This window comes from Nocardia sp. N2S4-5, assembly GCF_044628355.1.
Classification (GTDB): domain Bacteria; phylum Actinomycetota; class Actinomycetes; order Mycobacteriales; family Mycobacteriaceae; genus Nocardia; species Nocardia wallacei_B.
The window spans coordinates 7,162,255-7,391,186 of record NZ_JBIUPM010000001.1 but is presented as its reverse complement, the minus strand read 5'-3'; the positions used below and the strand labels follow the sequence as shown (position 1 = coordinate 7,391,186).

The 228,932-nt window shown below is 68.9% G+C and carries 213 protein-coding genes, 1 other RNA gene and 4 pseudogenes (2 of these 218 only partly in view); 82 read left to right on the top strand and 136 right to left on the bottom strand.

Annotated features, from left to right (window positions below; translation table 11 throughout):
- The 4 genes from ACFMRZ_RS34295 to ACFMRZ_RS34280 form a co-directional block, all read right to left on the bottom strand.
- On the bottom strand, positions 1–23 hold the beginning of the coding sequence (locus ACFMRZ_RS34295) for a class I SAM-dependent methyltransferase (protein ID WP_400182357.1). The gene continues 592 nt to the left of window position 1, outside the view; only the first 23 of its 615 coding nucleotides appear in the window; the start codon lies at positions 21–23; its stop codon lies off the left edge, out of view.
- Positions 24–385: 362 nt separating this feature from the next.
- A complete protein-coding gene (locus ACFMRZ_RS34290; RefSeq protein ID WP_400182356.1) occupies positions 386–595 on the bottom strand; it encodes a hypothetical protein in 210 nt (69 codons plus the stop codon).
- 41 nt (positions 596–636) lie between these two features.
- Complete coding sequence (locus ACFMRZ_RS34285) at positions 637–1,203, bottom strand: hypothetical protein (RefSeq protein ID WP_400182355.1); 567 nt, start codon at positions 1,201–1,203, stop codon at positions 637–639.
- 301 nt (positions 1,204–1,504) lie between these two features.
- The gene (locus ACFMRZ_RS34280; protein ID WP_400182354.1) at positions 1,505–2,164 is read right to left on the bottom strand and encodes a hypothetical protein; all 660 of its coding nucleotides are present in this window, start codon (positions 2,162–2,164) and stop codon (positions 1,505–1,507) included.
- 214 nt (positions 2,165–2,378) lie between these two features.
- On the opposite strand from ACFMRZ_RS34280, the gene ACFMRZ_RS34275 reads away from it, so the two are divergent.
- Positions 2,379–3,545, top strand: coding sequence for a multiprotein-bridging factor 1 family protein (locus ACFMRZ_RS34275; protein ID WP_400182353.1), 1,167 nt, complete (start codon positions 2,379–2,381; stop codon positions 3,543–3,545).
- Positions 3,546–3,548: 3 nt separating this feature from the next.
- Here the strand turns inward: ACFMRZ_RS34275 and ACFMRZ_RS34270 are convergent, their stop codons facing one another.
- The 5 genes from ACFMRZ_RS34270 to cysD are packed head-to-tail and all read right to left on the bottom strand — an operon-like array spanning position 3,549 to position 9,549.
- Positions 3,549–4,685, bottom strand: coding sequence for a sulfotransferase family protein (locus tag ACFMRZ_RS34270; RefSeq protein ID WP_400182352.1), 1,137 nt, complete (start codon positions 4,683–4,685; stop codon positions 3,549–3,551).
- A gap of 19 nt (positions 4,686–4,704) precedes the next feature.
- A complete protein-coding gene (locus tag ACFMRZ_RS34265) occupies positions 4,705–5,490 on the bottom strand; it encodes an SDR family oxidoreductase (protein WP_400182351.1) in 786 nt (261 codons plus the stop codon).
- A gap of 11 nt (positions 5,491–5,501) precedes the next feature.
- On the bottom strand, positions 5,502–6,701 hold the full coding sequence (locus ACFMRZ_RS34260; protein WP_400182350.1) for a hypothetical protein: 1,200 nt from the start codon (positions 6,699–6,701) through the stop codon (positions 5,502–5,504).
- 41 nt (positions 6,702–6,742) lie between these two features.
- On the bottom strand, positions 6,743–8,644 hold the full coding sequence (gene cysC, locus ACFMRZ_RS34255; protein WP_400182349.1) for an adenylyl-sulfate kinase: 1,902 nt from the start codon (positions 8,642–8,644) through the stop codon (positions 6,743–6,745).
- Positions 8,644–9,549 carry a sulfate adenylyltransferase subunit CysD gene (gene cysD / locus ACFMRZ_RS34250; RefSeq protein ID WP_280363723.1) on the bottom strand — a complete coding sequence of 302 codons (906 nt, stop codon included), beginning with the start codon at positions 9,547–9,549 and terminating at the stop codon, positions 8,644–8,646. The genes cysC and cysD overlap by 1 nt, the downstream gene beginning before the upstream one ends.
- Positions 9,550–9,742: 193 nt before the next feature.
- On the opposite strand from cysD, the gene ACFMRZ_RS34245 reads away from it, so the two are divergent.
- Complete coding sequence (locus ACFMRZ_RS34245; RefSeq protein ID WP_400182348.1) at positions 9,743–10,558, top strand: helix-turn-helix domain-containing protein; 816 nt, start codon at positions 9,743–9,745, stop codon at positions 10,556–10,558.
- A 3-nt stretch (positions 10,559–10,561) separates the two neighbouring features.
- Here ACFMRZ_RS34245 and ACFMRZ_RS34240 read toward each other — a convergent pair whose 3' ends face one another.
- The gene (locus ACFMRZ_RS34240; RefSeq protein WP_280270391.1) at positions 10,562–11,140 is read right to left on the bottom strand and encodes a TetR/AcrR family transcriptional regulator; all 579 of its coding nucleotides are present in this window, start codon (positions 11,138–11,140) and stop codon (positions 10,562–10,564) included.
- Between the two features lie 118 nt (positions 11,141–11,258).
- Here ACFMRZ_RS34240 and ACFMRZ_RS34235 point away from each other — a divergent pair, with 118 nt between their 5' ends.
- Positions 11,259–12,155, top strand: a complete 897-nt coding sequence (locus ACFMRZ_RS34235; protein ID WP_400182347.1) for an alpha/beta fold hydrolase — start codon at positions 11,259–11,261, stop codon at positions 12,153–12,155.
- Here the strand turns inward: ACFMRZ_RS34235 and ACFMRZ_RS34230 are convergent.
- The 3 genes from ACFMRZ_RS34230 to ACFMRZ_RS34220 form a co-directional block, all read right to left on the bottom strand.
- Positions 12,086–12,958, bottom strand: coding sequence for an alpha/beta fold hydrolase (locus ACFMRZ_RS34230; protein WP_400182345.1), 873 nt, complete (start codon positions 12,956–12,958; stop codon positions 12,086–12,088). The genes ACFMRZ_RS34235 and ACFMRZ_RS34230 overlap by 70 nt on opposite strands.
- A gap of 87 nt (positions 12,959–13,045) precedes the next feature.
- Positions 13,046–13,408: a hypothetical protein gene (locus tag ACFMRZ_RS34225; RefSeq protein ID WP_280272344.1), complete on the bottom strand. Its 363-nt coding sequence runs from the start codon at positions 13,406–13,408 to the stop codon at positions 13,046–13,048.
- An 82-nt stretch (positions 13,409–13,490) separates the two neighbouring features.
- Complete coding sequence (locus tag ACFMRZ_RS34220; protein WP_280272345.1) at positions 13,491–14,570, bottom strand: beta-ketoacyl-ACP synthase III; 1,080 nt, start codon at positions 14,568–14,570, stop codon at positions 13,491–13,493.
- Positions 14,571–14,660: 90 nt separating this feature from the next.
- On the opposite strand from ACFMRZ_RS34220, the gene ACFMRZ_RS34215 reads away from it, so the two are divergent.
- Positions 14,661–15,278, top strand: a complete 618-nt coding sequence (locus ACFMRZ_RS34215; protein WP_400182343.1) for a TetR/AcrR family transcriptional regulator — start codon at positions 14,661–14,663, stop codon at positions 15,276–15,278.
- Between the two features lie 8 nt (positions 15,279–15,286).
- Here the strand turns inward: ACFMRZ_RS34215 and ACFMRZ_RS34210 are convergent, their stop codons facing one another.
- Positions 15,287–15,568, bottom strand: a complete 282-nt coding sequence (locus ACFMRZ_RS34210; protein ID WP_280272347.1) for a hypothetical protein — start codon at positions 15,566–15,568, stop codon at positions 15,287–15,289.
- Positions 15,569–15,719: 151 nt separating this feature from the next.
- Between ACFMRZ_RS34210 and ACFMRZ_RS34205 the strand changes: the two genes are divergently transcribed.
- Positions 15,720–16,541, top strand: coding sequence for a hypothetical protein (locus ACFMRZ_RS34205; RefSeq protein WP_280272348.1), 822 nt, complete (start codon positions 15,720–15,722; stop codon positions 16,539–16,541).
- Here the strand turns inward: ACFMRZ_RS34205 and ACFMRZ_RS34200 are convergent, their stop codons facing one another.
- The 10 genes from ACFMRZ_RS34200 to ACFMRZ_RS34155 all read right to left on the bottom strand — a co-directional run bounded on the left by ACFMRZ_RS34200 (position 16,542) and on the right by ACFMRZ_RS34155 (position 28,069).
- The gene (locus tag ACFMRZ_RS34200) at positions 16,542–17,531 is read right to left on the bottom strand and encodes an SCO2521 family protein (protein ID WP_400182342.1); all 990 of its coding nucleotides are present in this window, start codon (positions 17,529–17,531) and stop codon (positions 16,542–16,544) included. It lies immediately after the preceding gene.
- A complete protein-coding gene (locus ACFMRZ_RS34195) occupies positions 17,528–18,547 on the bottom strand; it encodes an SCO2522 family protein (protein ID WP_400182341.1) in 1,020 nt (339 codons plus the stop codon). Before ACFMRZ_RS34195 ends, ACFMRZ_RS34200 begins: the two co-directional genes overlap by 4 nt.
- Positions 18,548–18,549: 2 nt before the next feature.
- The gene (locus tag ACFMRZ_RS34190; protein WP_280272351.1) at positions 18,550–19,464 is read right to left on the bottom strand and encodes an SCO2523 family variant P-loop protein; all 915 of its coding nucleotides are present in this window, start codon (positions 19,462–19,464) and stop codon (positions 18,550–18,552) included.
- A 4-nt stretch (positions 19,465–19,468) separates the two neighbouring features.
- Positions 19,469–21,382 carry an SCO2524 family protein gene (locus ACFMRZ_RS34185; RefSeq protein WP_280272352.1) on the bottom strand — a complete coding sequence of 638 codons (1,914 nt, stop codon included), beginning with the start codon at positions 21,380–21,382 and terminating at the stop codon, positions 19,469–19,471.
- Between the two features lie 207 nt (positions 21,383–21,589).
- Entirely contained in the window at positions 21,590–22,477 is an 888-nt protein-coding gene (locus tag ACFMRZ_RS34180; protein WP_400182340.1) for an NAD(P)-dependent oxidoreductase, read from the bottom strand.
- A 303-nt stretch (positions 22,478–22,780) separates the two neighbouring features.
- Positions 22,781–23,662 carry a TIGR03854 family LLM class F420-dependent oxidoreductase gene (locus tag ACFMRZ_RS34175; RefSeq protein ID WP_400182339.1) on the bottom strand — a complete coding sequence of 294 codons (882 nt, stop codon included), beginning with the start codon at positions 23,660–23,662 and terminating at the stop codon, positions 22,781–22,783.
- A gap of 130 nt (positions 23,663–23,792) precedes the next feature.
- Complete coding sequence (locus ACFMRZ_RS34170; RefSeq protein ID WP_400182338.1) at positions 23,793–24,155, bottom strand: hypothetical protein; 363 nt, start codon at positions 24,153–24,155, stop codon at positions 23,793–23,795.
- Between the two features lie 145 nt (positions 24,156–24,300).
- Positions 24,301–26,253 (bottom strand): VWA domain-containing protein, encoded by a 1,953-nt coding sequence (locus ACFMRZ_RS34165; RefSeq protein WP_400182337.1) that lies wholly within the window; start codon positions 26,251–26,253, stop codon positions 24,301–24,303.
- Between the two features lie 22 nt (positions 26,254–26,275).
- The gene (locus tag ACFMRZ_RS34160) at positions 26,276–27,670 is read right to left on the bottom strand and encodes an ATP-binding protein (protein WP_400182336.1); all 1,395 of its coding nucleotides are present in this window, start codon (positions 27,668–27,670) and stop codon (positions 26,276–26,278) included.
- Positions 27,671–27,730: 60 nt separating this feature from the next.
- Positions 27,731–28,069, bottom strand: a complete 339-nt coding sequence (locus ACFMRZ_RS34155; protein ID WP_280272358.1) for an MmcQ/YjbR family DNA-binding protein — start codon at positions 28,067–28,069, stop codon at positions 27,731–27,733.
- A 239-nt stretch (positions 28,070–28,308) separates the two neighbouring features.
- On the opposite strand from ACFMRZ_RS34155, the gene ACFMRZ_RS34150 reads away from it, so the two are divergent.
- On the top strand, positions 28,309–29,034 hold the full coding sequence (locus tag ACFMRZ_RS34150) for a DUF6008 family protein (protein ID WP_280369323.1): 726 nt from the start codon (positions 28,309–28,311) through the stop codon (positions 29,032–29,034).
- Here ACFMRZ_RS34150 and ACFMRZ_RS34145 read toward each other — a convergent pair.
- Complete coding sequence (locus ACFMRZ_RS34145; protein WP_280272360.1) at positions 29,031–29,669, bottom strand: TetR/AcrR family transcriptional regulator; 639 nt, start codon at positions 29,667–29,669, stop codon at positions 29,031–29,033. The genes ACFMRZ_RS34150 and ACFMRZ_RS34145 overlap by 4 nt on opposite strands.
- 144 nt (positions 29,670–29,813) lie before the next feature.
- Here ACFMRZ_RS34145 and ACFMRZ_RS34140 point away from each other — a divergent pair, with 144 nt between their 5' ends.
- From ACFMRZ_RS34140 to ACFMRZ_RS34125, 4 genes are all read left to right on the top strand, one after another.
- Complete coding sequence (locus ACFMRZ_RS34140; protein WP_400182334.1) at positions 29,814–31,001, top strand: FAD-dependent oxidoreductase; 1,188 nt, start codon at positions 29,814–29,816, stop codon at positions 30,999–31,001.
- Between the two features lie 396 nt (positions 31,002–31,397).
- Positions 31,398–31,739, top strand: a complete 342-nt coding sequence (locus ACFMRZ_RS34135) for a helix-turn-helix domain-containing protein (protein ID WP_400182332.1) — start codon at positions 31,398–31,400, stop codon at positions 31,737–31,739.
- Between the two features lie 15 nt (positions 31,740–31,754).
- Positions 31,755–31,967 (top strand): DUF397 domain-containing protein, encoded by a 213-nt coding sequence (locus tag ACFMRZ_RS34130; protein ID WP_400182330.1) that lies wholly within the window; start codon positions 31,755–31,757, stop codon positions 31,965–31,967.
- A 134-nt stretch (positions 31,968–32,101) separates the two neighbouring features.
- Positions 32,102–32,314: a DUF397 domain-containing protein gene (locus ACFMRZ_RS34125; RefSeq protein ID WP_400182328.1), complete on the top strand. Its 213-nt coding sequence runs from the start codon at positions 32,102–32,104 to the stop codon at positions 32,312–32,314.
- Positions 32,315–32,413: 99 nt separating this feature from the next.
- On the opposite strand, the gene ACFMRZ_RS34120 is transcribed toward ACFMRZ_RS34125, so the two are convergent.
- The 3 genes from ACFMRZ_RS34120 to ACFMRZ_RS34110 form a co-directional block, all read right to left on the bottom strand.
- Positions 32,414–33,688 (bottom strand): cytochrome P450, encoded by a 1,275-nt coding sequence (locus ACFMRZ_RS34120; RefSeq protein ID WP_400182327.1) that lies wholly within the window; start codon positions 33,686–33,688, stop codon positions 32,414–32,416.
- Positions 33,689–33,733: 45 nt separating this feature from the next.
- Entirely contained in the window at positions 33,734–34,906 is a 1,173-nt protein-coding gene (locus tag ACFMRZ_RS34115; RefSeq protein WP_400182326.1) for an aminoglycoside phosphotransferase family protein, read from the bottom strand.
- Positions 34,907–35,007: 101 nt separating this feature from the next.
- Positions 35,008–35,775, bottom strand: a complete 768-nt coding sequence (locus ACFMRZ_RS34110) for an SDR family oxidoreductase (protein WP_400182325.1) — start codon at positions 35,773–35,775, stop codon at positions 35,008–35,010.
- Positions 35,776–36,051: 276 nt separating this feature from the next.
- Between ACFMRZ_RS34110 and ACFMRZ_RS34105 the strand changes: the two genes are divergently transcribed.
- A complete protein-coding gene (locus tag ACFMRZ_RS34105; protein ID WP_280272368.1) occupies positions 36,052–37,338 on the top strand; it encodes an FAD-binding oxidoreductase in 1,287 nt (428 codons plus the stop codon).
- Between the two features lie 66 nt (positions 37,339–37,404).
- Here ACFMRZ_RS34105 and ACFMRZ_RS34100 read toward each other — a convergent pair whose 3' ends face one another.
- Both ACFMRZ_RS34100 and ACFMRZ_RS34095 read right to left on the bottom strand, forming a co-directional pair.
- Positions 37,405–37,821 carry a cytochrome c oxidase subunit 4 gene (locus tag ACFMRZ_RS34100; RefSeq protein WP_280368866.1) on the bottom strand — a complete coding sequence of 139 codons (417 nt, stop codon included), beginning with the start codon at positions 37,819–37,821 and terminating at the stop codon, positions 37,405–37,407.
- 13 nt (positions 37,822–37,834) lie between these two features.
- Entirely contained in the window at positions 37,835–38,923 is a 1,089-nt protein-coding gene (locus ACFMRZ_RS34095) for a cytochrome c oxidase subunit II (protein ID WP_280368868.1), read from the bottom strand.
- Positions 38,924–39,227: 304 nt separating this feature from the next.
- Between ACFMRZ_RS34095 and asnB the strand changes: the two genes are divergently transcribed.
- Together asnB and ACFMRZ_RS34085 are read left to right on the top strand one after the other, a co-directional pair.
- A complete protein-coding gene (gene asnB / locus ACFMRZ_RS34090; RefSeq protein ID WP_400182324.1) occupies positions 39,228–41,153 on the top strand; it encodes an asparagine synthase (glutamine-hydrolyzing) in 1,926 nt (641 codons plus the stop codon).
- 39 nt (positions 41,154–41,192) lie between these two features.
- Positions 41,193–41,465, top strand: coding sequence for a DUF2277 domain-containing protein (locus ACFMRZ_RS34085; RefSeq protein WP_280368873.1), 273 nt, complete (start codon positions 41,193–41,195; stop codon positions 41,463–41,465).
- Between the two features lie 63 nt (positions 41,466–41,528).
- On the opposite strand, the gene ACFMRZ_RS34080 is transcribed toward ACFMRZ_RS34085, so the two are convergent.
- The 3 genes from ACFMRZ_RS34080 to ACFMRZ_RS34070 form a co-directional block, all read right to left on the bottom strand.
- Positions 41,529–42,275, bottom strand: coding sequence for an adenosylcobinamide-GDP ribazoletransferase (locus ACFMRZ_RS34080; RefSeq protein ID WP_400182323.1), 747 nt, complete (start codon positions 42,273–42,275; stop codon positions 41,529–41,531).
- Between the two features lie 169 nt (positions 42,276–42,444).
- On the bottom strand, positions 42,445–44,319 hold the full coding sequence (gene cobT, locus ACFMRZ_RS34075) for a nicotinate-nucleotide--dimethylbenzimidazole phosphoribosyltransferase (RefSeq protein WP_400182322.1): 1,875 nt from the start codon (positions 44,317–44,319) through the stop codon (positions 42,445–42,447).
- Positions 44,320–44,478: 159 nt separating this feature from the next.
- Positions 44,479–45,435: a helix-turn-helix domain-containing protein gene (locus ACFMRZ_RS34070; protein WP_400182321.1), complete on the bottom strand. Its 957-nt coding sequence runs from the start codon at positions 45,433–45,435 to the stop codon at positions 44,479–44,481.
- Between the two features lie 86 nt (positions 45,436–45,521).
- Here ACFMRZ_RS34070 and ACFMRZ_RS34065 point away from each other — a divergent pair, with 86 nt between their 5' ends.
- The gene (locus ACFMRZ_RS34065; RefSeq protein ID WP_400182320.1) at positions 45,522–45,698 is read left to right on the top strand and encodes a hypothetical protein; all 177 of its coding nucleotides are present in this window, start codon (positions 45,522–45,524) and stop codon (positions 45,696–45,698) included.
- A gap of 78 nt (positions 45,699–45,776) precedes the next feature.
- Here ACFMRZ_RS34065 and ACFMRZ_RS34060 read toward each other — a convergent pair whose 3' ends face one another.
- Positions 45,777–46,463 (bottom strand): DUF3043 domain-containing protein, encoded by a 687-nt coding sequence (locus tag ACFMRZ_RS34060; protein WP_400182319.1) that lies wholly within the window; start codon positions 46,461–46,463, stop codon positions 45,777–45,779.
- Positions 46,464–46,762: 299 nt separating this feature from the next.
- Between ACFMRZ_RS34060 and ACFMRZ_RS34055 the strand changes: the two genes are divergently transcribed.
- The 3 genes from ACFMRZ_RS34055 (at position 46,763) to ACFMRZ_RS34045 (ending at position 49,257) form a co-directional block, all read left to right on the top strand.
- Positions 46,763–47,116: an iron-sulfur cluster assembly accessory protein gene (locus ACFMRZ_RS34055; protein WP_280270501.1), complete on the top strand. Its 354-nt coding sequence runs from the start codon at positions 46,763–46,765 to the stop codon at positions 47,114–47,116.
- Between the two features lie 278 nt (positions 47,117–47,394).
- On the top strand, positions 47,395–48,366 hold the full coding sequence (locus tag ACFMRZ_RS34050; protein WP_280271797.1) for a carbohydrate kinase family protein: 972 nt from the start codon (positions 47,395–47,397) through the stop codon (positions 48,364–48,366).
- A gap of 177 nt (positions 48,367–48,543) precedes the next feature.
- Positions 48,544–49,257 carry an MBL fold metallo-hydrolase gene (locus ACFMRZ_RS34045; RefSeq protein ID WP_280271798.1) on the top strand — a complete coding sequence of 238 codons (714 nt, stop codon included), beginning with the start codon at positions 48,544–48,546 and terminating at the stop codon, positions 49,255–49,257.
- Positions 49,258–49,268: 11 nt separating this feature from the next.
- Here ACFMRZ_RS34045 and ACFMRZ_RS34040 read toward each other — a convergent pair whose 3' ends face one another.
- The 3 genes from ACFMRZ_RS34040 to ACFMRZ_RS34030 all read right to left on the bottom strand — a co-directional run bounded on the left by ACFMRZ_RS34040 (position 49,269) and on the right by ACFMRZ_RS34030 (position 52,199).
- Entirely contained in the window at positions 49,269–50,369 is a 1,101-nt protein-coding gene (locus ACFMRZ_RS34040) for a branched-chain amino acid aminotransferase (protein ID WP_400182317.1), read from the bottom strand.
- A gap of 66 nt (positions 50,370–50,435) precedes the next feature.
- On the bottom strand, positions 50,436–51,536 hold the full coding sequence (gcvT, locus tag ACFMRZ_RS34035) for a glycine cleavage system aminomethyltransferase GcvT (RefSeq protein WP_400182315.1): 1,101 nt from the start codon (positions 51,534–51,536) through the stop codon (positions 50,436–50,438).
- A gap of 48 nt (positions 51,537–51,584) precedes the next feature.
- Positions 51,585–52,199: a GNAT family N-acetyltransferase gene (locus tag ACFMRZ_RS34030; RefSeq protein ID WP_400182314.1), complete on the bottom strand. Its 615-nt coding sequence runs from the start codon at positions 52,197–52,199 to the stop codon at positions 51,585–51,587.
- 90 nt (positions 52,200–52,289) lie between these two features.
- Between ACFMRZ_RS34030 and ACFMRZ_RS34025 the strand changes: the two genes are divergently transcribed.
- A complete protein-coding gene (locus ACFMRZ_RS34025) occupies positions 52,290–53,183 on the top strand; it encodes a TetR/AcrR family transcriptional regulator (RefSeq protein ID WP_400183036.1) in 894 nt (297 codons plus the stop codon).
- A 10-nt stretch (positions 53,184–53,193) separates the two neighbouring features.
- Positions 53,194–54,702: a leucyl aminopeptidase gene (locus tag ACFMRZ_RS34020; protein WP_280271802.1), complete on the top strand. Its 1,509-nt coding sequence runs from the start codon at positions 53,194–53,196 to the stop codon at positions 54,700–54,702.
- Positions 54,703–54,792: 90 nt separating this feature from the next.
- Here ACFMRZ_RS34020 and ACFMRZ_RS34015 read toward each other — a convergent pair whose 3' ends face one another.
- Complete coding sequence (locus ACFMRZ_RS34015; protein ID WP_400182312.1) at positions 54,793–55,716, bottom strand: AraC family transcriptional regulator; 924 nt, start codon at positions 55,714–55,716, stop codon at positions 54,793–54,795.
- 84 nt (positions 55,717–55,800) lie between these two features.
- Between ACFMRZ_RS34015 and ACFMRZ_RS34010 the strand changes: the two genes are divergently transcribed.
- Entirely contained in the window at positions 55,801–56,454 is a 654-nt protein-coding gene (locus ACFMRZ_RS34010; protein ID WP_400182310.1) for a peroxiredoxin-like family protein, read from the top strand.
- A 36-nt stretch (positions 56,455–56,490) separates the two neighbouring features.
- On the opposite strand, the gene ACFMRZ_RS34005 is transcribed toward ACFMRZ_RS34010, so the two are convergent.
- Complete coding sequence (locus tag ACFMRZ_RS34005) at positions 56,491–56,835, bottom strand: oxidoreductase (RefSeq protein ID WP_280271805.1); 345 nt, start codon at positions 56,833–56,835, stop codon at positions 56,491–56,493.
- Positions 56,836–57,166: 331 nt separating this feature from the next.
- On the opposite strand from ACFMRZ_RS34005, the gene sucB reads away from it, so the two are divergent.
- The 7 genes from sucB to ACFMRZ_RS33970 all read left to right on the top strand — a co-directional run bounded on the left by sucB (position 57,167) and on the right by ACFMRZ_RS33970 (position 65,476).
- Positions 57,167–58,936 (top strand): 2-oxoglutarate dehydrogenase, E2 component, dihydrolipoamide succinyltransferase, encoded by a 1,770-nt coding sequence (gene sucB / locus ACFMRZ_RS34000; RefSeq protein ID WP_400182308.1) that lies wholly within the window; start codon positions 57,167–57,169, stop codon positions 58,934–58,936.
- 20 nt (positions 58,937–58,956) lie between these two features.
- Positions 58,957–59,859, top strand: coding sequence for a TIGR01777 family oxidoreductase (locus tag ACFMRZ_RS33995; RefSeq protein ID WP_400182306.1), 903 nt, complete (start codon positions 58,957–58,959; stop codon positions 59,857–59,859).
- A gap of 81 nt (positions 59,860–59,940) precedes the next feature.
- Complete coding sequence (locus ACFMRZ_RS33990; protein WP_400183035.1) at positions 59,941–60,483, top strand: GNAT family N-acetyltransferase; 543 nt, start codon at positions 59,941–59,943, stop codon at positions 60,481–60,483.
- On the top strand, positions 60,480–61,295 hold the full coding sequence (gene lipB, locus ACFMRZ_RS33985) for a lipoyl(octanoyl) transferase LipB (protein WP_400182304.1): 816 nt from the start codon (positions 60,480–60,482) through the stop codon (positions 61,293–61,295). The genes ACFMRZ_RS33990 and lipB overlap by 4 nt, the downstream gene beginning before the upstream one ends.
- Positions 61,296–61,316: 21 nt before the next feature.
- Positions 61,317–62,372, top strand: coding sequence for a lipoyl synthase (gene lipA, locus ACFMRZ_RS33980; RefSeq protein WP_400182302.1), 1,056 nt, complete (start codon positions 61,317–61,319; stop codon positions 62,370–62,372).
- A gap of 106 nt (positions 62,373–62,478) precedes the next feature.
- Positions 62,479–64,677 carry an elongation factor G-like protein EF-G2 gene (locus ACFMRZ_RS33975; protein WP_400182300.1) on the top strand — a complete coding sequence of 733 codons (2,199 nt, stop codon included), beginning with the start codon at positions 62,479–62,481 and terminating at the stop codon, positions 64,675–64,677.
- Positions 64,678–64,732: 55 nt separating this feature from the next.
- The gene (locus ACFMRZ_RS33970; protein ID WP_400182298.1) at positions 64,733–65,476 is read left to right on the top strand and encodes a DUF4191 domain-containing protein; all 744 of its coding nucleotides are present in this window, start codon (positions 64,733–64,735) and stop codon (positions 65,474–65,476) included.
- A 49-nt stretch (positions 65,477–65,525) separates the two neighbouring features.
- On the opposite strand, the gene ACFMRZ_RS33965 is transcribed toward ACFMRZ_RS33970, so the two are convergent.
- Positions 65,526–65,984 (bottom strand): RDD family protein, encoded by a 459-nt coding sequence (locus ACFMRZ_RS33965; protein WP_280271811.1) that lies wholly within the window; start codon positions 65,982–65,984, stop codon positions 65,526–65,528.
- Positions 65,985–66,381: 397 nt separating this feature from the next.
- Between ACFMRZ_RS33965 and glnA (ACFMRZ_RS33960) the strand changes: the two genes are divergently transcribed.
- The 3 genes from glnA (ACFMRZ_RS33960) (at position 66,382) to ACFMRZ_RS33950 (ending at position 68,446) form a co-directional block, all read left to right on the top strand.
- A complete protein-coding gene (glnA, locus tag ACFMRZ_RS33960) occupies positions 66,382–67,818 on the top strand; it encodes a type I glutamate--ammonia ligase (protein ID WP_280271812.1) in 1,437 nt (478 codons plus the stop codon).
- A gap of 107 nt (positions 67,819–67,925) precedes the next feature.
- Entirely contained in the window at positions 67,926–68,198 is a 273-nt protein-coding gene (locus ACFMRZ_RS33955) for a type II toxin-antitoxin system Phd/YefM family antitoxin (RefSeq protein WP_280271813.1), read from the top strand.
- Complete coding sequence (locus ACFMRZ_RS33950) at positions 68,195–68,446, top strand: type II toxin-antitoxin system RelE/ParE family toxin (RefSeq protein ID WP_400182295.1); 252 nt, start codon at positions 68,195–68,197, stop codon at positions 68,444–68,446. The genes ACFMRZ_RS33955 and ACFMRZ_RS33950 overlap by 4 nt, the downstream gene beginning before the upstream one ends.
- Positions 68,447–68,479: 33 nt before the next feature.
- Here ACFMRZ_RS33950 and ACFMRZ_RS33945 read toward each other — a convergent pair whose 3' ends face one another.
- On the bottom strand, positions 68,480–69,361 hold the full coding sequence (locus ACFMRZ_RS33945) for an oxidoreductase (protein ID WP_400182293.1): 882 nt from the start codon (positions 69,359–69,361) through the stop codon (positions 68,480–68,482).
- Positions 69,362–69,452: 91 nt separating this feature from the next.
- Between ACFMRZ_RS33945 and ACFMRZ_RS33940 the strand changes: the two genes are divergently transcribed.
- From ACFMRZ_RS33940 to ACFMRZ_RS33910, 7 genes are all read left to right on the top strand, one after another.
- Positions 69,453–70,049, top strand: a complete 597-nt coding sequence (locus ACFMRZ_RS33940; protein ID WP_400182291.1) for a TetR/AcrR family transcriptional regulator — start codon at positions 69,453–69,455, stop codon at positions 70,047–70,049.
- A 36-nt stretch (positions 70,050–70,085) separates the two neighbouring features.
- Positions 70,086–70,286, top strand: a complete 201-nt coding sequence (locus ACFMRZ_RS33935) for a hypothetical protein (protein WP_400182289.1) — start codon at positions 70,086–70,088, stop codon at positions 70,284–70,286.
- A gap of 138 nt (positions 70,287–70,424) precedes the next feature.
- Positions 70,425–71,336 carry an oxygenase MpaB family protein gene (locus ACFMRZ_RS33930; RefSeq protein WP_400182287.1) on the top strand — a complete coding sequence of 304 codons (912 nt, stop codon included), beginning with the start codon at positions 70,425–70,427 and terminating at the stop codon, positions 71,334–71,336.
- Between the two features lie 86 nt (positions 71,337–71,422).
- On the top strand, positions 71,423–72,787 hold the full coding sequence (locus tag ACFMRZ_RS33925; RefSeq protein ID WP_400182285.1) for a M20/M25/M40 family metallo-hydrolase: 1,365 nt from the start codon (positions 71,423–71,425) through the stop codon (positions 72,785–72,787).
- A gap of 233 nt (positions 72,788–73,020) precedes the next feature.
- The gene (locus ACFMRZ_RS33920) at positions 73,021–73,857 is read left to right on the top strand and encodes a lysophospholipase (RefSeq protein WP_400182284.1); all 837 of its coding nucleotides are present in this window, start codon (positions 73,021–73,023) and stop codon (positions 73,855–73,857) included.
- A 264-nt stretch (positions 73,858–74,121) separates the two neighbouring features.
- Positions 74,122–74,847: a DUF2334 domain-containing protein gene (locus tag ACFMRZ_RS33915; RefSeq protein WP_400182283.1), complete on the top strand. Its 726-nt coding sequence runs from the start codon at positions 74,122–74,124 to the stop codon at positions 74,845–74,847.
- 493 nt (positions 74,848–75,340) lie between these two features.
- Positions 75,341–76,450 (top strand): glycosyltransferase, encoded by a 1,110-nt coding sequence (locus ACFMRZ_RS33910; RefSeq protein ID WP_400182282.1) that lies wholly within the window; start codon positions 75,341–75,343, stop codon positions 76,448–76,450.
- A gap of 83 nt (positions 76,451–76,533) precedes the next feature.
- Here the strand turns inward: ACFMRZ_RS33910 and ACFMRZ_RS33905 are convergent, their stop codons facing one another.
- From ACFMRZ_RS33905 to ACFMRZ_RS33885, 5 genes are all read right to left on the bottom strand, one after another.
- The gene (locus tag ACFMRZ_RS33905) at positions 76,534–76,929 is read right to left on the bottom strand and encodes a PPOX class F420-dependent oxidoreductase (protein ID WP_400183034.1); all 396 of its coding nucleotides are present in this window, start codon (positions 76,927–76,929) and stop codon (positions 76,534–76,536) included.
- 89 nt (positions 76,930–77,018) lie between these two features.
- On the bottom strand, positions 77,019–77,948 hold the full coding sequence (locus ACFMRZ_RS33900) for a DMT family transporter (RefSeq protein ID WP_400182281.1): 930 nt from the start codon (positions 77,946–77,948) through the stop codon (positions 77,019–77,021).
- 56 nt (positions 77,949–78,004) lie between these two features.
- Positions 78,005–79,432 carry a metallopeptidase gene (locus tag ACFMRZ_RS33895; RefSeq protein WP_400182280.1) on the bottom strand — a complete coding sequence of 476 codons (1,428 nt, stop codon included), beginning with the start codon at positions 79,430–79,432 and terminating at the stop codon, positions 78,005–78,007.
- A 336-nt stretch (positions 79,433–79,768) separates the two neighbouring features.
- Positions 79,769–80,995, bottom strand: coding sequence for an RNA polymerase sigma factor (locus ACFMRZ_RS33890; protein WP_400182279.1), 1,227 nt, complete (start codon positions 80,993–80,995; stop codon positions 79,769–79,771).
- Positions 80,995–81,390, bottom strand: coding sequence for a YciI family protein (locus ACFMRZ_RS33885; RefSeq protein WP_400183033.1), 396 nt, complete (start codon positions 81,388–81,390; stop codon positions 80,995–80,997). Before ACFMRZ_RS33885 ends, ACFMRZ_RS33890 begins: the two co-directional genes overlap by 1 nt.
- Before the next feature lie 152 nt (positions 81,391–81,542).
- Here ACFMRZ_RS33885 and ACFMRZ_RS33880 point away from each other — a divergent pair, with 152 nt between their 5' ends.
- Positions 81,543–82,145, top strand: coding sequence for a TetR/AcrR family transcriptional regulator (locus ACFMRZ_RS33880; RefSeq protein ID WP_400182278.1), 603 nt, complete (start codon positions 81,543–81,545; stop codon positions 82,143–82,145).
- Positions 82,145–82,504, top strand: a complete 360-nt coding sequence (locus ACFMRZ_RS33875) for a DoxX family protein (RefSeq protein WP_400182277.1) — start codon at positions 82,145–82,147, stop codon at positions 82,502–82,504. The genes ACFMRZ_RS33880 and ACFMRZ_RS33875 overlap by 1 nt, the downstream gene beginning before the upstream one ends.
- On the opposite strand, the gene ACFMRZ_RS33870 is transcribed toward ACFMRZ_RS33875, so the two are convergent.
- Positions 82,497–82,994 carry a hypothetical protein gene (locus ACFMRZ_RS33870; RefSeq protein WP_400182275.1) on the bottom strand — a complete coding sequence of 166 codons (498 nt, stop codon included), beginning with the start codon at positions 82,992–82,994 and terminating at the stop codon, positions 82,497–82,499. The two genes, ACFMRZ_RS33875 and ACFMRZ_RS33870, sit on opposite strands and share 8 nt — an antisense overlap.
- A gap of 2,942 nt (positions 82,995–85,936) precedes the next feature.
- On the opposite strand from ACFMRZ_RS33870, the gene ACFMRZ_RS33865 reads away from it, so the two are divergent.
- Positions 85,937–86,110, top strand: coding sequence for a hypothetical protein (locus ACFMRZ_RS33865; protein ID WP_400182274.1), 174 nt, complete (start codon positions 85,937–85,939; stop codon positions 86,108–86,110).
- 38 nt (positions 86,111–86,148) lie between these two features.
- The gene (locus ACFMRZ_RS33860) at positions 86,149–86,505 is read left to right on the top strand and encodes a hypothetical protein (RefSeq protein WP_400182273.1); all 357 of its coding nucleotides are present in this window, start codon (positions 86,149–86,151) and stop codon (positions 86,503–86,505) included.
- An 84-nt stretch (positions 86,506–86,589) separates the two neighbouring features.
- On the opposite strand, the gene ACFMRZ_RS33855 is transcribed toward ACFMRZ_RS33860, so the two are convergent.
- The 4 genes from ACFMRZ_RS33855 to ACFMRZ_RS33840 form a co-directional block, all read right to left on the bottom strand.
- Positions 86,590–86,988, bottom strand: a complete 399-nt coding sequence (locus tag ACFMRZ_RS33855) for a hypothetical protein (RefSeq protein WP_280275953.1) — start codon at positions 86,986–86,988, stop codon at positions 86,590–86,592.
- Between the two features lie 121 nt (positions 86,989–87,109).
- On the bottom strand, positions 87,110–87,259 hold the full coding sequence (locus ACFMRZ_RS33850) for a hypothetical protein (protein ID WP_400182272.1): 150 nt from the start codon (positions 87,257–87,259) through the stop codon (positions 87,110–87,112).
- 1,289 nt (positions 87,260–88,548) lie between these two features.
- The gene (locus ACFMRZ_RS33845; protein ID WP_400183032.1) at positions 88,549–88,860 is read right to left on the bottom strand and encodes a hypothetical protein; all 312 of its coding nucleotides are present in this window, start codon (positions 88,858–88,860) and stop codon (positions 88,549–88,551) included.
- A 905-nt stretch (positions 88,861–89,765) separates the two neighbouring features.
- Positions 89,766–92,471 carry an AAA family ATPase gene (locus ACFMRZ_RS33840; RefSeq protein ID WP_400182271.1) on the bottom strand — a complete coding sequence of 902 codons (2,706 nt, stop codon included), beginning with the start codon at positions 92,469–92,471 and terminating at the stop codon, positions 89,766–89,768.
- A gap of 200 nt (positions 92,472–92,671) precedes the next feature.
- Between ACFMRZ_RS33840 and ACFMRZ_RS33835 the strand changes: the two genes are divergently transcribed.
- A complete protein-coding gene (locus ACFMRZ_RS33835) occupies positions 92,672–92,848 on the top strand; it encodes a hypothetical protein (protein WP_280275957.1) in 177 nt (58 codons plus the stop codon).
- Positions 92,849–92,863: 15 nt separating this feature from the next.
- On the opposite strand, the gene ACFMRZ_RS33830 is transcribed toward ACFMRZ_RS33835, so the two are convergent.
- From ACFMRZ_RS33830 to ACFMRZ_RS33815, 4 genes are all read right to left on the bottom strand, one after another.
- A complete protein-coding gene (locus ACFMRZ_RS33830) occupies positions 92,864–94,240 on the bottom strand; it encodes a bifunctional lysylphosphatidylglycerol flippase/synthetase MprF (protein ID WP_400182270.1) in 1,377 nt (458 codons plus the stop codon).
- 357 nt (positions 94,241–94,597) lie between these two features.
- Positions 94,598–97,603, bottom strand: a complete 3,006-nt coding sequence (locus ACFMRZ_RS33825; RefSeq protein WP_400182269.1) for a bifunctional [glutamine synthetase] adenylyltransferase/[glutamine synthetase]-adenylyl-L-tyrosine phosphorylase — start codon at positions 97,601–97,603, stop codon at positions 94,598–94,600.
- A 95-nt stretch (positions 97,604–97,698) separates the two neighbouring features.
- On the bottom strand, positions 97,699–99,039 hold the full coding sequence (gene glnA, locus ACFMRZ_RS33820; protein WP_400182268.1) for a type I glutamate--ammonia ligase: 1,341 nt from the start codon (positions 99,037–99,039) through the stop codon (positions 97,699–97,701).
- Positions 99,040–99,097: 58 nt separating this feature from the next.
- The gene (locus ACFMRZ_RS33815) at positions 99,098–100,654 is read right to left on the bottom strand and encodes an alpha/beta hydrolase (protein WP_400182266.1); all 1,557 of its coding nucleotides are present in this window, start codon (positions 100,652–100,654) and stop codon (positions 99,098–99,100) included.
- 160 nt (positions 100,655–100,814) lie between these two features.
- Between ACFMRZ_RS33815 and panB the strand changes: the two genes are divergently transcribed.
- From panB to ACFMRZ_RS33785, 6 genes and pseudogenes are all read left to right on the top strand, one after another.
- Positions 100,815–101,669 carry a 3-methyl-2-oxobutanoate hydroxymethyltransferase gene (gene panB, locus ACFMRZ_RS33810; protein WP_400182265.1) on the top strand — a complete coding sequence of 285 codons (855 nt, stop codon included), beginning with the start codon at positions 100,815–100,817 and terminating at the stop codon, positions 101,667–101,669.
- Positions 101,670–101,828: 159 nt separating this feature from the next.
- Complete coding sequence (locus ACFMRZ_RS33805) at positions 101,829–102,287, top strand: hypothetical protein (protein WP_400182264.1); 459 nt, start codon at positions 101,829–101,831, stop codon at positions 102,285–102,287.
- A complete protein-coding gene (gene pip / locus ACFMRZ_RS33800; RefSeq protein ID WP_400182262.1) occupies positions 102,287–103,246 on the top strand; it encodes a prolyl aminopeptidase in 960 nt (319 codons plus the stop codon). Before ACFMRZ_RS33805 ends, pip begins: the two co-directional genes overlap by 1 nt.
- Positions 103,246–104,115 carry a CHAD domain-containing protein gene (locus ACFMRZ_RS33795; RefSeq protein ID WP_400182261.1) on the top strand — a complete coding sequence of 290 codons (870 nt, stop codon included), beginning with the start codon at positions 103,246–103,248 and terminating at the stop codon, positions 104,113–104,115. The genes pip and ACFMRZ_RS33795 overlap by 1 nt, the downstream gene beginning before the upstream one ends.
- 232 nt (positions 104,116–104,347) lie before the next feature.
- Positions 104,348–104,692, top strand: a pseudogene (locus ACFMRZ_RS33790) (SDR family NAD(P)-dependent oxidoreductase); the annotation flags it as partial.
- 128 nt (positions 104,693–104,820) lie between these two features.
- Positions 104,821–105,228, top strand: coding sequence for a hypothetical protein (locus ACFMRZ_RS33785; RefSeq protein WP_400182260.1), 408 nt, complete (start codon positions 104,821–104,823; stop codon positions 105,226–105,228).
- A 118-nt stretch (positions 105,229–105,346) separates the two neighbouring features.
- Here the strand turns inward: ACFMRZ_RS33785 and ACFMRZ_RS33780 are convergent, their stop codons facing one another.
- The 4 genes from ACFMRZ_RS33780 to ACFMRZ_RS33765 are packed head-to-tail and all read right to left on the bottom strand — an operon-like array spanning position 105,347 to position 107,421.
- Positions 105,347–106,360, bottom strand: a complete 1,014-nt coding sequence (locus ACFMRZ_RS33780; protein ID WP_400182259.1) for a hypothetical protein — start codon at positions 106,358–106,360, stop codon at positions 105,347–105,349.
- 23 nt (positions 106,361–106,383) lie between these two features.
- Positions 106,384–106,866: a hypothetical protein gene (locus ACFMRZ_RS33775; RefSeq protein WP_400182258.1), complete on the bottom strand. Its 483-nt coding sequence runs from the start codon at positions 106,864–106,866 to the stop codon at positions 106,384–106,386.
- A 37-nt stretch (positions 106,867–106,903) separates the two neighbouring features.
- Positions 106,904–107,116, bottom strand: a complete 213-nt coding sequence (locus tag ACFMRZ_RS33770; protein WP_400182257.1) for a hypothetical protein — start codon at positions 107,114–107,116, stop codon at positions 106,904–106,906.
- A complete protein-coding gene (locus ACFMRZ_RS33765; protein ID WP_400182256.1) occupies positions 107,113–107,421 on the bottom strand; it encodes a hypothetical protein in 309 nt (102 codons plus the stop codon). The genes ACFMRZ_RS33770 and ACFMRZ_RS33765 overlap by 4 nt, the downstream gene beginning before the upstream one ends.
- Before the next feature lie 158 nt (positions 107,422–107,579).
- Here ACFMRZ_RS33765 and ACFMRZ_RS33760 point away from each other — a divergent pair, with 158 nt between their 5' ends.
- Positions 107,580–108,773, top strand: coding sequence for a multiprotein-bridging factor 1 family protein (locus ACFMRZ_RS33760; RefSeq protein WP_400182255.1), 1,194 nt, complete (start codon positions 107,580–107,582; stop codon positions 108,771–108,773).
- Between the two features lie 69 nt (positions 108,774–108,842).
- On the opposite strand, the gene ACFMRZ_RS33755 is transcribed toward ACFMRZ_RS33760, so the two are convergent.
- Both ACFMRZ_RS33755 and ACFMRZ_RS33750 read right to left on the bottom strand, forming a co-directional pair.
- Positions 108,843–110,291: an RNB domain-containing ribonuclease gene (locus ACFMRZ_RS33755; protein WP_400182254.1), complete on the bottom strand. Its 1,449-nt coding sequence runs from the start codon at positions 110,289–110,291 to the stop codon at positions 108,843–108,845.
- A gap of 15 nt (positions 110,292–110,306) precedes the next feature.
- On the bottom strand, positions 110,307–110,639 hold the full coding sequence (locus tag ACFMRZ_RS33750) for a hypothetical protein (RefSeq protein ID WP_400182253.1): 333 nt from the start codon (positions 110,637–110,639) through the stop codon (positions 110,307–110,309).
- A 1,098-nt stretch (positions 110,640–111,737) separates the two neighbouring features.
- On the opposite strand from ACFMRZ_RS33750, the gene ACFMRZ_RS33745 reads away from it, so the two are divergent.
- Both ACFMRZ_RS33745 and ACFMRZ_RS33740 read left to right on the top strand, forming a co-directional pair.
- Positions 111,738–113,051, top strand: a complete 1,314-nt coding sequence (locus tag ACFMRZ_RS33745; RefSeq protein WP_400182252.1) for a hypothetical protein — start codon at positions 111,738–111,740, stop codon at positions 113,049–113,051.
- 4 nt (positions 113,052–113,055) lie between these two features.
- The gene (locus ACFMRZ_RS33740; protein WP_400182251.1) at positions 113,056–113,922 is read left to right on the top strand and encodes a DMT family transporter; all 867 of its coding nucleotides are present in this window, start codon (positions 113,056–113,058) and stop codon (positions 113,920–113,922) included.
- On the opposite strand, the gene ACFMRZ_RS33735 is transcribed toward ACFMRZ_RS33740, so the two are convergent.
- Together ACFMRZ_RS33735 and rnpB are read right to left on the bottom strand one after the other, a co-directional pair.
- Positions 113,861–114,559 carry a phosphoribosylanthranilate isomerase gene (locus tag ACFMRZ_RS33735; RefSeq protein WP_400182250.1) on the bottom strand — a complete coding sequence of 233 codons (699 nt, stop codon included), beginning with the start codon at positions 114,557–114,559 and terminating at the stop codon, positions 113,861–113,863. The genes ACFMRZ_RS33740 and ACFMRZ_RS33735 overlap by 62 nt on opposite strands.
- Before the next feature lie 277 nt (positions 114,560–114,836).
- Positions 114,837–115,259, bottom strand: an RNA gene (gene rnpB / locus ACFMRZ_RS33730) — RNase P RNA component class A.
- 287 nt (positions 115,260–115,546) lie between these two features.
- Here rnpB and ACFMRZ_RS33725 point away from each other — a divergent pair.
- The 3 genes from ACFMRZ_RS33725 to ACFMRZ_RS33715 all read left to right on the top strand — a co-directional run bounded on the left by ACFMRZ_RS33725 (position 115,547) and on the right by ACFMRZ_RS33715 (position 117,600).
- Entirely contained in the window at positions 115,547–116,434 is an 888-nt protein-coding gene (locus ACFMRZ_RS33725; RefSeq protein ID WP_280363050.1) for an alpha/beta hydrolase, read from the top strand.
- 11 nt (positions 116,435–116,445) lie between these two features.
- Complete coding sequence (locus tag ACFMRZ_RS33720; RefSeq protein WP_400182249.1) at positions 116,446–116,916, top strand: GNAT family N-acetyltransferase; 471 nt, start codon at positions 116,446–116,448, stop codon at positions 116,914–116,916.
- A gap of 165 nt (positions 116,917–117,081) precedes the next feature.
- Positions 117,082–117,600, top strand: coding sequence for a TrmH family RNA methyltransferase (locus ACFMRZ_RS33715; RefSeq protein WP_400182248.1), 519 nt, complete (start codon positions 117,082–117,084; stop codon positions 117,598–117,600).
- 5 nt (positions 117,601–117,605) lie between these two features.
- Here ACFMRZ_RS33715 and ACFMRZ_RS33710 read toward each other — a convergent pair whose 3' ends face one another.
- Positions 117,606–118,733 carry a bifunctional RNase H/acid phosphatase gene (locus ACFMRZ_RS33710; protein ID WP_400182247.1) on the bottom strand — a complete coding sequence of 376 codons (1,128 nt, stop codon included), beginning with the start codon at positions 118,731–118,733 and terminating at the stop codon, positions 117,606–117,608.
- Positions 118,734–118,811: 78 nt separating this feature from the next.
- Positions 118,812–119,549: a zinc ribbon domain-containing protein gene (locus ACFMRZ_RS33705; RefSeq protein ID WP_400182246.1), complete on the bottom strand. Its 738-nt coding sequence runs from the start codon at positions 119,547–119,549 to the stop codon at positions 118,812–118,814.
- 200 nt (positions 119,550–119,749) lie between these two features.
- Here ACFMRZ_RS33705 and ACFMRZ_RS33700 point away from each other — a divergent pair, with 200 nt between their 5' ends.
- A complete protein-coding gene (locus ACFMRZ_RS33700) occupies positions 119,750–120,184 on the top strand; it encodes an OsmC family protein (RefSeq protein ID WP_400182245.1) in 435 nt (144 codons plus the stop codon).
- A gap of 9 nt (positions 120,185–120,193) precedes the next feature.
- Here the strand turns inward: ACFMRZ_RS33700 and ACFMRZ_RS33695 are convergent, their stop codons facing one another.
- From ACFMRZ_RS33695 to cobC, 3 genes are all read right to left on the bottom strand, one after another.
- Positions 120,194–120,619 (bottom strand): SgcJ/EcaC family oxidoreductase, encoded by a 426-nt coding sequence (locus ACFMRZ_RS33695; protein WP_400182244.1) that lies wholly within the window; start codon positions 120,617–120,619, stop codon positions 120,194–120,196.
- A 162-nt stretch (positions 120,620–120,781) separates the two neighbouring features.
- Entirely contained in the window at positions 120,782–121,918 is a 1,137-nt protein-coding gene (locus ACFMRZ_RS33690) for a Nif3-like dinuclear metal center hexameric protein (protein WP_400182242.1), read from the bottom strand.
- 149 nt (positions 121,919–122,067) lie between these two features.
- Entirely contained in the window at positions 122,068–123,114 is a 1,047-nt protein-coding gene (gene cobC / locus ACFMRZ_RS33685) for an Rv2231c family pyridoxal phosphate-dependent protein CobC (protein ID WP_400182241.1), read from the bottom strand.
- Between the two features lie 621 nt (positions 123,115–123,735).
- Between cobC and ACFMRZ_RS33680 the strand changes: the two genes are divergently transcribed.
- A complete protein-coding gene (locus tag ACFMRZ_RS33680; protein ID WP_400182240.1) occupies positions 123,736–124,230 on the top strand; it encodes a low molecular weight protein-tyrosine-phosphatase in 495 nt (164 codons plus the stop codon).
- Positions 124,231–124,235: 5 nt separating this feature from the next.
- Entirely contained in the window at positions 124,236–125,105 is an 870-nt protein-coding gene (locus ACFMRZ_RS33675) for an SURF1 family protein (RefSeq protein WP_400183031.1), read from the top strand.
- 36 nt (positions 125,106–125,141) lie between these two features.
- On the opposite strand, the gene infA is transcribed toward ACFMRZ_RS33675, so the two are convergent.
- The 3 genes from infA to ACFMRZ_RS33660 all read right to left on the bottom strand — a co-directional run bounded on the left by infA (position 125,142) and on the right by ACFMRZ_RS33660 (position 127,306).
- Entirely contained in the window at positions 125,142–125,366 is a 225-nt protein-coding gene (gene infA / locus ACFMRZ_RS33670) for a translation initiation factor IF-1 (RefSeq protein WP_280275987.1), read from the bottom strand.
- A complete protein-coding gene (locus ACFMRZ_RS33665) occupies positions 125,363–126,112 on the bottom strand; it encodes a GNAT family N-acetyltransferase (protein WP_400182239.1) in 750 nt (249 codons plus the stop codon). Before ACFMRZ_RS33665 ends, infA begins: the two co-directional genes overlap by 4 nt.
- A gap of 222 nt (positions 126,113–126,334) precedes the next feature.
- Entirely contained in the window at positions 126,335–127,306 is a 972-nt protein-coding gene (locus ACFMRZ_RS33660; protein ID WP_400183030.1) for a cobalamin biosynthesis protein, read from the bottom strand.
- 176 nt (positions 127,307–127,482) lie between these two features.
- Between ACFMRZ_RS33660 and sigJ the strand changes: the two genes are divergently transcribed.
- Positions 127,483–128,412 carry an RNA polymerase sigma factor SigJ gene (gene sigJ, locus ACFMRZ_RS33655; RefSeq protein ID WP_400182238.1) on the top strand — a complete coding sequence of 310 codons (930 nt, stop codon included), beginning with the start codon at positions 127,483–127,485 and terminating at the stop codon, positions 128,410–128,412.
- A gap of 8 nt (positions 128,413–128,420) precedes the next feature.
- Here the strand turns inward: sigJ and ACFMRZ_RS33650 are convergent, their stop codons facing one another.
- Positions 128,421–130,535 (bottom strand): glycogen debranching N-terminal domain-containing protein, encoded by a 2,115-nt coding sequence (locus tag ACFMRZ_RS33650; RefSeq protein WP_280275990.1) that lies wholly within the window; start codon positions 130,533–130,535, stop codon positions 128,421–128,423.
- 237 nt (positions 130,536–130,772) lie between these two features.
- Positions 130,773–131,822, bottom strand: coding sequence for a LacI family DNA-binding transcriptional regulator (locus tag ACFMRZ_RS33645; RefSeq protein WP_400182237.1), 1,050 nt, complete (start codon positions 131,820–131,822; stop codon positions 130,773–130,775).
- Between the two features lie 157 nt (positions 131,823–131,979).
- On the opposite strand from ACFMRZ_RS33645, the gene ACFMRZ_RS33640 reads away from it, so the two are divergent.
- The 7 genes from ACFMRZ_RS33640 to ACFMRZ_RS33610 all read left to right on the top strand — a co-directional run bounded on the left by ACFMRZ_RS33640 (position 131,980) and on the right by ACFMRZ_RS33610 (position 137,532).
- Complete coding sequence (locus ACFMRZ_RS33640; protein ID WP_400182235.1) at positions 131,980–133,314, top strand: aryl-sulfate sulfotransferase; 1,335 nt, start codon at positions 131,980–131,982, stop codon at positions 133,312–133,314.
- A 74-nt stretch (positions 133,315–133,388) separates the two neighbouring features.
- The gene (locus ACFMRZ_RS33635) at positions 133,389–134,165 is read left to right on the top strand and encodes an ABC transporter permease (protein WP_400182234.1); all 777 of its coding nucleotides are present in this window, start codon (positions 133,389–133,391) and stop codon (positions 134,163–134,165) included.
- On the top strand, positions 134,162–134,923 hold the full coding sequence (locus ACFMRZ_RS33630; protein WP_400182233.1) for an ABC transporter ATP-binding protein: 762 nt from the start codon (positions 134,162–134,164) through the stop codon (positions 134,921–134,923). Before ACFMRZ_RS33635 ends, ACFMRZ_RS33630 begins: the two co-directional genes overlap by 4 nt.
- 10 nt (positions 134,924–134,933) lie before the next feature.
- Positions 134,934–135,896, top strand: coding sequence for an ABC transporter substrate-binding protein (locus ACFMRZ_RS33625; protein WP_400182231.1), 963 nt, complete (start codon positions 134,934–134,936; stop codon positions 135,894–135,896).
- 34 nt (positions 135,897–135,930) lie between these two features.
- The gene (locus tag ACFMRZ_RS33620; RefSeq protein WP_280362975.1) at positions 135,931–136,446 is read left to right on the top strand and encodes a gamma carbonic anhydrase family protein; all 516 of its coding nucleotides are present in this window, start codon (positions 135,931–135,933) and stop codon (positions 136,444–136,446) included.
- Between the two features lie 166 nt (positions 136,447–136,612).
- Complete coding sequence (locus ACFMRZ_RS33615) at positions 136,613–136,792, top strand: hypothetical protein (RefSeq protein ID WP_187684168.1); 180 nt, start codon at positions 136,613–136,615, stop codon at positions 136,790–136,792.
- A gap of 92 nt (positions 136,793–136,884) precedes the next feature.
- Complete coding sequence (locus ACFMRZ_RS33610) at positions 136,885–137,532, top strand: TetR/AcrR family transcriptional regulator (protein WP_280275997.1); 648 nt, start codon at positions 136,885–136,887, stop codon at positions 137,530–137,532.
- A 4-nt stretch (positions 137,533–137,536) separates the two neighbouring features.
- Here ACFMRZ_RS33610 and ACFMRZ_RS33605 read toward each other — a convergent pair whose 3' ends face one another.
- The 3 genes from ACFMRZ_RS33605 to ACFMRZ_RS33595 form a co-directional block, all read right to left on the bottom strand.
- The gene (locus ACFMRZ_RS33605) at positions 137,537–139,237 is read right to left on the bottom strand and encodes an Eco57I restriction-modification methylase domain-containing protein (protein WP_400182230.1); all 1,701 of its coding nucleotides are present in this window, start codon (positions 139,235–139,237) and stop codon (positions 137,537–137,539) included.
- A gap of 100 nt (positions 139,238–139,337) precedes the next feature.
- Positions 139,338–140,279, bottom strand: a complete 942-nt coding sequence (locus ACFMRZ_RS33600) for a MerR family transcriptional regulator (protein WP_400182229.1) — start codon at positions 140,277–140,279, stop codon at positions 139,338–139,340.
- Positions 140,280–140,331: 52 nt separating this feature from the next.
- Positions 140,332–141,129, bottom strand: coding sequence for a nuclear transport factor 2 family protein (locus ACFMRZ_RS33595; RefSeq protein WP_400182228.1), 798 nt, complete (start codon positions 141,127–141,129; stop codon positions 140,332–140,334).
- Positions 141,130–141,258: 129 nt separating this feature from the next.
- Between ACFMRZ_RS33595 and ACFMRZ_RS33590 the strand changes: the two genes are divergently transcribed.
- Both ACFMRZ_RS33590 and ACFMRZ_RS33585 read left to right on the top strand, forming a co-directional pair.
- Positions 141,259–141,573 (top strand): metalloregulator ArsR/SmtB family transcription factor, encoded by a 315-nt coding sequence (locus ACFMRZ_RS33590; RefSeq protein ID WP_280362963.1) that lies wholly within the window; start codon positions 141,259–141,261, stop codon positions 141,571–141,573.
- Positions 141,570–142,121 (top strand): SRPBCC family protein, encoded by a 552-nt coding sequence (locus ACFMRZ_RS33585; protein ID WP_400182227.1) that lies wholly within the window; start codon positions 141,570–141,572, stop codon positions 142,119–142,121. The genes ACFMRZ_RS33590 and ACFMRZ_RS33585 overlap by 4 nt, the downstream gene beginning before the upstream one ends.
- Here the strand turns inward: ACFMRZ_RS33585 and ACFMRZ_RS33580 are convergent, their stop codons facing one another.
- Both ACFMRZ_RS33580 and ACFMRZ_RS33575 read right to left on the bottom strand, forming a co-directional pair.
- Positions 142,122–143,051: a universal stress protein gene (locus ACFMRZ_RS33580; RefSeq protein ID WP_400182226.1), complete on the bottom strand. Its 930-nt coding sequence runs from the start codon at positions 143,049–143,051 to the stop codon at positions 142,122–142,124.
- Between the two features lie 57 nt (positions 143,052–143,108).
- Complete coding sequence (locus ACFMRZ_RS33575) at positions 143,109–143,525, bottom strand: pyridoxamine 5'-phosphate oxidase family protein (protein WP_400182225.1); 417 nt, start codon at positions 143,523–143,525, stop codon at positions 143,109–143,111.
- A gap of 245 nt (positions 143,526–143,770) precedes the next feature.
- Here ACFMRZ_RS33575 and ACFMRZ_RS33570 point away from each other — a divergent pair, with 245 nt between their 5' ends.
- Positions 143,771–144,559, top strand: a complete 789-nt coding sequence (locus tag ACFMRZ_RS33570) for a sigma 54 modulation/S30EA ribosomal C-terminal domain-containing protein (protein ID WP_400182223.1) — start codon at positions 143,771–143,773, stop codon at positions 144,557–144,559.
- Positions 144,560–144,587: 28 nt separating this feature from the next.
- Here the strand turns inward: ACFMRZ_RS33570 and ACFMRZ_RS33565 are convergent, their stop codons facing one another.
- Positions 144,588–146,357, bottom strand: a complete 1,770-nt coding sequence (locus tag ACFMRZ_RS33565) for a GAF domain-containing sensor histidine kinase (protein WP_400182222.1) — start codon at positions 146,355–146,357, stop codon at positions 144,588–144,590.
- Positions 146,358–146,696: 339 nt separating this feature from the next.
- Here ACFMRZ_RS33565 and ACFMRZ_RS33560 point away from each other — a divergent pair, with 339 nt between their 5' ends.
- A complete protein-coding gene (locus tag ACFMRZ_RS33560) occupies positions 146,697–147,149 on the top strand; it encodes a hypothetical protein (protein WP_400182221.1) in 453 nt (150 codons plus the stop codon).
- A gap of 21 nt (positions 147,150–147,170) precedes the next feature.
- Here the strand turns inward: ACFMRZ_RS33560 and ACFMRZ_RS33555 are convergent, their stop codons facing one another.
- From ACFMRZ_RS33555 to ACFMRZ_RS33545, 3 genes are all read right to left on the bottom strand, one after another.
- On the bottom strand, positions 147,171–149,585 hold the full coding sequence (locus tag ACFMRZ_RS33555; protein WP_400182218.1) for an ATP-binding protein: 2,415 nt from the start codon (positions 149,583–149,585) through the stop codon (positions 147,171–147,173).
- Between the two features lie 214 nt (positions 149,586–149,799).
- Positions 149,800–150,366, bottom strand: a complete 567-nt coding sequence (locus tag ACFMRZ_RS33550) for a dihydrofolate reductase family protein (RefSeq protein WP_400182217.1) — start codon at positions 150,364–150,366, stop codon at positions 149,800–149,802.
- 126 nt (positions 150,367–150,492) lie between these two features.
- Entirely contained in the window at positions 150,493–151,032 is a 540-nt protein-coding gene (locus ACFMRZ_RS33545; protein ID WP_400182215.1) for a hypothetical protein, read from the bottom strand.
- 298 nt (positions 151,033–151,330) lie between these two features.
- Between ACFMRZ_RS33545 and ACFMRZ_RS33540 the strand changes: the two genes are divergently transcribed.
- Positions 151,331–152,320 carry a transglycosylase SLT domain-containing protein gene (locus ACFMRZ_RS33540; RefSeq protein WP_400182213.1) on the top strand — a complete coding sequence of 330 codons (990 nt, stop codon included), beginning with the start codon at positions 151,331–151,333 and terminating at the stop codon, positions 152,318–152,320.
- Here ACFMRZ_RS33540 and ACFMRZ_RS33535 read toward each other — a convergent pair.
- Positions 152,317–153,048 (bottom strand): MerR family transcriptional regulator, encoded by a 732-nt coding sequence (locus ACFMRZ_RS33535; protein ID WP_280276011.1) that lies wholly within the window; start codon positions 153,046–153,048, stop codon positions 152,317–152,319. The two genes, ACFMRZ_RS33540 and ACFMRZ_RS33535, sit on opposite strands and share 4 nt — an antisense overlap.
- Before the next feature lie 134 nt (positions 153,049–153,182).
- On the opposite strand from ACFMRZ_RS33535, the gene ACFMRZ_RS33530 reads away from it, so the two are divergent.
- Positions 153,183–153,536, top strand: a complete 354-nt coding sequence (locus tag ACFMRZ_RS33530) for a DUF1707 domain-containing protein (protein WP_280276012.1) — start codon at positions 153,183–153,185, stop codon at positions 153,534–153,536.
- A 7-nt stretch (positions 153,537–153,543) separates the two neighbouring features.
- Here ACFMRZ_RS33530 and ACFMRZ_RS33525 read toward each other — a convergent pair whose 3' ends face one another.
- Both ACFMRZ_RS33525 and ACFMRZ_RS33520 read right to left on the bottom strand, forming a co-directional pair.
- Positions 153,544–155,976, bottom strand: a complete 2,433-nt coding sequence (locus tag ACFMRZ_RS33525) for a tetratricopeptide repeat protein (RefSeq protein WP_400182212.1) — start codon at positions 155,974–155,976, stop codon at positions 153,544–153,546.
- Between the two features lie 124 nt (positions 155,977–156,100).
- On the bottom strand, positions 156,101–157,630 hold the full coding sequence (locus ACFMRZ_RS33520) for an amino acid permease (protein ID WP_280276014.1): 1,530 nt from the start codon (positions 157,628–157,630) through the stop codon (positions 156,101–156,103).
- A gap of 206 nt (positions 157,631–157,836) precedes the next feature.
- On the opposite strand from ACFMRZ_RS33520, the gene ACFMRZ_RS33515 reads away from it, so the two are divergent.
- Positions 157,837–158,904: an SPFH domain-containing protein gene (locus ACFMRZ_RS33515; RefSeq protein WP_400182211.1), complete on the top strand. Its 1,068-nt coding sequence runs from the start codon at positions 157,837–157,839 to the stop codon at positions 158,902–158,904.
- 35 nt (positions 158,905–158,939) lie between these two features.
- Here the strand turns inward: ACFMRZ_RS33515 and ACFMRZ_RS33510 are convergent.
- The 17 genes and pseudogenes from ACFMRZ_RS33510 to ACFMRZ_RS33430 all read right to left on the bottom strand — a co-directional run bounded on the left by ACFMRZ_RS33510 (position 158,940) and on the right by ACFMRZ_RS33430 (position 184,949).
- Positions 158,940–163,860: pseudogene (locus tag ACFMRZ_RS33510) on the bottom strand (NAD-glutamate dehydrogenase).
- Between the two features lie 155 nt (positions 163,861–164,015).
- The gene (locus ACFMRZ_RS33505) at positions 164,016–164,786 is read right to left on the bottom strand and encodes a hypothetical protein (RefSeq protein ID WP_400182210.1); all 771 of its coding nucleotides are present in this window, start codon (positions 164,784–164,786) and stop codon (positions 164,016–164,018) included.
- Complete coding sequence (locus ACFMRZ_RS33500) at positions 164,783–165,868, bottom strand: hypothetical protein (RefSeq protein WP_400182209.1); 1,086 nt, start codon at positions 165,866–165,868, stop codon at positions 164,783–164,785. Before ACFMRZ_RS33500 ends, ACFMRZ_RS33505 begins: the two co-directional genes overlap by 4 nt.
- 75 nt (positions 165,869–165,943) lie before the next feature.
- Complete coding sequence (locus ACFMRZ_RS33495) at positions 165,944–166,285, bottom strand: helix-turn-helix domain-containing protein (protein WP_232110579.1); 342 nt, start codon at positions 166,283–166,285, stop codon at positions 165,944–165,946.
- Between the two features lie 11 nt (positions 166,286–166,296).
- Positions 166,297–168,072, bottom strand: coding sequence for a type VII secretion protein EccE (gene eccE / locus ACFMRZ_RS33490; RefSeq protein WP_400182208.1), 1,776 nt, complete (start codon positions 168,070–168,072; stop codon positions 166,297–166,299).
- Positions 168,069–169,427 (bottom strand): type VII secretion-associated serine protease mycosin, encoded by a 1,359-nt coding sequence (mycP, locus tag ACFMRZ_RS33485; protein WP_400182207.1) that lies wholly within the window; start codon positions 169,425–169,427, stop codon positions 168,069–168,071. Before mycP ends, eccE begins: the two co-directional genes overlap by 4 nt.
- Positions 169,427–170,950, bottom strand: coding sequence for a type VII secretion integral membrane protein EccD (eccD, locus tag ACFMRZ_RS33480; RefSeq protein ID WP_400182206.1), 1,524 nt, complete (start codon positions 170,948–170,950; stop codon positions 169,427–169,429). Before eccD ends, mycP begins: the two co-directional genes overlap by 1 nt.
- Entirely contained in the window at positions 170,947–172,437 is a 1,491-nt protein-coding gene (locus ACFMRZ_RS33475; RefSeq protein ID WP_400182204.1) for an AAA family ATPase, read from the bottom strand. The genes eccD and ACFMRZ_RS33475 overlap by 4 nt, the downstream gene beginning before the upstream one ends.
- Positions 172,438–172,466: 29 nt before the next feature.
- Entirely contained in the window at positions 172,467–173,378 is a 912-nt protein-coding gene (locus ACFMRZ_RS33470; protein WP_400182203.1) for an ESX secretion-associated protein EspG, read from the bottom strand.
- 5 nt (positions 173,379–173,383) lie between these two features.
- Positions 173,384–173,698, bottom strand: a complete 315-nt coding sequence (locus ACFMRZ_RS33465) for a hypothetical protein (protein ID WP_280277110.1) — start codon at positions 173,696–173,698, stop codon at positions 173,384–173,386.
- Between the two features lie 36 nt (positions 173,699–173,734).
- A complete protein-coding gene (locus ACFMRZ_RS33460) occupies positions 173,735–174,118 on the bottom strand; it encodes a hypothetical protein (protein ID WP_280277109.1) in 384 nt (127 codons plus the stop codon).
- Between the two features lie 42 nt (positions 174,119–174,160).
- Positions 174,161–175,510, bottom strand: a complete 1,350-nt coding sequence (locus tag ACFMRZ_RS33455; RefSeq protein ID WP_400182202.1) for a PPE domain-containing protein — start codon at positions 175,508–175,510, stop codon at positions 174,161–174,163.
- Between the two features lie 30 nt (positions 175,511–175,540).
- Positions 175,541–175,861, bottom strand: coding sequence for a PE domain-containing protein (locus tag ACFMRZ_RS33450; protein WP_280277107.1), 321 nt, complete (start codon positions 175,859–175,861; stop codon positions 175,541–175,543).
- A gap of 103 nt (positions 175,862–175,964) precedes the next feature.
- Entirely contained in the window at positions 175,965–179,972 is a 4,008-nt protein-coding gene (gene eccCa, locus ACFMRZ_RS33445; protein WP_400182200.1) for a type VII secretion protein EccCa, read from the bottom strand.
- Positions 179,972–181,522, bottom strand: coding sequence for a type VII secretion protein EccB (eccB, locus tag ACFMRZ_RS33440; RefSeq protein ID WP_280277105.1), 1,551 nt, complete (start codon positions 181,520–181,522; stop codon positions 179,972–179,974). Before eccB ends, eccCa begins: the two co-directional genes overlap by 1 nt.
- A 4-nt stretch (positions 181,523–181,526) precedes the next feature.
- Positions 181,527–183,224 (bottom strand): type VII secretion AAA-ATPase EccA, encoded by a 1,698-nt coding sequence (gene eccA, locus ACFMRZ_RS33435; protein ID WP_280361133.1) that lies wholly within the window; start codon positions 183,222–183,224, stop codon positions 181,527–181,529.
- Positions 183,225–183,974: 750 nt separating this feature from the next.
- Positions 183,975–184,949, bottom strand: coding sequence for a C40 family peptidase (locus ACFMRZ_RS33430; RefSeq protein ID WP_400182199.1), 975 nt, complete (start codon positions 184,947–184,949; stop codon positions 183,975–183,977).
- Between the two features lie 193 nt (positions 184,950–185,142).
- On the opposite strand from ACFMRZ_RS33430, the gene ACFMRZ_RS33425 reads away from it, so the two are divergent.
- Entirely contained in the window at positions 185,143–186,267 is a 1,125-nt protein-coding gene (locus ACFMRZ_RS33425; RefSeq protein WP_400182198.1) for a hypothetical protein, read from the top strand.
- 334 nt (positions 186,268–186,601) lie between these two features.
- Here ACFMRZ_RS33425 and ACFMRZ_RS33420 read toward each other — a convergent pair whose 3' ends face one another.
- The 9 genes from ACFMRZ_RS33420 to ACFMRZ_RS33380 form a co-directional block, all read right to left on the bottom strand.
- Positions 186,602–188,515, bottom strand: a complete 1,914-nt coding sequence (locus ACFMRZ_RS33420; protein ID WP_400182196.1) for a type VII secretion target — start codon at positions 188,513–188,515, stop codon at positions 186,602–186,604.
- Between the two features lie 77 nt (positions 188,516–188,592).
- Positions 188,593–191,127 carry a hypothetical protein gene (locus tag ACFMRZ_RS33415; protein ID WP_400182194.1) on the bottom strand — a complete coding sequence of 845 codons (2,535 nt, stop codon included), beginning with the start codon at positions 191,125–191,127 and terminating at the stop codon, positions 188,593–188,595.
- Between the two features lie 7 nt (positions 191,128–191,134).
- A complete protein-coding gene (locus ACFMRZ_RS33410; RefSeq protein ID WP_400182193.1) occupies positions 191,135–191,443 on the bottom strand; it encodes a hypothetical protein in 309 nt (102 codons plus the stop codon).
- A gap of 31 nt (positions 191,444–191,474) precedes the next feature.
- A complete protein-coding gene (locus ACFMRZ_RS33405; protein ID WP_280272477.1) occupies positions 191,475–191,834 on the bottom strand; it encodes a hypothetical protein in 360 nt (119 codons plus the stop codon).
- A 9-nt stretch (positions 191,835–191,843) separates the two neighbouring features.
- Positions 191,844–192,587 carry a hypothetical protein gene (locus ACFMRZ_RS33400; protein ID WP_400182192.1) on the bottom strand — a complete coding sequence of 248 codons (744 nt, stop codon included), beginning with the start codon at positions 192,585–192,587 and terminating at the stop codon, positions 191,844–191,846.
- A complete protein-coding gene (locus ACFMRZ_RS33395; RefSeq protein ID WP_280272479.1) occupies positions 192,584–192,943 on the bottom strand; it encodes a hypothetical protein in 360 nt (119 codons plus the stop codon). The genes ACFMRZ_RS33400 and ACFMRZ_RS33395 overlap by 4 nt, the downstream gene beginning before the upstream one ends.
- Complete coding sequence (locus ACFMRZ_RS33390) at positions 192,940–194,424, bottom strand: PPE domain-containing protein (protein WP_400182191.1); 1,485 nt, start codon at positions 194,422–194,424, stop codon at positions 192,940–192,942. The genes ACFMRZ_RS33395 and ACFMRZ_RS33390 overlap by 4 nt, the downstream gene beginning before the upstream one ends.
- 43 nt (positions 194,425–194,467) lie before the next feature.
- Positions 194,468–196,273, bottom strand: coding sequence for a hypothetical protein (locus ACFMRZ_RS33385; protein ID WP_400182189.1), 1,806 nt, complete (start codon positions 196,271–196,273; stop codon positions 194,468–194,470).
- Positions 196,274–196,318: 45 nt separating this feature from the next.
- Entirely contained in the window at positions 196,319–196,810 is a 492-nt protein-coding gene (locus ACFMRZ_RS33380; protein ID WP_400182188.1) for a hypothetical protein, read from the bottom strand.
- A gap of 247 nt (positions 196,811–197,057) precedes the next feature.
- Here ACFMRZ_RS33380 and ACFMRZ_RS33375 point away from each other — a divergent pair, with 247 nt between their 5' ends.
- Positions 197,058–198,527, top strand: coding sequence for a C40 family peptidase (locus tag ACFMRZ_RS33375; protein WP_400182187.1), 1,470 nt, complete (start codon positions 197,058–197,060; stop codon positions 198,525–198,527).
- 13 nt (positions 198,528–198,540) lie between these two features.
- Here ACFMRZ_RS33375 and ACFMRZ_RS33370 read toward each other — a convergent pair whose 3' ends face one another.
- The 10 genes from ACFMRZ_RS33370 to ACFMRZ_RS33325 form a co-directional block, all read right to left on the bottom strand.
- A complete protein-coding gene (locus tag ACFMRZ_RS33370) occupies positions 198,541–199,716 on the bottom strand; it encodes a transglycosylase SLT domain-containing protein (protein WP_400182186.1) in 1,176 nt (391 codons plus the stop codon).
- 59 nt (positions 199,717–199,775) lie between these two features.
- The gene (locus ACFMRZ_RS33365; protein WP_280367950.1) at positions 199,776–200,693 is read right to left on the bottom strand and encodes a hypothetical protein; all 918 of its coding nucleotides are present in this window, start codon (positions 200,691–200,693) and stop codon (positions 199,776–199,778) included.
- Positions 200,694–200,699: 6 nt separating this feature from the next.
- Entirely contained in the window at positions 200,700–203,288 is a 2,589-nt protein-coding gene (locus ACFMRZ_RS33360) for a hypothetical protein (protein WP_400182185.1), read from the bottom strand.
- A complete protein-coding gene (locus ACFMRZ_RS33355; protein WP_400182184.1) occupies positions 203,285–205,804 on the bottom strand; it encodes an ATP-binding protein in 2,520 nt (839 codons plus the stop codon). The genes ACFMRZ_RS33360 and ACFMRZ_RS33355 overlap by 4 nt, the downstream gene beginning before the upstream one ends.
- A complete protein-coding gene (locus ACFMRZ_RS33350; protein ID WP_400182183.1) occupies positions 205,804–206,337 on the bottom strand; it encodes a hypothetical protein in 534 nt (177 codons plus the stop codon). Before ACFMRZ_RS33350 ends, ACFMRZ_RS33355 begins: the two co-directional genes overlap by 1 nt.
- Positions 206,334–206,597, bottom strand: a complete 264-nt coding sequence (locus ACFMRZ_RS33345; protein WP_187684214.1) for a hypothetical protein — start codon at positions 206,595–206,597, stop codon at positions 206,334–206,336. Before ACFMRZ_RS33345 ends, ACFMRZ_RS33350 begins: the two co-directional genes overlap by 4 nt.
- A gap of 18 nt (positions 206,598–206,615) precedes the next feature.
- Entirely contained in the window at positions 206,616–207,629 is a 1,014-nt protein-coding gene (locus ACFMRZ_RS33340; RefSeq protein WP_400182182.1) for a conjugal transfer protein, read from the bottom strand.
- A 70-nt stretch (positions 207,630–207,699) separates the two neighbouring features.
- Positions 207,700–208,824: a GAF domain-containing protein gene (locus ACFMRZ_RS33335; RefSeq protein ID WP_400182181.1), complete on the bottom strand. Its 1,125-nt coding sequence runs from the start codon at positions 208,822–208,824 to the stop codon at positions 207,700–207,702.
- Between the two features lie 300 nt (positions 208,825–209,124).
- Positions 209,125–210,018 carry an ROK family protein gene (locus ACFMRZ_RS33330; RefSeq protein WP_280272200.1) on the bottom strand — a complete coding sequence of 298 codons (894 nt, stop codon included), beginning with the start codon at positions 210,016–210,018 and terminating at the stop codon, positions 209,125–209,127.
- A 50-nt stretch (positions 210,019–210,068) separates the two neighbouring features.
- A complete protein-coding gene (locus ACFMRZ_RS33325; protein ID WP_400182180.1) occupies positions 210,069–210,548 on the bottom strand; it encodes a hypothetical protein in 480 nt (159 codons plus the stop codon).
- Between the two features lie 261 nt (positions 210,549–210,809).
- On the opposite strand from ACFMRZ_RS33325, the gene ACFMRZ_RS33320 reads away from it, so the two are divergent.
- Positions 210,810–211,526, top strand: a complete 717-nt coding sequence (locus tag ACFMRZ_RS33320) for a MerR family transcriptional regulator (RefSeq protein ID WP_400182179.1) — start codon at positions 210,810–210,812, stop codon at positions 211,524–211,526.
- A 9-nt stretch (positions 211,527–211,535) separates the two neighbouring features.
- On the opposite strand, the gene ACFMRZ_RS33315 is transcribed toward ACFMRZ_RS33320, so the two are convergent.
- From ACFMRZ_RS33315 to ACFMRZ_RS33305, 3 genes are all read right to left on the bottom strand, one after another.
- A complete protein-coding gene (locus ACFMRZ_RS33315; protein ID WP_280367965.1) occupies positions 211,536–211,733 on the bottom strand; it encodes a hypothetical protein in 198 nt (65 codons plus the stop codon).
- Between the two features lie 145 nt (positions 211,734–211,878).
- Complete coding sequence (locus ACFMRZ_RS33310) at positions 211,879–213,330, bottom strand: aminotransferase class I/II-fold pyridoxal phosphate-dependent enzyme (protein ID WP_400182178.1); 1,452 nt, start codon at positions 213,328–213,330, stop codon at positions 211,879–211,881.
- A gap of 46 nt (positions 213,331–213,376) precedes the next feature.
- Positions 213,377–214,048 carry a TetR/AcrR family transcriptional regulator gene (locus ACFMRZ_RS33305; RefSeq protein WP_280272195.1) on the bottom strand — a complete coding sequence of 224 codons (672 nt, stop codon included), beginning with the start codon at positions 214,046–214,048 and terminating at the stop codon, positions 213,377–213,379.
- A gap of 73 nt (positions 214,049–214,121) precedes the next feature.
- Between ACFMRZ_RS33305 and ACFMRZ_RS33300 the strand changes: the two genes are divergently transcribed.
- Positions 214,122–215,672: a succinic semialdehyde dehydrogenase gene (locus tag ACFMRZ_RS33300; protein ID WP_400182176.1), complete on the top strand. Its 1,551-nt coding sequence runs from the start codon at positions 214,122–214,124 to the stop codon at positions 215,670–215,672.
- A gap of 31 nt (positions 215,673–215,703) precedes the next feature.
- On the opposite strand, the gene ACFMRZ_RS33295 is transcribed toward ACFMRZ_RS33300, so the two are convergent.
- A complete protein-coding gene (locus ACFMRZ_RS33295; protein ID WP_400182175.1) occupies positions 215,704–216,303 on the bottom strand; it encodes a TetR/AcrR family transcriptional regulator in 600 nt (199 codons plus the stop codon).
- Positions 216,304–216,360: 57 nt separating this feature from the next.
- On the opposite strand from ACFMRZ_RS33295, the gene ACFMRZ_RS33290 reads away from it, so the two are divergent.
- Positions 216,361–216,771: a nuclear transport factor 2 family protein gene (locus ACFMRZ_RS33290; RefSeq protein WP_400182174.1), complete on the top strand. Its 411-nt coding sequence runs from the start codon at positions 216,361–216,363 to the stop codon at positions 216,769–216,771.
- Here the strand turns inward: ACFMRZ_RS33290 and ACFMRZ_RS33285 are convergent.
- Positions 216,768–217,751, bottom strand: coding sequence for a zinc-binding dehydrogenase (locus tag ACFMRZ_RS33285; protein WP_400182173.1), 984 nt, complete (start codon positions 217,749–217,751; stop codon positions 216,768–216,770). The two genes, ACFMRZ_RS33290 and ACFMRZ_RS33285, sit on opposite strands and share 4 nt — an antisense overlap.
- A 54-nt stretch (positions 217,752–217,805) precedes the next feature.
- On the opposite strand from ACFMRZ_RS33285, the pseudogene ACFMRZ_RS33280 reads away from it, so the two are divergent.
- A pseudogene (locus ACFMRZ_RS33280) lies at positions 217,806–218,057 on the top strand (cupin domain-containing protein); the annotation flags it as partial.
- A gap of 297 nt (positions 218,058–218,354) precedes the next feature.
- Entirely contained in the window at positions 218,355–218,732 is a 378-nt protein-coding gene (locus tag ACFMRZ_RS33275) for a helix-turn-helix transcriptional regulator (RefSeq protein WP_400183029.1), read from the top strand.
- A 122-nt stretch (positions 218,733–218,854) separates the two neighbouring features.
- On the opposite strand, the gene ACFMRZ_RS33270 is transcribed toward ACFMRZ_RS33275, so the two are convergent.
- From ACFMRZ_RS33270 to ACFMRZ_RS33260, 3 genes are read right to left on the bottom strand one after another with little or no spacing between them, the layout of a single operon-like run.
- Positions 218,855–219,067, bottom strand: a complete 213-nt coding sequence (locus ACFMRZ_RS33270; RefSeq protein ID WP_400182172.1) for a DUF397 domain-containing protein — start codon at positions 219,065–219,067, stop codon at positions 218,855–218,857.
- Positions 219,064–219,267, bottom strand: coding sequence for a DUF397 domain-containing protein (locus ACFMRZ_RS33265; protein WP_400182171.1), 204 nt, complete (start codon positions 219,265–219,267; stop codon positions 219,064–219,066). Before ACFMRZ_RS33265 ends, ACFMRZ_RS33270 begins: the two co-directional genes overlap by 4 nt.
- The gene (locus ACFMRZ_RS33260; RefSeq protein ID WP_400182170.1) at positions 219,264–220,115 is read right to left on the bottom strand and encodes a helix-turn-helix domain-containing protein; all 852 of its coding nucleotides are present in this window, start codon (positions 220,113–220,115) and stop codon (positions 219,264–219,266) included. The genes ACFMRZ_RS33265 and ACFMRZ_RS33260 overlap by 4 nt, the downstream gene beginning before the upstream one ends.
- A 303-nt stretch (positions 220,116–220,418) precedes the next feature.
- Between ACFMRZ_RS33260 and ACFMRZ_RS33255 the strand changes: the two genes are divergently transcribed.
- Together ACFMRZ_RS33255 and ACFMRZ_RS33250 are read left to right on the top strand one after the other, a co-directional pair.
- Positions 220,419–220,775 carry a hypothetical protein gene (locus ACFMRZ_RS33255; RefSeq protein WP_400182169.1) on the top strand — a complete coding sequence of 119 codons (357 nt, stop codon included), beginning with the start codon at positions 220,419–220,421 and terminating at the stop codon, positions 220,773–220,775.
- A gap of 3 nt (positions 220,776–220,778) precedes the next feature.
- Positions 220,779–221,180 (top strand): hypothetical protein, encoded by a 402-nt coding sequence (locus ACFMRZ_RS33250; RefSeq protein ID WP_400182168.1) that lies wholly within the window; start codon positions 220,779–220,781, stop codon positions 221,178–221,180.
- 43 nt (positions 221,181–221,223) lie between these two features.
- On the opposite strand, the gene fadD8 is transcribed toward ACFMRZ_RS33250, so the two are convergent.
- The 7 genes from fadD8 to ACFMRZ_RS33215 are packed head-to-tail and all read right to left on the bottom strand — an operon-like array spanning position 221,224 to position 228,019.
- Positions 221,224–222,861 (bottom strand): fatty-acid--CoA ligase FadD8, encoded by a 1,638-nt coding sequence (gene fadD8, locus ACFMRZ_RS33245; protein WP_400182167.1) that lies wholly within the window; start codon positions 222,859–222,861, stop codon positions 221,224–221,226.
- Positions 222,858–224,054, bottom strand: coding sequence for a thiolase C-terminal domain-containing protein (locus ACFMRZ_RS33240; RefSeq protein WP_400182166.1), 1,197 nt, complete (start codon positions 224,052–224,054; stop codon positions 222,858–222,860). Before ACFMRZ_RS33240 ends, fadD8 begins: the two co-directional genes overlap by 4 nt.
- A gap of 29 nt (positions 224,055–224,083) precedes the next feature.
- Positions 224,084–224,872 carry an enoyl-CoA hydratase-related protein gene (locus ACFMRZ_RS33235; protein WP_400182165.1) on the bottom strand — a complete coding sequence of 263 codons (789 nt, stop codon included), beginning with the start codon at positions 224,870–224,872 and terminating at the stop codon, positions 224,084–224,086.
- Positions 224,872–226,029: a thiolase domain-containing protein gene (locus ACFMRZ_RS33230; RefSeq protein ID WP_400182164.1), complete on the bottom strand. Its 1,158-nt coding sequence runs from the start codon at positions 226,027–226,029 to the stop codon at positions 224,872–224,874. The genes ACFMRZ_RS33235 and ACFMRZ_RS33230 overlap by 1 nt, the downstream gene beginning before the upstream one ends.
- On the bottom strand, positions 226,022–227,101 hold the full coding sequence (locus ACFMRZ_RS33225) for a lipid-transfer protein (RefSeq protein ID WP_400182163.1): 1,080 nt from the start codon (positions 227,099–227,101) through the stop codon (positions 226,022–226,024). The genes ACFMRZ_RS33230 and ACFMRZ_RS33225 overlap by 8 nt, the downstream gene beginning before the upstream one ends.
- A complete protein-coding gene (locus ACFMRZ_RS33220) occupies positions 227,094–227,567 on the bottom strand; it encodes a Zn-ribbon domain-containing OB-fold protein (RefSeq protein ID WP_280272187.1) in 474 nt (157 codons plus the stop codon). Before ACFMRZ_RS33220 ends, ACFMRZ_RS33225 begins: the two co-directional genes overlap by 8 nt.
- Positions 227,567–228,019, bottom strand: a complete 453-nt coding sequence (locus tag ACFMRZ_RS33215; RefSeq protein ID WP_400182162.1) for a Zn-ribbon domain-containing OB-fold protein — start codon at positions 228,017–228,019, stop codon at positions 227,567–227,569. Before ACFMRZ_RS33215 ends, ACFMRZ_RS33220 begins: the two co-directional genes overlap by 1 nt.
- 115 nt (positions 228,020–228,134) lie before the next feature.
- Between ACFMRZ_RS33215 and ACFMRZ_RS33210 the strand changes: the two are divergent.
- Positions 228,135–228,932 (top strand): annotated as a pseudogene (locus ACFMRZ_RS33210) (SDR family oxidoreductase); it runs 82 nt beyond the window's last position.

Below are 228,932 nucleotides of genomic sequence, written 5' to 3'. Positions count from 1 at the left end.
TGACTGGGCGTACGTCGACTCATCGACCACTCCTCCTCGCTCGACCCCCACTCACGATTCACTGTGCCACCGCCGCCCCGAGAATGATCACGCACCCTCTCAGCTCCTGCGGCTCTCGGTGCGGCGACTCGATTCCAGGCGTGGGCCGACTGACCCGCAAGAGATCGAGCACCTCACGAGACATATCGCCACGTTCACCTCTTTCCTCGACCTCCCGTGCCCACCGCGCGCGCTCCGCGAGCCGATCCGCCGCCTCACGCTGCTTCAGCCGCGCCCTCTCGTCGGCCTGATCACGCTGCCCTTGCCTCGACCTCTCGACTGCGTCGGCTTCGTCGCGCTGACGTACGGATTTTCGACGGTTTCCTTCCGATCCCGAAACAGCAACTCAGATCTCGCGAGCATCGTCTCTCGAATCGACCTGATGTGTGAACTTGTCCGGATAATCCCGCAGCAATCCATCGATCAGCTCTCGCGCCGGTCTCGAGATCTCTTCGCCTGCAACAGTTCTCAGTGTGTGATGATTGATATCTCCACGGTCGATCAGTTCCCTGACTATCCGGCCGTCCCGGCCTTCGTAGACGCGGGAGTCGCGCATATAGCATCGCCCTTGGCGGGCACCCCCCGAAGGACGATAAATCACAGAAATGGTGCTGTGTCCCTGAAGAAGTCAGGCACTTCGGAGAACGGAGCAGTGTCGGGCTTGTGGAGCCGCGAGTAACCCACAGCGACCAGTTCGGCCATGTCCAGAATCTCGTTTTCGACAACGGATGCCACGAACCGGTCGGCCGTGCACGCTCGCCACCCCGGATACGGGAACGTCAGCGCTGGTGTGAAGCCGGTGTAGAGGGACACACGGTCCGTGTCGTTGATCCCGGCGATCGGCGGGAGAGCGTCTACGTCGATCCACTTCGCATCAAGGTATTTCGTGAACCATTGCCCGATGAGGCAAGCCAATTGATCGGCGTCGTCCGGATTGCTGGTCACGGCATCTAGGTCCGGAAACAACCCCATCAGGAAATCGTTCAGCTGATGTATCTCGTCGTTTTTGTCGTAGTCCCAAGGCTCCGTGGGCAATCCGGGCAATCCGGCACGAGCAAGAAGTTTCCGAGTCTGCGCATGGTGCCGTTGCGGGTCGACCCAAACTTGCCACGGTGTCATTTCAGCAGTGGCGTCGATGTCGAACCCGAGTTGATCGTCGTTCACGTGCGACTTCCTCTCCTCGCGATGGTCGGGACCGGGGTGGAAGCCTAATAGTTCCGTCCGCTGTCCGGCTTGATCCGCCCGGCTTCGACCAGCACCCGGTACGCGGCCCATTTGCGCGGGCAATCGTCCACTGAGCAGTCCCGATGCTGCTGCATGATCCAATGCGCGTGTTTCGTAGTCAGTGGCTCAGCCGGGGCCTGATGCGTCCAATCAACTGCCTGCTGCTCACGCGCGAGCCGCTCTCGGATTTCGTCCACGGTCCGACCGGCCATGTCCTTGCGCCACCAGCCCATGGCCCGCCCTACCCCTCGGAACCTGGCGACAAGCGAACCGAAGACACATGTTCTTCCGCATCGGCCGCCAGCCCATCGAGCACGGCTATCAACATCTGAACATCAACGCCGGACGGCGGCAACGATGCGTCCGACGACCAGTACGGGATACCCCGTGCCGCGGCTCGCTCCCGCAGCGTCTCCACCGGCGGGACGATCTTCCCCTCCCGCACCAGGCACCTGTACGCGCTCGACTTACGCCGACAGGAATCAGCACGACATCCGATGTGCTGCTGCATGATTCGCTGTGCTTCGACCACGGTCAGCGGATGATTGGGATACGTGTGCTCACGGTCCGCGATGCTCGGAAATGCAGCCGGCCACGTATTCGGCGGGCGGACCGTTTCCAGGACGAACAACTCACAGACCCGCGACGGCATATTGTCAACAGTGCCAAGGTCATACGCGACAATCGCATCCGCGCCGAGGCCTGCGGCGATACCCAACCCATACCCGATCGGATCCGAGTGATCCGCGGGTGGACGCACCGTGTACAGCCAGACATACCCCAGCTCGGCCGCGTGACGCTGCGCGAGCGTCGCGTGCAGGGGTGCGTCACGGCCCGACACGTCGCCCCGGACCAGGCATACCGCGGTGAGCCTGCCAGCATTCTGTTCATCGGAACCCATGACTTCCTCTCAACTCGGCGTGTTTCCGGTGTCCGCCGCCGGGGAACTGTGCGGCGTCGATCAGTTGGAGAGGTTTCGTTGACCGACGTGCAGAGAAGGGCTTGCGTCAACCCGGCCGCAGGGCCGGTTAAACCTTGCGCGTCCGAGGTGCCGTCCAGGGACAGGGAAAGGACAATCGACGCGCGGCCGGACGAGGAAGACCTACCCTCGGGGTATGACCTCTGCGGGCGAAGCGATAGCACGGGAGCGGAAGTTGGCCGGGCTCACCCAGCGCAGCTTGGCGAACCGGATCACCTACAGTCTGAGTCTCGTCAAGGCCGTCGAGCAAGGGCGTGAGCCGGCCAGTCCCGGCATGATTTCGGCTGTAGCAAGGGCACTCCGAATACTCCCGGAGCAACTGACGGGAGCGCCCTATGACGATGGCAAGCCGATGTCCGACGCTGTGAACGGGCTTACCGTGCTGCTCGCGGAGGGCCGCTATGCGCGAGCGGAGGAGCCGCTGCCGCCGGATGTCATCGAGGCGAAGCTGAACGAGACCCGACGCCTGTATCGAGCGGATCGCACGCGGCAGACGATCGAGGTGCTGCCGGGCATCATTCGCCGGATTCACGGAGTCGTTCAGACCACGACAGGCGATGCCCGCAGCCGGGCATACTCGCAGCTCGCGTGGGCATACATCTTCGCCGAATGGGCGGCGCGGCGAGTGGGGCAAACCCACCTCACCATTCCGGCGCTGGACCTGGCCGATTACTACGCGCCGATGGGGGACGACCCGCACTACGGCGACTTCTCGATGCTCGCCCGTGCCCGCGTGCTCACCCACATCGGCGAGTCGGGCGTAGCGGGTCACCTGATCGACACCGTGATCAATCGCGCGGAAGCAGACACCACGACCGCCGGGCTCGTCATGACCGGCTATTCACATCTGGCCGCTTGTATCAACGAGGCGCGGAAGCTGAACTACGCCAACGCCGTAGCGCACGTGGACGCGGCACGGGAGTACGCGGATCGCACTGGCGAGACCGACGTGTACATGACCTCGTTCGGGCCGATGAACGTTGAATTCCACCGGCACGCAATCGAACTCGAGTCCGGTGACCCACACAAGGCAGCCCGCGAAGGAACACAGCTGACCATCCCGAGCGGTTACGACAAACCGACCCGGATCGGTCACCATTGGCAGGACAATGCCCGTGCGTGGTTGATGGCCGGCAATCCCGACCGAGCACTGATGGCGCTGAACAAGGCGCGGGCCGCCGCACCGCAACAGACACGACTGCATCCATCGGTACGGGAGACCCTGCACGGGATCGCCGCAGCCCAGCGACGGCGAAGCGACTCGCTGGTGGGCTTCGCTTCGTGGCTGAGAACCTCCCTCTAACAACTATGACGTGCGGAAATGGGCCTCCACCTCATCCTCGCTCAGCCCATAGTCGGCTAGGGAATACCGATGCGCGGGTTTGCGGTCGCCCGTGCGGCTTTCCTGGTCGAGGGCGGTCATGGCGGCGCGGGCTGGTTCGGTGAATTCGATATCGAAGGAGCGGTAGATCGACTCGACGGTGCCGAGGGGGTCGGCGCGGAGGTCGGCGAAGTCGATGTCGAGGAATTGGGCTTGGTCGTAGCGTTTGCGGGCGGCGGTGAACTCGTGCAGGCCGCGGGACCATAGTTCGAGTTGGGTCTCGCCGATGCGGCGGCCGGTGAAGGTGTCGGACCAGCCGCGGGCGGCGTGCTCGGACAGGCTGCAGACCGAGGCCAGCACCGTAGCGGGGGCGCGGTGGGTCTGGATGACCAGCGCGTCGGGGTAGACCGCGAGCAGCGCGTCCAGGGCGAACAAATGGCTGGGGTTCTTCAGGATCCAGCGGCGGTCGTCGCCCAGGCCGATCAACTGCAGGTTCTTGCGGTGCCGGGCGTAGGCGTCGGTCCAGTCCTGGGTGCGCAGCCACTGCGAGTAGGTGGGCAGGTACGCCAGGCATTCGTAGGACACCGACTTCACGGTCTGGCGCAGCAGCTGCCAGCACTCCTCCACCTCGGCGGCGGTCATGTAGTGCAGGCCCATGAATTCGGGATTCTCGACGTGATGCTGGGCGAACCCGGCGTCGAGCTGCCGGTATACCGGATTGTCGGCCCAGGTGTCGCGGGGCGGCCGCGGCTGCGGGAACTCGGCCAGCCACATCTCCAGCGCCTGGTGGCGCGGGTCGGCGGCGAGCAGCCGGTGCAGCGCGGTGGTGCCGGTGCGCGGTAGGCCGGTCACGAAAATCGGTCTGGTGACCGGTGTTTCGGCATACTGCGGGTTGGCCTTCCAGGCGGCCTCGCTCAGCGCGCGGGCCACCAGGGCGCCGCGCAGGAAGTAGCGGTTCATCTTGCTGCCGAGTTCGGTCAGCTCCGCGTCGCGCTGGTAGGACTCCAGCAGCACGCCGAGCGCCTCGCGGTACTCGTCGGAGCCGAAATCGGTGAGGCCGCAGGCTTTCGTGGCCGAGGCGTGCAGATCCTCGACGGTGCCCACGTCGGTGCGAATGATCATGAGAATAGATCCTCGAGGTTCAGGCGTGGTACTCGCCGCAGTTGACGTCGAGGGTCTGGCCGGTGATGGCGCTGGACCAGTCGGACGCCAAAAACACTACGGCGCGGGCGATTTCGTCGGGCTCGGGCAGGCGCTTCAGATCCGACCGGTCGGCGGTCTGCTGATACACCTGCTCGGCGGTGATCCCGTACTTCTTCGCCACCTCCCCGAAATACCACTTCAGCTGATCGCTCCAGATGTAGCCCGGCGCAACGCTGTTGACTCGGATGCCCTGCTTGCCCAGCTCGGAGGCCAGCGTCTGCGACATGGCGAGCAGGGCGGACTTCGCCATCTTGTAACTGCCGTACCGGGGTTCGGAGTGCCGCAGCACCGCGGAGTTGATCATCACCACCGCGCCCTTGGACTCGGCGAGCGGCTCGGTGAACGCCTGCGTCATCCGCAGCCCACCCAGCACGGTGAGATCGATGCTGTCGCGGATCTGCTGGAAGTCGGTGCGCGCCAACGGTTTCATCGAGGGCACCGCGAAGGCATTGTTGACCAGCGCGTCGACCCGGCCGAAGGTGTCCAGGGTGCGCCGCACCAGATTCGCCACCGCCTCGCCGTCGGTGATATCGGCGGGCACGCACAGCGTTTCGCCGCCCGCCGCCTCGATCTCCGCGGCCACCTCCTTCAACCGCGACTCGGTGCGCGCGGCCAGCACCACCTTCGCGCCGGCCGCGGCCGCCTCGGTACAGATGGAACGGCCCAGTCCGGGCCCTACGCCGCTGACGACGACGACCTTGTCGGTCAGTAGTGCGGTGCTCATCGATGTTCCTCTCATCCCAGCATCCGTTGTGCGAAGCCGCGCTGGCGCGCCGCGATGCGCTCCTGCCAGCCCGCCTCGTCGACGGAGTTGTATTCGTAGTGCGGCAACAGATCTCGGACCTTCTCGAACGGCACCAGCTCGATCGCGGGTCCGTCCACGGCGGTCAGCGGCCGGTCCACGCGCTGCCAGCGGAGCTGCAAGATGCCCCGGGTGCAGCCGGTGGTCTCGATCCAATTCGCGATGCCCGGATCGCGCGCCGCGACCACCATCCGGATCATGCCGTCCGGGTCGACCTGCGCCTGCGCGGAATTGAGGCTGGTCTGATGGTTGACGTAGTCCAGCGAGATGTACCACCGGCTGCCCAGCTGGAAGCCCTGGTAGGGCATATCGGATTTGGGCACGGTGATGACCAGCGCCTGGTCGTCGGCGAGATCGAAGTGCCCGACCGAGGAGTACTGGGTGCTCAGGCCGCCGGGAGTGAGCCGGGGTTCGGTGAGGGTGTTCACCGGCAGATCCAGATAGAACCACTTCGGGAAGTTGAACCAGGTATGGATGCGCTGCAACAGCATTCGCCCGGCCGCCCGATAGCGCTTGCGCAGCTGATCGACCGTCGGCGCGGCGGGCGCGGTGCCGAGGGTGTCGACGCGTTCGATGCGAATCGTGCCCCGGCGCTCGGCATTCCAGTCGCCGTACACCTCCCGCACGGCGAGCGTCGACGCGCCCTCCCCCAGCACGAAGTAGTTCGGGCCCGGATCCTCTTTCGGCGGACCGAATCTCAGCTGATAGCTGCCGTCCGCGGCGATGTCCAGCCGGCGGTCGTCGAAGGCGTCGTCGCCGTTGGGCACGTCGGTGGCGCTGTAGTCGCCCTTGAGCACCTGGAAGCTGAGATCGACGGTATTGCCGCGGGTGCCGGTGATCAGGTACTCCGCGCCCGGCTCGACATTCGCGTGGTAGTAGAGCGTGTCGGGATTGTCCAAGCCCATCTTGGTGTAGGGACCCGTGGAGGTGACGAAGTACGGGTGGCTGGTGCCGTGCGCCCGCGACAACTGCATCACGGCCTGGATGCTGCCCGCCAGATAGTCGTAGCCCTCGGCCAGATCGCGCTCGTCGCGGATGAATTCGGCGGTGGCGACCAGGTTCTCGGCCTCGGCGATCGCCGCGCGCAGCGGTTCGGTCAGGTCCGCGGCGGGCTCGGTCGGTGGTTGTGACATCAGCTTCCTCGGTGTCGATACGGAAAAGGCTTGCGGCACTGTCACAGTCGCAGTTCGCGCCGGATCAGCGCGGCGATGTCGGCCGGGTTGCCGTGGTCGGGGGTGATGATCAGGTCGGCGTGCTGGGGGCGTTCGTACGGTGAGTCGATGCCGGTGAAATCGCGGAGTTCGCCCGCGCGGGCACGGGCGTACAGCCCCTTCGGGTCGCGGCGCTCGCACACCTCCAGCGGGGTGTCGACGAAGACCTCGTGGAACGGCAATCCCTTGTCCCCGTGCACGGCTCGGGCCAGCTTGCGCTGCGCGGCGAACGGGCTGATCACCGAGACGATGGCGGTCACCCCGGCATCGGCGAACAGCGCCGCGACCTGGGCCACCCGCCGGATGTTCTCGCGGCGGTCGGCATCGGTGAACCCGAGGTCGGCGTTCAGCCCGTGCCGCAGGTTGTCGCCGTCGAGCAGATACGCCGGACGGCCCGCAGCCACCAGCTGCCGCTCCAATTCCACTGCGATGGTGGACTTTCCGGAGCCGGACAGGCCGGTAAGCCAGATCGTCGCCCCCGCGTGCTGCCGTTCGGCGCGCGTGACCGCCGAGCTGTGCCACACCACGTCGGCGGTGGTCGTCGCGGTATCGCGCGGCCCGGTGTCGCGGGCCAGGATCATTCCCGCCGCCACGGTCTGGTCGGTCGCCTCGTCCACGAGGATGAAGCTGCCGGTCCGGCGATTGTCGCGGTAGTTGTCGAACATCAGCGGCCGGCGACTGCGCAAGGTCAGGCGCGCGATGTCGTTGAGCGCCAGGCTGTCCGCGTCCGCCACGCGGTGCAGCGTGTTCACGTCGAGTCGATAATCCAGTTCGGTCACCCGGACCCGGCTGGACTGCGCGGCCGTGCGCAATTCGTATTCCGCGCCGGCGCGCAGCGTGGTGTCGTCGGAGAACCAGCACACCATCGCGTCGATATCGCGGTCGAGGTGCGGGCGGTTGCCCGGACGGGCGAGCATGTCGCCGCGGCCGATATCAATGTCGTCGTCCAGGGTCAGCGATACCGCCATGCCGGTGAACGCCTCGTCCACCTTGGCGCCGCCCGGCCCCCAGATGCGCGCCACCCGCGTGCCGCGGCCCGACGGCAGCACGACCACCTCGTCACCGAGCTTGAAGATCCCGCCCGCGACCGTCCCCGCATAACTTCGGTGCGCGATGTCGGCCGTCGACGAGTCCGCCTCGGCCACAACGGCATCCGCGACATTCACGCCGGAGGGGCGGATCACGTACTGCACCGGCAGCCGGGCGTCGATGAGGTTGCGGTCCGAGGCGATGTGCACGTCCTCGAGATGGCGCAGCAGCGGCGGGCCCGCGTGCCAGGGGGTGTGCGGCGACGCGTCCACGACATTGTCGCCGTGCAGCGCCGAGACCGGGATGAAACTCAGATCGCCGACGGTCAGTTTGGCCGCGAAATCGGCGAATTCCGTGCGGATTTCGTCGAACCGGCGCTCCGACCAGTCCACCAGATCCATCTTGTTGACGCACACCACCAGGTGCGGCACCCCGAGCAGGGTGGCCAGGAAAGCGTGCCGCCGGGTCTGCTCGACCACGCCCTTGCGCGCGTCGACCAGGATCAGCGCCAGGTCCGCGGTGGACGCGCCGGTCACCATGTTCCGGGTGTACTGCACGTGGCCCGGAGTGTCGGCGATGACGAACTTCCTTCGCGGCGTGGTGAAGTAGCGATAGGCCACGTCGATGGTGATGCCCTGCTCGCGTTCGGCGCGCAGCCCGTCGGTCACCAGCGCCAGATCCGTCGCCGCGTCGCCGCGCTGCGCGCTGACCCGCTCGATGGCGGCCAGCTGATCGGTGAACAGGGTCTTGGAGTCGTAGAGCAGCCGGCCGATCAGCGTGGACTTGCCGTCGTCGACGCTGCCCGCCGTGGCCAGCCGTAACAGGTTGCGGCTCATCAGAAGTAACCTTCCCGCTTGCGGTCTTCCATGCCGGACTCGGAGATCCGGTCGTCGGCACGCGTCGCGCCGCGCTCGGTCAATCGGCTGACGGCGGTCTCGGTGATCACCGACGCCGGGTCGGCGGCCTCGCTTTCCACGCATCCGGTGCAGGTGGCGTCGCCGACCGTGCGGAAACGCACCGTCGCCTCGAAGGTCCGCTCCCCCTCGCGCGGTGCCAGGAAACGGTTGGCGGCCAGCAGCATTCCGTCGCGTTCGAGCACCGTGCGGCGGTGCGCGTAGTACAGCGACGGCAGCTCCACCGCCTCCCGGTCGATGTACTCCCAGATGTCCAGCTCGGTCCAGTTCGACAGCGGGAACACTCGAATGTGTTCGCCCGCACGGTGTCTGCCGTTGTACAGGTTCCAGATCTCCGGCCGCTGGGCGCGCGGCTCCCAGGCGCCGAACTCGTCGCGGAAGCTGAACACCCGTTCCTTGGCGCGGGCCTTCTCCTCGTCACGGCGGGCGCCGCCGAACACCGCGTCGAAGCGGTGCTCGCGGATGCCCCGCAGAAGCGTCGTGGTCTGCAGGCGGTTGCGGGTCTCCCCCGGTCGTTCGGTCACCCGCCCGGCGTCGATGTCGTCCTGCACCCGCGCGACCAGCAGCCGGGCCCCGAGGCGGGCCGCGGTGCGGTCGCGGAAGTCGATCACCTCGTCGAAGTTGTGCCCGGTGTCGACGTGCAGCAGCGGGAACGGCAGCGGCGCGGGCCAGAACGCCTTGCGCGCCAGCTCCAGCATCACCGCGGAGTCCTTGCCGCCGGAGAACAACAGCACCGGCCGCTCGAAGGTCGCCGCCACCTCGCGGAAGATGTGCACCGACTCGGCCTCGAGGGCCGCCAGATGCGACAGCTCGTATCCCGTCCGCATCACACGCTCACCCACTCACCGCGCCGAATATTCGCTGCCCGGCAATCCGCCGGGTTGCAGTGTCGAATATTCGACGCTATCGTTCGATATTGTGACACCGACGATAGGCCGCGCCGGCCGCGCCGGTCAAGAACCTGTTTCAGAAAATGGGTCCGCGGCCGCCGCCTCCCCGCCCACGCACCGCGTGGTACGAGTGATCGAGCTGCTCTCCCGGCACCCCGCCGAACATCTGTCGCTGGCGCGGATCGTGCGCGACACCGGCCTGTCCCGCGCGACCGCGCACGCCGTGCTCACGCAGTTGACCGCCGACGGCTGGACCGCGCGCGACGACGACGGCAACTACGGCTTGGGCTTGAATCTGCTCACGGTCGCCCGCCGTGCTGAGGCAGCATTTCCGCTGCGTCGGTTGGCCGCCGAGCCGATGCGCGAATTGTCAGCGCGCCGCCGCACTCCGGTGTTCCTGGCCGAGCGCGACACCGAGTCCATCCTCATCACCGAGGTCGTCGGCACGCCGTCGGTGCCCTGGATCCGGGCGGGCAGACATCTCCCCCTGGCCCCGCCGGTGGCCCGCGAATTCGTCGCGTGGGCAAGCGATTCCGAGCGCACCGCCTGGCTGAACCGCGCCGACCCCGCCCATCACGACCGGCTCGAGGCCGTGCTCGCGGCCGTCCGCGACCGCGGCTACTCGGTGGAGCGCCTGGCCGACGAGTCCGCACCCATGCTGGAAGCCCTTGCCGCCCTGCGCCATTCCCCCGTCACCGACCCCCTGCGCAACCGTCTCGGCGCCATGATCGCCGACCTCATCACCATCGATTACCTGCCGGACGAACTCGGCGACGAGAACGCGGTGGTCACGGTGGCGGCCCCGATCCGCCTCGGCGACACGGTTATCGCCGCGCTCGTCACCTGCCCCGACACGCGTCTGTCCGCCGCCCAGCTGGCCCAGTTGGGTACCGCTACCGCCACCGCGGCCGACACGATCTCGGCCGCACTGGTTTCCGCGCGCTGAGGCTCAGCCTTCGGTTTCCGGCCAGGTCGACAGCGTGTGGTGCAAGGCCTCGAGGACGTTGCGCCAGGTGGCGTCGGTAGGGCGGGTGTGAGCGAAGCCGCCCGCCGCCTCGAGGGTGGCGAAACCGTGGAAGGTGGCGCGGAGGAGCCGGGCCGCGTCCAAGCCCGCGGTGTCGCCGAGGTCGTAGCCGCGCAGCATGGCCGTGGTCAGTTCGATGCTGCGCAGGAGTTCGGGTGCGTCGCCGACTTCGGCCGGGTCCATTCGGATCTGGGTCGCGGCGTACCGGCCGGGATGCTCGAGGGCGTAGGCGCGGTACGCGTCGGCGAAGGCGATGAGCGCCTCCTTGCCGGATCGGCCGGCGATGGCCGCGCCGATGCGGTCGTTCAACTCGGCGCCCGCGCGCAGCGCCAGCCGGACCCGCAGGTCGTGCAGGTTGCGGACGTGGACGTACAGGCTCGGATCCTTCACGCCGAACTTGCGCGCGACGGCCGACAGGGTGAGTTTCTCGAAGCCGATCTCGTCGGCGAGTTCCGCCGCCGCGCCGACGACTCGTTCCACGGTCAGGCCCGCCCGCGGCGACATACCTCCACCTCCCTACCGGCATCGAGTCGGAGCCAACCCTAGTACGGCCGCCGACCGGAACGAACTTGCGCCTAATATTATTAGATTTTAGCCTTCTGGTCGAAGGAAAGGAGGTCTCATGCGATCCGAGACCCTGGCCGTCCCCGGCTCGACGCTGTACTACGAACGGCGAGGCGACGGCCCGCTACTGCTGCTGATTCCCGGCGGAGGCGGCGACGCGGGCGTGTTCGACGCCGCGGCGGAGGTGCTGGCACGGCATTTCACCGTCGCCGCACTCGATCCGCGCGGCTGCTCGCGCAGCACCCTCGACCCCGGCGAGCCGGCAGGCCAGCGAGTCGCGGTGCAGAGCGACGACGCGTACCGGCTGCTGGCCCAGCTGACCGACGAACCCGCCTTCGTGTGCGGCACCAGCAACGGGGCCATCGTCGGCCTGGATCTGTTGACCCGTCACCCCGATCGGATCCGCGCCCTGGTCGCCCACGAGCCACCCTGTTTCGCGGTATTGCCCGACGCCGCAACACATCTCGCCATGGTCGAGGAGGTCTACACGCTGTTCCGGACCGAAGGGCTCGCCGCCGCCTCCGCACGTTTCCTCGCCGGAATCGGCGGCGCGATGAAACCGGCGCCGGACGTGTCCGAGTTGCCGCCGCGCACCGCCGAGCTGTGGCAGCGGCTGGCGGCCAACGCTCCGCGCATGTTCGCGCACGAACTACGCCAATTCACCGCTTACACACCGGATTACGCGGCGCTGGCACGAGTGTCCGATCGGCTGATACCCGCCGCCGGTCGCGAGACGCGCGGCAGCCTGCCCTACCGTCCGATCGCGGAAATCGCCGCCCGGCTGGGCCTCGAGGTCACCGAATTCCCCGGTGCGCACAACGGACTGCGCACGGACGCAGTCGATTTCGCGCGACAGCTGATCGAAATTCTGACTCCCCGGACTCGTCAGGACAACTCGTTCTCGTCCAGCACGTCACGCAGGGCGCGGCCGAAGGCCTCGGGCTGTCCCGGATAACCGGACTCCGGACCGAGGAAACCGCTGTGGTGACTCGGGAACACGGCCGCGGGCTGCCCGAGGAACTCGGCGGTGGCTACGGCGGTGCGCCCGGTGAACACTCCGGCCGACTCCTCGCCCACGGCGATCACGATCCGGGTGGAAGCGGCGGTCAGCGCGTCGGCGTCGGGCAGATAGCCGCTGACCGCCGAAGACCGATCCGACAGCAGCGGATCGTCGCGGGAACCGTCGTCCTCGCCCGGCAATCCGAACATCGCCGGGTCCGGGGCGGGCTGCGCGAAGAACTCCTCGGTGAACTCGCCCTGCCACGACGACATGGCGATGAACGCCGCCATCCCGGCCCCGGAACCCTTGGCGTCGTAGGCATCCCGGAAATAGTTCATGGCCCGCTCGGCCGCCGCGGCATCGGGCAGGACGGGAATGATCGGCGGCTCGTGCGCCACCAGCGTGCGTACGTCACCGGGGTGGGCTGCCACCAGCGCGAGCGCCGTGACCGCGCCGCCACTGCTGGCGAACATGTCGACCGGGCCACCGACGGCCTCGATCACGGCATGCACGTCACCGGCCTGCACGGTCGGGGAATGGTCGACCCGGGCGTCCTTGCGCACGCTGCGGCCGAGGCCGCGCGGGTCGTAGGTGATCACGGTGCGATCGGGGAATTCGGCGGCCAGCGTGCGAAAACCGCTGGCGTCCATGGGCTGTCCGATCATGAACAGCGGCGGGCGCCCACCGGCGGCGGGCAGCGGGCCGAGCACGTCGTAAACCAGATCGGCCTCGGGCGTCACGAGCGTATGTGTCGTCATGTCACTACAGACGGTGTGCACGCACCGAACTCATCGACCGCATCGCGCTCCGGCGGCACCGAGCCGCCGGAGCGCGATGCTCGCCGATCACTGGAACGACGAGAACCTGATGTCGATGATCGCGCCGGTCAGCGTGATCGGCACGCCGGGGGCCTCGTTCGGGTGCAGCCGGGCCAGCACCGGGCCACCGCACTCGCCGCCGTTCTCGGCGCGGGTGTAGATGGTGGCGTAGTACGGGGTGGTGTTGCGCCAGTACATCGTGCGCGGGGCCTCGGCGGTGATGACACCCGGGTAGCAGGTGTTCTCGGCCGGGTCGTCGACGTGGGCGGTCGCCGCCAGGTTCTCCATCACCACGAACTGGCTGACCGGTTCCTGCGCCCAGGACTGGCCGAAGGCGAAGAGCGAGGCCGCAACTGCTGCCGTTGCCGCAGCGACGGTGCGTTTCATCATCAGGCTGGTTCCTCTCGAGAAGCGGGCTTTCCGCCTCGTACCCTTATCACGGAAAACCGTTCCGTGGCATGGTGCCACGAAGTTACTCCGCGGTGAAGATGCGGGCCTGGGACCGGTCGTCGGTGGCGAGTACGGCCGGCAGATGCACCACCTGGCCCGCGTAGGCCAGGCCCGCGCCGAAGCCGAGCAGCAGCGCCGTATCGCCGGGCCGGGCGGCGCCGGAGCGCAGCAGCTGTTCCATGGCCATGGGGATGGACGCCGCGCTGGTGTTGCCGGTCTCGATGATGTCGCGGGCCACCGCGACGGAGTCGGGCACGCGCAGCGCGCGGACCAGCGCGTCGGTGATCCGGATATTGGCCTGGTGCGGCACGAAGGCGTCCAGGTCGTCCACGGTGACACCGGCGGCGTCCAGCGCGTCGCGGCACGCCTTCTCCAGAAAGGTGACCGCCCAGCGGAATACGGCCGACCCGTTCATCCGGATGTAGGGCCGCACCGAGGTGCCGCCGACGGCCTCCGCGGCGGCGACCTCCGCGAAGTACTCCTGAAAGTCCTTGTCCTGCTTGATGGCCGCGGTCTGGCTGCCGTCCGAACCCCACGCCGCCGGGCCGATGCCCTCCGCCTCGGCCGGTCCGACGACGACCGCACCCGCGCCGTCGGCGAAGATGAACGCGCAGCTGCGGTCGGCCGGGTCCAGCAGATCCGACAGTCGCTCCACGCCGATCACCAGCACATACCGGGCCTGTCCCGCCCGGACCAGGCTCGCGGCGTCGGCCAGGGCGTAGCAGAAGCCCGCGCACCCGGCCGAGACGTCGAAGGCGGGGGTGTCGTGCAGGCCGAGTTCGGTCGCCACCACCGCACCCGCCGACGGCCCGAGCACCATCTGCGAGGAGGTCGCCAGCACCACCGCGTCGACCTTCTCCGGCGCCAGTCCCGCCGCGGCGAGCGCGTCGCGGGCGGCGGCGGTGCTCATCGAGACGATGGTCTCGTCGGGCTCGGCCCAGCGCCGCTCGGCGATGCCGGACCGGGTCCGGATCCACTCGTCGGAGGAGTCGATGCGATCGACGATCTCGGCGTTGGGGACGACCCGGCGCGGGCGATAGGCACCGAGGCCGAGCATGGCGGCGTGGGTGACCGGGGCGGCGGTGGCGATGTGGGCGGGCATGGGGCATCCTCTCCGGGTGAACCAATCGGTCCACACGGGATTACGTCTAGCATGGACCGAACGGTTCACACAAGTCCTGAAGGAGATCCGTTGACGAGCGGACCGCGCGGCCGGCTGATCGCGAGCACCATCGCCACGGTGCAGGAACACGGCGTGCACGCGGCCGGGCTCAGCGAACTGCTGAAACGCAGCAACGCCTCACGTAATTCGCTGTATCAGCATTTTCCGGCCGGCAAGGGCGAACTCGTGGAGACCGCCGCCCGCATCGTGTCGCGCGTGGTGTACTCGCACGTCAGCGTCGCCGCCGAGGCGCTGGCGCAGGCCCCGTCGGTGCCGCGGTGGCTGGACGAGTTGTTCGCGTTCTGGCGCGATCCGCTCGAGTCCAGTGAATACCGCGAGGGCTCGTTCATGATGGCCGCCGCCCTGGACGAACTCGATCCCGCGGTGCAGGCCGCCGCCGGGCAGGCGTTCACCGACTGGACCGGCCGCCTGGCCGCCGGGCTGGTCGCCGCCGGCGCCGCGCCGCAGGCCGCCGACGCCCTGGCCGGCGTGCTGCTCTCGGTCATCGAGGGCGCCATTCTGCAGAGCCGTGCCCTCAAGAGCGCACGCCCATTCGACGACGCCCGCACCCAACTCACCCTGCTCCTCGAACACCAGCTGCCACAGCGAGCCCACGCAGCCCTCGACGACGCTGCGGTACTCGATTGAGGGCGGGCTCAGGCGCCCTGTAGCCGGATCTCGGTGTTCAGGGTTTCGGCTGCCACGGTGAGTTCGGCGTCGGCGGGGTTGTCGCCGATCTGCCCGGCCAGTTCGCCGCGAGTGATCAGGGAGAGGCCGTCCGCTTCGTCCGCGGCGCCTGGCACGAGCTGAATTCGCCCCTCCAGCAGGACTAGTCGGGTGCCCGGACTGCCGCTCTGCAGCAACTGCCGCAGGTCGCTCTCGGTGACCTGCGACGGCGAGCCCGCGGACCGTGGTTGCGTGTGATCGTCGGGGGTCATACGGCCCGGGTGCCCGCCCGCGGGAGCAACAAACACCGGCCCGCAGAACGACGTTGCTATCGTGGAAGCGCGCCCGGGGTCGGCGCCGATTCTTGTAGGGGGCCTGCGGACTGTGGACGAGCGACAGCAGGACTCGCCTTTCGTCCGCTCGATGTCGACGCGGGTCGAGCGCCGCGCCACCTCCTACGCCGCCGCCGTGGACCAGTTCCTCGCCGGCGCACACACCGAACAACCGCGCCTCGACGAACCGCAACTGCTGGATTCCTTTACCGCACATGTCGAATCGGTCGTCGCCCGCTACGACCCGCCCGGAATCCGGCGCAACAGCGACAGTCTCGTGTTCCGGCGCATCTACGCTGCCGCACGGCAGCCGCGCACCGCCCGGCCGCGCGGCGGCGATCGGATCGTCTCCCCCGAACTGCTCAGCGCCTTGCTCGCCGCCGAAGTCGAGTACCGGGGCCCGCTGCGGTTGAGCCGGGCGCAGACCAGGAACCTCGCCGAGATCTACGAGCGCCTCGGCGACACCCTGACCACGGTGCTACCGGCCCACGCCGCCTTGGCATTCCGGCGCGCGGCGAGCTTGTACCGGCAGGACGAGGATGTCGACGGCGAGGACCGGTGCAACCTGGAATTGGCCCGAGCCCGCCGCCGCGCGCAGCCGGTCCGCTGGCGCCGGGCCGCGAGCATGTTCCCGGATCTGTTGTGCGGCTACGGGTATCGGCCGTTCCGCATGTTGATCTGGATGGCGTTGCAGCTGCTCTTCTTCACCGCCGTCGTGCGGCTGCTGTCGACGCAATCGACGATGACCATCGTCTACGAATGCCTGACCAACTACCTCAACCCGCTCGGCCCCGACGACACGGCCGGACTCGCGGGCGCGAAGCGGCTGGTGTTCGTCCTCGAGGCGTACACCGGACTGCTGACGACCTCGGTCTTCTTCGCCCTGCTGGTGCGGCGCTGGTTCCGGCTGTGATCACCAGTCGTTGCTGCTGATCTTGGAGTTGCGCAGCGCGTTGAGCGTCGCCGTCATCATCCGGTCGCGCAGCTGTTCGGCACGCGCCGTCCACTGCCGGGTGAACCCCGGGGCCGCCTCCAACTCCGCCCAGAGCGGACGCAGCGCGGGCGGCGTGTGCGCGCCCGGCATCCACAGCGGCACCAGCTGTTCCAGCATCGGCGCGAGCAATATCGAAGCGTCGCTGGAGGATTCGAAGCGGTCGGCGTCGCGCAGCAGCTGGGTGATGGTGGTGAGCAGCCAGTCGTGGACGGCGAGATCCTCGCAGAACCGCTGGGCCGCACCGACATCGCGCGCCGCGACGGTGACGCGCACCGAGCGCGACGTGTCGTTGTCCAGCCGGAACGAGAAGCTGGGCGGCTGCTCGGGCGCGGCCGCGATCTCGACGGCCCAGCGCAGTCGCGTGGTCGCGGCCCGGATCGGGACCTGCTGGTCGAGCCGGGTGTCCATCCGGATCAGCGTCGCGAGCCTGCCGCTGATCGCCGCCAGGTCGAGCCGGTCGGGCCCGTTGCTGCGCAGGTAGCCGTCGGCGAGCCGGCGTCCGGAGTCGGCGCCCAGCTCCGTCACCGCCTCGACCGTGCCCGCGCGCGCGAGGTAGTGCACCCACGACTGGCGTTGGTTCACGCTCGCCTGGGTCACCGCGGTCTGAGTGGAACTCTGCATCACCCGCCCGCCGATCACGATCACGCGCGACAGCACGGTGCCGATGCCGTGCACGGCCCGGCCCGACGCGGTCGCCAGCGTGCAGTCCACGCCCTCGACTCGCGGCGACGAAATCGCCAGGGGCACCGGGCGTTCCAGCGACGTCACGCCACTGCCGGGTTTCACCGCATCCAGCACCTCGACCACGGCCGACGTGTCGAGCACGGTCCGCGACGGTAGCAGGCAGGTGTGGATGTCGCCGAGTAGGGCGACGGGCGTCTCGGCCGACCCCGCGCCGGAGGGAGTCATGCGAGGCACCCGTCCAGCAGGACATGGGAGAGTCGCTTGCTGGTCTCACGCGGCACCTCGATCGGAACCCGTTCCCGCCCACCGCGGGCCGAGATCAGTTCCCAGACCTGCTCGTCGAGCTCGAGGTGGTCGAGGATGACGTGCACCGCGTGCTCGATGCCCAGGTAATCCTGCGGGAGGATGGACAGCGAACGGTACGCGGCGAACGGTTTCGCGTCCGGGTTCAGCTGGATCACCGCCGGCATCTCCCACCAGTGGTCCTCCCACCCCTCCCTCCTGCTGCGGAGCTGCGGATGGAACGGCGCCGCCCCCTCGAATCGCACCATGCCCAGCCGCAACAGCTGCCAGATGGACGCCAGGAACGGGCACGACCAGCGGGTGTGCTTGTCGTCGACACCTTCCATCGGGCTGTCCCACATCTCGGTATCGAGAAATATCGAATGCACGCGGCGGCCGTACGCCAGAGGCGGCCGGTAGTCCTGCGCGCGCATCGCCTGCGCGGGATCGTGGTCGGAGGAACGGCGGCCGTTGCACAACCAGCCGGACTCCACGTCCGGCGGCCGCCGGCCAGTGGTGTTGTCCGACGGCTCGGCCACGACCCGCGCGGCCATGGTCTCCGCCAGCTTCACCATCGGCCCGGTGGGAACGCCGTCGACGTACACCGGATATTCCCAGCACCCGGCCTCGCGCGCGAGGTAGTCGATCCGCAGCCCGCAGTCGTCGGCCGCGTTCAGGAGTTTGTTCAGGATTTCGGTCGGGTTCGTGTCCGGGGCGAAGTAGTCGTCGATCAGGAAACAGGTGCTGACCCGCGCGGCGGATCCGAATCGCTTGCGCGCCGAGGCGGTGTAGAACTCGACCTGATCGACCACCTCGCGAAATTGCGCGCGAATGTTCTGCTGCCCGTTGATCAGCTCGTTCATATAGAAATGGCCGGTCTCGATGGACAGATGCGACAACGGCACCTCGGCGACCCGGATCTCCGCGGTCGCCTCGCTGTATACGGGTGACTCCGGCATTGTCAGACCCCTTCCCAGACCGCGTCGTCGGTCAGGCCACCGGCCAGCTCTTGGAAAGCGAGGACCGTCTTCTCGTTCGCGATCTTCGCCGAGACGTCCGCATCGAGGACGACCTGCTCGCGCCACTGCAACATCGGCTCCATCGGCGTCGAACCGAGCACCACACTCCACCCCAGCTGATTGGCCGTCGCCAATTTCCGCAATGCGTCGTCCTGCGCGCGCAGCCACGCCGCCTGCGGCCCGCTGTCGGCCGACGCGTGATCGTTGGCCGAGGGCACCGCGGTGCGCACATAACGGATCGCGGCCGCCAGCCGCCTCTGATCGTGGCCGCACTCGGCGCCCGTGGCCAGTAGGCCGTGCTGGCCGTGCACCAGGCCGTTCGTCGCCAGAATGTGCTGGCGGGTCCAGCGATGGAACACCAGCCAGCGCGTCACCGCACCGCGTAGTTGCTTCTTCCCGGTGGCGCGCAGGGCGATTTCCAGCGCCACCGAGCGCCCGGCGCTGAGATCCACGATGGTCACGTCGAATTCCTGCTCGCAGGCCACCAGCAATTCGACGCAGCGTTTCACGGTCCGGTCGTCGGCGGTCAGGAATTCCGCGCCGCCGCGATCGCCGGGATAGAGCATCAACTTGTAGGGATGACGCGGCTCGCGCAACTCCGCACGGCCCGTTTCCGAGCGGACATTACGCGGGGTGAGAATGGTGCTGGAGCCCAGGAGATAACCGTGCAGCCCGTCGTTGTCGGGGGTGCCCCGCTCCATCCGATTGACCTCGAACAAGGCGCCGGACGTCGGCGATCCGAAATCGAAGTCGAGGTAGGCCACGTTGCGGCCCTTGATGCTCAGCCGATACGCCACGTTGCAGCTGGTCACCGAGCGTCCGGTACCGCCCTTGTCCGAGGTCGAGAAAACGAGCACGGCGCTACACGCTCCTTTTCGCGTCCTGGTCGGCGAACACCAGTCCGTCCAGCTCGCGCAGCGCCTCGGCGCACAGGCTGTGCGCCGTGCCGGGCCGCTCGTCGATCACGGCCCGCGCGCGTTCCAATTGCTGATGCACGGTTTCCAAGGCGAGGCGATTCTTCGTCATGTCCTGTTCGCTGAGCTGGAGCAATTTCTGATTCAGCAGATGCTCGGCCTCGTTGAGTAATTCCAGCGCGCGCACCGCGGAGGTGATGGACCGCAGCGGCGGCTCCCGGAAGGTGAGGTCGGCGGCGACGAGGCATTCGATCACGCGCTCGGTGAGATACCACGACGGTTTCGGCCCTGTGCCGTTCGGCTCCGGGGACGGCGGCTCGTTCGACAGGTCCGGGGCCGCGCCGGGCGCCCACTTGATCTTGAACACCTCGTCGGCGTTGTCCCACAGGCCCTCGGCAGACCCCTTCTTGAAGGCGCGGCGCTCCAAGTGGTCCATCGTCGACTGCGCGAGTTCCAGCAGGCGGTCGCGGGTCGTGAGAGTTCCGGAAAGCCTGGCCGCCTGCAGGGTTCGCTTGAGCAGGACCGGCGCGTAGTCCGACACCGTCCACTCCAGCAGCGGGCCCTCGTCGAGCGTCTCGGTACCCAGCAGCGACAACCGGACACCCGGCACGTGCAGGTCGCGGGCGCGATCGTCCTCGGTCAGCCGGCGGATGATCCGGCCGCGGCGCGCCAGCTCGTCGAAAATCGGTGTGGCCCTGGTGAGATCGTCGTCGCTGGCTTCCCGGTTGATCAGGTCCTGGATCAGCACCGCGGACACCGACAGACTGAAGTAGTCCGATTCCTCGCCGTCGGAGGTGCGCCACGGGATGTCCTCGAGCGGCCAGCGGCCCTCGCCGTAGCGCGCCATGGCCGACCAGTACCGCTGCGCCAGATCCCACCGCAGTTGCAGCGCCTCGGCGAGCCGCCGCTGCTGCCCGTCGAGCAGGTCCAGTTCGCGGGTCCGCGGTGAGGTCAGGTCGTTGATGCCGTCCAGCGCGACCACCGTGAAGTACAGGTAGGGCCGATCGATCGCGTAGCCGGGCTGGGCGCCGATCGCCGCCGCCACGAACTCGATGGGCGCCGCCTGCCGGGCCACGCCCCAGCTCCAGCCGCATTCGAACAGCAGCGTCTCGTCTTCGAGGTCGATGTCCGGGGTCTGGCTCAGGGTGACGTCCCGGCGCAGCCGCACGCGCAGTCGATCGAGCCGCCGGTTCACCGTCGTGACCACCGCCTCGTCGGAGGCGCCGGTCTGGTTGAACATGGTCAGCATGACCTGGCCCGCTTCGGATTTCGGGTCCACGGTGTTCACCACGAAACTGCGCACCAGACCGGTCATCGCGGCCGTCAGCCGCGCGGTGACCTGCTGCTCGAGCGCGTCGATGCGGGCGTCTAGCGACGTGGCCGGGGTGGGACGGGTCTTCACCCACCGCCGGAACGCGCGCAGGAACTTCAACGTCGCCAGGCACAAGGTCAGCGACATCGAGTAGGAGTCGACCACGTCCAGGCCGCGCTGCCGCTCGGTCGGCGGGCGCGTTTCCTCGCTCGACCGCAGGTAGGTTCCCGCCGAGAAGATCGGCTCACCGTCGGGCGCGGTGTAGCGGGCCCAATAGTCCTCCAGCACCTCGACGAGCTTCAGCCCGATCTTCGGGCCCCGGCCCAGCGGCGCCATCACCACCTCGACGTCGTCGGACAGCTCGTCGGGATTGTCCAAGGCGAAGCTGGCGATCTCGGTGGCGGGGTACAGCAGGCACAGCAATTGCTCGGCGTCGCTGATCGAGTTGGAACCGTCGCGCCCGCCCCAGACCCACGTGCCGTCGGCGTAACAGGTACGCAGCAATGACCGCCAGACTGCCAGAATCTGCCGCCGTGGCTGAATTCTCATCGACCGCCGTCCCCTTCACCGCTCGTGGTAAGCGTGTCGCGCAGGCGGGCGTGCGTCGGTCCCGCAGCGGCGATGCGAGGCGAAATTAGCATGTGTCGCGACCTTTCGCTGACATTGGCGCCGCTGCGGCCGACGTCGTCCGCCTTGCGCGGTAGGACTCTATTGTCCGTTACGACAGGCAAATCCGGAATTCGGCGGACCCCTGTCTCACCGACCGGTACGCGGCCCGGCCAGTCCCTCGTACATGCGCTCGGTGGCCTCGGCGCCGTACCCGTCGGCGATCTGGCGATCGACGAGCGCCTGCACCGGCCGCAGGACGTCCAGCGACACCCCGGCATCGCGGCCGGATCGCACGATCGCGTCCAGTGCCTTCTTGGTGAACCGCAGGTCCTGTAGGGGCCGGCTGTAGTCGCCGCTGTCGATCACGCGGCCCTGGGACGGCAGCGTCGATGTCACCGCCGAGAACCAGGCCGCGGCGCGGGCGCCGAAATCCTCCGCGGAGCCGCCCGCCGAGCGCACCATCGCCGCGCCGTGCTGGAAACCGGCGAACATGATGTACATGCCGGCCAGCAGCGCGAAGTCGTAGAGCGAGGCGATGCCCGCGTCGTCTCCGAAATACTCTGCGGCGCCGAGCAGTTCGAGCGTCGGACGATGGGTGTCGAATATCGGGCGCGAGCCGCTGTAGAGAATCGAGGACCCAGGCCGGCCGATCATGTCCGGAACGGCCATGATGCCGCCGTCGAGATAGTCGATGCCGTGCCCCGCCGCCCAGCGCGCCAACTCCCGCGCGTCCTCGGGCGCGGTGCTGGTGAGGTTGACCACCGCCCGCCCGGCCAGGGCGTCGGCGACCGGGTCGAGGGTCTCGTGCACCGAGGCGTGGTCGAGCAGCACCACCACGACCAGTTCCCCGGCCGTCACCGCCGCGCGCACCGAGTCGGCCCGCGCCGCGCCGGCCGCGACCAGCTCGATGTCCTTGCCCGCGCTGCGATTCCACACCGTGGTCGGGTGGCCGCCGGCGAGGAACGCCGCGGCCAGCGCACCGCCCATCGCACCGAGGCCCAGTACCGTCACGGGAGTCCGCGAGGTTGTCGTCATTTGCCGGTCAGCTCCTTCGAAAACGAAACGATGGGTTTCGCGCGCGCTGATATTCAGGCTGTCCGACACTGTGGCTCCGGACAAGTACTTACAAATTTGTGGGGTACTCACCGGAAGGTATGTGAAGAGGTGGGGCGAAACACGGACCAAACCGTTTCGCGAGCAGGTTCGAATACTGGGTGGTGTCCGGTGGTTGCCTCGTGGCCTGCCGGGCACTGTCTCGGATACAACCGGCGCCGAGGGACAGACGCACCATGAGCCGCTTCCGTCCCTCGGCGTCGGCCTCGAAAGGTCTGGGCGGCTTCAGTTCTGCCGCGGCAGCAGTTCCGCGGTGAAACGGTCGATGAACTCGCCGGTCAGCGGCTCCCCGACCGTGCCGACGACGAACTTGCTGAGACCGGCCTCGAGATAGCCGTCGATCAGCCGATGCAATTCCTTCCAGCTGCCCGCCACCAGATCCGACGGGTCCACGCCGGGCCTGCGGCGAACGATGCCGGCCGCCAGATCATCGGGCAGGCCGTCCGGGGCCAGCACCAGACTGATACCGAAATGATCGGCCTCGATCTCGCGGCCCGCCTCGGCGGCCGCGGCCTGGATCGCCCTGCGGCCGTCCGCCGCCTCGGCGGGCGTCAGGAAGCTGCCGAGCCAGCCGTCGGCGAGACGGCCGATCCGGCGATACGCCGCGGGCGCGGAACCGCCGAGCCAGATATCGAGGGGACGCGCGGGGCGCGCGCCGAGACCGGCGTCGCCGACGGTGAAAAACTCACCCTCGAAGGCGAATTCGTCATGGTCGAGCGCGGTCCGCAGCAGCCGCAGTGATTCGTCGAAGACCGCGCCGCGCTTACCCGGCGGCACCGGAAACAGGTCGCGTTCACCGGCGCGCGCCGGTTGCAGGCCGAAGACCGGCAGCACCCGTTTGGGCGCCAGAGCGGCGAGCGAGGCCAGCTGCTTGGCCACCAGCACGGGATGGCGGCCCGGGAGAATGGCCACCGAAGTACCGACCTTCAGCCGCGTCGTGCGGGCCAGCGCGAACGCCATGCCGACGAACGGGTCGACCGACTTCGAATACACCAGCTCGGACAGCCACAGCGAGTCGACCCCGGCCGACTCGAGCCGGTCCACGAGTGCCGCGAACTCCTCCGGACCGGTGCCCGAACTCGTGCCGACGCCGAAACGGATCTTCATGCGCGTACTCCTCCGCCCGTGGGGTCGATCGTGCCAACCGTGCGCGGCGCACAATCCATTCCCGGACGGCGGGAACCCGCGCGGGCGGGGCCTTGGCGGCCCGCCCGCGCGGGTCGGAGTTGGGGAAGTATCAGAAGGCGCTGCCGGTCGACGGGCCGCGGCCGTACCAGCCGGGGTTGTAGCCGCCGCCGTACCAGCCGCCGTGGCCCCAGCCGCCATGGCCCCAACCGCCGTGACCGCCCCAACCGCGGTGGCCCCAGCCGCCGTGGCCGCCCCAGCCGCGGTGGCCCCAGCCGCCTCGGCCGTGGATGTCCTGTGCGGCCGCGTCGCCGGGCGCCGCGGCGGGCTGCTGCTCGACCACGAGCGGCACCCCGGCCTCGGGGGCGGCGAAGGCGGGCGCGGCGACCACGATGGGTGCGGCGACGACCGTCAGAGCGGCGACGACCCGGAACAGACGCTGCCGGGAACGTACGGGTGTGTGAGTCCGAGACATCGGAACGTCCTAACCTGCAATAGTTTTCACGGATGGGCGACCGCCGCGGCCAGGCAGCCGCACGAGCCATCCCTTACCCTGAACAATGTACCGTTATTTAACGGCACGTTCAATAGTGGGCTACCGCGAACCCTCGCCCGGCCGGTTACCCGCGCCGCCCCCGCAGGTAGTCGCTGACGACGGCCGCACCCAGCCCGTCGAGATCGGGCGCCACCACGCGCCCGCCGCTGCGCCGCGCCATCAGATCCACGAACGCCGCCAGCCGCGGATCCTCGCCGAGCATGAACACGGTGACCGACGCGCCCAGTTTGGCCAGCGCGTCCACCTGCGCCATCGTCACGCCCAGCGTGCGCGGGTCCGGCGGCCAGTCGAAGTAGGCCTCGCCGTCCGGCTCCAGATGCGCGGTCGGCTCGCCGTCGGTGACGACCAGCACCACGGGCACCGCGTCCGGATGCCGGCGCAGGTGCCGACCGGCCAGCAGCAGCGCGTGGTGCAGGTTGGTGCCCTGCTCCCAGACCGGTTCCAGCGCGGTCAGCTCACCGAGGTCGACCGGGGTGGCGTAGCGCCCGAAGGTGATGAGATCCAGTGCGTCGGAACGGAATCGGGTGCCGATCAGGTGGTGCAGCGCCAGCGCGGTGCGCTTCATCGGCACCCACCGGCCGTCCTGCACCATCGACCAGGAGGTGTCGACGCACAACGCCACCGCGGCCCGCGCGCGCTGCTCGGTCTCCATGATCTCGACATCCGAAACATCCAGCGCCACCGCGCGACTGCCCGTCGAGGCCGACCGCAGCACGGCATTGCGGACGGTGCGCGGCATGTCCCACGGTTCGGTGTCGCCGAACTGCCAGGCGCGCGTGGAACCGGTCGGCTCGCCCGCCGCACCGGCCAGCGCGGTGTCGCGCTCGCCGCGCCGGGAACGCAACTGCCCCACGACATCTCGCAGCGCCGTCTCGCCGAGTCGCCGCAATGCCCTGGGCGTCAAGCGAAGTGAGCCGTCGGGCGCGCGCTCGAACAGGCCCTGGCGGCGCAGTTCCCGCTCCAGCTCGGCCAGCCGGGCGGCGTCCACCCGCGCGTCGTCGCCGAGGTGGCGGGCCAGGGCGTCGAGGTCGATGTCCTCCAGCCGCGCGCCGGGATAGGACTGGCCGAGTTGTTCGGCGAGAGCGTCCAATTCGGCCAGGTCCTGCAGCGCCTGGGCGCCCTCGCCGAGCCCCAGCGGGTCCTCGCCGCGGAACCGCTGCGCCGATTCCCAGTCCTCGCCCGGGCGCAGCGAGCGCAGATTGGCGTCCAGCGCGGCGACCTGTGCGGCGATGCGCGGATCCCCGAACGCCTGCCCGGCCAGCTCGGACAGCTCGGCGCGCTGCTCGGCCGACATCGAGTTCATCATGCGCTGGGCGGCGGCGGCGCGGGCGGCGAGCGCATCGATCAATTCGTCGGTGTCGCGCGGATTCTCGGGGAAGAATTCACCGTGCCGCTCCATGAAGTCGGCGAACTGCCGCGCGGTGTCGTCACCGCGCGCGTGCGCCGCGAGCAGGTCGTTGAGATCCGACATCATCTCCCGGATGCGCTCGACGTCCTCGGGCGTGGTGCTCTCCAGCGCCTGCTTCATGCCCTGGAAACGCGATTCGAGCAGATCCCGGCCGAGCAGGTCGCGAATCTTCGCGTAGTTCTCCCGGCCGGTCTCCGAACGCCAGGAGTATTCCGACAGTTCGCCCACCGCGGCGGCCGTGCTCGACGGCAGCGCGTCCAGCTGCGCCTCGGCGAAGCGGGCGTCGTCGGACGGGTCCGGGAACAGAGCGCGGCGCTCGGCCTCCAGGGCCTCGTCGAGCAGCTGCCGGACCTGCTGCAACGATCCGTCGAGCCGGTTCCGACGGGAGATCTCGGACCGGCGCTGCCACAGCCGCCGGGTCAACTCGTCGAGGCCGCTGGTGCTGCGCATGCCGCGCCGCAGCAACTCCTCCAGCGCGGAACGCGGTGAGCTGCCCTCCATGACGTCGCGGCCGATCTGGTCGAGCGCCTCGCGCAGGTCCAGCGGCGGCGCCAGCGGATCGGGGCCCTCGTGGTACGGGCCGTAGGAATAGCGATCGGGCAGTGTCATGACGCCTCATCAGCTGGAACGGTCACCGGCCGTACACCGTGGTGCCCTCGTCGGAGTCCTTGGCGATCTGCCGGGCCAGATACAGCGACTCCAGCGCGAATTCGACGGCCGCGGCGATGCGGGTCGGCGAATCCTCGGCACCGACCCCGAGCCGGGTGGCCACCTCGTGCAGCACCGGCAGTTCGGGCAGTGCCGAGAGCACCTCTTGACCGGGCACGCGCTCGCCGGTGGTGACGAGGTGGCCGTCGCCGATCGCCTCGGCCAGCGGCCGTAGGTTCAATCCGCCCAGCCGCTCGCGCGCGGTCTCGGCGAACGAGCGCCGGAGCAGATGCGTGAGATGCTCCTGCTCGCGCCCCTCCTCACCGGACTCGAATTCCAGCTTGCCGCGCAGCACGGCGGGCACGGACTCGAGGTCGACCGGACGGGCGACGGCGGGCCGCTCCCCCGTGATGGCGGACCGGCGCAGCGCGGCGGCCGCCACCGTCTCGGCCGCGGCGACCGCGAACCGCGCGGAAACGCCGGAACGCTGATCGATGGCGGCCGATTCGCGCAACTGCCGCACGAACCGGGCGAGCACCTCGATCAGCGGATCGCCGACCTCGGCCACCAGGTCGGCCTCCTGCCGGACCAAGTCCACCTCGGCCTCGATGCTCAGCGGGTAGTGGGTGCGGATCTCGGCGCCGAACCGGTCCTTCAGCGGGGTGATGATGCGGCCGCGGTTGGTGTAGTCCTCCGGATTCGCGGTGGCGACGAGCAGCACGTCCAGCGGCAGGCGCAGGGTGTAGCCGCGCACCTGGATGTCGCGCTCCTCCATCACGTTCAGCAACGCGACCTGAATCCGCTCGGCGAGGTCGGGCAGCTCGTTGATGGCGACGATGCCGCGGTGGGCGCGCGGCACCAGCCCGAAGTGAATGGTCTCGGGATCGCCGAGGCTGCGGCCCTCGGCCACCTTCACCGGGTCGACGTCGCCGATCAGATCGCCGACGGAGGTGTCGGGGGTGGCGAGCTTCTCGGCATAGCGCTCCGAACGATGCCGCCACGCGACGGGCAGGTCGTCACCGAGTTCGGCGGCCAGCCGGCGACCGGCCGGACTGATCGGGTCCAGCGGATGCTCGCCCAGTTCGGCGCCCGCGATCACCGGCGTCCACTCGTCGAGCAGGCCCGCGAGGGTGCGCAGCAATCGGGTCTTGCCCTGGCCGCGCTCGCCCAGCAATACCACGTCGTGCCCGGCCAGCAGCGCACGCTCGAGCTGTGGCAGCACGGTGCGGTCGAACCCCACGATGCCCGGCCATGGATCGCCGCCGGAACCGAGCAGGGCCAGCAGGTTCTCCCGGATCTCGGTCTTGACGCCGCGCGGCTCGTATCCGGCAGCGCGCAGCTCGCCCGCGGTGGCGGGCAAGTGTTCTGGAGCAGTCACGACATCGACGCTACGACGATTTCGCCCTCCGGTCGACGTGGAGTAACTCCAGGAAACCGCTCACCCGGCCTCGTCCACCAGGTTTCGCGGTGCGGCCAGCCGCCACGAGTCGGTGACGATGGCCGCCAATTCGTCGCGATCGTCCAGGGCCGCGAGGCGTACCCGGACCCAGGCGTTGTTCGCCTCGTGCGCGGCGATCCAGAACTTGGCGGGCTCGGCGACGACCAGTTCGTCGCGGTCGACGATCGGGCAACGCACGGCCATCGACGTCTCGTTCTCGGGGAGGGTGAGAAACAACTTGCCCGCCACCCGGAAAATCGGCATCCCCCAGGCGAATTGCTCCGACACCTCCGGCAACGACAGAGCAAAGGCGCGGACCTCGTCCCCGGTCGTACTCATGCTCCGCATCTTTCCAGGCGGACGGCCGAGACCGCACAGCTCGTTTCCGCTGCAGGACAACGCGACTTCCAGGCTTGCACGAACAGCAAGATCACCGTGGAATTTTCGGGCGAATTGTGAGATTTTTCAAGGCCGCCGAAAACCGGCACGGGCGATCGTGCGCCGCTGTAGGTTCGAGCCGCAAACGATCGGACTCCACGATCGGCGCGGTCGTCGGGTGAGCCGGAAGGCGGTTGGAGATGCAGCACACTGCCGAGGTCAGCGGATGGGCCGTCGCCGGGGCGATCGGGATGGTCGTCTGGATGGTGGTGATGTGGGCGGGCGTCGCCGTCCTGTTCGTGGCGTTGCGTAAGCCGTTGCGGCCGTGGATGTTCCAGACCGGGCTCGGGGTCGTCGGATTGGGTGTGCTGGCGCAGCTCGGGCACTTCCAGGAGCATGTCGCCCAGGTCGTCTACTGGATCGGCCATTCGAACGAACCCGGCTGGATGACGCCGTGGGGCACCGCCCTGGCCAACGGCTTCGGCAAGGTGGACCATACGAAACCCGCACTGGGCATGGAGATCCTGCACCTGGTCGGCAATTTCCACTTCCTCGCCGGACTGGCCGGTCTCGCCCTGCTCACCCAGCACGCGGTCCGGAGCCGGGCGCGGCGATGGGGACGGATGGGCGTGCTGATGCAGGGCATCCACGGGCTCGAGCACATCGCCCTCACCGTGTCGGTGCTGTTCGGCGCCAAGGCGATCGGCCTGTCCACGTGGTTCGGCCTGCTCGACGCCGGACCCGGTCTCTGGACCTACCGGGTCTGGTGGCACTTCTTCGCCAACGTCATCGGCACCACGATCTTCGCCCTGGCCCTCTATCACCTGTGGCGGGAGCGGGCGACGATCGCCGCGTCCTACTACGCGACCACCGACAAGGCCGCGCCCGCGACCACGGCCGACGAGGCGGTCCCCGCCCTCACCTAGCCGGGGGTCTGCTCCAGGCCGAGCAGCCGCGCCAAGACGGCCGTCTGATCGGCGAAATGCGCGAGGAATTCCGGAGATCGGGGATCCACGCCGCACACGCCCTCGATCACCTGCGGCAGCGTGGTCGGTGCCATCGCGGCCGCCATCAGCATGATCAGCAGGCAGGCCGGGTCCACCTCCTCCGGCAGGCGGCCCGAATCCCGCAGCGCGCGTAGCTCGCCGACGCTCTCGGCCAGTATCCGCGCGCGCGGGGCGTGGTCCGGGTCGCCGTCGGGCCCGGTGTACTGCAATCCGCTCCAGGCGAGCAGGCGGGCGCCGTCGGGATTGTGTACCGCCTCCATGGCGTAGCGGCGCAGCTGTTCGGGTAGCGGCGTGCCGGGCGGCGCCAACTCACCCCGCCGCTCCTGCCACTGCTGCGAAACAGCCTGGTACAGACCCTCTTTGCCGTCGAAGTAGTAGGAGATCAGCTGCACGTTGACCCCGGCCCGGGCGGCGATGGCGCTGATCCGCGCGCCCGCGTACCCGTGCGCGCCGAATTCCGCCACGGCCGCGTCCAGGATCAGCGCGCGCGTGCGCTCCGGATCGCGCTGCCGCTCCTGCGGCTTGGGGGATCTGCGGGGTTTCGACACGGACACAGCTCGGATCATACATCCACCTGCAATTATCAATCGTCAGCATGACCTAATCAAACAAACACTTGACAGAGTTGCCCGAGCGCTTGACGATGGAGTCGTGACGCGGCGGGCGGCAGGACTCGCCGGACGACGAAGGATCGCGAAATGCCGGATACACCAAGGGTTCTCATCGCCGGCGCGGGCGTCGGCGGGCTGACACTGGCCCAAGCGCTGCGGTGCGGCGGGCTGGAGGTCGCCGTCCACGAACAGGACCCCACCCCGCAGACCCGCAATCAGGGCTATCGGCTGCACATCGACGCCGACGGCAATGCCGCGCTGCGGGCCTGCCTGCCGCCGGAGACGTTCGACCTGGTGCGCCGCACCAGCGGCCGCAACGACGACGTGCTGGGCATGTACACCCATCGCCTGGAACAGGTGACGGTCCAGCACTTCCCCGATCTCACCGACGACGAGATCACCAATGTCGACCGCAACGTCTTCCGCCGGGGACTACTCACCGGCCTCGACGGCGCCGTCCGGTTCGGGCACACGCTGACCGGCTACGAGATCACCGAATCCGGCCGCGTCCGAGCGCATTTCGCCGACGGCGGCACCGACGAGGGCGATCTGCTGGTCGGCGCCGACGGCGTGGGCTCGGCGGCGCGGCGGCGGTTGCTCCCGCACGCCACGGTGCGGGATCTGGGGATCCGCTGCGTCTACGGCCGGATGGTGCTGACGCCCGAGACCGAGGCGCTGTATCCCGCCGCCCTCCGGCGCGGGTTCAACTGGGTCTCCGACGACACCGGATTCGGGGCCGGTTTCGCGCCGGTGCGCTACCGCTCCCCCGTCGACGGCGCGCCGGACTACACGATGGTCACCCTGCTCGCGCGCCCGGAACGGTTCGGCGTGCCGGACGCGGAGCTGCTCACGTTGCCTCCCGAGGAACTGTGGAAACTCACGGTCACCGCCACTGCCGGGTGGCATCCGGAACTGCGGGAGATCTTCGCCCGTGCCGAGCCCGGCACGTTCTTCACGATCGCGCTGCGGGCCGGTCGGCGCGTCCCAGCATGGCCGTCCGGCCCCGTCACCCTGCTCGGCGACGCCATCCACACCATGCCGCCGACCGGCGGCGTCGGGGCGAACACCGCCCTCCAGGACGCGGCGACCCTCGCCGGAGCGCTACTCGACGCCGCCCGCGGCGAGCAGTCCCTGACCGAAGCGGTCGCCGCCTACGAAAACATCATGCTCCCACGGGGTTTCGACACCATCGACGCCTCGCTGCGGATGGCGGACCAACTCTTCGGTGCGCAGCCGGGGGCTCTCCAGGGAGAAGGTTGCGGGCCGTTCACCTAATATGGACGCTTGTTCGAATTGCGGTGTCCCGCATCGCGTCTCCAGACACGTCGCGGTTTATCGAGACGTTCCCTACCGAAAACGTGTCGAACATGTATTCTGTTCGGGACGAATTCGGTTGTACTTCTTGTACTTTGCGCATCATTCCGGACCTTCGGTCGATGTTGTCGTTCGGGGGCGAGTCGTCCCGGCACATTTCCATCCAGGGCAGGGGGAGATATGTGCCGAGGACCTAACTCGTCCGTGGTGGGAATAGGACACACCAATCAGCAGTGACCGGGGAAGGCGAAACGGGAAACCGTTCGGATCCGGCCGAAAGCCCAGCACGTGTGCCGAATTTCGTGCCGGAGTCTTCCCGAATCTGCAACACCGGACGATCCGAAAGGGGACGAATCTATGGGGGACAGCAGCATCACCCGCCGTGAGCTCGGTCGGCTGCTCCGCGAGGCGCGCGAGGCGATCGGACTGACACTGGACAGCGCCTCCCGGCTCCTGGATTGGGGCTCGAGCACGCTGCAGCGATACGAGAAGGGCCAGAATCAGAAGATTCGAGACCGCGACCTGGACGCGATGATCGAGATCTATCGCATTGATCCGGAACAGGGCGAGGCACTGCGCGGCCTGGCCAAGGAAGCGGCGGAGAAGGAAGGCGTCGTGCGACGGTATTGGGAAGCGTACGAACGTATCCGGCAGGTAGCGTTGGACGAGATCGGCAACACGGGCACTGTTGCGCAATAGCAAGGGAGTACCAGCGTGAACGTTGATCTATCCGGAGCCCGATGGTTCAAGAGCAGCCGCAGCGGGGCCTCCAAGGACTGCGTCGAGGTCGCCTTCCTCGATCAGGGCCTGGTCGGTGTCCGAGATTCCAAGAACCCGTCCGGCCCAGCATTGGTCTTCACCCCGGGCGAGTGGGACGCCTTCGCGGCGAGCGTGCGGGGCGGCGCGTTCCCCGCGTCCGGCGAGTAGCTCCGGCGCACACCCGACCCGTTCAGGTTCAGTGATGCCGAGAAGTACACGGGCGTTATGCCGTATCCGGCAAGTAGCGTTGGACGAGGTCGGCAGCAGGGCGCTGTTGCGCAATATGGCAAGGGAGTACCAGCGTGAACGTTGATCTATCCGGAGCCCGGTGGTTCAAGAGCAGCCGTAGCGGTGGGTCCAAGGACTGCGTCGAGGTCACCTTCCTCGATCAGGGCTTGGTCGGTGTCCGAGATTCCAAGAACCCGTCCGGCCCCGCACTCGTCTTCACCCCGGGCGAGTGGGACGCCTTCGCGGCGGGCGTGCGGGGCGGCGCGTTCCCCGCGTCCGGCGAGTAGCTCCGGCGCACACGCCCGACGCAGCGAGTACCGGACGGCCTCGTACCGAACAGGATTCGGTGCGAGGCCGTCCGACCCCGCCGGAGCATGCCCCGTGGGTCAAGCCCGGCGAGCCGAGCGGTTCAGGTTCAGCGGCGCGGACGGGGGGAAACTGACCGGCAGTGCCGTCAGCGCCCGGTGGAACGGGCCCGGCCGCCAGTCCGGCGCGCCCTCCGAGACGTCGAGGGTGATCTCGGGCAGGGCGTCGAGGAGTTGATCGATGGCGTCCTGCGCGATCAGGCAGGCCAGGGATTGCGCGGGGCAGGCGTGCGGGCCGATGCCCCAGGCCAGGTGGGAACGATTGCCCGTCAGATCACCGGTCCGGATGGCGGGGTCGTTGTTGCAGGCGGCCATGCTGATGACGACCGGCTGGTGGGCCGGCAGCCAGACGTCGTCGATGAGGATCGGCTGGCGAGGATAGGTGATCAGCAGATTCGCCAGCGGCGGGTCGTCGAACAGCACCTCGTCCAGGGCGTCGCGGGAGGACAGGCTCCCGCCCAGCACGCTGTCACCGAATCGATCGTCGGTGAGGATCACCAGCAGCGTATTGGTGATCAGGTTCAGTTCGAATTCGATGCCCGTCCCGTAGACCTGAGACACGTGATGGGAGACCTCCACATCGTCCAGCGCGGACGAATGCTGTTGCAGCACAGAGGTGATGTCGTTACCCGGCTCCGACCGCTTGAGAGTCACCAGACTCATCAACGCCTCGCCGAGTATCCGGCTCCCCTCCTCGGCGTCGACTCCCTCGAGCAGTGCGGCGGTACCCGCGGCGACCTGCTGCCCGATCGCGGGCGGGCAGCCGAGCATGTAATTGACGACCTCGAAAACCAGCGGATACACGTACTGGCTGATCAGTTCGGCGCGACCGTCCTGGCAGAAATTGTTGATCAGGGGAATCGCGATGTCCTCCACGATCCCGTGCAGGGCATAGAGATCCACCGTATTGATGCTCGCCGTGATGGCCTGCCGATACCGCACGTAATCCGTGCCGGTACTCCGGCTGGCCATCGGCCGCCATTCCAGCAGCGGCAGGATCGGGCAGTCGGCGGGCACGGATTGCTGCCAGACGCGCGGGTCCGCGGGAAAATGCTCGGGATCGTTGAGAATTCGCACCGCGGCGCGATAACCGATCACCAGCGTGGCCGGCACGCCGGGCGCCAGCTCGACCGGCGCCAACGGGCCGTACTGCTCCCGCATCTCGCGGTACACATCGTGCGGATCGGCGGCGAACTCGGGGGAATACAGCGCCACCCGCGGGCCGTCGGAATCTATCGGTGAATTATGAATGACGGGACAGGCGTGCGTGTGTGTCCCGGACTGCGATGTACTCAACAGACAGCTCCAGACTGTTACATGAAGGCGTGCTTGTGCCGTCGATCAGACGCCGAGGGCGGTGAGCGAATCGTGATCGTCGATCGCCGTGGTAATGCGCTTCAACAAAGTCAGACAGGTCTCGGTGGATTGCATCTCGGGCTGATACGCCGCCCGGCCGATCGTGAAAGCCCATGCGGCATAGGCGAACATCGACTGCTGCCGGTAGAGCAGCCAGGCGTCGTCGAAGGACGGGGCCGCGCCGCCGGCCTGCCCCAATTCGTCCAGGTAGGCCGCCAGCAGTTCGCGGTCCCACGCGCGGCGGTCCTCGGGCTCGCACCCGGAGTTCACGGCGTAGGCGAAATCGTGTGCCCAGCCACCGCGCATCACCACCTGCCAATCGACATGACCCATCCGGCCGTCGCGAGTGACATAGGTCTGCCCGATGTGCGGGTCGCCGTGTAGCAGAGTGGGCGGAATGTCATGGGTGGCGATCTCGATCGCGCGCTCGACGCCCGCCCACAGCCGTTCGCTCTGCCCGTGCAGCGCCTCGGGCACAACCTCTTCCGCCCGTCGCAGGCCGACCTCGCAGCGCTTCTTCATATTGATCGCGGCGAGATAGGCGTCGAGCATGTACGCGGGGGTGTTCAGGACCGCGATGGACGGATCCGCCCAGAACGTGCCGTGTAGTCGGGCCAGATTGCGGACGAGGTCTTCGATCTGCTCGCGGCCGATGGGCGCGGTCGGCTCGCTGAACACGGCCCCGCGCGTCGCCCCGATGTCCTCCATCAGCGCGATCGAACGCCACGACGACGGATCGGAGATACCCCAGTAGCCGGTGGGCGCCTCCATGTCGACTCGCGGCCGGAAGTCCCGGAAGAAGCGGGTCTCCCCCTCGATCATCTGCCCGCCGCCGAGCAGGATGCGCTGGCTGAACGCGGTCGTGGTCTTCGCGAAGAGTGCGGTGGGCAGATTCGCCTCGGCGCCCGCGTCGTTGTACTCGACGTGGATCGCGATCCGGGTGGACGTGCCGCGGCTGCCGTCGGCGGTATCGAACGACAGCACCTCCGCGCCCGGAACCTCGCGGCACAAGACCGCCGTCAGCCATTCCGGGGTGATCGTCTCGCCCGAGACCGGAACGTCGTCGATGGTCCGCGCCTTCGGCCGGGTGATTTTTTCACCTAGTAGGTGAGCACCGACCACGACGGATCGCCCGAGCAACCAGAGCTTGTGGTTCATGTGCTTGCCTCTATTCCGAAGTACGACAACACTGTCCGAGCCACCCGCGGCTGGATCACAGCGGCGCGGGGCTCGGACATGGTAGCCCGTCGGATCGACCGTTATGCCCGCAGTCGATAGGTCCGGCCCGGGTCCCCGGCGACATACCCAGCCCAGGTCTGGGTGCCGTCGGCGTGGTCCGGGCAAGTGTTGGCACCGGCGCGGAAACCGCGAGCGACCTTGCCCCACAGCGGAACCCGCAGCGTCCGGCGGGGCCGGCCGCGCGCGGCGCGCCACTGTTCGGCCAATTCGGCCAGGGTCAGCACCTCGGGGCCGCCGAAATCCGGTGCCCGCCCGAGCGGTTCGCCCTCGATCAGATCCGCCACCCGCACGGCGACGTCCTCGGTGGCCACCGGCTGGAAACGGAAATCCAGCGGCAGCGGCGCCAACGGCAGTCGCTCGACCGCACCGAGCGCGGCGGCGATCAGGTCGTGGAACTGAGTGGCCCGCAGAATCGTGTGCGGCACACCACCATTCGCGATCAACTTCTCGCACGCGAGCTTGTTGCGATAGTAGCGGAACGGAATTCGGTCGATCCCGACGATCGACACATACAGCACATGCCTGGCCCCGCCCGCCACCGCGAGCAGATTGCGCGTCTGCGCCGCGTCCGGACTGCCGAACCGCCGGAAGTCCGAGGCGGCATGCACGATCAGCTCGGCGCCCTCCGCCGCCGCCCGCAGTCCCTCCCCCGTCGCGAGATCACCGACGTGCGTCCCGGCGCCCTCACGTCGCGACAGGACCCGCACATCGTGTCCCCGCACCGACAACCGCGCCACGATGTGCCTGCCGAGCGCCCCACTACCCCCGGTAACCAGAACCGTACTCATCTACCCGCTCCCGATTCCGCCGCGGCCACGCCGCCGAGCCAACCCACGGACCCCTCCTGGTTACTCCCCTCCAGCCCACACCACAAGCACTCCCTTCCCGGTTCCGCGACCTGTCGCGGGCGACGCGCCGGGATCCCCCTCCGCGACGCGGGCTCGGGGCAGACGAAAGGCCGCGACTGTGGTTAGCTGTGGGGCCATGAGCGTGCGCAGCGAGCGAGTCCTGAAACACCATGCGCCCGTGCGCATGCCGGAGCCGAACAGCAGCGAGGCGACGGCATGAGCACCCCTTTGGCCGATCTGCCGGAAGAATACCTACCCCGCGACACCGCCGACGTCGTCCGCACGGTGCGTGACTCCCGGCCCCAGCCGCTGACCGTCCGCGGCGGGGAGCGCGCCGAACACGGTAGCGACTACGAGGACGAACTCGCCCCGCCGGACCGCCGCGTCGTGCTGTCGCTGCGGCGGATGAACCGCGTGCAGGCCGTCGACGCCGACGCGCGGCTGGTCCGGGTGCAGGCCGGCGCACGCCTGTCCGATATCGACCGCACGCTCGCCGCGCACGGCCTCGGGCTCCCGGTAGTCGGCGACCACCGCGAGATCACCGCCGGCGGATTCGCCGCGGTGGGCGGCCTCAGTGCCGCCTCGCACCGCTACGGCATGTTCAGCGACAACGTCGTGGCGCTCGAATACGTCGATCCGGAGGGCAGATTCGGCACCTGCGGGCGCACCCATCACGCCGACCGCTTCCGCCGCATCCTCGGCGGCGCGGGCCGCACGGGCATCATCACCGCCCTCACCCTGGAGGCCGTCGAGGTCGACAAGGACCACACCTGGCTGGCCTCCGACCCGCACCGCTTCCTCGACTTCGACACCTTCGTCGAACACTCCGTCGCCGAGATCCGCAACCCCGGCGACGCCATGCTCCAGGTCGGCCGCTGGGTGGACACCTCGCCACTGCGGGTCTCGCGGCCGGTCGGCACCGGGCACGTGCAGCTGGGCACCGTGCGGTTCGGGCAGTGGTCGAGCCTGCACCCCACCACCGCCACGCCGTCGCTGCGCGCCCGCCGCGAACTCGGCGCGCGGGCCCGGAAGTCGCTGGGCGCCATCGCCTCCGCCGCCCGCGGTCCCGCCGGGATGCCGGTGCGCAACGCCGCCGCCGGCGCCCTGATGTTCGCGCCGAAGGTGCTCACCCTGCGCGACGCGGAGTTCCTCGCCGACACGGTGATCACCTCCGCCGAACGCGGTCCGGCCCACCGGGTCGCCGTCTTCGCCCCGCTGTCGACCTACACCGCGGTGTTCCACCGGCTGCACGACCTGTTCACCGACTATCGCGAGCGCAGCGGCTGCTTCACCGTCATCTCCGCCATGACCTACGGTGTGCGGTCGCCGTACCTGCACGAGTTGTCCGGCGAGGACCACGGTTTCATCACCTTCACCTGCCGCGTGCGGCCCACCGGTACCTACACCGGCAAGTCCGGCACCCCCGAACTGCTGCGCGAGATCGACGCCGCCATCGAGGACATCTGCCGCTCGGAGCGCGCCCGCCGCTACGACACCGAGTAACCCGCACGGCGCACACAGCACGGCGCCCCGGTCGGAATTCCGACCGGGGCGCCGTGCTGTTGTCGCCTAGTGCTTCTCCGGACCCAGGTGGTACTCGAAGACCAGTCCGCCCACCGCGACCAGGATGCAGACCACCCCAATACCGATCAGCCAGAACTGGAAGAACGCGAAACCGATCGCGGTCACCGAGGCGGCCGCGGCGATCAGGATGGGCCAGAAGCTACCGGGCGAGAAGAAGCCCAGGTCACCGGCGCCGTCCACGATCTCGGCGTCCTCGTAGTCCTCCGGCCGCAGATCCAGGCGGCGGGCCACGAAGCGGAAGTAGGTGCCCACGATCAGGGTCAGGCCCGCGGTCAGCACGATCGCGGTGGTGCCGGCCCATTCGACGCCGGTGCGCGACTGCGCGGTGAAGAAGGCGTAGACGATCGCCACGATGATGAAGAACACCGTGAGCAGCTCGAAGATGCGTGCTTCGACCTTCATGTCAGTTCTTTCCTCACTTGCTCTCGGCCTGGGCGGCTTCGCGCGCGGTGCGGCTGCTGTCGAACGGGTGCGTCGTCACGGCCACCGGCGACTCACCGATGCTCGCCAGCGCGTCGGCGTTGGTCGCGCCCTTCTCCCGCGCCTGCAGGTAGCGCTCGAACTTGTCCGGGGAGACGGCCCGGACCTCGAAGTTCATCATCGAGTGGAAAGTACCGCACATCTCGGCGCACCGGCCGACGAAGGCGCCCTCCTTCTCGATCTTGGTGATCTGGAAGGTGTTGTCGGAGTGGTTCTGCTCCGGGTTCGGCATCACGTCGCGCTTGAACAGGAACTCCGGCACCCAGAACGAGTGGATGACGTCGGCCGCGGCGAGCTGGAACTCCACGACCCGGTTGGTGGGCAGCACCAGCACCGGGATCTCGTTGGTGGAGCCGATCGTCTCGACCTTGTCGTAGTGCAGGTAGGAGATGTCGTTGGCGGGCAGGCCGTTGTTCGGGCCCGGCTGCGCGTGGCCGTCGACCTTGCGCTCCTTGTACTCCTCGACGATCTCCTCGTTCAGCGCCTGGCGGTTGGCGTCGACACCGTCGTAGACCTGGCCGCCGGACAGCGTCGCCTTCTGGTAGCCGAACTTCCAGTTCCACTGGAACGCGGTCACGTCGACCACGACGTCCGGGTTCTCCACCTTCTCGTGCACGTAGTTCTGCACGACCACGGTGAAGTAGAACAGCACCGCGATGATCACGAACGGGATCGCCGTGTAGGTGAGTTCCAGGGGCACGTTGTAGCCGGTCTGCCGCGGGAACTCCGGGGAACTCGACTTCTTGCGGTGGAAGGCCACGGTCCAGAAGGTGAGGCCCCACACCAGGACACCCATCGCCAGGGCGGCGACCACGGACCAGGTCCACAGTTCACGCATCCGGGTCGCCTGCGGGGTCACGCCCGTGGGCCAGCCGAACCGAAGCACGGGGTTGTCGATCGAGCAGCCCGAGACGAGCAGCACGGTGATCCCCAAGGACACCGCCAGCCCGGCCCGCCGAAGGATGCGGCCCCGCCCGGCTCGGGCGGGTCGTGCCCCTATCGCTTCGCTCGCCTTGTGCGCCACGCTCAACGCCTTCCTGGTCGTCTCTCCGACTCGCCGCCGCCCGGGTGGGGCCGGACAGCGTGTATCCAGCATGTTCGGGTGGCCCGGAACCGGACCGGCACAAACGCACGATCCGGGCCGGGAGTTCCCGAGTACTACGCAGCGTAGACCAAACCGGGTACCGCGTTGTGCCCGGGTCGCATTCGACACACCGGGAAGTGGCCGATGACCGGGACAGCACGCCGGAGCCCGGTACGGCATACTCGGAGACTGGGTTTCGCTCCTCCTGCCCGCACCCGATCCCGGAAACGAGGTTCTCGACGCAGTGTGTGGACTGCTCGGATTTCTGACAGCTGACGTGGCGACCGACGACATCGTGAAGCAGGTGTACGACGCGCTGCAGTGTGGCCGTCACCGCGGGCCGGACGAGCGCGGTACCTGGCACGACGAACACATCATCCTGGGCTTCAATCGGCTGTCGATCATCGACATCGAGCACTCGCACCAGCCGCTGCGCTGGGGGCCGCCGGACAGCCCGGAGCGTTACGCCCTGGCATTCAACGGGGAGATCTACAACTACCTGGAACTGCGCGAGCAGCTGCGCGAGGAGCACGACGCGCGGTTCACCACCGAGGGCGACGGCGAGGCGATCGTCGCGGCCTACCACTACTGGGGCACCGACGCGTTCGCGCGACTGCGCGGCATGTTCGCCTTCGCGATCTGGGACACCGAGACGCGGCAGCTGGTCCTCGCGCGCGACCCGTTCGGCATCAAGCCGCTGTTCCTGGCCACCGGCCCGAACGGCACCGCCTACGCCAGTGAGAAGAAGAGTCTGCTGGAACTGCTTCCGGCGCTGGGCCTTTCCGACGATCTGGATATGCGGGCGCTGGAGCACTACACGGTGCTGCAGTACGTGCCGGAGCCGGAATCGCTGCACAAGGACGTCCGCCGCCTGGAGTCCGGGTGCTACGCCACCCTGGAACCCGGTGCGGCACCGCAGATCACGCGGTATTTCGAGCCTCGGTTCCGGGTGCGTCCGTTCGCCGCGGGCAGCGAGGAGCGGCGTTATCGCGAGATCGCCGAGGTGCTGGAGGACTCGGTCGCCAAGCACATGCGGGCGGATGTCACGGTCGGCTCCTTCCTGTCCGGCGGCATCGACTCGACAGCCATTGCGGCACTGGCGATCCGGCACAACCCGAATCTGCTGACGTTCACCTCCGCGTTCGAGCGCCAGGGGTACTCGGAGGCCGACGTGGCCGCCGAGACGGCCGAGGCGATCGGCGCGAAGCATTACATCCGCACGGTGAGCCCGGAGGACTTCGCGGGGGCGATCCCCGAAATCGTCTGGTACCTCGACGATCCCGTCGCCGACCCGGCGCTGGTGCCGCTGTACTTCGTGGCCAAGGAGGCCCGCAAGCACGTGAAGGTGGTGCTGTCCGGGGAGGGCTCCGACGAGCTGTTCGGCGGATACACGATCTACCGGGAACCGTTGTCGCTCAAGCCTTTCGAGTATCTGCCACAGGGCGTGCGCAGGCTGGCGGGCAAGTTGTCGGAGCGGATTCCGGACGGCACCCGCGGCAAGAGCCTGCTGCACCGCGGCTCGCTGCCGCTCGAGGAGCGGTACTACGGCAACGCCCGCAGTTTCAGCGACGCCCAGCTGCGGGCGGTGCTGCGCGATTTCCGCCCGGAGTGGACGCACCGGGACGTCACCGCGCCGATCTACGAGCGGTCGCGGGGCTGGGACCCGGTCGCGCGCATGCAGCACCTGGACCTGTTCACCTGGCTGCGCGGCGACATCCTGGTCAAGGCCGACAAGGTGACCATGGCCAACTCGCTGGAGCTGCGGGTTCCCTTCCTGGACGCCGAGGTGTTCCGGGTCGCCGAGCAGATCCCGTTCGACCAGAAGCTCACCAAGGAGACCACCAAGTACGCGCTGCGCCGGGCGCTCGAGACCATCGTCCCGCCGCACGTGCTGCACCGCCCCAAGCTGGGCTTCCCGGTCCCCCTGCGGCACTGGCTGCGCGGCCCCGAACTGCACGACTGGGCCGCCGCCCAGATCGCCGACTCCCAAACTGATCACCTGCTCGACAAGTCCGCGATCAAGGCGATGCTGGAGGCCCACCGCACCGGCGCCTCCGACCACAGCCGCCGCCTATGGACCCTCCTGGTCTTCATGATCTGGCACGGCATCTTCGTCGAGAACCGCATCAAGCCGGAGATCCAGGAGCCGACGTACCCGGTACGGCTGTAGGCGGGGCTTCGTGTCCGACCTCGGGGCTACGCTCGGGGCATGTGTAGAAACATCACCGCGCTGCGGGGGCTGGAGCCGGAGGCGACGCCCGAGGAGATTCACGCTGCCGCGTTGCAGTACGTCCGCAAGGTCGCCGGCCTGTCCAGCGTCTCCGCCTCGAATCGGGCGGCGGTGGAGGCCGCGGTCGCCGATATCGCCGCTGCCACCACCCGTCTGCTCGCCGACCTGCCTGAGCGCAAGGTGCCGCCGAAATCCGTCCCACCGCTGCGCCGTCCCGAGGTTCGCGCCCGCATCGAGGCTCGCTCCAGCTAGGACGCCTACGCCCGAATCACGTCCGCTTGTCCGATCGCCAGGGCGTCCCGGTGGCTCGTGGGTCTATCCGCACGAAGCGATGACTGCGGTGCAGGTGACCGTCAGCTCCAGGGCCGCGCCGAGGACGTCACCGTTCAGGCCGTCGAAGCGGCGTACGCAGTGTCGGACGAATATCCACGCGATAACGAGACTCGCGGCTACGGCGAGCACTCCGAGCCGGCGATGGCCGGGTGTGGTGAGAACGCCCGCACCGAGCGCGAGCAGCGTCCAGAGGCCGATCGTCGGCAGCGACTGTGTCCCGGCCACCAAGCTGCCGAATCCGGCTCCCGGCGCGGCCGGGATTCCGCGGCGGCAAGCCAGAACGACCGCGACCCGTCCCGTCGCGACAGCCAGCGCGATCGCGAACCACCGGCCGTCGGCCGCCAGCGCCGCGAACGCCAGCGCTTGTGCCCCGATCGCGAACACCAGAGCGGCGACGCCGAACGGCCCCGCCCCGCCACTCTTCATGACTTCCCGCGCCCGCTCGGGCGGCCCGTAACTCCCGAGCCCGTCCGCCGTATCGGCCAGCCCGTCCAGATGCATCCCCCGCGTCGCCAACGCCAACGCCCCCACCCCCAACAGCCCCGCCAACCCGAAACCCATTCCCGCCGTACCCAACACCCACATCACCCCGGCAACACCCGCGCCGAGCACCACCCCCACCACCGGCGCAAGACCGATAGCCCTTCCCGCCCCCACTCGATCCACCGTCTCCGGCCCCCGCACCGGAACCACCGTCAACCAGGAGACCACCAACCGAACCGAATTCACCCCCACCACACCCTTGCGGTCGACCCACCCACAGCGCACCACGCCGCCACCGCCGAACACTTCACCGCCCGCGGCCCCGCTCCACTCACCAACCGCTGCGCCGACTCGCCCGCAGAGCGCCGACTCGGAGGTCGGGGCCTGACGTGGTGCCGCCGTTCGAGGCGCATGGTCAGGGAGTGAGTTCGGAAGGGACGAGGGTGGTTTCGTCGGCGGTGCTCACACCCGCGTCGGCGAATGTCGCCATATCCGTGAGGGCGGAGACGGCGGCGCGGAGGACCGGCAGTGCGGTGAGCGCGCCGGAGCCTTCGCCGAGGCGCATACCCAGGTCGACGAGGGGTTCCAGGCCGAGCCGGTCGAGGGCCCGGGCGTGCGATGGTTCGGTGGAGCGGTGTCCCGCGACCCACCACGCCTTGGCGCCGGGGGCCAGCATGTCGGCGAGCAGAGCGGCGGCGGTGATCACCACGCCGTCCAGGATGACCAGGGTGCGGCGGGCGGCGGCCTGCGCGAGATAGCCCGCGGCGGCGGCCAAGTCGGCGCCGCCCGCGACGCGCAGCAGCGCGGCCGGGTCGTGGCGGTGCGACCGGGCCCGCCACATGGCGTCGCGCACGGCGGCGGCCTTGCGCATCCATCCGGCGTCGTCGATACCGGTGCCGCGGCCGACCGCCAGCACCGGCTCGGTGTCGGTGAGCGTGGCGATGAGAACCGTTGCGGGAGTGGTGTTTCCGATCCCCATGTCGCCGGCGATCAGCAGGTCCGCGCCGCCGTCGATCTCCTCGTCGGCGATCGCTTTCCCCGCCGCCAAGGCGGCGTTCACCTCGGCCTCGGTGAGCGCGTCCTCGCGGTCGATGCGACCGGAGGAGCGCCGGATCTTGTACGTGGACACCGACGGATCGGTATCACCGTCGACGGCGATGTCCACCACCCGCACGGTCGCGTCCGCCAGCCGCGCCAGGACGTTCACGGCCGCGCCGCCGGCCAGGAAGTTGGCGACCATCTGCGCGGTCACCTCGCTCGGATACGCCGAAACCCCATGCCGCGCAACACCATGGTCCCCCGCGAACACCACCACCCGGGCCCGCTGGAACTGCCGCGGCGGACACACCCCCTGACACGCCGCAACCCAATTCCCCAGCGTCTCCAGCCGCCCCAGCGCCCCACCCGGCTTGGTCAACTCCAACTGCCGCGCCTCAGCCTGCCCGCGCACCTGCGCATCAGGCGCGACGACGGGCCCGAATTCCGGTGCCGCACCTGAGAACTCGCTCGTCCTCTCCCCTGTGTCGACCCCATCGACACCACCAGCGGTCTGGACCTCGCCAGCACCCGACGAGCCGGACCCCGTCACCACTGTCCGCGCGGAGGCGTCGGTCCCGCCATCATCGTGCGCCGAGCCAGCAGGGCCGACACCTTCGCCGCTGGACGGGGATTCACTTACCGTCCGGGCAGCGTCGTTTACGACACCACCTGGGGCCGCCGCGCCCACCAAGGCACCGGGCGCGCCTTCGACGGTCGCGTTCGGCTTGATCCTGGTCGGGATCCCGGCCACCACGAGGTACACCTCGTCGCAGACCGCTGCCAGGCGCTGATTCAGCTCGCCGAGTTCGTCCTGGAACAAGCGGCCCGATCGGGTCGCGGGGAGTACTCCGAGTCCGACCTCGGGGCTCACGATGATCAGTCGGTGCTGGTAGCCGGTCACGGCCGCGACGAGATCGTCGATGTCGGGACGTACGGTGCCGCGAGGCTGTTCCCAGGCCGCCCGCGCATTGATGCGCCCGGTCAGCCAGGTACCGAGGTCGTCGACGAGCGTCACCGGCGCGGGTTCGGCAAGCAGCGCCACCGGGTCACCCTCGACCACGTTCCACACGCCCGGCCGCCGAACCCGATGGGCCGCAACACGTTCGGCGAAGTCCGCATCGGACGGATCCACCACGGCCGTCGCCACGTACCGCACCGCCCCGGCCCGCCCGGCCAGCTCCTCGGCAAACGCCGACTTCCCAGACCGCGCCCCGCCGAGCACCAGCGTCCGCACCCCAGCATCCTTCACCACGCCAGAACGGTACCAACCCACCCCACCCAGATACCCGCACGCCCGCCCCAGCGCCACAACCCCTCGCCCGGCAGTATCCGCACCACGCTCATCGAGGTGACGACGCCCGCGGCGCGTAGAAGAATTGTCCGGTCGGAAACTGGTGGGTCGCCCGTACCCTCAGGCGCCGAAGCGGCGGCGGTAGTCGGTGGGGGCTATGCCGACGAGGCGTTGGAAGTGGTGGCGGAGGAGGGCGGCGGAGCCGAAACCGGAACGGGACGCGATGGTTTCGAGGTCGAGGGTGGTGTCTTCCAGGAAGTGTTTCGCGAGCAGGACGCGCTGGTTGGTGAGCCATTTGACGGGCGTGGTGCCGGTTTCGGCGACGAAGCGGCGGGCGAAGGTGCGCGGCGACATGGCCGAGCGGGCGGCCAGGTCCTCGATCGTGTGCGGGAGGTCGAGGTGCTCGGCCAGCCACAGGAGCGTGTCGCGCAGGCTGTCGGTGGTGCATTCGGGAACGGGCTGCTCGATGAACTGCCGCTGCCCGCCGTCGCGCTGCGGCGGCACCACCATGCGCCGGGCGATCTTGTTGGCGACCGCACTGCCCAGCTCGCGCCGCACCAGATGCAGGCAGGCGTCGATGCCCGCCGCGGTGCCGGCGCTGGTGATCAGAGTGCCTTCGTCGACGAACAGCACGTCCGGGTCGACGGTGGCCGAGGGATACCGTTCGGCGAGCTGCCCGACGTAGCGCCAGTGGGTGGTGCATTTGCGCCCGTCCAGCAGCCCGGCCGCCCCGGCGAGAAAGGCGCCCGAGCACACGGTCAGCACGGTCGCCCCGGCGTCCGCGGCCGCGCGCACCGCCCGCACCACGCGCGGATCGAATTCGTGGTCCGGCGCGACCGGAAACGCCGGAATCGCGACCAGGTCGGCGTCGCGCAACTCGTCCAAGCCGTACTCCGGGGTGAGGGTGATCCCGGGCGTACTGGACTTCAGCGACCGTCCCGGCTCCGCCCCGCAGACCCGGAAGTCGAAGGGCGGCAACCCGTCGTCGCGGCGATCCAGCCCGAAAACCTCACAGACGACGCCGAATTCGAACATGGCGACGTTCGCACTGAGCACCGCGGCGACCTTGGACAGCATCCGCCGAGTCTACTTGGCCGGATATTTACGAACAATGTCGTTACTGCCACTGGTGGCAGAAAGTAGTTGGTAGAAAACTTACTGCCATGCTCACCTTGCTGCTCACCTTCCTCTTCGTCCTCCTGATCGTCCTGGCGGTGCGAGTGTTCCTGCACCACGGACTCACCCTGCCCCCAACGGGTTCCAGCGCCGTCGACGATCGCGACGCCCAACGCGTGGATCTCGAACTCCGTGCCATCACCGCAATGCGCGAACACGGCTGAACCGCACCGGAACCCGCGCGACCGTCCAGCCCGGCACGTTTCGACCGTCCGGTCCGGCCACGTTTTTCGGCCGGAGCGCTAGACCGCATCCCCCGGATTCACCCGCGGCTTCGGCGCGCGCATGCGGCGGATCTGCGAGGCGCGCACGAACGCATACCAACCCAGCGACCACGACGAGGTGGTGTCCTCGGGGAACCGCTCCTGCACCCGCTTGTTGATGGTGCGGCCGATCAGGAACCCCTCGCCGACCATGAACGCCATCATCACCAGCATCGCCAGCGTGACGTAGGCCTGCACCGCCGGTGTCAGGAACATGGTCAGGATCAGCACCAGCGCCAGCGGCATGAACAGACCGACCAGATTGCGGCGCGCGTCGACCAGATCCCGCACATAGGCGCGGACCGGTCCGCGATCGCGCGGCAACAGGAACTTGTCCTCCCCGGCGAGCATGCGGGCGCGCCGGTCGGCGGCGGCGGCGCGGCGCTCGGCCGAGGCCACCTTGCGATCGGCCCGCGTGCCGCGCGTGGCCTTGCGACGGGCGCGGGCTTCCTTCGAGGTCATCGGCGCGGGCGCGACCGGCCCGCGGCGTCTGTTCTCGGCATCCCGGCGCTTGGGAGTGGGCCGCCCCTTGCCGGTGGTGGCCGTGGCGGCCGGCCGTTCGGACGGGGTGGCCGAGTCGCCGCCGGACGCGCCGGCCTGGTCGGCCGAGGTCTCGTCGGCGAGGTCGTCGGTCTTGCTGGCATCGCCGCGGCGGAGGAACTTCACGCCGACCAGGCTATTCGATGGCACATCGCCCTGGAAATCCGGTTCGCCGAGTTGCTGTGTCCTGTGCCATAGTCGACTGTTCACCCCCCGCTAACCGATCGTTTCCGGCCGCGACAAGAGTACGGTCGATAGCGGACAGCCACATCCGGCAGGCATACGGCCGGGGTGCGGGTGGGTATCCGGACTAGGGCGCCATCGAGCGCGAGTGGCAAGATTGGAATAGCCACCCGCGAAGTGGCGTTGACAGCTTCCGAGCCGTGCGCTGTTCACGGGTTGAACACGGGTCCCGAGGAGACTTCATGACTGTGCAGAACGAGACCACCACCACTCACGGTGTGGCGCTGACCGACGCGGCCGCCTCCAAGGCCAAGGCGCTGCTCGACCAGGAGGGCCGTGACGATCTGGCGCTGCGGATCGCCGTGCAGCCGGGTGGCTGCGCCGGCCTGCGCTACCAACTGTTCTTCGACGACCGCACCCTCGACGGTGACCTCACCGCCGAGTTCGGCGGCGTCAAGCTGACCGTCGACCGGATGAGCGCCCCCTACGTCCAGGGCGCCGCGATCGACTTCGTCGACACCATCGAGAAGCAGGGTTTCACCATCGACAACCCGAACGCCACCGGCTCCTGCGCCTGCGGCGACAGCTTCAACTGAGTCGGCCCTCTCAGCGCGGGATCCCGGCGGGATTCCGCGCTGTCTGCTGCCCGGGCGAGCTGAGATCGATTGCCGCACAAGCGGAGTGGCGACCCAGACACTCCGGCGCGCGGGGGTGGTGAGGTCGTAGTTCGACGGTGTACGTTACGGACGACTGATTTCGCGCGTTCATGGGTAATACACCAGTGCGCCCGAGACCCGGTCGCTCCCCGCCGGCCCGCTACGCGTCTGTCGAGCAGCGACGAGGCGTGCGCAGCGCACGACACCGAAGGATTCCCGTGACCATCGCCGTGTCCGCATCCATTGCGACGGACAACCTCATGCACTTCCCCGGACGTTTCTCCGAGGCATTGCTTGCGGATCAGCTCCAGCACGTCTCACTGAGCTTTCTCGTCGACGATCTGGCCATCCGCCGCGGCGGCGTGGGCGGCAACATCAGTTATGCCATGGGCCTGCTCGGCAAGGGACCGCTGTTGCTCGGCGCGGTCGGCGCGGATTTCGCCGAGTACCGCGAGTGGCTGGAGCGCCACGGCGTCGACTGTTCGGCGGTGCTGACCTCCAGCACGGCGCACACCGCCCGCTTCATCTGCACCACCGACACCGAGATGGCCCAGATCGCGACCTTCTACCCGGGCGCGATGAGCGAGGCCCGCGACATCTCGATCGCGGAGGTGTCGCGCACCCGCGAGCTGGAGCTGGTGCTGATCGGCGCCAACGATCCCGAGGCCATGCTGCGCCACACTCGCGAATGCCGCGAATTGGGCATCCCGTTCGCCGCCGACCCGTCCCAGCAGCTCGCCCTGCTCGACGGCGACCAGGCCCGACAGCTGATCGAGGGCGCGGCGTACTTGTTCACCAACGAGTACGAGCTCGGCCTGCTGCGCCAGAAGACGGGTCTGACCCTGGACGAGATCGGCGCGCAGGTCGGCATCCGGATCACCACGCTGGGCGCGAAGGGCGTGCAGATCGTCGACCGCGACGGCACCGAGGTGAACGTCGAGGTGGTGCCGGAGCGATCGAAGGTGGACCCGACCGGCATCGGCGACGCGTTCCGCGCCGGATTCCTCACCGGCCACACCGCTGGGCTCGGCTTGGAGCGCGCGGCGCAGCTGGGTTCGCTGATCGCGGTGCTCGTGCTGGAGACCGACGGCCCGCAGGAATGGACGCTGGAGCGCACGGAGGCGCTGGATCGGCTGCGCGGCGCGTACGGCCCGGCGGCCGCCGACGAAATCGCGCCACTGCTGCGCTGACCGAGCCGAAATCGCCTGCGCCGCCGCGAAAGTCGGCGCGGCGCAATTTCGCAATCCGCAATAGGTGAACCGGCGATTCCACCGTGCATGTTTCGTATCGACCGCGCCGCGGTATGCGGTGACGAGTCACAGTCGGTCGAATGCACGCCGATCGCCACCGAGCCATAGGGTATACGCATGGGATCCGACCGTTTGTATTTTCGTCAGCTGCTGGCCGGCCGGGATTGGGCCGTAGGCGATCCGATCGCCACGCAGATGCGCAATTTCGCGTATTTGCTCGGCGACAGAGACAGCGGTGAGTGTGTGGTCGTGGATCCCGCGTATGCCGCAACCGATCTGGTCGATATCGCCGAAGCCGACGGACTGCGCGTGAGCGGCGTGCTGGCCACCCATCACCATCCGGATCACGTGGGCGGGACAATGCTCGGATTCACGCTGCGGGGCGTGCGTGACCTGCTGGAGCGGGTCCAGGTCCCGGTGCACGTCAATGCCGAGGAATTGCCGTGGGTCGCCAATGTCACCGACATCGCGCCCAGCGAACTCACCGGGCATCAGCACGGCGACAAGGTGACCGTCGGCGGGCTCGAGATCGAATTGCTGCACACTCCCGGGCACACCCCCGGCAGCCAGTGCTTCCTGTTCGAGGATCGGCTCGTCGCCGGTGACACGCTGTTCGTCGACGGCTGCGGGCGCACCGATTTCCCGGGTGGCGATTCCGACGCGATGTTCCGCAGTCTCCGATATCTAGCGGGCCTATCGGGAGACCCGATCGTTTATCCGGGCCACTGGTATTCGCAGGAGCCCAACGCCGCGCTGTCCACCGTGCGCGACAGCAACTATGTGATGCGGCCGCAGACTCTGGAGCAATGGCACATGCTGATGCCGGGATAGTCCGGTCCGGCTCAGATCAGCTTGCGCATCCAGCCGTGAATATCGGCGAACGTGCCGCGCTGAATTCCGGTGAGCGTCTCGCGCAGCGCCATGGTGACCTCACCGGGTTCGCCGTTGCCGATGGTGAATTCGCCCTCGGCCGAGCGCACCGACGCGACCGGGATGACGACCGCCGCCGTGCCGCAGCCGAAAACCTCGGTGATCTCACCCGATTCGACGCCCTTGCGCCATTCGTCCACCGAGATCTTGCGCTCCTCCACCTGGTAACCGGAATCGGCGGCCAGGGTGAGCAGCGAGTCGCGGGTGATGCCCGGCAGCAATGAACCGGAAAGCTCCGGGGTCACCAGCCGCGCCTGCGAGCCCGCGCCGTACACGAAGAACAGGTTGTTGGTGCCCATCTCCTCGACGTAGCGGTGTTCGCAGGCGTCCAGCCACACCACCTGATCGCAATCCTGGTCGGCGGCCTGCTTCTGGGCCAGCAGCGAGGCGGCGTAGTTGCCCGCCACCTTGGCCTCGCCGGTGCCGCCGGGCGCGGCGCGCACGAACTCGGTGGACAACCACACCCGCACCGGCTTCAGCCCGCGCGGAAAGTACGCTCCCGCAGGCGAACCCAGCAGCAGATACTTGTAGGCCTCGGCCGGTTTCACGCCCAGGCCCGCCTCGGTGGCGAACATGAACGGCCGCAGATACAGCGAATCCTCGCCACCTGCCGCGGGCACCCAGTCGGCGTCGACCTCGAGTAGTTGGCGGATCGACTCGATGAACAGTTCCTCCGGGAGTTCGGCCATCGCCATGCGCCGCGCGGAGCGTTGGAAGCGGCGGGCGTTGGCGTCGATGCGGAAGGTCGCGATGCTGCCGTCGCCGTGCCGGTAGGCCTTCAGTCCCTCGAAGATGGCCTGACCGTAGTGGAACACCATGGTCGAGGGGTCCATCTGCAAGCTGCCGTACGGCTCGACCCGCGGATTGGTCCATTCCCCGCTCACATAGTCGATCGACACCATGTGGTCGGTGAAGAAGCGCCCGAAACCCGGTTCCACCAGCATCTCCTGCCGCCGCGCCGCCGGGGTGGGCGAGGGATGCGGGATACGGGTGAACTGCGCGGCAACGGTCATGAATCCGATCCTAGAACCCGGCGTTCCGCCCGCGATGCCAGGTCCGGCATCCCGCCGGCCTCCGGGTCAGGAGGTATGCGGGGTGACGAAAGGCGGGCGGGTCACCTCGGCGCGGAGGCGACGGCCGCGGACGTCGACCTCCACCTCGTCGCCCGGCGCCAACCCGGCCGCGGTGTCCAGCAAAGCCAGGGCGATGCCGACCTTGAGGGTCGGCGAGAAGGTGCCCGAGGTGGTCTCGCCGACGGTCTCGTCGCCGCGCAGTACCGTCTGGCCCTGGCGCAGCACGCCGCGGTCGAGTGCCTTGAGCCCCAACAGGTTCCGGCGCGGGCCCGCCGTCTTCTCGGCCGTCAGGGCGTCGCGGCCCCAGAACTCCGGCTTCTTCCAGCCGACGGCCCAACCGCAGCGCGCCTGCACCGGCGAGATCTCCGGGGACAGTTCGTGGCCGTGCAGCGGATAGCCCATCTCGGTGCGCAGGGTGTCGCGCGCGCCCAATCCGGCCGCCTGGCCGTCGCGGGCGCGGACCTCCGCGAGCAGCGCCCGGAACAGCGGTTCGGCGTCGGCCCAGCGCGGCAGCAGCTCGTACCCGTGCTCGCCGGTGTAGCCGGTGCGGCAGACCCGGACCGGGCGGCCGTCCCACTCGGCGTCGGCGAAGGCCATGTACTCCATGTCGGTCGGCAGGCCCAGCGCGGCCGGCACCTCCGCCGAGCGGGGGCCCTGCACCGCGAACACGGCGTATCCGCGATGCTCGTCGGTGACGGTGATGCCGTCCGGCGCCGCCTTCCGCAGCTCGGCCACCACGGCGGCGGTGTTGGCGGCGTTGGGTACCAGGAACAGTTCGTCGTCGCCGACGTAGTAGGCGATCAGATCGTCGATCACGCCGCCGTCCGGCGTGCAGCACAGCGTGTACTGCGCCTTGCCCGGCCGGATCCGGCCCAGATCGTTGGTGAGCGCCGAATTCACGAACTGCGCCGCACCCGCGCCGCGCACGGTCGCCTTCCCCAGATGACTCACGTCGAACAGACCGACCGCCGTCCGCACGGCCGTGTGTTCGGCGACCGTCCCGGCGTACTGCACCGGCATCTCCCACCCGCCGAACGGCGCGAAACTCGCCCCCAGCTCCACGTGCACGTCATGGATCGGGCCCTGCAGCAGATTCGAGTCGGTCACCCGAGCGAGCTTATCGACCTTCGCACCGCACGCCCCGACAGCCCGGGCTCAGCCGGCGAACCACATGGGGTAGAGGGTGGGGCCGTTCTCGGGGAGGACGATCGGACCGCCCTGATGGGCGAAACCGTGGCGGGCGTACAGCCGCGCGGAGCGCTCGGTGCTGGCCTCGAGGTAGGCGGGCAGACCGTCGTCCGCGGCGGCCTTCACCCGGGCCTCGACGATGGCTCCGCCCGCGCCCGAGCCGCGGTGCCGCGGGAGGGTGACGATCGCATGGAGGTAGCGGTGCGGGAATTCGGTGGGATGACGCTCGGCGATCGCCGCGGTGACGGCCGCCATGCGGCGGAACGGTGGGAGCGCGGTGCTTTCGAACAAGTGCCGCGCCTCCTCCGCCTCCTGCCGGATACGGTCGAGGTTCGGCACCGTCTGCCACAGTGACACCGACCAGATGTCGTCGGCTGCACCGGCTACCCAGATCTCGTCCTCACGCAGGGCGCGGGCGACCACCTCGGGCGCGTACTCGGCGCGGAACCGCTCCGCGATGTCGGGATGGCCGTCCATCACCCACGCCGAGACCGCCTCGTCGGCGCTCGCCTCGGCGAATACCCGCGCCACCGTCTCGGCCTCCGCCGGTTCTGCGCGGCGCACCGTCAGCTGTGTCTGCATGTGACCTCCCGATAGTGAACACTGTGTCTGGCTGCCAAGGTATGGGTCTGCTGGCGGAGATACGAGCATTTCGTCACACTGCAATGTGTGATGAAATCCGGACCGGCCTGCGTCGCGTGCGGCGCGGCGATGACGCAGCCGCAGCGTGGCCGCCGACGCCGGTACTGCTCTCGCGCGTGCCAGGCCCGCGCCTACCGCGCCCGCCGCGACACCGTCGAGATTCCGCCTCGCCGCGCCCGGCCGCGACGGCTCACGTCGGTCGGAATCGTCCGAGCCGCAGTGGAATTGGCCGACCGCGAGGGCCTGCGAGCCCTGTCCATGCGCCGGCTCGCGACCGAACTGCGGGTGGCGACCGCCGCCCTGTACCGGCACTTCTCCGACCGCGACACTCTGCTCGCCGAGATGGCGGAACTGGTCATCGCCGAAAGTCCGCCGCCGCCAACGGATCTCACGGGCTGGCGGGACCGCATCGGCTACGAGGCCCGTGCGGAATGGCAGCTCTACCGGCGGCATCCGTGGATGCTGGCGGTCCTCGCGCAGACCCAGCCGCCGGTGGGCCCGGCACTACTCGACAGTTTGGAGAGGTTCTTCACCGCCCTCGCCGGGGCGGGCGTCGACCGCGACGGGGTGCTCTCGATCTACTTGTCGGTCTCCGGTCTGGTCCAGGGCCTCGCGCTGCTCCCCGGTTCCGAACACTCGCCCGACCCCGCCGGGGCCGAGGCATTCCGCGCCACGGCCCTCGAGCTGGTCTCCGCACACACCTACCCGACCCTGTCCCGCTACTTCGCCGCGCCGGCCGACACCATCGACCTGGATTTCGATCGGCTGCTGGAGAACGCCCTCGCCCTGCTTTTCGACGGAATCGCGGCCCGGCACCCGTACCTCGGAAACGGCCGATCGGAGCCTTCCACCGCGGCGCTCGACGGCTCCGCCGTGACGCCACACGTACCCGGCCCAACGCTCACAAATCCGCCCGACCAGTAGCCTTGTCCGCATGACAGCTGTTGCAGATCGTTCGCTCGGACCGGAATTGGCACGCACCGTAGACATCGGCGCCGACACCGATGTGCTCGTCATCGGGCTCGTCACGACCGACGACGGACCGGCGGTCGCTCCGGACGACGCGTTCGACGACGTGCTGAGCGCGGAGGTCCGCGCGGCGCTGGCCGAGCAGTTGCGGGCCGTCGGGGCGAAGGGCAAGGCGGAGGAGCTGACCCGGATCCCCGCGCCGGCGGGCCTGGATGTCACCAGCGTGCTCGCGGTGGGTCTGGGCTCGGCGGACAAGCTCGACGCGGAGCAGATCCGCAAGTCGGCCGGGGTCGCGGGGCGCGCGCTCGCCGGGGTGGGCACCGCCGTCACCACCCTGTCGGGGCTGGATCTGGGCGCCGCGGCCGAGGGCTTCTATCTCGGCGCCTACACCTTCACCCCGTTCCGATCGGGGAAATCCGCGCCCAAGCCGGACGAACAGCCGGTGCGGCGCGTCGAATTCCTGGTCCCCGAACCGGGTTTCGGCGAGGAGGCGCTGTTCCGGGCGCAGAGCACCGCGGAGGCCGTCGCCACCGCCCGCGACTTCGTCAACACCCCGCCCAGTCACCTCTACCCGGCCGAATTCGCCGCGCGCGCACAGCAATTGGCCGAGGCTGCCGGGCTGGAAGTCGAGGTGCTCGATGAAAAGGCGCTGGAGGCACAGGGTTTCGGCGGCATCCTCGGGGTCGGCAAGGGTTCCTCACGACCGCCGCGGCTGATCCGTATCACCCACCGCGGCGGGGCCAAGAAGGTCGCCCTGATCGGCAAGGGCATCACCTTCGATACCGGTGGCATCTCGATCAAGCCCGCCGCCAACATGGAGAACATGACCTCGGACATGGGTGGCGCGGCCGCGGTCATCGCGACCGTGCTGCTGGCGGCGCGGCTGAGCCTGCCGATCACGGTGACGGCCACCGTGCCGATGGCGGAGAATATGCCGTCCGCGACCGCCCAGCGTCCCGGCGACGTGCTGACCCAGTACGGCGGCACCACCGTCGAGGTGATCAACACCGACGCCGAGGGACGGCTCATTCTGGCCGACGCCATGGTGCGCGCGGGCGAGGACGAGCCCGACTATCTCATCGACGTCGCCACCCTGACCGGTGCGCAGTTGGTCGCTCTCGGCACCCGGACCCCGGGCGTGATGGGCACCGACGAGTTCCGTGACCGCGTGGCCCGCGTCTCCCAGGAGGTCGGCGAGAACGGCTGGGCCATGCCGCTGCCCGCCGAACTGCGCGCCGACCTCAACTCGAAGATCGCCGACCTGGCCAATGTGACCCCGCACCGCAACGGCGGCATGCTCGCGGCCGGGCTCTACCTCAAGGAATTCGTCCCCGAGGGCGTGCAGTGGGCCCACCTCGACGTCGCGGGCCCCGCCTACAACACCGGCGGCCCCTTCGGCTACATCGGCAAGGGCGGCACGGGCGTCCCCGTCCGCACCCTCATCGCGGTCTTGGACGACATCGCCGCCGAGTAGGACCGCCATCCGGCCTGTGCGGACACGATCTGTGTCGTCACGGCGGATTCGGCCGTGTCGACTGGGATTGTGTCCGCGCAGGCCGGGGTTTCAGGAGGCGGGTTGGCGGCGGGTGGTGCGGTAGGCGGTGGGGGCTTGGCCGTGGATGCGTTTGAAGGCGCGGGAGAAGGCGAATTCGGAGGCGTAGCCGATGCTGCGGGCTACCGTGGCGACGGAGTCGGGGCTGTCGCGGAGGCGGCGGGCGGCCAGTTCCATGCGCCAGCGGGCGAGGTAGGTCAGGGGTGGTTCGCCGACGAGGGTGGTGAAGCGGCGGGCCAGGGTGGCGCGGGAGATCCGGACCCGGTCGGCCAGTTCGGCCAATGTCCAAGGGTGCGAAGGGTTTTCGTGTAGCAGGGCCATCACCCGGGCGATCTCGGGGTCGCGCAGCGCCAGCAGCCAGGACGCCGCCGCCTCGGTGCGCGACTCCGTCCACGCCCGCAGCGCGTGAATGAACAGCACGTCCACCAGCCGGTCGACCACGGTCTGCGTGCCCGGCCGCTCGGCGCCCACCTCGGCGCCCAGCAGCGTCAATGTCGCGGCCAGTTCGGGCCGGTGCGCGGCCTGTTCGGCAGACAGGTGCACCACCGGCGGCAGCAGCGTGAACAGCGGATGGGAACCGTAGTCGTCGTAGTGGTAGGCGCCGCAGACCGTACGCGTGCGGGGCCCGGGCCCGTCGAGCACGATCGCGCGGCGGCCGGGCGGCGGGGCTATCTGCCCGTAGGGAGTCAGCGGTGCGTCCGGCGTGCTCGCCAGCGCGTGCCCGCCACCGGTCGGCAGCAGCACGAAGTCGCCGGTCGCCAGCCGCAGCGGCGGCGCCTCGGCGCGCAGCAGCCAGCACTCACCGTCCACGACGGCGTGGAACGCGGCCATCGGCACCTCGTCCAGCCGCACACCCCACGACCCCGCCGCGGTCAGCTGGGCCATCACGACACCGGCGACACCCGTCGCGGCCAGCACATCGGTCAGCACATCCACCGCACCAGTGTATGAGACTTCCGGCTATGGATTCGCGACGTCCGGCCATGGTCGCGGCGGCACCGCCCCCTTACTCTCGTCTACATGCCAGAAAGCTACGCGCACAACCTGATTCGATTCGAAGAACAGTACGCCGGACTGCTGCCGGAGGACCTGCTGAAGCGGGCGCAGGACCATGCCGGGAGTCTCAGCGACCTCGGCTCCGACGCTCTCACCGCGGGCGCCCTCGCTCCGGACTTCACCCTGACCGACCAGCGCGGGGCGCCCTTCCACCTCGCGGCCGCCCTACGCACCGGCCCGGTCATCGTGTCGTTCTATCGCGGCGGCTGGTGCCCGTACTGCAACGTGCAACTGCACACGCTGCAGCAGGCGTTGCCCGAATTCCGCACCCACGGTGCACGACTCGTCGCGATCTCCCCGGACCAGCCGGACGATTCGCTGTCCACGGCCGAGCGCCACGCCCTGGAATTCGATGTGCTGTCCGATCCGGACAATCGCGTCGCCCGCGCCTACGGACTCCTGTTCACGGTGCCGGAGAACGTTCGCGACATCTACCGCACGGCGGGCGCGGACCTCACGGCCACCGACGCGAAGCTGCCGATCCCCGCTACCTACGTCGTCGGCACCGACCACCGCATCCGCTACGCCCACGTCGACGGCGACTATCGGCAGCGAGCGGAGACCGCCGACCTCCTCGCCGCCCTGGGCGACCACGCGCCGACGGATGCCGCGGGCTGATCGGCGACCACTGAAACGGCTTGCGGCACCGGACCGTCAGGGGTTGGGTTCGCCCAATTCCCGTTCCAGCGCCCGCTTCCGCTCGATGCGACGGCGGGCGTCGAAGTCTCGCATGCGCTGCGGGTAACCGGTGCGGCCGACGTCGTAGACGGGGATGCCGAGGCGGCCGGACAGCCGCCGGGCGCCTTGCTCCCCGACTATCCGCCGCGTCCATTCACCATCCGTGGCAACAAGAACCACCGTGACATCGGTCACGGTGGTTTTCGGCTCCACGTAGGCCTCTACGCCGATATGGGTGCGGACCCAATCGTCCAGATAGCGGAAATCGCCGGCACCGGAACCACCCGGCCCGCTGCGGCGGAAACGATCCAGCAAACCCATCTCCGCCCCACCTCCTCGCTCCAAGAACCGGACACGCTCGGACCCGGTCCATCGATACTGCCAGTAGGACGGCGTGCGCGGCGGGAGCCGTGTCCGCCCGCCGCGAACACCGCCGCCCGGAACGGGGTAGCACCCCGGACACGGCACGCCCTGTGCTACGCGCCGCGGCGGCGAGTGCAAGGATGGAGACTCGGAACATGAACCACACACGGATCTCCGGTGCCACACAGAATATTCGGTGGCAGTTCGGGCAGCCGCCGCCATCGCGGTGGGCGTCCGCCGAGAGACGAACTGTTGTAGACCCGTCGAGCAGTTAGAGGAGTCAACGGACATGGCCTTCTCCGTCCAGATGCCAGCGCTTGGTGAGAGCGTCACCGAAGGCACCGTGACCAGGTGGCTGAAGCAGGAAGGAGACACGGTCGAGGTCGACGAGCCCCTGCTCGAGGTCTCCACCGACAAGGTCGACACCGAAATCCCCTCACCGGCGGCCGGCGTGCTGACCAAGATCGTGGCTCAGGAGGACGACGTCGTCGAGGTCGGCGGCGAGCTCGGCGTGATCGGCGAGGCCGGCGAGGCCCCCGCATCCGAGCCGGCCCCTGCCCCCGAAGCCGCCGCCCCGGCGCCCGCCCCCGCACCGGCCCCGCAACCGGCCGCCCCCGCTCCGGCTCCGGCGCCCGAGCCCGCCCCCGCGCAGTCCGCCGCGAGCGGTACCTCCGTGAAGATGCCCGAGCTGGGCGAGTCGGTCACCGAGGGCACCGTGACGCGCTGGCTGAAGCAGGTCGGCGAGCAGGTCGAGGTCGACGAGCCGCTGCTGGAAGTGTCCACCGACAAGGTCGACACCGAGATCCCGTCGCCGGTTGCCGGCACGCTGCTGGAGATCAGCGCGAACGAGGACGATGTCGTGGCCGTCGGCGGTCAGCTCGGCGTCATCGGAAGCGGTTCCCCCGCTGCCGCTCCCGCGCCCGCACCGGCACCGACCCCCGCGCCCGAGCCGGCCGCTCCGCAACCCGCCCCGGCCCCCGCACCTCAGCCCGCACCGGCCGCTCAGCAGGCTCCGGCACCCCAGCCCGCGCCCGCCGCCCAACAAGCCCCGGCTCCCCGGCCCGCCCCCGCCGCTCAGCAGGCGCCCGCGCCCGCCGGAAACGGCGAGGCGCCGTACGTCACCCCGCTGGTCCGCAAGCTGGCCGCGGAGAACAACGTCGACCTGGCCGCGATCAAGGGCTCGGGCGTCGGCGGCCGCATCCGCAAGCAGGACGTGCTCGCCGCCGCCGAGAGCCAGAAGCCCGCGGCGCCGCAGCCCGCCGCCGCACCGGCCGCGGCCCCGGCCGCGCAGTCCGCCGCCCCCGCCGCCTCGGTCGGTGTGCGGCCGCAGCTGCAGGCCCTGCGCGGCACGGTCCAGAAGGCCAGCCGCATCCGGCAGATCACCGCGGTCAAGACCCGCGAGTCGCTGCAGACCACCGCGCAGCTGACGCAGACCCACGAGGCCGACGTCACCAACATCGCGGCACTGCGGACCCGGGCCAAGGACGCGTTCAAGGAGCGCGAGGGCGTCAACCTGACGTTCCTCCCGTTCTTCGCCAAGGCCGCCGTCGAGGCGCTGGGCGTGCACCCGAACGTGAACGCCTCCTACAACGAGGACACCAAGGAGATCACCTACCACTCGGCCGTGCACCTGGGCATCGCGGTGGACACCGAGCAGGGCCTGCTCTCCCCGGTCATCCACAACGCCAGCGATCTGTCGCTGGCCGGGCTGGCCCGTGCCATCGCCGATATCGCCAACCGGGCCCGCACCGGCGGCCTGAAGCCGGACGAACTGGCCGGCGGCACCTTCACGATCACCAACATCGGCAGCCAGGGCGCGCTGTTCGACACCCCGATCCTGCTGCCGCCGCAGTCGGCGATGCTGGGCACGGGCGCGATCGTGAAGCGGCCGGTGGCGATCGCCGACAACGGCAACGAGTTCATCGGTATCCGCTCGATGTGCTACCTGCCGCTGACCTACGATCACCGCCTCATCGACGGCGCCGACGCGGGCCGCTTCCTCACCACCATCAAGCACCGGCTCGAGGAGGCCGCGTTCGAGGCCGACCTGGGCCTGTAACGGGAGAACTCGGTTACCGCATGAAGGTTGTGATCGCCGGATCCTCCGGGTTGATCGGGACGGCGCTGGTGGCGGCCCTGCGACGGGACGGGCACGAGGTGGCCCGCCTGGTGCGCCGTCGCGCGGCCGGTCCCGACGAGTTCTCCTGGGATCCCGTCCGCGCCCGGGTGCCGCAGCCGGCGCTGCGGGGCGCGGACGCGGTGGTCAACCTCTGCGGCGCCGGTCTCGGGTCACGGCGCTGGACCGGCAGCTTCAAGCAGGAGCTGCGGGACAGCCGCCTCACACCCACCGACGTGCTCGCCGAGGCGGTCGCCGCCGCGGGCGTGCCCACGCTGGTCAACGCCAGCGGCGCGCACTACTACGGCGGCGGCGCCGGCGACCGCGTGATGACCGAATCCGATTCCGCGGGAACGGGTTTCCTCGCCACGCTGTGCCGCGACTGGGAGGGCGCGACGCGACCGGCGGCGGACGCGGGCGCGCGCGTGGTGTTGCTCCGCAGCGCCATCGTGCTCGCCCGGCGCGGCGGCATGCTGGGCATGCTGCAACCGCTGTATTCGCTGGGCCTGGGCGGCCGGCTGGGCGACGGCCGCCAGTACCTGCCGTGGATCTCGCTCGACGACGAGATCGGCGGCATCGTCTTCGCCCTCACCCACGACGCCGTATCCGGCCCGGTGAACCTGACCGGCCCCGCCCCGGTGACCAACGCCGAATTCAACCGCGCGCTCGGCCGTGCCATCCACCGCCCGGCCCCGTTCGTGGTCCCCGCCTTCGCCCTGCGCCTGGCCCTCGGCGAGTTCGCCGACGAGGCGATCCTGCACGGGCCCCGCGCCATCCCCACGGCCCTCGAATCGGCCGGATACCGCTTCCAGCACAACACGATCGGCGAGGCCCTCACCGCAGCCGTAGGCAAATCGTCCGCCTGACCGGACGACGACCGGCCTGGTTCTCCGGACGCCGCCATGCGCCGCTACCGTCGTCCCGTGGGCGAGAACGGAACGGTCGGTGTGGTGATCCGGGACGCGCGGGAGACCGATCTGCCGGAGATCCTGGCGATCCACAACAACGCCATCGCCGCGACGACCGCGATCTGGGATACCGAAACGGTCGGACTCGAGGAGCGGCGGGCGTGGTTGCGGGACCGCCGGGCCGCGGGCTACCCCGTGCTGGTCGGGGAAATCGACGGCGCGGTCGCGGGGTACGCGAGCTACGCGCAGTGGCGGCCGAAATCGGGATACCGGCAGACCGTGGAGAATTCGGTGTACGTCGCCGACAGCTATCAGCGCCGCGGCGTCGCCACCGCCTTGCTGACGGAGTTGCTGACGCGGGCCGAGCGGTCCGGCCGAGTACACGCGGTGATCGCCGCGATCGAGTCCGCCAACACCACCTCGATCACGCTGCACGAGCGGTTCGGCTTCCGGATCGTGGGTGAGCTGCCCGAGGTGGGCCGGAAGTTCGACCGCTGGCTGGACCTGACATTGATGCAGCTCACGCTGCCTGTCGACCCTCTCCCGGAGCCCGGTAACCATGGCGTAACCTCGCTCTGGTGAGCGAGCCTGCCAGCGCACCTTCTTCTCGGGGCGAGCCTACGAGCAAACCTGCGTCGACCAGCGGCCCCGGCGGCCACCGCGCCACAGGCTCGGCCCGCTACGACGACACCCCCGTTCTCGTCGAAAACCTCGGCCTCATCGACTATCACAGCGCCTGGGACATCCAGCGCGCCATCGCCGCGGAGCGAGCCGAGGGCCGCGGCCAGGATCGGCTGCTGTTGCTCGAGCACCCCTCGGTGTTCACCGCCGGCCGCCGCACCGAGGCGGGCGACCTGCCACTCGACGGCAGCCCGGTCGTTCAGGTCGACCGCGGCGGCAAGATCACTTGGCACGGTCCGGGGCAATTGGTCGGCTACCCGATCGTGCGGCTGGCCGAGCCGCTCGACGTCGTCGATTACGTGCGCCGTCTGGAGGAGGCCCTGATCACCGTGTGCACCGGCTTCGGCGTCGGCTGCGGCCGCGTATCGGGCCGCTCCGGCGTCTGGGTGCCCGCGACCGCCGCCCAGCCGGAACGGAAGGTCGCGGCGATCGGCGTGCGGGTGCAGCGCGGCGTCGCCCTGCACGGCATCGCCCTGAACTGCAATTCCGCCCTGGAAGGCTTCGAAACGATAGTGCCCTGCGGCATCCACGACGCCGGGGTGACGACGCTGAGCCGGGAGCTGGGCCGCGAGGTCACCGTCACCGAGGCGCTCACCCTGGTCTCCGACGCGATCCTGCGCGCACTCGACGGCACGCTGCCCGTCACCGACCACGATGTCGCCCGGGTCACACCCCTCGGCAACGGGAACGGAGCACCCGCCGCAGCCGAATGATCACGGCGTAGCATCGGTCCGGTGACCTCCGTCGACACCCCGACATCGAACCGCTCGGCACCACAGAACGCCGCAGCGCCCAACGGCCGCAAGCTGCTTCGCATCGAGGCCCGCAACGCGGAGACCCCGATCGAGCGCAAACCGTCGTGGATTCGCACCCGCGCCACCATGGGCCCGGAGTATTCGGAACTCAAGGGCCTGGTGAAACGCGAAGGGCTGCACACGGTCTGCGAAGAGGCGGGTTGTCCCAACATCTTCGAATGCTGGGAGGACCGCGAGGCCACCTTCCTCATCGGCGGCGAGCAGTGCACCCGCCGGTGCGATTTCTGCCAGATCGATACCGGCAAGCCGGCCGCGCTGGACCGCGACGAGCCGCGCCGGGTCGCCGAGAGCGTGCATACCATGGGGTTGCGCTACTCCACCATCACCGGTGTCGCGCGCGACGACCTCGAGGACGGCGGCGCCTGGCTGTACGCGGAGACGGTGCGCGCCATCAAGCGGCTCAACCCGCACACCGGCGTGGAGCTGCTGATCCCGGACTTCAACGCGATCCCCGAACACCTGGCCGAGGTGTTCTCCGCCCGGCCGGAGGTGCTGGCGCACAACGTGGAAACGGTGCCCCGGGTCTTCAAGCGCATCCGCCCCGCCTTCCGCTACGAGCGGTCGCTGCAGGTCATCACCGCCGCCCGCGAGGCCGGGCTGGTCACCAAGTCCAATCTGATCCTCGGCATGGGCGAGACCCCGGAGGAGGTCACGCAGGCGATGCGCGACCTGCACGAGGCCGGTTGCGACATCCTCACCATCACCCAGTACCTGCGGCCCTCGCCGCGGCACCACCCGGTCGAGCGCTGGGTGAAGCCGGAGGAGTTCGTCGAGCACTCCCAGGCCGCCGAGGAGATCGGGTTCGCGGGTGTCATGGCCGGGCCGCTGGTTCGCTCGTCCTACCGCGCCGGCCGGTTGTACGCCCAGGCGATGAAGCGCCATGGCCGCGAACTGCCCGCCGAGATGGCCCACCTCGGCGACGAGAGCACCGCCTCCCAGGAGGCCACCTCGGTGCTGGCCCGCTTCGGTTCCTGACCTCTCCCGGGACGCGTCCCGGGATCTCACGAATCGCTGACAGGCCGCGGCCTCCGGTGGGAAGCTCGGATAACCGCAGGTGTCGACTCCGGGAGCGAGGACACACATGGCCGAGAGAGCGAGCACATCGGCAGGCGCCAACGGCACGACCATCACGGCCGCCCGCCCCGACGCGATCCGCAATGTCGTCCTGGTCGGCCAGAGCGGCTCGGGCAAGACCACGGTGGTGGAGGCCCTCGCGGTCGCCACCGGCGCGGTCGCCCGGGCGGGCCGGGTCGAGGACGGCACCTGCGTCTCCGACTACGACGACATCGAACAGCGACAACACCGGTCCGTCCAGCTGTCGGTGGTACCGATCGGCTGGGACGGATTCAAGATAAACCTGCTCGACACACCGGGTTACGCCGATTTCGTCGGGGAGCTGAGGGCCGGTCTGCGCGCCGCGGACGCGGCCCTTTTCGTCGTCTCGGCCGCCGCGGGCGCGGCGGGTGTGGGCGGGCAGACGATGGCGCTGTGGGAAGAATGCGCGAGCGTCGGCATGCCGCGCGCGCTGGTGATCACCCACCTCGACGCCGCCCGCGCCGATTTCGACGAGATCACCGCGACCTGCCGCGAGCTGCTCGGCGGCGGCGCGGCGGAAAGCATGCTGCCGCTGCACCTTCCGGTGTACGGGCCGCGGGGCGCCGACGGGCACCGGCCCGTGACCGGCCTGATCGACCTGCTGAGCACACATGTCTTCGACTACTCGGCGGGGGCGCACACGCAGGCCGAGACCACCCCCGACCAGGCGGCGCTGATCGACCAGGCCCGCGGGCGGCTCATCGAGGGAATCATCGCCGAGAGCGAGGACGAGACCCTCATGGACCGGTACCTCGAGGGCGCGGAGATCGACCTCACCACCCTGGTCACCGATCTGGAGCGGGCCGTCGCCCGCGGCACCTTCCACCCCGTCCTGATCGCGGCGCCGCCGCCGGAGGGCGCCCGCGAGGGACTGGGCATGGTGGAGATCCTGGAGCTGATCACGCGCGGATTCCCTACTCCCGCAGAGCATTCCGTGTCGGCGTCCCGAGTCGACGGCGCACGTCCGGTCCCGCTGTCCTGCGATCCGGACGGCCCGCTGGCGGCGGAGGTGATCCGCACCGCGTCCGACCCGTACGTCGGGCGGCTGTCGCTGGTGCGGGTGTTCTCCGGGACGCTGCGCGCCGACGACACGGTGCACGTCTGCGGGCACGGCCCGGTCGAGGAGCGCAATCACGACATCGACGAGCGGGTGGGCGCGGTGTCGCTGCCGTTCGGCAAGCAACAGCGTCCGCTGGGTCAGGCCATCGCCGGGGACATCGCCTGTGTGAGCAAACTCGGGCACGCCGAGACCGGTGACACGCTGTCGGCCAAGGACGCCCCGCTGCTCATCGAGGCGTGGCGGATGCCGGAACCGTTGCTGCCGGTCGCCATTCGCGCGCACGGCAAGGCCGACGAGGACAAACTCTCGCAGGGGCTGGCCCGGCTGGTCGCGGAGGATCCGGCGGTGCGACTGGAGCAGAACGGGCAGACCCGTCAGCTGGTGCTGTGGTGCCTGGGCGAGGCGCACCGCGAGGTCGCGCTGGAGCGGCTGCGGTCGCGGTTCGGCGTGCAGGTGGACACGGTCGAGCACCGGGTCGCGCTGCGCGAGACGTTCGGCAGTACCGCGACCGGGCGCGGACGGCACGTCAAACAGTCGGGCGGGCACGGCCAGTACGCCATCTGCGAGATCGAGGTGGCGCCGCTGCCGGAGGGCTCGGGCATCGAGTTCGTCGACAAGGTGGTGGGCGGAGTCGTGCCGCGGCAGTTCATTCCGTCGGTCGAGAAGGGCGTGCGGGCGCAGGCGGCGAAGGGCGTGGCCGCCGGGTATCCGCTCGTCGATGTGCGGGTGACGCTGTTCGACGGCAAGGCCCATTCGGTCGACTCCTCCGATTCCGCCTTCCAGACCGCCGGTGCACTGGCGTTGCGGGAGGCGGCCGCGACCGCGCGCATCAGCCTGCTGGAACCGATCGCCGAGGTGGCGGTCACCGTCTCCGACGACTATGTCGGCGCCGTGCTCAGCGACCTGTCGAGCCGCCGCGGCCGGGTGCTCGGCACCGAACCCACCACCGCCGCGCGCACGGTGATCCGCGCCGAGGTCCCCGAACTCGAACTCAGCCGGTACGCCATCGATCTGCGCTCCCTCGCCCACGGCAGCGCCCAGTTCACCCGCGCCTACACCCGCCACGAGCCGATGCCCGCGCAGCGCGCCGACGCTCTGCGAGCCCAGTCGAACGGTTCGGGCTGAGGCCGCCCACGTCCCCCCGCCGAAGCGACCGGGCATCCCCGATATCCTGGTGACCATGGCAGCAGGTAAGGGCGGGAAGCCGTCCAAGGAAGCGAAGGCCGCGGCGAAGGCGGCGCGCAAGCAGGCGTCGAAGGAGCGGCGCCAGCAACTCTGGCAGGCGTTCAACATGCAGCGCAAGGAAGACAAGCTGCTGCTGCCGCTGATGCTCGGCGCGTTCCTCGGCATCGCCGTGGTGCTGTTCGTGATCGGCCTGTTCGTGCACCTGCAGTGGTTCTTCCTGCCGGTGGGTCTGCTGCTGGGCGCGCTGGTGGCGTTCATCCTCTTCGGGCGCCGGGTGCAGCGCAACGTGTATGCCAAGGCCGAGGGCCAGGCGGGCGCGGCGGCCTGGGTGCTCGACAATCTGCAGGGCAAGTGGCGCGTCACCCAGGGTGTCGCCGCCACCACCCAGCTCGACGCCGTGCACCGCGTGATCGGCCTGCCGGGTGTCATCCTGGTCGCCGAGGGCTCCCCCTCGCGCCTGAAATCGCTGCTGGCCCAAGAGAAGAAGAAGACCGCCCGGCTCGTCGGCGACACCCCGATCTACGACGTCGTCATCGGCAACGAGGAGGGCCAGGTGCCGCTCAAGGGCCTGCAGCGCTACCTCACCAAGCTCCCCCGCAACATCGACACCAAGCGCATGGACCTCATCGAGGGCCGTCTCTCCGCCCTCGCGACCCGCGGCGGCCCCGCCCTGCCGAAGGGCCCGCTGCCGGCCGGCGCCAAGATGCGCGGCATGCAGCGCACCATCCGCCGCCGCTGAGTATTTCGCGTCAGGCCCGCGTCCCCCGAGGCGCGGGCCTTTGTCGTCGCTAACGCGAACGGACGAGGGCGGTGCCGGTGGCGCGGTCGTGCATGCCGCGGCCGTCGGAGTCGGTGAACAGGGCGGGGACCACGAAGATCAGCAGCACCTGCCGCGCCAAGGCGCGCACGACACCGACCGTGGCCTCGGCATCGACGCGAATCACGCGCAGGCGCAGGAAGTATTGGCCCGGAGTGAACCCGAACAACGTCACCGTGACGACACCGATCACGAACCACACCAGCAGCGTGAGCGTGTTGATCGAGCCGCCCCGCGCGATGATCGCGGCGATCCCCATCGCGATGAACCAGTCCACGAACAGCGCGACGATCCGCCGCAGCAGCGACACCAGCGACCCGGCGCCGGATTTCGGCAGCCCCAGCAGTTCGCCCGGATACTCGCCCGTGCCCGGCTGATCCGGGTCCGCCGCATTCGGTCCGGACAGCCAGGAACCGGTGATTCGCGCCATGCCCCCAGCTTAGGCGGCGGGTTTCTGCCGACCACGTCACACCCGGGACCGCGGCAGCGTCACCGCGCTATTTTCGCGCGACCGGAAAGCATGCGGGTTGCGCGCGGGAAACTCTCCGCCCCGAACACCGCGCGGTGGGTGGCTTTTAACACATGTTTGCGGGGTCTTCACGCCCACCGGCATCCCGGTAGTGGCAGGATATGCGTGCTGGTCGGGCGACGATCGGCCCCGGGCGCGGCAACCAGCCGGTCGGCGCGAGGTCGACGCCTGCGGCCGGCGGTACGTGTAACACTGGCGAAACACAGTCTTGATTGTCGGGAAACACCGCGTCCATAGCGTTCATCTGCGACACCCAGCAATCGGCACAGGCTGGGAACCGATCCGTAAGGAGTACTAAGTGGCGTTCAGCACGGCCGACGAGGTCATCAAGTACATCAAGGAGGAGGAGGTCGAGTACGTCGACGTCCGGTTCACCGACCTCCCCGGTGTGCAGCAGCACTTCTCGATCCCGGCGAAGGCGTTCACCGCCGACCTGGCAGAGGAGGGTCTGGCATTCGACGGATCGTCGGTGCGCGGTTTCCAGTCGATCGACGAGTCGGACATGTTGCTGCTGCCCGACTTCAGCACCGCGCAGATCGACCCGTTCCGGGCCGCGAAGACCCTGAACCTCAACCACTTCGTGCACGACCCGTTCACTCGCGAGTCCTACAGCCGCGACCCGCGCAACGTGGCCCGCAAGGCCGAGGAGTACCTGCGCAGCACGGGCATCGCCGACACCGCGTACTTCGGCGCCGAGGCGGAGTTCTACATCTTCGACTCGATCCGCTACGACTCGGCGATGAACGGCTCCTTCTACGAGATCGAGTCGGTCTCGGGGTCCTGGAACACCGGCGCGGAGTTCAACCCCGACGGCACCCTGAACCGCGGCTACAAGGTCCGCAACAAGGGCGGCTACTTCCCCGTCGCGCCGTACGACCACTACGTGGACCTGCGCGACAAGATCGCGACCAACCTGCAGAACGCCGGTTTCGAGCTGGAGCGCGGCCACCACGAGGTGGGCACCGCCGGCCAGGCCGAGATCAACTACCGGTTCAACACCCTGCTGTCCGCCGCGGACGACCTGCAGCTGTTCAAGTACATCGTGAAGAACACCGCGTGGGCCGAGGGCAAGACCGTCACCTTCATGCCGAAGCCGCTGTTCGGTGACAACGGCTCGGGCATGCACGTGCACCAGTCGCTGTGGAAGGACGGCAAGCCGCTGTTCCACGACGAGGCGGGCTACGCCGGCCTCTCGGACCTGGCCCGGCACTACATCGCCGGCATCCTGCACCACGCGCCGTCGCTGCTGGCGTTCACCAACCCGACGGTGAACTCCTACCACCGCCTGGTCCCGGGCTTCGAGGCCCCGATCAACCTGGTGTACTCGCAGCGCAACCGCTCCGCGGCCGTCCGCATCCCGGTCACCGGCAACAACCCGAAGGCCAAGCGCCTCGAGTTCCGCGCGCCCGACTCCTCGGGCAACCCGTACCTGGCCTTCGCCGCCATGATGATGGCCGGCCTGGACGGCATCAAGCGCAAGCTGGAGCCGGCCGCCCCGGTCGACAAGGACCTCTACGAGCTCCCGCCGGAGGAGGCCAAGAACATCCCGCAGGCCCCCACCAACCTGGCGTCGGTCATCGACAAGCTGGAAGAGGACCACGAGTACCTCACCGAGGGCAACGTCTTCACCGAGGACCTGGTCGAGACCTGGATCTCCATCAAGCGAGAGCAGGAGATCGCCCCGGTCAACCTGCGCCCGCACCCCTACGAGTTCGAGCTGTACTTCGACGTGTAAGTCGCAGCACCGCAACCGTTCTCCCGGAGCCTCAGCCGAGTTCGGCTGGGGCTCCGGCCTTTCCGGGTCGTTCCTATGCGGTCCTCACGTGGTGTAACATGTTGAACATGAGTACACAGAGCTTGAAGGATCTGCGTGCCAAGCTCGGCGCTATCGTCCGCGAGGTCGCCGCGACCGGCGAGGAAGTCGTCATCACCGACAGCGGCACCGAGGTCGCCGTGCTCATCAGCATGGCCGACTATGAACGTCTGCATGAGCACGCCGACGTGGCCGACGCGCTTCGCCTCCGGCACATGCGGGAGAACCCGTTCGAGGCGATGACTCTTTCGGAGATGATCGAAACACTGGGCGTCGACCCATCGACGGTCCTCGCGTCGTGAAGATCGCTTTTCATCCCGAGACTCTCAAACAGCTGCAAAAGCTGCCACGCGACGCCTTCGAGGCCGCGCTACAGGCCATCATCGCGTTGAGTCACGAACCGCGGCCGACCGGCGCGAGAAAGCTCGTCGGCAGCCACAGCGACTGGCGGGTCCGCATCGGCCAGTACCGCATCGTGTACGAAATAGACGAAGCAGCGCAACTGATTACGGTCTACATCGTCGCGAAGCGATCCGACGCCTACCGATAACGTGCGCAGCCGGGCTCCGGCCCCCGAGTAGCACTACACGGAAGTCCGCGTCGACGTCAGATCCTCGGAAGCTGACCACAGGGCGGCCTGGAGGCGCTCGTCGTGGGAGCGCGCGCTCGAGGTCACCGGTTCCGGGTGGCCCTGGATCTCGAAAAGCCCTCCCGGGCCGTAGTATTCGCCGCCGTGCGCGGTGGGGTCGGTGGCGGCACGCAAGGTCGGTAGAGCGCCCATGGCGGGCGTACGCCCAAAAGCCTTGGCAATGGCCAGGTTCGGGATCCGGAACCACGGCGGGGAGTAGCGGAAGACCTCCGTGCTCGCCCCGCCCGGGTGGGCCGCCAGCGCGAAAACCGGGGCGCCCGCGGCCCGCAACCGGCGGTCCAGCTCGTAGGTGAACAGCAGATTCGCCAGCTTCGAATCTGCGTACGGGCTTGTACCGCAAGGCTTTCCGGTCGCGTCGAAGCGTCCGAAGCGATGTCCGATGCTACTCACGGTGACGACCCGGGCATCCGGCGCGAGCATGTCCAGCAGCACGGCGGTGAGCGCGAAGTGGCCGATGTGGTTGATGCCGAACTGGATCTCGATGCCGTCGGCGGTATGACCGTCCAAGCCCGTGACCCCGGCATTGTTGATCAGTAGATCGATGCGAGCATGGCGGCGGCGGACGTCCGCGGCCGCCGCGTGGACCGATTCCAGGGACCCCAGGTCGAGCCGCACCGTGTCGACCACCGCGTCGGGCACCGCCGCACCGATGCGCGCCGCCGCGTCCGCCGCCCGCTCATCGTTCCGGCAGGCCAGCAGGACCGCCGCGCCCCGGGCCGCGAGCGCCCGCGCTGTTTCGTATCCAATTCCGGTATTGCCGCCGGTCACCACCGCGACGCGGCCGTGTTGATCCGGTATGTCCGCCTCTGTCCACATGTCCGCTCCTAAGATGAACTACCTGTTCACATTAAAAGTGAACCACTAGTTCATGTACTGTCAAGAGGAACCGACGAGACGGGAGCTTCCGATGACCGCACGAACCCCCCGCCGAGCCGACGCGCAACGCAACCGGGAGGCCATCCTACAAGCCGCCCGAAACCTCGTGATCGCACGCGGACCGGACGTCGGCATGGACGAGATCGCTTCCGCCGCAGGCGTTGCCGTCGGAACGCTGTACCGGCACTATCCAACGAAGAAGGATCTGATCGACGCGATCGTCACCGAACTCGAAGCCCGGATCACCGCCTCGCTGGACGCCGCGTCCGCCCGCGTCAAGGCCCGCGAATCCACCGCACTGGACGAGATCGTCCGCCTACTTCACCAGGTCACGGTCGAATTGCGCGAGGAACGACTCCTCCGGCACACCGTCACCGACCACGCCGGCGACGCCCTGCGCCGACTCCGGGACAACGCCGCCGCGGCGGTCTCACAACTGATCGCCGCCGCCCACCGCGAGCACAGCCTCTACACCGACATCACGGTCGACGACGTGGTCCTCCTACTCACCACCGCGCCGGACGACAACGCCACGCCCCCAACACAATCCCGCTGGCTGACCCTCGCCCGTCGCGCACTCTCCCCCGAGCCGGGCAAGGCTTCCGGCACGCGGCGCCGACGACCTTGAAACAGACAGGCGGCGGATTCAACGGTCGAGGTGCGGGTGGCAGCCGAGGGAGGCGCTGTACACCGCCGGGCGGCGATCGGCGGCGGGGCGGTGCGCGTGCTCGGCACCGCGAATACGGCCGAGCGCACGGCGGGCGCGGTCACCGAACGTGGGCAGCAGAGGTCGGTTGTCGAAGCGGGGAAGATGAACGCGGATCACAACGGAACTCCTGAAACTTTCGCGGCGCACGCGACATGACGCAGCGTGAGACCCTCATTCTTCCACCGAAAAGCCGCCCGCACCGTTAATTTTCCCGCACGCTTGCCGACCCCACGACATGATGAGATGATTCGGCTGTAAGCCTCTCATATTGTCTAGTGGTCAGAGGAGATCACCATGACCGCGTCGGTAGCCCGGATCGACCGCACCGCCAGCCAACTTCCGCCCCGGCAGCCCTTCCGCCCGGGCACCAAGATGTGGGACGAGACGGGGCTGATCACCTTCTCGCTCACCGCGGGGTCGGCGTTCCTGCTGCAGACCATGGAGCCCACCATCGCCGCCGTCGTGGACGAGCACTCGACCTTCCGCACCGATCCCATGGGCCGCGCCATGCGCAGCCTCGCGTCGGTGATGATGTGGATATACGGCGGTGAGGAGGCGCTGGCCGAGGCGGATCGGCTACGCAAGAGGCACGCGACGCTGAACACGGTCGATGCCGCGGGCGTCCACCACAAGGCGCTCTCGTCCGGCCCGTGGGCGTGGGTGCTGCACACCGGCACCTTCGCCTTCACCGAGGGCAACCGGTACTTCACCCGCGAACCGCTCACCGCCGCGGAGAAGAACGCGTACTACGACGAGGTCGTGCAGTTGATGCGCAATTTCTCGGTACCGCCCAAGGAGATTCCGGCGACCTTCGACGACTGGCAACGGTGGTTCGACGAGATGGTCGACAACCATCTGGTGGCAACGAATGTCGCGCACGACTACCTCCGGGTGATCCGCAACATCGCCCCGCCGACCTTCCTGCCACGGATACTGGCGCCGCTGTGGCGCGCCGCCACCGCACCGATCGGCCGCATGCAGTACTTCTGCACCGTCGGCACCACACCGGAATCCGCCCGCCGCAAGCTCGGCCTCACCTGGACCCCCGCCGACGAGCGCAAACTACGCGTACTGGGCTGGGTAATCGGCCGCACCATCCCCATGCTCCCCGAGCGAATCCGCTACTTCCCGATCGCCTACGAGGCCCGCCGCCTGGAACGGGACCGCGCCCGGCTACGTAAGGTGATCGATCTCCGCCCGTTCTGACGGGGTCCGCGGCGATTCGTCGCCCCGGGGACGCACGTGCTGAACAATGCAACGGTGACCGTTTCCTCTCCCGAGCGTGGTGACCGATGACCAGCAGCGCGCAGGCATCGACCGGCGTCGACGATCGGACCGCCGAACGGCTGGCGGCGGCGCTGCGCTGTGCCACCGTCTCCTCCGACACCGGTCCCGCGTCGTCCGAGACCGCGGCCGAATTCGACAAGCTGGCCGCACATCTGGAGCGGTGTTTCCCGCTGGTGCACGCCGAACTGGAGATCACCCGCTTCGGCCACAGCCGCCTGTACCGCTGGTCGGGCACCTCACCTGGCACGGCGGCGATCCTGCTGGCGCACCTCGATGTGGTGCCCGTGGACGACGAGCAGCGCTGGACCCACCCGCCGTTCGCGGGCGCGGTGGACGACGAGTTCGTGTGGGGTCGCGGCGCCATCGATGACAAGAGCCGGGTGCTGGCGATCCTGGAGGCCGTCGAGACCGCGCTCGCGGAGGGCCGGCGGCCGGACCGGACGATTTTCCTCGCCTTCGGTCACGACGAGGAGGCGCTCGGCTGCGACGGCGCCGCCCGGATGGCCGCGCACCTACGTTCTCTGGAGGTGCGGGCCGATCTGCTGCTGGACGAGGGCGGCGTGGTGACCGACGGCATCGCGCCGGGCGTGCGACGTCCTACCGCATTTCTGATGCTCGGCGAAAAAGGCTGGGCGACAGTGCGTTTGGCCGTCACCGATCCCGGCGGGCATTCATCGATGCCCGGCCGCCAGACCGCGGTCGGCCGGATCGCGCGGGCCGTGGCGCGGCTCCAGGATCGGCCGATGCCGCTGCGTATGCCGCCCGTGACCGCGGACATGCTCACCCGCATCCGCCCCGCCCTGCCCGCGCTCCCCCGCGCGGCGCTGGGCCTGCTGCCGCGGGCGAACGCCGCGGTGACACGCCTGATGGCGGCGCAACCACAGACCGAGGCCCTGGTGCGCACCACCACGGCGCCGACCGTCATCCGCGGCGGCGTCAAGGCGAACGTGCTGCCGCAGTCGGCGGAGGCGCTGGTGAATTTCCGTATCCTGCCCGGTGATTCGGTGGCCGGGGTGCTCGAGCACTGTCGGCGGGTAGTGCGGGACAACGGAATCGACCTCGAGCTGGTCGGCATGTCGTCGGAACCGTCGGACATCACCGGCCCCGGCCCGGCATTCGATATCGTCGCCGAGATCACCCGCGCCGTGGTGCCGGAGGCGATCGTCACCACCGGAATAGTCCCCGGCGCCACCGATTCTCGCTATTACGACGGCCTCGCCGCCACCCGCTGCAATTTCGCCCCCATCGTCCTGGACGCCGCAGACCTGAAACGCATCCACGGCACGGACGAACGCCTCTCCCGCACCAACTACGGCCGCCTCATCGACTTCAACCGCCGCCTCATCGACCACTACACCCACCAGCCCTGAACACCGTCATCCCGACAACCCACTCAGAAATCGCCGGCCGACCGACCACCATTTGTTGCCACCCGCCTGATATGCCGCCCGTATCGAATCGGCAGCGACCGGCCAATCCACTGTGGGCCGAACCGACAGGTGGTCTGCCGGCCCCGCGGATTTCGGCAGGCCCACATGCCACCTGAGCAGTCCGGAAAGTGCGAGACTGGGCGACGGTGTACGTGGTGGCGGACGGAGGAACGATGGTGCGGACCGAGACCGGCGAGTTCGAGGGGCGGGGCGGGAACGTCTTCTGGCGGGCTTGGCTGCCGGAGGAACAGGTGCGGGGTGTCGTCGTGCTCGTGCACGGCGTGGCCGAGCACTCCGGGCGGTACGAGCATGTCGGGAAACGGTTGGCGGACAATGGGTTCGCCGTGTATGCGCCCGATCACATCGGGCACGGGCAGTCTTCCGGTAGCAAGGCGAATATCGATTCGGTCGACGGTGCGGCCGACAATGTCGCGACGCTGCTCGATTTCGCGGCCCATACCCATCCGGGCGTACCGAAATTCCTTGTCGCGCACAGCATGGGCAGCCTGATCACGCTGTACCTCGCCACGCGAGCGCCACTGGACGTGGCAGGCATCGCGGTCTCCGCACCACCGCTGGTCATCTCGGCGGGCAACCCCGTGCAGCGGCTGCTCGCGCCGATCCTCAGCCGATTCACCCCCGGACTCGGTGTGCTGCAACTCGATTCATCGGCCATCAGCCGCGACCCCGAGGTTGTCCGCGCCTACGACAACGACCCACTCGTCTTCCGCGGCAAACTCCCCGCCCGCACCGGCGCCGAAATCCTCCAGGCGACCGAAACCATCACCCGACGCCTGGATCGCCTCACCGTCCCCACCCTCGTCCTACACGGCACCGCCGACGCCCTCGCCGCCCCGGCAAGCTCCGACCTCATCGAACAGCGCGCCGCCACCTCCGACCTCACCGTCAACCGCTACCCAGGCCTCTACCACGAGATCTTCAACGAGCCAGAACAAGCCACCGTCCTCAACGACCTCACCACCTGGCTGAACCAGCACCTACCCGCCTGAGCACGGCCCACTTCAGCCAGCGGCGGCAGTCCATCAAAGAGGCGGTCACGGGTCATCAGCACATCGAACGTTGCCGACTGAGCCCTGCACCGCTACCTTCGGCGACAGCTCGGCGGGCGCGAGCTGCGGGACGCGGTGAATCGGGTCAAGGGATACGACGACGAGTTGTCGATGTGGGAGTACTGGGCCCGCTGATCCCGACCGGCCCGCAAGGTGACCGGAATTGTTCAGCTGGCGGCAACCGGGCGCTGCTAGCGTGCGCGCGTGCCTGCACGCTTGGTGGTGAGTATCCATGACGTGGCTCCGGCGACCGCCGCCGAGACCGAACGTTGGTGCGCGGATGCCGATGCGTTCGGAATTCCCGTGTCGCTGTTGGTGATTCCCGGGCCGTGGCGGGGAACGAGTTTGGCCGACGCGCCGGAGTATGCGACGTTCCTGCGGGCACGACGTGCGCACGGTGACGAGATCATGATGCACGGCTGGGAGCATCGCGCTCCGGGAACGGGTGCGTTGCCTCGGCGCGCGATCGCCCGGCTGATCGCCCGTGGCGCCGCCGAGTTCGCCGCGTTGGACACCGAAGCGGCCGATACGCGGCTGCGGCGGGCCACGGCGGTGATGAACGAACTCGGTTTGAGCACAACCGGGTTCACACCGCCCGGTTGGCTGGCCTCACCTGCCGCCGAGCGGGCCTTGCAGCGGGCGGGATTCTCACACACCACGGACCATTTCGGCGTCCGAGACCTGCGTTGCGGCAAGCGGTTCCGCGGCTTCGCATTGTCCCAGCGACCCGGCGGCAGCGGGGAGCGCACCGCCGCCCGGCTGATGCAGGCACTCTCCCACCGAACCGCAACCCACGGCGGTTTCGTCCGCATCGCACTACATCCCGACGACCTGCACCGCCCCGGCCTCCGCGACGCCGCCCTCCGCGCGATAGACGCAGCACTATCGGCCGGCGCAAACGCCACCACCTACGCCGAGGTGATCGGGTGACATCCCAGACCACCTCTCCCACTCCGCCTACCCAGACGCCCACGGGACATCGAAGACAGCCCAAACCGCCCCTCCTGCCCATACACAGACGCTCCCGCCCCGGGCCGATCCATTCCATCCATAAGCACTCCCAGCTCGATACGATCCGCACCCTGCACAGCTGCTCCTCACCCGAGCCCATCCGCACCGCGCACAGACGCTCCCGGCTCGGGGATATCCGCACCCCGCACGGCAGCCAATCTCATCCCACCCGCACTACCAAGACGCTCGCCCTCTCCGGGAAGACCCGCACCACCCACACGGTCACCCTCTCCGGGAACACCCGCATGGTCGCCCAATCCGAGACCACCCGCACAACACACGAGCGCTCTCAGCTCAGAGACATCCGTACCGCGCATCCCCTCAATTCTGTACTCGCCCACCGACTCACACCCAGGCGTCGCCGGTCGGCCTTCGGTGGAACATGCGCACGTTCCACGTCAGGGGTTCTCTGATGCGGATCGTTCAGTTGGCGAACTTCTACACCCCCGCCTCGGGTGGCCTGCGTACCTGTGTCGATGAGATCGGGCGGGGTTATGTGGCCGCCGGGCATGACCGTGTGTTGGTGGTGCCGGGGGTGGTCGACGCGGACGAGGGGACATCGGCAGGGCGGCGAATTACCGTGCGGGGACTGCGGTTCGGGGGCGCGGGGTACCACGTGCTCACCGCCCGGCGCACTCGCCCGCTGCTGCAGCGGCTGCGCCCGGACGTGCTGGAGTGCAGCGACAAGCTGAGTATGCGGTGGCTCGCGCCGTGGGCTCGACGCACCGGCGTGCCACTGATCCTGTTCTCGCACGAGCGCATCGACGCCATCCTGCGGACCCGCGTCCCGCCCGGATTCCCGCTCGTCACCGCCGCCGACCTGGCCAATCGACGGCTCGCGTCCAGGGTCGAACGCATCGTCGTCACCTCGGAATTCGCTCGTGCCGAATTCACCCGGATCGGCGCGCGCAACGTGCACCGCATTCCGCTCGGCGTGGATCTCGACACCTTCCGGCCGAGCGACAACCCGGCGACCGTCCCCGGCAAGCCGCAACTGATCCTGGTGAGCCGACTGTCCCGCGAGAAGCACCCCGAGCGCGCGATCGAGGCACTACAACTGCTGCGGCACAAGGGAATCGACGCCGAACTCACCGTGGTCGGCGACGGCCCCCTCCGGGGCGACCTCGAGACCCTCGCAGCCGAACTGCCGGTGCGATTCGAAGGCTATGTCCCCGGCCGAAAGGCGATAGCAGACATGATCGCCGCAGCGGATATCGCCCTATGCCCCTCCCCCGCCGAAACATTCGGCTTGGCCGTACTGGAAGCCCTCGCCTGCGGCACCCCGGTGGTCGTTCCGCACGCGGGCGCTGCCCGCGAACTCCTCGGCGATCCGGGCTCCGGCCTCGAATGCGACGGCACCCCAACCGGTCTCGCCGCCGCGACACGCGATCTCCTATCCCTCCCCACCGCACAACGCCGCCACGCTGCCCGCCGCAGCGCCGAACGCTTCCCGTGGTCCCGCACGGTCACCGGAATGCTCACCCTCCACGAGAACTTCGAACCCGCCTTACGCTCCGCGTAACGGCTCCGCACAAAGTCGGCAGCAACGAAGCCTGACCTTCGCCGAACAGAACGACTTGCCCGAGAAGACCCGACCACCGACCGCTAAGCGCCACGACTGGTGAAGTCGAAGGACCCACCGTCGATCCCCCACGAGATAACCCGTTCGGGCCGAATCCGGATGACCGCACGCTCCTGGGGCGGGAACGGCGGCTCCACGTCATCGAGCGCCACAGCAGTACCGCGCACTTCGATACCGCGAATCACATACGGCTCCAAGGAAACCTGTTCGTCGACAACGAACGACACCCGGCTGCCCGCCTCTACATTGCGGTACTTCCGAGTGGAACGCATCCGCATGCCGCCGATATCGATCGTGCCGTCGGCGTTCACCCGATAGCCGGTCGGATTGTTCTGCACAACGCCGTCCGGCGACACCGTTGCCAGCCGACCGATCCCGGCTTCCGCGAGGAACTGCTGTTCATTGCTGGTAAAGATCATGTCGGTCACTCCTCGATATTCGACATCTTCTAGCGTCGCTAGAATGTGAAGCAACGATATCAGCCGACCCGCAAGCTTGTCTAGCGTTGCTAGAAATACTTCCGGCCAGACTCAGCCGGTCTGCTCGGTCCTCCCGCGACCACGACCGCGACCACGGCCGACGGATCCCGTTCGTCGTGCAGGGTAGGGGAATTCGCCAGCAGCACGACACCGGCGATCACCGTGGCGGCAGCGACCGTGAGAGGCAACGGATGCGGGTACGCCGAGGCGGTGAACAAGGTGAGCCCCGCAGCGTAGCTGAGGACCGGATCGGTGATCGTCATGGTGGTGAGAGCAGTGGGGAGGGACCCACGAGCGAAGGCTTCCTGAGTAAGCACGCCCCCGATCACCGTCGAGAACGGCACCCCGAGCCACGCCCAATGCAGTTGCGGCAGTGCGGGAGTCGCGACCGCGACGAACACGGCGGTGGTGGCGAAGCAGCATCCGGCCGCCATCGCGGTCAACGCCGATCGCGACTGGGTGCCGCCGAGGACACGACCCGCCACCAGCAGCACCGGCACCGCGGCAAGGACGAAGCACCCCGCGATCGGAAGCCGATCCACGTGCACCGACCCGAGCGGAATAGATTGCGCCACAAGCATTACCAGCCCACAACACACCGCGACGGTCCCCGCCCAGTCACGGGCCAGCAGCCGGATCCGGCGACGCCGAGCCGCGAACGGCAGGGCGAACAGCAACTGCACCACCAGCAAAGCCTGAACGGTCGAAATCGACCCGTACCGCAAAGCCGTTGCGTGACAAAGGAAACCTGCAACGCTGCACGCTTGCCCGAGCAACCAGCGCCGGTCGGTCAGCAGGGCCCGCGCGATCCCGGCCGCGGCCAGTAGCCCGGACGCCTCCCCCACGGCGAGCGCTGCCCCGCGCGCACTACCTTGCTGCCACGCCGCCGACACCGCGAACAGCAGGGCGGCCAGCAGCGCCGGAGCGCTACCGGCCGCCCACGGCCCGAGTGTCGTCACAGACCCATCCTCGGCGCGGCCGGTGAATCCGGAGTGTCGCGGGAATGGATCGGCGGCTACTTGTAGGTCGCCAGGCAGGCATCCTCACCGTCGAGCACCCCGGTCCGGAACGCCTCCAGCCGCTGGTAGCCGCTGGGCACCAGCTTGCCGTCCACGTCGCTGGCCGCGAGACCGTCGGACAGCAGGCCCGACACGGCGGAATCCAGATCCCCAGACGTCAGCCGCGGATCGCTGGCCGGGTCACTCAGCTTGGTGGTGATGACCCCCGACAAGCACGCGGTGCGCAGGCCCGCGGACTCCGCGCCGGACAACGGCATGTTCCGGTCCTTCTCCACGGCGAGGGCATAGCGCGAGATGAACACCAGGAAGGCGTTGTAATTGCCTTCCACCACCGCCGACAGCGGTTCGTCCGCACCCGGCAGCGCCCCGGCTCGCGCGGCCAGTCCCGGCACGTTGGCCCCGATCTTGTTGGCGGCGGGGCAGAACGACACCGGTTCCACCGCGGTATCTTGCGGGCAGTCCCGCACGACGCCGGAGTAGTCGTACCGCGGCGGCTGCGACATCGGGTAGATGCGGCCCAGCGCCTGCGCGACCAGATCGAGCGACACGGTATCGACCGGCAGCTGGTTCTCCTGGTCGTCCTCCTCGAAGCTGGTGGGCAGCCCGCCGCGGCGCTCCTTGATCTCCTTCTTGTTGATCGTCTTGCAGCCCTCGGTGCCGTCCTGCCAGCCGATCTGCACCGCGGTCACCCGCTCGAACGCCGAACCGTGCGAGTTGTTCTTACCCTCCGGATCGTGATCGCGAACGGCCACCGCCGCACCCAGCACGCCGTTGAGCCCATCGGTGGTGTTCAGCGTGAAGTGCGCCGAGCTGCCCTCCGCCACCTGACGCAGGAACACTCCGGCGAAGCAGTCGGCCTGCTGCTCCAATACCAGTGTGGGAGTGAAGAATCCGTTCAGCCGGGCCTGATCCTGGAGCGAATGACCGTACTCGTGGGCGAGCACCATCACCACCGCCATCTTCCCGTACTTGTCGGTGATCAGCGGGAGCAGTTTGCCGCGGTCCCAGCCGATGGTCTTGTCCAGCTTGCAGTAAGCGGCGTTGACCATGCGGTAGGTCGTCGACTTACAGAATTTCACCGCCTGCTCCTCGGGAGCGCGTGCGTCCCAGGAGATGAAGCGGTCCACGGGCTTGAACGCGCCCTTGAAGAACTTCGGATACTCGGCGCTCCAATAGTCTTGGAGATCCGACAGAGTGTTCAGCGCCAAGCGGTCCATCTCACCGCCGTCGCCGTTCTCCGCCTGCAACGGCGCGTCCGGCACACCGGAGCGAGGGCCGCTGGGCCCGCCGCCCTGCGTCGCGCCGGCCACCTCCCACGGATTGCCGGAGTCGGTGACCCCGGCCTGCTGGACCGCGGTGCCCGTCGACTCGCCGCCGCATCCGGCCAGCGCCACGACCAGCACGAGCAGTCCCGCAAGTGCCACGAACCGCGGCCGTATGTGTCGTATCAAATTGTTTCGCCTCCCCGATTACCACTGTCACGCACCCGGACCACGACGATCCGGTTCCGCGTCAGCGGTCCCCCCGTCTCCGAGCGCCCACATCGTAATCGCATGCGGCGTCGTTAGCGCAACGTTGGCTCGACACCACGTGCGGGAAGTTCGGCTGACGGTGTTCGGGTGTCCCGATGCGGTGTTTCGCGAAACCTCGACAGCGCGCTGCGTCCGGAGCAACAAATGCCCACGGGCATCGAACGGACAGCGATAACCCGAGGACGCTCAACGGCCGGGCAATATCCAGGCTCAGCCCCCTTGCCGCTATCAGCCGAGTCGCGACGCTCGAACGTTCAGATAGCGCTGTTGCGGAAGACTTCTCGCCCGCGAGGCCGCCGCGCGGTAGGCGGTTCGGGCACCATCGCGGTCGCCGAGCATCTCACGCAGGTGTCCCCGCACAGCGTCGACGCGGTGGTCGTCCGGCAGCCGCCCTGCGACCTGTTCGACGATAGCCAGACCCGCGGCGGGTGTGCGGGACATCGCCACGGCCACAGCGTAATTCAGCAGCACCATCGGATTGTCGCCGAACTCCAGCAGCCGCTCGTACAGCAGGGTGATCTGCGGCCAGTCGGTCGAGCCGTAATCCGGTGCTTCGTCGTGCAGCGCCGCGATGGCTGCCTGCAATTGATAAGGGCCGACCGCGCCTTGCGGCAAGGCCGCGGTGATCAGCTCGACACCTTCGGCGATATCGGTTGCGCGCCAACGGCTCCGGTCCTGTTCCTCCATCGGAATCAGCTCACCCGCCGGACCAGTGCGCGCCGGACGGCGGGCGTCGGTCAGCACCATCAGTGCCAGCAAGCCCGCAACCTCACTCTCACCCGGCAGCAGCCGATACAGCAGTCGGGCCAAACGGATTGCTTCCGAAGACAATTCGGCCCGATGCAGTTCCGCCCCGGACGTCGCCGCGTACCCTTCTGTGAAGATCAGGTACAACGCGTGCAGCACCGCCGCGAGCCGTTCATCGCGTTCGGACGGCGAGGGTGCCGCGAATCGAATTCCGCTGTCCGCGATCACCTTCTTGGCCCGGGTGATGCGCCGGGTCATCGTCGCCTCGGACACCAGGAAGGCGCGGGCGATCTCCGCGGTGGTGAGGCCGCCGACGGCACGCAGCGTCAGCGCGACCTGCGACGACGCGGACAGCGCCGGATGACAGCACATGAACAGCAGGATCAGCGTGTCGTCCGCATCGGCGGGCCGGTCGGCCGCCGGCGACAGCCATTCGTCCGGCAAGCGCCGGTGCACCACGGCGTCCTCGCGCGCTCGTCGCGCCTGCTCGCTGCGCAGCAGATCGGTCAGTCGCCGCGCACCGACGGTGATGAGCCAGCTCAGCGGCCGCTCCGGCAAGCCCTCGACCGGCCAGCCGGTGGCGGCCGCCAGCAGCGCCTCCTGCACCGCGTCCTCGGCGGCGTCGAAATGCCCGTAGCGGCGCACCAGCGCACCGAGGACCTGCGGCGCCAACTCGCGCAGCAGGTCGTCGAATTCGGTGCGGGACATCAGATCTCGTCCGCGGACTCCATGATGGGCCGGATGTCGGCGTAGGCGCGGTCGTAGGCTTCCTTCGGCGCCGGGCAACCCTGCAGCCGCGCCGCGATCTCCGTGGCGCGGTCGAAGCTCTCGCACTCGACGATCCAGTACCCGGCGAGCACCTCCTGGGTCTCGGCGTAAGGTCCGTCGGTGACGAACGCCGAGCCGTCCCGGTTGCCGACGCGGCGGGTGTGCACCGGTGCGGCCAGACCGCGAGTCTCGACCAACTCGCCGGACTCCTCCAGTTCCCGGTTGAACGCCGTCATGAACTCGGCCAGCTTCGCGAAATCTTCCGGGGTCCAGGCGGAATTGCCGGACCCGCCCATGCCGTCGTAGTCCTGCTGCGAGCCATAGCTGAGGATCATGTACTTCACGGTCACTCCTTTCGACCGGCGCCCCGTCGGCGCCTCTCACCAGGTACGTCGGAGCTGTCCCTCAGTTTCGGACATCGCGGGCGGGAATGCACGAAGGAAATTCTTACGGAACTCCCGGTTCCGTATGTGCTAGATTCGGAACCGTGAGTTCCGAAACCTCTCCGGCGCGTCCGGGACGTCCGCTGTCCGGCGACACCGACCGAGCCGTGCGGGAGGCCACCCTCGCACTTCTGGCCGAGGTCGGCTACGCCGGGCTGCGGGTGCAGGACGTGGCGGTCCGGGCCGGGGTCGGCAAGGCCGCGCTGTACCGGCGGTGGCCGTCGAAGGCGGCGCTGGCGCTGCACCACCTCATCGGTGATCTGCGGCCGCGCGAGTACCGCGACACCGGTAGCCTGCGTGGCGACTTACGCGATGTGGCAACGGACTTCGTCACGCGAATGGCCCATCCGAGGGTGCGGGCGGTGCTGCCGGAGATCATGGTCGATCTGCTGCACGACCGCTCGTTGCAGAGCGTCTTCGAACAGGTTTGCCTGCTGCCGGAGCAGGAGCTCATTCGCCGGGTCGCCACGCAGGCGGTCGCTCGTGACGAACTCACCGCGATGCCCGACTTGCGTTGGGCGCACGCACAATTCGCCGGACCGGTATTCCTGTGGCTGCACCTGCTCGGCGGCGACAACGACTCGGCCCTCGTGGACCGAGTCGCGAATTCGGTGGCGGCCGCCTGGCTGCACCCTGAGGAGAACTGATGAACAGCTGGCTGTGGGTGGGGCAGATCGTCCTCGCCGCGTCCTTCATTGTCGGCGGACTCGCCAAGGTCGCCGTACCCAAGGACAAGCTGCGCGGCCCGATGCCGTGGGTCGACGACCTGTCGGAGCGTGCGGTGCGCGGGATCGGTGTGGTCGAGGTGCTGGGCGGCGCCGGAGTCGTGCTGCCCTGGGCGACCGGTGTCGCCGCGGTGCTCACGCCGATCGCGGCGGTGGGGCTCGCGCTGGTGATGGTCGGCGGGTTCGCCACTCACCTTCGCCGTGCCGAATACGGCCGGTCGCTGTCCAATGTCGCGTTCTTCGTCGTCGCCGTCCTGGTCGCGATCGGACGCTTCACCTGACCAGCTGCGAATTCGACTCTGCGGCAGGGTATTTCGGCACCGATCCGGCCAATGCGTCGTGCAGAATCCTGGCTGTCTTCCCGGCGCGTTTGCCCTGCAGCACGACCTCTGTGAAGCCGTCGACGAGTGCCCGCGCAGGGTCCAGCGGATTGTAGGCGCCCCCGTGCAACGAATCGGTGAGCGCGGTCTGCCACGCCAGTTCGTGCGCACCGAAGCCGCCGGCCCGGTCGAGGGCATGGCCGTATTCGCGCACGACAGCCGCATACACGGCACGCTCGAACTTGCGTCTGGACCAGCGCCCCCGCGGTTGTTCGGAGTGGTCCGGCTGGATCAGGGTGCGGTCCAACACGAGCCAGAAGCCGCGGGCGTCCTCCGTGCACGGCCCGGGTCCCGTCCGCTGCACCACGCCGCCCCCGGGTTCGCTGATCTCGATGCCGCGCACCGGGATCGGGTACTTCGCATGCAGGTCGTCGAGGGCCGCGGCAATCACGCGAGCGGTGCGCGGATCCAGCCCGTCCCGATCGCATCCGATGATCTCGAGGCTGCGGACAGGCGATGGCTGCTGAGGGGCCGGCAATTCGGGGGGTGCGAGTTGGGGCGGTTGGCCGGGGGGTTGCGACCACCGAGGGTCGCCCGGCACAGGTTCGCCCGCCGCCCGCTGCCCGGTCCGAGAAGGGCGGGGCCGCAGGAGGTCCGCCGAGGACGGATCGGCCAACACCGGTCCACTATGAACATGCTCAGCCGAAGTGGACTGCTTCGACGCGGGCCGCGGCCGAAGTAGATCCGCAGACGACGGATCAGCCAACACCTTCCCGCTATGAACATGCTCAGCCGAAGGCGATCGGTTCGATGCAGGGCGCGGCCGGAGAAGATCCGCTGACGACGGATCGGCCAACACTTGCCCGCCACGCACATCCGCCGCCGCCAGAGACTCACCCAGCACAACCCCGCCACGGACGCCTTCCTCACGCAGCGGCTCCTTCAGCGCGGGGCGGGGTCGCAGAAGCCCCGCCGACGACGGATCGGCCAGCACACCCCCACCGCCAATTTCCTCCGACCGAAACTCCGTCAGCACCGGCGCATTACGAAGCCCTTCCTCCACCGCAGGCCGAGGCCGAAGCAGGTCCGCCGACGAGGGATCAGCCAACACCGGCCCACCACGCACACCCTCCGTTGACGGAGAATCTCCCAGCACAGCCCCGTCACGGCCGGTTCCCTCCGACCACGAGTCCTGTCGGGCAGGGCGAGGACGCAAAAGCTCCACCGACGACGGATCGGCCAACACCGCACCACCAGGGGCATCCGACACAGCCCCGCCGATGATCCCTTCCTCCGGCTCAGATCTCTTCAGCGCAGGGCGAGGACGTAGCAGTTCTGCCGACGAGGGATCAGCCAATACCGGACCACCACGCACACCCGCCGTCGGCCGAGGCACCCCCGGCACAGCCTCATCAACAATCTCTTCCTCCGGCCGAGACTCCTTCAACGCAGGGCGAGGACGTAGCAACTCAGCCGACGACGGATCAGCCAACACCGGACCACCACGAACACCTACAGCCGATGTCGGTTCGGTCAACGCGGAGCGAGGCCGCAAAAGCGCTGCCGAAGATGGATCGGCCAACACCTGCTCACCATGCACGCCCTCTGCCGACCGAGGCCGACCCGGCACCCCCTCACCAACAATCTCTTCCTCCGGCCGAGACTCCTTCAGCGCCGAGCGAGAACGTAGCAACTCAGCCGACGACGGATCGGCCAGCACCGGACCACCACGCATACCGTCCACCGACCGAGGCCTGCCCGGCGCAGCCCCGTCAACGACATCTTCCTCCGACGAGGATGCCTTCAACGCACGCCGAGGGCGTAGTAGCTCCGCCGACGACGGATCGGCCAATACCGGACCTCCATGCACGCCCTCGATCGACTGAGGCCCGCCCGGTGCAGCCGCGCCAATGATCTGTTCGTCCGGCCGAGACTCCTTCAGCGTAGGGCGAGGACGTAGCAGTTCTGCCGACGAGGGATCAGCCAATACCGGCCCACCACGCACACCCGCCGTCGGCCGAGGCTCGCCGGGCGCAGCCGCGTCAACGATCCCCTTCTCCGGACCAGACTCCTTCAACGCAGGTTTGGGCGGCAAGACGTTCGTCGACGACTGGGCAGCCGGGGCAGGCTCAGGATAGGCGCGCTGTTCTGGCGACGGTTCCTTCGAAGGTGGCTGCGGCTGTGGAACATTCGGGAATGACGGGTCGGCCGACAGGGGCTCGCCCGGGGGCGGCTCCGTCGATGGAAACCTGGCCCGGGGAGGTCTTCTGGGCGGAGGTTGGGCCGACAGACGCCCGGTTTGCAGGCGGCCGGGCGTCAGGGGCTTGGCGGTGCCGTAGGCGTGGGTGTGCCGCGGATCGGGCTTGCGCACCGGCCGACGCGAATCGGGCTCTCCTACGGCCGAATTGGTGTCGGTCGAGGCAGCGGACGCGGAAGCCATCGGCGACTGAGCCACCGTCGCCGATGTGGCTCCCCCCAAACCTGCGGAACGTTTCGACCACGGTGTCGGACCGGATTTCCCAGCCCGCGCACCCGCTGGCGACGCAGCGACGGACTTCTGATTCTGCACAGCCTCTGATGAATCAGGCCGCACGTCCCGCACAGACGAGCCCTGCGCCCCACGCCCCGCCGAACCGACCTTCGTCCCTTGCGTCGGCGGTCCCGCCGCCGTACCGAGCATCCCCCGCCGCACCGCCCTTTCCCGCACCAAACCTCGAGTAGTCGCGTCCGGCACTTCACCTCGGGTTGCTGCGCCCGGCACCACATTTCGGACCGCTGCACCCTGCACCGCACCTCGAGGTGCTGCGCCCGCCGCCGCATCTTGGATCACTGCATCCGGTGCCGCACCTCGGACTGCCGCATCCCCGGCCGCTGCGCCCGGGACCTCCACACGGGCCACTACATCGCGCAGCGCGCCTGCCGCTGCCGACACCGCGCCTGATACCACCATGCCCGGCATGACGCCTCGGACCGCTGTATCCCCGGCCCTCCCCACGTCCACCGCACCCGGCGGCGGCGCATCCCGAGCCGCCGGGCCGGATATCACTGCCGCAGTCTGCACATCGCCGCGAGCGTCACCCATGCGACTTTCGGCGGCGGCGATGGCCTTTTTCAATCCGTCGACAGTCAGAGAAGCCTGGACGATGAGCTGTTCCAGCGTCGACAGCAGCGCACGCAACGTGTCCGCGTCGGACTGCGAGGGCTGGCTCACCGATCTCTCCTGCTCGTCGCGCCGATTCAGGACAGGTCCATCTCGACCTCACTCCTCGGCGGCGAATCCTACTTTCCCACGCCCAGCCCGACGAAGCATCACCACCAGCGAAAACCACCCGCACAGGCATCGCCCCAACCGCGATCCCCAGCCTTATAGCCGTACTTATAAGAGTTCTGAGTATGAAACCTCTGGTCAAGCCGGAGCGAGTGTTCAACCGGGAGCGCGAGTGGGACGGGCTGACGCGGTTCGTCAGCGGCGCCGGGTTCGACGAGAACCTCAGAGCCGCAAGTCTCGACCCGGGACAGGGCAATCCTCTGCTGGTCGACTTGCACAGCATCTACACGACCCCGTGAACACCCGGTCATGGATCCGTGCTGGTTAGGCTGGCTGGGTGATCACGATCGGGCGCAGGGCCCGGAGGCTGCCCGCACCCGCGCATGTTGTCTGGGGGTCGCTCACGAAGCCGACGCGGCCGGGTGCTCGGCCGTGGCTGAACCTGCGGGCGGACGAAGTGGAGCCCGCGGTACTGGCGGCCGTGGAGCCGACGACGGTGACGTGGTCATCCTTGTGGCCGAGCCGCGCCGACGTTCGAGTGCAATTCGATCTCGAGGTCGACGGGGCGGATACGTGCCTGCGGTACACGATGCTGGCCGAAGAACCGGCACCGGATCGGAGCAAGACCGGACATCTTCGCTATCGCATCAACAAATTGCTGTTCGCCGACCTCCGCTACTCCTACGGCCAATAGCTCATCGCCGCGCAGTCGGCTCCTGCCCGCGCCGAGAAAGCGGTGACCGGAAGGGAATTCGGACCACCGCTTCCCGGCGGCACATCAGGAGGCCAGGGCCGCGGTGATCTTGCGAGCCATCTCGACCACAGCCGGGCCGGGCTGCCCCTGCCGAGTGCGGGCGGCGGTCTCCACAGCGACGGTGACCGTATTGCGGAAATTGTCGGCCTCCGCCGGATCCTGCTGCTCGAGCAGGGTCACGGCCGCGGTCAGGGCTGGGAGCACCTGGTCCGCGAGTTCCGCGACGGTCTTCCCCGTCAGCTTGATGTCCTTGGACTTCGCCGCGAGCACGTGCCCGGACAACCCGGTCGCCGACGCCAGCGCGACGGTACCGTCGGTCGCCGCCCGGTGCGCCGAGGTGCCCGCGGCGGCCATCAGCGATACAGCGCCGTAGGCGGCAACACGCAGGGTGGACTTGTCCTGGTCGGTCAGAGTGATGGTCATGGCGTGTACTCCTTCATCGGTCGTGTCGCCCGGACCCCTTGTGGCCCGGCCGTTTTGTTCGATGTACACACTGTCGCCGCCCCGCCTGACACGCCCCTGATGCCGACCTGACACCTCCCTGTCACGGACCGGTCCACGCGCCGCCTTCCGTCGACAGCAGATACGCGGCGTCTATACAGGCCACCACACCGCCCATACGAGCACGACCAGCGGAATACCGACCGCTGACAATAGACAGGTGATGGAGAATGAGCTGTTCCAGCGTCGACACCAGCGATACCCCTAAATTGGGGGCACGACCTTTCGGGGCATACTCCTCCAGCAGTAATTCTGCGGGGTACCGGGTGACCAACGCCGAGAACTGGCGACTTCACTGATCCGAACGACACCTTGTGCGACTTAGAATCCTAACGGTGTATAGGACGACGCCGCTTTGTCGAATCTTCGGCTCTGCCGAGGACCGCGTTGGTTGCGAACCGCGAGAGTTTTGGATTCGGTGCGCGCACTCTGGGCACCACGCCACGCAACTGGGCGGCAGACATGTTCGTCGCAAATCAGGTGGCGGCCGGCACACCCTTTCTTCAGAGGCACTATGACCACTTACTACTGGTACTCGTCCAAGGACCACAAACTACACCAGTCGGACCACCCGCCGGAGTCGGGATATTACTCCACGCAGGATCACCCCGGCGGAGACATCACCCTATACCAGGTGAACCCGGACAGCGCCGATGATCCCATACGCGTCGACGGCTGGCCCTTCGACAAGTACAAAGAAATTGGTATCGACTACCTCGCCGACGGTACGGCTTTCCATATCAAATGGCAGGATGGCCTGCCGGTGTTCGACCGATTTGCGTCAGACGACCGGAACCTGCCCCTGCCATGGACTAAATTCCTCGGTGACCAGGATGCGCCCGGGGTGGGCGATAAGATCAATTCTTTCGAACTGGAAATTCCAGTGCCGCCGAAGTCCACAGTGTCGAACGATTTGAGAACGGCTATTTCCGTGGCGAACGACGAGCTGCGGTACCTGATGTATCAGATGGGGACAGAGAGCAAAGAGAAGCCGTCGTTGTTGATCTCGCCGTCGGAGAACGACAAGAATACGATGGACAAGAATCTGACGAAGTCGTTCATGGACACGATCGCGTCGGGTGAGGCCGCGGACGGGTATTTGTCGGCGATCACCTATCTGGAAGCTCTCGCGGACGAGTGGAACAAGAAGGATTCGCAGTATCGGCTGACCGAGCAGACGCTGGGGAATTTGAACAGCCGCTACTACAAGAACATGTGGGACCGGATCCAGACGGTGCGTGAGAACATGTGGAAGAGTATGAAGTTTCTGGACCCCCAGGAGATTGCCTGGACCGAAGCGCAGTTCAGGAAATCCGAAGCGGACCGTGCCCAGATCACCAAGGATCTCGCCGACGAAAAGCAAACAGCGGCCGGGTTGCAAGAAGCGCTGCGGGAACCCGGAATCCAGCACGTGATCGAGGAAAGGGCGCTGTACAACCTGATCCGGGAAGCGGTCGCAGGTTGCCGCGACGATGTCGTCTCCTACGTCGACACCGTTGCCGAACTGCCCTTCGACATCGGCCCACCGGCACCCGCGCCGTCCCCGGCGCCCTCCCCGTCGCCGTCGCCATCTCCTTCCCCGTCACCATCTCCATCTCCTTCCCCGTCACCATCTCCGTCTCCCTCCCCGCCGCCATCTCCGTCTCCCTCCCCGCCGCCATCTCCGTCTCCAACATCAACATCCAGCGACGAGGACTTCAGCAACCTGTTCAGCGATCTCGACCTGACGGGTGAGGACGGCAGCGCCCTCACCGGTGACGAGAGCGGCCTCGTCACCGCCGACGGTTCACCCATCGGCGCCACCGGTAGTGGCGTCGCCGCGACGCCCGCCGGCTACCAAGCGCCCGCCACCAATACCGGCGGAAGCAGCGGCGGTGGAGACGCGCTCGGCGGACTCACCTCCATCCTGCCCATGCTGACGACCATGCTCTCCGGCGGTCTCGGCGGCGCGGGCAATCTGCTCGGCGGCAACAAGGACGAAGACAAGCCCAGCGAAGAGGAAATCAACGAACGCGAGCAGGCCGCGTACGAGGCGGGCGCGCAATCACAGCAGACCGTCACCGCCCAGCAGGCCGGTTACGCTCAGCAACCCGGTGCGACCGACCCCAATGTCGCCGGCGCGCAACCCGCCGCTGTCAGCCCACCCACCGGCAACGGTAGCCCGCCGCCCGTCAACTCTCCTGGCACCATGGTCGACTTCCCCATTCGCGACGGCGTCACCCAGCAAGTCCCCACAACCGTCGCCGAGGCTCTCAACCGCCAGCTCCACGACGGCGCGACCGACGCCAATGCCGCCTACGCCGGCACTCCCGGCGAATCGACCGGCGACCACCGCTGGACCATCGTCAACGATCTCGACAAGCTCCGAACCGGCGACATCGTCCAGTGGTCCAACCACAGCGCCCTCATCGTCGTCGACAACGGCACCGTCAGCTACGTCGACAACGGCCAATTCCTCCCCCTCGACCCACACAATCCTCAGAACGGCAGCAGCTACGGCGCCTTCCAGGGATTCCGCCACCCTTCGGGCATCCCCGACCCCGACAACACCGCCGTAAGCGTGGCCACCACCCCACCCACCATAACCACCGCCCAGGACCCCAGCGCCGACGAACCACCGAAAATCTGACACCTGCGCCCGACACCGTCCAGATGGCATCGTCGGGAACCGAGAAGACCACCGATCCAACGGTCGACGCTCACCGTTGTCGCCCGGTGAGGATGACCCCGATAAGGTCAGCGCGCGATCGGATGTCCAACTTGTTGAAGATCTTTCGCAGGTGGTAGTCGATCGTTCGGGCACCGAGGAACATCTGAGCGGCGATTTCGCGGTTGGTGTAGCCCTGCGCAACGGCCTGCGCGATGCGCACCTCCTGGGGCGTGAGCACCTCGACTTCACTCGAGCGTGCCGGGTCCTCCACAATCTCCCCGGCCGCACGCAACTCGGCACGAGCCCTATCTGCCCACGCCGAGGCACCCAGCGATTGAAAGGTCTCGAATGCCTCCCGCAATGGGCGGCGGGCTTCGGTCCGGCGGCGGCGCCGACGCAGGTACTCCCCGTACAGCAGCCGAGTCCGAGCGGACTCTATCGGCTGGTCACCGTATCCGTGCAGTTCGAGGGCACGATCGAAGGCACCTTCAGCATCCTCGGGCTCGGCGAGCAATGCCTCGCACCGCGCCACCAGTGCGCTCGGTTCCGGTGCGCCGGTCGACGCGGCCTGCCGAAGCGACGCGAAAGTCTTGGTCGCGAGGTCGCGTTTGCCGGCTTGAACGGCAGCCTCCACCAGCTCCGGTGCGGACATCAGAATGACCCCTGGATGAACGAAATCGCTCGGTGATTGGAGATATGTCAGTGCCGAATCAGGTCGGCCGGCGACCAGGTCGATCAGCCCCAGGGCGCGCCTGGCGGTGGTGACAACGACCGCCAGGCGGCGGGGAATTGCTTCGGCCAAGGCCTCATTGGCAAGGTCACGTGCGTTTTGATCTCGTCCTTCCAGCGCCGCAAGCAGAGCCAGAGTGCTGCGGTACCAGCAACTCGCGTTGCTCAGCCCGATCTCGTCGGCGAGGCGATGCCCCTCCTCCGCGGAGACCCCCGCGGAGCGGAGGCGCCCACTGGCGATGTCGTCGATCACCGAGCGCTCCAGCGCCCAGATCAGAAATATGACCGCTCCGGTGTCCCGGGCGTGCCGCACGGCCGTCCGGTTCAGTCGTCGGCCCCGGTCTCGCTCGCCCAGGCTTCTCAGCATTCCACTGGCCCCGAGCAGCATGGCGGGATCGGTGAACGCCTCCACGGCATCCAGGTCGGCGGAGGACAATTTGTGCGGTCGCCCCGTCCGGGCGCGGCATGCTCCGCGGAACAGTCTGAGGAGCGCATCGTGAGAGCTGTTGTCGGAGAGCGACAATCGCTCGACGATCTCCGCGAGTCCCGACCATTCGGTGGGCAGGTTCGCGTGAAAGCTGGCTTCTTCCCAGACTATCAACGACAGAATCGCCTGCTGTGGATCGGCTTCCACGATCGCCGGCATCAGCGGGCCGAGCATGGCCATCGCGTCGCTCGGCGTCCCCGTGTGCAACTCCATCAACGAGCGCAGCCACAGGACGTCGCGACGCAACGACTCCTCGGGCGGCCCTTCTCTGTCGATCAATTCGAGCATAAGTGCCGCTCGATCGGAGTCACCGCTGTTGAACCACGCCACAGCCGATTCGAGATACCGCTGGTAACGACGGGGACCGCCGGTACTCAGGTCGCCTGCTCGGGCGAGCAGCGCCGCCGCGGTTGCCGTGCTGACCTGGATGCCGCGGCCCGCCCGATCGATCCGATCGGCCACTTCGTCGTCCGGACCATCGACCGCCTGTCCCAGATGCCACGCGCAACGTACGAGGTCCGCGGCCGAAGTCAGCACCGCAGCAAGTGCACGGTGCGCAGCGCGCCGATCCGATGCGGCGGCGCCGCGGTAGACGGCCGCGCGGATAAGGGGGTGGCGAAAGGCAATCGCCCCCGTGTCCGTCTCGATGAGTTCGTCCAGCGTGCCGAGTTCTGCCGTTGGAGCCGCATCGAATTCGGCTGCCGCCGGCGCCAGGAGATCGCGACGGATGTGGCCTGCGGCCGCAACCAGGAGCAGCAGCCGCCGCACCGGTGGAGTGTGCCGCAGCACCCGCGCAAGGAAGGCCTCGCGCAACGTGTCCGCCAGCAGCACGGGCGCCGACAGCGATGGGCCGTGCGGAATTGCACCGACAGGCAACTCGATGATTGCCAGTGGATTGCCTGCCGTCGCCTCCAGAACGAGTTCCCGCTGCGCCCGCGACAGCCGCGACCGTGTCCGCTCGGACAGTAGGCGCATCGCGGCTCCACGCTCCAACGCCTCCAACGGCATGTCCACAGCACCCGACACCACGAGGGACGGTTGCTCGCTCGTCCTGGAACTCAGCACCAGCACGATCGGCTCAGAGTCCAGCCGCCTGCCTACGAACTCCAAAACCCGCGCCGACGCGCGGTCGATCCACTGGACGTCATCGACCAAGCACACCACCGGCCGACCGGAGGCCAGTTCCGACAGCAACGACAGCGTCGCGAGACCTACCAGAAAGGATTCGGGCGCAGGGCCCGCGGCCAGGCCGAACACAACTCCGAGTGCCGAAGATTGCGGGGCAGGCAACCGGTCGACCCGGTCCAGCACCGGCAGGAGCAATTGGTGCAACGTCGCGTAACCGAAGTCGGCCTCGGCTTCGGCACTCGTGGCTCGCAGCACCGACGTCTCCGAAACCGCGGCGGCAAGGTGGTCCAAGAGCGCGGTTTTGCCGATCCCGGGTTCTCCGCGCAGGCTGACCACCGCACCACGTCCGGTGTGTGCACGATCCACCAGGGCAACAAGCACATTCTGCTCTTTATCTCGACCGTACAGCACACTTCGAGACTAATTCGGTTCGGCAGCCTGGAGATTCGCCACCTCCGGGAAACCTGGACGGTCTCCCGAATTCTGCAGCGCGCGCTGTCCCGGGTTATTGTCCACCCGGTTGCGAGAATCAGAACACGCATTGTAGGTGCCGGTTGGCATTCTAGAATCAGGCGCTCCGAGACACGGGGCAGGAGATAGAGGAGGCGGCGGTGGGGATGTTCGATGCCATCCGGCGAGGGCGCACGGCCAAGCTCGAGAAGGCCCGGACCGCGGCGTACGAGAAGGCGATTCGGGGCGGGGCTTCGGAAACGGAAGCCGCGGCCGTCGCGGACGAAGCCGCCGAACGCGCGGCTCGCCGACGGCGGTTGCTGCTGTTCGGAAGCTGAGTTCTCGCCGCCCGCTCAGTCCTGCCTGCGGTGCGGAACGAACTCCAGGGTCAGCAAAGCCGCTGCGGTGAAGACGATTTCGCGCCAGCGGATGAGGACGAAGCGGTCGTCGCCGAAGGAGTTGAACTTGCGCAGGAAGCGATACAGCGATTCCAGGCGGATCAGGGGGTCCAGGGTGCGGGCGGCGACGTAGACGGCCTGGCGGGAACGGGTGCGTTCCTTTTCGGCGAACAGCTCGGGGAAGGCCGCGAACGCCAACGAGATGCGCTGGACGCCCTTGTCGCGGCCGTAGTCGACCAAGTCCACGATCATGCGCTCGTCCAGGCCGTTGGGGGCGTCCTTGCGACGCCACGGCACGTCCAGGCTCAGCTCGGTGCCGCCGTTGGACTCGCCGTAGCGCTGGAAGCCGACCACCCGGTCGTCCGCGTCACGGGCGATGACCAACAGCATGCCGGGATGCCGCCCGTCGAGCAGATGGTCGAGAATCATCGAGAAGCCGCGCGTCTGATGGCCTTTGCCCCACTCGTCCACGATGTCGAACAGAGTCGAGCGCAGCGACGCGCCGATCTCGATCTCCTTGACGATCTCGGTGGTCACCCCGAAGTTGCGGGTGCGGCTGACCGCCTGGCGCAGGTTGCGGAACTTGCGGCCCACCATGTCGAAGTGCTCGACGTCGATCACCACGTCGCGGCCGATCGGAATGGCCCGCAGCCCGTGATGGTCCACGGCCCGTCCGCGCCACAGCTCGGTCAGCTCCGGACTGGCGCCGAGTACCGCGATGCGCCAGCCGTGGTTCATCGCGAACTCGGAGAACTCGCCGATCAGGGCGGGGAACTCGGCGCGATTGCCGACCGGGTCGCCGGCCACGACCGCGATGCCGAATCGGGCCCGATAGCCCACGGCCGCGGTCGAATTGGCGTTGAAGAAGTACGACTTCGCCGAATGCAGGGCGAAGGGCGCGAGCGGGTCGCCGACGGTCCGATCGACCAGTGCCGCCACCCGGTACTGCTGATCGGGCTGCGGGCGCGAGTTCTGCGGCAGCATCAGGATGAACCCGGTGGACGCCAGGCAGACGAAGCCGACGCCGGGGTGACCGTTGTGGTAGGTGACGTTGGAGACGCCGAGCACCAGGACCGCCACCGTGAAATGCGGCAGCGTGATCGGCCGCCGCAGGTGCAGCCCGCGCGCCACGAACAGGCCCGACAGCGACACGGCCACGAACCAGCCGTGATCCACACCCTCGCGGGACGCCCGGTCGGCCGCGTACACCAGCACCACGCCGACGAGCACCAGCACCACGATCAACGGCACCCGGACCGCGCGAGTGGGCGACAGCGCCGCGTCCCGGTAGGTGCGCCGGTAGCCGGCGACGGCAGAGTTCAGTTCGGGCACGGCACAGCCCCCGGCCATACGCCCACGAACATCCTCGTCATGTCCGTCCTCCCGATGATCGCGTCCCGCACCACAAGAATGCAGAACAAACGTTCCGGTCGGTAGTGCCTGAAGCGACGACACCGCGACAACACGGTCCCATCGGCGAGGCACTCCCCCGGATCGGTATCCACCTGAATCATAGGATGAATCCCACGGCGCAACGCGCACGTAATTCAACGGATACTCCCCCGCCGGTGTTCCCGCAATGGGTTTATGCGTTGTGCCACACCGTGATCCACCCGTGACCGGCGGGCGACCCGGGAACGGGATTCCCGCAGGTCGACGGGCCCACGCCCGGATACGCCGACCCCGCCCTCAGCTCCCGAACACGCGCTCCACGACGGTCTTGGCCCGCCTCGTCACGCGCATGTAGTGGTCGAGGAATTCACTGCCGTCGTCGTTGGGCCACCCGGCGACCTTGGCGACAGCCGATAGTAGGCGCCCCGGGCCGGGCAACTGGTCGGCCGGCTTCCCGCGAACCAGGACGAGGGCGTTGCGGGCGCGGGTCGCGGTCAGCCAGGCGTCGCGCAGCAGTTCCACGTCGTCGGCGCCGAGCAGGTCGGCGCGCTCGATGGCGTCCAGGGACTCCAGCGTGGACGTGTTGTGCAGTTGCGGCACCTCGTGGGCGTGGCGCAACTGCATCAGCTGCACGGTCCATTCGATGTCGGCGAGTCCGCCGCGGCCCAGCTTGGTGTGGGTCGCGGGATTGGCGCCGCGCGGCAGCCGCTCGGAGTCGACCCGGGCCTTGATCCGGCGGATCTCGCGCACCGCCTCCGCGGACACCCCGCCCTCGGGATAGCGCACCTTGTCGATCATGTGCAGGAACCGCACGCCCAGCTCCTGATCTCCGGCGATCTGATGGGCGCGCAGCAGCGCCTGCACCTCCCACGGCTGGGCCCATTGCTGGTAGTAGGCCTGATAGGCGCCCAGCGTGCGCACCAGCGGCCCGTTGCGGCCCTCCGGGCGCAGGCCCGCGTCGACCTGCAGCGGCGGATCGGTGCTCGGCGCGCCCAGCAGCCGCTGCACCTGTTCGGCGACGCCGATCGCCCACTTCACCGCGACCGTCTCGTCCGCGCCGGGCCGCGGGTCGCAGACGAACAGCACGTCGGCGTCGGAACCGTACCCCAGTTCCTTGCCGCCGAGCCGGCCCATGCCGATGACCGCGATGTCGGCGGGCGCGGGCGCACCCGACTCGGCCTCGCTCGCCCGGATCAGCGCCAGCAGCGCGGCCTCGAGCACCGCCACCCACACCGAGGACAGCGCGCTGCACACCCGCGGCACCTCGAGCATGCCGAGCACATCGGCCGACGCGACGCGGGCCAGTTCGTGGCGGCGCAGCGAGCGGGCGGTGGCGATCGCGCGCTTCGGGTCGTCGTAGCGGGCGGCGCCGGCGAGGATGCCGGTGCGCACGTCGTAGAGCTTGGGCGACAACAGCAGTGGGCCGGTCGGCCCGTCGGCGAACATGCGGATCGTCTCGGGGGCGTTGATCAGCAGGTCCGGCAGGTAGGCCGACGAGCCGAGCACGATCATCAGCCGCTCGGCGACGGCGCCCTCGTCGCGCAGTTCGCGCAGGAACCAGGTCTGCGACTCCAGGCCCTCCGAGATCCGGCGGTAGGCCAGCAGGCCCTGATCGGGATTGGGCGTCTCGCCCAGCCACTCCAGCAGCGTCGGCAGCAGCAGCGCCTGGATGCGGCCCTTGCGGCCGATCTCACCGGTGAGTGCCTTCAGGTGACCGAGGGCGTTCTCCGGCGCGGCGTATCCGAGCGCGGCGAGCTGCCGCACCGCGGCCTGCGGGCTCAGCCGCAGCGCGGCGGCGTCCAGCCGGGCCACCGACTCCAGCAGCGGCCGGTAGAACAGCTTCGCGTGCAGGCGTCGCACCCGCAGCCCGTTGCGTTTGATCTCGCTGCGCAGCACGCCCACCGCGTCCTGACGGCCGTCGGGACGCATGTGCGCCGCGCGCGCCAGCCAGCGCATACCCTCCTCGTCGTCGGTGGCGGGCAGGGTGTGGGTGCGCTTGAGCCGCTGCAGTTGCAGCCGGTGCTCGAGCAGGCGCAGGAACTCGTAGGAGGCGGTGAGGTTGGCGGCGTCGTCGCGGCCCACGTAGCCGCCGGCGGCCAGCGCGGTCAGCGCCTCGACCGTGCCCTGTACGTGCAGCGACTCGTCGGCCTTGCCGTGCACCAATTGCAGGAGCTGCACGGCGAATTCGACGTCGCGCAGGCTGCCGTGGCCCAGCTTCAGCTCGCGCTCGCGCAGGTCCGCCGGGACCAGGTCCTCGACGCGGCGGCGCATGGTCTGCACGTCCGCGACGAAATCCGGCCGCTCCGAGGCGTTCCAGACCATCGGCATGACCGCGGCCCGGTACTGCTCGCCCAGTTCCAGATCACCGGTGGCGGGCCGATTCTTCAACAGCGCCTGGAACTCCCAGGTGCGCGCCCACCGCTTGTAGTAGGCGAGGTGGGATTCGAGGGTGCGTACCAGGGCGCCCGCCTTGCCCTCCGGCCGCAGCGCGGCGTCCACCTCGAAGAAGGCGTTTCCGGCGACCGTCATCAGCTCGGCGGCCAGCCGGGTGGCGGTGTTGTCGGCGGGCTCGGCGACGAACACCACGTCCACGTCGGAGACGTAATTCAGTTCGCGCGCACCGCATTTGCCCATCGCGATCACCGCGAGCCGCACCGGGACCGGACCGTCCGGGCACACCCGCGCCACCGCGACCGACAGCGCCGCGGTCAGCGCCGCGTCCGCCAGATCGGTGAGATGGCGGCCGACCTGCTGGTACGGCAGGACCGGCTCGTCCTCCACGGTGGCGGCCAGGTCGTGGGCGGCCAGCAACATCAGCTGATCGCGATATCGCTTGCGCAGCAACGCGATTGCCTCGGGACCCGCGATGGATGCGCGATACAACGTAGAGGTGGTGTGGGGTCCGGGTACGGCCTCGACGGCATCGAGCAGATCCGCCACGAGTTCCGCGGGCGCGGGCAATTCCCCGCGGCGCAATAGTTTCCAGGTGTCCGGCTCGGCGACCAGGTGGTCGGCGAACGCGCTGGAGGACCCGATCAGCGCGAACAGTCGGCCGCGCAAGGAGATCTCGCTCCGTAGCGCCTCGTCCAGTTCGTTCCAGCGGGGGCCGAGCTGTTCGCGCAATCGCACCAGCGTCAGTAACGCCAGGTCGGCATCGGGGGCGCGCGACAGCGCCCACAGCAGCGGAATGCTTTCTACGTTGTCCCACGCCAATTCTCGCAGCGAATCGGCGGCCGTCGGTTCGAGCAGCCCGAGCCGACCGGCGCCGGGCACCGCGGAACGGGCAGTCGGTGGCCGTACCATGCCCCACAAATTACAGGGTCGGCAGCGGCCGCCGAGGACACATCCCCGGGAACGGAGAAAGTGTTCTCAGTTCGTGCCGCGACCGGACACCTACCTCACAGATCGAGGTATTCCTGGAGTTCCCACTGCGTGATCTGCGCGCGGTAGCCCGCCCACTCCCGGCGCTTGTTGCGCAGGAAGAAGTCGAACACGTGCTCGCCGAGGGTCTCCGCGACCAGCTCCGAACGCTCCATCGCCTTGAGCGCCTCGTCCAGGCTGCCCGGCAGTTCCTTGAAGCCCATGGCGCGACGCTCCGCCGTGGTCAGCGACCACACGTCGTCCTCGGCCTCCGGCGGCAGCGTGTAGCCCTTCTCGACCCCGCGCAGCCCGGCGGCCAGCAGCACCGCGAACGACAGGTACGGGTTGCAGGCCGAATCGGGGCTGCGGATCTCGACGCGCCGCGAGGACTGCTTGTTCGGCGTGTACATGGGCACGCGCACCAGCGCCGAGCGATTGGACCGGCCCCAGGAGGCCGCCGTCGGCGCCTCGCCGCCGTGGATCAGGCGCTTGTAGGAATTGACCCACTGGTTGGTGACCGCGCTGATCTCGTTGGCGTGCTCGAGGATGCCCGCGATGAACGCCCGCGCGGTCTCCGACAGGTTGTTCGGATCGTCCGGGTCGGCGAAGGCGTTCTGCTCGCCCTCGAACAGGCTCATATGCGTGTGCATCGCCGAACCCGGGTGTGCGGCGAACGGCTTGGGCATGAAGGTCGCGCGCACGCCCTCGTCGATGGCCACCTCCTTGATGAGGTAGCGGAAGGTCATCACGTTGTCGGCCATCGACAGCGCGTCGGCGTAGCGCAGATCGATCTCCTGCTGGCCAGGCGCGCCCTCGTGGTGGCTGAACTCCACCGAGATGCCCATCGACTCCAGCGCGTCGATGGCGTGGCGGCGGAAGTTCGGGGCCTCGTTGTGCACGGCCTGGTCGAAGAAGCCGCCCTTGTCCACCGGCACCGGGTCGCCCTTGCTGTCCATCTCGGCCTTCACCAGGAAGAACTCGATCTCCGGATGCACGTAGCAGCTGAAGCCGAGATCGCCGGCCTTGTTCAGCTGCCGCCGCAGCACGTGCCGGGGGTCGGCCCACGACGGCGAGCCGTCGGGCATCGCGATGTCGCAGAACATGCGCGCCGAGTGCTGATGTCCCTTGCTGGACGCCCACGGCAACACCTGGAACGTCGACGGGTCGGGCCGGGCGACCATGTCGGCCTCCGACACGCGGGCGAAGCCCTCGATGGCCGAACCGTCGAACCCGATGCCCTCCTCGAAGGCGCCCTCCAGCTCGGCGGGCGCGATCGCGACCGACTTCAGGTACCCCAGCACGTCGGTGAACCAGAGTCGTACGAAGCGGATGTCCCGCTCCTCGAGCGTCCGCAGCACGAATTCCTTCTGGCGATCCATACGCGCGAGCGTAAGCACCCGGCGTTAAATCCGTGTTACATAGCCATTGTCAGGCAAATTAACCGCATGTGAGACCGGCCGGCGGCTCGGTCAGATCGGTGAGATAGCTGATCACCGCGTCGTCCACGCACGGCACGCCGCCCGACAGGAACGCCGTGTGGCGGGTGCCCTTGTTCGTGATCAGCGCCGCGTTCAGCTCCTTGGCCAGGTTCACGCCCGCCTCGTAGGGGGTCGCGGGGTCCTGGGTCGTGGAGACGACGACCGTCTTCGGCAACCCCGACACGGTGATGTTGTGCGGGGTGGACGAACTCGGCACCGGCCAGAACGCGCACAGCTCGAGTGGCGCCTGCCCGCTCGCGTGGCCGTCGTCGAGGAAGGGGGCGACCTTGCGGTACTCGGCGTCCTGCTTGTCGGCCACCGCGCGGTCCTTCACGGCCGGGTCGTCGACGCAGTGGATGGCCATGAAGGCGTCCTGGGAGTTGTCGTAGGTGCCGTCCTGGCGACGGCCGTCGTAGAGGTCGGCCAGGCGCAGCAGGATGTCGCCCTTGCCGGTGGCGAGCTGGGAGAGCCCGGCGCTCAGCACATTCCAGTTGTCCTCGGCGTAGAGGGTGTTCTGTACGCCGGTGATCGCGTCGCCGTAGGTGAGCGGGCGGCCGTCGTCGGTGGCCGCCGGACGGTCCCACAGCGGGCCGACCAAGGCCTGGAACCGCGCCACGGACTGGGCCGGGTCCGCGCCCAGCGGGCAGTCCGGCTGCCGCGCGCAATCGGTGGCGTATTCGTTGAACGCCTGCTGGAAGCCGGCCGCCTGCTGCACCGATTCCTGCACCGGATCGGCATCCGGGTCCAACGCGCCGTCGAGCACCAGGGCGCGCACCCGGTCCGGGAACTTCTCGGCGTAGGACGAGCCCAAGCGAGTGCCGTAGGAATAGCCGACGTAGTTGAGCTTCTCGTCGCCGAGCACCGCGCGGATCACGTCCATGTCCTGCACCACCTCCCGGGTGCCGACGTGCGAGAGGAAGTCGTTGCCGGTGCGCTCGGTGCAGCGGGAGGCGAACTGCTTGTTCTCGTCCTCGGCCGCGGTGATGCCGGTGGGGCTGTTGTCCTTCGGCGGTTCGGCGCGTTCGTCGTCCCATTCCTTGGCCGTCATGCAGGAGATCAACGGGGTGGATGCGCCGACGCCGCGCACGTCGAACCCGATGCGGTCGAAGCGGTCCGCGAGCGGAGTGTCCTGCCCCTGCTGCGACATCCACAGTCCCGGCTGGCCCGGACCGCCCGGATTGAACAGCAGCGAGCCGATGCGCTGGCCCGTCGCCTTGATCCGGGAGATCGCGACCTGCGCGGTCGCGCCGTCGGGCCGGGCGTAGTCGACCGGCACGGTGACCCGGGTGCACTCGGCCGTCTTGGGGAAGCGGTCGGTCGCGTCGCCGAAGTTGTCGCAGCTGCTCCACTCCGGCGCCTGGGTGTAGAACTTCTCCAGATTCGCCGGAGACGGCGTCACCGCCGAGGGCGTGGTCGTCTCGTTGTTCGACGATGTGGAGCAGGCGGTGACCACCGAGGGGGCCACACACAGCAGGGCCACCGCGGCTACGAGACGGCCGGTTCGCGACAAGGGCATGCGAACGATCCAACCAGACGAACCTGTGTGATGAATTGCATGGTCGGCACGCCTTAAACGGGGTGTCCGGCCGGTGGCACACTGGACGGGTCCGCAATGGACGAGTCACGACAACCCGGGGACCCGTACGGGCCTCGAGGAGACGACGAAAGGGACGATGATGTCCGCATCCGAAAGGTCCGCCGAAACCGCTGCCTATGGCGCCGCACCGACAACTTCCCGCCGGAAGACGCGAGTACAGCACCTGCAGCAACTGAAGGCCGCGGGCGAGAAGTGGTCCATGCTCACCGCCTACGACTACTCCACGGCAAAACTGTTCGAAGAGGCCGGAATTCCCGTGCTGCTGGTCGGCGATTCGGCCGCCAACGTGGTGTACGGCTACGACACCACAGTGCCGATCACGATCGACGAGCTGGTCCCGCTGGTGCGCGGCGTGGTGCGGGGCGCGCCGCACGCGCTGGTGGTCGCGGACCTGCCGTTCGGCAGCTACGAGGCCTCCCCCGCACTCGCGCTGGCCTCGGCCACCCGGTTCATGAAGGAGGGCGGCGCGCACGCGGTGAAACTCGAAGGCGGCGAACGGGTTTCCGAGCACATCGCGCGGCTCACCGCCGCCGGCATCCCGGTGATGGCGCACATCGGGTTCACCCCGCAGAGCGTCAATACCCTCGGCGGGTTCCGCGTGCAGGGCCGCGGCGACGGCGCCGAGCAGCTCGTCGCCGACGCCATCGCGGTGCAGGAGGCGGGCGCGTTCGCGGTGGTCATGGAGATGGTGCCGGCCGAACTGGCCGGTCAGGTCACCCGCAAGCTGACCATCCCCACCGTCGGCATCGGCGCCGGCGTGGACTGCGACGCGCAGGTGCTGGTGTGGCAGGACATGGCGGCCTACACCAGCGGCAAGACCGCCAAGTTCGTCAAGCACTTCGCCCAGCTCGGCGATCAGCTCCGCAACGCCGCGGCCGCCTACGCCGACGAGGTCCGGCGCGGGGTGTTCCCGGCTCCTGAACACAGCTTCTGAGGTTGTCGGCGGCACGTTTCCGGTTCACCGGGGGCGTGCCGCCGCTGTGCTGGTGGACGGGGGCGGGGCGGGCTTGCTCTCCGCGACGGGGACGACGTCGGTCGGTGATCGGTGGCAGACTCGAAGTCCGACCGAGCACGGAACGAGCAGAGGGAACTGATGTCGCAGAGCCGTTGGATGACTCGCGGAGCGCTGGGGGCGGCCGGGATGGCCGCCGTCGCACTGATTGCCGGATGCGGGGGCGGGGGTACCACCGGATCGCCCGAGCCCGCCGGGTCGAGCGGGTCCGTCACCTCCACGGCGGCGCGCGCCAGCGGCTCGGCCACGTCGAGTAAGGCACAGGGTCCGGTCGAGGTCCCCGATCAGGTCGCCAAGCAGCTGTGCGACCGGATCCAGCCACAGCTCTCGGATTGGCGGGTGCAGGGTCCCACGCTGGGCCGGGTGGCGCTGAACATCACCGTGCACGAGTGGGCCGCTCTGAACGGCGGCATCAATATGCAGATCCTCGGCGACAAGTCGGTGGTCGACCGCATCACCTCCACCACCTGCTCCGACGTTCGCAGTCAGGCGCTACAGGCGTTGGAACTGCCCGACCTCGCGGCGGGGATCGCGTTCTGATGCGCACGCTGTACCCGTCGCTGCGGGCGTACCGCGAGGGCCTGCTCGATGTCGGCGACGGACAGCAGTTGTACTGGGAGGAGAGCGGTAACCCCGACGGAAAACCCGTGGTGTTCCTGCACGGCGGTCCCGGCGGCGGCACCGCGCCCTTCCACCGTCAGTTCTTCGATCCGCGCGCCTACCGGATCGTGCTGTTCGACCAGCGCGGCTGCGGCCGATCCGTGCCGCACGTCGCCGACGGCGCGAGCCTGGAGACCAACACCACCTGGCATCTGGTCGCCGACATCGAGAAGCTGCGCACGCATCTGGGCATCGAACGCTGGCAGGTCTTCGGCGGTTCGTGGGGTTCGACGCTGGCGCTGGCCTACGCGCAGACCCATCCCGATCGCGTTACCGAGCTGGTGCTGCGGGGCATTTTCCTGTTGCGGCGCAAGGAGATCGACTGGTACTACAACGGCGCCGCCGGTTACGTCTATCCTGACGAGTGGGAAAAGTTCCTGGCCGCGGTGCCGGAATCCGAACGCCGGGGAGATCTCGTGAGCGCCTATCACCGACTGCTGCACTCCCCCGATCCCGAAGTCTTCGTCCCGGCCGCCGTGGCCTGGTCCAGCTGGGAAGGGGCGACGAGTTCGCTACTGCCGCAACCGGATCGAGTGGCCGAGACCGCGGAGCACCGGTTCGCGCTGGCGTTCGCGCGCATCGAGAATCACTACTTCGTGCACGGCGGTTTCCTCGACGACGGCCAGCTGCTGCGCGATATCGACCGCATCGCCCACATTCCCGGGGTGATCGTGCAGGGCCGCCACGACATCGTGTGCCCGGCCGTGAGCGCCTGGGATCTGCACCGCGCGTGGCCGAATTCGACATTGCACATCGTCGCCGACGCCGGGCACGCCGCCAGCGAGCCGGGCATCACCCACCATCTGGTGGAAGCCACCGACAAGTTCCGGAGTACCTGATGACCACCGCAACCGGCCCCGCGCTCCGCGCCGCTCTCGACCAGGACGTGGACCGGTTGCTGTCCGCCGAACCCGAGGTCCGCGCCGACGCCCACGACTCGGTGCACCAGATGCGCGTCGCGACCCGGCGGCTGCGCAGCGTGCTGCGATCGTATCGGGAAGCCTTCCACCGCAAGCGGATCGATGAGATCCGCGAGGAATTGCGCTGGCTCGCAGGGCTGCTCGGAGTGGCGCGCGATGCCGAGGTGCGCGCGGAACGTTTCGCGGCGCTGGCCGAGGAGCAGTCCGGCGAGCAGCGGCGCGTCTGCCGCCGCCTGGTGACCGTGGAACGTCACCGGTACGCCGAAGCCCATCGTGAGGTGCTGCGCGCCCTCGACGGTGACCGCTACCGGCGGCTGCGGAAACGGCTGAAGGCGCTGCGCCGCGATCCGCCGCTGCGCGGTAAACGGGCCCGTGCCGACGCCACCCGATCGTTCTCCGCCGTGTTGCGCGAGGACTTCCGGCGGGTGCGCCGTATGGTGCGCGCCGAGGAGACGGTCGAGCCCGCCGACCGCGTCGAGCATCTGCACGAGATCCGCAAGGCCGCCAAGCGTTTACGGTATTCTGCGGACGCCGCCGTCCCGGTCCTGAACCGTCCCGCCGAGGAGTTGTCCGCCCGCGCCAAGAAACTCCAGACCGTCCTCGGCGACCACCGCGACGCGATCGAGGCGATGACCACCATCCGCGCCCGCGCCGCCGCGGCCTCCACCCGCGGCGTCGTCACAGCCGACTACGACCGCCTCTACGACGCCGAATCCGACGCCGCCCGCAAGGCCCTGGACCAGTACCCTGCGGCCGCCGAGTTCCTCCGCCACAAGTACGGTCGCTGAGCTTCGGGGCCGGCGCCCGCCTACCACGCGTACGCCGATCTGCACGTACATCTCGCTGCCCTACTGCGGCAGTCCGGCTGTGGACACCCCGCCCGGACGCTGCCGCCGAGACGCTGCGAGGTGAGGCCGAGTGTCGGGCGGTGCGTGTTTCACCGCTTGCGTGCCGGGTAGCGCCGCGGTGTAAGGGCAAGTGCGTAGTAGGTGCTTGCCGGACGATGGAGGGAGCGAGCGGATGGGATTCGCCGAGCAGCAGCAGGACGTTCCCGGTGTGCAGTCGGCGATGGAGCCGGTGCCCGACTGCGGCGAGCACAGCTATCGCGGCAGCGGCAAGCTCACCGGCAAGGCGGCGGTGGTGACCGGGGCGGACAGCGGTATCGGGCGCGCGGTGGCCATCGCCTTCGCCCGCGAGGGCGCCGACGTCCTGATCTCGTATCTGAACGAGCACGACGACGCCAAGGAGGTCGCCGAGCTGGTGCGGGAAGCGGGGCGCACCGCCGTGCCGATGGCCGGTGACGTCTCCGACCCCGCGCACTGCCAGGCGCTGATCGACACCGCGGTCGCCGAGTTCGGCAAGATCGCCCGCGTACGTGCTGCTCGCGAGCGACGAGGGCAGCTACATCTCCGGCGCTCGCCTCGCCGTCACCGGAGGACGGCCCATTCTGTGAATCGCCCGGAGCGCCGAGACCGAACACGGAGGTGGTAGTCATGACCGATCCGCAAGACACCTGGGACCCGCCGCAGGACACCGGCGCACCCGACTCGGTGGAAACCGATCCCGGTGCGCTGAACAGCGCGGAGGATCTCGACGAGGACCGTCTGCAGTCCGACCCGCTGGAAGCGGGCATGGATCCCCCGGAACGCTGGTCCGAGGCCGACCGCTACGGCACGACGCCCTGGGAGGAAGCCCACGATCGCCCACTGCGCGACCGGCTCGCCGAGGAACAACCCGAGTCCGAGCCGTCGCCCCCGGAGGACACACAACCGGCCGAGATCGATGCCGTCGACATTCCCGAAGGTTCGCCGGACAGCTACGACGAGGAACTGGGGACCTCCTCGGACGTCGCCGGGGGTTCGGTGGCCCAGGGCATGCGTACCCCTGAACCCCCGGACTGAACGCGGCTCGTCCGTGATTCGGCCCGCGCGGCGGCGCGATAACGATTGTCGCGGCGGGCCAAAGCCCAAGTGCGGCAGCGGCTCTCGGCGTGCCGTCTTGGAGCCGGGAACGCGGCGCTTAGTCGCGGGTACGTTCTTGTCCATCGCGCTCTCGTCCCCGCTCTTCCCTGTGGCCGCGAGTGTGACCTGCATGTGGCGGCTCTCGGTGCGGTGATTCGATTCCGGCTGTGGGCCGACTGACCTGCATTATGTCGGCTACCTCACGGACCATATCGCCGGGTTGTCTGTTGGCCGCCGCTTCGCGTGCCCGCTGCGCGTGCTCCGCGAGCCGGTCGGCTGCTTCACGCTGTTTTTGCCGCGCCTTCTCATCGGCCTCGTCACGTTCCCTCTGCTTCAACTTCTCGGCTGCGGCGGCTTCCTCCCGCGCCCGTGCCGAATTGCCCTCGTTCGGCTCCCGATCCCGAGACAATAATGCGCGGTACTTCTCCGCGAACTCGCGCGCCACTCGGTCAGCCGCTTCCCTTTGAAGTCGTGCGCGCTCCTCCCGGACTTTTCGCTCACGCTCCGCTCTTTCCCGTTCTTCTTTCGCTTTAGCTTCCCTCTGGCGTACGATCTCCCGAATATTCGCGAGCCGTTTCCGGGCTCGGTCCGCACGGTCCAGCTCATACGCTCGCACCAGTTCGAGCTGCTTGGAGACGAGCGACCGGCCAATTTCAATTGCACGAAGTGCATCCGCGCGAGAAATTACTTCGTGGCGGAACCTCCCGGGGAAATCCCGCTGCATGGCGCGTATATCCGCGAGTACCGCGGCGGGCATCCTCTCTCCCGCTACGGTTTCCCAGCCGCTATGCGTAAGCTGACCGGTTTCGAGCGCTGCACGCTCTACCTTCAGCTGTTGTCGGGTTTCGCGTTCGTTTATTTTTCCGGATTTTCGTTCGACGCTTCTCGCGCCCCGGCCTTCAGTGCGTGCGGAATCCAGTACACGCTTATTTCGACCGACCTTGATTACGAACTGCCTTACCCACCCTCGTTCCGGCGTCTCACCTCGAACATGAGCGCGGCCGAGCTCAAAATATAGACCGCGCTCATAGTTCGACAGATTCCGACGTGCGGCATCGTACTCATCCGGCACTGCTCCCCCCTGAGTGGGTTGAATCAGATAGCTTTCCCGGCATTTCGAATACTGAACTCGACCATGCGCGGCCCGTCGTCATCGAACAGCCATTCCACGATCGATTTCATTGACACCCCATCGTCAGTTGCGGCGTCGTGCACTGCCGGGCCGAATTCGGCGAACAAAGGTGGCATTGTTCCGTAGTCAGTGTCTTTCGTCCATGTCATTTTGGGGTGCTGCCTAATGCAGCATTCACCGATTAATCTCACGAACCGATCGGCGCTCTCGCGGTTCTCCGGCGCGATGAAATCGGACCAGTCACCGAAAATCCGTTTCGATGCTTCGAGGATTCGGAGCAACAAGGGCCGTTTCCACCACTCATCAGAGTAATCCGCGATACCCGGAACGGTTTCTTTCAAGAACGCCCTGACTTGCGACTCCATGAGTTCCGGAGTAGCCCACTTCAAGAACGCTTGTGTCGTGTCATCGAATTCGATATCGAATCCCATTTGTTCGTCGCTCATTGTTTCCCCTCGCGTCGGCTGTACCGGTGTGCGGAGCCTATCGGGTGCGGCCCGAGTCCGGTTTGATCCGTCCGGCTTCGACCAGCGTCCGGAACGCGGCCCGCTTGCGGGGGCAGTCGTCCACGCGGCACTCCACATGCATCTGCGTGATCGTGTGGGCGTGGTCAGGTGTCAGCGGACCCACCGGTGCGTCGTGTGTCCACCAGAGCGCGGACAGTTCCCGCCTGGACGCCGCGGGGTCGTTCGTCATGCGAACACCCCTTCACGGATCGGCGTCCAGCGAGCGAAACTCAGTCGCGGAGAGATAGTTTCGATCTCCGCGACGTACAGAATCCCATTCACCTCGAGCGGGCTCAGGTGCTGCGGTGACGGCGTGATCACCACGTCCACGTCAGCGGCACGCACCTGGTCGGCGAGTGGGATGAGCGATGGCTCGGGCCAGATGACCAAGTAGCCGAGATGCCGCGCCAATCGCTGCACCTGAGCGCGGTCCCACATCAGCGCGTCGGACGCCTCCGGATCCACCCAACCCAGCGCGGTCGGCCGAAATCTCATAGTTCGGTGCTCCCCTCCCGTTTGTCGGACTACAACCCCTCTATAACGCCGAAACCAACGCTAGGACCGCCGAGAACCGTTGAGTGACAGTGCGATGACAGGTTTCGCGGGAATGGAGTCGTCGGTACGCTCGAGGTCAGAGCGTGTTACCTCCCGACGTGCTGGAGTGGATGACAGTGACGACAACCGGTGAGCGGATAGCGGCCGAGCGCAAGCTCGCCGGCCTGAAACAGGTACAGCTCGCGCAACGAACGAACTACAGCCTGTCCATGGTCCGTGCTGTAGAGCAAGGGCGGGAGCCTGCCTCCCCTGCGTTCATCGCCGCGGCGGCGAAGGCGCTACATGTCGAGCCCGAGTACCTGACGCAGACGCCTTTCTATGACGTCCTGGAGCAGGGCGGCCCGCTGGAGGGTATTGCGGAACTGCGTTCGATTCTGGCAGAAGGCACGTATGTTCGCCCGGTCGAGCCCTCTCCCGTTGCTGAACTGGCCACGGAGATGCAGGGCATAGACGCGGCTTATCGCAACGACAAGGGCCGAATCGCGCTTCAACGTATCCCTGCACTTATCCGGCAGCTGTACGGCGCGTTACACGCCGCACAAACCGACTCGGAACGCGGCCGGGTGTTCACGCTGCTCTCAGCGGCGTACGTCACGACTGAGAGACTATGCCGCCGGTTCGGATTTACCGCGCTGGCGCCTGTGGTTCTGGATCGGCTCGAATGGGCCGCTGAAGGCTCCGATGATTCGCTGTACGTCGCTCAAGCCAGGGTGAAGCGGGCACGAGTCTTGATGTACCACAACGCGAATGACGTTGGTATGCGGCTTGTAGAGGATGGGCTGGACCTGATCGAGGGGGACACCGAGCGAGCGAACGCAGTGCGTGGCTACGCGCATCTGTGCGGCGCGATTGTCGCCGCTCGTGGCTTCGCGGCTGACACGGCCGCTGATCACATAGAGAGCGCGCGTCAGCTGGCGCATGGCTTCGACCGCGAATCCGACTTGTACGGGACGCTTTTCGGACCTGCGAACGTCGGCATCCACTCTGTAGCGGTGGCGCTGGAATCCGGAAATCCCGACAAGGCCGCCCGTGAAGGGTCAGCACTCGCTTTGCCCGAGGAGATCGCACCGCCACGGGCCGGTCACCATTGGCAAGACGTGGCCCGAGCCTGGTTGCTGATCGGGCAACCGGACAAAGCACTCCACTCGCTGAACCTGGCGCGGCGGATAGCTCCGCAGCAGACTCGCTTGCATCCGTCGGTGCGGGAAACGTTGCACGGGATCGCGTCGGCTCAGCGACGGCAGTCGGAGACTCTGGTCAGCTTCGCATCGTGGGCTGGTGTAGCTCTGTAGGAACAGCTGCTGTCGAGTTCTGATCCGTCCCCCGGGGTTCCGCTCGGCAAGACCGCGGGATCCGGGCCGTCAGTCCTCCGGGAAGGCGAAAGTGACTGTGCGGGTGGTGGGGTCGGCTGTGATCAGCCGGACTCGGACGTGCCGGCCTTCCGGGGGCGCGCCGAGGCATTTGGCGAGTACCGGTGGTTGGGCGACGAAGATTTCCGAGGCCCGGGAACCATTGGCTTCTCTGACGACGACGGCGTCGAACTCCGTGCCGACGCGTTCGGCGAGAACGGTGGATTCGGTGAGGTCCAGGCACGCCCGTTCGAGCTTGCCGGCCAGGGCGTCGCTGCGGCGCATGGAGTCGGCGACGGCGGTCAGGCCCTCGCTCGCCCAGCGCGGGACCGGCGTTCCCGCACTGCGGGCCAGGCAGATCTCCGCGACGTAGCGGTCGCCCAGCCGCCGCAGCGGTGCCGTGGCGTGGGCGTAGGGTGCGCCGATTCCGCTGTGCTGCACCACATCCGGGACCTCACCGGCGAGCACCGTGTAGGACGCGCCGCGCAGCAGGCCGGTCGCCTCCGACATCAGCACGAGCGCGGCGGGCGAGTCGGCCTCCAGTGTGGCGAGCAGACGGCCCACGGGCGCGTCGTCGGGCCAGTCCAGCCCGAGGGCGGTGGCGGTGCGGCGTAGCGAGTCGATCGCGGCGCGCGGCGGGGCGGGCATGGTGCGTAGCAGGCCGAGTGGCTCGGCGTCGCCGCCGCCGAGCATGATGCGCGCCGCGCACATGCCGGTGAGCAGCGAGATCTGCTCGTTCCAGTCGTCGGCCGCGGTGCGGGGTTCCACGATGAGCTGCCAGCGCGCGGCGTCGTCGGGCGCGCGGTCGTGGCCGTCGCGCACCACGGTCTGCGCGGGCAGTCGCAGGCCGATCGCGCCGCGGCCGAGACCGGCCTCGATGCGCAGCCGCCCGAATTCCGGCAGCGCGGCGATCGAGGGATGCGGACGTCCGGCGTCGGCGTCGGCCTGCACGCCCGCGTAGTCCAGCCGGGCGCGGGAGCGCACCAACGCGCGCCGCACCGAAACCCGTTGCGGCTCGGCCAGTTCGTCGCATTCGATGGTCCACAGCACGGCGGGCCGGTTCTGGTCCGGAAGCAGGCTCGCCGAGCCTTCCGACAGCACCTCGGGGTGCAGCGGCACGGTGCCGTCGGGCAGATAGAAGGTCTGACCCCGGGACAGCGATTCCCGGGCGAGCGCCCCATCGGGGACGATGACCGCGCCCACGTCGGCGATGGCGTATTGCAGCAGGAAACCGGTGGGGGTGCGTTCGAGATACAGCGCCTGGTCCAGATCCAGCGCGCCGGGCGGGTCGATGGTCACCAGCGGGATGTCGGTGCGATCGGCCCGGATGCCCGCGAACGCGTCGACCGCGCCGCGGGCCTCCGAGACGGCCTCGGACGGATAATCCGAGGCCAGCCCGAATTCGGTTCGGACGGCGCCGAAATCGACCGGCGCCGACACGATCCTGGGATGGAGCTCCACGCGGAGGCGCTGAAACTACTGCAGCGCCAGCATGGTGCCGTTCAACTGATCGAACGGCCCGTACACCGTGAACACGACCCGGCCGTCCGGGAACTGCGACGACAGCCCCGACGCGGCGTCGAGCGCCTTCCCGAAGGAGGACGCCGACGGATGCGGCAGACCGGAGATCGCCTGGCCGATGTGCGACTGGTGCACCCACTGGGTGTCCCCGTGATTGAGGTCGACCTGCACCCCGCCCGGCAGCGGAGTCACCGCGACCGCATTCGCGGACCCGGCCCCCAGCACACCGATAACCGAAGCAGCACCGGCGATCATCGCACCGGCAACCAGCTTGCGAACTACGCGCATAGAGATAGAACCTGCTTTCCGACGTTCGTTGACACCCACAGCGCCATTGCCACCCCCAGCAACGGAACTTTCCAACGCGCAACACTTTATGACGCCGATCACCTATACGGCCAGTTAAAGACCGATAGTCACCTCGAACACGCCGACCGGGACCCGGTTCTCCCCCTACATGGCCGGTTTCCGCGATGACGGCCCGGCGCGTCGGGCGTGGCGAGGACCTGCGGGCATGGGGTACCTGCGGTCACACGAATCCGCGCGGGTAGGTACCGGACGGTTGACTTTCGCTACGCGGCGACATCCGACGTCACCACATCAGCCACATGCTCCCCAACAGTCGCAGCTCGGAAAGCTGTAATTCCACACCGATAGCAAGAGCGCTTTGCTATCGAAAGCGCTACTAATGTGAGTTTCCGGACAGAAAAGACAGGTGCCGCCGATTCTCGCCCACCACGGCTCAGCGACCGATTTCCGCTGGTAGTGCGCCGGGTCGCGGTCGCTGTTACTGTGGCCCGAGCGCGTGAGGGACGTCCGTTCCCTCAGTTGTGCGCGCAATTGTCCCCATCGTCGAGAAACAAGGGAGTTCCGCACCGTATGTCGTCCATCGTCTACGACTACCTGTTGCCGCTGCTCGGGCCCGAGCAGGCCGCCTACTGGGCACAGATCCTGGTGATCAGCCCGGCGGGCTGAGGACGTCCCAGCTTCGGCCGGACGATCGCGCCGGCCGCGCGGCGGTACCCGAAAACGGGTGCCGCCGTTGCTGTTTTCGGCTCCCGACAGCATTGCAATTCGAGCGCGGACCGGTCCAGTTCCTATTACATGCCGAACATCCCTGCCCCGCATGACGATACCCGGACTGCCGGGAATTTCGCCGGGTGCCGACCGTTTCGACGGCGGATCCCGTTCGCGCCCTGCCGAATCGACCGGACCTTTGCCGGACAGCAGACCGTTCCGTCCGTGATACGTAAACGAAACACGCAGCGGCGCCATGTGATTCGGGGTTCTCCAGTCCGCTCCACTTGTCGGACCACCCGAGTAGCGTGGCAATTACCAGCGCCCCATCGCGAGTTTGCGGGGCCGTGTTCCAAAGGCGGAAGGGCCGTGTCGAACATTGACGAGCGCATCCGGATGGCGGTGGAATGGCTGCGCGGCAGCCAGCTCCCACATCCCAGCGGCGGCGCAGGCTGGGGCTGGATTCCCGACGTACCGCCCAACCCGCAGAACACCGCCGAGGTGGTCTGCGTACTGCACCGCGCCGGATGCGAGATCCCGCGTGCCGCAAAGGTTGCCGCCCTGGTCCGGGCGACCGTGGTGGAGCGCCCGATCGGCGACGAATGGTACTTCCGCACCCCGATAGACGTGGCGTGGCGCATCCGCGCCCTGCGCTGCCTGGAGGTCGAAGAGACCGATCCGGGCCTGCTCGGCGCCCTGCGATCGCTGCTGGATCAACAGGATTCGGAAACCGGCGGCTGGCGCATGTCCGGCTTCCTCGGCCCGGTCTCGGTCACCGCGACGGCCGCGGCGGTACAGGCCCTGATCGGCGGCGGCTCCTTCGACGGCGAACGGCACCAGGCGATTTCGCGCGGAATCGCGTTCCTGGTGTCGTCGGTGTTCCAGGAACCGCGGACGCTGCCGATGTACGCGGCCGCACACATCGCGACCGTGCTGTCCCGCCCGGAGATCGTCGAGATCGGTGACAAGCGTGCCGAACGAGCCTGCACGCTGGCGGTCAAGCGGCTGCTGACGGGCCTGCGCCGCAACGAATGCGAGATCGACACCGAGATCTTCCGCCGCGACGATCTGGTCGACACCTGGCGTCACCTCACCCTGCACCTGGCCGTCGCGGCCGTGGTGTCCGCCGACAGCCGCACCATCTTCGATCCCGCCGTGCGCGCCGGAATCGTCGAACTGCTGGAGATGCAGGAGGTGGACGCGCTGGCCATCTACCGCGGCGGCTTCCGCATCTCCACCGAGGGGCCGGTCACCTCCTACGCCACCACCCAGGCGCTGGAGGCGCTGTTGCAGGTGCGTCCGGCGATCAACGAGCGGGTCAACCCGGCGAAGGTGTACGACGAGATCTGCCGCGCCGACGGCGCCCACCACACCGACCCGCAGGCCGTGGCGACGGTGCGCGGCCGCCGCATGCTCATGAATTCCACTGCGGGCGTGGCACTGCTGCTGCTCGGGGCCGCCGCCGGGGGCACCGTGTTCGCGCTGGCCGTCGGCTTCGATCAGGCGCTCGGCAAGATCGGCAGCCGGGCGCTGGTGGTGTGGGGCACGCTGCTGATCGCGTCCGGGACCTACTGCGGGCTCGCCACCCGATTTCCGCGGCTGCCGAAACGGCGGGTGGCCGGCGCGGTGTTCGCCGCGTTCACCGCACTGGTGCTGCCGGTGATCAGCTTCCTACTCGCGTAGTCACGTGCGCGCCCCGCTGGTCCCGCTCGCCCTGATGGTGGCGGTGACCTGTCTGTGGGGTACCTCCAGCGCCTTGCTCGCCGTGCTGGCGGCCCCGGCCACCGCGGGGCTGGTGGCGCTCGGCGGCGCGGTGACGCTGCTGCTGCTCGCGTGGTCGCGCGGGGAGCGGCCGTGGGAGACGCTGAGGGCGCAGCCGACGCTCTACGTGCGCCTGGGCGCGCTGGAGACGGCGAATCTGGCGTTGTACGTGGCGGCGTTGCGGATCGGACCGCTGCCCGTCGTGGTGGCGCTGCATCTCACGGCTCCGGTGCTGATCATCACCACCGCGCTGGTGCGCGGGCGACGCGCGCCGACCGTGCCCGTGCTGCTCGAACTGATGCTGGTCGCGGTGGCGATATGGCTGGTTACCGGCGGCCGGCCGGAGGCGGCGGCGGACGGGACCGCGGTGGCCGGGTGCCTGCTGGCGCTCGGCAGCGCGGCCTGCGTCGCCGCTCTGGTGAGTCTCATCGCGCGGGAGGCGGGGCCCGGCAACACGATCACCTCGGCCGGTCTGCAACTGCTGCTGGCGGGTGTCGCGAGCAGTCCGCTATTGGCCTTCGAACCGCCGAGCGCGCGGACCGCCGCCGCGCTGGCCGCCGTGGGCGCGCTGCTGCTGGGGCCCGGCTTCGCGCTCTACTGGCAGGCGCTGCGCTGGCTGGACGCGGCCACGGCCAGCATCGTCGGGCTCAACGAGGCGGTGGTGGCGGCGCTGGTGGGTGCGCTGTGCACCGAGACCCGGCTGACCACGGCGACCGCCGGCGCGGGCGTGCTCATATTGCTGGCTGTCGGGCTGGAACAGCGGTCGGCCTCGCGGCGTCGTGTGCCGCCCTGACGAATTCGGCGCAGTCGACCGGATCCTTGTCACCGCCACGCCCGTCGACACCGGAGTTGACGTCGACCCAGGACGGGCGCACCGCCTCGATCGCCGCCGCGACATTGCGCGGATTCAGCCCGCCGGCCAGCATCACCGGGAAATCCTCCCCGGCGAGTTTGTCCACGATCCGGGCGCTGATCGACCAGTCGTGGGTGCGGCCCGTCCCGCCGAGCCGGTGCGCCGAGCGCGAATCCAGCACCACCCCATCGCAATCCGGCGCCGCCTCCACCGCGGCGTCGATCGCCTCCGGTCCGGTGACGTGCACCGCCCGGATCACCCGGCGACCGTCGGCCCCGGCCCGCACCGCGCGCACGGTGTCGAGGGTGATCAGGCCGTGCAACTGGATGCAGTCGACCCCGATGTGGTCGGCCAGCCGTAGCACCGCGCCGGCGTCGGTGAGATGGGTGACGAGCACCCGCTCCACCGTGGGCGGCACCAGCCGCGACAAGCCGCGGGCCTGCTCCGCGGAGAGCACGTCCTCACTGAAATGCGTTGTGCCCGAGATGAAACCGACCGCATCCGCATCGGCCGCCAGCACGGCCCGGAGATCGGATTCGCTCCGGATGCCGCAGATCTTCGCTCGGACGTTGATCATCCGGCACACGATACTGCCTAGTCTGTGCCGCATCCGGCGGGCTAACGCCGGAGAAGGATCGCTAACTGTTACCGGCGCCGGGCTCCGGACCGGCCGGAACGGCCGTCGTCAGCCGACACCGAAGCCGCCCGAGTCCCGGACGGCCGCGTCGACGTTGATGCATACCCCCTCAGTATGAATACCCCCAACATCGGGAAGGTATCACGCCCCGGCCACACCCCGACAGAGCCTTTCTCCCCCACCCCGATAGCCTGCCCGTCGCTACAGCCCGAAAGTGGGGACGAGTCGGTCTGTAAGCCGGATCCTGTCCCAGCTGACGCTGGGGGCGACCATCCATCTGGGTGCACCGTCGCCGGGCACCTCGAGCGGTCCACCCGCAGGCTCGGGCGAGCAGCCCTCGAGCGCCTGCGCAACCGCACTCCGGGGAGTGCGGCCTTCGACCTTGCTCCGGGCGGGGTTTACCGAGCCGCCCCGGTCACCCGGGGCGCTGGTGCGCTCTTACCGCACCGTTTCACCCTTACCGGCGCTCCGCCTTCGGAAAGGCTCGGCGCCGGCGGTCTGTTTTCTGTGGCACTGTCCCGCGGGTCACCCCGGGTTGCCGTTAACAACCGCCCTGCTCTGTGGAGTCCGGACTTTCCTCGGCGACAGGCGGCGGCACAGCCGTGCCCGTTCCTGTCGACGCGGCCGCCCGACCGACTCGTCCGTCACTATTGTGACGTCCGGGTCGGAGCAGCCGCGCACGGGCCCTGATCACCGGAGATAGTGCCTGCTCAACGGGGGTGCCATCGAGTTCGCCGCAGACGGCCCGACGCAACCACGTGGATTGGGGCCGAACCACATTGAGCCTTGGGCACACTGACAATCATTGACTTCTACCCCGACCGCGACACCCGGAAACCTCGGCGCGTCGCACGGCCCGCCGTACCGGCGAACCGGACAGGGATCCAGGTCAGCGCTCGATCTCGCAACGAGTTACGGTATTTCGCCATGGAGCGTGTCGAGGTGGGGTTCCCGTCGGGAAGCGAACAGTGTGCAGCGTGGCTCTATCGCCCTGACGGTCCGCCGAAGCCGCGGCCGCTGGTGATCATGGCACACGGTCTCGGCGCCGATCGGGAAATGGGCCTGGACCGATACGCGCGCCGCTTCGCCACCGCCGGAATGGGCGTGCTGGTGTTCGACTACCGCCACTTCGGCGCCAGCGGCGGCACCCCGCGCCAGGTGATCCACATCGGCCGCCAGCGCGAGGACTGGCGGGCCGCCATCGCCTTCGCCCGCACCCTGCGCGGTTTCGACGCGACCCGAATCGCGCTGTGGGGCACCTCCTTCGGCGGCGGGCACGTGCTGTCCATCGCGCACGAGGACGACTATCTGGCCGCCGTGGTCGCGCAGTGCCCGTTCACCAGCGGCTGGGCGGCCGCGCGGGCGAAGGGGCCGATCAGCCTGTTCAAGACCGGCACCGTGGCCACCACCGACGTGCTGGTGGGATCGCTCCGGCGCAAGCCCGTCGGGGTGCGGCTGGCGGGGCGCAAGCGGTCCGCCGCGCTCATGAGCGCCTCCGACGTGCCCGAGGGTTTCGGGCGGCTGGCCGAGGAGAGCGAGCAGTACCAGCCGAAGGTCGCCGCGCGTATCGGGCTGTCGGCGCTGTTCGACTCGCCCTGGCGGCGCACCAAGGGCATCAAGGTGCCGGTGCTGTACGCCGTCTGCGACAACGACTCGGTCGCGCCGGTCGGGCCGACGCTGAAGGCCGCCGAGCGCACCAAGCACGCGGTCGTGAAGCGTTATCCCATCGGCCATTTCGACATCTACTTCGACGACTGGTTCGAGAAGGCCGTCTACGACCAGGCCGACTTCCTGGTCTCGGTGCTACGGCCCTGACGGGCCGCGGCATGATCGTGCGGCAGGTCGGCGCCGAGGAGTGGCAGGTGGCCCGGATCGCGCGGCTCGACGCGCTGGCCGGGTCCGCTCCGGGCACCTTCTCGCTGTCCTACGGCGAGGCGGCGGAGTGGGACGAGCAGCAGTGGCGGCGGTGGCTGGCCGACCGGACGTTCTTCGTCGCCGAATCCGGAACCGAGGTGCTCGGGTGCGTGGGCGGCCTGTCGGAATTCGGCACGCCGACACTGGTTTCGATGTTCGTCGCGGCGCGCGCCCGCGGCACCGGGACGTCGGACCGGTTGGTCGAGGCCGTGGTGGACTGGGCGCGGGCGGCCGGGCACACCCGGCTGCACCTGTGGGTGGCGCACGGCAACAGCCACGCCGAGAAGCTCTATCTGCGGCATGGTTTCGCGTCCTCGGGACGGAGGCGGCCGGGCTCGCTGGAGCAGCCGCGGATCGACTACGAGATGGTCCGGACGCTGTGAGATCGAGGCGGCGCGGGTGTGCCGCACGCCGACCGCTCGCGGTATCCTGGATCGAGATCAGCGGGCGCTCCGAGACGCCCGCACCGTCGATGGCCCCGGTGCGCCGCGAAGCACCGTCCGCATGAAACCCTCTGCGCCCCACGGGAAGGCCGTTCCCGTTCCGCGATGAGCGCCGCGCGGGCCCGCACGCCCGCCGAGATCCGCCGGCAACGGCGGCCCCGCGCACACACCTGCTGGAATCATCTGATCGCGGCCCCGCTGTGGCCCAAGCACGGCGTGAATCTCGGGACGCTGCTGCGCACCTGCGACGCCGTCGGCGCCTGCCTCGCGGTGCTGCGCAAGCCGTGGGTGCCCGAGGCGCTGCAACGCGGCAACACGCTGCGGCACCGGCAGTGCGTGCACTGGGTGGACGGCCGGGTGGACCGCTGGCTGGACCGGCAGCGGCACGGTGGCTCCGCCGTCGTCGGGGTCGAGTTGACCGACGAATCGGTGCGGCTCGGCGATCTCCCGCCCGCCCGCAAACGCACCGTCGTGGTGCTCGGCAACGAGGGGTCTGGGATCCCGCCCGAGGGCATGGAGCGGCTGGATCTGGCCGTGGAGATCCCGATGGTCGGGACCGGGCACAGCCTCAATGTCGCCGTCGCGGCCTCGCTGGTGCTCTACAAGCTGGCCGGATTGTGTTGAACGGGTTAGAGATACGACGTGTCGTTCACCAGGCGCACCGACGCGCCGCCGTCGGGGTAGAACTCGGCGATCGACAGCGACGCCAGATCCAGATGCAGCCGGTAGAGCAGCGACGGGCCCACGCCCAGCGCGAGTTGCAGCAGCGTCTTGATCGGCGTCACGTGGCTGACGACCACCACGTTCTGCTCGGGATACAGTGCCACGATGTCGCGGCGGGCCCCCTCCACGCGCTCGCGCACCTGCTCGAAGCTCTCCCCGCCCGGAGCGGGCAGGCTCGGATCGCCGAGCCAGCGCGTGTGCAGGTCCGGATCCCGTTGCGCCGCTTCGGTGAAGGTGAGGCCCTCCCACTCGCCGAAATCGGTTTCGATCAGCCCGTCCAGGACGCGCACCGGCGCGTTCACGGACTGGGCGGCGGCGTCGGCCGTCTCGCGGGCGCGGCCCAGGGGCGAGGTGACGATGGCGGCGATATCACCCTTCGCCGCAAGGTATTTGGCCGCCCGCGCGGCCTGCTCGCGACCCAGCGCGGTCAGTGGCGGGTTGCCGCGGCCGGAGTATCGGCGCTGCACGGACAGTTCGGTCTGCCCGTGCCGCAGCAGCAGCAGGCGGGTGGGGCGGCCGCGCGCGCCGGTCCAGCCGGGGGCGTTGCTGATGGTCGCCGCGGCTGTCGGGTCGGGGAATTCACGTTCGACGGCCGAGTCCGCTTCGGATTCGCGGACCTCGGTGATCAGTTTCGCGTCGTCCATCGCCTCGTTCGCGAGGCGGTCGGCGTGCGAATTCTGTGCGCGCGGAATCCATTCGAATCGGACCACGTCGAAACCGGCGACCAACTGCCGGGCCCATTCGGCGAGCGGCACCATCGCGGCGTGCTTGACCTTCCACCGCCCCGACATCTGCTCGACGACGAGCTTGGAGTCCATGCGGACATCGACCTCGCGGGCGCCGAGTTCGGCGGCGGCCGCCAAACCCGCTATCAGGCCGCGATATTCGGCGACGTTGTTGGTCGCGACGCCGATCGCCTCACGACGTTCGGACAGCACCCCCACATGCCCGGCATCCCACACCACCGCGCCGAATCCGGCGGGTCCGGGATTTCCGCGCGAACCACCGTCCGCCTCCACGATCACCTTGGTCACCACCGCACTCCCTCCACCTGAACCCGCGCCGACGGACCGCGGCACGGCACCGGCCGCACGTCGAATCCCTCGCTCGGCCTACAGCCCGGACTGCTTGGTGCGCACCATGATCGCGCCGCATTCGGGGCAGCGGACCACGACCTCCGGGTCGGTCTTGGCGATCCGGGCGATCTCGCCGCGGTCGAGTTCGATGCGGCAGGCGCCGCAGCGCCGAGCCTGCAGCAGCGCGGCGCCGACGCCGTGCTGGGCGCGCTGCTTGTCGTAGATGCCGAGCAGTTCCGTGGGGAACGCGGTGAGCAGCCCCTCGCGATCGGTGGCGCAGCGACGGGCCGCGACCTCGAGGTCGGCGAGCGCCTCGTCGCGGCGGCGGCGGGCGTCGGCGAGGTCTTCCTCGGCCTTCGACAGGTTGGCGCCGGCGTGCTGGTGGTCGGCGGCGGCCGCCTCCCGGCGTTCCATCACGTCGAGCATGTCGTCCTCGAGCACCGTGCGGCGCCGTTCCAGGCTGGTGAGTTCGTGCTGCAGTTCCGACAGCTGCTTGGCGCCGACGCTGCCCGCCTCGAGCATGCCCCGGTCGCGCTGTTCGCGTTTGCGGACGCTGTCGACCTCGGTCTCCAGTTTGCGGATGTCCCGGTCGAGGTCGTCGATCAGGATCTCGACCTTGACGGCCGCGTCCTTGCGCGTGGTGCGCTCCTCCTCGAGCCGCTGGACCTCCTGCTGCTCGGGCAACACCTTGCGGCGATGCTCGATCCGCGTCAGCTCGGCGTCGACGGCGGCGAGGTCGAGCAGCTTGGACTGGATCGATGGTTCGACATTCAACGCGGAACTTACTCCTCGACGCTATGGACGGTTCGGCGGCAGCGGTGGCCCGATCGGGCGCCCGACACCGAAGTTCAACCGTACTCCGCCGACCGCTCCTTTCGCCCCAACCCCACCAGACCGCGCGGGGCAGAGCGCGGGGGTCCGGGCGGCGAGATATGCGGGGCAACCGAAACAGGCTCTGTGGCAGGCTCGTCGGTATGCATCGTTACGAGGTGGAGGTCGCCTGGAACGGGGCGACCACCGACTATCGCTCCTACTCCCGCAACCACGAGGCGCTCGCGCCGGACCGCCCGCCGTTGCCGAGCAGCGCCGACCCGGTAGTCGGCCGCGGCGACGCCACTCGCTGGAATCCGGAGCTGCTGCTGGTCGCGTCGCTGTCGGAGTGTCACATGCTGTGGTACCTGCATCTGTGCACCGAGGCGGGCATCGTCGTCACCGAATATCGTGACGCCGCCGAGGGGACCATGGACAACCAGCGCTTCCAGCGGGTCATCCTGCGGCCCCGGGTGACGATCACCGATCCGGCGCGCGCCGACGCGGCGCGGGAGTTGCACGCGGAGGCGCACAAGCGGTGCTTCATCGCCAACTCCATGAATTTTCCGGTGGAGCACGAGCCGACGATTACCGCCTGAGGCGGTTCGTCAGGCCGCGGCGAAGTCGTCGAGGCCGTTCACCCGGGTGTTGTGTGCGGCTCGGATCAGCCAGGTGCCCGCGCGTCTGACCATGATCAGGGTGATGTAGCCATGTCGGTCCGAGGCCGTGTCCCGGCCCGGCAGCACGTGGTCGGGCCAGGACCAGGCGGTGTGTACCAGGGCAACGTCCGGGGCGAGTTCCCGCACGCTCACCACCTCTTGCGTGTAGTTCTTCTTCTGGGCGAGCACCGAGTCGGGGACGTCCTGGTGCCCGGCGATGTTCTCCGACCGGGTTCGCCACCAGATTCCGCGGTGGGTGATGAAGTCCGAGTCCTCGGTGAAGTAGGTCCCCCAGCGGTGCATCTCGTGCCGGATCCAGAGGTCGGTGTGTGCTGCCAGGAGGTCGCGGATCTGCTGTTCGTCGTGGGGGTCCATGCGTCGATGATGGGACCTCAATGTTGGTTGAGGTCAAGGGTGGCAGCTTCCGGTGACCGCAGTGCGGCCGGCCTGAGCGGACACAATCCGGCCTCACAGCGCAAATTTCGCCGCGAACGGCGGATTTGTGCACGGTCAGGCCGGGCGGTAGCGCGCCGGGGCTCAGTCGGCGGCGCCGAGGGTCCACGGGTCGGTGCGGATCGAGGAGACGCGAGTTTCCAAGGTGGGCAGGGCTTTTCGTACGATGTCGGCGGCCTGCGCGCACCAGGGGAATTCGGTGGCCCAGTGGGCGGCGTCGATCAGGGCGGGTCCGCCCGCACGCAGGTGTTCGTCGGCGGGGTGGTGGCGCAGGTCCGCGGTGACGTAGGCATCGACGCCGAGGCGGGAGACGGTGCCGAGGAACGAGTCTCCCGCGCCGCCACATACCGCGACGGTGCGGACGGTCCGATCCGGGTCACCGGCGGCCCGCACTCCCCACGCCGTGTCCGGGAGGGCGGTCCGTACCCGGGCGGTGAAGTCGCGCAACGATTCCGGCTGCGGCAACTCACCCACTCGTCCCAGGCCGCGCTCGGACGGCAGCGCAGCCCGCTCGGTGACATGGAAGGCGGGCGATTCATACGGGTGAGCCGCGTGCAGGGCCGCCAGCACGGCGGGCCGCGCCGACGGCGGGGCCACCACCTCGATCTGATCCTCCTCGACGCGCTCCAGCGAGCCCACCTCGCCGATGGCCGGATTCGCGCCTTCGAGTGGCCGGAACCGGCCGGTACCCGGGACCTGCCAGCAGCATTCGCTGTACCGGTCGCTGCCGCCCGCACCTGCCGCGAACAGCGCCGCGAGGACGCTTTCGGTGTGCGCGCGTGGCACCTGCACGACCCACTTGTCCACCGCCGCAGCCGGTTTCGGCTCCAGTGGGCCGGTGACGGTGAGCCCCAGCGTCTGTGCGAGCGCGTCGGATACGCCTGGATCGGCGGAATCGGCATTGGTGTGCGCGGTGAACAGGGCGCATCCGCTGCGGATCAAGCGGTGCAGCAGTGCGCCTTTCGGCGTCGCGGCCGCCACGGTGTCGACACCGCGCAACAGCAACGGGTGATGCACCACCAAAGCCTGTGCGCCCCACTCGATCGCCTCGTCGACCACGGCGGCGGTAGCGTCCACGGCGAACGACACCCGGGACACCGATTCCGCCGGATCGCCGCACACCAACCCCACCGAATCCCACGATTCGGCCAGCCGCGGCGGGTACGCCGCGTCGAGCACCGCGATCAGCTCCGACAGCGCCACCGCTCCCGTTCGTGTCACCGAACCACCTCCACTCCAGTCACATTCGCTCTACCCGCACCGTCCGGCGACTCTCCCGGACGCCGCCCCGCCTCTCCGAACACCTACCACGGACCGCGCCGTTTCCCGCCCACGATCGGCTTCAGTCATAAACCCGACCTCCCGGATGGTCATAGGCCGACCTCCCGGATGGCGGTGATCAAGCGGTCCACTTCGGCGGCGCCGCGTACCGCCAAGCGCAGGTGAGTGGTGCCGAGGCCAGGGAAGGTGTCGCCGCGGCGGACGGCGATTCCCTTGTCCGCCAGGCGTTTGCGGAGCAGTTCGGCATCGGGGACGCGGATCAGCAGAAACGGGCCGTGGGCGGGTTCGTGCACCTCGATACCGAGCGCTCGCAGGCGCAGGATCATCGCGGCGCGATCGGCGGCGATGCGCTCGGCGCGGGAGTGGGATTCGGCGACGGCGGCCGGGTCGGCCGTGGCCGCAATGGCTTCCAGTTGCAGTGCGCCCAGCGGCCAGTGGGCGCGGCCTTGGTTCAAGCGGGCCAGTATGTCCGGGGCGCCGAGGAAGTAGCCGCAGCGGAGTCCGGCCAGTGCCCAGGTCTTGGTGAGGCTGCGCAGGACAACCAAGTCCGGAAGATTTTCTCCCGCAACGGATTCCACCTCGCCCGGTACCGCGTCGGCGAAGGCCTCGTCGACCACGACGATCCGTCCCGGCCGTCGTAACGCGCGGAGGGTCGCGGCCGGATGCAACACCGAGGTCGGGTTGGTCGGATTACCCACGACCACCAGGTCTGCCGCTTCCGGCACCAGATCGGGCTCCAGCACATACGGCGGCTCCAGCACCACGCGGGCGACCGGCACATCCGCTTCACGCAGCGCCAGTTCCGGCTCCGTGAACGACGGGTGAATCACCGCGGCCAGCGCCGGCGACAGCCGCGGCAACATCGCGAACCCTTCCGCAGCGCCCGCGAGCAACAGCACCTCCTCGGGATCCCGCCCATGCCGAGCCGCCACCGCCCCCCTGGCGGCCCGCTCCGCCCCCGCATCGGGATAACGCCCCAACTCCCCCAACCGAGCCGCCAACCGCCCCTGCAACCACTCCGGCGGCCCACTCCCCTGCACATTCACCGCAAAGTCCAGCATCCCCACCCGCACCTCGACATCCCCATGATGCCGCAACCGATCCCGATCCACCCCTTCACCAAAACCCCCACTCACGCCCCCACCCCCACCAACGCCCCCCACTCACGCCCCCACCACCCCACATCACAGAACCACCCAGCACCGCCCCAGGCCCCGACACCATCCCCCAGCACATCGACCTCACCACCCCGCCCGACCGCAACACCAAGCAGCCCTCCAACGACACCACCACCAGACGCCACAACACCACCCGATACCAGCGCAACATCACCAGGCAGCGCAGCAACTGCCCCCGGCACCACGGCACCATCGCCCACCGGCACAGCGGCACCCTCCGGCAGCACGGCAGCTTTCCCTCGCAGCACGACAGTTTCCCTTGCCAGCACAGCAGCTCTCCCTGGCAGCACCGCAGTTTCCCCTAGCAGCGCAGCAGCTCGCCCCCACGACGCGGCGGCCCCCATCAGAAGCGCAGCAGCCTCCCCCCGCTGAACCACAGCCATCCCCGGCAGCGCGGCAGTGCCCAGCAGTGTGACGGCATCGCCCGGTTCCCCCCGCAGCGTGGCTGCGTTGCCGGGCCGCGTGGCGGCGGGCTGTGCTGGTGGGCGGCGGGTGGGGGCGTTCCTTCGACGCGGGGTTGGCGGGTTTTGTGGCATAGGGGTCCACCCTACGTGGGCGGGTTTGTGGGGACCGGAGAGAATGGATGGTGTGGGCGAGCTGCATGTGACGTTTATCTGCACCGGGAACATCTGTCGGTCGCCGATGGCCGAGAAGATTTTCGCGGCGCATCTGGAGCGGGCGGGGCTCGCCGATCGGGTGCGGGTGAGCAGTGCTGGTACGACCGCCTGGCACGTCGGGTCCGATGCCGATCCGCGCACGACGGCGTTGCTGCGGCGGCACGACTATCCGATCGGTCATATCGCCGCGATGATCGACGCCGATCATCTCGATGCCGACCTGGTGGTGGCCCTGGCCACGACGCACGAGCGCGAGCTGGCGCGGCTGGGCGTGCCCTCGGCGCGGCGGCGGCTGCTGCGCAGTTTCGATCCGCTGGCCGACGATCCGGACGTGCCGGACCCCTACTACGGCGGGGATGCCGAATTCGAACTCGTGCGCGAGCAGATCGAGGCGGCCGTGCCCGCCATGCTCGACTGGGTCCGCGAACAACTCGGCGAGAGCCTTCCCCGCCGATGACTCTGCTGCGCCGGCTCACCTTCCTGCTGCGGCCCAGCTGGCTGATCCTGGCCGTCATCGTGGTGGCGTTCGCCTACCTCTGCTTCACCGTTCTCGCCCCTTGGCAACTGGGCAAGAACAACTCGACCTCGCATCGCAACGACCTCATCGCCGCCTCGGTGAACGCCACCCCCGTGGACGTGACGACGCTGCTGAACGACCCTGAGGCCGAGGACACCGAGTGGCGGCGGGTCGTCGCCACCGGCAGCTACGTGCCCGGCTCGACGGTGGTCGAACGACTGCAGCGCCTGAACGACGCACCGGCCTTCGGCGTGCTGGCCACATTCCGGCTCGACGACGGCCGGACGCTGCTGATCGATCGCGGCCTCGTCGCGGCGGCGGACGGCGTCCGCATCCCCCCGATCGCGGAACCACCGGCGGGGCCGCAACGCGTCGAGGGCCGGGTCCGCCGTTCCGAGGGCGTCGTGCCGGGCAAGGAACCGATGACCCAGGACGGCTTCCGCCAGGTGTATTCCGTTGACACCGGCCAACTTTCGACCGTCCTGGGCAGCCCCGTCGGCGCCATCCCGCCCGACGGCGGCTACTTGCAGCTGACCGAGGGACAGCCGGGCGCGTTCACGCCGCCGCCGCTGCCGCAACTCGACGCGGGCCCGTACTTGTCCTACGGCCTGCAATGGATCGCCTTCGGCATCATGGCGCCACTCGGCCTCGGCTATTTCGTCTGGGCCGAGATCCGGGAACGGCGCAGAGAACGCGCCGCCCCGGCCCCGGTCGAAACCACCGGCGACACAGCGGATTCGAATTCACCGGCCTACTCGAACACCCGATCCAACGCCGACCGTCTTGCCGACCGATACGGCAACGTCAAACACTGAACCAGTCGACACCCGGCCGCGAAAACGAACAGTGCGCTACGTCCTGAACCGGAAGAGGATCCGGCCGCGCGTGAGGTCGTACGGGCTGAGCTCCACGAGCACCCGATCCTGCGGCAAGATCTTGATGTAGTTCTTCCGTATCTTTCCGCTGATATGCGCGAGCACTTTGTGCCCGTTGTCGAGTTCCACGGTGAAGGTGGCGTTGCGCAGGCACTCGGCCACGGTGCCCTCGATTTCGATGCCTCTCGATGTTTTCGTCATCGCAGCACCAACTCCACATTGCTGTTCGCGCGCCGCGCGCCGATACCGTCGAACAGCGCCATGGCCGCGACATTGGATTCGTTCACATCGGCTGACGCCGTGTCGATTCCGGCGCGGTGCAATGCGCCCAGCGTGTGACTCAGCAGCGACCGAGCGATACCTCGACGATGCCGCGAGGCCAGTACCGCGACGAGCCCGATGCGTGCGTGGCGGCGTCGGGTTACCACTCGCACCAGACCCACATATCGACCGGACTGCGAGGCCACCGTGTAATTCGACGGGTCCGGCGCGGTATTCCCGTCGGGACAGCGCAATATCTCGACAGGCATCTCCTGCCATCCGACGGTTGCCTCGACCTCGTCGCGAATTTCGCGGTCCAAGGTCCGCAACGGGGTTTCCTCGGCGTCACCGGCGGCCACGATCGTGACCCCCGGCGGCGGGACCGCGTCGAGGCCCGTGCTTTTCGGATCGGTAGAGAGCAGATATTCCCACTCGCGACGCCGGGTCGTGAAACCGGCGCGCGCCCAATTGGCTGTCGTATGCGTATCGGCCTCGTCCACCACCGTGTACAGCGGCCTCGGCAGGTGTGCCGATATCGCGCCGGCGAGTTGGTCGAAAACCGTGTCGTGCCAGGAGTCGATGCTGACGAAGATTCGCCCGTCGGGGCGACGCGAGACATCGCTGCGGCCGACCGGCCGGCCGTCTTCGAGCGCGTGCCATTGTGTCTCGCCGACCCGCGTGATCACTACGGAGGGTTTCCCCCTGTCCGCGGTGGGGTGCATAGAATTCATAGGTGTTGCCTTTCGGGATTGCCTTGTTGCGCAGGCACTCCCGGCGACACCTACGTCGATCGCCGAACCGTGAACACGAGGGGGAGCACCCACATTGATACAGCGTTCATGGGTCTCACCTCCTTGCGTGATGTCACGGTTCCCGGACGGTAGCAGCCCGGGTTCTGCCCCGGCCAATCATTTTCCGCGACGCCGAGACGGGCGCAGACAGGCGAGGGCCACGGCCGACGCCGCCGCGGCCACCTGGACCGCCTCGGACAGGCGGACGGCGCGGCGCAGATCGGGGACTTGGGGAGACGGTCCGTCGCCGAGGGTGGGGCGGATTTCGGTGCCGTGCCGGTATCGGGTCCGGCCGCCCAGCCGGACACCCAGCGCTCCGGCCATCGCGGCTTCGGCTACGCCCGCGTTGGGGCTCGGGTGGGCGGCGGCGTCGCGACGCCAGGCGCGGACGGCGGCGACCGGATGACCTCCGACCACCGGGGCCAGCAGTGCGGTCAAGGCTCCGCTCGCGCGCGCCGGGAACAGGTTGGCCAGATCGTCGGTGCGGGCGGCCGCCCAGCCGAACCGGCGGTAGCGGTCGTTGCGGTAGCCGACCATGGCGTCCAAGGTATTGACGGCCCGATATCCGAGCAGGCCGGGCACCCCGGCGACCGCGCCCCAGAACAGCGGGGCCACGGTGGCGTCGGACGTGTTCTCCGCGAGGGATTCGACCGCCGCGCGGGCGAGCCCGTCCGCGTCCAGCGCCTCGGGGTCGCGCCCGCACAGCGAAGGCAACAACCGGCGCGCTCCCCCGATGTCCCCCGATTCCAGGCGGTGGGCCATGTCCGAGCCGGTCCGCGCGAGCGTCGTCCCACCGAGCGCGATCCACGTGGCGAGCGCCGTCGACAACCCTTGCGCCACAACGGTTCGCGTGCCCGCGCCCCGTCCGACAGCGAGCAGCCGCTCCACACCCGCCGACACCGCTACGACACCCCCGACGAGCACCACCTCGTGCATCACACCGGCCGCACGCGCGTCCCGGTAGCCGACCTTCTCCACCGCCCCCGCCACCGTCCCGAAACCCGCCACCGGATGCCACCGCGCCGGATCCCCCACCACCCGATCCAGCACGAACCCCAGCCCCAGCCCGATCGCCCTCGCAGTCCCCATACGCACCGGCCGAGCCTAACCGCGCCGCAACCCACCCGGCCGACCCCGCCACGATTTCCGCTGCCCGCACCGCCGATCGAGAACCAGGCACCGGCGCACCCGATGTCACACCTCGGCGACCTGCGTCGTCACCTCCATAACGCACCGATAGGCTCGGGCGGACGGAAGGAAGCAGGGTGACGACTGAGGAGCGTACCGGCGAGATCGATCGGGCGGAGTTGGCGCGGCGGTTCGAGGAGCACCGGCAGTATCTGCGCCGGCTGGCCTACAGCACGCTGGGAAGTCTCAGTGACGCCGATGATGTGGTGCAGGAGGCGTGGCTGCGGTTGCAGCGATGGCACGAGCACCGCGCCGCCGACGACCAGATCGACAACCTGCGCGCATGGCTGACCACGGTGACCGGACGGCTCGCCCTGGACCAGCTGGGATCGGCCCGTGCCCGGCGCGAACAGTATGTCGGGGAATGGCTGCCCGAACCGGAGGTCACCACCATGGACGATCCCGCCGACCGCGTCACCCAGGACGAGCGGGTCACCACCGCGCTACTGGTCGTGCTGGAGTCGCTGTCGCCCGCCGAGCGCACCGCCTTCGTGCTGCAGGAGGTGTTCGGTATGACCGCACCCGAGGTGGCCGACGTCGTGGGCCGGACGCCGGCGGCGGTGCGCCAGTTGGCTTCTCGCGCGCGCAAGCACGTCGAGCAGGGCACTCCGCGCTTCCTCGCCAGCCGCGACGAGCACGAGAAGGCGGTGTCGGCGTTCGCGCTGGCGTGGCGGTCCGGCGACCTGAGCGCGCTGCTCGGCGTGCTCGACGAGAAGGTCGTGCTGACCGCCGACGGTGGCGGCAAGGTGCCCGCCATCCGCAAGCCGGTGCAGGGCGCGGAGCTGGTCGCCAAGATGTTCCTCGGCTGGTACCGGGCGGGTACCGGCGCGTGGGGGCGGCACGTGCTGGTCAACGGCAGCCCGGGCCTGATCGTGTTCGACGGCACCCATGTCGGGGTGTTCTCGTTCGTGGTCGACGGCGATCACATCGTGGGCATCAACGTCGTCCGCAACCCCGACAAGCTGCGCGACCTGCCGACGGGCGACCAGCCCGACTGGTACCTCTGAGCCGTCGCTCAGGACTGGCGAAGCTGCCAATCGCTCGGCAGTCCGTCGACCTTCACGGTGGTCCCCCGCGCCTGAATGGTGATGGTGGCGGGGCCCAGCCGGAGCTCGGCGAGACGCACCCGACCGGCCCGGTCGGGCAGGCGCGGCGCGATGCCCAGGGTGCGATTGGGCACGTCGGGTTGCAGGCCGAGGTACGAACGCATCAGCAACAGCGGCGCCGCGCTGGACCAGGCCTGCGGTGAGCACGAGGTCGGGTACGGCACCGGCGCGGGGAAATCCTTGCGGGTGAAGCCGCAGAACAGTTCCGGCGGGCGGGCGCCGAAACCCATGATCGCCTCGAGCAGTCCCCCGGCCAGGCGTTCGGCCAGTTCGGTGGCGCCGGGAATGTGGTGGTAGCGCAGCAGACCGGCGATCGCGATGGCGGTGTCGTGCGGCCACACCGAGCCGTTGTGGTAGCTCATCGGGTTGTAGCGGCCCATGGATTCCGACAGGGTGCGCAGTCCGAACCCGCTGTCCATCCCGGGCTCGGACAGCCGCTCGATGAGGGTCGCGGCGCGCTCGTCGGGGACGATTCCGGTCCACAGGCAGTGCGCGACATTGCTCGACAGCGCGTCCACCGGATTCTTCCGGGCGTCCAGAGCTATTGCGTACCAACCGGATTGAGGCAGCCAGAACGCCTCGTCGAAGTGCGCCTTGAGTTCCGCCGCCTGGGTGCGCAGCCGGGTGGCGGTCTCGGTGTCACCGAAGGCCTCGGCGATGTCGGCCCGGCCCAGCCGCGCGGCGTAGACGTAGCCCTGCACCTCGCACAGCGCGATCGGCGGGTCGGCGAGGCGGCCGTCGGCGAAGGAGATCGCGTCCCAGCTGTCCTTCCAGCCCTGATTGGCCAGGCCCTGATCGGTTTTGCGGCGGTACTCGACGAACCCGTCGCCGTCGGTGTCGCCGTACGAGTCGATCCAGGTGAGCGCGGCGTCGGCGGCGGGCAGCAGCGCCTTGACGATCGCCTCCTCGGCGCCCCAGCGCCAGCATTCGGCCAGCAGCATGACGAAAAGCGGTGTGGCATCGACGGTTCCGTAGTACACGGTGCCGCCGAGCACCTCGTCACCGGCGGGTCCGTGCCGCATCTCGTGCATGATGCGGCCCGGTTCCTCCTCGGTGATCGGATCGACGTGGGTGCCCTGCAACGCCGCCAGCTGCTGCAGCGTGCCCAGTGCGAGATCGGAGTCCAGCAGCAGCGCCATCCACGAGGTGAGCAGGCTGTCACGGCCGAACAGCGTCATGAACCACGGTGCGCCCGCGGCCACGTAGGTCGGCGCGTCGCCGCCTTGGTCGTCGATGCGCAGGGCGCCCAGGTCGCCCTCGGTGCGCTGCAGGATCGAGGTGAGGCCGGGGTCGCCGGCGGTGAGGCTGGTGGCCGTCGCCCGCCACTGCTTCATCCGGTAGGTGGGGCTGTCCTGGTCGTCGTCGCTGAAGGTCGCCTCGACGGCGCGGTGTCCGATGATCGGGCGGCAGCGCACGGTGGTCTGCCAGTGACCGCGCCGCGGCACGACGATTCGCCAGGTCAGCGTGCCGGGCTGGGCGGCGGGGCTGCCGTCGGCGGTGATGGTCAGGCCGCGTCCGGGGTCGTCGCGGTCGGTGAGGTGCAGTTCGCCGTCGGCGGCGGCCAGTTCACAGCCGACGCTGTGCACCTGCCCGGCCTTGACCGCGAACAGGTCGGCGAAGTCGGCGTCGACGTTCAGCGACAGGGTCATCGCGGTGTCCTCGTCGCCGAGGTTGTGCACGGCGATGATCTCGCGCATGCCGTCGCCGATCATCCTGCGGCGCAGGATCAGCACGGTGCTGTCGGCGATGCCCTGCCGGGCCGGTTTCCGTAGCACGAACCGGGCGCGGAAGGCCTCCGACATCATCACCGACAGCTGCTCGGGCCGGTGGCCGTCCAACCGCAGCTCCCACCGGGAGACGACGCGGGCGTCACGGTAGAACAGCCCCTGCGAAGTCCCGGCATTGATGTCGCCCAGCGGATCCGACAGGCAGAACGTGCTCGCCTCCACCATCGTCACCACACCGCCGCCACCGCCGATGATCGGCATCGGCTGACCGGCATTGAACACCGAGGGCGCGCTCATACCCACACACTCGCCGCGCTACGGGCATTTTCACGAAACGGCACGAGACTCATCGCCTGACTCCTCGTCGGTGAGGTGGGATAGCGTGCGCAGACCACGCTGTCAGAAACCCCCACCCCACTCAAGATCGCACGGTTTGCCACCCCCGGTTGTTACCCCATCGTTGCCGGAACGCCCGGCAGGTACAGTCACGCGGGGACGGGTCCGCGTGAACCGAGATGACGTCGGCGACGAGCCTCAGCCAACCGGTTCTGACGGCGGTAGCGAGCTGATTGCGGTAGCGCAGCCGCAGGTTTCGGCTGGGGTGAGGAAGACGTCGAGGGGGGTGGGGGCGGGGGCCGGGGTTTTCAGGGCGGCGTCGAGGGCGTGGCGGGCGATGGTGTCGATGGGCTGGCGGACGGTGGTGAGGGGGAGTTGGCCGTAGGTGTTGGTGGCGTCGCCGTCGAAGCCGACGAGGGCGATGTCGTGGGGGACGCGGGCGCCGCTGTCGGTGACGGCTCGGAGGGCGGCGGCCGCTTGGCCGTAGGTGCCGATCACCAGGGCGTGGGGGGCGTGCCCGGCGGTGAGGTGGGCGGTGACGGCGTGGTAGGCGCCGGCGGGGGTGAGATCGGTGCGGAGCAGGCGGGCCGCGGACGGGCCGACGACCGACGCGTAGCCCTGGTAGCGCTGCGCCACGGTTTCGCGGTCGCCGTGCTCGACGTCGCCGGGAGTGAATCCGCCGACGAAGACCACCTCGGTGCGGCCGTGCACGGTGACGAGGTGTTCGGTGGCGAGCGCGCCCGCCCGGACATGGTCGGCGCCGATCACGGGCGCGTCGACAGCGCCCCGGTTGTTGTGCACCCAGACGACCGGGATGCGCTCACGGCGGCACAGCGCGGCCGTGGCGGGCCCGTTGGCACTCCCCACCACGATCAGCCCGTCGATACCGGAATCGGCGAAGGCGCGGACGAATTCGATCTCCCGTTCCGGGTCGTACCCGGTGTTGCCGATCAGGGTCAGGTGGTCGCGACCGCGCGCTTCCACCTCGATGCGGCCGACGAGCGCCCCGAACAGCGGAAGCGTCAGATCGGGCACGAGCAGTCCGATCTGCTTCCACCGGCGCGGCCGCCGCAGCGCCCGGGCGATCCGGTCCGGGCGGTAGTCGAGTTCGTCCAGGGCCGCGACGACGCGGGCCCGCAGCGCCTCGGAGACCGGCCGGGGCCCGTCGTTGAGGACATAGCTGACGACGGCCGTGGACGTCCCGGCACGCCGCGCCACATCGGCCAGCGTCACCCGCTCGGCAGTCATGATCCGCCCCATCCTCATCGATCGCCCGCCGGTCCGACAAGGGTTCGAACCATGCTGATTCTCTCACCGTATGCGCAGCTCAGAGGCTACGCAAATCGATTAGATTGGTAACCTCCGCGACCCCTGGACGCAACAACCGATTGGTGGAGTAATTCGCATGGCCTTCGTACGACCGACCGGTGTCACCTACTTCGATCCCGAGCCGGCACACCACAGTTACGTCCTGTACTCGGGATCGGACGGGACCACGCGCCTGATCGATCTGAACGGCGCCGTGCACCACGAGTGGCCCTTCGCCGGAGTGCCGCCGCGCATTCTCGATCCCGCGCTCACCGGCGGCCGTCTCGGCGACCTCGGAGTGCAACTGTCGGCCGGGGACGACCCGCGCGGCGGGATCTACGCCAATCGCACCGTCGGCCAGCTGTCGTGGACGGGCGAGCGGGTGTGGGAGTGGGGCGAGCGGGCGCCGGGCGGCGCGGCGCGGCAGAACCACGACTGGGAACTGCTCCCCAACGGAAACCGGTTGCTGCTGGTCACGATTCCGCGCGTGGTGCCCGCGCTGGGCCCCGACGTCGTGGGCGACCAGGGGCTGTACGAGGTCTCCCCCGGCGGCGAGATCGTCTGGGAGTGGCGCGCCGGCGACCATCTCGACGAGCTGGGCTTGTCGGCGGAGGGCTGGGATGCGCTGCGCCGCACCGTGGCTCGCGATCCGGACGACCCCTGGGGGTACCTGGAGATCAACAGCGCCAAGACCCTCGGCCCGAACCGCTGGCACCGCGCGGACCCGGACGGCGTCTTCCAGCCGGACAACATCCTGATCAGCTACCGCAAGGCGAATATCGTCGCGCTGCTCGACCGGTCCAGCGGCGCCGTCGTGTGGAAGCTGGGTCCGTACTTCGCGGCCGAACCCGGGGCCCAGCATCAGCGGATCAACGTCCACAAGGTCCCCCGTCCGCTCGACCAGATCTCCGGGCAGCACAATCCCCATCTCATCGCCGAGGGCCTGCCGGGCGCGGGCAACATCCTGGTCTTCGACAACCAGGGCGGCGCCGGATATCCGCCCGCCCCACTCGGTATCTACGCGGGCTCGCGGGTACTGGAGATCGATCCGACGACCGAGGAGATCGTCTGGCAGTACACCGCCGAGGATTCCGGCCTGCCGTCGTGGACGTTCTTCAGCTCCTTCGTCAGCAACGCCCAGCGCCTGCCGAACGGCAACACGCTCGTCACCGAGGGCATGAACGGCCGGTTGTTCCAGGTCACCCCCGACGGCCGGGTGGTGTGGGAATACCACACGCCTTACACCGGATTCGGGGTCGCCGGGGAACCGGAGGTGCGGGAACCGCGAGTGCCGGGCGTCGACCGCGCCACCCGCACCTCGCTGATCTACCGCGCCCAAGCCGTGCCGTTCGACTGGGTGCCCATCGGCGCGCCGCACACGCCGCCCGTGCCGGTCGACCCGTACCCCACCCCGGAAAGCGCCAGACCATGACCACCTCCAGCCTCCACACCGCCACGGACACAACACCTTCCGCGCCCCCGGCCCGCCGTCGCTGGACCGCGCGCGTGCCGAAACCGCGGGGCGGCGGCTGGGGCGCGGCCGGCGGCACCCTGGCCGGACTCGTGCTGGCCGGAGTCGTCTGGACGCTGGTCGCGGCCACCGGGCACTTCCCCGCCGAGCTGTTCCCCAGCGTGCCGAAGATCGCGCGGGCCGGGCGGACGCTGTGGTCGGACGGATTGCTGCTGCCCGACATCACCGCCAGCCTGCGGCGAGCCCTGCTCGGTTTCGCGCTGGGCTCGATCGCCGGGACCGCGGCCGCCCTGGTCACCGCGAGCACCTGGGCCGGCCGCCGGTTGTTGCAACCGGTGCTGCGGCTGCTGTCGCCGGTGCCGACCATCGGGCTCGTGCCCCTGGCCATCCTGTGGTTCGGGCTCGGCGAGAACAGCAAGACCCTGGTCATCGCGCTGGGCGTGTTAGTGCCGGTGTGGATCAACAGTCACGCCGGATTCGCCAGTACCCCGGCGGATTTCCTGCAGGCGGCGCGCTGCCTGGGCGCGGGGCGCGCGCAGACCCTCGCCCGGGTGGTCGTCCCCGAGGCGCTGCCCGATGTCGCCGCCGGTCTGCGGGTGGGCGCGGCGATGGCGTTCGTGTTGATCGTCGTCGCCGAAATGACCGGTACCACAGCCGGAATCGGCTACCGCATCTACCAGGCGCAGCTGTTCTCGCAGGCCGATCGGCTCGTGTTCTGCCTGATCGTGCTCGGCGTGATCGGCGCCGCCTGCGATCTGATCCTCGCCGCGAGCACCGCGCCGCTGACCCGCTGGGCCCGGGAGGAGCGATGACGATCGCGGCACACGACGTCGTGGTGCGGTTCCCGAACACCGCCGCACCGACGCTGCGCAACATCGACCTGAGCGTTCCCGACGGCTCGTTCCTGGTGCTGGTCGGCGCCTCGGGCAGCGGCAAATCGACACTGCTGCACTGCCTGGCGGGGCTCATCACCCCCACCGGCGGCACCGTCGTCGACGACGGCGAGACGGTCACCGCACCCGATCCGCGCCGCGGCGTCGCCTTCCAGCGCGACGTCCTGTTCCCGTGGATGAGCGTGGCCGACAACATCGCCTTCGCCCTACGCGCGCACGGGATTCCGCGGCGCGAGCGGCCCGCCCGCATCGCCGAACTGCTCGACCTGGTCGGATTGTCCGGGGAGGTCGGCGCGCAGCGGCCGAGCCGGCTCTCCGGCGGCATGCGCCAGCGGGTCGGCCTCGCCCGCATGCTCGCCGGGGAGCCCGCGATCATGCTCATGGACGAGCCGTTCGCGGCGCTCGACGCCCTCACCCGGCTGCGGATGCAGGACCTGCTCATCGACCTGTGGACCCGGCTGAACCGCACCGTCGTCTTCGTCACCCACGACATCGACGAGGCAATTCGCCTGTCCGACACCATCGGTGTGCTGCGCGACGGCCGCATCCGCACCCACCTCACCAACCCGCTGAGCCGCCCGCGGCCCGCCGCGACGCTCGCCGATCAACCCGCCTACAGCGCACTGCGCCGGCGACTGCACCACGAACTGGGCCTCGAGCCCGACCCTCCGAGCTGAAGAGAGAACCGTGCACACACTCACCCGGCTGCTCACCGCAGTCCTCGCCCTCGGCGCCCTGTCGACTTCCCTTGCCGCGTGCGGCAATTCGGACAGCAGCGACCCGTCGACCCTCACCGTCGGATTCGTCGTCGACCCGTCCTGGGCCCAGGTGCCCGTCGCGCAGCGCGCGGGAGTCTTCGACAAGCACGGCGTGAAGGTGAAGGTGGTGAACTTCCCGTCCGGCGTCGAGGCGCTGCAGGCGCTCGCCGCGCATCAGGTCGACGTCGCCACGGCCGCCGACGTGCCCGCCGCCGCGACCCTGGCCCGGTCGCCGTCGCTGCGGGTCGTCGGCGACGGTTCGCGCTGGGAGGGCTCGCGCATTGTCGCCCGGCGCAGTGCCGGGATCACCTCGCCCGCACAACTCGCGGGGCGGTCCATCGGTACGCCGCTGGGCACCAGCGCGGCCTACTTCGCCGCCACTACGCTGGCGGACAACAACATTCGTGCCGACCTGGTCCAGGTGGCGCCGCAGGCCACGGTCACCGCGGCGACCCAGCGCAATGTCGACGCGGTCGCCATCTTCCAGCCGTACCAGGCGCAGGTGGTGGCGGCCCTCGGCGACGACGCGGTCGAGCTGGCGGGCGGGTCGTACCATCAGCACAGCCTCTACCTGGCGACCGACACCGCGACCACGCGCAAGGCGCCGGCGCTGTCGGCGTTCTTCCGAGCGATCGATGAGGCCGGCGCGCAGCTGGCGGCGCGCTCCGACGACGCGGTCACCGCCGTCGCCGAGGCCACTCAGCTCCCGCCGGACCTGCTCGGAAAGATCCTCCCGGAGTTCGATTTCAGCCTGCAGGTGCAGCCGCGGCTGGCGGAAAGCCTGACGGCCCTGGCGAATTGGGCCAAGGAGCAAGGCTCGATCGACCGTTCCGCCCAATTGCCGGACTACGCCGCCGCCCTCGACAGCGACTTCCTGCCGCGGGCCGGGTGAGCGGGGCGCCGGGCCGGGGCTATGTTCGGTGATCATGAGGATTCAGTTGGGTGAACACGCGCCGCAGATCGACGACAGCGCGTGGGTGGCGCCGAACGCGACCGTGATCGGCCGCGTGCGGCTCGCCGCGGACGTGAGCATCTGGTACTCGGCGGTGCTCCGGGGCGATATGGAGGAGATCTCCGTGGGCGCCGGAACCAATATCCAGGACGGGTGCGTGCTGCACGCGGATCCGGGCGTCCCGCTGACGGTCGGCGCCGGAGTCTCGGTGGGACACAACGCGATCCTGCACGGCTGCACGGTCGGCGACGACGTGCTGGTGGGCATGGGCGCGACCGTGCTCAACGGCGCGGTGATCGGCGCGGGCTGCCTGATCGCCGCCAACGCGCTCATTCCGGAAGGGGCACAAATTCCGCCCGGATCGCTGGTCGCGGGCGTCCCGGGCAAGGTGCGCCGCGAACTCGGCGAGGCCGAGCTGGATCGGATCCGGCTCAATGCGACGGTCTACCGGCACAGCACCGCCGCCCACCGCGACGGCATCGAAGTGTGATACACCGCACACTGGTCAGATGACCAGCTTATCCTCTTGCTAGCATTTGGCCAGCGTGCCCGGGGTCCGGTCGACGGCGTCGACACGGCGGCGGACGGCTCGTTGCGCGAGGCGAGCCACGCCCGGACGACGGGCTCGTCACGTGGGGCAAGCAGGAGGTTCAACGGTGGCGTACGAGCAGTCCGGTATGCACCGGCCCAAGGGGCGGATCAGCGTGGCCGATATCGCGGCCCAGCCCGGAGGCATCGAGGCACTACATCGCCGGGTACACGAATTACGTTCCAGCGGAATAGATTTCGCCGCGAATGCGATCGAGCAGGAGATGACGGCGCTGAATCTGCGCTGACCGGCGCCGGGGCGCGACACGCCAGGCTGCGGTTCCGGGTGCGATCCGATGAGATAATGATCCGCACCCTTCCGCATCCGACTGGAGATTCGATGCCCTCGGTTCCCCCCATCCTGGCGCGCATCCTCGAGAAGCCGCGAGCCGACGGCGAGCAACTGCTGGAGAGCGCGCTGTCGGCGTTCCTGGACTTCGGGATCAAGCGCACCAGCATGGGCGAGATCGCGCGCCGGGCCGGGATCAGCCCCGCCACGCTGTACCGCCGCTTCGAGTCGAAGAACGAACTGATCGAGGCGGTGGGCGTGCGCGAGGCGCAGCTGTTCGTCGCCGAGATCGACCAGCGGGTCGCCGAGATCACGGGCGGAAACAGCGCCGAATCGGCCACCGCCGCCGAGGATCAGCTGGTCGAGGTGTTCGTCGCGTTCATCACGCTGCTGGCGCGCAACGAGTTGCTGCGGCGGCTGCTGCGCACCGAACCGGATCTGATCCTGCCGCGGCTGACCACCGAGGCCGGACCGATCCTCGCGGTCGGGCGCGCCTATCTCGCCGAGAAACTCCGCGAACTGCAAAAGACGAACCCGGCGCTGGACTTCGATGCCGACCTGGTCGCCGAGATCATGGCGCGGCTGGCGCAATCGCTGGCGCTGACGCCCGACGGACTGATCCCGGTCGGCGACCAGCAGGCCGCGCGGGACTTCGCGCGCCGCACCCTGATGCCGATGGTGGGGGTGCCGCGCGGCTGAGGCGTCAGAGACGGAAGGCGGCGGCTACTCGCTCGTCGAGCAGAGCGGGGTCCGGTTCGGCCGCGCCGTCGACGAACGTCCGCACCAGCTCCGTCAGCGCCGCCGCCGCGGGAGTCGCGGGGTCCGGCAGCGGCAGGCGGCCGACGTACTGGGTGATCCACCGGCGGCGGCCCGCGTACAGCCGATTGCCGCACACCGCGTCGTAGAAGCGCAGGCCCAGCGTCGAATTCGCCACTCCCATCAAGAGATACGCGAGCGTGTCGGCGCCGAGGTCGGGCAGCGAGATCCAATAGCAGTCGCCGTTGACGATGGCGCCGCTGCGGTCGAGCGCGAACCGCGGCCGCACGCTGATATCGGGAAACACCAGCTTCGGCCGCGACCACAGGTGCGGGCGCTGCGGCACCCAGATCTCGAACCACTCCCGGCCGCCGGCGGTGACATAGCCGCGGGCGGCCAGGGTGTCCTTGTGCTCGGCCAGATACGCTGCGGCCGCGGGGAATTCGCCGAGATCCACCGGGGTGCGGCGCGCGCGTGTCACGTCGTAGGGGTAGAGCACGCGCGTCGGATGCGACCGCGTGATCCGCCACGGCGCCAGATCGTGATGGGTCAGCAGATCGAACAGCAACTCCGCCTCCGGTCGCGGTTCGCGCTCCTCCCACCGATCGGAGATGAACACCCGGTCCGCCGTCGTCTTGATCCCCACCCGAATCCGCACCACCTCCCCGAACGTCCGCCAGGTCCCCTCCGCCACCCGCCGCAACCACCCGTCCACGCCGGGGTGGGACATCCGCCAGGGGACGGTGGGGTCGGGTCGGGGCGTGGCGCCGGATGGAGCCGGAGTCAGGTCGTCGGCGAGGGTGCCGATCTCGATGGCGATGGTTCGGCCGCTGTGGGTGATCACGGTGCCGGACGGGGCGGTGAGGGCGGTGTACAGGTCGGTGGTGGATGTTGTTCGGGGGGTGTCGAGTTCGTAGGCCGAGACGTAGCGGCAGGGGGCGACGGCGGGGGCGCGGAGGGCGATGGTGATCGCGGGAAGGACTGCGGCCTCGAACAGCCGGGTGTCGCCGAGGTCGTACAGTTCCACCGGTGCCAGCTCGGACCGCAGCAGGGCGCGCAGGTTGGTTCCGGCCTTGGTGGTGAGAAAACGGTTGGCGCACAACAGGCCCAGCACGCCGCCGGGCCGCAGCAACCGGGGCACGCTCGCGACGAACGGGTGGGTGAGGTCGATGCGGCCGGTGAGGCCGTACCGGCGGGCCAACAGCTGGGCGGCCTCCGACCCCAGCTGCTGGGTCCGCACATACGGCGGGTTGGTGATCACCACGTCGAACCCCGCAGCGGCCAAATCTTCTGCCGCGGTGAGGAAGTCACCGGCATGCCAGTCGATCTCGAGTCCCTCGCCCCGCGTCCGGGCGGCCCGCACGGCCTCCGCGTCGAGATCGAACCCCGTCAGCCGCAACGGAATTCCCGGAAACCGCTCCGCCAGTACCCGCCCGACGGCCAGCAACAACTCACCGTCACCACACGCCGGATCCAGCACCCGAACCTCGCCTCGGGGCGCCACATGCTCCACCACTCGTTCGGCCAGGAACCGAGCCAACCGCTCGGGCGTGTAATGCCGCCCGTGCCGCTTCCGCACCCCCCGGTCCCCGCCGGGCCCCTCGCTCGCCCGCCGGTCGGCCGATGCCCGCCCGCCCCAGCCATCCATACCGGGCATTGTGCACGCCCGCACCGACCACCGCGCGCAACCGGGCAAACCGTCTCCCGCCCGATACCGGCGACCGCCGTTTCCCTGCCGGGCGCGGGTCTCAGCGCTTGCCGGGATGCGCGTGCAGCGCTCGACCGAACCAGGTGAACACCGGTTCGAGGTCCGGCAGCGGCGGCCAGCCGTTGATGGTGGCCACGAGCTGCCAGTACCGGGTCACCCGGGAGTCGTTGGCGACCGCGAGCCGCTCGAGCACCCACCGCCGCAGTCGGTCGTCATCGGTCCGGCCGAAGGTGTCGGCGTAGCGTGCGGTCAGGGTGTCGACGATGTCGGCCGCACTCGCCGACTCCGGTGCGATATCCGCCGCGAGGGCCCGGCCGACTTCCGCGCGGACCGTCTCGGTCAGCTGGTGATGCAGGCCGGTGGTGTCGCCCTCGGCGCGTTCCTTCGCTTGGTATTCGGACATCCGCCGCACCGCTGTCCGGAAGTCGTTGTCCTGCACCAACTCCACGAGTTCCAGCCACGCCTCGACATGCTCGGGAGTCGGGTCCTCCGGCAGTTCCGGCATGCTCGAGCGCAGTAGCTCCACCATGGCCGGATTGGCGTCGACCCCGCCGAAGGTGTTGTCGATGAAGTCGTGGATGAAGCGGTGCCGTTCGGCTTCCGACAGATTGACCAGTTTGTGCATCAGATTCATCTCCTGTGGGTTCGAACCCCGGGCGGCTACCGCCTGCAACACCGCGCGGCGCAGCCGCAGCACGCGGACCTGCACGTCGAGGGCCGCCGCGTGTGCTTCGGCGACCTCGGTCAGCGAGGTCTCGCGATCCAGGACGCGGCGAATCGTGGCCAGATCGATGTCCAGCTCACGCAGCGTCCGGACCAGCTCGAGGCGGGCCAGGGCGGCGATGTCGTAGAGGCGGTAACCGGCCGGGCTGTGACAGGTCGGCGGAACGATCCCCTTGTCGGAATAGAACCGGATCGTCTTGACCGACACACCGGTCCGCTCGGCCAGAGCGCCGATCGCGAGGAGGTTCTCGTCGTCCATGCCCACCAGCTTGGCGTCTCCCCCTGCGGGAGACTCAACCCCGCGCCGCGAATTACTCACCGAGGTAGATGCGGGCGGCCTTGATCTGCCTGCTGTTGCGGGTGAGTTCGAGTTCGGCGATGCCGCGGGCGGTGGGGGTGGAGATCGTCGTGGTGATGAAACGGCCTGCGGCTATGGGGGTTTCGGGGCGGAGGCCGGTTGCCTGCCGCAGGAAGCCCTCGACGCCGAGTGGGGCGCCGCACCACAGGAGGGCGGCGTCGGGGGTGAGGGCCGCTCGGGCGGAGCTGTCGCCGCGGGCGGCGGATCGGAGGAAGGTGGTGGCGGTTCGCTTGGCCGCCGCGCCGGCTCGGCGGAAGCCGCGGGCGAAACCCAGCGCGCCGCCGATGCCCTGGTTGCCGAGCAGCTGTGGCGCGAGTCTGGCCGCGGCGAGCAGGCCCGGGCCGCCCGACAGCAGGAGTTGACCGACCATGACGGGTAGTTCCCAGTGCGCGTGCAGTTCGCGGATGCGTAGTTCGCCGCCCGTCCGGGTGAGGTCGTAGCGCAGGTGCATGGGAACGCGCAGCGTCACGCCGGTCGACATGGTGGTCTCGATGGCCAGGTCGCGATAGACGGTCATGCCGCACACCACGTCGTGGCCGACCCGGAACGCGATGCCGTTGGGCGCGATGAAGGTGTCGTAGAACCGCTCGATCGCGGCGGTCCCCCGGTGCGGACGCGACCCGACCGGATCCTCCACCAGCGCGTCGCGGGTGAACAACCCGACCCACGCGGCCCGGTCGTGGACGGCGACAGCCTGCGGCGACCGCTCGACGGTCGCCAGCAGCTCGGCGGCGGATGCGGTGGCAGACATGATTCCCCTTCACACATCGAAGCAGCGATCCTGCCACCAATCTATAACGCGTTCTAATTCGACGGCCGGAGAACCGCAATCCCGTATATGCCTAGACAAGTATATACGCTGAGAGGTATATTAGGCCACGTGACAATCGACCTCTTCGCGGTGGTAGCCGAACCGCAGCGCAGGCGAATTCTCGACCTGCTCCGCACCGGCGACGCCACCGTGGGCGAACTCGTCACGCGCCTGGACCTACCGCAGCCGACGGTGTCGAAGCACTTGAAAGTCCTGCGCGACACCGGCTTCGTCACCTGCGAAGTGGCGGCACAGAAGCGGATCTACCGCCTCGCCCCCGGCCCCTTCGAGCAGCTCGATACCTGGCTCACGCCCTACCTGCGGCTGTGGGACCGCCATCTCGATGCCCTGGGCCACCACCTCGACCGAAAGGACCGCTCATGACCACCCGCCGGTACCACCCCAGCCCTCTGCACCAGGTCGAACTCGTCGACGAGAACGGCCGCTGGTCCCTCGTGTTCACCCGGCAGTTCCCGCAAACCCGGGAGGCGGTGTGGTCCGCCCTCACCGAACCGGAGGAGTTGCGCGAGTGGGCGCCCTACACCGCCGACCGCTCGCTGACCGCGACCGGCCCGGTCACCCTGATCATGATCGACGGCGAGCACCGGCAGGAGTTGCCGGGCCAGGTCACCACCGTGACCCCGCCGGACGTCCTCGAATACACCTGGGCCGGTGACGCGCTGCGCTGGGAGCTGGCGGACCACGACGGCGGCACTCGGTTGCGCCTGACCCACCGGCTCCCGGAGCGAGCGGTGGCGGCGCAGTTGGCCGCGGGGTGGCACCTGTGCCTCGACGTGGCCGCCGAACTGCTCGCGGGCAGCCCGATCGGGCCCATCGTGGGCGCCGATGCGCTCGACTACGGCTGGTCCGACCTGAACCGGCAATACTCCGACCGGCTCGGCGTCGAGGAACTCGACCCGCCTACGGCCTGACTACGAATCCCCTTCCCCGGCACCGTCTTTCGTCCGCTCCCGGACGACCACGATCGGGCAGTCCACCGACTGCACCAGGGCGGAGCTGGTGGAGCCGAGCAGCATTCCGGTGAATCCGCCGCGGCCGTGACTGCCGACCACCACCAGTTGCGCCCGCTCGGACTGCTCCAGCAGCGCGCGAACGGGCCTGTCCTGCACCAGGATCCGGCGTATCTCGATATCCGGGTAACGCTCGGCGTACCCGGACAGCGACTCGGCCAGCAGCGCGTCCTCGGTGTCGCGGATCGCATCCCAGCCGCTGATCGACACGTCCAGCGCGGCGCTGACGTCCGTCCAGGCGTGCAACGCCACCAGACCGACCTTGCGCCGGGACGCCTCCTCGAACGCGAGTTCCAGGGCAGGCACGCTGTACTCACTGCCGTCCACCCCGACCAGCACCGGCTTGCTCGCCGACACCGAATCCGTCGCCGAATGCACCACGGCGACCGGGCAGTGCGCGTGCCGGGTCACCGCCGTGCTGACGGACCCCAGTAGGCCGCGCCGGAATGCCCCGAGCCCGCGACTGCCGACCGCGACCAGCCGGGCCCGGCGGGAGCGGTCGACCAGCACGGGAATGATCGGCTCGGTGACCACCTCGGTACTGATCGCAGGTGACTCCCCGGGCGCGGCGGCACGGGCCGAGCGGGTCGCCTCGGTCAGGATCCGCTCGGCATCGGCGTGCAGCCGGGCCAGGTCGTCCTCGCCGAGCACCGGCACCGGCCCGAACACGGCCGGTAGCGATACCGACGTGAGCAGGTGGAGCGCACAGCCGTGCAGGGCGGCGGCAACCGCGGCCCAGGCGGCCGCGTCATACGACACCGCCGAACCGTCGACCGCCGCCACGATCGGTGGGTTCTGGCCGGATTCCGAGGTGGCCGGATTGTCGGTCATCGCACTCCTCCTGTTTCGGAACGTCGCTACCTGCCCTGCCTCCATCATGTCGGGGCGCTAACAGCTCCGCTCGACGAGCCTGACACCCGTGACGATCTCGGGCTCGATCGACACCACGGTGGCCTTCTCCCCGTCGACCCACGACTGCAACAGCGATTCGTAGCGCGCGATGCGGTCGGGGTCGGTGACCGGGCGCGCGAATCCCACCACCACGACCGACCAGCCGACGCGCCGCACCACATCGATCTCGTCCGCCTCGTACGCGACCACCACCGGGGAACTGCCGCCCATGGCGGTGGTCAACTGCGTCGTGAAGCGGGTCCGCAGCACCACGGCGCCGTCCTCGACGAGGTGGTTGACCGGGCGGATCGCCGGTAAAGCGTTGCGGGTGAAGACGATTCGGCCGACCGCGGCACCGGCCAGCAGTCGCATCAATTCGGCGCGGTCCAGGTGCTCCGCCGTGCTCACCGCCACCGACCCGCTTTCCGTCTCATGCTCGCGACCCCTGTGCAAATCCCATCACCGCGCCGATACGGCGATGTAGGGCCGAAGGTCCTACGAATGTGCCCGCAGGTCGGTTACCACGGGTGGTGGGCCGCGGTCCGCGACGATGTGATTACCCACACGAAGGACCTTCGGCCCTACAGCGGCGCGGAACCGGAATGCACTGTGGTGCTGCGGGAACGGGATTGGTGCCGAGCAGAAAGGAAGGTCGTGCGATGCTGCGCACGTCCGAAACGCGGCCGTCCGAGGAGTTTCCCGACGTCGCCGTCATCGTCCGCGGTGAGCTGCCCAAGCTGGAGAGCGAGCGCATCGCCGGCGCGGTCGGACGGTTGCTGGCCCGCTTCCGCCTCGGCGGCGGCGCGCGGATCCGGGTGTCCGCCGCCAATTGCGGCAGCGGTCCGATGCTGGTGCAGGTGAACCTGGCGATCGCGGACCGGCCCGTCCGGATGCAGACACTGACCCGCGGCCGCGGCGACGTACTGCCCGCCGTGGTGCGGCTGGAACGTCAGATCAAGGCCGTCACCGCCACCCCGCAGCATCGCCCGTGGCCGGACCCGACCCGTCCGCCCCTCGCCGTGCCGGTGCCGGGAGACCTCGTGCGCCGCAAGGCATTCGCGCTCACCACCACCGACCCGTCGACGGCCGCGGCGGCGATGGACGCCCTGGACTTCGATGCGTACCTGTTCACGCACGCGGGCACCGGCGCCGACGCCGTCGTCTATCGCGCCGCGCCGACCGGCCTGCGGCTGGCGCACCAGTACCGCACCCGGTCACCGCTGAGCGTCCGCGGTGGCGACGACTGTTCCTCGGTCTTCTCGGTGGACCAGCACCCGGCCCCGTCGCTGACCGCCGAACAGGCCGTCGACCACCTGTGCGGGCACGGCATGCCGTACCTGTTCTTCACCGACCCGGCCCGCGAACGCGGCCACCTGCTCTACCGGCGCTACGACGCCGACCTCGGTCTCGTCACCCCGGACGGCTCCTGCTTCCGCGCGGCCGGATAGGCGGTCACCGCGGACTGCGCACGACGGCTCACGGGAGAGGCGCGGACCACCGCACCAGGGTGCCGGGATGCGCGCCCGGCGTGGTGGAAAACGGTGTGACAGTGCAGCTTCCGCCCGCGCGTTCGGCGCGGCGCGCCATATTGACCAGCCCGCTCGCGGTGATGCCGTCCGGGATGCCACGACCGTCGTCGGCGACGGAGACGACCAGGCCGTCGCCCACGTCGACCTCGACGGTCAGCATCGTGGCGCCGGAGTGCCGGACGGCATTGCTGACCGCCTCGCGCACCACGGCCTCCGCGTCGTCGGCCAGGTCGGCGGGGACCACCGACAGCGGGCCGGTGACGCGCACCGTGACATCGATGCCGGACTCGGCGGTGTGCTGCCGGACCGCATTCTCGACCCGCTGCCGCAACCCGCCGTGCCCGACCTCGGCGACATGCAGATCGAAGATGGACGTGCGGATCTCCTGCACCACCGATTGCAGGTCGTCGACCGCCGCCGAGATCCGTTCCCGCACGTCGGTCCGGCGGCTGCGCGGCACCGTGCCCTGCAGGGCCAGCCCGACCGCGAACAATCGCTGGATCACGTGGTCGTGCAGGTCCCGGGCGATCCGATCGCGTTCGGCGAGCACGTCCAGCGCCCGCATCCGCTGCTGGGCGTCGGCGAGTTGCATCGCGAGCGCGGCCTGCGCGGCGAACGCCTCGGCCAGCTCCAGGACCTCCTCGTCGTAGGGCGTGCTGTCGGTCGGCCGGGCCGCCACCAACAGGCCCAGCGACGCCTCGGGCGTGTACAGCGGCAGCATCAGCAGCGGACCGGCGCCCACACCGACCTCGGCGCTGAGCCCCGCCGCCGCCGCGCCCTCGAACCGCAGCCCGGACCGGCCGGCGAAGGCCTCGCGGGCGGCGGTGCCCGCGAGCCGGAGACTGCCGCCGGGGTCGACGCCGCAGCCGACCGAGTACACGATGTCCAGCTCCGACGCTTCCTCCGGCGCGCGGTCCGGCTCGGCCGTCACCGCCAGGAACACCCGGTCCGACCGGGTCAGCCGCCGGACGTGGTTGACCAGGTGCGCGAACACCCGCTCCGGCGCGGTACCGGCCAGGAACTCCGTGGTCAGGTCCCGGGTGGCCGTGATCCAGGCCTGCCGGGTGCGTGCCGCCTCGTACAGCCGGGCGTTCTCGATCGCGATGCCCGCCGCCGCGGCCAGCGCCTGCACCATCACCTCGTCGTCCTCGGTGAACTGCCCGCCGCCGACCTTCTCCGTCAGATACAGGTTTCCGAAGACCGCCTGCCGCACCCGCACCGGGACCCCGAGGAAGCTTCGCATCGGCGGATGGTTGTCCGGGAAGCCGACCGACGCCGGATGCTCGGCCAGGCATTCGAGCCGGATCGGCTTGGGCTGATCGAACAGCAGTCCCAGCACGCCGTGCCCGCGCGGAAGCGCGCCGATCCGCGACCGGGTGGCGTCGTCGATGCCCTCGTACACGAATCGGGACAGATCGTGGCCCGCACCGCGCACGCCGAGCGCGCCGTAGCGGGCGTCCACCAGCGTGATCGCCGTGTGCACGATGGTGCGCAGGGTCTCGTCCAGCTCGAGCCCGGCGGTGACCGCGAACATGGCCTCGACCAGCGCGTCCATCCGGTCGCGTACATCGATGATCTGGTCGATCCGCTCGCGGATCTCGGCCAGTAGCTCACGCAGCCGCAGCTGGGACAACGCGCCACGCACCGAATAGCGCCCGGATTCCGGGCCGCCGTCCGGATCAGCGGTCTCAGCCTGCTGTCGGTCGTGCGGCAGCACTGCGATTCATCCCCTCCCCGGACGCAGCCGGAGCGCGGCGACCAGGCGCCGCCGCGGCGGAACCTCACGTACTCGACCCATAACCGTCCACCGGTGATCAAGAGCCGCACTTCGGGACTCGCGTAGGCGAAAGCTGCTACTCAGTCTAGGTCAGTGCGCGGATCATGCGACGGGCCTTCGGCCAAGGACAATCGGACCGCAATCCTTCCCAATTCTGGGAGCGATCTCGCCATAGTGGACGGCTCCTCAATCTATGTATCGTTAAACAACGGCACGATAGACACGTCAACTAATGGCTCTCTCGGCCGGAGGACATTGCCGACACGAAGGACCCGCATCATGGCCACCTCGACCACCGCCCATAAATTGATCGCCGCCTCGATGATCACCGCCGCCCTCGCGATCGGCCCGGCCGCGCTGGCCCCGGCGGCCTTCGCCGCGCCCGGTGGTTCGACCTCCGGCAACAGCGACAACCACTCCGGCACCCGCACCGGCGGCACCCGAAGCAGCCACGACGCCAACGGAAACGGCAACGGCACGGGCGACGCCGGCGGCAACGGCAACTCGTCGCGGCGGGCCGGTTACCCGAAGCACCCGGGCAACCCCGGACAGCAGGTCCGGCCCGGCCTGGCGAACAGCGTCGACGGCGCCTCGAACGCGGCGTTCGACCGCCAGTACCTCGGCTGGTTCGCGCCCCGGGAAGAGGCCGCGCCGCAGAGCACCACCGACAACGGCCTCGGCAGCCACGGCTGCGTGGCGGACGCGTCCACGAAGTGCGGCAGCGCGCGCTGAGCAGCGCGACTTCGGCAGCGGTTACGGCCGGCCCGCCGAACGGCGCGGGGCACGGCGCGGTCGGCGTTCGGCCTCCCGCCGCACGGCGTCGGCCAGATCGACCGGGATGTGCTGGATGATCTCCTTGCGGGACGGGGTGCTCAATTTCTGCCGGATGCTGGCGACCTGAGCGTCGACGGTGCGCACCGAACTGCGGCGCTCGGCCGCGATCGCGCTGTTGGACCACCCGGCCGCGGCGAACACGGCCACCGCCCGCTCGGCGCGCGACAGCGTGTCCCACCGCGCGGGCGGCGATACGGGCTCGGCCCCGTCGGACGCCGGGTCGGCGGGCGCGCGATCGAGCACGTACCGCCGCAGCGTCTCGAATTCCGGTGTGACAGCGGCGCCTTCGTCGCGAGCCGCCGCATACGCCCGTTCCCCGAGCACCACCGCCGACAGGTCCGCCGCCCGTTGCAGTTCGGTGGTGATCAGCGGAACCGTCTCGATCACCGTGCCCGTGGCGCGGACGCAGGCTCGGAAAGCTCCGACCAGCCGGGCCATCTCGGTGGCCGCGGCCACGCGCACGGCCTCGTCGCCGGCCACCGACGCCTCCAGCACCATGCGCCCCGCGACCATGATCCGGGCGCCGATCGCCCAGCTCACCGTCCAGACGTCCCCGTCGATGAGGTGATCGGTCAGGACGCTGCGGGACATCGCCGCGGACTCGCCGAGATCGCCGTGCGTGACCAGGGCGACCGCGCGGGCCAGCCGGGCCCACCCCCGCGACAACAGCGAGCCGCTCGCCGTCGAGTGTTCGAGGATGCGCGCGGTGGTATCCAGCGCCACCTGCCGCTCCCCCACGAAAGCCGCTGCCAGCGCGACGAATACGCCGCTGAGTTCCTCCCCGACCAGGTCGCCCGCGTCCGCGCCCTTGCGGCGGGCCCGCTCCAGCACCGCGATGGCGCGCGGATCGGCGTGCACCAGCATCAGTTCCAGCCCGCGGATCCATTCCACCGGCGCGGATAGCCCGAGATCCTCCTCGGCGGTGTCGCGCCAGGTGGGGACGGCCGCGGCCGGGAGACAGGTGGCCGCGCACTCGTCGAGCAGGCGCGCGGCGTCGTCGATCCGCCCCTGCCACATGGCGACCCACGCGAGCAGGGCCATCGCCCGCACGCGCAGGTCGTCCGGGCGCGGGTCGGCCGCACGGGTCGCCTCGACGGCGAGGGCGGTGAGCCGGGCGAAGGCCGGGCCGCCGTGCGTGGCGAACGGAATCCACATCGATAGCAGCCCGGCCGCCGTCTCCAGCGCCACCACCGCCTCGGCCGGTGTCGACAGGCCCGTCTCGATCGCGAGGAGGATGTTGTCCCAGCCCGAATGCACCCGATCGTGCCGATCCTGCGCCTCGGGCGTGTTCCAGATGGATTGTCCCGCAACGACTTTGTCCCGGAAGTAGCGTCGGTGCCGGGCCGCGGTCGCGGCGGCGCACGCGCGGCCGCGCAGGCGGTCGTAGGCGAACACCCGCACGCTCTCCACCAGGTACCACCGCACCGTCGTGGCGGTGTGGTGTTCGGACAGCAGCGATCGCTCGGCCAGCTGTTCCAGCAGCGGTTCGATGGTGTCGGCCGGCAGGGTCTCGTCGGCGCACACGGCCAGCACCGCGTCGAGTTCGATGCCGTTGCGCAGCGACCGCTCGTCGTCGGTCTCGCACCCGGCGGCGAAGACGGACAGCCGCTCGAGCAAGAGCCGTTCCGCGGGTCCGCACAGCTCGTAGGACCACGCGATCACGTCGTAGACGCCGCGATGGCGCAGATCGGCGCCGGCGCGGGCGCCGTGGCGCCACTGCAGGCGCTTGTCGTCGGCGTCGCCGGTGAGTTCGCGCAGCACCATGCCGGGTGGGCGCTGCCGTAGCCGGGCCGCGGCCAGCCGGATGAACAGCGGGTTGTGGTCGACGTGGCGGCAGATCTGCCCGGCGATGTGCAGCCGGGCGGGATCGTCGCCGATCGGCCGCCCGGTCAGCTCGGCGCGACGGCGGAACAGCGCGATCGAGTGCGCGGCCGAGAGCGGGGGCACCGGCACGATGTGCTCGTCGACCCACCCGATCGGCTCCCGGCTGGTGGTCAGGATCGTCAGCTCCGGCGCCTGCCGCAGCAGGTCGGCGACGATGCCGCCCACCGCGGCCAGCACATGCTCACAATTGTCCAGTACCAGCACTTTTCGGGCCGGCTCGGCCGCTGCGTCCGGCTGCGGCTCGCGGGTGGGCCGGCCCGCGGCGTCGACGCGGATCGCGGACCGGATCAGATCTTCGGTCACCGATTCGGGACCCAGTTCGGCGAGACCGACCCAATGCACGGGACCGGGCACGCCACGCAGCACCTCGGCCGCGAGCCTGGTCTTGCCGATACCGCCGGGGCCGATCAGTGTGACCAGCCGCGCGCCGCCGTCCAGCAGCGATCGCACACGCTCGACATCGGCCTGCCGGCCGACGAATTCGCTAGTGGTAGCTGGGAGGACCGTGCCAGGTACCGGTACCACAGACATAATGAAGAAAACTTAACCTACTCGGCTCGGGCTCGTCGCGACTTTTGGTTCATCCGTACCAGGTCACGCTCGTGACCGAGCCTGCGCCCCTGCGGTTTTGGGGCCGGTCAGCGCGCCCCGGCGCGTCGGGCCGTCACGGTACGGGAGCCGATTGCTGGTAATGCACCTGCACGACCGCGCTGTCGAAGGTCATCACGTCGACCAGATGCAGTCCGGCCCGGTCCAGCGCCGACGGGAACAGCGGGATGCCGCCCCCGAGCAGCAGCGGGTGCACGAACAGCCGGTACTCGTCGATCAGGTCGTGCTCCATGAACAGCGTGGCGGTCTGGAGACCGCCGAACAGCACCATGTCGCAGTCCGGCCGCGCCCGCAGCGCCGCGACCTCCTCGACGACCGAGTCGGCCACGATGCGGGTGTCCCACCCCGCCGCGCGCAGGGTGCGGGAGAAGACGAGCTTCGGTGTGGTCTTCCAGCAGCGCGCGAAATCCACGTAGAACGGCGAGATCGCCGGATCCGCGTCCGCTGTGGGCCAGAACGACGTCATGATCTCGAATGTCTTGCGCCCGTAGAGAAACAGATCGGCCGCCCGCAGCTCGTCGAGGAACGAGGCGCACAGTTCCTCGTCCACCACCGGCCAGTGAATCTGCTGGTCGGGGCCCTCCGCGAAACCGTCGAGTGACATCTGCATCCAGAGCGTCACGCTTCCCATCACATACCCATCTGCGCGTCGGTGCGAAAGTGGGATTTTGGGCACAATCACAGTCGACGCGCATCGGTAGTTCTGGATGGAATATACCTAAGTAGGTTTATTCCGGTCGGTCCGGATTCAGAGGAGCGAACCTTCCGAACAGGAACCCGACGAGCGCCACGTCGCCTCCGGACGCGCCCCGTCGAAGCGCCACTGCGACACCGGACCGGCTGCGCGCCAATACAATCCGCCGCCCACCGGCACCGCCTCATAGACGTCCTCGGCGCCCTCGATCAGCTGTTGGCCGACACAGTAGTCGGTGTAGGAGGTGCCGGGCTGGCGCGCACCGGGGCTGAACCGGCCCGCGGGATTGGCCGTGGCGCCCGGGTTGTCGACCGTGCTCCACTGGTTCGCGATGCCGCCGCGGTTCCACCGCGCGGTACCCAGCAGATCGGTCCCGCAGGTGAACGTCCAGCCGCCCGCGTACACGGTTTCGCCCTGGGGATACGCGGCGCCCGCCCACAGGCACGGCGCGCCGGGCAGTTGGGCGGTGGCCGTAGCCGGCACTCCCAGCCCCACACCCGCGGCGATCACCGCGGCCGCGGCGGCCGCGACGCGGAGCCGAACGGTACGGCCAGGTGCCGTGGGGGCACTGCTCAGTTCATTGGTGGTGGTCATCGGCGTGGTCTCCATTCGCCCGTATCCGTTGTCGACGTCCATCCATCGACACACGAACCAATGTACCGTTATTTAGCGGTACATAGCTTTGGGCGCGTTGCCACCAGTGGGAACATCAGGCGGAACGAAGGGGAACCTCGGGCGGGATCCGTTCCCATCCGCGGGAAGTGTGGCGGCGGCCGGGCGGACAACTCCGTTTATGCTGCGAGGGCACCACCGATCAGGCGTCGGCGGACGAAATCATCCAGTACTGGAACGAATTACGGAGAACACGCCATGGCGCGGCGGAAGGTGAGCGATGCCTCCTAAAGAGATTACGCTGACGCCGCCAGCCGACGCTCCGGTGCTGGCCTCCTATACCTCACATACCCAGACGGTATTGAACAAGTTGCTGAAGGCGCTCGGCGACGGCACGGCGGATACGATCACCGTCCAGAAACTCGACGACCTCGACCGGGCCGACGAGGACATCAGCGGCGAGATGGCCACGCAGCTCGATCGCGAGCAGGGTAAGAAGCAGGACTATCTCACCCGCCTCAACGACCTGGACACCAATATCGCCGATATCGCGAAGAAATCCGCCGGTGTCTCGAATACCGCGGTCAGCGAGGTCGAAGAACTCGGCACCGAAGTCCAGGGAATCCTCGACGCGGTACCCGACAAGCCCGACCTGCCCCGGCAGTTTCTCGCGATCGGCGCCATCGACAAGGCCGTCGGCGACAGCGAGCAGTCGGTGACGAACGCCCACCAGTGGCTGACCGAGCAATCGGCCAATATCCCCGGATACGACGGACCCGGCAGTGGCCCGGTGTCCACTCCCCGAGTGCCGCACAACAGCTCCGGCGGCTACGACGGCAACTACACCGACCGGGTGAGCAGCGTATCGGGCAGCACCGCTCGGAACGTACTCAGCGAAGATCAGGTGCGGGCGCACATCAAGGAAGCTCTGAAGGCCCTCGGAATCACCGATCCGGTCGCGATCGAGAATTGGACGAGGGGTTATATGACCCTCATCGAACGCGAATCGGGCTTCAATGCCGGCGCGATAAACCTCAACGATTCGAATGCCGCGGCCGGCCATCCTTCCCAGGGCCTGACGCAGACCATTCCCTCGACTTTCGAGGCGTACCACGTGGCGGGCACGTCGAATGTCATCACCGATCCCACCGCCAATATCGCGGCCAGTATGAACTATGTGATGCAGAGGTACGACGTCTCGCGGGACGGCTCGAACCTGGCCGCCAATGTGCAGCAGGCCAACGCGAGCGCCTCGCCGCGGGGCTACTAGGCGCCGGGCAACACCTCGGCCAGTTCGCTGTCCTGATCCAGATACTGCGACACCGACCGGCTGATGAATTCCCCCGCCGCCTGTTCCGGGCATACGCGCGTGGCCGACAATCCCGACACCAGTTTCGCCAGATCCGTCGTGCCGCCCTCGGACCGGCGGAAGTCGGCCCAGGAGGTCCGCTCGAACAGGTCGACGAACCGGCGCGCGATGCGCTCGCAGTCCGACCGCAAGCGCTCCAGCTCGTCGATGACGGCCTCGTCGGAGACGCCGGCCGCGGCGAATCGCTCGGCGACATCGAGCAGCTTGTGATTGCTGACGCGGTAGGTCTCGGCGTCGACCGGTTCGTACACACCCAGCGCGACCACCCTGGACAGCCCCTGCGGCACATCGCGGTAGCGCCGCGCGAGTTCGGTCGCGGTGAGCGTCTCGCCCGCCGGCTCCTCCGGGACCGGCCCCGCGCCCTCGCCGACGCCGAGGATGTCGCCGAGATCGTCGCCGCGGTCCCACGCCTCCAGCAACTCCTTGATGCCGTTGAGTTTGATCCCCCGATTCAACAACCGACTGATCACCCGGACCCGGTTCAGATGGTCCGGTCCGTAGAAGCCCGTCCTGCCCTTCACCTGGGGCGGCGGCAGCACTCCCCGCTCGTGATACACCCGCAGGCTGCGCACGGTCGTACCGGCGGCACGCGCCAGCTCATCGATCGTGTACTCGGTACCGGCTGTCATACCTCAAGGAAACCACACCGAAACAGAGCAGAGCGTCTCAGCTGGTGGCGGCGATCACCATCCTCGGGATTTCTTCCCGGCGATGGTTATTCGGATAATTCGGGAGAAAACAACTCCGAGCTATCCTGCACGGCATGACAGAAATTCCGGATTCACGGCTCATGGCGGCCGACCGGGAACGCGCGCTACGGGAACTGTCCGATCAGCTCGGTTCGGGGCGGCTGTCCCTGACGGAATACGACGAACGCAGCGCGATCGCGGCGTCCGCCACCACCAAGGCGGAACTGGCCGAACTGTTCATCGACCTGCCCGTGGCGGCACAGGCCCCGCCCCCGCCCGGCGACACCACCATTCCCAGAATGGCGACCCTCGCGCTCGTCGCGGTGGTGTTCGCCTTCGTCTGCGCCTTCGTCACGGGCAACTGGTGGTGGCTGCTGCTGCTCGCCGCGCTGCCGGTGATCGTCGTGACCGGGCTGCGCTCGCGCTGACGACCGGCTACCACCGCGTCCGCGGCCGCACCTGATTGGCCAGATCGACCAGGCGGTAGCGGTGCATGCGGTCCGCCGCGGTACGGGCCAGATCCCGCAGGCAGGATTCGACGCCGCGCCGCAATCCCGGCACGGTGAGCGGGAATCCGAGCAGTTCCGCGTCGGGCACCCGCGGCCGCCCGCCCGCGCGCAGCCATTCCAGCGCGGCCCCGACCACCACGACGCGCAGTTGCAGCGCGCGGGGCGCGTCGGGCACATCCTCGAGCCGCGCCGCCGCCTCGGCCAGATCCTGTTCGGTCACGTCGGCGACCGGTCGCGACACCAGCAGCAGGGAGCCGGTCAGATGGGCCACGCTGTGGTGGCGGGATTCGGCGGGGACCTCGTCGAGCACGGCGACGGCCTCGGTGATCTCGCCGTCGGCGGCCAACCGGCGGGCCAGCCCGAACGCCGCGCTCACCACGCCGTGGTTGGTGCGCCACACCCGCCGGTAGTAGTCGGCGGCCGCGCGATGCCAGAACTCGACATCGCCGGACTCGCTCAGATGCTGGAGCACGAGTTCGGCGGTGGCGGCGAGGGCCAGAGCCGGAGCGATCTCGCCGGGCAGCATCGAGTGCACCGCGTCGAAACTGCTGTAGGCGCGCTCGAAACGACTGTCGAGCAGCGCCGCGACACCGGCGTACCACTCCAGCCGCCAGTCCGCCTCGTACCGCGGCCGCAGATCCGCGAGCAGCCGTAGCGCGGGCACGATCTCGCCGAGTTCGAGATGCGCGCGCACCGCGGTGAGCGTGCCCTCCAGCTGGAACGACGCGGGCTCGGCGATGGTGCCGGCGGCGATCCGATCACGGGTGCGCCGCAAGGTTTCCAGCGCGTGCTGCGGCTCGCCGTGCAAAAGGGTGGACAGCAGGTCGGCGCTGGGGTCCTCGCTGTCGATGAGCGGCACCGGCAGCGCCGCGCAGACCCGCCCGGCGTCCAGCGTGGGCATCCGCTCGGTGCCGTCGATCATGCCGTCGGTCTGGCCGATCACCGTGTCGATACCGAAATCCCCACGCAGCGAACCGAATTCGACGGAGGCCTGGGGGTGTTCGCGGCCGGTCTCGCAGGCCATCACCATCCGCAGCACGCCGGTGAGCTGACAGTACATGGAGTAGGTGGAGGGGAACCGGCGCTGCGGATCGGGATCGGTCGCGCGGCCGAGCAACCGGTACAGGGCCGGATGCGCGGCCAGCAGCGGGTCGTCCTCCGGCGTGGGGATCCCGGGCAGGAAGTGCCCACCCTTGTCCCGCGGCAGGTCCAGTACCAGCGCGGCGAGCGTACGGCCGACGGTGTAGATGTCGGAGACGACCGTCGGGCCGGTATCGGTGATCTCGGGCGCCTGGTAGCCGGGGGTCCCGTAGATGCTGCCGTAGGACTCCATGGCCGCGACCGCGCCCAGGTCGATGAGCTTGACCTCGTCCTCGCTCACCATGATGTTGTCCGGCTTGAGGTCGTTGTAGGACAGCCCGAACGAGTGCAGATAGTCCAGCGCCGGAAGCACTTCCATGATGTAGGCGATGGCCTCGGCGATCGGTATCCGGTCGGGCGCGCGCTCGTCGAGCACCTTCTTCAGCGACTGCCCGCCGACGTACTCCATGACGATGTAGCCGTCCTCGACGTCGCGCCGGGACTTGTGCTTCACGAAATTGTGAATCTTGACGATGCCCGGATAGGCCACCTCGGACAGGAATTGCCGTTCCGCGAGCGCCACGACGTGCGCCTCGAAATCGAGCGGATTCTGCAGGCCCTTGAGCACCACCCAGCGGTCGCTGACATTGCGGTCGACGGCCAGGTAGATCCAGCCCAGCCCGCCGTGCGCCAGGCAACCCTGCACCTCGTACTGCCCGGCCACCAGTTCGCCCGCCTCGAGCTGCGGCCGGAAGTTGAACGGCGAGTTGCACTTCCCGCACACCCCGGCCACCGCGCCGGGCTCGCCGTCGGCGGACCGGCCCACCGGGGCCTCGCACTTCCAGCAGAATCGCTTGACCTCGGCGACCTCCGGGGTGGCCAGCACGGCCGACCGCGGGTCCACCGAGGCCACCTTGGGCATCTCCACCATGCCCTCGCCGAGGCGGCGCGGGCTGGGGCGCGAGCGGGCGCTGCGGCCGGATCCGGCCTCGGCCTCGGCCAGCAGCCGCAATTCCGCCTCGGTCGCGGACAGTTCCTCGCCGGCCGTGTCGAGGCCGTCGTCCGCCGTGACTCGTTTGGTGCCGCGCGAGAACAGTTGCGCCGGTTCGGTTCCCGACACCAGCTTGCCGGTCTGCGGACCACCGAAGCGCTGCGCCGGATCGACGGGCCGCCCGGCGGACCAGGGGTGTGCCTGGACCGGAATCTCCGTGCCCCGCATGCGCCGGTTGGCCCACGGGTGCGGCAACGGATGGTCGGACGTCCCGGACCGTTCCGACATGAGGAGCCTCCCGAACCCGCGGATGAATCGCGCCCTCATTCTGGTCCGCCGTACGCTACGGGTGACATAGACCATTCCCCTCGGTGGGAAGAGGATCGCCCCGGCCGACGGGGCGATCATCGAGCTATTCGGTGTCCGGCTTCTCGGCCGCCGGGGTGGCCTCCGCGGCCTCGTTCTGCAGGGGCCGCTCGGCCAGTACCGGGAACTGACCGGTGTAGCCCTGCCGTTCCTCGGCAACCCGCAGCACCCGCCGCCGCGCCAGGAACCAGCCGGCGACCAGGCCCGGCAGCATGACGCACAGCATGGCCAGCACCGCGCCGCGCTGCACGTCGTCCTCGCTGGTGGCCATCAGCACCACCACGGCGGCGAGGAAGATCAGCGTCGCGATGGAGGTGTAGGGCGCGCCGATCAGCCGGAAGGCGGGCCGCTCCACTCGCCCGGCGCGCGACCAGCGCCACAGCTGCAGCTGGCACAGCACGATCGCCGTCCACGCGGTGATGGTGCCGAGCGCCGACATGTTCAGCACGATCTCGAACGCCTTGTCCGGCACCACCGCGTTGAGCCCGACCCCGATGAGCGCGATCGCGCCGGTGGCGAGGATGCCGACATACGGCACACCCGAACTCGACATCCGCGACGCGATCGCCGGGGCGCTGCCGTTCATCGACATCGACCGCAGAATCCGGCCGGTGGAGTACAACCCGGCATTGAGGCTGGAGAAGGCCGCGGTCAGCACCACCAGGTTCATGGTCGAACCCGCGCCGCCGACGCCCAGCTTGTCGAAGAAGGTGACGAAGGGGCTCTCCCCCGAGGTGAACGAGGTGTAGGGCAGCAGCAGCCCGAGCAGCACCAGCGAGCCGACGTAGAACAGCGCGATGCGGGCGATGACCGAGTTGATCGCGCGCGGCATGATCTTCTCGGGATTCTCCGCCTCGCCGGCCGCCGTGCCGACCAATTCGACCGCGGCGTAGGCGAATACGACGCCGGTGGTGACCGTGATGAGCGGTAGCAGCCCGGTCGGGAACAGACCGCCGTGCTCCGCAATCACCGCCGGGCCGGTGGGCTCGCCGTCCACGGTGAACCGCCCGGCCAGGAAGACCGAGCCGACGATCAGGAAGGCCACCAGCGCGACGACCTTGATCAGCGCCGCCCAGAATTCCAGCTCGCCGAACCAGCGCACCGAGATCAGATTGATTCCGACCACGATCGCCAGCGCGATCAGGGCGATCGCCCACTGCGGGATACTGCGGGTGCCTCCCCAATAATGGACATACGTGGCGATGGCCGTGATGTCTACGATCCCGGTCATACACCAGTGAAAGAAGTACATCCAGCCGACACCGAAGGCCAGCTTCTCACCGTAGAACTCGCGGGCATAGGAGACGAACGATCCCGAGGAGGGCCGATGCAGCACCAGCTCGCCGAGCGCCCGCAGGATGAAGAAGACGAAGATCCCGCAGACCGCGTACACCAGGAACAGGCCCGGTCCTGCCGTGTGCAGCCGACCGGCCGCGCCGAGGAACAGCCCGGTGCCGATGGCCCCGCCGATGGCGATCATCTGCAGCTGACGCGGTCGCAGCGCCTTGTGGTAGCCCGCGTCCTCGGCATGCAGCGCGTCGGCCGGCGTCTCGGCGGACGGTCGAACTGTGGTCATCGTGAGGCCTTTCGGGTGACGCCCGTCATACCGACGTTAATGTACCGTCAAACAACGGCACTATCAATAAGGAGACACCGTTCCGGGCATATCGCAATGTGTCTGAAACACAAGGGATCCGGTGCCGCGTCACCCCTGGTCGCCACATTGAGCGGACCGTCACACAGCGGTACGCTGGCTATTGAATCGCCTGATGGAGCGTAGTTATGGCATGGTTCGAACGGGAGTTCATCGCGGTCCCCGAGGACCGCAAGAACCAAATGGTCTACAAGTGGCCGGACGTCAATATCCGGCGCTTCACCCGGGCGATCGTCAACGCCGACGAGGTCGCGCTGTTCGTCCGGACCGGACAGGTCGTCGCGGCGCTCGGGCCCGGCCGCCATCGGATCGACGCGCAGGAACTGCCGGTCCTCGGCAGCCTGGTCGACACCCTCAGCGGCGGCAATTTCTATCGCGCCGAGCTGTACTTCATCTCCACCCGCGAGTTCTCCGGCGTCAAATTCGGTGGGCGGCTGGCGGATATCGTGGACCCGGTCAGCGAGCAGGTCGTCACGCTGCGGGCCTTCGGTGAATTCGCCCTGACCGTGCGCGATCCCGCGGAGCTGATCACCTCGCTGGCGGGCACCGCCGATCTGGCCAGCCCGTCGGGCGTGCAGTCCTGGAGTTCGGACCTGCTCCTCAAGGCGATGAAGGTCGCTGTCACCCAAGGGGTTTCGAGCGGCGAGTGGCCGATCCTCGGACTGTCCGGGCATCTGCGGCCGATCGAGGACGCGGTGGTACGGCAGACCAATCTCACCCTGTACGAGTACGGCCTGCGCATCGCGCGGATGGGGAACTTCGACATCACCCTCGCCCCCGAGGACGCCGACCGGCTCAAGCGGCTGGCCAAGGACATCACCTACATCCGGCTGACGGGCGACTTCCAGCGGTACGCGGCCGGTGAACTGGCGCTGGGCGCGAGCGCGGGCCTGTCCCGTCCCGGCGGCGACACCGGTGCCGGGATGCTCGGCGCGGCCTTGGGCCTCAACGCGATTCAGGCGCACACGAACGGTCAGCCGCAGTCCGCGCCGCCGCACTCGGCTGCCCCGGGCGACGCGGCGGGCCAGATCGCCTGTGCCGCATGCCATACCGCCAACCCCGCGCACGCCCGGTTCTGCATGAATTGCGGCGGGCAGCTCGCGCGGCAACGGTTCTGCGGGGGTTGCGGCGCCGAAATGCCCGCGGCGGCGCAATTCTGCACCTCCTGCGGCACCCCGGCTGCCGCGGACGGCTGAGCCCGAGCCGGAAGTTCCGGCTCGGGCTCGGGCGGTCAGGCGCGGTCGGCCGCAGGCTTCGCCGCGGTCACCGGTTCTCCGCTGCTGACCATGCTGCGCACCTGGCGGGCCGCCACCGACAGCGTGGCCAGGTCGTAGCTTCCGGTGGCGTCGATCTCCGCCAGCGCCCCCCGGGCGCGCACCAGGCGCGACCGGTTGGTGGACTCCCAGTAGGCGATCTTCTCCTCGGTGCTCTCCAGCGGCTCGGTGGTGGTGAGCACGTCGACGGTGAGCGCGCGCAGCGAGTCGTACAGATCGTCGCGCACGGCGAGCCGGGCCAGCGTGCGCCACCGGTCGCCCCGATCGAGGTGGGCGACCGCGGTGAGCAGCCGCTGGATCTCGAAGTGCTTGTCCAGCGTGTAGTACAGCGCGGCCACCTCGGCGGCGTCGCGGCCGCAGATGTCGGCGATGTCGAGCACGTCCAGCAGCGTGAAGCGGTGGATGAGCACGTACACCTCCTCGGCCAGCTCGCGGGGCGCGCCGCGTTCGATCGATCCCTGCGAGCGCTGCAGCACGTCGTCGGCGACCGGGCCGGGCCGCCACGCGGGCACGGCGTCGGCCAGGGCCCGCACGCCGTCGCGATAGCGGGTGATCCCCGCGCCGATGGCCAGCGGCTGCGGCCGGTTGATCAGCAACCAGCGCGAGGCGCGGTCGAGGGTGCGCTTGGTCTCCAGTTCCAACTCGTCGCGCACCGACGTGGGCAGCGGCGCGGTCCGGATCCGCTGCCACAGCGACCGCAGATCGAAGATCTCCACCGCGGCGGTGTAGGCGCGCACGGCGTCCTCGGTGGTGGCGCCGATCTCCTCGGCCAGGCGGAAGGCGTAGCTGGTGCCGCCGAGGTCGACCATGTCGTTGACGACCATGGTGGCGAGGATCTGCCGCCGCAGCGGATGCCGCTTGATGGCGGCGCCGAACCGTTCCCGCACCGGAGCCGGGAAGTACGTCGGCAGCAGCGTCTCGAAGGCCGCCTGGTCCAACAGGTTTCCGGCCAGCAGGTCGTCCTTCAGCGACAGCTTCACGTGGGCGAGCAGGTTCGCCAGCTCGGGAGACGTGAGGCCGGTGCCCGCCGCCGCGCGCCGGTCGATCTCCGCGTCCGAGGGCAGTGCCTCGAGCGTGCGATCCACGCCGCGCCGGTTCTCCAGCTCCGTGATCATCCGCCGGTGGACCTCCAGCATCGGCGCCGCGTGTGCACGCGACAGGCCCATGCGGAAGTTCTGGGAGATGTTGTCGCGCAACACGAGTTCGGACACCTCGTCGGTCATCGAGGCGAGCAGCGCGTTGCGTTCGTCGGCGGGCAGTTCGCCCGCGGAGACCACGCCGTCGATGAGGACCTTGATGTTGACCTCGTGGTCGGAGCAGTCCACCCCCGCCGAGTTGTCCAGCGCGTCGGTGTTCATCCGGCCGCCGTTGCGGCAGAACTCGACTCGGCCCAGCGCCGTGGCACCGAGGTTGCCGCCCTCGCCGATCACCTTGACCTGCAACTGGTTCGCGTCGACGCGTACCGAATCGTTGGACTTGTCACCGACATCCGCGTTGGTCTCGCCGGCGGACTTGATGTAGGTGCCGATGCCGCCGTTCCACAGCAGATCCACCGGCGCCAGCAGGATCGCCTTGATCAGCTCCGGCGGGGACAGCGTGGTGACGCCCGGGTTCAGGCCGAGCGCCGCGCGCACCTGCGCCGAGACCGGCACCGCCTTGGCGCCGCGGTCGTAGACGCCGCCGCCCTCACTGATCACCGACCCGTCGTAATCACGCCACGACGACCGCGGCAACCCGAACAACCGCCGCCGCTCCGCAAACGACCGCGCCGCATCAGGATCCGGATCCAAGAAAATATGCCGATGATCGAACGCCGCCACCAACCGAATGTGCTCCGACAACAACATCCCGTTACCGAACACATCCCCCGACATATCACCGACACCCACCACAGTGAACTCCTGCGACTGCGTATCGACATCCATCTCCGCGAAATGCCGCTTCACCGACTCCCACGCACCCTTGGCGGTAATACCCATCGCCTTGTGGTCGTAGCCGGCCGAGCCACCGGAGGCGAAGGCGTCGCCGAGCCAGAATCCGTAGGACTTGGCGACGTCGTTCGCGATGTCGGAGAAGGTGGCCGTGCCCTTGTCGGCGGCGACGACCAGGTAGGTGTCGTCGCTGTCGCGGCGCACGACGCGTGCGGGCGGCACCACCTCACCGGTGTTGTGATCGACGTTGTCGGTCACGTCCAGCAAGCCCGAGATGAACGTGCGGTAGCAGGCCACACCCTCGGCCTGCAACGCCTGCCGATCCGCGGTCGCATCGCCCGTCGGCGCCGGCGGATGCTTCACCACGAACCCGCCCTTCGCGCCCACCGGCACGATCACCGCGTTCTTCACCGCCTGGGCCTTCACCAGACCCAGAATCTCGGTACGGAAATCCTCCAACCGGTCCGACCAGCGCAACCCGCCACGCGCCACCGGACCGAACCGCAGATGCACACCCTCCACCCGGGGTGAATACACGAAGATCTCGAATTGCGGCTTGGGCCTGGGCAATTCGGTGATCGAGTGCGGATCGAACTTGAAGGAGAGGTATTCGGTGAGGTTGCCGCTGTCGTCCTGGCGGTAGTAGTTGGTGCGCAGGGTCGCGGTGATCAGGCCGAGAATCGCGCGCAGGATGCGGTCGGTGTCGAGGCTGACGACCGCGTCGATCTCGCCCTGCAACCGCTCGGCGGCGGCCGCGGCGCGCGCGGAGGCCACCGGTCCGACACCCTCCGGGTCGAAGTACGCCTCGAACAGTTCGGCGAACGAGCGCGCCGTGGTCGGGTGCGTCAGCAGCACGCGGGTGATGTTGCCGAAGGTGTAGGCGAAGCCGACCTGCTGCAGGTACTTCGCGTAGGCCCGCAGCATCGACACCTCCCGCCAGCCCAGACCGGCGCGCAGCACCAGTTCGTTGAGCCCGTCGTTCTCGGTGCGGCCGAACCACATCGCGGCGAAGGCGTCCGCGAACCGGCGGCGCAGATCGTCCTCGGACACCGTCGGCGCGCCGGGGGCCGCGGGGACCGAGCCGCCGCGCAGCGCCGCGGCCGGGATCCGCAGCCCGAAATCGTAGATCCAGCGGCGGGAACCGTCCGCGATGTCCAGCGCGTAGGGCCGCTCCTCGACCACCTCGACGCCGAGGCTGTGCAGCAGCGGCAGGATGCGGCTCAGCGACACCTCGGCACCGGCGACGTAGAGCGCGAAACGCCATTGGTCGTCCGCGGCCCCGGCCCGCCGGTACAGGTTGGTGTCGATGTCGCCGTCGGCGAGGCCCTCGAGCCGCTGCAGATCGGCCAGCGCGCGGGACGGGTCGTGCTCCTGCTGGTAGCCGGGCGGGAACGCCTCGGCGTACTTGCGGACCAGTGCCGCGGGGACCGTCGGCACCCCGGCGGCTTCCGCCACCAACCGGTCCGACCAGGTCAACGTGGTGGCGAACAGCAGTTCCTGAATGCGCTCGCGGTTCGATTCGGAGATGTCGGCGGGTTCCGCGCCGGGCCGGCGGTGCACCGTGAAATACACGACCGCCAACTCCGATTCGGTGGCCCGCGCGGAGTACGCGAGCTGCTCGGCGTCGAACTCCGCGCGCAACACATCGGCCATCCGCAGCCGGACCTCGGTGCCGTACCGGTCGCGAGGCATGTAGACCAGGCAGTAGACCGCGCCGCTGCGGCCGTCGCGCCGGATGAACAGCCGCACCTGACGGCGCAGGCCCAGATTCATGACCGCCGAGACGGTTTCGAACAGGCGCCGGGCGTCGGTGGAGAACAGCTCCACACGCGGGAAGGTCTGCAGCATCTCCAGCAGCGCCTGGCCCGAGAAGGAGTTCAGGCCGAATCCGGCCCACTCGATCACCTGATGCACGCGCCGGGAGATGACCGGGATGTCGAGGATGTTCTCGTGGGAACCGGCCACGGTGAACATGCCGACGAATACGTGCGCGCCCTTCGGCCGCTCCGGGCGCTGCCCGCCCTGCTGTGCCCGCGGGTCCGGCTCGCCGTAGTCGCCGACGCTGACGAAGTAGATGTCCGGCGAACCCGGCATCACCGCGTCCGCGGACCCGTTCGCCAGTCGCAGCACCGAGCTGTCGCCGTCGAAGGCGGGCACGGCGATCTGCGCGCCCGACTCGCCGCGCAGCACGCCGAGCGCGGTACCCGGAACCTTGTCCGGGTCAGGGAATCCCGGCTGCGGCGGCGTCGCACCGGACAGCTGGTAGTAGCCGTATCCGAGCAGGGTGAAGTGGCCGTCGGCGAGCCAGCGCAGCAGCCGCGCACAGTCGGTCACCTCGTCGCCGGGCAGCCACTCCGAGGCGTGGTCGAGGCGGTTGGCCAGGCCCAGCATCGTGCGCACCATCGCCTGGGCGTCGTCGTCGACCTGCCGGATGGTCTCGAGCAGCCGGGGCAGCGCGGCCTCGATCCGCTCGATCAGCTCGTCCTCGACCTCCGCGCCCAGCTGCACATGCATCCAGGACTCGCGCACGGCGTGCCCGCCGCGGCCCGGCACGGCGGTGCCGTCGCCCTCGGCGGGCGCGAGCGCGCGCAACCGGCCGCGGCTGTCGCGCAGCACGTCGAAGACCGGATGGACGACCTCGGTGACCGGTGCGCCCAGCCGCCGCAGCGCCGACGTCACCGAGTCGACCAGCAACGGCATGTCGTCGTTGACGATCTGGATCGCGGGGCCGAAACCGTCGCCGCTGCGATAGACGCGGGCGAGGATGCGGCCCGGTGGGCGCAGTGCCGCGAGCTTCGAGGTGCTGGCGGTAGATCTGCTGGGCCCGGTCGCTGATCGCCGGTGTGGCGGCGCCGGGCTGGATCCAGCGGAAGTAGATCGCCTCCAGATCGGTCGGATTGTCACGGAAACGCTTCCACGAGACCGTCTGCTGGGTGGTCGCCACCATTCCTGTACCTTCCCTGACTGCGAATTCCCGCCGACCCGATCTGTCTACCAAAGATTGGTACATTACTTAGCGGTACGCTATAAATTGTAACATTATTTGCTGGCAAGGTTGTCCCCACCAGCAGGAACAGCGTGCCGGGCCGCCCGCCCGGCCGATCAGCGGAGTAGACCCGACCGCTGCAGGAAGGTGCGCGCGCCCGACCGGTCGGTGAACGCGCCCGTCTCGAGCCGCAGACCGCTGCGGCTGTCCGCGTACATCACCGTGGACGAGGGGCCCACCGCCGCGAACACCGTGCCGTCGGCCACGGTCGTCGCTCCGGCGGCGCGCCAACGAGCGATGGTGTCCGCCACCCGGTTCGGCTGCTCTCGTTGCACCGACACGGTCAGCGACCGGCCGCCGGTGATGCCGCCGGAGAGCAATGCCGAATTCGCCTCGACCACACAGGATTCCGAGGCGCCCGAAGGATCGGCGGAACGGCAGTTCGCCGCCCCGCGCAACGGCTCCGGCAGGCTTTCGACCGAGGAGGATCCGCCCCCGAGCACACCGTCGGCCCCGCCGAGCCCGCCGACCGACGACAGATCCGGCGTACTGCCGCTACACGACCGCATCACCAGGATGGCCAGAATGACCATCGCCACCAGGATCGCGACCGCCGTTCGCCACGACATCGACGCCAGCCGCTCGGTGATGATCTTCGCCGCGTCCGACGCCACTTCCTTTCCGGCGCCCTCGGCGGTCTTCGCCACGTCCTCGACCGCATGCTCGGCGCCGTGCATCAACCGGCCCGTCATGGTCGAGAACTGCTGGCCCACAGGGTGTTCCGGCTGCGCGTCGGCCGTCAGCGGCGCGCCGCAGTGTGCGCATCGGGAGTCGGCACCGCCGTTGCGGTGCGAGCAGTACTGGCAGATCAGATGCGACAGAGTCAATGTCCGGTGATCACAATCGAGGAGATGGCGGTGATGTTGACCGACGGATCACCCTTGGACTCCAGGACCGTCAGCGTGATCTTCGAAGCGCTCACCGCCGGTTTGATCTCCGTGGTGACCACGTTGCGCTGGTCCAGCGTCTGCTGGGTGTAGGTGGTGGCGTTGGCGTCGTCGAACCGGTAGGACACCCGGCTCACCGTCCGGTACTTGTTCCACTGGTCGATCCCGTCCGAGCCGACGGCGTCGAACCCGGGCACGATGCCGATCGAATCCACCTGATAGGTCTTGCCGAGATCGATCGTCAAAACCTGGCCGTCGACCTTGTACGCCCGCGGGCACCGCCACGCCTTGCCCGACTCGCCGGAGAAGGCGTCCATTCCCTCGGTGCTGCCCTGCGGGCAGTGCGCCTTCGCGGACTGCACCTGGATCGGCGAGGCGGCGGGGGTGGCCGGGGGCGCGGAGGTCTGCAGCGGAGTGCCGCCCGAGGCCTGGGTGACCACCACGTTCTGGCTGGATTGATCCTCGCCGCCGGTGGTCATCAGGACCAGGATCAACAGCAGCACCAGCACACCGGCGACGGCCAGCGCCACCTTCGGTTTGCGCAGGTGCACCACCGCGGTCTTGCCCAGTTCGCCGACGCTTGCCGGTTTCGACGCCGCCGACTTCTGCTCCGGCGCGGGCGGCGTCGGTTCCTGCCGGGTCTCGGCGGGTTCGGCCGAGGCGCGCAGGCGGCTCGCGGCCGCCTCGGAATGGTCCGCGGTGAACTCGAGACCGGCCGACGAGTCGGCCGGCTGCCCGTTCAGCAGGGCGAGAATTCGGTCGCTGGCCTTGGGCCCGGAACTGGGACGACGTCGAGCGGCCTCGGGGGCGTCCGCACCGGCGAGGGCCGCCGACGACGACTCGGCCGAGCCGGTGTCGTCCCCCGAAAGCTCTTCGCCCAGAACCGCTGTGCCGGTCACGGACGCCGACGATTCGCCGACCGCGGCCGCCCCGTTCGGTTCCAGCCCGGGATCGGCGAGCAGCGCGTCCAGGACCGCGCTACGGTGGCGAAGAAACACGTCTCCCGGATCCTCGGCGGGCATGTTGAGGATGGTATCCATACCCGCTGCGGGCGCGGGCGGGCCGAGCTTCCCGTTGCTGAGAACAGCGGGCGGCGATCAGGAATTGCTTTCGGCGGTGATGAAATATTCGGGCGGCACGTCGAAAACACGGGCCAGCGCGATAATCAGATCCAGCCGCGGAATGGCCTCGCCGTGGATCAATCGGTACAGGCCCGACTGCGACACCGGCACATCCGGATAGGCCAGCTCCAAGTGCTGCGCCAGCGAGTAGAGCGTCAACGACCGCGTCGAACCGTCCTCGGTCGACACCACCGATTCCGAGATCAGTTCCGACAATCGCCGGGAAAAGATCGCGGCCGCCGCCTGCCGCGGCGTGAGCGCGCCCTCCCCGTCCGGTTCGTGCCGTGCATCGCCTTCCGACTGGGAGTCCGCTACCACGCCGATAAACATTACCGACCCATTTCTTCCCGACCTACTTCGCCTCGCCCTACCGACCGGTCACCTATGGGCGGCACCGGTGGTACGGGACCGTGCCCGTTCTCCGGCGGGATCACCGCAGGGTCACCCACCCTCGGATTGCCGCCCGGGTCCAGGTAGTCCAGATACCGTGTCTCACCGCGCGGCTCGATCAGATCCACCCGCACGGTCCGCATCGGAATACCGACATCGACGGCCGACGGACTGACCTGATCGATGGCCAGATCCGCGGTGCGGCGGCGCGGCTCGCCCGGGTCGCTGATCGTCACGGTGGTGGGCGCGGCCGAGGCGCGCGGCGGCACCTGGTCGAAGACCGTCACCATGGCCTGCGACTCCTGATCCGAGACGGGGGCGCCCGGCTGTTCCTCGGGGACCAGCCGCAGCGACGCCGGATCCCCCACCGCCGCCACCAGTTGCTCCCACCGCTGCGGCCGCGCCGAATACACCTCGACGTCGGCGCCGACCACCATCGCGCGCAGCACGATCTGTTGTGCGACAGGCAATTCCGCGCGCACATCAATGGTGCGGCGCTGCGGGTTGTACAGCGACGGATCGAACAGCGGCATGGCCAGCGTGTGCCGCGGCTGCCCGCTGATCGAGCCCAGGATCTGGCCGTTCGGGCCGATGGCCATGGTGAGACCGTCGACGACCTGCTGGGAGGCGATGTCGCGGCCTTGCTCGTCGCTCGGCACGGCCCGCACCGACGTGCCGGTCGGCAGCGAGGCGAGCAGCGCGGCGGACTGCCGGCCGCCCAGCGGCAGCAGATAATCGACCGGCGCGCTGGTGACCGCGGGGCCGACGTATCGCACCAGGCCGCGGGCGCCCACGGCGCCGCCGGCCAGGCTCACCACCACGGTCGTCCGGCCGCGGTTCCACGACCAGCAGTCGTCCAGGCCGGTGTCGCCGAGCCGCGTCCAGTCGATCAGGAAACTACTGATGCTGCGGCTCGCCACCGAGGACTCCAGATGGCCCCACTTCTCCCGCAGATCCGACAACTCGACACCCGCGTGCAGCAGCCGGGCCGCCCGCCACAGCGCGTCCGCGGGCAGCGGCTGAGCGTTGATGCCACGTTCCCGCAGTCGTCCCGCGATCCGATGGGCAGCGCTGGCCAGCGCCTTCGGCGCGACCTCCGCGCACGGCCCGCGGCGCGTCAGCGCCTCCAGGTTGCGCTCCTGATCGAGGCGGACCACCAGCCAGGACATCCGGTTGCCGACCACCGGGTGCGAGCCGAGCAACTGGTCGTAGAGCATGCTGTAGCTGCCGCCCGGACGGACCCGCTGACCGGTGGTCACGATGTCGATGTCCACGGCGATGCCGTACTGGTCCAGCAGCGGCATCAGGGATTCGGCGCTGATGGTGTCCTCGGTGTAGATGGTCTGCTCCGCGATGACCGTGGGCAGGTCCAGATCCGGGGCCAGCTGGATCATCGCCACCAGCGTCGTGCCGTCCTCGTGCACGCCGCACACCCCGGCGGACACCTGGACATCGGTCACCTCCCACGGCCGGGACCGGCCGCGGGCACGGGATTCGCGGCCGACCCGGAACGCCACCCAGTCCAGCAGCCAGCGCACCGCGGTGCGATGGCCGAAGCGCACGGTCACCGCCGCCACCAGCACGCAGACCACCACCCCGAGGGTCCACCACGGGGCATGGGCGGACATCCCGGCCAGCACCGGACCCCCACCGACCGTCAGCACGGCGAACGGGCCGCGTTCGACTCCTCCGACCCGAACACTCGGAAAACTCACCTACGCCTCCGCAGTACGCCGTCCGCACCCACACCCAGCACCAGCGTGCCCACCACGATCGCCGCCGAGACCACGAGCGGCTTCAGGTCGCGCGGCCGCGGCGGATCGGGGAGCACCAGCGTGGCACGCTTGTACAGGTCCTCGGGTGGTTTGGGCGGGGTCCGATAGCTCAGCGCCGCAAGCGGATCGATCATTCCGGCGCCGGCCAGATTGTCCAGCCCGCGCGGCATGGCGTGCGCGCTGACCTGCAGCCGCGCCATGATCTCCGACGGGGTCTCGGACGGGAACCGCGAGCGCAGCAGGGCCGCCACGCCGCTGACGTACGCCGCCGCGAACGACGCCCCGCCCACCGGCACCAGCTTGCCCGCCGACCCGACGCCGTTGATGAGCTGGGTGCCGCCGGGCCCGAGCGACTCGATGCCGGCGCCCGGGGCGGCGATGCCGACCCACGGTCCCATCAGCGAGCCCGACATGGGCGTTCCCGACGCGGTGGTGAAGCCGACGGTCAGCACGTCGGGGGCGAACCAGCCGGGCGCGGAGATCGTCTTCACGTCCCGCCAGTTGCGCGGGTCGCTCGGCCGGCCGGGATCGACGTCCGGGTTCTGCGCGCAGCCCGTGCCGCTGGTGTTGCCCGCACCGGCCACGATGAGCGCGCCGCGGACGTGCACCGCGTAGCCGATGGCGGCCGCCAGCATCGACTGGTCGACCTGGGCCTCGGCGGTGACACAGACCGGCAGCCCGACCGTGATCACCCCGGCGCCGAGATTCGCCGCGTGGGTGATCGCCCGCGCCAGCGTCCGGATATCGATGACGGACTGGCCCTCCCGCGCCGAGTCGGGCTTATCCGGGCGAAAAGCGTTGGAGCGGTAGCGAATCGAGATGATCGAGGCTTCCGGCGCGACACCGACGAACTTGTCCGCCGGGTCGGAGGCCGCGCCGATGATCCCCGCGACCAGGGTGCCGTGCGCGTCGCAGTCGGACAACCCGTCGCCGCCGGCGGCGACGTAATCGCCGCCGCCGATGAGGTTGGGCAGGCGCGGATTCGGCGTCACCCCCGTGTCCACCACGGCCACGGTGACACCGGCGCCACGGCTCAGCGCCCGCGCTCGGGACAGGTCCAGCGAGGTCTCCGGCGGCGGGGCCTGCGTCACGTCGCTGTTCGGCAGCAGACCGGTCGCCAGGCAGCCGTCCTCCTGCTTCGTCGGGACCTCGGGTCCCGGAGGACCGTCCGGCGGCGCCGCCCCCACGATCACCTCCGGCGGTTGCAGCGCACCCGCCGGACCGGCCGCTACGCCGAGGATCACGCCGGCGACCATCGCCGCGCAGATCCGGATGCCGATACCGGCAGGGTTCATCAGATTCCTCGCATGGCGGTGTAGATCCCCATGATCCAGAACGCGAGCACCGGGACGACCAGGATCAGCGCGTACTCGACGAGGTCGATGACCCGGCGGGTCACCGGCGACAGCCGCACGCCCGGCAATCGCAGCGCGGCCACGCAGGCCACCGCGGCGGCCACCGCCACCACCACGACGACGACCATGCGAGCGATCGGGGTCGCGTAGGCGCCGACCTCCACGGCCCCCACCCCGACCACCGTGGTCGCCGATGCGACGACGAGGGCGATCGCCTGAATCCGATCGGGGTACCAGCGCGTGCGCAAGGCGACGATGCCCGCGACGGCCGCGGCCAGCACGATCTCGCGGATGCCGCCGGGGCTCGCGGCCGCCGACAGCACGGTCGCCGCGGCCAGCACCGTGGCCGACCCGATGATCAGGCCGCGCAGGCTCGTCACCGCCAGCCGGGCGCGGTCTTCGATGCGCAGGGCCCGGCGGCGATCGTCCTCGGTGCGGTCGGGACCCGGATCGTCGGCCGTGGCGGTCTCGGCGTCGAAGATGTCGGTCAGCGTGGCCGGGGCCACCTCGGTGCCCGGGTCGGGCAGGTCCGGGGGCCGAATCCGGGCCGCCACCACGGCAAGTCGCGGTGCGGCGGTCAGCAGGATCAGCCCGACGAACACGGCGCCGCCGGTCATGTGCTGCTCGGACACCTCGAGATACGCCATCGGCAGCGCGGCGATCGCGACGGCGATGGTGATCACCAGCACCGCCGTCAGCACGGTCGTGCTTACCCTGGTCAATCGCAGCGTCGTCACCGCCGCCGTGGCGGCTACCACCGCGCCCGCGGCGACATTGGCCGCGGCGAACGGACCGGGTTCGCTATAGGCGGCCGGCACCAGCATCGCGCCACCGGCGAACAGCAGCGGCAGCGCGGACAGCACGAGCCCGAGGCACAGCGTCTCCCCGTCGTCGCGGCGGCGCAGCGCGAATCCCGCGATCCAGCAGACCAGGCCCAGCAGCAACGCCGGCAATCCGCACCACAGGACCGAGCCGGACCGCATCCAGGACCACGAGAGCAGCGCGGCCGCGGCGATCGCGCCGACGCCGAGCGCGGACACACCGGTGATCGCGACCGTGCGCGGATCGAACTCGGAGAACTCCCGCTCGTTGATCAGCGCCAGCGCGTCGGTGATGTCCTCGACGACCGGCGTGAACACCTCGGAGGACTCCACCGCCGACAACATCAGCACCGTGCCGTCGATGACGTCGTGGTCGGCGAGACTGCGCCAGCGCGGCATCGGCAGTTCCCCGGGGCGGGCGAGACTCCACTGCCCGCTGGGCGGGGCGAAGTCGATGTTCTCGTCATCGATCGCGCGCGACAGGACCGCGAGCAGATCGTCCATGAACGTTTCGATCGTGAACTTGGTCGGCACCACCACGTCGACCTGATACGAGGACACCATCACCGCGATGCGTGCCCGCGCCACCTCCGCCGATGCTTGGGTCGGCGTCGCCGCCGGCCCGGCCACCGCTGTACTCACAACCGTCCTCCACGACCCGTGGCGACCTGCCCCGGGAACCCGTCACCGAGTGCCGCCGCCAACTCTTCGAACGCCAGCGCCGTCTCCTTCTCCAGCAACCGCAGGTCCACTTCGCCGCCCTCGGCGAGATGCTCGTCGTAGGGCAACTGGAAAGTCGGCCGCTGCGCGGTCGCGAACAACTTCTCGATCTGCGTGACCTCCACCATCGGCTTCGCCGCCTGCGGGTGCACGATCGCCACGACCGAGTTGGCGATCAGGTGCTGCAGGCCGTGCGCCGCGAACCAGTTCAGCGTGGCGACAGCGCCTTTCACGCCGCCCACCGTCGGCGGCGTCACGACCACGACGGCGTCGCTGGTCTGTAGCACGGCGCCGGTGACCGAATCCAGCACGCCGGTGCCGCAGTCGACCATCACCAGGTTGTAGTGCCGGCGCAACACCGCGACCGCGTTGCCGTACTCCGGACCGGACAGCGCCTCGACGGCCTCGGTGGACCACGGCGAGGCGAGCACGGACAGATCGGCCTCGTTGATCGAGGTGAACGAGTGCACCGCGGAGAACGCCTCGAGGTTCTGCGCGCGGACCAGATCCCGCAGCGTCAGGCCGTAGGGATGCGGCCTGGTGCGGGTGGGCAGATCACCGAAGTCGGGGTTGGCGTCCACCGCGACGACGCGGTCGGGACGCAGGCTCGCGAATGTCGAGCCGAGCGCCGCGGTGACGGTGGTGCGGCCGACGCCGCCCTTCACACTCACCACCGCGATCTGATAGGTCGAGGTGAGCTGGCGCCGGATGCGCCCGCGGCGCTCCTCGGTGCGCTGTTCCGCCGGGGACAGTCCCAGATTGAAGCCGACCTTGTTCAGCGCGCCGCGCATGCCCTGGGTCGAGCGCAGCTGTGCGCGCCGAGTGGCGGAGATCTCGGCCAGCAGGTCCATCGACGTCAGGGAGGCGGGCAGCACCTCGGGGTACGCGACGTCGGTATGTGGGCGATCGATGCGCTCCAACCCGCGGCCTTCGTCGGAGACCGAGCGGGGCGGCGGCGTCGGTTCCGCGGCGCGGGGCTGTTGCTGGGGCCGGATCTGCGCGACCGTCGCCTCCGGCGGCTGCTGCACCGAGTGTTGCTGCGCCGCATGCGGTTGCGACGCCGCGTGCTGCTGTTGTGCCGAGTTCGGTTGCTGTGACTGCGACTGGGCGGACCGGTCCGACGTGGGCTGCGCGGACTGGACGGGCCCGGGCGGCGCGGCCTGGGGCGGCGGCGCGGACGGCGTGCGATCGTGCTGCGACTGGCCCGGGGCGCCGACCGTGGGCGCCGACGCGGCCTGGGTGGGGAGTCCGGAGGTGTAGCGGAAGGCGTCCGACCGGTTCTCGGTCGGCGCGGGCTGCTCGGCCGGCGCCTCGACGGCGCTCTGCTGCGGGGAAAAGTACGCGTCGTAGCCACCCCGAGCCCGCACGGACTCGGCCGGATGTCCGTTCGTATTCGGTGCTCGGTTCATGTTCCTCGTCCCTCTCGATCAGCCGGATGTCACCCGGTCCGGCTGGTAGCGAACCAGCTGCGGCTCGGCAGTAGTTCCACCAAGGCGGCGACCCCGGCCTGCAGTGCCGTGTCGTCGCCCGGCGAGTAGGTCGCCCAGACTGTTCCGTCCACGGCGACACTCGGTGTCACCACCAACCGGCCGGACAAAGTATCCAGCACGGTCAAGGCATTGTCCGGCTCGGCCTTCCGGCCGTCGTGGTGCTCGATCATCACGACTTCGGCGCGGCGCGCCACCTCGTCGAAAACTCGGTCGAGCACACCGGCGGTGTGCGGCTGTGCGCCCAATTCCAGCAGCGCCTGCCGACGCTGCTCCACCGGTTCGGCCTGCACCTCGGCGATCTGTTCCGAATTCGCGCGCATCGGCTCGAAGCGCACCGGCGGGCAGGGGCCCAGCGCGGCGACCAGAGCCGCGGTCAGGGTATCGAGCTGCTCTCCTTCCTGGAACACCTGCTGGATCACGACATGGTCGTCGTTTCGCACCGCCAGCACGTGAGTGTCGCCGGAACGCACCAGCGACATGCGCAGCATGCCGGCCGGCTCACCGTCCAGGCCGGTGTCGCGCACCAGCACGGCCAATTCCACATCCGGCCGGTACAGGCAGTGCAGCCAATGTTCCACCGTGGGATGAACGCCGCCGCCGACGAGAATGCCCGCCTCAGCGAGCTGCTCGGCGACGACAGCGTTCACCCGGTCCTGGTCCTCGAGGCGGTACACGTTCGACACCAGGGCCAGTACCAGCGGATAGGAGTCGATGCCGACCATCCCCTGCAGAAGCAGGGCGGCATCGACATTCAGGTCGATCGCGACCGGTTCGCCTTCTGCTCCCGGACCGGCCGTGTCACCCTCCGGTTCCAGCTCCTCGTCTGCCGACAGGAATGCCGGATGAACAGTCGACGACACGGTGATTACGACCTGCCGAGAGCCGCGAACCGGTTGCCTTCCTGAATGTCGACCTGGTTGATGTGCCCGCCCGCGTTGACGTTCTGGGACACGGTCGCGTTCAGCTGCTTGACGGCACCGTCGTAGTTGGTCAGATCGGTGTTGAAGCTGGTCATGGTGGTCGTGTAGCCGTCGCCCATGGCACCCTTGAGGACCGCTTCCAGGCCCTTCTGGAGACCGCGCAGGCGCTCGGTGTTCTCGATCATCGCGGCGACCAGCTGGCCGATCGTGCCGGTGGCGATTTCCGCGGCACCGTAATCGACGTGAATAGGCTTCGTCATGAGAATTACCTTTCTAGAACAATCGGGCTTGTCGAATCAGATGTTGAGGTTGAGCCGGGAGGCGGCGCTGGTGGCGGCGCTGTCGCTGACAAAGCCGTCGTTCCCGGCGATCGAGCCGTCGCCACCCATGTTCGCGTAGACCTTCGCCGCGGCGTCCAGGTCCTCCGAATTGAAGGTGACGTGGTTCTTCTGCATCACATCGACGATGCCCTGCAGATCCTTGGCCAGCTTCGAACCCTTCTCGTAAGCGTCGGCCAAGGCCTTGTAGATAGCGTCACCCGTGTGTCCCTTGACGGCCACGAAAAGCTCGTCCTGGGCACCCGACATCGTCCGGAGGTGGGTCTCGAGCTCACCCATCCCGACGAAAGTGTTGTTCGCGGTCTCGCGGACCAGATCGGGATCTACGTCCGTAATGGCCATTACTGTTCCTCTCCATGAACCTGGATACTCGACCTCGGTGCGTTACCGGGGACGTTCTGACAGGGCTACGGGGGCGTCGTCGTCTTCGCGTTCGATCACACCCACGGCCACTGTTTGTTCGGCCAAGTCGTCGCGCCGGTCGCTCTCGGCGTATTCGATGACGCCGACGATCGGAGGCTTCTCGAGCACCGGCACCTCCTCGAATTCGCCGGGTACGAACACCTTCGACTTCTTGTTCTTCTCCTCATCCCGCCGGCGGCGACGCATGCGCGCCTCCGGAGCGGACACACCGCGGCGCGGTGCGCGGTTCGCCGCCGGCGCGGCGGTCGGCTCGTTCACGGCGCCGAATGCCCTTCCCGCGCCGGGGTTCCAGTTCGAGGGCATCCGGAACCCGGTCGACGCGCCCGGCATCTGGCCGACGCCGCCGCTGAACATGCCGAGCCCGACGAGACTGCCCATGCCGCCGTTCAATCCGGCCAGCGTGGTCGAGTAGGGCGAGGTTCCGTAGAACCCCTGCTGCTCCCCCGAGCCGCCGTCGTAGCCGTAGCCACTCGAATCACCGCCGGAGCCATTGGAACTCATGTCGGGGGCGAAGCGGTCGGCGGCGTCGGTCGGCGTCGTGTCCGTCGGATCGGTGGATTGCAGGCCGGTCGGGTCCTTGTCGCCGACCGACCCGAGATCCTCGCCGTTGGGCGTGGGCTCGTTGGTCGATCCGGTCGGGCCGTCGGTCCCGGTCGGGCCGTTGGGTCCGGGCGGATCGGGTGGTCCGGGCGGCGGCGGACCGGGCGGACCCGGCGGACCGGGCGGGCCGTCGAAGTTGTTCAGGTGCATCAGGTCCGAACCGCCGCCGGTCACGATGGGCGGAGCGGTCAGCGGCGGCGGCAGCGCCGCCAGCGCCGGAACGACCTCCCCCGCATAGCCACCCATCACTCCCGCGGCCGTGCCCCAGATCGCGAGATATTCCGCCTCCATGGCCAGCATTCCGGCCGCCGCGCCGGGCATGGCCGCCGAGGCGGCGAGCATAGCCGTCTCACGAGCGCGGAACGAGGCGAGCCAGGTTGCCACCGCGGACATTTCGCTCTGGGCGGTGGAGAACGCGCCGGCCGCGACATCCACGAGTTTCCCCGCGGTCTCGGCGACGGCGGCTTGTTCCCGCAGCCATGCCGCGTAATTGCGGAACGCGCCCTGCGCGTTGCTCGAGGAAAGCCCCTGCCACGTCGTCGCCATTTCCGAGGTGGAACCGTCGAATGCCGCGGCAGCGGCATTCAACTGAGCCGCGGTGAGTGAATATGTGGCCGAACTGAGAAGTGTCGAAAATACGCCCGGGCCGCCGAGCAGACGCGCGATATTGATTTCCGGCGGCATTGCGCCGAAAGCAAGTGGCATCGCCATGGCAGAAACTCCCGCGTGGAGGGTTAGAACTCAATTACCGCCGACGACCGCGCCCTGGGCCGTCACGGCCTCACCGCTCAAGATGTCGCGGCCGGAGTAGGCCTCCCCGACCACCGGCAACGTCACCGCCCCGGTGGCGCCCAGCTCGATGCCCTGTGCGGTGACACCGAAGACCGATTGCGCGTAGGGCGCCAGCACCTGAGTGATCAGGAAGCTGACATCGTCCATCCCCGGGGGAAACGGGACAGCGGAGGGAGCCGCCGCCATCATCGACTCCATCATCGCGGTGGCGTTGACACCCAGCCGGGTACCGATGGTGCCGAGATGGTCGCTATCTACCTGGAGAAACATGGAAGTCTCCTAACAACTCACGCCGACTCTTGTCGAGCGGTACAGAAAGAACGCTAAGGCATCCCCAATCTTGGGAACATACGTCGGCGAAGGTATCCGCGGCTCATTCCGAGTGGGTGGGCATCGCGCCCTGCACCAGGTCGCGGCGGGACTGCAGCGGCTCGACGAAGATGCCGCGGCCCACCGGTTGCTTCGACGGCTTCACGTCGCCGATCAGCATGCCGTCCATCTTGGTGCCGTCCATGATGAGTCCGGCGCAGTTGAGGTTCTTGACCTGCCCGAGCACGCTGTCGTACAGCGCCATGTCGGCCTGCGCGATATTCCGTGCCGCAATGAAGTGGAATCCGGTGTCGCGGCCGTCGACAATCAGATCCTTCAGCGAGTCCAGCGGATTCATCGCGCCGCGCTGCACCACCATGTGATAGTCGTCCACCACGACAAAGATTTCCGGTCCGCTCCACCACGAACGATCCCGCAGTTGCTGGGGCGTGACATTGTCGGGCGGACGGCGTTCACGCATCTTTCGGGCGAATACCGGCAGCGCCTCGATCAGGTCGCGTTCGCTGGTCAGATATCCGACCATTTGCTCCTGCGGAATGGCCTCCATGTGCTGACGGCGATAGTCGACGAGCAGGACGCGCGCCTGATCGGTCGTGAAGCGCGTCCGGATCAATTCCAGCAGCGACCCCAGGACCGTCGTTTTACCGCAACCCGACGACCCGAGAATCGCCATGTGCGGCGAACTGCCGAAATCGATCGTGGCGGGGCCGAGGTCGGATTCCCGCACGCCGAACGGCACGACGAGCCGCTGGGCGAGGGTGGTCGGCTGCGGCATATTCGCGAGGATGTCGGTCAGCACGATCCGGTCCGGCAGCAGCTTCACCGGCGGCGCCTCGCGCCCGGCGTACCGGGTGTTCAGCTCGGCGGTCGCCGCGGTGACCCCGGCCGCAGCCGTCTCCGCGTCACCGACTCCGTCGATGCGCGGCAGCGCGGTGAGCATGTGCAGGCCTTCACTCGAGATGCAGCGTCCGGGGCGGTCCGGCGGAATCGCGGTGACGATGGCGCGGTGCGAGGTGAAGACGGTGTCGGTGAGGTCGCCGAGACGCAGCTCCAGCCGGGTCTGCAACATGTCCTTGATATTCGGCCGGATGGCGGCCCAGCGGGAACTGCTGGCGATGAGATGGATGCCGTAGTTCAGGCCCTGAACCGCGAGCGACTCCATGGTCGGCATGTACTCGTCGTAGAACGGACCGTTGACCGAGAAGCCGATATCCCAGCCGTCGATGACGACGAACACGTCACCGTGCAGATCGCCGCGCGCGGTCAGTTCCGCCGATTCCGCCGGTGAGCTACGGCGGCGGCGGAATTCGCGCATGGTGTCGATGTCCAGTTCGCTGAACAACGCCTGCCGGCTGGCGAGCAGGTTCGTGATCAACGCGAAAGTACGCCGGATGCGGTCGATATCGCGGCCCTGCGCGACCGAGCCGACATGCGGCAGGTGCCGCATGGCCGTGAGGCCGCCGGAGAAGTCCAGGCAGTAGAACTGCACCTGTTCGGGCGTATGCGTCAGGGCGGTCGACATGATCATCGTCTGCAATGCGGTCGACTTGCCCGACTGCGGACCACCGACGACCGCCACGTGCCCGCCGGCCCCCGACAGATCCACCGACCAGACGTCCTGGCGCTGCTGGCGCGGCTTGTCCACGATCGCGACCGGGACGTGCAGGCCGCCCGCCTGCACCGAGGGCACCAGCTTGTCCAGCGTGGGCGGGACGTTCAGCGGCGGCAACCACATCTTGTGCGCGGGGCGGCCGATGCCCGCGAACTGCTGCAGCGTCGTCTCCATCATCGTCACCGGCTCGGCGTCCTGCGTCTCCGGATCCGGCGCCACCGCTTCCTGTTCGATGATCGGCTGCGGCTGGATGTCGATGATGTGCGCGGCCGTGAACTGCTGCGGCGGTCGGTAACCGCCGCCCGCGCGGCGGGCGCGCCGCACCGAGGCCGCCGAGGTCTGTGCGGGCGGGACGTACGGCGAGCCCACGTACGCCGCCTGGAACCGCTGCAACTCGCCGGCGCCCACGCGCAGATATCCGGAGCCGGGCTTCTTCGGCAGGTGGTAGGCGTCGGCGGTGCCGATGGCGTCGCGGGAGTCGCTGGTCTGGTTGGTACGCAAGGCAACTCGGTAGGACAGGTGCGCCTCCAACTCGCCCATCCGGTTCGCCGGGACCTTCTGCGAGGCGAGCAGCAGGTGGATCCGCAGCGAGCGGCCCAACCGGCCGATCGCGACGAACAGTTTCGAGAAGCTCGGGTACTGCTCCAGCAATTCGGCGAACTCGTCGAGGATGACCAGCAGCGTCGGCAGCGGTGGCAGCCGGGCGCCCTGCTCCCGGGCCCGCTCGTAGTCGGCCACGCTGGCGAAGTTCCCGGCGTCGCGCAGGATGCGCTGGCGCCGCGCCATCTCTCCGTTGAGCACGTCCTCCATACGAGTGACGAGGTCGGCTTCCTCCTCCATGTTGGTGACGACGGCGGTGACGTGGTGCAACCGGTCGAAACCGAGGAAGGTGGCGCCACCCTTGAAGTCCACCAGCAGCAGGTTCAGCACGTCCGGCGAGTGCGTCGCGATGGCCGAAAGCACAAGGGTCCGAAGGAATTCCGACTTACCCGAACCGGTGGCGCCGATGCACATGCCGTGCGGGCCCATGCCCTCCTCGGCGGATTCCTTGATGTCGAGATAGACCACGCCGCCCGCCGGGTCGTGACCGAACGGGATGTTCAGCCGCGCCCGGTCGGAATCGCTGCGCTGCACCCAGTGCCGCTCGACCCGGATCGCGCCCGGATCGGGGATACCGACCAGTTCCTCCCAGGACGTGCCGCCGCTGGACTGCTCGGCGACCACGGCCTCCACCACGGTCGAGAGCCGATACGGGGACACGCTGCGGGCCAGCGACGTCATCGCGGGCACCGACATGACGTCGGCCGTCCCGACCTTGCGGGTGCCCCGGCTGTTCACTTCGAACAGCGTCCGCTCGGCATCGACGGTGAACCGCAGCGAGCGCGGCAGGACCTGTTCGACCGGGCCCAGCCGGAGCCAGGTGCAGCCGTCGACACCCGAGATGTCGCGGTCGCTCACGCTCGCGCCCATATCCACGATCAGCAGGAAATGCTTGCGGTCGGCGCTGGGTTCGCTGTTGGCGGAGAACGGCCCGCGGTTGAGGCCGACGAGGACCTTCGCCCGCAATTCGGCCACATTGCGATAGATCATCCGGCTGGACCCGATCGCGTCGGTGTCGCTGGGATGCTGGGTGTGCGGCAGCCACTTCAGCCACGACCACTGCGGCGCATCCGGATCCGACAGCACCGCGGCGACGGCGACCTGGTCGGGTCCGTGGGTCACGACGATCTCCGCGAGCATCGCGCGGACCAGCCCGTACACCCCGTCGTCGGCGCCGTCGAACGCCACCAGCGGCGCCGAGAGCAGGTTGATCGCCACCGGCATCCCGCCGACGGTCGAATACGCCTTCGCGAACCGCGTCAGCTCGACCACGCCGACGGGATCGAGGTCGGAGGTCGGCGCCGCCTCGGGCACGATCACCCGGACCTGGTTGGCGATCCGGCCGCGGCCCACCCGCGCGCGCAGGAACTGCGGGCTGGCGACCTGCACCTCCCACATCCGCGTGGTGCCCACGAGCCGCGACAGCCCTTCCGGGCCGGGATGGGTGTGGCGCAGATAGGTGTGCAGCTCGGTCTCGGCCGTGTGCACGGACTTCCGGTTGTCGGCCAGGCTGCGCAGATAGTCCTTGCGTTCCTCGTTGAGGCTCGCGGAGTTGGAGCCGCCCCCGGCCGCGCCGCCCAGCATGCCGAACATCGACCCCAGCATCATCATGGGGAAGAACAGCATCATCGGTGACAATTGCCCGCCGTTGCGGAACATCATCACCATCATCCCGACCATGGCGGCCACCATGACCACCGGCATAATCATCCGCAGCCGCGAGGCGGGCACCGGTTTGGGCAACTCGGTCGGCGGTTGCAGGCGCAGTTCGGTGACCGCCGGCGCCTTCGGGCCACGCACCATGCGGGCCGGTCGCACGAAACGACGGGTGCTGCTCATTACCCTCCACCTCCCAGCCCGACCGCGGCCACGTCGGGCGTGATGGCGTCGTGCGCGATCTTCGCCTCCTCCTGCGACAGCGCGGGGCCGGGGGCGAACAGCGACACGATGCTCCACGGCGCCAGCACCGGCGTCTGCAGCGCGAGCGAGCGCACCGTCTGGTCGGCGCCGGGCGATTCGGCCTTCACGTTGATCCCGTAGCGCACGCCGCTGTCGGAGATCCAGAACAGCGACTCCCGGCGCGGCGACACCGGATCCGCACCCGTCACCTGCACGAAACGACCGCTGCCGCGGGGCAGATACGCCGCGTCGGCGGTGGCGCCGCCGGAGAACGGCGCGGTCACCAGCGGGGCGGGCCGGTTCTGTTCGTCGGCGCCCAGCGGCAATCGCCGTCCGACCAGCAGTTCGGTCAGCGCGTTCGCATCGTTGCCGGTCTTCGACCAGTGGTAGCAGGTGACCGCGGACTTCTCGGGATCGACCACGCGCACGGGGCGATCCGGGAAGTTCTGGGTGCCCGGCCAGATTCCGGGCCGGAGATTCGCCGCGATCACATCCGGCCCGACCGTGCGGCTACCGGCGATGCCCTGCGAATCGGCATTGCGGATCATCGCCGCCACCACCGCGCTGATCTGGACCACCCCCGACCGCGAGACGACGTAGTACGCTGCGCCACGATCGGGCAGCGACACCGTCAGCACCGCGCCGACCGGCACGGTCAGCCCGGTGACCAGCGTAACCGTCGAGCCCGCCTCGGGAATCTGCGGGACCCGCAGCGGCGCGGTCTCGGGCACGCTGTTGACCAAACCGGGTGACGCGGGCATCACCGGCGCCGTGGCATCGATACCCAGCGCCAGGGCCACCGCGGAATCACCCGGGTCGATGGCGGCCCGCACCACACCGGAACCCTTGCGGTAGATCAGCCAGGTGGTGTTGCCGTCGCGCAGCAGCCGGGCCTCGTCCTCGGCCAGCAGCCGGGTGCTGTCGCCGTCGACGGTCAGGGTGGTGCCGATGGCCGTGGTGCGCACCGGCGACTTGGCCCGCGTCGGCAGGCCGGTCTGCTGGTTGATCGGCGCCGAGGCGCCCATCTGCACGGCGTCGCACACCGCCCAGGACGAGGTGTTGCCGCCGCTGTCCACCATGTTGCCGGGCGCGCCGGGAATGCCGACCGTCGGTCCGCGCGCGTACTTCTCCAGTTCGTCGCGCGACACCGGGACCGGATTGTCGGGCGAGCCGACGATCAGCCGTGCGGAGGCGAGGTTCAGCGCCGGGAACAACCGATCACCCAGATGGACGAACAGCGCGCCGGAGTCCTTGTCCGACACGATCTTCGCCTCGTCGACGTGTTTCGCGGGCTTGAAGAACGCCATCACCGCCGCGCCCGCCACAGCCACACAGGCCAGCGCGACGCCGACCGCCAGGGCCGTGGACCGGCCACGTTGCGGGTCGTCGATCATCGAGGCGTCGCGGCGCACCAGAGCGTGCTCGATCCGGCGCAGCAGGAACCGCCAGCCCGAGATCTGGTGCTTGGTCACCACCCGGAAACGCGCCACGGCGTCAGCCTGTCGTGGAAGGAGCCAACCCGGCCAGCGCGGCACTGATGTCGAAGGCGTCGATCGTCATCAACTCCTCGTTGGTCATTGCGGCCACATCGACGTTGTCCCTGGTGAACCGGTAGTCGCGCTCCGCCTCCGCCGACTCGACCACATTGCGCACGAAGCGCCCGTTGCCGGCGAGATCGATGAGCCGACGGCCCTTGCGGGTCTGCTCGGACAGCTGCTCACAGCGATCCCGCAGCACGCCCCGCGCCTGCTCGGACAGCAGCGAATCCTTCTTGCGCGCAATGTGATCGGCGATCTGGACGAGTTCGTCCGCGCTGTAGCTGGAGAAGCGGATCCGCTTGGTGAACCGGGAGGCCAGGCCGTCGTTGGAGGACAGGAAGCGGTCGATCTCGTCCTCGTATCCGGCGATGATCACGACGAGCTTGTCGCGGTCGTTCTCCATCCGGGCCAGCAGCGTGTCGACGGCTTCCTTGCCGAACGCGTCGCCGCCGGACAGGCCCTCCTGGATCAAGGTGTACGCCTCATCGATGAACAGCACGCCGCCCAGCGCGGAGTCGATGAGCGCGTTGGTCTTCGGCGCGGTGTGCCCGAGGTGCGTGCCGACCATGTCGTTGCGCGAGACCTCCACGACCTCGGCGTTCTCGACGACGCCGAGACCGGCGAGGATCTTGGCGATGACGCGGGCGATGGTGGTCTTGCCGGTGCCCGGCGGGCCGGAGAAGATCAGGTGCTGCGAGCGGCCTTCGACGGCGAGCCCGCGCCGGGCGCGGACCTGGTCCATCAGCACCCCGGACTTCAGCCGGTCGACCTGCTCCTTGACCGAGTCCATGCCGATCTGGGATTGCAGCATCTCCGACGCCTCGGCCAGCAGCGCCTCGCGCTCCTTGCGGGCCTCGGTGGCGGCGGCCTCGGTCGGGTCGTCACCGGTCTTGGGATCCCACTTGTCGCGGCGGGAGGCCAGCAGTTGCGGCGTGGTGACCTCGAGCCGGAATGCCTTGTCGCGCACCGCGCGCTGCCACTCCTCGCGCTCGGGCCACAGCGAGGACCCCTGCAGGCCCTTGAGAACCCGATCGGAGGCCTCGTGATCGCCCGTATGCCGCAACAGCATCCCGAGCAGGAAGTGCGCGTCGGCCCAGATGTAGGAGAGGTTGCCCGAGGAGCTGTCCTCGACGATCCGCTGCGCCCGCGGCATCGCCTCGCCGTAACGGCCGAGATGGGTCAGCGCCTGCGCGGCCATCAGTTCGGCGGCGATGTCGAGCAGTCCGTCGTCCAGCATCGGCCGGTCCGACCGGGCACTGAGCACGTCGGTCCACCGGGCGGTGCGGAAGTACAGCGACATCCGCACGAAGGCGGACACGTCGTCGCGGGGCACCTCGTCGAGGATCGACTCGGCCTCCTGCCACTCGCCGGCCGCGGCGTACGAGCACGCCTGGGCGATCGCGATCTGGTCGCGGTCGGCCATCGCGACGCGCAGCCCGTACATCCCGATCTCGACCTGACACCACAGCGACCGGTCGACCAGGCCCGCGCGCTGCTGATCGCGATACAGATTGTGCACCGAACGATAGGCGCCGTAGATCACCTCGGACGTGACCTCACCCGCCATGGCACGACCCAGCCAGGCGTCGCACATATCCGGGTCCAGGTCGGTTGCCGCCCGGAAGGCCGCTGTTGCCTGTGCTTCATTGCGCACGCCCCCGGCGACCAACCCCAAAGATTGAACACCTGTGTAGAACGCGTCCTCGGCCGCTGACACCTGGACTTCCCTTTCGCCATGTCGCCTGCCCGAACGATAGACACACCGGACTCGGCAACCACGAATAAACCTTCCCAGATTTGAGAAGGGACGATCCGTGGCCACCTAGTTAACTGCCGGTGGACAGAAAATTATAACGTTATTGAACGGCCCATTATATAGCGATAGTATCCGATCGGGTCGTGCCTTCCCACCAATCCTCATGGTGCGACCTCCACGGCAGCGGCCGGTGAGCAATCCCCTCCCGGCCGCTGTCCCTGTCCGGACATGGCTGTCAGCAAGTTTCATCGACCCCGTCGACACGCCCGACATTCATCGGATGATCCATCAGCGATACCGCGCCACCTGCGCGGACGGACTGTCAGAAATTATTCTCACGTTCCACTATTGAATGAGCCGTTGTTTAGCGGTACATTGATCTCAGGGTCAACGGTTCCTCATCCCGCTGACCCTCTCCGGGACGGCGGCCCGGGGGCCGCGATCCGGCCACCAGCCGCCGCGAAGGAAGGTAGTTCCCTCTATGTGGCTGTCGGACCCCCTCATCCCGACAGCTTCGCCGCGCTGTGGCCGGAGGGCCGGTAACCTGCCGGCCACAGTGCGGCACCTGCCTGTCCGAGTCGGCATTCGCGCTCGACACGGCTGTGCCTTCGAATCTCCCGCGCCTGGAACCTCAGGTCCCGCGCCGGATCACATCACCCGCACGACGACCGCGTCGCTGGGCATCCGCGACCAGCGCACCGTCGATCCCGAGTGCGGCGCCTCGATGACCATGCCGCCGCCGGCCGCCAGCTGCACGTGCTCGGGCCCCCGCATGCTGAACGAACTGGCCGGGAAGACCAGATCGCCGGGCCGCACGTCCTGCGGGGGGATCCGGACGCCGCTGTAGATCTGCTCGTAGGTCGTGCGCGGCAGATGCACGCGGCCGTCGGTGGCCTCCGCGACGGCGTACTGCGTGAGACCCGAGCAGTCGAAACCACCGCCGGTGGGACCGCCCGCACCGCCGCCGCCCCAGATGTACGGGGTGCCCAGCCAAGCGCTCGCGGCCTGCACGGCATTGCCGCCGGCCGTACCGTCCGAGGCGATCGGCTTGCCCATGCGTGGCAAACGAGTGGGACCGTGCGACGCGGACGACGACACCGCCCGCGACCGCCGGCGCCGGCGCCGCCGCGTCGGCGTCGCCGCATGCCGCTGGCGCTGTTTGGGCATGGGCGGCGGCGAGATCTGCGCGGCCTGCCGCTGCGCCGCGGCGACATCGGCGTCGACCTGACGGGTGGCGCCGGTGATCGTCTGGTGCGCGACGTCGAGCATCGCGGGGCCGCTGAAGCGCGAATCGCCGATCGACGCGATCGCCCGCAGCCGGGCCTGCAGGTCGGAGATCTGATTGCTGATGTGATTACGCCCGTTGACGGTGTCGTTGCCGGCCGACCCGACGGCCTGATGGACGACGCCGTCCTTGTCCGCGTGCGTCTGCACCACCGAGGCCTGCATGGCCCGCGAGTCGGCGTAGCCGTTGGAGCCCACGCCGCGGTGGCCGTTCGTCACGCTCTCGGTGATATCGCGCAGCGCGGCGGCCTGAGCGGCCGGGTTGGGCTGCCCGGCGCCGTAGAGACCCAGCAGATTACGCAGGACCGAGTCCACATCGTCTGTCAGTGCCGGCGCCATACGACCTCGCCATCGTCCATCACCGACTGCCTTTCAATGTTCGGGCCAGCACACTGCACCGGCGCGAATCACGCGGAATGCGCACGCAGAAGTTGTCAACGACTATGCGCTATAGCATCTCCCGATCGAAACGCCTCTCCTTCCCAGTCTCGGGAAGAAGTAACAATGGGAGGGAATTCGAGGAGGCGAAGGTATGACGGCGAGTACTGCGGAATCCGGTCTCGGCAATCCGTTGTCGCTCCTCACCGGGCAATCGGCGACCACCGGCGGAGCCCCGCAGCAGTTCGCCTCGCTGCTCGGCGGCACCCCGCCCATACTGAACACGGGCGAGACCGATGTGGCCGACGAAGAAAAAGGCGTGGGTGAGCACTACTGGCCGGTCGAGCTGCACCGGCCGGGCGGTGCGTCGGCCGGGCTGAAGGCCGTCATCCAGCTCGCCGAGACCGCCATCCAGACCGCCGTCGACCTCCTCGGCCGTGGCACCCCCGTGCTGCCGCCCAAGGTGGACGACCTGCTGAAGCCGGCGGTGTACGAGGACCTCGGCGAAGGCAAGGCCTCCGAGGAGTACACCGAGGCCTTCGACAAGGTCCAGAAGCGCCAGAAGGCCCTGGTAGGGCTGGACGACGAGGTGGTGAAGGCGGCGATCGTCGTCGCCGACGGCAAGGACAAGACCCTCGCCGCGATCAAGAACATCGTCAAGGCCCTCAACGCCAAACTGGAGGCGGTGGGCGGCGGCAAGCTCAAGGCCGCCCAGGAGCAGCAGCTGATGACGCTGATCGCCCGCGCGGTGGAGGCGGTCTACAAGCTGGTCAACGCGGCGGCGGAGGTCAACGACGCGGTCGCGGGCGGCTCCGAGGGCGCAGCCCAGGGCGCCGCTCAGGCCGGTGGTGGGGGTGGCGACGCCAGTTCGCTGGCCTCCCTGCTCCCGATGCTGGCGATGATCCCGATGGGCCTGATGTCTTTGGCGCCCACGGTGATCGACATGGCCCAGAAGTTCAACGAGAAGCAGCAGGAACAGGCCGCCGGCGGCGCTCCCCCCGCCGACCCGAACGCGGCGCCCGGCGCCCCCGACGCGGCCCTCGCGGCCGCGCCGCCCGGCGACCCGACCGCACAGCCGCCGGAGGGCACCGCCCAGCCGGCGGGCGGCCCCAACAACTCGACCGGCGCCGCGGTCCTACCCGCCGCCGGCCCCCTGCGCGCCCGCCGCGACCGCCCCGCCGGGAACAACCCCGCCGCCCCGGACAAGGCCGAGGATCCCGAACACCCCGACTCGGGCGACGACGGTACAGCCGTCGCCGGAGCCCAGATCGTCACCTGATCGACACCGAAACCCCCTGCGCCACAAAGCTTTCCGGCGCAGTCGTCGCCGTTGCACCGGCCCTGCAAAGCATTCGCGTAATGCCGTGCGCTGCGCCGCACGGTATCGCGTCATCCCGGACCCCCGGGGCGTCCATACACGCCTGCGTTCAACGCCATCCTTTGCCCCCGCAAGGCAACTCCGTCATTCCGGCGTCCCCTGCCCGCAAGGCAACCTCGTCATTCCGGATGACGAGAACCTTGGGACGCGCCGGATGACGAGACCCGACGCACGCCCTGATCGCCGCTGACAAGTCGTGTCGTGCCCCGTCTTCCGCGGGAAGACGGGGCAGGCGTCACGACTGGCCCTGGGTGCCTCCCGGGGGCGGCGTAGCGGGCGGTGCCACGGCGGTCGTGGGGGCGGAAACCGTTGGCGGAGCGCTGACCTGGCTGCCGGGCGCGGATACCGAAGTCGGCGGAGCGGCCGGGCGGGCAACGCGCTCGTCCACGGCGGTGGAGACCGCTGCGGGGGGCGCGACGAACTGCGGATGTTCGACGATCTGGGCGTGCGCGTACACCGCGTCGCGGAGTTGCTGGCGGGTCGGCTCGTCGGCCAGCAGCAACGCCAGTTCGTTGCACCGCCGTTCGAACACCATCGCGCGCAACGCGGGATTGTCGTCCACCCGCAGCGCCCCCGGCTCCACGCGGCCCACGTCGACCCGCCGCGACAGCATCGCCGCCGCCAGCAGGTCGTCGGCGTCGCGCAGTTCCCGCCACAGGGCGGCCGGGACCTCCTGACCGTTCTGCAGCGCGCCGATGATGCGCTGCCGCACCCCGCGCGACAGCGCGGCCTCCGCGGGCGTCGAGCCCGCGCGACCGACCTGCGCATGCGCCTCGGATGCCAACTCGAGACAGGTGGCGCGGACGCGGTTGTCCGGGACCGAGGCGACGTGTTGCAGCGCCTCCGCCGAACCGGTGAGACCGAGGCGATCGGCCGTGTCCACGGTGAACACCCGCAGATCGAGGGCGTCGGACGGACCGACGAGACCCTCCATCGGCACGTCGGCGAACCGGTTGCGCAGGCTCGGGTCCAACGGCCCGGACGACACCAGCGCGCTCAGCCGCGCACCGGCCTTCGGGCCCCAGGCCAGGCCGAACTCGACCAGGATGCGGGCCGGGTCCGAGACACCCTCCCAGGGCGATCCGACTTCGTCCGTATCGGACAGGACCTCGTCCCACGACCAGGGCGTGGACACCTCCTGGGGCAGGAACACCCCGGCGGGCAGCCACCCGCGACCCTCGTTGGAGGTGATGAACACGCCCGCGCCGGCCGGTCCGCGCAACACCGCGACGGACCAGTGCAGGCCGACGGCCGAGGTGTCCGCGGCGGCCAGGACACCGCCGAGCAGCGTCTTGGCGAGCACCAGATCCTCGTCCACCGCGTCACCGACCACATAGGCGGGCTCGGCCGCCTCGTCCTTGGCCTTCGCCACGGCCGCCGCGAACGGCGTGGCGACGGGCATCGGCGGGACGTCGGACCGCGCGCCGGAGGACTGCGCGCCCGCCCGGTCGTCGAACGGACCGGCCCCCGGCCCGCCACCCGGTCCGCCGCCGGGACCACCCGGCGGGATCGAACCGACCGGCGGCACAACCGAACTCGCCGGTGCGGTACCCGTGGCTCCCGGGCCGCCGGACGACGCCGCGGCCGGGACGCTGCCCTGTCCGGCGGTGTCGGCTCCGGTCACCGCGGGCGACTGCCGGCCGTTGTCGGTCCCCGTCGGACCGCCTTCCGGCCCGGAGGGCCCCGACGGCCCCGCGCCGTTCGGGCCGGTACCGCCGGGAGGCCCGCCCGCCGGTCCACCCGGCGGGGCGCCCGTGGGTCCCCCTCCCGGAGGACCGGAGGGCGGGGTCGTACTCGGGCCACCGGGTGTCGCCGGAGCCAGCGGTTGCGGGTTGACGTTGTCGCCCGCCATCTTGATGTCGTGGCTGCCGTCCTGGTCGGCGCGCTCGTAGGCGAGCGCGGCCTCGCGCAGCGAATTCGCGGTGTACTGGTGTTCGTCGGCGAGTGCGTTACCGGCGCGTTCGCGCGCCGTGTAATACCGCACCAGCGCCTGATGGACCGGGTGCGCGATTTTCCCGTACGTTTCGGGAAATGCGTTGAGCCAATCCGAAGGGGGCTCCGCCCATTTCCGCGTGTCGTCGGCGATTCCGTCGTGCTTTTCGGCCAGCTGACGCAACAAGTCGGGATCGATGTACACGTTGTCCGGCATGTCGTATCAGATCCTTTCCCAGCACCGACGTGCTCATTGTCGCGCCTTCCCAGCAGTGGCAGGAGTATGTCGCCGCGTTATCGCCGCCGATCGGGGCCGGTGCTGATGGTGGAACGCTGTCGTGCCGCCGCCTGGTCCGCGGCGGCCGCGGCCATCCGGCCGAACAGTGGATGGTCGACGATCTGCCCGTGCGCGTACACCGTGTCGCGCAGGGTCTGCCGGGTCGGATCGGCCGCCAGCAACAGCACGGCTTCGTTGCAGCGCCGCTCGAACGCCAGCGCGCGCACCGCCGCCGTCCCGGAGGCCGAGCGCGGATCGGACTCCTCGTTCCGCAACTGCCCGACCGCGATTCGCGACACGTCGGCACGCAACGGCAGCACCGACGCCGCCATCAGGTCGTCGATATCACGCAGTTCCTCCCACCACTCGGCCGAGACCTCCCGGCCGTGCTGCATCGCACCCAGAATCCGTTCCCGCAGCGCGGGCGCGCCCAGGGTCCCGGGATTGCCCGCATTCGTCTTGCCCACCCGCACGTGCGCGTCGACGGCGAGTTCGAGACAGCGGCCCCGGAGCCGTTCCGGCCGGACACCCGACACCTGATCCAGCAGTCGCGGCGCGCCCACCAGGCCGAGCCGGTCCTCCAAACCGCTTGCGGGAACCGTGTAGTCCATCGTCGGCGCGGCCTCGACCGAACCCTCGGCCGCGATATCGCCGAGCTGGCGCAGCATGTCGGCATCGATCGGCGCGGACGAGACCAGCGCGGACAGGGCCGCACCGGATTTGACGCCCCACGCCGCCGCGAACTCCACCAGGATCCGGGCGGGATCGGCCAGGCCCTCCCACGGCGCCTGCTCCGACACCGACCACGTCCACGGGGTCGACAGCTCGCGGGGCAGGTAGACCCCGGCGGGCAACCAGCCCCGGCCCTCGTTGGAGGTCACGAACGCGCTGACCCCGCCGGAATTGCGCATCACCGACACCGCCCACGACACTCCCAGCGCGCTGGTCTCGGCGGCGGCGAGCAGGCTGCTCAGCAGCGACCGCGCCAGCACCAGGTCGCCGTTCACCCGCTCCCCGACGACGAACGACGGGCCGGAGGCCGCGATCATGGCGAAACCGACTGCCTCCCTGAGCTTCTCGTGCCCGTCCGAGGCGTCCGCGGGAACCTCCCCCGCCGCCACGCGACGATCCTCGACGCCGGTCTTGTCGGGCGGTTGCGGGCGCACGGGCGTCGGTTTGCCGGCCGCGGTCGACGCGCTCGACGGCGGCGGCCCGGATCCGGCCGTTATCTTCGGGCTGCCCGCGGGCGTCTTCGAATCGACCGGCGGCGGCGCCTTCACCTCCGGCGCCGACACCGACCGCGCACGATCCGGCGGTCCGGCGGGTGTGGCGGATACCGGGCCCGGCCGGGACGTGGACGTGCCCGCCTGCGAGGTGGTGCCAGGCGTCGTCGCCTGCGCGGGCACGACGCCCATCGGCGTACCGAACGGCAGCGACGGATTCGCGGCATCGGCCGGTCCGGCATTGTCGGACATGGCATTTCGCGTCGAGGTGGCCCCGGCGTCGGGTCCGTCGGCGTGCTCCCCGGCCGTCGAGTCGTGCGTACCGGGCCGGCCGTGCGCCGCGGATCCCGGTTCGTCCAGGGCCGACTGCGGTCCGTCGCTGTGCCCGCCGTCGGCGTGCGCGGGGCCGCCCGCGGTCACGGGACCGGCCGGGGCATAACCGGGAGCGGAACCGCTCGGAGCCGTCGAGACCGGGCCGGTACCCGCCGTGACCGGCGGCGCGCCGGGCGGGACGTCCGAGGGTCCGGCAGGGTCGCCGGTGGGCGAGTGCGGACCCTGCGGGAATCCCGGCAGCTGCGGCAGGCCGTCCGGTCCCATCGGTCCGTCGGGACCCCAGTGGACAGGCAGCGGGAACGGATAATTCGGCCCGCCGGGCAGCGTGTCGCCCGGACCGCCGGGACCCGGTCCGCCCGGACCCGGACCGGTCGGCCCGGTGTGCGGCCCCCCGGGCGCGCCGGGGTGCCCGGGATCCCAGTGGCCGGGCGGGTAGTGTCCCGGCGACCCGTGTGTCCACGGCCCGGGCAGTCCGAGCGCCTCGGCCATCAGAGACAGTTCGGGCAGTCCGTTGGGCCCGATCTCCTGCAGCGACAACGCGACCCGCTCGTCCACGGCCCGCCGCGCGGTGTCGATGATCCCGGCTACCCGCCGGGTCTCCTCCTCGGAATTGTCGCCGTCGCCGTCGGTGTCCTCGGCTCTGCCGTTGCCGATCGCGCGGGTGGCCTCGTCGACGATGTCGAGAATCTTGTTCCGGGTCCGGTACACCAGATCGGAGAGGCGCCCATAGGTGTCGGCCGCGGCGACCAGCGCGTCGACGAACGCCTGCGGCGTTCCCCGTTGGGCGAGCATGTCCTGTTTCACCGGATCCAGCCCGTGGCTGGCCCGCACCCGCTCGTCGAACGCGCGCCGGGCGCTCTCGGCTTCCTGCGGGTCGATCGCGGCGGCGCCGTCGCGGGCCTTCGTCTCGAGCGCGTGCCAGTCGCCCGGCGAGATCGCCGGCCAGTTGTTCTGGACGATCGCGCCCCAATACGGGCTGTTCTGCTCCGGCTCCATCCCGTACTCAGACGGGTTCGGCCCGGTGCACCTGCAAGCCGCCGTCGATATCGGCATTCGCCAGCACGGTGGTGGTCTCCGTGGCGTTCTGGTTGGTCGTGGTGGCGTAGCCCGCGTGCTCGGGCGTCGCCTGCCGGAGCATCGCCGGAATCAGCCGATGCACACCGACGCCGCCGTAGTCCAGCGGGGAGCGCGGGCCGTGCGGCAGGGTCAGATCGTCGGCGACGGCGTCGACATGATCGGTGACCGACGTGACGGCCGCGCGGAACTTTCCGGCGGCGGCTATCACCTCGTCCGGCTCGTCCATATCCAGCATGTCGCTGCTCCTGTTCTCTCGGTGCGGACGCTCAGGCGGACTGGCCGAACTCGGCGTTCTCCATGGCCCGGTAGGACGTTTCGGTCGGCAGGTCGAACGCGTCGATGGTGTAGGGCCGGGCGCCGTTGCGTTCCATCTCGGCCCGCAGGCCGACGCGAGACTTGGCATGGGCGAGCCGGGCGAGCCGCACGATCTCCTTGGACAGCCACGCGTCGCCGTTCTCGCGGGCGTCGTCGGTGAGGTGCAGGCCCACGATCTCACCGTCACCGTTGCAGGCGACCCCGGCCGTGTGGTCGGGATTGAAGACCTCGTAGATCGTGTGCTGCCGATCCGGCGGTGGCGCTTGTACGACCTCTTCGTCGAACTCGTCCGCGTCGAAATTCACGGTCATGTGCTGCTCCTAGGTCGCACGGGCGTCGGGGGCGCTCACCGTCACCCGGTCGGGCGGCGGGGCCACGGTCGAACGGTCGGACGGCGCGGCGCTCTGGTCGGACGCCTCGAGTTGGTCGGCTAGCACCCGCCACTGGGCGTCGTCGAGGGTCAGCACCTGGCGCAGTCGCCAGAAGCGGGCGCGGAGATACATCTCGCCGCTGCCGTCCGCCACGACGTCGATATGGTCGGGCTCCTCCGTGGTGGGGTTGAAGGAGATCGTCGTGACCGGCGGCCGCTCGTCGTCGATGCTCACGATCGTCGCGCCGCCGCCCGGAATGAAGCTCTGCCGCAGCCGCGGACTGTCGACGAGGGCCACGTCGCCGCTGTTGGTGACGATCGTGATCTCCGGGTTCAACAGCAGTTGCAGCACCCAGGAACGGGCGACCGTCTCGGGCCGGTCGGCGTTGATCGCGAGATCGAGGCTGGCCGAAAGGTCCAGCACCAGAACAGATTCCGCCGTGGTGACCCCGACGATGACCAGCCGCCGCGACGTGCCCGTCGGATGCGGCAGGTCGTCGGCGGCCAGCGTCATCACGTCGGAGCCGACGCCACCGCCGGCGGCCGGGTACACCGTGACCGTGCCCGTGGCGATGTCGACGGTGAAGGCGGAGATCGGATGCGAAACCCGGTCCGCCACACCGACCAACCGGCTCAGCCCTTCCTCGTGCAGCCACCGGATGGTGTCGGCGACGGTGACCTGGACCTCGGTCATGCCGATCGTCCCGGTGCCGCCGGTTCCGGCGTGGGCGCATCGATCGGATCGGATTCGGGCGCCGGCTCGGCGTCCATGAGCACCCGGTACTGACGGGCCGCGTCGCCGGTGCTGTCGCGAATCGCGCCGATGATCTCGGCGACCAGCTCCTCGCTGGTGAAGCGGTCGGCCGTGCCCGGCGCGAGGTAGAGGCCGGTCAGCCGCCCCATCGCGTCGACCTCGGGGATGACCGCGCCGCTCGCCGACGGGCGGCGCGCGCGAATCCCATCGATGCGCTCGCGCAGGTCGGCGATGCGGTGGCGCAACTCGCGCGCGGCGTCGAGCGCCGCCTGCACATCGGGATGGATTTCACTCATGTGGAACCTCCAGCTCGTGTCTGGTCCTGGCCGGCCGGCCCCGGCGTCGGTGGTGTCACGGTCGGCGCGATCGTCGGCTTCTCGCCGATCACCTGCTCGGTGTGCGGCGTGTCGTCGACGTACATCAGCCGGTCCGGATGCCAGGCGACCACCCGGTTGCGTTCGCTGCTGCCGCCGCCGTTGGCGCCGCCCATACCCGGGGCCATCGGCATGTACGGCATCATTCCCGATCCCGCGCCGGCGCCGCGCGCCGCACCCCCGACCGGATTTCCCGTGCCGCGCAAGGGTTCCGTCACCGAGGCCGTGCCCGCGCCGCTGAACCCGGCCGCCGAGGCGACCATCGGGCCCATCGCCGGTGCGGACGTCTGGTTGATCGCGCCGGAGACGTCGCCGACGCCCGGCACCCCGCCGCCGGTGAAGTCGCCGCCGCCACCCCCGCCGCCGAGGGCCGACGCGTAGTCCGCACCGAGGCCGTAGTCGCTGTAGTCGTAGTCGCTCAGGCCGTCCGAGGAGTCCCCGCCCTGATCCCCCGCGAGGCTGCCGGCGCCGCTCATCATCGAGCTGAGCAGGCTGGGCAGCATCTGCATCAGCGCGTTGTCACCGCCCGAGGACGAAGAGTTCTGACCGGAGGATTGCCCCTCGCCCGTCGCGTTCTTTCCGTTGACCGTGCTGGAGTAGCCGGTCATCGTCTCCGCCGAGCGCGCGTTCTGCTCCTCGTACTTGGCCAACGCCTTCTGGATACCGAGCTGGTCCTTGGTGCGGATGGCTTTCAGCAGTTCCTTGCGGGTGGCGATGATCTCCTCGGGGGTCGGGTGTTTCGCTTTCGCCGTATCGAATGCCCCGGTGTAGGTGTCGACCATGTCGAGCAGCTTCTCCAGTTGACCGCGTTGGTCGTCCAACTGGTTCCGGAAGCGATGCAGATGCCCGGCCGCCTCGCTGCCGACCGGGGTCCAGTGCTGCAACGCCTGCGCGGCCGCGTCCACACCGGAGACGATCTTCGGGTGCGCTCCGGCCAGGAAATTACGCACATCGGAGGTGAACCCGTTCGCCGGACCCGTCCCCGGCCCGGCACGCAGCTGCTGCGCGTAGACCAAGGGGTCCCCGGCCGCCGCGGCCGCGGGCATATTGAAGGTGGGCGGTCGCCACTGGCCCGGCAGCGCGACGGGCGCGACGGGATTGTCGATGATCTCACCGCCGCTGCCGTTCACCGCACGCGCGCCCTCGTCGTCGGCGCCCGTGTAATCCGACGCCGAGGCGCCGACCTCATGAGCCAGGCGGTGGATGTCGTTCAGCACCCCGGCCATGCCGTTGAACGCGTCCGCGGCCTTGTTGTTGAGGTGCGGAACCGAGCCTGCCGAGATCGGGTCGGACCCCGCGGGCAGGACCCAGGACGTCGGAATCTCGCCGCCCGTCCCGTTAGCGAGCTCGGCGAGTTGGGACGCCGCTGCGGCCAACTGCGCCGGATCGACATTCAGCGCCATGACTGCCTCCTCTCACCTTCGACTCCGCGCCGCGGCCGGCCGATCACGCCGGTGCCGCGACGGCCGGTGCGTCGACCGCGTCCGTGCCTGTCGGCAGCGCCGAAGCCTGGTCGCCGTGGCTGTTCGCAGAGCCGTCCCCTTCGACGCCGTGCGGATGCGCGAATCCGGAGAACTGTCCGAATTCGCCCTTCTTGCCGGACATCTGGGGCGAGAACTGCTGCAGCTCGCCGTCGATGATGACCTCCAGTGTTCCCTCGCCGCCGGAGCCGCTCGAACTCGAACTGCTCGAACTCGAACCCGAACCACTCGAACCCGAACCACTCGAGCCGGAACCGGACGAGCCCGAACCGGAATCACCCGGACCACCGGAGCCGAGCGAGCCGGGCCCGGAATCGATGGGGCCGCCGGTCGGGGTGATAGAGCCGTCCACGGCGAGATCCATGCCGGTGCCGGAATCCATTCCGCCACCGCCCTCGCCGGATTTCCACACCACGACCAGCGCGGTCTGGCCGTCCCAGGTGGCGACGTCGCCGGTCTCCAGCTGATACGGATCGACCAGCGCGCCGATCTGCTTGTCGTCGGTCCACTTCGCGGGCGTGTTCTCGTACGCCTTCTTCGCGTCGGTGCCGGCGTGGTTGCCGAAGGCGGCATCCAGCGCGGCGGCCACCGTCGGCCAGACCCGTTGCGTCCGACCGTCGGGGAAGGTGTAGAGCACCTTGCCGTCGGCGCCCGGTTCGCGGCTCGGCGGCGGGCCCTGCGGCGGAGCGTCGCCCTTGGGCGGCGGCGTGGCCTGCGACGACGACGGCGGCGCGGCGGCGGGGGCCTGCGCCGCGGGCTGTGCGGCGGCGGGCGGCGCCGCGGGCTGGGCCATCACCGGCTGCGGGTAACCGCGCATGTCGCGGTCCGGGTCCAGCCCGTTGCGACGGTCCTCGAGGTCCCGATCGTTCATGCCGCGCTGCATCATCTGCGACATCAGCATCGGCAGCAGCGTGCTCATCATGTCCATGCCGCCCATTCCGCCCGCGGCGCTGGCCGGCGTCATCCCGGCGCCGACGCTGGGATCCAGGCCGCTGCCGTTCGAATTGCCCAGGCCGTTGGAGCCGTCCAAGCCGTTCGAACCGTCGAGGCCGTTCGAACCCAGCGGATCCTTGCTGCCGGACGGGTTGAGACCCGAATCGTCGGCACCGAGATCGATGGGCTTGAAGCCGGGGTCGGTGGTAGCGCCCGTGGGAGTGGTCGGGTTGAGCCCGGTCGGGTTGTAGGAAGGGTTGGCATTGCCGGGGTTGGCGGCGCCGAGCTTGGTCTCCAGCGCGTTCAGTCGATCCAGGATCGCCTGCATCTCGGTGGTTTTGCCATTGGCTTGGTCGCCGATCTTGTCCTGAGCGGTCTTCGCCTGTTCGACCGCTGCCTGGGTTTCTTGGACGGCCGTATTCAAATAATCCAGGATGAAGTCGTCCTGGGATCCGCCCGGCGCGGGTACCGGTGCCTGCGCGCGGAGCTTCTCGATAACCGAATTTATGCCCTGTTGAGCAGCGGTCGAGACGGCTGCGGAGTCCTGGGCGATCGGAGATATATCCTTGTCGAGCGCGACCAGCTTGCGCAGTGACTCGCGAAGAGTTCCGCTCAGCGTGACATAGTTCGCGATGACGTCACCGGCCAAGGTATGGCCGAAGCCATCCGAATTCACGGCCTGCGGGGGAATTTCCGGCGATTTGTCGGGAGGGGGCTTCTTGGTGCCCTTTCCCATACTGTCGAAAGTCTGCTTGAAGAATTTCGGCATGCCTTCGTAGATATTCGCGGTGGTTTGGCTGAAACGAAACGGCTCATGCTCCGGACGATACTTCGACATGTCCGGCATGTTGAGCGAGGTCATTTCCAGCGGCATATTTCGCCCCTATGCCGGAGTCGGCAGTTCTTTTGTCGGCAGCGGACCCACATTCGCTCCCCCTGGACCGGACGCCGCGGGGTGCATAAATCCCGAGAGTTTATTTCCACCCACGCCCGATAACGCGGCGGCGGCGGTACCGCGGCCCATATGCCCCATCGACACGAGTGCCAGCTCCCGCCGGAACCCGAGCCCCACCGAACCCTTGCCGAACGCCAGTCCGAGATCCTTGGTAAGGCTGGTGCCGAGGCTTTTGAAGCCGCCTTTCATCAAACCGCTGGTGGCACCGCCCACCAGACCACCGCCCAACATTCCGAGTCCACCGCTGATGAGTCCCGTTTCGAGGCTGTCACCCCAGCTCTTGCCGTCGATGTAATGGGCCGCCAGGGTGCTCGCGGCGCCACCGAGCAGCGCGCTGCCGGCCGGACCGCCCAGCGCGAACCCGACCCCGGTCGCCACTCCGCTGACGACGTCCGACCAGCCGAGACCGAAAAGACCCATTACATCACCATTTCCACGAAACCGACAGCCGTAACCGCTCCGGTGGGCCTGCTGGACCCATTGTCGAGGATTCCCAATAATGGGAACCGCTATCCCGTCACGGCGCGTCAGGATGGAGCCGGAGGACGTAGACTGACGTGCGCGAATTGCCCTGACGGCCACCGAGTTTCCCGGCGCCGAGACAGATGGGGAGGCGAGGAATGAACGTGGACCACGTGCCCCGATGGCGCGCGCCCGGCGGTGACCGATGACGAGCCCAGCCGAGGTGACGCCCGACGTCGCCGACGACGACGCCGAGGCGACCGGAGCCGACGGCGCCCCGCAGCCCACGCCGTGGTCCGGCAGGTCCGGACCGCATCGGTCGCGATCCGAGGAGCGCACCGCGACTCCCAGCGGACCGGCCGTCCCCGACCAGAACCGGCCCGCCGCACAGGGACAGCCCGCGCCGAATCCACAGGCCACCACCCCCGGCACCACCCCGACACCGGGCCCGGGAACAACGGCCGTCGGGCCACAGCCCGCCGCGCCGGCCGGCGCGGCCACGACCGCGCCGCCACCGAATCCGGCTGCCCCGCAGGGCGCGACGACGCAGTTGCCCCAACCCCCGCCCGCCGCCGCACCCCCCGCCGAGGAGCCGGGCCCCGACCTCGACGCGCTCGCCGAACTGGCCCCGGCCGCGCTCTCGGCCGGGGCGATGGCCATGACGATGTTGCCGATGCTGGCGTCCGCACTGTCCGGACTCAACGGCGGCGGCTCGAACGGGCAGACGGGAACGGGCGGCTCGACCGGAACCGGCGGCTCGGGGACGGGCGGCGCGGCCGCCGGTGGGAACGGGCAGCTCTCCCCCGAAGCGCAGCACGCGATTGCGGTGCTCAAGAAACTGCAATCGGTCTACGGCGAGGGCGACCCGCTCAGCCCGAAGACGAAAGAACTCGCCGACGAAGCCGGATCCCGGCCGACCGGAACCGGATCCACGGCGAAGGCGGTGAAACTGCGCCGTCTCTACCAGCGCACCGTGTCCACCGCATTCAACAATCTGGACAATCAACTCGTCCGCTATATGAAAAGCCTCGCGGGCAATCACTCGCTCGACAAGGCGGCCGTCAACAAGCTGCTGCGTGAAGTCGATGTCGCCCTCGCGGAACTCGGGCCCGCCGCCTACACCAAAGAGGGCCAGATGCGCGTGCACCAGATCCTCACCGTGGCCGTGCAGAAAGCCGAGAAGATCGTCACGGGCGGACAGGCATCCTCGTCCGCGACGACCGCGCAGATCAATGAACTCACCAAGCAGTACATCTACAACCTGGCAGGCCAGAACTACACGCCCAAGGCCCTCTCCGTCTCCGGTGGTGGGTCACCGGCGGCCCAGCGAGCGATCCAGGAGGCGCTGGCCCAGGTCGGCGATCCGTACGTCTGGGGCGCCGAGGGGCCCAATTCCTTCGACTGTTCTGGGCTCATGCAATATGCGGCGCGATCGGCCGGTGTCAATATCCCGCGCGTCGCGGCGGACCAGTACCGCCAGCTGCCGAAGGTCCGGCCCCAGGACATTCAGCCGGGCGACCTGATCTTCCCCGCGGCACAGTACAACGGCGGCAATCCCGGCCACGTGATGATGTACATCGGCAACGGAAAATGCGTCGAGGCGCCGCACGCCGGTGCCAATGTCCAGGTGACGTCCCTACCGGGCAGCTATTACGCCAGCCGCTGGACCGGGTGACCCTCGCGCGGCGTCAATAACCCACGTACGACCCACCCGCACGCATCTGCGCGATACCCGGCACGTCGCTCACCGAGCCGTAGCGCGCGATGGAATACCGCACCCCGGCGATGATGTTGTCGACCGGATTCCAGATGTCGCGGTGACCGGGCAGCGCGTACGCGTTGAACGTGGGATCGATGGTCTGCATGAGCCCTTTCGACGGGTGGCCGGCGGCGGCATTGCTGTCCCACAGATTGATCGCATGCGGATTACCGCTGGACTCGTGCTGAATGATCGCCGCGATGGCGGACGGATCGATCTGCCTGACGTCGTAGCCGTGCTGCTGCAGGATGTGCAACGCCTGGTTGATCCACACGCCGGTATTGCCCGACGGAAGTCCCGACGGCGGTCCCCCCGCAGCGCCCGCGCGCCGCATCGTCTGCGGAGCGCGAGTCGGACTGGATTCGGAGACATACCGATTCGCGAGCGCGGTCACCTGTTCGGCCGTGACGGCGGTCGAGGCCTGTCCCTGTCCGAGCACCGACCCGGCACGATGCAGCGCGTTGCCGAGCGTCTCGATCACCTGGCGCTGCCCCGCCGCGGTGTTGGCGACCGGGCCCAGCGCGGTGAGCGCGGCATCGGTTTCGGCGATGATGGCCGCGACCGCCGCGCGACCGGCCGTCGTGTCGTCGGCGGCGCCGCCGAGCAGCCGGGACAGCTCCGCGTTGAGGTGACCCATCGCGTCGCCCTTTCCCGCGCGGCCCTGGTCTCCGGCCGTATAGCTCCGGCTCACGGCGTTGTCCCAGGCCACCGGCCCGGTAGGCGCATCGGAGGGCGGCAACAGGGGTGGTGCGTAGGGTTGCCCGGCCTGACCCGGCTCGCCGGAACCGTACTGGGCCGCGATGGCGACCAGCGCGCCCATGGCCGCTGCCGCCATCGGCATGGACGCCGCGGCCGCGCCCGCGCCGTCCGCCGCCGAAGCGGCTGCGGCGGAAGGGGTTTGGGCGGGCGCCGAACCATTGGTCGTGGCGGCTGTGGTGTTCGACGCCGCGGCGGGCTTGGCCGCGGCGGACGCGGCGGGAGCCGGTGTGGGCGGGGTCCGCTTCCGCCCGTCGCGGTCGCGGCGCGGCTCGGCGACAGCGACGCTCGCGCGCGCGTCCGGCTGGTCGCCGCCTCTGGGATCAGGCCCCTCGCGCTCCGTAACCATCTGCCGCCTCGCCGTTCATCCGCCGTGGCGCCGTCTTCGCCGGCGTAACCGTGCGCCGTTCACGACACACCGCGCAGCACGCGCTTCACGCGCACGTCGGCGGTCGCCGGGACGAACTGCTCGACCGGTTGCCCCGTGCCGGGATCGACGGTGACCAGCTGTGTCCCGCCGACCGCGACACCGACCCGGGTAGGCGCGTTGTCCTGGAAATCCCAGAACACCAGATCGCCCGCCGACATCGCGGCCATCGCCACGCGCTGGCCGCAGGCGGCCTGCCCGGCTACGGAGGCAGGCAAGGTCACCACGGTCGCGACCTCGGCGCCGCCGGTGATGGCAGCGCAGCCACCCGGACCGAAACTGCCCTGAGCGGTTCCGCCCCCGGCCGCGGCCGCCGACCGGTCGTTGTCCTGGTCGGTCGTTCCACCGGCACCGCAGCGCCCGGTTACGGCGGCGGCCGACGCCTGCGCGATCACCGACCGAGCAAGGGCGGCATCACCGGATTCGCCGTTCGCGCCCTGGGCGGACCCACCGCCCTGGAGCCTGCCCAACGCGAGTTGCCGCGCGCACTCGGGGGCCGACCCGTCGTTGTACCCGCGCAACGGCGGCAGTTGATAGGGCGCCGCCCGCATCGCCGTCAGGCAGGTGCGCTGCCAGGGGGACACGGATTTGTCGTCCGGCGCAACGGTAAGGCTCGCATAGGGATTCGTCGTCGGCGCCGCCGACGGTGTCTGCGTCGGATACCGCGACTCGTCACCGCCCGGGACCGGCTCCGCGGTCCGGACGACCGCGGACTCGGGCCCGATCGCGCTGTCGCACTGGTAATGGAAGTCCGACGACAACGCCTCGGTGGTGCTGCCGGTCACCAGGACCACCAGCAACATGACGAGAATGATCAGCACGACCACGAGGACGACGATCCACCCCCACGTGGGGATCAATGCCACCAGCATCGAAAGCATGATCACGCGATTGAGCACCGGAGCTCACCTCAGCAATCTCTGCACGTCGGAAAGTCCGCTGCGCCAACGCGCATGGCCGGGGTTGCCCGAACTCGGAACCACCGACAGGGCCGGAGCCTTGGTGGATCCCGACAACCTGTTCTGCGTCTGGATCGTCTCGTAGAGTTCGTTCCTTACGTTCCGCATCCGTTGCTGATCGGTGATGTCGGCCAACAGTCCGGTCCCGCGTTTGGCAACGAGTTCTTCCATATCCTTGGCGTGCTCGTTGACGACCCAGCGCCGCATACGTTCCGCGTTCTCCGGGGCGAGAGTGGTCAGCATGCGGTGCTCCGCACCTGTGATGTGCCCGGCTCTCAACATTTTGTCCGCTGTCGAAGCAGGCCCTCCACCGGCGACGTCGTTCAACGCGGTGATCATGTCGTTCTTGGCCTCGCGGGCGGTCCCGCGCCGCATGTACCGCTCCACGAAAGAGGTCTGTGCACCAGCGTTCGTTCCGCCGTCCAGATCGATACCGCCTCGCCTGGTGCGGCGGTATACCCGGACGGATTGGCGCAGGGTCGCGTAGTCGGCCGCAACCTCTTCCGCATCGATCCTGCCGTAGGGCTGTCCGGATTGAGCACGGTTCAGATACGCGATCGAGGAGTTCTGCGCGCGTTGCACGGAGGCGACCATGAGCGAGAGGTCGGCATCGGTGAAGGCTTCGTTCTTACTCATCGTTTCGACGATCTGGCGGGAACGCGCCCCGTACAGCGCCATCTTCTCGTTCTTGCCGCCCGCACGGCGGTGTGCGCCCATGACGTCGGCGACAGTGCCACCGGAGTCCAGGACGCCTTGGACGCCCGCCGCGGTGCCGAGGATGGTGTCCAGTCCGCCGTAGACCTCGGCATCCAAACCGTATTGCTGACCGATCTGCTGCCACTTCAGGTAGGACGCGTTGTACATGCCGTCCAGGCCACCCATACGGGCCTCGTCCACCCAGACGCCACCCTGCGCCTTGGCCATCTGCGCCTTCAGCCGCGACTGCGGATGGAAGGACCCGGGCAGCCCGCCCAGCAGCCATTCGGTCAGCGGCGAGTTCGCCACGGTGCTCACCGCGGCGAAGGTGGCCAGACCGTGCATGTGGTGATCGGTGCCGACCTGCCCCATACCGATGGCTCGGCCACCACCACCGCCGCCACCGCCGCCACCTCGGGCCAGCGCACCCTGCGTGGCGAGCGCGAACCGGTTGGCGACCCAGTCGTTGCCGTGATCCAGGCTGCTACTCAGTTTGTTCAACTGCATGATCGCGACAATCATCACCACGGCGCCGATGAAGAAGACCGCCATCTCCTGGCCCTGCGCCTGGCGGAACAGGTTGCCCAGGAACAACACATAAAAGCCCAGGAAAACGGTGTAGGCGGCCATCTTCCCGGCCGCGATGAATCCGTCGGCGACATTGCGGATCAGAAAGGTCTGGGTCGGGCCGTAGATGAATCCACCGGCCGCGAACCCGACGATCGCCATGAACCCGTGGTAGATCGCGTCCAGCGCCGCCTTGATGATCTTCAGCGCGAGATACACCGCGAACAACAACAGCACGCCGCCGCAGAGCAGCAGGATCAACCCCGCACCGATCTGGCTCACCGAGGCATCGCCGGCGGCGGCATACGCCGCCGCGTCACCACAGGCCTTCAGGCCGTTCTTGACCCGATCGTCGTTGCCGGAATTGATGCCCGCCGACCACATCGCCTCGCAGCTGGGCCGTTGATCGACGATGTGACCGAAATTCCAGACCTGCAGCGGCCGGCGCGCGAAATTGTCGGCGAGATCGGCCTGCATGGTCGCCACCAGTGCGGTGGGATCGGGATTCGACTTACCGTTGAGCCCCGCCGCCACCGTGATACCGAGATTGCGCCCCTGCGCCAGCCACCCGTTGGAGCCCAGCACCTCGCCGAGCGGCTCGGCAAGGAACAGGGTGCCCACGATCGCGACCACGAGCATGGTGACGACCTGCAGCGTCGCCTTGGTATAGAAACCGCGACTCACGAAATACGCGACGAAGAAGGCGCCGACGGTCGCCGCCGTGATGAGCATCAGCGGGGTCGCGAGCTGCCCGGTCAGATTGACCGCCACACCGTGCAGCGCCGAGCTGAAGACATCGAGCCACCGGAAACTCAGCGCCCAGCCGATCAACCAGATCGACGAGGTGACAAGCACGCTCCAGCCCGCGAACTCCAGATTGAGGATGATCGATATGCCCGTGTTCACCGGCTCGAACAGGCTGCCGTGATCGGTCACCAGCTGGTATCGCGACAGCGGCACACCATTGGAATCGCGGATGTTCATCCAGCTCAAGCCGCTGTTGCCCGGCTCGGTATGACTCTCGGTGTCGGTGATGGTACTGGTCTGCGCCGTCGCGACGGCGCCGATGATCATCGGGAATACGAACAGCACCGACACGACCACCGTCGACCACACGGTCCACCAGCGCCGCCGGCTGACAGCGGTCCATCCGACGAACCGCCGCCACAGCTCCGACGGACGCCAGCGGCGGCTGTCGAACAGGGCCAACTGCCAGGCCAGCAGCCTGTGTTCGTCCTCCATCCGGCGATCGAGACCGCCGATCGCGCTCATGACACGGCCTGCCGTTCCGGCACCATTTTCCGCATCACCTCGGGCGTACTACCGATCGCCTCGGCGCGGTCTTCGCGGGCGGGTCCGAGGATCTTCCCCCGGCCGATTCGGTTGAGCGCGTCCCGCATGAACATTTCACCGCGCCGTTCCTCGGGAACCTGCCGCCCCTGCCCGACCGGCGGCGACGTCTCCTCACGCAGCACCTGCAGCAGGAAGGGAGCCTCCGTCAGGTCCACGCCCAGCCATTCGAGGCTGTTGCGCGCCAGCGTTTCGTCGCGCTGCCGGAACACGAAGCGGTTCGGGATCAGGTTGTGCGCCGCGCCCTGGAAGTCGGTCGCCGGATCGTGCGACGCCAGCCCGATCGCGGCCAGGTGCTTACGTCCGTCACGGCTGAAGTCCGAGGTCACCGCGCCACCGACCTGAGTCTGGGTGAAGTGGTGTGCCTCGTCCCCGACGAGCAGACCGAACCGTCCGTTGTCGGTGAGGAACGCGTCCCGCGCCGCGACGCCCACCAGCTCGTACAGCGCGGTGCCCAGCCGTTTGGTCAGCGGCAGCCGGTTGTACAGGTGCGGGGTGGTGAGTTCCTCCGCGGACGGCAGCGTCAGATTGTGGCTGCGGACCACGGTGGCCGCGGCGTCCAGCCGCAGCGTGGGCAGCTTGGGATCGAACAGCACCGGCATCCGGTCCACGATGGTGCCCAGGCGGGCGGCCAGATCGGAGTACTCCTCCCCGTACCGGCCCTCGTCCCGTATCCGGCGCACGACGTGGAACAGATCGAGCATGCTGCGGATGCCGTGTTCCTCGATGCCCTTCTGGCTCAGCAGGTTTCCCATCGCCGCGCCCGCGCCGCTGGTCGGCGAGAGATCCAGCAGCGGCAGGATCGAGTCCAGCGCACGCTCCCCCGCAACGCGACGCGGGAACAGTCGCAACGGATCCAGGGAGACGGACGGATTGCTCAGATCGATCACGACGGCGTCATCGATGGACGACGCGAAATGCTCCCACTCCCCGACCTGACTGCGGTCGATGGCAAGGAACTGCCCGCCCATATCGTGGACGAGCACCGCCATCAGTTTCAGGAAGTACGACTTGCCCGAGCCCAGTTCGCCGGTGACCGCGAACGATGCGGAAAGGTCGTGCAGGGCCGCTTCCATGATCCCGAAATGAATAGGTTCGAAATTCCCGGACAGCAGATTGACGCCGATCACCGGCCCGCTGTCGTCGCCGATCTGGCTCGTGGTGAACGGGACGAATCCGGCCCACATGTCCGACGGGACGATATGCGCGAAATCCTCGTACGCCCGTCGAGGCGGGCTGCCGGGAATCATCATCGACCACAGGTCGACCTGCGCGCCCAGCGGTGTGGTCATCTCGACTTGAAAACGCTTGTAGCGACGCTTGATCTTGTTCACCGCGTCCATCGTCGCGTCGTGCGACGGGCTGCCGACGGCGATCACGGTGGTGAACGAGACCTCGGACTCGCCGCCGTTGACCTCGAAGTGGTGGTTGTACTCGCCGAGCGTCTGCGCCTTCGACATCAATGTGTTCTGCGCGAAGGAGACCTCCTGGTCGCGCTGATCCATCTGTTCGCCGAGCCGCCGCAGATTCAACTCGTTGTTCTTGAGCACCTGCTCGGCGGGCTTGGTCGACACCCGGATGCCCCAGTCGACGGTGACGTCGTCGAAGCCCTCCAGCACCGCGAGGAACTCACTGCCCCCGGGAAAGGTCATGCCCGCGTAGGGGAACGAATGCGGCGTGATCATCGCCTGATACGAAGGCCAGTAATCGAATTCGGGCTGGACCACCTTGATCACGGGAACGAACGAGGGCCGCAGCCGCCGTTTGCTGTCGGACTGGGCGCCCTCGTCGAGCGCCGCGGAACGGAACACCGCCGCGGTCGCGTCGTCCAGGATGCCGGCCCGGGTCGGCGCGACCGGATCGCCGCCCGCGCCGCGCGACAGATAGTGCTCCCACAACCACTGGAACAACGACGCGGGCACCGGCGTCGGCTCGAAGTCGCCGCCGATCCGCGACAGGATCTCCTTGGCCTTCTGGTCGTACTGTTCGAGATCGCCCCGGGAGATCGCCGACGTGTCCACGGTCGTGGCACTCCCGCGCCACACTCGCGACAGACCGGAGATGGCGGAACCGGTGGTGCCCACCGGGATGGTGAGCAGGTGCAGCCGGGTCTGCGGCGAGATCGCACGCACCCGTTCGTAGGAGGAGACGACCTCGAGGGCGTAATCCTCGCATTCATCGAGATCGACGCCCTCGACCATTTTGCTCAGCACATCGAGCGTATTGAGCCGCGCCTGAATTCCCAACAGCAGCGAGCCACTGGGCAGATTGTTTATCAGCGCGTGGTGCGCGGCCTTCACATCGTATTTATCGCTCTCCTTGCGGAGACCGTAGCCGAGGGGAGTAATGAAATAGGTCGCGGTGACGAGACCGGAATGCGTGAATTGGAGATTGCCCCGAATAGCCGCCGTGGGCTGTAGCTCCCGCTCGAATGCCATCAACCCTGCCCTTCAACCGATACGCCGCCGCTCGGGCTCGACACCCGCTTGGACACGGCGCTCCATTTTTCGACAATGCTCGCCGCCGGCTCGTAGACGGTCGTCGGCGGTGCGGCCACCTCGACCGCGAGGCTTTCCCGGTCGGGAAGAATCACCACAACGCTCTCCTCGATGAACATGGTGTGCCGCGCGGACTCCTCGGACACCGGCATGCCGGACGCCGAGACGGGCTTGCGGATGACGAGCAACCGGCTCACCCACAGAATGCGCGAGCTCATCCGCACGCCCGTATAGGGCACCAAACCGAGGCCGAACACCGCGGCGATGGTCACGATCGTGCCGGTGATGAAGGTGACCGCGGGATTCAGGGGCAGTGTCATGGCGAACACCGAGGTGATCAGCATGAGCACCACGCCGCCCACCACCTGAGGCAAGGTATACGGCCCGAACGGCAGTTTCTGCCCGTTCTGTGCCTTGCCGACCATGGTCGGCACCCGTTTGACCGGGGTGTATACCTTGATCAGCTGGGTCAACGGTAACTCCCGATCGGGTGATCTGGCACCACGTTGTTGGCGTCGACGCGCGCATAGTTGATCAGGGTCGGCAGGATCCACAGCAGCACGGCGGCCAGGATCGCCGATCCGGCGACCATCAGGATCTTGCTCGGTGACAGTTTCGACTTCGCGCCCTCTGAGATCAGCAGGCCGATGCCGACGATGGCGATGATGATCATCCCAAGCCAGCGCACCGTTTCCAGGATGTACTCGAGGATGATGCCGAGTTGAGTGCCCATGTGACTGCCCTTTCCGGATCAGTTCTGTCGTGCGGGCGGAACCGACACCGCCGTCGACGGCGCGGTCGTGGTGGCCTGCGCGGGAGCCCCGCCGCCCTGGGTCTGGTCGGCCACGATGGTCAGCGGAGTACGCAGTGCGGGAATCGGATCCACGGACTGCACCTGCCATTGGCCGGTGTTGCGCACCAGCGTCAGGGGATAGGCGAGCGTGGGAATCCCGCCCTCGGCGCCCTTCGCGTTGACCGTGGCCAGCACATGCGCCGTGGAACCGGTTGTGCCGCAACCGGAGTCGTCGGAGGTGACCGAGGCCGTCTCGACCGTGGTGAACGGTGAGGGCGACGGTGCGACGATCTCGGAGTTCAGCACGGTGTAACGGTTCATGTCCCCGCTCCCGGACAGGTACGCCTTCACGAAGCCAGTGGCGACCTGCGCGAGCGGCGTGTCCGCGGCGCATGTCGCGGAGTAGGAGAGAGCCAGGTCCCCACCTCGGGCCGGGCGCTCCACGAGGGTGGGTATCGCCAATGCCCGCAGGCCGTCGGTGACCGACACGGCGACCCGGTAGTACTGGCGAATCGGCCCGTCCTTACCGGCGGCGGCCGCGCCCGAGGCCCCGCCCATCTGGACCGACACGGTCACCGACCACACCTCGACGTTGCCCGCGGACATCTTGCGCGCCGCGTGCACCACCTGCGAGTCCGCGACCTGGCGATGATTGCTGGGCAACGTGATCTGTTGTCCCGCACTGACATACTGCGCGACGCGCTCCTGCTGGTCGGTCGACGCGGTGAGATAGGTGACCACGAACTCGCGGGCGAAGGACTGCGCCAGCTGCGAGCGGCCGATGATGCCCACGGTGGTCTCGTCGGACGGGCCGGGGGGCGGCGAGTCGAACCAACTGAGGACGGCGTGCCCGCCGCCGAGAACGGCCAAAACAGCCAGGACGGTGACAATAATATTGTCCCGGCGACGCCGCGCGGCCATCTGGCGAAGCAGTACTTCGCCCGAATCCCCCGATCGCGACTTTGTTCTCACCCTCGAAATAGTAGAGATCGCACTGGTCGGCACCGGCACGCTTTCTTCCCCCTACTGGGAATGCTGGTAATCAGCAGGCGGGGCTGCGATTCATGCGTCCGGACAACCAATGTTGCAGTTGATCATCGTATCCGATCGGCGATCGCGTCGGTTGCGGTTCCATCGCGTTGCGGTTCGGCTCGACCACCGGTGTATCCACGGCGACCCGCACCATCTGGGCGATGGCCAGCGGTCGGCTGGAATAGCCCGGATACGGGTACAGCAGCAACGAGGTCGGCGTGTAGCCGCCGCCGTAGTTGAGCGCCCGCACCGTCACCCCGGCGGTGTCGCCGGTGCGTAGCCGGTCGCCGAGTTCGACCAGGCGGGCGCGGTCGTCGGGGTGGAAGACATCGATCGGCCGGAACAGATAGTCCCAGCGGATCCAGGGCGCCGGATCGGTGAGCCAATGCGAAATGCTGGTGTACTCGAGCTGGACGACCGCCAGGTGGGTACCGGCGCGCCGGTGCGCCTCCCGCAACCCGACCCGCTCCAGCGTCGGCCACCCCGGGGAGGTGTGCTCCGAGGTGATGTCCTCGATCAACAACCATGCGCCCCTGGTCCGCTCGTCGTCGCGGACGCGAATCGTGATGCGCCACTGACCCAGCCGGCCCATGCCGTCGGTCACCGCGACGTCGAACTGCATCTTGCCGCCGGGCTTGGGATCATAGAGCAGATCCAGCATCTCGGCGTGCCGATCGAACGACGAGATCCGGTGGAAGAGTTCCGCGATCGACATCCGCGGCACGTACTCCTCGGGCGCGATTCCCGCCAGGCGCGTGATGCCACTGGGTTGCTGGAGGGTCTGCGAATGCAGATCCCAGATCGCCCCGACCGCGGGTCCGGGCGTCGGCGGCATGGACAGGGCCGGGCCGAGCCACAGCCGCACGGCATGGACGTCCCCGGCCGGGCCGAAGACCGGCCTGACCTTCAGCACATAGGGACCGGACCTGGTGGAGATCCGGAGATCAGCGTCCTCGGCCTGCTCGCGCGCGGCCTGGATCAGGTCGGCGATGCGGGTCGTGCTGATGGCATCATAGCAGGCCGGCATCTTGGCCAGCAACCGCTGAATCGCCCGCTGCCAACCGGCGAACTCGCGCGCCGAATCACCGACCGACGCGACGGACATCTCTTGCGCGCTCAGGGTCTCGATCGTCACCCATGGGATCACTGCGTCGCTTCGCATGTGCCTGCCCGTACCAGCCCGTTCCTTCGCCTGCATGACCCAGTTGAGCCATGCGTTACTCGAAGTAATGTACCGTTAGATAGTGGCCCATACAATAGGTACTGGTGGGTAAACCGGGACACGGGTGCCCTGTCTACAGCTCACAAAAAACCAGAGTCTTAACAGTGCACCAAAACGAACCTAAGGTCCAGTCGGCCTCCGCGGGTTAAATCGGCGGAACAAGGTGAAATCGGCAGCTTCGCCGCAACGAGCGTCCGGGGCGGACGCCGCCGGTCAGTCGCCGTCGGGGGTCATGGCCAGCACGCCGGCGCCCGCCAGCACGCCCACGTCGCCGAGTTCGGAAGGCACCACTCGCAGCCCGGTCAGGAAACCGAGCCGGGCGTGGGTGGCGACGGCCGCCCCGATCGCCTTCCACAGCGGCGAGCCGGCCACGGCCAGCGGGCCACCGATCACGACGAGATCGATGTCGAGCAGCGGCGCCACGGAAGCGATCACGCGCCCGAGGGCCGTGCCCGACCGCTCCATCGCGGCCACCGGAATCGCCTCGCCGGCAAGCGCACCGGCAACGAGGTTTTCCGCCGAGCCGCCCGTCCAGCCCTGCCCGGTCGCCCATCGCACCATGGCGTGCGCGCCGGCGACGGCCTCCAGACAGCCCCGGCCGCCGCAACTGCACCGTTCGTCGAAACCGGGAACGAGCATGTGACCGATGTGCCCGGCATTGCCCGTGCGGCCCACGACCGTGAACCCGCCCACCGAGACTCCGGCGACCACCCGATCGGACAGCAGGATCGCCAGCGAGTCCATCACGCTGCTGGTGGCGCCGAAATTACGTTCGGCCAGCGCCAGGCACACACCGTCGAAGGCGAGCCGCACCTCCGCGGCCGGAAACAGCTTGCGCACCTGTTCGACGATGGCGAACCCGGTACGCCACTCCGAGATCTCGGCGGGCGCAACGATTCCGGCGGCCATGTCGATCGGGCCGGCCGCCGCGATCCCCACGGAGGAGACCTCGGCGTTGCCCGCGGCGTCCAACAGCAGTTCCCGGCATGCGTCCCACACGCCGCGAGGCGGTACGGCGATGCGCCGTATCTCGTCCTCGCCCGCGTCTTCGGCCACTCGGCCGGCGGCGAACCGCGCCGGCCCGATCTCCAGTGCCAGTTGTGTCATCTGTTGCCCACCGCCGAGATAATTCGGAATGTCGAGGCACGAACCATAACTCAGTGGCCGCCGGTTGTGGCGACAACCCGGCGACGGCCCAGCACGATCCGCCGATGCGGCGTGGGCGGCGCCGGTTCGGTGCACACCGGCCGCGGCCCGTTGTGGATGATGCGCAGCGGCCGCTTGTGGTCGATCGGCGTGGCACGGTGCCGATCGAGGTTCTCCACGACCCGCCCAGCGCTGTCGTAGGCGACTCCGGCCCAGATCATCGCGCGGGGGGCGTCGCCGCGCGCGATCAGCGTCTGCGCCAACTGATCACAGTTGGCGAACAAGGGGCAACTGTGGCAGGTCCGAATCGCGGAGCGCCAGGATTCCGGCGTACCGACATCGAGATCCCAGTCGTCGGGACCGTCCGCGCAGGGTGGCCGATGGGTGGATTTGGTGGTGGTGACGCGAGCGGTCGCAGTCACGATCGCGGCCGGGAGTTGCACCGGCGCAGGGGTTTCCGAAACCAGCCGACGAGGCTGTGTGGTACGCATAGCCGTCTCCGAGGATGCCGAGGGCACGCCGAGATCGCGTGACCCGTGGTCGGGCGGACATCGAGGCTGCTCAACAGTCCTCGGAAAACCAGCAGTGAACGCTGTAGGTCGCACGTTAACCGACGATTCGAAGGTGGGCAACCACTTCCACGCTACTTAACGGCACGTTGACCAAGTCGTGATGCTGGCGTATCGTCGCTTAACGGCTCGTTCAGCCACGGTCCGTATCAGTGTGGCGTAGGTTGTGGTTTCCTGTGAGGTATGGCTGCAGTGGAGTACACCATTGATGAACTGGCGCGTGCAGCCGATACCACCGTGCGCAGCGTGCGCGTGTATCACGAGCGGGGGCTGCTGCCCTCCCCCGATGTCCGGGGCCGAATCGGATACTACGACGCCGACCACCTGAACCGCTTGCAAACCATCAGCCGGCTGCTGAGCCGGGGGATGAAACTCAACGGCATCCGGGAACTGCTCGACGCCTGGGATCGCGGCGACGGCCTGGCCGAGGTGCTCGGCGTGGCCGACCAGCCCGCGGCTCCGGCCCCGGCCTCCGCGTCCGCCGCCCCCGAAACGTCCGACGCCCCACCCGAACTCGAATTGCCGGATTACGTCAAGGAAGCGCTCGCGGGTAGCGACGACCCGCTGGACGCCTACCGGGTGATGAATCCGCGCTGCCACGATCTCGCCTCCCGGCTGGTCGATTCGGGCCTGCCCGTCGAGTCGGCGATCCAGCTGGTGGAACGGCTGCGGCAGGAGTGCGATCGGCTCACCGGCAGTTTCGCCACCGAGGTCTACTACCTGCTCGCCGGTCAGCAATACGAACGGTCCGAGCGCAGCCCCAAGGATTACGCCAAGCTCGAGACCGAGCTGGCCATCGCGCGGCTCATCGCCACCCGCGCGGCCTCCGAACTCATCGACCAGTCCTTCGGCCGGCACGCCGAGACCCCGCCGCACACCGCGACCCGCAAACCGGCCTGAGCGGCGCGGCTACTGCGTCCAGAGGTCGGCGTTCGGGAGGTCGGCCAACGCGTCGGTGACCTGGTCGTCGATATGCACATCCACACCGTGGCGGGGCATTTCGGTGGCGACGCGGGCCGCGATGCTCGGCGCGGCGCGATAGTCGAGCACGACTCCGCCCTGCGGGAACCGCATCTGTACATGGACTACGCGCTGAATCTCAGGCATTGCGTCACACCCACCAGACTCCGGTTTGCACGATTGCGTTCAGCATCTTTCGAGCAACCTTCAGTGTATAGACGTGGCCATGGCCCTGACCGCGCCAGACAGGACATCTACCGGACAACCGTGTCGCCGCAGGCGTCCATCGCGCTCACGCCACGACGCGCAGCGTGCGCAGTTCCGGGTCCGAGGGATCCGGCACGTTCATGCCGTCCGCGATACCGGAGCGGAGGTAGTCCACCACCGCGCGGTCGATCAGTTCGCCGGGAATGATCACCGGGATGCCCGGCGGGTACGGCGTCACCTGTTCGGCGGCGATCCGGCCGGGCGCCTGCTCGATGGGCACCGCCACGGTCGGCCCGAAGAACGCGTCGCGCGGCCGCCGCACCGACTCCAGTTGCAGCTCCCGCGGTGACGGCAGCCGAATCCGGTGCGGCGCCGGGTCCTTCAGTTGCACCCGCCATGCGGTGAGCGCGTCGACCAGCGTGTCGATGGTGGTCTTGTCGTCGGCCATGGACAGCGTCGCGAGAATGCGGCGGTGGTCGCTGTGCCCGAGGTCGATGCGCCGGTTCTCGCGCAGCCAGTCGACGATCTCGTAACCGGTGGCGCCGGTGCCCGAGACGTCCATCAGCACCTGCATCCGGTCCAGGTCGTGCGAGGCCTCGACGCCGAGCAGTTCCTCCTCCATCACCTCGATGCCCGGAATCCGCGCCAGCTCCGTGCGCGCCCGCGCCGCGTTCTCCAGTGCGGCGGTGAGCAATTCGCGGCCGTGCTCGACCATCTGGCGACGCCAGCCGTCGATGGCGCTGTACAGCAACACATTCGGGCTGGTGGTGGTCAGCAGATCGGCGCACAGCTGCAAGCGGCCGCGGTCGACCAAATCGCCCTGCACGTGGAAGACCGAACCCTGCTCGAAGCCCGCGCCCATCTTGTGCACGCTGACCACACAGATGTCGGCGCCGGCGTCCATCGCCCAGGTCGGCAGGTCGTCGTGGAAGGGCAGGTGCGCGCCCCACGCCTCATCGATGATGAGCGGCTTGCCACGCTCGTGGCACACCTCGGCGATGCCGGAGATATCGGCGCAGGTGCCGTACGGGGTCGGGCTGACGATCAGCGCGCCCGCCGCGTCCGGATGCCGTTCCCACGCCTCGCGGACCTGCTCGGGCGACGGCGGATGGGAGATGTGGCGCTCGGCATCCCACCGCGGGGTGACCCAGTACGGCTGCACGCCGGAGAACACCAGTCCGGCGATGATCGACTTGTGGCTGTCGCGGCCGACGATCAGCCCGCCGTCGCCGCCCGCCACCGCCATCATCGCGGCCTTCACCGACAGGGAGCTGCCGCAGGTACTGAAGAACGCCGTGTCCGCGCCGACCGCGTCGGCCATCAGCGATTCCGCCTCGCCCAGCCGGTGTCCGAGCGAGCGCCGGTCGTCCAGGCCGGGGGTCGCCAGCACGTCGCAGCGCAGCGCGTCGCCGAGCACGTCCCGGACCCGCCGGTCCGCGCCGCGCCCCTGCCGGTGCCCGGGTGGGGTGAAGCCGTAGCGGCCCAACCGCTGGTATTCCGCCAGCGCGTCGAGCATCGGTGCACGTGAATGGTCCATTACTGCGGCCATACCCGGTCGGAACGACGGTATGCACGGGGAGGTCCTACTGCGCGGGCGGCCCCGCGAGGATGGCCGTCACCACGTCGACGAGTTCGCCCATCACTTGCTCCGGGCCGAGTTGGACGCCGGAGATGGCGAGCAGGTTCTGCGTCTGGTGCACGTCGCCGAGCACCTGGAAGGTCAGGGTCATGGCCTGGGCGAGCCGGAAACGCACGGTGGGACGCGGCAATTCGGGATACCGGGCCTCGAGCAGCGCGGTGAAGCGGACGGCCTGATCGGTGAAACCATCGGCGACGGTGCGCAGCGCCGGATGGCCGCTGCCGAGGATGCCCGCGATGAACTTCACCCATGCCGCGCCCTCCCCCACGGCCATCTCCCAGACCGGCGTCACGAACGCCTCGGCGAGACCGCGCGCGGTGACGACGCCCGACTCCTCCATCTCGTCGAGCAGCACGCTGCGCCGGGCGGCCACCGCGTCGCTGCGCTGCCGGATCAGCGCCTCGATCAACGCGTCCTTGGAGCCGAAGTGGTAGTGCACGGAGGCGACATTGGTTCCGGCGGCGGCCATCACGGCCCGCAGCGACACCGCGTCCACTCCGCGCTCGGCGAACAGGCGCTCCGCGGCCAGCACCAGCCGCCGATCCGTCGGCATCGCCAGTTCGTCCGCGGTTACCCGGAGTTCGGCCTCGCCCGTTCCATTGGTCACCTGCCGCATTGTAATCAGGTGCGGACCAGCATTTCCGACAATCTCTATCAAGTGATCTAATCAACTGATAGAGTCCGTCGGCATGAGCACGCCGACCGCACTCGTGCACGATTTCGCCGAACTGACCGGGCTCGTCACCGGAGATCCGGCCGACGCGGTACCGGTGGTCGAGGTGTTCACGGGCAAGCCGGTGGCGCAGTTGCCGCAATCGTCGGAGGCCGATGTCGATCGCGCCTTCGCGACGGCCCGTGCCGCGCAGGCCGAGTGGGCGCGGTGGCCGGTGCGCCGGCGGCTGGCGGTGTTCGAGCGCTTCCACCGCCTCGTGCTAGAGCACCAGGCCACCATCACCGATCTGATCCAGTTGGAGACCGGGAAGTCGCGCCGCATGGCGTTCGAGGAGCTGTGCGACATCCCGATGGCCACGAGCCACTATCTGAAACACGCGCCGCGGCTGCTGCGCCCGGTCCGCCATCCCGGCGCGATCCCGTTCGTCAGCACCTCCACCGAGTTGCGCAAGCCGCGCGGCGTGGTGGGGGTGATCGCGCCGTGGAACTTCCCGTTCGCGATCGGCTTCTGCGACGCGATCCCCGCTTTGATGGCCGGAAACGGCATCGTGCTCAAGCCCGACAACCGGACGCCGCTGAGCCCGGCCTACGGTCTGAAGTTGTTGCGCGAGGCGGGAATTCCCGACGGACTGGTCCAGATCGTGTGCGGCGACGGCCCGGTGATCGGTCCCGCCGTGGTGGATCGGGCCGATTTCGTCATGTTCACGGGTTCGGAGGCGACCGGTCGCCGGGTGGCCGCGCAGGCCGCAGGACGTCTGGTCGAGGCGTGCATGGAACTCGGCGGCAAGAATCCGATGATCGTGCTGTCCGACGCCGATCTGGACGAGGCCGTGACGAGCGCCGTCGCCGGGGTCTTCAACAACACCGGCCAGCTGTGCCTGCATGTCGAGCGCGTCTACATCCACGAATCGGTCTATCCGGTGTTCCGGGACCGATTCGTCGCGCGGGTCGCCGGGATGCGCGTCGGTCCCGGCTACGACTTCGACGCCGAGATGGGCGGGCTGGTGTCGGAGGACCATCGCGACCGGGTGGCCGCGCAGGTCGACCGCGCGGTCGAACACGGGGCCCGGATACTGACCGGCGGCCGCGCCCGACCCGATCTCGGACCCACCTTCTACGAGCCGACCGTACTCGAAAACGTCACGGCGGGAACGGATTTGTTCGCCGAGGAGACCTTCGGCCCGGTGGTCGCGCTGTACCCGTTCACGACCGTCGAGGAGGCCGTGCGGCTGGCGAACGACACCCGCTACGGGTTGAGCGCCAGTGTGTGGAGCCGCGATCTGAGGGCGGCCCGCGCCCTCGGCGCCCGGCTCGAGGCGGGGCACGTCAATATCAACGACAGTGCGGCCCTGGCCTATGCGAGCAAGAACGCGCCCTCGGGCGGCTTCAAGGCCTCGGGCATGGGCGTGCGCAACGGCGACCAAGGGCTGCTGAAGTTCACCGAGTCGACCAATGTGGCCACGCTGAAACGCCAAGTCCTCACACCCCCGGCGGATCAGCCGTACGAGAAGTACGTCGACCAGACCCTCCGCATGCTCCGCATGATGCGCCGCCTCCGCCTGCGGTGAGTGCCGCCCTCCCGCCCTCCGGCCTGCGACGCTATTCCGTTGCCGCAGGCCGTATGCAGTAACCGTCGCGGACGAGGTGGAGCAGCCTGTCGAGCCTGTCCTCGGGTAGCCCGGTGAGTGCGATGCCGCTGACCACCACGAGGAGATCGGCGGCGTCGAGTTCGCTCGAAACGGCTCGGTCGCGCTGGGCGCGCGCGAGCAGACGTGCGGCCGCGGCCCGCATGATGGCGTGCCAGCCGGCGAACAGCCCGTCGCGCTCGCCATCCGGTTCATCGGGTATGGCCAGCGCCAAATCGCGTTTCGTGGCGACGTGGTGCATGAACGCTCGTAGCCACTCGGTGAGCGCCTGATCGGGATCGGTGCGATCCAGCAATCGATCGCTCAATCGGTCCAGATCGCGAACCTCTTCGGCGTACACGGCGGCGATCAGATCGGCTCGGGTGGCGAAGTGCCGGTACAGGGTGGCATTGGCGACCTCGGCGGTCTTCGCGACCTCATCGAGTGGCACATCGGTGCCGCGCTCGTCGAACAGCCGTTCAGCAGCCGCGAGTAGCGCGGCGCGGTTGCGTTCGGCATCCGCTCGCCGGGGACGCTTCGACGCTCGGGCGGCGGGCTGGCTTTCCGGGGACATCCCCGTTACTCTAGCCGAAGCAATAAACGGGGATGTCCCCGGAAAGGGCGGTAGGTCATGCTCACAGCTGAAGACAAATGGGCGATCGGCGAAACGATCTCCCTGCACGGGCACTTGTTCGACGAGGGGCAACTCGACCGCCTGGGCGAGCTGTTCACCAGCGATGTGGTCTACGACGTCAGCGATATGGATTACGGCGTGCTGGTCGGGATCGATGCCATCAGAGACGCGGGGCTGGCCCTCGGTGCGCGAAATCCGCTGGCGCACATCGTCACCAACATCGTCATCACCGATAGCGAGGACGACGACACAGCCACCGTGCGGTCCAAAGGCCTCGCCGTCATGAGCGATCGAAGCTGCGGAACCGTCACTTACGTGGACACCGTTCGCCGGCAGGCCGAGGGCTGGCGGATCAGCCACCGCAAGATGCTCGCGCGGCGCGAGCCACTCGGTGGCGTGCGGGATTAGGGCTTCACGACAACCTTCCCGACCGCCCGGTCCTCCTCCATGTACCGGTGCGCCGCCACGATGTCGTCCAGGCCGAAGACCTGGTCGATGTTGGGGCGGTAGGTCCCGGCCTCGACCTCATCGATGATCCGCTGCAACACCGCCGCGCTTCCGCGGCAGTCGTCGCTGTGGAACGAGGTGAGCTTGGTCCCGGACGGGATCATCGCGATCGGCTCGAAGTCCCGCAGCGTCCATCCGCTGAGCGAGCCTGCCACGCATACCGTTCCGCCGCGCCGAACCAGGCGCAACGACTCCGCCGCCGTCCGCGCTCCGACGAGGTCCAGGACATGATCGGGTCCCTCGGGCCACACGGCGTGGACGCTCGCGGCCAGGGAGCTGCCGTCGTCGAGGAACACGTGGTCGGCCCCGGCCGCCGTCAATGCCTCGACCTTGCTCGGCTGCCGGGTCGTGGCCGCGATCTGCGCGCCGCGACCGGCGACGATCGAGGCGGCGGCCATGCCCACCGACGAGGTGCCGCCACGAATCAGCAAGCGCCCCAGGGCATCCGGTGCGGGACCGAGGGCATCCAGCGCGCCCTGTGCGGTGAGGTAGGTTTCCGGCAGTGCGGCCAGCACCTCCCACGGCAGGGTCGTGGTGACCGGCATCAGCAGTGCGTTCGGCAGCAGCGCGTACTCGGCGTAGCCGCCGTCGAAGGCCCGGCCCATCTCCCCCATCACCGCCGCGACGATGGTTCCCTCGGGCAGGGCCGGATCCGTCGCGGCCGCAACGGTTCCCACGCATTCGATCCCGAGCACTCGCGGGAATTCCACCGTCGGCGAATACCCCTGCCGGGTGCGCAACTCCGACCGGTTCAGCCCGGCGCCGCGCACGCGCACCACACTCCAGCCCGGCCGAACCGCCGGAACCGGCAGCTCTCGGATCTCCAGCACCTCCGGTCCGCCCGCCTCGGTACAGACCGCCGCTCGCATCGTCGTACTCATGCGTTCACTGTCGCGGGAGCGCGATATGTCCGGCCACCGGTAGATTGCCAAGTTATGCCCGTAGGCCGCCAACCCGAGCCTCCCGGTCCCACGTCGCGGGTGTGGCCGTCGGGAGGGGTACACCTGTGGCCCTCGGACGGTACGAGTTCGCTGCATTCCCACCCCCGCGGGCACCTGGTGTACGCGGCACGCGGAGTCCTGTCCGTGCACACCGAGGCAGGCACCTCGATCGTCCCCGCCGATCGCGTCGCCTGGACCCCGACCCGCGTACCGCATCGCCACCGCGCCCACGGCCGAACCGATATGCGAATAGTCTTCCTCTCCGAACCCCTGGCCCGCCTCCTACCCCACCGCCCCGCGGTATTCATGGTCTCCACCCTCGCCCGCGAACTCCTCCTGGCCCTCACCGGCCCACGAAGCTACCCCGACCCCACCGGCAACAACGACCGCACGACCGATAACCACGTGCCCGGTGCAAGCGAAAGTAGCTGTGCCACAAATTATTACGGAAATGCGGTAGGCGACAACGAGGGTGGTGGGGAGGGGGATCGCGGTGTCCGGAGTTACGGCCGTGCCGCGCGTAATCGTCTGCGGCGGGTGCTTGTGGACGAACTGCATGAAGCGCGGGAGCAGCCGCTGCATCTGCCGCAACCGCGCGACGACCGGCTGCGAGCGGTGGCGGGACTGCTCTACGACAACCCTGCCGACAACTCCTCGCTGACCGAACTCGGGCGTTCCGTCGGCGCGAGCGCCCGCACGCTCAGCCGCCTGTTCCACAACGAGCTGGGCCTGACCTTCTACGAGTGGCGCACCCAATTGCGCGTCTACCACGCCCTGGTCCTACTCGCCGACGGCCACGACACCACCTACGTATCCCACGCCTGCGGATGGGCCAACCCCAGCAGCTTCATCACCGCCTTCACCGCCCTCGTCGGCACCACGCCGGGCCGCTACCGAACGGGCCACCGCACCACTTCGTAAGCCACACGGTTCCGGCGCGGCTCAGCGATTCCACCGCTCAGCAGCGATGAAACGGCCTGGCACCGAAACCTTTCGGAGCCAGGCGGTTTCGCATACACGGTTACCGCGCGTCGCACTGGCCGTCAGGCCGTGGGGCGGTCGAACTCCCCGCCTCGGACGCCAGCGGTAAAGGCATCCCACTCACCCGGCGTGAAGATCAGCGCCGGGCCGGATTGGTTCTTGGAGTCACGGACGCCAACCATGCCCCCGTCGAGGTGTGCGACCTCAACACATGCTTGGGCTTCCCGGCTCCGGCTGGACTTGAACCACCGCGCCCCGGGCAGGTGAATACTCACCTTTCGTACTCCCCGCCTCGGACGCCAGCGGTAAAGGCATCCCACTCACCCGGCGTGAAGATCAGCGCGGGACCGGATTGGTTCTTGGAGTCACGGACGCCAACCATGCCCTTGTCGAGGTGTGCGACCTCGACACATGCTTGGGCGTCCCGGCTTCGGCTGGATTTGAACCACTGCGCCCCAGACAAGTCGATGCTCATCCTTCGTGCTCCCTTGCTATACGGGCGACCAGCTCTCTGGATGCGCCCTCCTCCAACGCTACACGGCGAATGCCTGCAAGCCCCTGGCGGCACTGCCGAATCTCGTTCTCTCGCTCCATGTATAGCGAGCCGAGGTATCCGTCCACGTATACCAGCGGAGGTTCCGACAAATAGGGGGTTGGGTATTCCGGGAACTCGAGCAGCACGAAACTGCCCACTTGCAAGCCGATATGCATTCCGGCACTGAGCGGCACGATCCGCAGAGTCACGTTCGGCAACTCGCTCATCTGTTCCAAGTGGCGCAGCTGTCGACCCATGACACCCGGACCTCCGATCGGATGGCGTAGGGCCGATTCGCACAACAGTGCATGAACGGTGAAGTTCTCACTGTCCTCGCGCAGTCGTCGTTGCCGCTTGATAGTCAACTCGACATTTCGCTCAACCTCCGTGGGGCTCGCCTGCGGCTCGAGCGCCCACACCCCGGCGCGGCGGTAGTCGGCTGTCTGCAGCAGCCCCGGCATCAGCGTGAGTTGAAAAGTCGTCAGTTCACGAGCAATCTCCTCTAGACCGATAAACAGCGCGAAGTCGCCGGGAAATGCATCACCATAGGGTTGCCACCAGCTCCTTTGCTCTGCCAGCTCCACGAGTCCGACGAGCACTCTCATCTCTTCCGGCGCAGCCCCATAGAACTTGCACAGGGCTTGCACGTAGATTTCCTTCAACTTCGGCCCTGGCTGGCCGGTCTCTATCCGCCACAGGGTCTGCGCGGACACTCGAATCGTTTTCGCGGCCTCCTTGGGCGGCACACCCGCCCCTTCGCGGAGTCGCTTGAGTGCACGGCCGAGCATGCGCCTTGCCAGAGTGGAACCCGTTGCGCTTGTCGACATTCCTTAGCCTCGCTATCGGATGTTGTCAGTTTGGAATCGATTTGCTTCACCGCATGGAATTTCGGAAGAAACTCGACTGCTTCGCCCGCTGATCCATTCCAAGCTGCTGATGGGGGGCGTACTACTGAATGCACCGATGACGGAGACTCGCTATTGGTGAGGCCAAGTCGTCCCCGCGCTACCGGGTGGCAACCGGTGTGGGCGATGCGAGTCTACTCCGCGCACCGGTCATCGAGTCAACAAACACACCGAACGAAGGTTCGATTGATGACGAACATGCCTACGGCACAACCCATTACGCTCCACACCCTGGTCACCCGACCGACGCTGTGCGATGTCGCCGACGTGCAACTGGCGCACGAATTGATGCGTCGCCATCGCACGTGCCGCGCCGGACGATGCGTGTGGAATTCCGCAGCCCATCACACGCTGGTTCTGGCGGGACGCCTTGCGCCGCAGACGAAGACACCGCGCGAGCGCGCCGCCGAACGCGGGGTCGATTATCCGGCGATCAAGGCCGATGCGCCACCGACCGGCGAGGGCCCACCTGTGCAGACCTTGCGCGAGGTCCTCGATCGACTGACGGAACTGGCGCTGCCGAACACGAACGACGGGATCTGACCGGTGCCCGGTGAGACGAGCGCGCATGAGACCAGGGCCGACGGCTGGTCGGCAACCTGGCAACTGCACCATGGTCGACGGCGAATCACGCTGGTGCGCAAGCTGTCCGAGAGCTCCGATCCCCTCGTCTCGAGCCCACTCGCGACCGCACCCGACCTCACCCAGCTGCGCGAGCGGCACCCGGAGCTGGCTCGGCTGTGGGACGAGGTCCGAGCCGACTTCTGGCGTCCGATACGCACACCGGCGCGCCTCGAGCAGATCACCCTCCGCTCACGCCGCGCCGGATACCGAATGATCCGAGCACCCCACCCGCCATACCTCTGGACCCTCCTGGACGCCGACGACGGCATGCCCCTGCACGCGGCCCCGACACTCGACCAGATCGAACGATGGCTGGACGAGTGAACGGGCGGACCAGCGGCCGGGTGGGGAACATGTCCAGAGGTGTTCAGCGGTCGAGGCGCTCCGCGGCGATCGCCCGCACCGCCTTCTTATCGATCTTCCCGAGCCCGGTCAACGGCAGATCGTCCACGACCAGAACATGCTTGGGTACCTGCACGGAACCCTTGCGCTGCTTGACTTCCTGCTGGATCTCGTCGGTCACCGCCGCTACGGCGGCGGGGTCGGCGGCAACCTCCTTGTCCAGCACCACCACCGCGGTGACCGCCTCGCCCCAGCGCGGGTCGGGAACGCCGACGACGGCGACGTTCAGCACCTTGGGATGCTCGGAGACGACATCCTCCACCTCGCGGGGGAACACGTTGAACCCGCCGGTGACCACCATGTCCTTACTGCGGCCGACGATGTGCCAATACCCGTCCGCGTCCTCGCGAGCGAGGTCGCCGGTGTGCAGCCAGCCGTCGCGGAAGGTTTCCGCGGTGACCTCGGGCAGGTTCAGGTAGCCGCCCGCGAGAAGTGGTCCGGAGACACAGATTTCGCCGACCTCGCCCGGCGCGACGACCTTGCCGTCGGCGTCGATCAACGCCGTCCGCAGGGCAGTCGACGGCCGCCCGCAGGAAGTGAGGCGCTCCCGGTCGTGCTGACCCTTCGGGAGGTAGCTGATGGCCATGGGCGCCTCGGACTGCCCGAAGTACTGGGCGAAGATCGGCCCGAACCGCTCGATCGCCTGGGTCAGCCGGGTCGGGTCGATGGCGGACGCGCCGTAGTAGACGGTCTCCAGCGAGGACAGATCGCGCTTGTCGATATCGGGGTGGTCCAGCAGCGCGTACAGCATCGACGGCACCAGCATCGTGGCGGTGATCCGGTGTTCCTCGATGGCGCGCAACACTTCTCCCGCGTCGAACCGCGGCAGCACCACGCACTGCCCGCCGAGCAAGACCACCGGCAGGAAGAACGCCGCACCCGCGTGCGACAGCGGCGTGCAGATGAGGAACTTCGGCCGCTTGGGCCATTCCCATTCCGACAGCTGGATCTGCGTCATGGTCGCCATGCCGCCGGCGGTGCCGATGACGCCCTTGGGTTTTCCAGTGGTGCCGCCGGTGTAGCTGATCGACACCACGAAATCCGGTGGCACGTCGACGGCTTCGATGGGTCGCGGTTCGAATTCGGCCGCGGCGGCGATGAGGTCGACGCCGACGTCGGCGAGTTCCTCCGGCACCGGCCCCAGCACCAGCACCCGCGTCAGTTCCGGTACCCGGTCCACCAATTCCCGTGCCCGCTGGACGAATTGCGGCAGCGGGTCGATCACCAGGCTGGTGATTCCGGCGTCGGTGAGCACGTGCACGTGGTCGTCCAGGCCGCCCATCGGGTGCAGGGCGGTGCGGCGGTGGCCGCGAATCTGCCCGGCGCCCAGGATGAACAGCACCTCGGGCCGGTTCAGCGCGAGCAGGGCGCTGGGTGTGCCGGTGTCCACGCCGTGCGCGGCGAAGGCGGCGGCATAGCGGCTGATCGCGTCGATGACATCGGCGCCGGTGAGCACGGTCTCGCCGAGGGTCATGACCGGATCGCGCCGGTGCCGGCGCAGCCCCGCGAGCAGCGAGTGGCCGTTGTGTACCGGCAACCGCAGGCGAGTGGCCGGATCGATTGCGTCGGTCGATGTTTCGAGCACTGTCTCTCCCATACTCATGCGACACCGGGTGCTGCGTAGACGGTAACCATGCAGGCTCCGCCGAGCCCGAGGTTATGCGCCAGCGCCACCCGCGCGCCGGATACCTGCCGCTCCCCCGCCAGCCCCCGCAACTGCCAGGACAGCTCCGTCGCCTGCGCCAGACCGGTGGCGCCCAGCGGATGCCCCTTCGAGATCAGCCCGCCGGACGGGTTGACCACCCAGGCGCCGCCGTAGGTGGTCGCGCCGGATTCGACCAGCGCGCCGGATTCGCCCGTCGCGCACAGCCCGAGCGCCTCGTAGGTAATCAGTTCATTGATCGAAAAGCAGTCGTGCAACTCGATCACGTCGATATCGCCGATGCCGAGCCCGGCGGTGTCCAGCGCGCGCCGCGCGGCCGTACGGGTCATGGGCGCGCCGACGACGTCGATCATGGAGCCGGTACCGAACGCCGACGCGTCGTCGGTCACCAGTTCCTGCGCCAGAATCTCCACGGCCCGGTCTTCGAGGCCGTGCTCCCGGACGAAGTCCTCGCTCGCCAGCACGGCCGCGCCCGCGCCGTCCGACATCGGCGAGCACTGCGACCGGGTGAGCGGGCCGTGCACCGGCCGGTCCCCGAGCACCTGATCGAGCGTGTAGGGAACTTGGAACTGCGCCAACGGATTTCGGGTCGAGTGCTCGTGGTTCTTCACGGCTACCTGCGCCAGCTGCTCGGGCGTGGTGCCGTAGCGCTGCATGTGTTCCACGGCGGCGTTGCCGAAGAACTGGGTGGTCATGGGCGCGGTGCCGAAGTCGTACTCCGCGGCCATCACCCGCAGGTGCTCGTCGATGGTGGTGACGGCCGGTTTGGTGGCCGGCCCCGCCATCGCCTCCTTCGTCATCTGCTCGAAGCCCACGGCCAGCGTCACGTCGGCGAGCCCGGCGCCGACCCACTCGCGGGCCAGCATGAGCGCGGTGGAGCCGGTCGCACAGTTGTTGTTGACGTTGACGATCGGAATGCCGGACAGCCCGACGTCGTAGAGCACCCGCTGGCCCGCCGCCGACGGCTGGAACACATAGCCCACCGCGGCGCGCTGGATCCGGTCGTAGGTGAGGCCCGCGTCGTCGAGTGCGCCGCGCACGGCCTCGCCCACCATCTCCGGGTAGGTCCACTCCCGCGAGCCGATCTTGACGAACGGCGTCATCGCGACCCCGACGACGAAAACACGTCGCATGCTCGATCCATCCTTCACTGCCGTACGGGTCACTTCCCCGTGAATCTCGGTTCCCGCTTCTCCACGAACGCTTTCCGGCCCTCCCGGGCGTCGTCGGAGGTGATGACCTCGCGCACGAACCGGCCCTCGATCGCGCGGGCGTCCTCGTCGGGCAGCCAGCCGCTGGCCAGTAGCGCCGCCTTGGCGTGCTGCACCGCCAGCGGGGAGTTGCGGGCCACCCGGTCGGCGATCTCGTGCGCTCGTGCCAGGGCGGTCCCGGTGGCGACGACGTGGCCGACCAGGCCGAACTCGTATGCCTCCCGGGCGGTGAGCGGCTCACCGGTGAGGATCATCTCGACCGCCTTGGTGTAGGGGATCTGCCGCTTCAACCGCACCGTCGACCCGGCGCCGGGGATGAGCCCGCGCCGCACCTCCGGCAGCCCGAAGGTGGCCTGCTCCTCCGCGACGCGAATGTCGGTCTGCTGCAACATTTCCAGGCCGCCGCCGAGGCAGGCCCCGTTCACCGCGGCGATCAGCGGTTTGCGCAGCGAGCGGGTGAGCAGCAGGCCGCGCCCGATCGCGGTGGGGTCGAAATCGGACCGATCGCGACCGTCGGTCATCCACCCGTCGCCGAGATCGCCGCCGACGCAATAGGTTTCACCCGATCCGGTGAGGATCGCGACCCGGATGTCGTCGTCCGCGTCGATCTCGTCCCAGGCGCGGGCGAGCAGCCCGATCATCTCCAGGTTCAGGGCGTTGCGGCGCTCCGGGCGGTTCATGGTCACCACAGCCACCGCGCCCGTGCGCTCGAACAGGATGGATTCGCCTGTGTCACTCATCAATTCGGCCTCTCGCTGCCGACCACCCACAGCGCGTGAAACTGTGACGCGCCGCCCATGGCATGCCCGACCGCGCGGCGCGCGCCGTCGACCTGGTGCTCACCGGCCAGCCCCCGCACCTGCAGCGCCGCCTCGAGGAACCGGACCAGCCCGGTCGCGCCCGTCGGATTGCCGGACAGCACACCGCCGGACGGGTTGATCGGCAGGGCGCCGCCGAAGCGCGTGGTGCCGTCGTCGACGAGCTTCCAGCCCTCGTGCAGCGGCGCGAGGCCGATGTTCTCCATCCACATCGGCTCGTACCAGCTGTAGGGGATGTACAGCTCGGCGACGTCGATCTCCGTTGCCGGATCACCGATTCCGGCCTGCCGGTAGGCATCCGCGGCGCATTCGGCGCCCGCCCGCGGGTTGACCTCGTCGCGTCCCGCGAAGTGCCCGGTCTCGGTGCGCCACGACATGCCGTGGATCCACGCGGGCGGGCGAGCCGGGTTGCCGACATCGGCCGCGCCCGACAGCACGATCGCCGCGGCGCCGTCGGAGGACGGGCAGGACTCCAGATACCGGATCGGGTCCCACAGCATCTTGGATTCGCGGACCTTCTCCACCGTGATGTCCGGCATGTGCACGTGGGCATACGGATTGCGCAGCGCGTTGAGCCGGTGGTTGACCGCGACCTGCCAGCCGATGTGCTCCGGCGCCCCGGAGCGCCGGATGTATTCGCGGATCACCGGGGCGAAATGCCCGCCCGCACCCGCCCCGAGCGACGCGCTGAACGGCAGCCCGCGCGACAGCGCCCAGGTGAAATTCCCTTCGGACTCTTTGGAATACGCCGCGACCAGCACCCGGCGTGCCAGCCCGGCCTCGATCAGGTGCGCGCCGTAGATGGCGGCGTGTCCGCCGACGCTGCCGCCGGTGAACACCCGCGTCACGGGCAGGCCGCGGGCACCGAGCGCGTCGGCCAGATACAGCTCCGGATTCATGACGCCGTCGAACAGATCGGGCGTCTTGGACAGCACGACGGCGTCGACGTCCCCGAGTTCCAGCTCGGCGTCGGCCATCGCGGCGGCGACCGCCTCGCGCACCAGCGCGCCGATGGTCGTCTCCCGGCGCTTGGCCTGTTTGCCCTGGCCGATGCCGACGACGGCGATGGGTTCAGGCACGGGTGCCCCCTTCCAGCAGGCAGACCAGATTCTGTTGCAGCGCTTGACCGTTCGTGGCATGGGCGAGGGCGCGCCCGGCCCGGCCGGTGCGCACGGCGGCGGCCGCCTCGCTGATCCGCAGCAGTCCGGTGGCGGTGGTCGGACGGCCCGCCAGCGGCCCGCCCGAGGGATTGATCGCCGTCGCGGCGCCCAGGCCGAGTTCGCGGACCAGCAGCGGCTCCTGCGCGGAGTATTCGATGTGCAGTTCGGCGACGTCGACGTCCGCCGCGCCGAACCCCGCGGTCTTCGCCGCCTCGGTCGCCGCCCGGCGCGCGGAAGGCGCGTGGGTCAGGTCTCGCGCACCCGGGTAGTGCGTGTCCATCCGATGGTCGATGCCGCGCACCCAGGCCGGGCGGTCGGTGAGCGACCGCGCCACGTCGCCGGCGGCGAGGACCACCACGGCGGCCGCGTCGCCGACCGGCGCCACGTCGTGACGGCGCAGCGGGGATGCCACGTAGGGCTCGGCCAGCAGGGTGTCGGTGGCGTATTCGCCGCTGACCTGGGCATGCGGGTTCGACCGGGCATCGGCCAGGCTGCGCGCGACGATGCGTGCCATCTCCTGTTCCGTCGTGACACCGGCCTCCAGCAGCGCGCACGCCTGCAATCCGCCGATCGCGTCCTGATGCGGCCGCAGCGGGGTCAGCAGGTACGGATCCAGCTGCGTGGGCACGACCTGATCGAGGTTGCGCGGCAGCGAGCCGCGCCCGATCCCGTACACCAGCGCGATATCACCGTGCCCGAGTTGCAGCCACGCCCACGCCTCGTAGAACGCCCAGGCGGCGTCCATCTCCACGTGCGATTCGGAGATCGGCGGCCACGCGCCGACGGCGTCGAGCGAATCGATGTAGGCGAAGGTGCGTCCCTCGTGGAAGTCGTGACTGCCGGAGACGACGAAATCGACTCTGTCCCGGCTCAATTCGATGCCCGCGAGCGCCTCGCGGAGCACCGGCAGCAGGATGCCGGACATGTCGTCGCGGCGGTTGGCCGCCAGGCACGGCGACTGGGCGCTGGTGACGACGGCGACCTCACGCATTGCGCACCTCCGTGACGGGCCGGTAGTGACGGATGCTCATCCAGGACGGTTCGAGATCGCCCTCGGCCCACACCGGCTCCACCTCCATGCCGATGTGCACGTCGGCGATGTCGACGTCGCGGATCAGGTGCATCAGCCGGGTGTCCGCGCCGTGCGGCTGGATGTAGGCGACCACGTAGGGCGGGTCGATCGTCTGGCCCGGGAACGGGAAACTGACCACGCAGAAGGTCGACACGGTGCCGCGGCCGTCGAGTTCGGCGGGCTGGTCCAGCTCGACCAGGCAGCGCGCGCAGAACTCCGGCGCGGGCAGGTAGACGTGCTCACACGACGGGCAGGTGCGCGCCAGCAGGCGGCGTTCGGCCAATCCGCGCAGGAACGTGGACCGGCCGGTGCCCGCGACGAAGGTGTACTCCATGCGCAGCGGTGTCGGCATCAGCCGAACCGGTTGCGGCAGTGGTTGATTCATCACGCGTCCTCCGGTTCGAAACAGGCGAGATCGCGCATCTCGCCGCGGCGTTCGGCCGCCCAGCGGGCCCGCACCCGCAACCCGCGGTGCGGCACCGACGGATCGCCCCCGGTGTCCAGGGCGTGGAAGAAGGCGCCCTCGGCGCCGTCGATGCGGATCAGCGCCCAGGCGAAGTCGTGCGCGACCGGATCGCCCGGCCGGTGCGGGACCCAGGTCCAGGACTCGACACTGCCGACCGGCGCCAGGTCCACCAGGTCGGTCAACTCCTCCCCGGTCACCGGATCGAACTCGGCGGGCGGGCAGACGACGGTGCCGCGCGCGGTCCGCGCGCCCAGCAGTCGTGCGTCCCGCAGGCCGCCGAGAAACGTTCCGAGAACCGGGCCCACCGTGCGCTCGAACGGGAACTCGATCTCGTAAGGGGCGCACAGGCTCTCCTCGCCACCTGCCGGCATCGGCCAACTCCTCTCGTCGACCGAAGTGTGCCTCAATCACGTGATTCAATCAAGTGATTGAGGATCCGTGGTTTTCCGCATACGCTGCGGACGCACACGGCGAAAGGGCGAGAAAATGGCACGGACATCGACAACCGTCCCGCTGACCGGGCGGGTCGTGGTCATCACGGGCGGTGCGCGCGGCATCGGCCGGGCGACCGCGCAGGCGTTCCTGGCGGCCGGGGCGAAGGTCGCGCTCGGCGACATCGACGCCGACCTGGCCGTCCGGACCGCCGCGGAACTCGGGGAGCACCCGCCGACCGCCGGCGGGCGCGTCATCGGCCTGCCCCTGGACGTCACCGATCCGGCCTCCTTCGCCGACTTCCTGGACGCCGCGGAAAGCGCACTCGGCCCGATGGACGTGCTGGTCAACAACGCGGGCATCATGCCCTCGGGCCTGTTCACCACCGAGAACCCCGCGCTGACCGACCGCATCCTCGACATCAACGTCCGCGGCGTCATGACCGGCACCCGCCTCGCCCTGCGGCGCTTCGTCCCGCGCGGAGCAGGCCACCTGATCAATATCGCGTCGCTGGCCGGGACCGCGGGCATGCCGGGGTTGGCCACCTACTGCGCGAGCAAGCACGCCGTCATCGGCTTCACCGAAGCGGTGCACCTGGAACTGGCCGACACCGACATCCAGGTGACGGCGATCCTCCCCGGCAACGTACGCACCGAGCTTCTCCGCAGGCGCGAACATGCCCGGCTGGATGTTGAAAGCCACCACCATCGAACCCGAAGCCGTAGCCGCCGCGGTCGTCACCGCCATAGGCCGCAACCGCCCCCTCATCACCGTCCCCCGCGCCCTCTCCCCGGTAATCCGCGCCAGTTCCCTACTCCCCTACCGCATCCGCCGCATCACCTCCGACCTCAG

Coding starts and splice junctions, on each gene's coding strand:
- ACFMRZ_RS34290 (WP_400182356.1), bottom strand. CDS start 595: ATGCGCGACTCCCGCGTCTACGAAGGCCGGGACGGCCGGATAGTCAGG.
- ACFMRZ_RS34280 (WP_400182354.1), bottom strand. CDS start 2,164: ATGGGTTCCGATGAACAGAATGCTGGCAGGCTCACCGCGGTATGCCTG.
- ACFMRZ_RS34275 (WP_400182353.1), top strand. CDS start 2,379: ATGACCTCTGCGGGCGAAGCGATAGCACGGGAGCGGAAGTTGGCCGGG.
- ACFMRZ_RS34270 (WP_400182352.1), bottom strand. CDS start 4,685: ATGATCATTCGCACCGACGTGGGCACCGTCGAGGATCTGCACGCCTCG.
- ACFMRZ_RS34265 (WP_400182351.1), bottom strand. CDS start 5,490: ATGAGCACCGCACTACTGACCGACAAGGTCGTCGTCGTCAGCGGCGTA.
- ACFMRZ_RS34260 (WP_400182350.1), bottom strand. CDS start 6,701: ATGTCACAACCACCGACCGAGCCCGCCGCGGACCTGACCGAACCGCTG.
- cysC (WP_400182349.1), bottom strand. CDS start 8,644: ATGAGCCGCAACCTGTTACGGCTGGCCACGGCGGGCAGCGTCGACGAC.
- cysD (WP_280363723.1), bottom strand. CDS start 9,549: ATGCGGACGGGATACGAGCTGTCGCATCTGGCGGCCCTCGAGGCCGAG.
- ACFMRZ_RS34240 (WP_280270391.1), bottom strand. CDS start 11,140: ATGTCGCCGCGGGCGGGCCTGACCGTGGAACGAGTCGTCGGCGCGGCG.
- ACFMRZ_RS34235 (WP_400182347.1), top strand. CDS start 11,259: ATGCGATCCGAGACCCTGGCCGTCCCCGGCTCGACGCTGTACTACGAA.
- ACFMRZ_RS34230 (WP_400182345.1), bottom strand. CDS start 12,958: ATGACGACACATACGCTCGTGACGCCCGAGGCCGATCTGGTTTACGAC.
- ACFMRZ_RS34225 (WP_280272344.1), bottom strand. CDS start 13,408: ATGATGAAACGCACCGTCGCTGCGGCAACGGCAGCAGTTGCGGCCTCG.
- ACFMRZ_RS34220 (WP_280272345.1), bottom strand. CDS start 14,570: ATGCCCGCCCACATCGCCACCGCCGCCCCGGTCACCCACGCCGCCATG.
- ACFMRZ_RS34210 (WP_280272347.1), bottom strand. CDS start 15,568: ATGACCCCCGACGATCACACGCAACCACGGTCCGCGGGCTCGCCGTCG.
- ACFMRZ_RS34205 (WP_280272348.1), top strand. CDS start 15,720: ATGTCGACGCGGGTCGAGCGCCGCGCCACCTCCTACGCCGCCGCCGTG.
- ACFMRZ_RS34200 (WP_400182342.1), bottom strand. CDS start 17,531: ATGACTCCCTCCGGCGCGGGGTCGGCCGAGACGCCCGTCGCCCTACTC.
- ACFMRZ_RS34195 (WP_400182341.1), bottom strand. CDS start 18,547: ATGCCGGAGTCACCCGTATACAGCGAGGCGACCGCGGAGATCCGGGTC.
- ACFMRZ_RS34185 (WP_280272352.1), bottom strand. CDS start 21,382: ATGAGAATTCAGCCACGGCGGCAGATTCTGGCAGTCTGGCGGTCATTG.
- ACFMRZ_RS34180 (WP_400182340.1), bottom strand. CDS start 22,477: ATGACGACAACCTCGCGGACTCCCGTGACGGTACTGGGCCTCGGTGCG.
- ACFMRZ_RS34175 (WP_400182339.1), bottom strand. CDS start 23,662: ATGAAGATCCGTTTCGGCGTCGGCACGAGTTCGGGCACCGGTCCGGAG.
- ACFMRZ_RS34170 (WP_400182338.1), bottom strand. CDS start 24,155: ATGTCTCGGACTCACACACCCGTACGTTCCCGGCAGCGTCTGTTCCGG.
- ACFMRZ_RS34165 (WP_400182337.1), bottom strand. CDS start 26,253: ATGACACTGCCCGATCGCTATTCCTACGGCCCGTACCACGAGGGCCCC.
- ACFMRZ_RS34155 (WP_280272358.1), bottom strand. CDS start 28,069: ATGAGTACGACCGGGGACGAGGTCCGCGCCTTTGCTCTGTCGTTGCCG.
- ACFMRZ_RS34150 (WP_280369323.1), top strand. CDS start 28,309: ATGCAGCACACTGCCGAGGTCAGCGGATGGGCCGTCGCCGGGGCGATC.
- ACFMRZ_RS34140 (WP_400182334.1), top strand. CDS start 29,814: ATGCCGGATACACCAAGGGTTCTCATCGCCGGCGCGGGCGTCGGCGGG.
- ACFMRZ_RS34135 (WP_400182332.1), top strand. CDS start 31,398: ATGGGGGACAGCAGCATCACCCGCCGTGAGCTCGGTCGGCTGCTCCGC.
- ACFMRZ_RS34115 (WP_400182326.1), bottom strand. CDS start 34,906: ATGAACCACAAGCTCTGGTTGCTCGGGCGATCCGTCGTGGTCGGTGCT.
- ACFMRZ_RS34110 (WP_400182325.1), bottom strand. CDS start 35,775: ATGAGTACGGTTCTGGTTACCGGGGGTAGTGGGGCGCTCGGCAGGCAC.
- ACFMRZ_RS34105 (WP_280272368.1), top strand. CDS start 36,052: ATGAGCACCCCTTTGGCCGATCTGCCGGAAGAATACCTACCCCGCGAC.
- ACFMRZ_RS34100 (WP_280368866.1), bottom strand. CDS start 37,821: ATGAAGGTCGAAGCACGCATCTTCGAGCTGCTCACGGTGTTCTTCATC.
- ACFMRZ_RS34085 (WP_280368873.1), top strand. CDS start 41,193: ATGTGTAGAAACATCACCGCGCTGCGGGGGCTGGAGCCGGAGGCGACG.
- ACFMRZ_RS34070 (WP_400182321.1), bottom strand. CDS start 45,435: ATGCTGTCCAAGGTCGCCGCGGTGCTCAGTGCGAACGTCGCCATGTTC.
- ACFMRZ_RS34065 (WP_400182320.1), top strand. CDS start 45,522: ATGCTCACCTTGCTGCTCACCTTCCTCTTCGTCCTCCTGATCGTCCTG.
- ACFMRZ_RS34055 (WP_280270501.1), top strand. CDS start 46,763: ATGACTGTGCAGAACGAGACCACCACCACTCACGGTGTGGCGCTGACC.
- ACFMRZ_RS34045 (WP_280271798.1), top strand. CDS start 48,544: ATGGGATCCGACCGTTTGTATTTTCGTCAGCTGCTGGCCGGCCGGGAT.
- ACFMRZ_RS34040 (WP_400182317.1), bottom strand. CDS start 50,369: ATGACCGTTGCCGCGCAGTTCACCCGTATCCCGCATCCCTCGCCCACC.
- ACFMRZ_RS34030 (WP_400182314.1), bottom strand. CDS start 52,199: ATGCAGACACAGCTGACGGTGCGCCGCGCAGAACCGGCGGAGGCCGAG.
- ACFMRZ_RS34025 (WP_400183036.1), top strand. CDS start 52,290: ATGAAATCCGGACCGGCCTGCGTCGCGTGCGGCGCGGCGATGACGCAG.
- ACFMRZ_RS34020 (WP_280271802.1), top strand. CDS start 53,194: ATGACAGCTGTTGCAGATCGTTCGCTCGGACCGGAATTGGCACGCACC.
- ACFMRZ_RS34010 (WP_400182310.1), top strand. CDS start 55,801: ATGCCAGAAAGCTACGCGCACAACCTGATTCGATTCGAAGAACAGTAC.
- ACFMRZ_RS34005 (WP_280271805.1), bottom strand. CDS start 56,835: ATGGGTTTGCTGGATCGTTTCCGCCGCAGCGGGCCGGGTGGTTCCGGT.
- sucB (WP_400182308.1), top strand. CDS start 57,167: ATGGCCTTCTCCGTCCAGATGCCAGCGCTTGGTGAGAGCGTCACCGAA.
- ACFMRZ_RS33995 (WP_400182306.1), top strand. CDS start 58,957: ATGAAGGTTGTGATCGCCGGATCCTCCGGGTTGATCGGGACGGCGCTG.
- ACFMRZ_RS33975 (WP_400182300.1), top strand. CDS start 62,479: ATGGCCGAGAGAGCGAGCACATCGGCAGGCGCCAACGGCACGACCATC.
- ACFMRZ_RS33970 (WP_400182298.1), top strand. CDS start 64,733: ATGGCAGCAGGTAAGGGCGGGAAGCCGTCCAAGGAAGCGAAGGCCGCG.
- ACFMRZ_RS33965 (WP_280271811.1), bottom strand. CDS start 65,984: ATGGCGCGAATCACCGGTTCCTGGCTGTCCGGACCGAATGCGGCGGAC.
- ACFMRZ_RS33955 (WP_280271813.1), top strand. CDS start 67,926: ATGAGTACACAGAGCTTGAAGGATCTGCGTGCCAAGCTCGGCGCTATC.
- ACFMRZ_RS33945 (WP_400182293.1), bottom strand. CDS start 69,361: ATGTGGACAGAGGCGGACATACCGGATCAACACGGCCGCGTCGCGGTG.
- ACFMRZ_RS33940 (WP_400182291.1), top strand. CDS start 69,453: ATGACCGCACGAACCCCCCGCCGAGCCGACGCGCAACGCAACCGGGAG.
- ACFMRZ_RS33930 (WP_400182287.1), top strand. CDS start 70,425: ATGACCGCGTCGGTAGCCCGGATCGACCGCACCGCCAGCCAACTTCCG.
- ACFMRZ_RS33925 (WP_400182285.1), top strand. CDS start 71,423: ATGACCAGCAGCGCGCAGGCATCGACCGGCGTCGACGATCGGACCGCC.
- ACFMRZ_RS33920 (WP_400182284.1), top strand. CDS start 73,021: ATGGTGCGGACCGAGACCGGCGAGTTCGAGGGGCGGGGCGGGAACGTC.
- ACFMRZ_RS33910 (WP_400182282.1), top strand. CDS start 75,341: ATGCGGATCGTTCAGTTGGCGAACTTCTACACCCCCGCCTCGGGTGGC.
- ACFMRZ_RS33905 (WP_400183034.1), bottom strand. CDS start 76,929: ATGATCTTTACCAGCAATGAACAGCAGTTCCTCGCGGAAGCCGGGATC.
- ACFMRZ_RS33890 (WP_400182279.1), bottom strand. CDS start 80,995: ATGTCCCGCACCGAATTCGACGACCTGCTGCGCGAGTTGGCGCCGCAG.
- ACFMRZ_RS33885 (WP_400183033.1), bottom strand. CDS start 81,390: ATGATCCTCAGCTATGGCTCGCAGCAGGACTACGACGGCATGGGCGGG.
- ACFMRZ_RS33875 (WP_400182277.1), top strand. CDS start 82,145: ATGAACAGCTGGCTGTGGGTGGGGCAGATCGTCCTCGCCGCGTCCTTC.
- ACFMRZ_RS33865 (WP_400182274.1), top strand. CDS start 85,937: ATGAAACCTCTGGTCAAGCCGGAGCGAGTGTTCAACCGGGAGCGCGAG.
- ACFMRZ_RS33855 (WP_280275953.1), bottom strand. CDS start 86,988: ATGACCATCACTCTGACCGACCAGGACAAGTCCACCCTGCGTGTTGCC.
- ACFMRZ_RS33845 (WP_400183032.1), bottom strand. CDS start 88,860: ATGGGTGAACCGTCGGCGGTGACGAGGCCGCTCTCGTCACCGGTGAGG.
- ACFMRZ_RS33825 (WP_400182269.1), bottom strand. CDS start 97,603: ATGGTACGGCCACCGACTGCCCGTTCCGCGGTGCCCGGCGCCGGTCGG.
- glnA (WP_400182268.1), bottom strand. CDS start 99,039: ATGGATCGCCAGAAGGAATTCGTGCTGCGGACGCTCGAGGAGCGGGAC.
- ACFMRZ_RS33815 (WP_400182266.1), bottom strand. CDS start 100,654: ATGCCCTTGTCGCGAACCGGCCGTCTCGTAGCCGCGGTGGCCCTGCTG.
- panB (WP_400182265.1), top strand. CDS start 100,815: ATGTCCGCATCCGAAAGGTCCGCCGAAACCGCTGCCTATGGCGCCGCA.
- ACFMRZ_RS33805 (WP_400182264.1), top strand. CDS start 101,829: ATGTCGCAGAGCCGTTGGATGACTCGCGGAGCGCTGGGGGCGGCCGGG.
- pip (WP_400182262.1), top strand. CDS start 102,287: ATGCGCACGCTGTACCCGTCGCTGCGGGCGTACCGCGAGGGCCTGCTC.
- ACFMRZ_RS33795 (WP_400182261.1), top strand. CDS start 103,246: ATGACCACCGCAACCGGCCCCGCGCTCCGCGCCGCTCTCGACCAGGAC.
- ACFMRZ_RS33785 (WP_400182260.1), top strand. CDS start 104,821: ATGACCGATCCGCAAGACACCTGGGACCCGCCGCAGGACACCGGCGCA.
- ACFMRZ_RS33775 (WP_400182258.1), bottom strand. CDS start 106,866: ATGAGCGACGAACAAATGGGATTCGATATCGAATTCGATGACACGACA.
- ACFMRZ_RS33770 (WP_400182257.1), bottom strand. CDS start 107,116: ATGACGAACGACCCCGCGGCGTCCAGGCGGGAACTGTCCGCGCTCTGG.
- ACFMRZ_RS33765 (WP_400182256.1), bottom strand. CDS start 107,421: ATGAGATTTCGGCCGACCGCGCTGGGTTGGGTGGATCCGGAGGCGTCC.
- ACFMRZ_RS33750 (WP_400182253.1), bottom strand. CDS start 110,639: ATGCGCGTAGTTCGCAAGCTGGTTGCCGGTGCGATGATCGCCGGTGCT.
- ACFMRZ_RS33735 (WP_400182250.1), bottom strand. CDS start 114,559: ATGATCAACGTCCGAGCGAAGATCTGCGGCATCCGGAGCGAATCCGAT.
- ACFMRZ_RS33725 (WP_280363050.1), top strand. CDS start 115,547: ATGGAGCGTGTCGAGGTGGGGTTCCCGTCGGGAAGCGAACAGTGTGCA.
- ACFMRZ_RS33720 (WP_400182249.1), top strand. CDS start 116,446: ATGATCGTGCGGCAGGTCGGCGCCGAGGAGTGGCAGGTGGCCCGGATC.
- ACFMRZ_RS33715 (WP_400182248.1), top strand. CDS start 117,082: ATGAGCGCCGCGCGGGCCCGCACGCCCGCCGAGATCCGCCGGCAACGG.
- ACFMRZ_RS33700 (WP_400182245.1), top strand. CDS start 119,750: ATGCATCGTTACGAGGTGGAGGTCGCCTGGAACGGGGCGACCACCGAC.
- ACFMRZ_RS33695 (WP_400182244.1), bottom strand. CDS start 120,619: ATGGACCCCCACGACGAACAGCAGATCCGCGACCTCCTGGCAGCACAC.
- ACFMRZ_RS33680 (WP_400182240.1), top strand. CDS start 123,736: ATGGATGGTGTGGGCGAGCTGCATGTGACGTTTATCTGCACCGGGAAC.
- infA (WP_280275987.1), bottom strand. CDS start 125,366: ATGACGAAAACATCGAGAGGCATCGAAATCGAGGGCACCGTGGCCGAG.
- ACFMRZ_RS33660 (WP_400183030.1), bottom strand. CDS start 127,306: ATGGGGACTGCGAGGGCGATCGGGCTGGGGCTGGGGTTCGTGCTGGAT.
- ACFMRZ_RS33650 (WP_280275990.1), bottom strand. CDS start 130,535: ATGAGCGCGCCCTCGGTGTTCAATGCCGGTCAGCCGATGCCGATCATC.
- ACFMRZ_RS33645 (WP_400182237.1), bottom strand. CDS start 131,822: ATGACTGCCGAGCGGGTGACGCTGGCCGATGTGGCGCGGCGTGCCGGG.
- ACFMRZ_RS33640 (WP_400182235.1), top strand. CDS start 131,980: ATGGCCTTCGTACGACCGACCGGTGTCACCTACTTCGATCCCGAGCCG.
- ACFMRZ_RS33630 (WP_400182233.1), top strand. CDS start 134,162: ATGACGATCGCGGCACACGACGTCGTGGTGCGGTTCCCGAACACCGCC.
- ACFMRZ_RS33620 (WP_280362975.1), top strand. CDS start 135,931: ATGAGGATTCAGTTGGGTGAACACGCGCCGCAGATCGACGACAGCGCG.
- ACFMRZ_RS33610 (WP_280275997.1), top strand. CDS start 136,885: ATGCCCTCGGTTCCCCCCATCCTGGCGCGCATCCTCGAGAAGCCGCGA.
- ACFMRZ_RS33605 (WP_400182230.1), bottom strand. CDS start 139,237: ATGGATGGCTGGGGCGGGCGGGCATCGGCCGACCGGCGGGCGAGCGAG.
- ACFMRZ_RS33600 (WP_400182229.1), bottom strand. CDS start 140,279: ATGGACGACGAGAACCTCCTCGCGATCGGCGCTCTGGCCGAGCGGACC.
- ACFMRZ_RS33595 (WP_400182228.1), bottom strand. CDS start 141,129: ATGTCTGCCACCGCATCCGCCGCCGAGCTGCTGGCGACCGTCGAGCGG.
- ACFMRZ_RS33585 (WP_400182227.1), top strand. CDS start 141,570: ATGACCACCCGCCGGTACCACCCCAGCCCTCTGCACCAGGTCGAACTC.
- ACFMRZ_RS33580 (WP_400182226.1), bottom strand. CDS start 143,051: ATGACCGACAATCCGGCCACCTCGGAATCCGGCCAGAACCCACCGATC.
- ACFMRZ_RS33570 (WP_400182223.1), top strand. CDS start 143,771: ATGCTGCGCACGTCCGAAACGCGGCCGTCCGAGGAGTTTCCCGACGTC.
- ACFMRZ_RS33560 (WP_400182221.1), top strand. CDS start 146,697: ATGGCCACCTCGACCACCGCCCATAAATTGATCGCCGCCTCGATGATC.
- ACFMRZ_RS33545 (WP_400182215.1), bottom strand. CDS start 151,032: ATGACCACCACCAATGAACTGAGCAGTGCCCCCACGGCACCTGGCCGT.
- ACFMRZ_RS33540 (WP_400182213.1), top strand. CDS start 151,331: ATGCCTCCTAAAGAGATTACGCTGACGCCGCCAGCCGACGCTCCGGTG.
- ACFMRZ_RS33535 (WP_280276011.1), bottom strand. CDS start 153,048: ATGACAGCCGGTACCGAGTACACGATCGATGAGCTGGCGCGTGCCGCC.
- ACFMRZ_RS33530 (WP_280276012.1), top strand. CDS start 153,183: ATGACAGAAATTCCGGATTCACGGCTCATGGCGGCCGACCGGGAACGC.
- ACFMRZ_RS33525 (WP_400182212.1), bottom strand. CDS start 155,976: ATGTCGGAACGGTCCGGGACGTCCGACCATCCGTTGCCGCACCCGTGG.
- ACFMRZ_RS33520 (WP_280276014.1), bottom strand. CDS start 157,630: ATGACCACAGTTCGACCGTCCGCCGAGACGCCGGCCGACGCGCTGCAT.
- ACFMRZ_RS33515 (WP_400182211.1), top strand. CDS start 157,837: ATGGCATGGTTCGAACGGGAGTTCATCGCGGTCCCCGAGGACCGCAAG.
- ACFMRZ_RS33500 (WP_400182209.1), bottom strand. CDS start 165,868: ATGCCCGCCGAGGATCCGGGAGACGTGTTTCTTCGCCACCGTAGCGCG.
- mycP (WP_400182207.1), bottom strand. CDS start 169,427: ATGAACCCTGCCGGTATCGGCATCCGGATCTGCGCGGCGATGGTCGCC.
- ACFMRZ_RS33475 (WP_400182204.1), bottom strand. CDS start 172,437: ATGAACCGAGCACCGAATACGAACGGACATCCGGCCGAGTCCGTGCGG.
- ACFMRZ_RS33465 (WP_280277110.1), bottom strand. CDS start 173,698: ATGACGAAGCCTATTCACGTCGATTACGGTGCCGCGGAAATCGCCACC.
- ACFMRZ_RS33460 (WP_280277109.1), bottom strand. CDS start 174,118: ATGGCCATTACGGACGTAGATCCCGATCTGGTCCGCGAGACCGCGAAC.
- ACFMRZ_RS33455 (WP_400182202.1), bottom strand. CDS start 175,510: ATGGCGATGCCACTTGCTTTCGGCGCAATGCCGCCGGAAATCAATATC.
- ACFMRZ_RS33450 (WP_280277107.1), bottom strand. CDS start 175,861: ATGTTTCTCCAGGTAGATAGCGACCATCTCGGCACCATCGGTACCCGG.
- eccCa (WP_400182200.1), bottom strand. CDS start 179,972: ATGAGCAGCACCCGTCGTTTCGTGCGACCGGCCCGCATGGTGCGTGGC.
- ACFMRZ_RS33430 (WP_400182199.1), bottom strand. CDS start 184,949: ATGGCGCCGGCACTGACAGACGATGTGGACTCGGTCCTGCGTAATCTG.
- ACFMRZ_RS33425 (WP_400182198.1), top strand. CDS start 185,143: ATGACGGCGAGTACTGCGGAATCCGGTCTCGGCAATCCGTTGTCGCTC.
- ACFMRZ_RS33420 (WP_400182196.1), bottom strand. CDS start 188,515: ATGCCGGACAACGTGTACATCGATCCCGACTTGTTGCGTCAGCTGGCC.
- ACFMRZ_RS33415 (WP_400182194.1), bottom strand. CDS start 191,127: ATGGAGCCGGAGCAGAACAGCCCGTATTGGGGCGCGATCGTCCAGAAC.
- ACFMRZ_RS33410 (WP_400182193.1), bottom strand. CDS start 191,443: ATGCTGGATATGGACGAGCCGGACGAGGTGATAGCCGCCGCCGGAAAG.
- ACFMRZ_RS33405 (WP_280272477.1), bottom strand. CDS start 191,834: ATGACCGTGAATTTCGACGCGGACGAGTTCGACGAAGAGGTCGTACAA.
- ACFMRZ_RS33400 (WP_400182192.1), bottom strand. CDS start 192,587: ATGACCGAGGTCCAGGTCACCGTCGCCGACACCATCCGGTGGCTGCAC.
- ACFMRZ_RS33395 (WP_280272479.1), bottom strand. CDS start 192,943: ATGAGTGAAATCCATCCCGATGTGCAGGCGGCGCTCGACGCCGCGCGC.
- ACFMRZ_RS33390 (WP_400182191.1), bottom strand. CDS start 194,424: ATGGCGCTGAATGTCGATCCGGCGCAGTTGGCCGCAGCGGCGTCCCAA.
- ACFMRZ_RS33385 (WP_400182189.1), bottom strand. CDS start 196,273: ATGTCGAAGTATCGTCCGGAGCATGAGCCGTTTCGTTTCAGCCAAACC.
- ACFMRZ_RS33380 (WP_400182188.1), bottom strand. CDS start 196,810: ATGGGTCTTTTCGGTCTCGGCTGGTCGGACGTCGTCAGCGGAGTGGCG.
- ACFMRZ_RS33375 (WP_400182187.1), top strand. CDS start 197,058: ATGACGAGCCCAGCCGAGGTGACGCCCGACGTCGCCGACGACGACGCC.
- ACFMRZ_RS33370 (WP_400182186.1), bottom strand. CDS start 199,716: ATGGTTACGGAGCGCGAGGGGCCTGATCCCAGAGGCGGCGACCAGCCG.
- ACFMRZ_RS33360 (WP_400182185.1), bottom strand. CDS start 203,288: ATGAGCGCGATCGGCGGTCTCGATCGCCGGATGGAGGACGAACACAGG.
- ACFMRZ_RS33355 (WP_400182184.1), bottom strand. CDS start 205,804: ATGGCATTCGAGCGGGAGCTACAGCCCACGGCGGCTATTCGGGGCAAT.
- ACFMRZ_RS33345 (WP_187684214.1), bottom strand. CDS start 206,597: ATGGGCACTCAACTCGGCATCATCCTCGAGTACATCCTGGAAACGGTG.
- ACFMRZ_RS33330 (WP_280272200.1), bottom strand. CDS start 210,018: ATGACACAACTGGCACTGGAGATCGGGCCGGCGCGGTTCGCCGCCGGC.
- ACFMRZ_RS33325 (WP_400182180.1), bottom strand. CDS start 210,548: ATGCGTACCACACAGCCTCGTCGGCTGGTTTCGGAAACCCCTGCGCCG.
- ACFMRZ_RS33320 (WP_400182179.1), top strand. CDS start 210,810: ATGGCTGCAGTGGAGTACACCATTGATGAACTGGCGCGTGCAGCCGAT.
- ACFMRZ_RS33315 (WP_280367965.1), bottom strand. CDS start 211,733: ATGCCTGAGATTCAGCGCGTAGTCCATGTACAGATGCGGTTCCCGCAG.
- ACFMRZ_RS33310 (WP_400182178.1), bottom strand. CDS start 213,330: ATGGACCATTCACGTGCACCGATGCTCGACGCGCTGGCGGAATACCAG.
- ACFMRZ_RS33305 (WP_280272195.1), bottom strand. CDS start 214,048: ATGCGGCAGGTGACCAATGGAACGGGCGAGGCCGAACTCCGGGTAACC.
- ACFMRZ_RS33300 (WP_400182176.1), top strand. CDS start 214,122: ATGAGCACGCCGACCGCACTCGTGCACGATTTCGCCGAACTGACCGGG.
- ACFMRZ_RS33295 (WP_400182175.1), bottom strand. CDS start 216,303: ATGTCCCCGGAAAGCCAGCCCGCCGCCCGAGCGTCGAAGCGTCCCCGG.
- ACFMRZ_RS33290 (WP_400182174.1), top strand. CDS start 216,361: ATGCTCACAGCTGAAGACAAATGGGCGATCGGCGAAACGATCTCCCTG.
- ACFMRZ_RS33285 (WP_400182173.1), bottom strand. CDS start 217,751: ATGAGTACGACGATGCGAGCGGCGGTCTGTACCGAGGCGGGCGGACCG.
- ACFMRZ_RS33265 (WP_400182171.1), bottom strand. CDS start 219,267: ATGAGCATCGACTTGTCTGGGGCGCAGTGGTTCAAATCCAGCCGAAGC.
- ACFMRZ_RS33260 (WP_400182170.1), bottom strand. CDS start 220,115: ATGCTCGGCCGTGCACTCAAGCGACTCCGCGAAGGGGCGGGTGTGCCG.
- fadD8 (WP_400182167.1), bottom strand. CDS start 222,861: ATGAGTATGGGAGAGACAGTGCTCGAAACATCGACCGACGCAATCGAT.
- ACFMRZ_RS33240 (WP_400182166.1), bottom strand. CDS start 224,054: ATGCGACGTGTTTTCGTCGTCGGGGTCGCGATGACGCCGTTCGTCAAG.
- ACFMRZ_RS33235 (WP_400182165.1), bottom strand. CDS start 224,872: ATGAGTGACACAGGCGAATCCATCCTGTTCGAGCGCACGGGCGCGGTG.
- ACFMRZ_RS33225 (WP_400182163.1), bottom strand. CDS start 227,101: ATGCGTGAGGTCGCCGTCGTCACCAGCGCCCAGTCGCCGTGCCTGGCG.
- ACFMRZ_RS33220 (WP_280272187.1), bottom strand. CDS start 227,567: ATGAATCAACCACTGCCGCAACCGGTTCGGCTGATGCCGACACCGCTG.
- ACFMRZ_RS33215 (WP_400182162.1), bottom strand. CDS start 228,019: ATGCCGGCAGGTGGCGAGGAGAGCCTGTGCGCCCCTTACGAGATCGAG.